187 protein-coding genes, 6 tRNA genes, 3 pseudogenes and 1 riboswitch (1 of these 197 only partly in view) are annotated in these 230,686 nt (G+C 52.5%); of the genes and pseudogenes, 94 read left to right on the top strand and 102 right to left on the bottom strand.

The features are described 5' to 3' along the window. Positions 1 to 181: 181 nt before the first annotated feature. Positions 182 to 1,348 carry a nucleotide sugar dehydrogenase gene (locus tag AB8809_RS06715; RefSeq protein ID WP_015841108.1) on the bottom strand — a complete coding sequence of 389 codons (1,167 nt, stop codon included), beginning with the start codon at positions 1,346 to 1,348 and terminating at the stop codon, positions 182 to 184. Positions 1,349 to 1,899: 551 nt separating this feature from the next. Here AB8809_RS06715 and AB8809_RS06710 point away from each other — a divergent pair. The 3 genes from AB8809_RS06710 (at position 1,900) to ybcJ (ending at position 4,674) form a co-directional block, all read left to right on the top strand. Next, the gene (locus AB8809_RS06710; RefSeq protein ID WP_181829061.1) at positions 1,900 to 3,447 is read left to right on the top strand and encodes a sensor domain-containing diguanylate cyclase; all 1,548 of its coding nucleotides are present in this window, start codon (positions 1,900 to 1,902) and stop codon (positions 3,445 to 3,447) included. Between the two features lie 118 nt (positions 3,448 to 3,565). Continuing rightward, positions 3,566 to 4,429 (top strand): bifunctional methylenetetrahydrofolate dehydrogenase/methenyltetrahydrofolate cyclohydrolase FolD, encoded by an 864-nt coding sequence (folD, locus tag AB8809_RS06705; protein WP_015841110.1) that lies wholly within the window; start codon positions 3,566 to 3,568, stop codon positions 4,427 to 4,429. Positions 4,430 to 4,461: 32 nt separating this feature from the next. Further along, positions 4,462 to 4,674: a ribosome-associated protein YbcJ gene (gene ybcJ / locus AB8809_RS06700; RefSeq protein WP_015841111.1), complete on the top strand. Its 213-nt coding sequence runs from the start codon at positions 4,462 to 4,464 to the stop codon at positions 4,672 to 4,674. Between the two features lie 79 nt (positions 4,675 to 4,753). Here ybcJ and cysS read toward each other — a convergent pair whose 3' ends face one another. Together cysS and AB8809_RS06690 are read right to left on the bottom strand one after the other, a co-directional pair. After that, positions 4,754 to 6,139, bottom strand: coding sequence for a cysteine--tRNA ligase (cysS, locus tag AB8809_RS06695; RefSeq protein ID WP_349855838.1), 1,386 nt, complete (start codon positions 6,137 to 6,139; stop codon positions 4,754 to 4,756). 311 nt (positions 6,140 to 6,450) lie between these two features. Then, positions 6,451 to 6,882, bottom strand: a complete 432-nt coding sequence (locus tag AB8809_RS06690) for a DoxX family protein (RefSeq protein ID WP_015841113.1) — start codon at positions 6,880 to 6,882, stop codon at positions 6,451 to 6,453. Between the two features lie 421 nt (positions 6,883 to 7,303). On the opposite strand from AB8809_RS06690, the gene ppiB reads away from it, so the two are divergent. From ppiB to AB8809_RS06660, 6 genes are all read left to right on the top strand, one after another. Then, entirely contained in the window at positions 7,304 to 7,798 is a 495-nt protein-coding gene (gene ppiB, locus AB8809_RS06685) for a peptidylprolyl isomerase B (RefSeq protein ID WP_015841114.1), read from the top strand. A 10-nt stretch (positions 7,799 to 7,808) separates the two neighbouring features. Then, complete coding sequence (gene lpxH, locus AB8809_RS06680) at positions 7,809 to 8,531, top strand: UDP-2,3-diacylglucosamine diphosphatase (RefSeq protein WP_181848617.1); 723 nt, start codon at positions 7,809 to 7,811, stop codon at positions 8,529 to 8,531. Between the two features lie 178 nt (positions 8,532 to 8,709). Continuing rightward, entirely contained in the window at positions 8,710 to 9,219 is a 510-nt protein-coding gene (gene purE, locus AB8809_RS06675) for a 5-(carboxyamino)imidazole ribonucleotide mutase (protein WP_180741834.1), read from the top strand. Next, the gene (gene purK, locus AB8809_RS06670; protein ID WP_349855839.1) at positions 9,216 to 10,286 is read left to right on the top strand and encodes a 5-(carboxyamino)imidazole ribonucleotide synthase; all 1,071 of its coding nucleotides are present in this window, start codon (positions 9,216 to 9,218) and stop codon (positions 10,284 to 10,286) included. Before purE ends, purK begins: the two co-directional genes overlap by 4 nt. Before the next feature lie 510 nt (positions 10,287 to 10,796). Next, positions 10,797 to 12,086 (top strand): HAAAP family serine/threonine permease, encoded by a 1,290-nt coding sequence (locus AB8809_RS06665; RefSeq protein ID WP_181829065.1) that lies wholly within the window; start codon positions 10,797 to 10,799, stop codon positions 12,084 to 12,086. 66 nt (positions 12,087 to 12,152) lie between these two features. Continuing rightward, positions 12,153 to 13,520: an L-serine ammonia-lyase gene (locus AB8809_RS06660; protein ID WP_015841119.1), complete on the top strand. Its 1,368-nt coding sequence runs from the start codon at positions 12,153 to 12,155 to the stop codon at positions 13,518 to 13,520. An 89-nt stretch (positions 13,521 to 13,609) separates the two neighbouring features. On the opposite strand, the gene AB8809_RS06655 is transcribed toward AB8809_RS06660, so the two are convergent. From AB8809_RS06655 to AB8809_RS06640, 4 genes are all read right to left on the bottom strand, one after another. Then, positions 13,610 to 14,047 (bottom strand): helix-turn-helix transcriptional regulator, encoded by a 438-nt coding sequence (locus AB8809_RS06655; protein WP_349855840.1) that lies wholly within the window; start codon positions 14,045 to 14,047, stop codon positions 13,610 to 13,612. A gap of 131 nt (positions 14,048 to 14,178) precedes the next feature. Then, positions 14,179 to 14,994, bottom strand: a complete 816-nt coding sequence (pstB, locus tag AB8809_RS06650) for a phosphate ABC transporter ATP-binding protein PstB (protein ID WP_015841121.1) — start codon at positions 14,992 to 14,994, stop codon at positions 14,179 to 14,181. Between the two features lie 15 nt (positions 14,995 to 15,009). Then, positions 15,010 to 16,656 carry a phosphate ABC transporter permease PstA gene (pstA, locus tag AB8809_RS06645; RefSeq protein WP_349855841.1) on the bottom strand — a complete coding sequence of 549 codons (1,647 nt, stop codon included), beginning with the start codon at positions 16,654 to 16,656 and terminating at the stop codon, positions 15,010 to 15,012. Next, positions 16,653 to 18,821: an ABC transporter permease subunit gene (locus AB8809_RS06640; RefSeq protein WP_349855842.1), complete on the bottom strand. Its 2,169-nt coding sequence runs from the start codon at positions 18,819 to 18,821 to the stop codon at positions 16,653 to 16,655. Before AB8809_RS06640 ends, pstA begins: the two co-directional genes overlap by 4 nt. 340 nt (positions 18,822 to 19,161) lie before the next feature. Between AB8809_RS06640 and ppk1 the strand changes: the two genes are divergently transcribed. The 4 genes from ppk1 (at position 19,162) to AB8809_RS06620 (ending at position 23,638) form a co-directional block, all read left to right on the top strand. Beyond that, positions 19,162 to 21,234 carry a polyphosphate kinase 1 gene (gene ppk1 / locus AB8809_RS06635; protein ID WP_015841124.1) on the top strand — a complete coding sequence of 691 codons (2,073 nt, stop codon included), beginning with the start codon at positions 19,162 to 19,164 and terminating at the stop codon, positions 21,232 to 21,234. Beyond that, entirely contained in the window at positions 21,234 to 22,769 is a 1,536-nt protein-coding gene (gene ppx / locus AB8809_RS06630) for an exopolyphosphatase (RefSeq protein ID WP_015841125.1), read from the top strand. The genes ppk1 and ppx overlap by 1 nt, the downstream gene beginning before the upstream one ends. A gap of 230 nt (positions 22,770 to 22,999) precedes the next feature. Then, positions 23,000 to 23,188, top strand: a complete 189-nt coding sequence (locus tag AB8809_RS06625; RefSeq protein ID WP_015841126.1) for a YjfB family protein — start codon at positions 23,000 to 23,002, stop codon at positions 23,186 to 23,188. A 234-nt stretch (positions 23,189 to 23,422) separates the two neighbouring features. Next, the gene (locus tag AB8809_RS06620) at positions 23,423 to 23,638 is read left to right on the top strand and encodes a YfgG family protein (RefSeq protein ID WP_181845400.1); all 216 of its coding nucleotides are present in this window, start codon (positions 23,423 to 23,425) and stop codon (positions 23,636 to 23,638) included. Between the two features lie 209 nt (positions 23,639 to 23,847). On the opposite strand, the gene AB8809_RS06615 is transcribed toward AB8809_RS06620, so the two are convergent. Both AB8809_RS06615 and AB8809_RS06610 read right to left on the bottom strand, forming a co-directional pair. Then, a complete protein-coding gene (locus tag AB8809_RS06615) occupies positions 23,848 to 24,273 on the bottom strand; it encodes an organic hydroperoxide resistance protein (RefSeq protein WP_180779750.1) in 426 nt (141 codons plus the stop codon). Between the two features lie 198 nt (positions 24,274 to 24,471). After that, on the bottom strand, positions 24,472 to 24,921 hold the full coding sequence (locus AB8809_RS06610) for a MarR family winged helix-turn-helix transcriptional regulator (RefSeq protein WP_180779751.1): 450 nt from the start codon (positions 24,919 to 24,921) through the stop codon (positions 24,472 to 24,474). 221 nt (positions 24,922 to 25,142) lie between these two features. Between AB8809_RS06610 and mgtE the strand changes: the two genes are divergently transcribed. Then, a complete protein-coding gene (gene mgtE / locus AB8809_RS06605; RefSeq protein WP_181829070.1) occupies positions 25,143 to 26,621 on the top strand; it encodes a magnesium transporter in 1,479 nt (492 codons plus the stop codon). Positions 26,622 to 26,700: 79 nt separating this feature from the next. Here mgtE and galK read toward each other — a convergent pair whose 3' ends face one another. Together galK and galT are read right to left on the bottom strand one after the other, a co-directional pair. Then, positions 26,701 to 27,864: a galactokinase gene (gene galK / locus AB8809_RS06600; RefSeq protein ID WP_015841131.1), complete on the bottom strand. Its 1,164-nt coding sequence runs from the start codon at positions 27,862 to 27,864 to the stop codon at positions 26,701 to 26,703. Positions 27,865 to 27,873: 9 nt separating this feature from the next. Further along, positions 27,874 to 28,914, bottom strand: coding sequence for a galactose-1-phosphate uridylyltransferase (gene galT, locus AB8809_RS06595; protein WP_349855843.1), 1,041 nt, complete (start codon positions 28,912 to 28,914; stop codon positions 27,874 to 27,876). 463 nt (positions 28,915 to 29,377) lie between these two features. On the opposite strand from galT, the gene galR reads away from it, so the two are divergent. The 3 genes from galR (at position 29,378) to AB8809_RS06580 (ending at position 32,565) form a co-directional block, all read left to right on the top strand. Further along, the gene (galR, locus tag AB8809_RS06590) at positions 29,378 to 30,388 is read left to right on the top strand and encodes an HTH-type transcriptional regulator GalR (RefSeq protein ID WP_015841133.1); all 1,011 of its coding nucleotides are present in this window, start codon (positions 29,378 to 29,380) and stop codon (positions 30,386 to 30,388) included. A 471-nt stretch (positions 30,389 to 30,859) separates the two neighbouring features. Next, positions 30,860 to 32,167 (top strand): maltoporin, encoded by a 1,308-nt coding sequence (locus tag AB8809_RS06585; RefSeq protein WP_349855844.1) that lies wholly within the window; start codon positions 30,860 to 30,862, stop codon positions 32,165 to 32,167. A gap of 167 nt (positions 32,168 to 32,334) precedes the next feature. Beyond that, positions 32,335 to 32,565 (top strand): hypothetical protein, encoded by a 231-nt coding sequence (locus AB8809_RS06580; RefSeq protein ID WP_349855845.1) that lies wholly within the window; start codon positions 32,335 to 32,337, stop codon positions 32,563 to 32,565. A 184-nt stretch (positions 32,566 to 32,749) separates the two neighbouring features. Here the strand turns inward: AB8809_RS06580 and AB8809_RS06575 are convergent, their stop codons facing one another. Beyond that, entirely contained in the window at positions 32,750 to 33,832 is a 1,083-nt protein-coding gene (locus AB8809_RS06575; protein ID WP_349855846.1) for a sn-glycerol-3-phosphate ABC transporter ATP-binding protein UgpC, read from the bottom strand. Positions 33,833 to 34,324: 492 nt separating this feature from the next. Here AB8809_RS06575 and AB8809_RS06570 point away from each other — a divergent pair, with 492 nt between their 5' ends. The 6 genes from AB8809_RS06570 to AB8809_RS06545 all read left to right on the top strand — a co-directional run bounded on the left by AB8809_RS06570 (position 34,325) and on the right by AB8809_RS06545 (position 41,920). Beyond that, on the top strand, positions 34,325 to 35,557 hold the full coding sequence (locus AB8809_RS06570) for an extracellular solute-binding protein (RefSeq protein WP_349855847.1): 1,233 nt from the start codon (positions 34,325 to 34,327) through the stop codon (positions 35,555 to 35,557). An 89-nt stretch (positions 35,558 to 35,646) separates the two neighbouring features. Then, positions 35,647 to 36,963 (top strand): carbohydrate ABC transporter permease, encoded by a 1,317-nt coding sequence (locus AB8809_RS06565; RefSeq protein ID WP_180779757.1) that lies wholly within the window; start codon positions 35,647 to 35,649, stop codon positions 36,961 to 36,963. A 12-nt stretch (positions 36,964 to 36,975) separates the two neighbouring features. After that, positions 36,976 to 37,824 carry a sugar ABC transporter permease gene (locus AB8809_RS06560; protein ID WP_182099804.1) on the top strand — a complete coding sequence of 283 codons (849 nt, stop codon included), beginning with the start codon at positions 36,976 to 36,978 and terminating at the stop codon, positions 37,822 to 37,824. A 36-nt stretch (positions 37,825 to 37,860) separates the two neighbouring features. After that, a complete protein-coding gene (locus AB8809_RS06555) occupies positions 37,861 to 39,078 on the top strand; it encodes an arabinogalactan endo-beta-1,4-galactanase (RefSeq protein WP_015841140.1) in 1,218 nt (405 codons plus the stop codon). A 285-nt stretch (positions 39,079 to 39,363) separates the two neighbouring features. After that, positions 39,364 to 41,421 carry a beta-galactosidase gene (locus AB8809_RS06550; protein ID WP_349855848.1) on the top strand — a complete coding sequence of 686 codons (2,058 nt, stop codon included), beginning with the start codon at positions 39,364 to 39,366 and terminating at the stop codon, positions 41,419 to 41,421. Between the two features lie 157 nt (positions 41,422 to 41,578). Further along, entirely contained in the window at positions 41,579 to 41,920 is a 342-nt protein-coding gene (locus AB8809_RS06545; protein WP_011094702.1) for a glucose PTS transporter subunit EIIB, read from the top strand. A 399-nt stretch (positions 41,921 to 42,319) separates the two neighbouring features. Here the strand turns inward: AB8809_RS06545 and AB8809_RS06540 are convergent, their stop codons facing one another. Next, positions 42,320 to 43,285, bottom strand: a complete 966-nt coding sequence (locus AB8809_RS06540) for an aldo/keto reductase (RefSeq protein WP_181848627.1) — start codon at positions 43,283 to 43,285, stop codon at positions 42,320 to 42,322. Between the two features lie 263 nt (positions 43,286 to 43,548). On the opposite strand from AB8809_RS06540, the gene AB8809_RS06535 reads away from it, so the two are divergent. The 12 genes from AB8809_RS06535 to yegS all read left to right on the top strand — a co-directional run bounded on the left by AB8809_RS06535 (position 43,549) and on the right by yegS (position 61,852). Then, positions 43,549 to 44,739, top strand: a complete 1,191-nt coding sequence (locus AB8809_RS06535) for a NupC/NupG family nucleoside CNT transporter (protein ID WP_284144964.1) — start codon at positions 43,549 to 43,551, stop codon at positions 44,737 to 44,739. A gap of 248 nt (positions 44,740 to 44,987) precedes the next feature. Further along, positions 44,988 to 46,229: an MdtA/MuxA family multidrug efflux RND transporter periplasmic adaptor subunit gene (locus tag AB8809_RS06530; protein ID WP_349855849.1), complete on the top strand. Its 1,242-nt coding sequence runs from the start codon at positions 44,988 to 44,990 to the stop codon at positions 46,227 to 46,229. Then, complete coding sequence (locus tag AB8809_RS06525; RefSeq protein ID WP_349855850.1) at positions 46,229 to 49,351, top strand: MdtB/MuxB family multidrug efflux RND transporter permease subunit; 3,123 nt, start codon at positions 46,229 to 46,231, stop codon at positions 49,349 to 49,351. The genes AB8809_RS06530 and AB8809_RS06525 overlap by 1 nt, the downstream gene beginning before the upstream one ends. After that, positions 49,348 to 52,428, top strand: coding sequence for a multidrug efflux RND transporter permease subunit MdtC (mdtC, locus tag AB8809_RS06520; RefSeq protein WP_180779766.1), 3,081 nt, complete (start codon positions 49,348 to 49,350; stop codon positions 52,426 to 52,428). The genes AB8809_RS06525 and mdtC overlap by 4 nt, the downstream gene beginning before the upstream one ends. Positions 52,429 to 52,961: 533 nt before the next feature. After that, positions 52,962 to 54,359, top strand: coding sequence for an MFS transporter (locus tag AB8809_RS06515; RefSeq protein ID WP_349855851.1), 1,398 nt, complete (start codon positions 52,962 to 52,964; stop codon positions 54,357 to 54,359). Positions 54,360 to 54,366: 7 nt separating this feature from the next. Continuing rightward, entirely contained in the window at positions 54,367 to 55,734 is a 1,368-nt protein-coding gene (gene baeS, locus AB8809_RS06510; protein ID WP_349855852.1) for a two-component system sensor histidine kinase BaeS, read from the top strand. A 33-nt stretch (positions 55,735 to 55,767) separates the two neighbouring features. Then, entirely contained in the window at positions 55,768 to 56,496 is a 729-nt protein-coding gene (gene baeR / locus AB8809_RS06505; protein WP_015841150.1) for a two-component system response regulator BaeR, read from the top strand. 39 nt (positions 56,497 to 56,535) lie between these two features. Further along, the gene (locus AB8809_RS06500; RefSeq protein WP_349855853.1) at positions 56,536 to 57,189 is read left to right on the top strand and encodes a Vat family streptogramin A O-acetyltransferase; all 654 of its coding nucleotides are present in this window, start codon (positions 56,536 to 56,538) and stop codon (positions 57,187 to 57,189) included. 68 nt (positions 57,190 to 57,257) lie between these two features. After that, the gene (locus AB8809_RS06495) at positions 57,258 to 57,809 is read left to right on the top strand and encodes a GNAT family N-acetyltransferase (protein ID WP_349855854.1); all 552 of its coding nucleotides are present in this window, start codon (positions 57,258 to 57,260) and stop codon (positions 57,807 to 57,809) included. Between the two features lie 171 nt (positions 57,810 to 57,980). Then, positions 57,981 to 58,940 carry a glutathione S-transferase family protein gene (locus AB8809_RS06490; RefSeq protein ID WP_349855855.1) on the top strand — a complete coding sequence of 320 codons (960 nt, stop codon included), beginning with the start codon at positions 57,981 to 57,983 and terminating at the stop codon, positions 58,938 to 58,940. Positions 58,941 to 59,134: 194 nt separating this feature from the next. Beyond that, positions 59,135 to 60,496, top strand: coding sequence for a tRNA 5-hydroxyuridine modification protein YegQ (gene yegQ / locus AB8809_RS06485; protein ID WP_015841154.1), 1,362 nt, complete (start codon positions 59,135 to 59,137; stop codon positions 60,494 to 60,496). A gap of 456 nt (positions 60,497 to 60,952) precedes the next feature. Continuing rightward, a complete protein-coding gene (gene yegS, locus AB8809_RS06480) occupies positions 60,953 to 61,852 on the top strand; it encodes a lipid kinase YegS (protein WP_181829085.1) in 900 nt (299 codons plus the stop codon). Between the two features lie 13 nt (positions 61,853 to 61,865). Here yegS and psiE read toward each other — a convergent pair whose 3' ends face one another. The 3 genes from psiE to thiM form a co-directional block, all read right to left on the bottom strand. After that, positions 61,866 to 62,273 carry a phosphate-starvation-inducible protein PsiE gene (gene psiE / locus AB8809_RS06475; RefSeq protein ID WP_015841156.1) on the bottom strand — a complete coding sequence of 136 codons (408 nt, stop codon included), beginning with the start codon at positions 62,271 to 62,273 and terminating at the stop codon, positions 61,866 to 61,868. Positions 62,274 to 62,425: 152 nt separating this feature from the next. Next, a complete protein-coding gene (gene thiD / locus AB8809_RS06470; protein ID WP_194430597.1) occupies positions 62,426 to 63,229 on the bottom strand; it encodes a bifunctional hydroxymethylpyrimidine kinase/phosphomethylpyrimidine kinase in 804 nt (267 codons plus the stop codon). After that, positions 63,226 to 64,020 carry a hydroxyethylthiazole kinase gene (thiM, locus tag AB8809_RS06465; protein WP_349855856.1) on the bottom strand — a complete coding sequence of 265 codons (795 nt, stop codon included), beginning with the start codon at positions 64,018 to 64,020 and terminating at the stop codon, positions 63,226 to 63,228. The genes thiD and thiM overlap by 4 nt, the downstream gene beginning before the upstream one ends. 36 nt (positions 64,021 to 64,056) lie before the next feature. Beyond that, a riboswitch (TPP riboswitch) is annotated at positions 64,057 to 64,153 on the bottom strand. 157 nt (positions 64,154 to 64,310) lie between these two features. Here thiM and AB8809_RS06460 point away from each other — a divergent pair. The 3 genes from AB8809_RS06460 to adhP all read left to right on the top strand — a co-directional run bounded on the left by AB8809_RS06460 (position 64,311) and on the right by adhP (position 67,668). Further along, positions 64,311 to 65,330, top strand: a complete 1,020-nt coding sequence (locus AB8809_RS06460) for an NAD(P)-dependent alcohol dehydrogenase (protein ID WP_180779533.1) — start codon at positions 64,311 to 64,313, stop codon at positions 65,328 to 65,330. 153 nt (positions 65,331 to 65,483) lie between these two features. Further along, on the top strand, positions 65,484 to 66,416 hold the full coding sequence (locus AB8809_RS06455; RefSeq protein ID WP_015841161.1) for a GGDEF domain-containing protein: 933 nt from the start codon (positions 65,484 to 65,486) through the stop codon (positions 66,414 to 66,416). Between the two features lie 241 nt (positions 66,417 to 66,657). Continuing rightward, positions 66,658 to 67,668: an alcohol dehydrogenase AdhP gene (gene adhP, locus AB8809_RS06450; protein ID WP_015841162.1), complete on the top strand. Its 1,011-nt coding sequence runs from the start codon at positions 66,658 to 66,660 to the stop codon at positions 67,666 to 67,668. A 53-nt stretch (positions 67,669 to 67,721) separates the two neighbouring features. Here the strand turns inward: adhP and AB8809_RS06445 are convergent, their stop codons facing one another. The 3 genes from AB8809_RS06445 to AB8809_RS06435 all read right to left on the bottom strand — a co-directional run bounded on the left by AB8809_RS06445 (position 67,722) and on the right by AB8809_RS06435 (position 69,982). Next, positions 67,722 to 68,540: a hypothetical protein gene (locus AB8809_RS06445; RefSeq protein ID WP_180779532.1), complete on the bottom strand. Its 819-nt coding sequence runs from the start codon at positions 68,538 to 68,540 to the stop codon at positions 67,722 to 67,724. A 215-nt stretch (positions 68,541 to 68,755) separates the two neighbouring features. Then, positions 68,756 to 69,523, bottom strand: coding sequence for a sulfite exporter TauE/SafE family protein (locus tag AB8809_RS06440; protein WP_349855857.1), 768 nt, complete (start codon positions 69,521 to 69,523; stop codon positions 68,756 to 68,758). 72 nt (positions 69,524 to 69,595) lie between these two features. Beyond that, positions 69,596 to 69,982, bottom strand: a complete 387-nt coding sequence (locus tag AB8809_RS06435) for a VOC family protein (protein ID WP_349855892.1) — start codon at positions 69,980 to 69,982, stop codon at positions 69,596 to 69,598. Positions 69,983 to 70,193: 211 nt separating this feature from the next. On the opposite strand from AB8809_RS06435, the gene AB8809_RS06430 reads away from it, so the two are divergent. Continuing rightward, entirely contained in the window at positions 70,194 to 71,096 is a 903-nt protein-coding gene (locus AB8809_RS06430; protein ID WP_015841166.1) for a LysR family transcriptional regulator, read from the top strand. 16 nt (positions 71,097 to 71,112) lie between these two features. Here AB8809_RS06430 and AB8809_RS06425 read toward each other — a convergent pair whose 3' ends face one another. Then, on the bottom strand, positions 71,113 to 71,886 hold the full coding sequence (locus tag AB8809_RS06425; RefSeq protein ID WP_181848637.1) for a DUF3750 domain-containing protein: 774 nt from the start codon (positions 71,884 to 71,886) through the stop codon (positions 71,113 to 71,115). Between the two features lie 215 nt (positions 71,887 to 72,101). On the opposite strand from AB8809_RS06425, the gene AB8809_RS06420 reads away from it, so the two are divergent. Continuing rightward, positions 72,102 to 72,527 (top strand): ester cyclase, encoded by a 426-nt coding sequence (locus tag AB8809_RS06420; protein ID WP_369987239.1) that lies wholly within the window; start codon positions 72,102 to 72,104, stop codon positions 72,525 to 72,527. A 286-nt stretch (positions 72,528 to 72,813) separates the two neighbouring features. Beyond that, positions 72,814 to 73,944, top strand: a complete 1,131-nt coding sequence (locus AB8809_RS06415; RefSeq protein WP_180779527.1) for a linear amide C-N hydrolase — start codon at positions 72,814 to 72,816, stop codon at positions 73,942 to 73,944. 109 nt (positions 73,945 to 74,053) lie between these two features. Here the strand turns inward: AB8809_RS06415 and AB8809_RS06410 are convergent, their stop codons facing one another. From AB8809_RS06410 to AB8809_RS06400, 3 genes are read right to left on the bottom strand one after another with little or no spacing between them, the layout of a single operon-like run. Beyond that, entirely contained in the window at positions 74,054 to 74,362 is a 309-nt protein-coding gene (locus tag AB8809_RS06410) for a YciI family protein (RefSeq protein ID WP_182099788.1), read from the bottom strand. A 17-nt stretch (positions 74,363 to 74,379) separates the two neighbouring features. Continuing rightward, positions 74,380 to 75,006: an FMN-dependent NADH-azoreductase gene (locus AB8809_RS06405; protein ID WP_349855858.1), complete on the bottom strand. Its 627-nt coding sequence runs from the start codon at positions 75,004 to 75,006 to the stop codon at positions 74,380 to 74,382. Between the two features lie 34 nt (positions 75,007 to 75,040). Continuing rightward, the gene (locus tag AB8809_RS06400) at positions 75,041 to 75,814 is read right to left on the bottom strand and encodes an alpha/beta hydrolase (protein ID WP_349855859.1); all 774 of its coding nucleotides are present in this window, start codon (positions 75,812 to 75,814) and stop codon (positions 75,041 to 75,043) included. A gap of 170 nt (positions 75,815 to 75,984) precedes the next feature. Here AB8809_RS06400 and AB8809_RS06395 point away from each other — a divergent pair, with 170 nt between their 5' ends. The 3 genes from AB8809_RS06395 (at position 75,985) to AB8809_RS06385 (ending at position 79,295) form a co-directional block, all read left to right on the top strand. Then, positions 75,985 to 77,010, top strand: a complete 1,026-nt coding sequence (locus AB8809_RS06395; protein ID WP_349855860.1) for a helix-turn-helix domain-containing protein — start codon at positions 75,985 to 75,987, stop codon at positions 77,008 to 77,010. Positions 77,011 to 77,209: 199 nt separating this feature from the next. After that, a complete protein-coding gene (locus tag AB8809_RS06390; RefSeq protein WP_349855861.1) occupies positions 77,210 to 78,571 on the top strand; it encodes a hypothetical protein in 1,362 nt (453 codons plus the stop codon). A gap of 175 nt (positions 78,572 to 78,746) precedes the next feature. Then, positions 78,747 to 79,295 carry a YcxB family protein gene (locus AB8809_RS06385; protein ID WP_349855862.1) on the top strand — a complete coding sequence of 183 codons (549 nt, stop codon included), beginning with the start codon at positions 78,747 to 78,749 and terminating at the stop codon, positions 79,293 to 79,295. Between the two features lie 112 nt (positions 79,296 to 79,407). On the opposite strand, the gene AB8809_RS06380 is transcribed toward AB8809_RS06385, so the two are convergent. Both AB8809_RS06380 and AB8809_RS06375 read right to left on the bottom strand, forming a co-directional pair. Continuing rightward, on the bottom strand, positions 79,408 to 79,623 hold the full coding sequence (locus AB8809_RS06380; protein WP_349855863.1) for a helix-turn-helix transcriptional regulator: 216 nt from the start codon (positions 79,621 to 79,623) through the stop codon (positions 79,408 to 79,410). A gap of 526 nt (positions 79,624 to 80,149) precedes the next feature. Further along, positions 80,150 to 80,929: an HNH endonuclease gene (locus tag AB8809_RS06375; RefSeq protein WP_349855864.1), complete on the bottom strand. Its 780-nt coding sequence runs from the start codon at positions 80,927 to 80,929 to the stop codon at positions 80,150 to 80,152. Between the two features lie 262 nt (positions 80,930 to 81,191). On the opposite strand from AB8809_RS06375, the pseudogene AB8809_RS06370 reads away from it, so the two are divergent. Together AB8809_RS06370 and AB8809_RS06365 are read left to right on the top strand one after the other, a co-directional pair. Continuing rightward, positions 81,192 to 81,383, top strand: a pseudogene (locus AB8809_RS06370) (type II toxin-antitoxin system RelE/ParE family toxin); the annotation flags it as partial. A gap of 4 nt (positions 81,384 to 81,387) precedes the next feature. Beyond that, positions 81,388 to 81,726, top strand: a complete 339-nt coding sequence (locus tag AB8809_RS06365; RefSeq protein WP_349855865.1) for an addiction module antidote protein — start codon at positions 81,388 to 81,390, stop codon at positions 81,724 to 81,726. 105 nt (positions 81,727 to 81,831) lie between these two features. Here the strand turns inward: AB8809_RS06365 and guaA are convergent, their stop codons facing one another. Together guaA and guaB are read right to left on the bottom strand one after the other, a co-directional pair. Next, on the bottom strand, positions 81,832 to 83,409 hold the full coding sequence (guaA, locus tag AB8809_RS06360) for a glutamine-hydrolyzing GMP synthase (RefSeq protein WP_015841180.1): 1,578 nt from the start codon (positions 83,407 to 83,409) through the stop codon (positions 81,832 to 81,834). Between the two features lie 107 nt (positions 83,410 to 83,516). Continuing rightward, the gene (gene guaB / locus AB8809_RS06355; protein WP_015841181.1) at positions 83,517 to 84,983 is read right to left on the bottom strand and encodes an IMP dehydrogenase; all 1,467 of its coding nucleotides are present in this window, start codon (positions 84,981 to 84,983) and stop codon (positions 83,517 to 83,519) included. Positions 84,984 to 85,154: 171 nt separating this feature from the next. Between guaB and xseA the strand changes: the two genes are divergently transcribed. From xseA to AB8809_RS06340, 3 genes are all read left to right on the top strand, one after another. After that, positions 85,155 to 86,543: an exodeoxyribonuclease VII large subunit gene (gene xseA / locus AB8809_RS06350; RefSeq protein WP_349855866.1), complete on the top strand. Its 1,389-nt coding sequence runs from the start codon at positions 85,155 to 85,157 to the stop codon at positions 86,541 to 86,543. 230 nt (positions 86,544 to 86,773) lie between these two features. After that, the gene (locus AB8809_RS06345) at positions 86,774 to 87,817 is read left to right on the top strand and encodes a M4 family metallopeptidase (protein WP_015841183.1); all 1,044 of its coding nucleotides are present in this window, start codon (positions 86,774 to 86,776) and stop codon (positions 87,815 to 87,817) included. After that, positions 87,814 to 88,158 (top strand): protealysin inhibitor emfourin, encoded by a 345-nt coding sequence (locus tag AB8809_RS06340; protein WP_015841184.1) that lies wholly within the window; start codon positions 87,814 to 87,816, stop codon positions 88,156 to 88,158. Before AB8809_RS06345 ends, AB8809_RS06340 begins: the two co-directional genes overlap by 4 nt. An 8-nt stretch (positions 88,159 to 88,166) precedes the next feature. Here AB8809_RS06340 and AB8809_RS06335 read toward each other — a convergent pair whose 3' ends face one another. The 11 genes from AB8809_RS06335 to ndk form a co-directional block, all read right to left on the bottom strand. Then, positions 88,167 to 88,391, bottom strand: a complete 225-nt coding sequence (locus AB8809_RS06335) for a zinc ribbon domain-containing protein (protein ID WP_225182124.1) — start codon at positions 88,389 to 88,391, stop codon at positions 88,167 to 88,169. A gap of 45 nt (positions 88,392 to 88,436) precedes the next feature. Beyond that, entirely contained in the window at positions 88,437 to 89,396 is a 960-nt protein-coding gene (locus tag AB8809_RS06330) for an AEC family transporter (protein ID WP_180779514.1), read from the bottom strand. Positions 89,397 to 89,488: 92 nt separating this feature from the next. Next, positions 89,489 to 90,976, bottom strand: a complete 1,488-nt coding sequence (gene der, locus AB8809_RS06325; protein WP_015841187.1) for a ribosome biogenesis GTPase Der — start codon at positions 90,974 to 90,976, stop codon at positions 89,489 to 89,491. A 162-nt stretch (positions 90,977 to 91,138) separates the two neighbouring features. After that, positions 91,139 to 92,320 carry an outer membrane protein assembly factor BamB gene (bamB, locus tag AB8809_RS06320; protein ID WP_181829103.1) on the bottom strand — a complete coding sequence of 394 codons (1,182 nt, stop codon included), beginning with the start codon at positions 92,318 to 92,320 and terminating at the stop codon, positions 91,139 to 91,141. 10 nt (positions 92,321 to 92,330) lie between these two features. Next, a complete protein-coding gene (locus tag AB8809_RS06315) occupies positions 92,331 to 92,951 on the bottom strand; it encodes a YfgM family protein (protein WP_015841189.1) in 621 nt (206 codons plus the stop codon). A 13-nt stretch (positions 92,952 to 92,964) separates the two neighbouring features. Beyond that, positions 92,965 to 94,239 (bottom strand): histidine--tRNA ligase, encoded by a 1,275-nt coding sequence (gene hisS, locus AB8809_RS06310; RefSeq protein ID WP_015841190.1) that lies wholly within the window; start codon positions 94,237 to 94,239, stop codon positions 92,965 to 92,967. Between the two features lie 137 nt (positions 94,240 to 94,376). Further along, a complete protein-coding gene (gene ispG / locus AB8809_RS06305) occupies positions 94,377 to 95,498 on the bottom strand; it encodes a flavodoxin-dependent (E)-4-hydroxy-3-methylbut-2-enyl-diphosphate synthase (protein WP_015841191.1) in 1,122 nt (373 codons plus the stop codon). 40 nt (positions 95,499 to 95,538) lie between these two features. Next, positions 95,539 to 96,543, bottom strand: coding sequence for a cytoskeleton protein RodZ (gene rodZ, locus AB8809_RS06300; protein WP_300993942.1), 1,005 nt, complete (start codon positions 96,541 to 96,543; stop codon positions 95,539 to 95,541). Further along, positions 96,533 to 97,312, bottom strand: coding sequence for a type IV pilus biogenesis/stability protein PilW (gene pilW, locus AB8809_RS06295; RefSeq protein WP_349855867.1), 780 nt, complete (start codon positions 97,310 to 97,312; stop codon positions 96,533 to 96,535). The genes rodZ and pilW overlap by 11 nt, the downstream gene beginning before the upstream one ends. A 179-nt stretch (positions 97,313 to 97,491) precedes the next feature. Then, the gene (locus AB8809_RS06290; protein WP_015841194.1) at positions 97,492 to 98,751 is read right to left on the bottom strand and encodes a bifunctional tRNA (adenosine(37)-C2)-methyltransferase TrmG/ribosomal RNA large subunit methyltransferase RlmN; all 1,260 of its coding nucleotides are present in this window, start codon (positions 98,749 to 98,751) and stop codon (positions 97,492 to 97,494) included. 275 nt (positions 98,752 to 99,026) lie between these two features. Then, positions 99,027 to 99,455, bottom strand: coding sequence for a nucleoside-diphosphate kinase (gene ndk, locus AB8809_RS06285; RefSeq protein ID WP_015841195.1), 429 nt, complete (start codon positions 99,453 to 99,455; stop codon positions 99,027 to 99,029). A 359-nt stretch (positions 99,456 to 99,814) separates the two neighbouring features. Between ndk and AB8809_RS06280 the strand changes: the two genes are divergently transcribed. The 4 genes from AB8809_RS06280 (at position 99,815) to AB8809_RS06265 (ending at position 104,572) form a co-directional block, all read left to right on the top strand. Continuing rightward, positions 99,815 to 101,395, top strand: a complete 1,581-nt coding sequence (locus tag AB8809_RS06280) for a PTS transporter subunit EIIC (protein WP_349855868.1) — start codon at positions 99,815 to 99,817, stop codon at positions 101,393 to 101,395. A 13-nt stretch (positions 101,396 to 101,408) separates the two neighbouring features. Next, positions 101,409 to 102,770, top strand: a complete 1,362-nt coding sequence (locus AB8809_RS06275; RefSeq protein WP_180779509.1) for a 6-phospho-alpha-glucosidase — start codon at positions 101,409 to 101,411, stop codon at positions 102,768 to 102,770. A gap of 103 nt (positions 102,771 to 102,873) precedes the next feature. After that, a complete protein-coding gene (gene sseA, locus AB8809_RS06270; RefSeq protein ID WP_349855869.1) occupies positions 102,874 to 103,743 on the top strand; it encodes a 3-mercaptopyruvate sulfurtransferase in 870 nt (289 codons plus the stop codon). A gap of 40 nt (positions 103,744 to 103,783) precedes the next feature. After that, positions 103,784 to 104,572 carry a MurR/RpiR family transcriptional regulator gene (locus AB8809_RS06265; protein WP_349855870.1) on the top strand — a complete coding sequence of 263 codons (789 nt, stop codon included), beginning with the start codon at positions 103,784 to 103,786 and terminating at the stop codon, positions 104,570 to 104,572. Between the two features lie 34 nt (positions 104,573 to 104,606). Here the strand turns inward: AB8809_RS06265 and sseB are convergent, their stop codons facing one another. From sseB to trmJ, 11 genes are all read right to left on the bottom strand, one after another. Then, positions 104,607 to 105,401 carry an enhanced serine sensitivity protein SseB gene (gene sseB, locus AB8809_RS06260; protein ID WP_349855871.1) on the bottom strand — a complete coding sequence of 265 codons (795 nt, stop codon included), beginning with the start codon at positions 105,399 to 105,401 and terminating at the stop codon, positions 104,607 to 104,609. A gap of 51 nt (positions 105,402 to 105,452) precedes the next feature. After that, complete coding sequence (gene pepB, locus AB8809_RS06255; RefSeq protein ID WP_181845616.1) at positions 105,453 to 106,763, bottom strand: aminopeptidase PepB; 1,311 nt, start codon at positions 106,761 to 106,763, stop codon at positions 105,453 to 105,455. 152 nt (positions 106,764 to 106,915) lie between these two features. Next, entirely contained in the window at positions 106,916 to 107,116 is a 201-nt protein-coding gene (iscX, locus tag AB8809_RS06250; protein ID WP_005970169.1) for a Fe-S cluster assembly protein IscX, read from the bottom strand. Positions 107,117 to 107,137: 21 nt separating this feature from the next. Beyond that, positions 107,138 to 107,473: an ISC system 2Fe-2S type ferredoxin gene (gene fdx, locus AB8809_RS06245; protein ID WP_005970171.1), complete on the bottom strand. Its 336-nt coding sequence runs from the start codon at positions 107,471 to 107,473 to the stop codon at positions 107,138 to 107,140. A gap of 1 nt (position 107,474) precedes the next feature. Next, on the bottom strand, positions 107,475 to 109,325 hold the full coding sequence (gene hscA, locus AB8809_RS06240) for a Fe-S protein assembly chaperone HscA (RefSeq protein WP_349855872.1): 1,851 nt from the start codon (positions 109,323 to 109,325) through the stop codon (positions 107,475 to 107,477). A gap of 75 nt (positions 109,326 to 109,400) precedes the next feature. Continuing rightward, positions 109,401 to 109,919: a co-chaperone HscB gene (hscB, locus tag AB8809_RS06235; RefSeq protein WP_181829113.1), complete on the bottom strand. Its 519-nt coding sequence runs from the start codon at positions 109,917 to 109,919 to the stop codon at positions 109,401 to 109,403. Between the two features lie 70 nt (positions 109,920 to 109,989). After that, complete coding sequence (iscA, locus tag AB8809_RS06230; RefSeq protein ID WP_180779502.1) at positions 109,990 to 110,313, bottom strand: iron-sulfur cluster assembly protein IscA; 324 nt, start codon at positions 110,311 to 110,313, stop codon at positions 109,990 to 109,992. Positions 110,314 to 110,393: 80 nt separating this feature from the next. Next, positions 110,394 to 110,780 carry a Fe-S cluster assembly scaffold IscU gene (gene iscU, locus AB8809_RS06225; protein ID WP_005970177.1) on the bottom strand — a complete coding sequence of 129 codons (387 nt, stop codon included), beginning with the start codon at positions 110,778 to 110,780 and terminating at the stop codon, positions 110,394 to 110,396. 24 nt (positions 110,781 to 110,804) lie between these two features. Beyond that, entirely contained in the window at positions 110,805 to 112,019 is a 1,215-nt protein-coding gene (locus AB8809_RS06220; RefSeq protein WP_349855873.1) for an IscS subfamily cysteine desulfurase, read from the bottom strand. 235 nt (positions 112,020 to 112,254) lie between these two features. Continuing rightward, positions 112,255 to 112,749: a Fe-S cluster assembly transcriptional regulator IscR gene (gene iscR, locus AB8809_RS06215; RefSeq protein ID WP_015841206.1), complete on the bottom strand. Its 495-nt coding sequence runs from the start codon at positions 112,747 to 112,749 to the stop codon at positions 112,255 to 112,257. Positions 112,750 to 112,883: 134 nt separating this feature from the next. Continuing rightward, on the bottom strand, positions 112,884 to 113,609 hold the full coding sequence (gene trmJ / locus AB8809_RS06210) for a tRNA (cytosine(32)/uridine(32)-2'-O)-methyltransferase TrmJ (RefSeq protein ID WP_349855874.1): 726 nt from the start codon (positions 113,607 to 113,609) through the stop codon (positions 112,884 to 112,886). Between the two features lie 142 nt (positions 113,610 to 113,751). Here trmJ and suhB point away from each other — a divergent pair, with 142 nt between their 5' ends. The 4 genes from suhB (at position 113,752) to AB8809_RS06190 (ending at position 117,712) form a co-directional block, all read left to right on the top strand. Further along, positions 113,752 to 114,555, top strand: a complete 804-nt coding sequence (gene suhB / locus AB8809_RS06205; RefSeq protein ID WP_180779501.1) for an inositol-1-monophosphatase — start codon at positions 113,752 to 113,754, stop codon at positions 114,553 to 114,555. A 152-nt stretch (positions 114,556 to 114,707) separates the two neighbouring features. After that, a complete protein-coding gene (locus AB8809_RS06200; protein WP_349855875.1) occupies positions 114,708 to 115,826 on the top strand; it encodes an ABC transporter substrate-binding protein in 1,119 nt (372 codons plus the stop codon). A 6-nt stretch (positions 115,827 to 115,832) separates the two neighbouring features. Then, complete coding sequence (locus AB8809_RS06195; RefSeq protein WP_181829115.1) at positions 115,833 to 116,915, top strand: iron ABC transporter permease; 1,083 nt, start codon at positions 115,833 to 115,835, stop codon at positions 116,913 to 116,915. After that, positions 116,912 to 117,712, top strand: coding sequence for an ABC transporter ATP-binding protein (locus AB8809_RS06190; protein ID WP_015841211.1), 801 nt, complete (start codon positions 116,912 to 116,914; stop codon positions 117,710 to 117,712). The genes AB8809_RS06195 and AB8809_RS06190 overlap by 4 nt, the downstream gene beginning before the upstream one ends. Before the next feature lie 123 nt (positions 117,713 to 117,835). On the opposite strand, the gene AB8809_RS06185 is transcribed toward AB8809_RS06190, so the two are convergent. The 7 genes from AB8809_RS06185 to glyA form a co-directional block, all read right to left on the bottom strand. Then, a complete protein-coding gene (locus tag AB8809_RS06185) occupies positions 117,836 to 118,168 on the bottom strand; it encodes a hypothetical protein (RefSeq protein ID WP_349855876.1) in 333 nt (110 codons plus the stop codon). Between the two features lie 84 nt (positions 118,169 to 118,252). Then, positions 118,253 to 119,920 carry a methyl-accepting chemotaxis protein gene (locus AB8809_RS06180; RefSeq protein ID WP_349855877.1) on the bottom strand — a complete coding sequence of 556 codons (1,668 nt, stop codon included), beginning with the start codon at positions 119,918 to 119,920 and terminating at the stop codon, positions 118,253 to 118,255. Positions 119,921 to 120,348: 428 nt separating this feature from the next. Continuing rightward, complete coding sequence (locus AB8809_RS06175; RefSeq protein ID WP_015841214.1) at positions 120,349 to 121,476, bottom strand: ABC transporter substrate-binding protein; 1,128 nt, start codon at positions 121,474 to 121,476, stop codon at positions 120,349 to 120,351. Positions 121,477 to 121,594: 118 nt separating this feature from the next. Continuing rightward, positions 121,595 to 122,668 carry a nickel/cobalt transporter gene (locus tag AB8809_RS06170; RefSeq protein ID WP_349855878.1) on the bottom strand — a complete coding sequence of 358 codons (1,074 nt, stop codon included), beginning with the start codon at positions 122,666 to 122,668 and terminating at the stop codon, positions 121,595 to 121,597. Continuing rightward, positions 122,659 to 123,318: a DUF1007 family protein gene (locus tag AB8809_RS06165; protein WP_349855879.1), complete on the bottom strand. Its 660-nt coding sequence runs from the start codon at positions 123,316 to 123,318 to the stop codon at positions 122,659 to 122,661. The genes AB8809_RS06170 and AB8809_RS06165 overlap by 10 nt, the downstream gene beginning before the upstream one ends. A gap of 44 nt (positions 123,319 to 123,362) precedes the next feature. Then, positions 123,363 to 124,523 (bottom strand): 3-phenylpropionate MFS transporter, encoded by a 1,161-nt coding sequence (locus tag AB8809_RS06160; protein ID WP_349855893.1) that lies wholly within the window; start codon positions 124,521 to 124,523, stop codon positions 123,363 to 123,365. A 442-nt stretch (positions 124,524 to 124,965) separates the two neighbouring features. Further along, a complete protein-coding gene (gene glyA, locus AB8809_RS06155) occupies positions 124,966 to 126,219 on the bottom strand; it encodes a serine hydroxymethyltransferase (protein ID WP_349855880.1) in 1,254 nt (417 codons plus the stop codon). Positions 126,220 to 126,579: 360 nt separating this feature from the next. Here glyA and hmpA point away from each other — a divergent pair, with 360 nt between their 5' ends. From hmpA to pemA, 3 genes are all read left to right on the top strand, one after another. Continuing rightward, a complete protein-coding gene (gene hmpA / locus AB8809_RS06150) occupies positions 126,580 to 127,770 on the top strand; it encodes an NO-inducible flavohemoprotein (protein ID WP_349855881.1) in 1,191 nt (396 codons plus the stop codon). 372 nt (positions 127,771 to 128,142) lie between these two features. Continuing rightward, positions 128,143 to 129,801: a pectin acetylesterase PaeY gene (gene paeY, locus AB8809_RS06145; protein WP_181829124.1), complete on the top strand. Its 1,659-nt coding sequence runs from the start codon at positions 128,143 to 128,145 to the stop codon at positions 129,799 to 129,801. Between the two features lie 92 nt (positions 129,802 to 129,893). Beyond that, positions 129,894 to 131,000 carry a pectinesterase PemA gene (gene pemA, locus AB8809_RS06140; protein WP_180779490.1) on the top strand — a complete coding sequence of 369 codons (1,107 nt, stop codon included), beginning with the start codon at positions 129,894 to 129,896 and terminating at the stop codon, positions 130,998 to 131,000. 81 nt (positions 131,001 to 131,081) lie between these two features. On the opposite strand, the gene glnB is transcribed toward pemA, so the two are convergent. From glnB to purL, 5 genes are all read right to left on the bottom strand, one after another. Further along, the gene (gene glnB / locus AB8809_RS06135; protein WP_015841221.1) at positions 131,082 to 131,420 is read right to left on the bottom strand and encodes a nitrogen regulatory protein P-II; all 339 of its coding nucleotides are present in this window, start codon (positions 131,418 to 131,420) and stop codon (positions 131,082 to 131,084) included. Between the two features lie 132 nt (positions 131,421 to 131,552). Beyond that, positions 131,553 to 132,890, bottom strand: a complete 1,338-nt coding sequence (gene glrR, locus AB8809_RS06130) for a two-component system response regulator GlrR (RefSeq protein WP_349855882.1) — start codon at positions 132,888 to 132,890, stop codon at positions 131,553 to 131,555. Beyond that, entirely contained in the window at positions 132,887 to 133,720 is an 834-nt protein-coding gene (qseG, locus tag AB8809_RS06125; RefSeq protein WP_349855883.1) for a two-component system QseEF-associated lipoprotein QseG, read from the bottom strand. The genes glrR and qseG overlap by 4 nt, the downstream gene beginning before the upstream one ends. Positions 133,721 to 133,755: 35 nt before the next feature. Continuing rightward, the gene (locus AB8809_RS06120) at positions 133,756 to 135,192 is read right to left on the bottom strand and encodes a HAMP domain-containing sensor histidine kinase (RefSeq protein ID WP_015841224.1); all 1,437 of its coding nucleotides are present in this window, start codon (positions 135,190 to 135,192) and stop codon (positions 133,756 to 133,758) included. Between the two features lie 689 nt (positions 135,193 to 135,881). Then, on the bottom strand, positions 135,882 to 139,769 hold the full coding sequence (purL, locus tag AB8809_RS06115) for a phosphoribosylformylglycinamidine synthase (protein WP_015841225.1): 3,888 nt from the start codon (positions 139,767 to 139,769) through the stop codon (positions 135,882 to 135,884). Between the two features lie 198 nt (positions 139,770 to 139,967). On the opposite strand from purL, the gene mltF reads away from it, so the two are divergent. Then, the gene (mltF, locus tag AB8809_RS06110; RefSeq protein ID WP_369987223.1) at positions 139,968 to 141,494 is read left to right on the top strand and encodes a membrane-bound lytic murein transglycosylase MltF; all 1,527 of its coding nucleotides are present in this window, start codon (positions 139,968 to 139,970) and stop codon (positions 141,492 to 141,494) included. 154 nt (positions 141,495 to 141,648) lie between these two features. Here the strand turns inward: mltF and tadA are convergent, their stop codons facing one another. The 3 genes from tadA to murQ all read right to left on the bottom strand — a co-directional run bounded on the left by tadA (position 141,649) and on the right by murQ (position 143,835). Beyond that, on the bottom strand, positions 141,649 to 142,125 hold the full coding sequence (gene tadA / locus AB8809_RS06105; RefSeq protein ID WP_043881813.1) for a tRNA adenosine(34) deaminase TadA: 477 nt from the start codon (positions 142,123 to 142,125) through the stop codon (positions 141,649 to 141,651). Between the two features lie 113 nt (positions 142,126 to 142,238). Beyond that, positions 142,239 to 142,877, bottom strand: coding sequence for a phosphatidylglycerophosphatase C (yfhb, locus tag AB8809_RS06100; protein WP_015841228.1), 639 nt, complete (start codon positions 142,875 to 142,877; stop codon positions 142,239 to 142,241). A gap of 31 nt (positions 142,878 to 142,908) precedes the next feature. After that, positions 142,909 to 143,835 carry an N-acetylmuramic acid 6-phosphate etherase gene (gene murQ, locus AB8809_RS06095; protein WP_349855884.1) on the bottom strand — a complete coding sequence of 309 codons (927 nt, stop codon included), beginning with the start codon at positions 143,833 to 143,835 and terminating at the stop codon, positions 142,909 to 142,911. A 264-nt stretch (positions 143,836 to 144,099) separates the two neighbouring features. Between murQ and lapG the strand changes: the two genes are divergently transcribed. Together lapG and lapD are read left to right on the top strand one after the other, a co-directional pair. Further along, positions 144,100 to 144,789 carry a cysteine protease LapG gene (lapG, locus tag AB8809_RS06090; protein ID WP_015841230.1) on the top strand — a complete coding sequence of 230 codons (690 nt, stop codon included), beginning with the start codon at positions 144,100 to 144,102 and terminating at the stop codon, positions 144,787 to 144,789. A 9-nt stretch (positions 144,790 to 144,798) separates the two neighbouring features. Beyond that, entirely contained in the window at positions 144,799 to 146,751 is a 1,953-nt protein-coding gene (gene lapD / locus AB8809_RS06085; protein ID WP_015841231.1) for a cyclic di-GMP receptor LapD, read from the top strand. A gap of 198 nt (positions 146,752 to 146,949) precedes the next feature. Here lapD and AB8809_RS06080 read toward each other — a convergent pair whose 3' ends face one another. Beyond that, entirely contained in the window at positions 146,950 to 147,294 is a 345-nt protein-coding gene (locus tag AB8809_RS06080; RefSeq protein ID WP_015841232.1) for a hypothetical protein, read from the bottom strand. Between the two features lie 60 nt (positions 147,295 to 147,354). Next, positions 147,355 to 160,767 carry an Ig-like domain-containing protein gene (locus AB8809_RS06075; RefSeq protein WP_369987220.1) on the bottom strand — a complete coding sequence of 4,471 codons (13,413 nt, stop codon included), beginning with the start codon at positions 160,765 to 160,767 and terminating at the stop codon, positions 147,355 to 147,357. 381 nt (positions 160,768 to 161,148) lie between these two features. On the opposite strand from AB8809_RS06075, the gene AB8809_RS06070 reads away from it, so the two are divergent. The 3 genes from AB8809_RS06070 to AB8809_RS06060 all read left to right on the top strand — a co-directional run bounded on the left by AB8809_RS06070 (position 161,149) and on the right by AB8809_RS06060 (position 166,198). Further along, entirely contained in the window at positions 161,149 to 162,501 is a 1,353-nt protein-coding gene (locus tag AB8809_RS06070; protein ID WP_015841234.1) for a TolC family outer membrane protein, read from the top strand. Between the two features lie 78 nt (positions 162,502 to 162,579). Next, positions 162,580 to 164,850, top strand: coding sequence for a type I secretion system permease/ATPase (locus tag AB8809_RS06065; protein WP_349856602.1), 2,271 nt, complete (start codon positions 162,580 to 162,582; stop codon positions 164,848 to 164,850). Beyond that, the gene (locus AB8809_RS06060; RefSeq protein WP_015841236.1) at positions 164,837 to 166,198 is read left to right on the top strand and encodes an HlyD family type I secretion periplasmic adaptor subunit; all 1,362 of its coding nucleotides are present in this window, start codon (positions 164,837 to 164,839) and stop codon (positions 166,196 to 166,198) included. The genes AB8809_RS06065 and AB8809_RS06060 overlap by 14 nt, the downstream gene beginning before the upstream one ends. Before the next feature lie 44 nt (positions 166,199 to 166,242). Here the strand turns inward: AB8809_RS06060 and AB8809_RS06055 are convergent, their stop codons facing one another. Further along, positions 166,243 to 167,757, bottom strand: coding sequence for a bifunctional diguanylate cyclase/phosphodiesterase (locus AB8809_RS06055; RefSeq protein WP_015841237.1), 1,515 nt, complete (start codon positions 167,755 to 167,757; stop codon positions 166,243 to 166,245). Positions 167,758 to 168,543: 786 nt separating this feature from the next. Further along, positions 168,544 to 169,335, bottom strand: a complete 792-nt coding sequence (gene pdeH, locus AB8809_RS06050) for a cyclic-guanylate-specific phosphodiesterase (RefSeq protein WP_349856601.1) — start codon at positions 169,333 to 169,335, stop codon at positions 168,544 to 168,546. Between the two features lie 468 nt (positions 169,336 to 169,803). Here pdeH and AB8809_RS06045 point away from each other — a divergent pair, with 468 nt between their 5' ends. Next, complete coding sequence (locus AB8809_RS06045; protein WP_015841239.1) at positions 169,804 to 170,064, top strand: YfhL family 4Fe-4S dicluster ferredoxin; 261 nt, start codon at positions 169,804 to 169,806, stop codon at positions 170,062 to 170,064. A gap of 18 nt (positions 170,065 to 170,082) precedes the next feature. Here AB8809_RS06045 and acpS read toward each other — a convergent pair whose 3' ends face one another. The 11 genes from acpS to rpoE form a co-directional block, all read right to left on the bottom strand. Further along, entirely contained in the window at positions 170,083 to 170,463 is a 381-nt protein-coding gene (acpS, locus tag AB8809_RS06040) for a holo-ACP synthase (RefSeq protein WP_349856600.1), read from the bottom strand. Continuing rightward, positions 170,463 to 171,194: a pyridoxine 5'-phosphate synthase gene (pdxJ, locus tag AB8809_RS06035; RefSeq protein WP_349856599.1), complete on the bottom strand. Its 732-nt coding sequence runs from the start codon at positions 171,192 to 171,194 to the stop codon at positions 170,463 to 170,465. The genes acpS and pdxJ overlap by 1 nt, the downstream gene beginning before the upstream one ends. Before the next feature lie 80 nt (positions 171,195 to 171,274). Beyond that, complete coding sequence (recO, locus tag AB8809_RS06030; protein WP_181845597.1) at positions 171,275 to 172,012, bottom strand: DNA repair protein RecO; 738 nt, start codon at positions 172,010 to 172,012, stop codon at positions 171,275 to 171,277. An 11-nt stretch (positions 172,013 to 172,023) separates the two neighbouring features. Continuing rightward, on the bottom strand, positions 172,024 to 172,929 hold the full coding sequence (gene era, locus AB8809_RS06025) for a GTPase Era (protein ID WP_015841243.1): 906 nt from the start codon (positions 172,927 to 172,929) through the stop codon (positions 172,024 to 172,026). Further along, positions 172,926 to 173,606 (bottom strand): ribonuclease III, encoded by a 681-nt coding sequence (gene rnc, locus AB8809_RS06020; protein ID WP_010280465.1) that lies wholly within the window; start codon positions 173,604 to 173,606, stop codon positions 172,926 to 172,928. Before rnc ends, era begins: the two co-directional genes overlap by 4 nt. 292 nt (positions 173,607 to 173,898) lie before the next feature. Further along, positions 173,899 to 174,864 carry a signal peptidase I gene (gene lepB, locus AB8809_RS06015; protein ID WP_181830578.1) on the bottom strand — a complete coding sequence of 322 codons (966 nt, stop codon included), beginning with the start codon at positions 174,862 to 174,864 and terminating at the stop codon, positions 173,899 to 173,901. Between the two features lie 16 nt (positions 174,865 to 174,880). Continuing rightward, positions 174,881 to 176,680 carry a translation elongation factor 4 gene (gene lepA / locus AB8809_RS06010; protein ID WP_015841245.1) on the bottom strand — a complete coding sequence of 600 codons (1,800 nt, stop codon included), beginning with the start codon at positions 176,678 to 176,680 and terminating at the stop codon, positions 174,881 to 174,883. A gap of 296 nt (positions 176,681 to 176,976) precedes the next feature. After that, positions 176,977 to 177,429: a SoxR-reducing system protein RseC gene (rseC, locus tag AB8809_RS06005; RefSeq protein WP_181830579.1), complete on the bottom strand. Its 453-nt coding sequence runs from the start codon at positions 177,427 to 177,429 to the stop codon at positions 176,977 to 176,979. Continuing rightward, positions 177,426 to 178,388: a sigma-E factor regulatory protein RseB gene (gene rseB / locus AB8809_RS06000; protein ID WP_180779604.1), complete on the bottom strand. Its 963-nt coding sequence runs from the start codon at positions 178,386 to 178,388 to the stop codon at positions 177,426 to 177,428. The genes rseC and rseB overlap by 4 nt, the downstream gene beginning before the upstream one ends. Next, positions 178,388 to 179,035, bottom strand: coding sequence for an anti-sigma-E factor RseA (gene rseA / locus AB8809_RS05995; RefSeq protein ID WP_180779605.1), 648 nt, complete (start codon positions 179,033 to 179,035; stop codon positions 178,388 to 178,390). Before rseA ends, rseB begins: the two co-directional genes overlap by 1 nt. A 59-nt stretch (positions 179,036 to 179,094) precedes the next feature. Next, positions 179,095 to 179,670: an RNA polymerase sigma factor RpoE gene (gene rpoE / locus AB8809_RS05990; RefSeq protein WP_005973561.1), complete on the bottom strand. Its 576-nt coding sequence runs from the start codon at positions 179,668 to 179,670 to the stop codon at positions 179,095 to 179,097. 360 nt (positions 179,671 to 180,030) lie between these two features. Here rpoE and nadB point away from each other — a divergent pair, with 360 nt between their 5' ends. Next, positions 180,031 to 181,632, top strand: coding sequence for an L-aspartate oxidase (gene nadB / locus AB8809_RS05985; RefSeq protein WP_015841249.1), 1,602 nt, complete (start codon positions 180,031 to 180,033; stop codon positions 181,630 to 181,632). A gap of 54 nt (positions 181,633 to 181,686) precedes the next feature. Here the strand turns inward: nadB and AB8809_RS05980 are convergent, their stop codons facing one another. Beyond that, positions 181,687 to 182,433, bottom strand: coding sequence for a tRNA1(Val) (adenine(37)-N6)-methyltransferase (locus AB8809_RS05980; protein ID WP_015841250.1), 747 nt, complete (start codon positions 182,431 to 182,433; stop codon positions 181,687 to 181,689). Between the two features lie 134 nt (positions 182,434 to 182,567). Here AB8809_RS05980 and srmB point away from each other — a divergent pair, with 134 nt between their 5' ends. Continuing rightward, entirely contained in the window at positions 182,568 to 183,893 is a 1,326-nt protein-coding gene (gene srmB, locus AB8809_RS05975) for an ATP-dependent RNA helicase SrmB (protein ID WP_349856598.1), read from the top strand. Positions 183,894 to 183,962: 69 nt separating this feature from the next. Here srmB and grcA read toward each other — a convergent pair whose 3' ends face one another. After that, complete coding sequence (gene grcA / locus AB8809_RS05970) at positions 183,963 to 184,346, bottom strand: autonomous glycyl radical cofactor GrcA (RefSeq protein ID WP_015841252.1); 384 nt, start codon at positions 184,344 to 184,346, stop codon at positions 183,963 to 183,965. Between the two features lie 376 nt (positions 184,347 to 184,722). On the opposite strand from grcA, the gene ung reads away from it, so the two are divergent. Continuing rightward, positions 184,723 to 185,409 carry a uracil-DNA glycosylase gene (gene ung, locus AB8809_RS05965; RefSeq protein WP_349856604.1) on the top strand — a complete coding sequence of 229 codons (687 nt, stop codon included), beginning with the start codon at positions 184,723 to 184,725 and terminating at the stop codon, positions 185,407 to 185,409. Between the two features lie 176 nt (positions 185,410 to 185,585). Here ung and AB8809_RS05960 read toward each other — a convergent pair. Then, positions 185,586 to 185,661: transfer RNA gene (locus AB8809_RS05960), tRNA-Ala, on the bottom strand. 49 nt (positions 185,662 to 185,710) lie between these two features. Next, positions 185,711 to 185,786 (bottom strand) — tRNA-Ala (locus tag AB8809_RS05955). A gap of 267 nt (positions 185,787 to 186,053) precedes the next feature. On the opposite strand from AB8809_RS05955, the gene AB8809_RS05950 reads away from it, so the two are divergent. Next, positions 186,054 to 186,923, top strand: coding sequence for an alpha/beta hydrolase-fold protein (locus AB8809_RS05950; protein WP_349856597.1), 870 nt, complete (start codon positions 186,054 to 186,056; stop codon positions 186,921 to 186,923). A gap of 93 nt (positions 186,924 to 187,016) precedes the next feature. Here the strand turns inward: AB8809_RS05950 and gltX are convergent, their stop codons facing one another. Further along, the gene (gltX, locus tag AB8809_RS05945; RefSeq protein WP_015841255.1) at positions 187,017 to 188,432 is read right to left on the bottom strand and encodes a glutamate--tRNA ligase; all 1,416 of its coding nucleotides are present in this window, start codon (positions 188,430 to 188,432) and stop codon (positions 187,017 to 187,019) included. Positions 188,433 to 188,722: 290 nt separating this feature from the next. Between gltX and AB8809_RS05940 the strand changes: the two genes are divergently transcribed. From AB8809_RS05940 to AB8809_RS05925, 4 genes are all read left to right on the top strand, one after another. Next, positions 188,723 to 188,798, top strand: a tRNA-Val gene (locus AB8809_RS05940). Positions 188,799 to 188,855: 57 nt separating this feature from the next. Continuing rightward, positions 188,856 to 188,931, top strand: a tRNA-Val gene (locus AB8809_RS05935). A gap of 67 nt (positions 188,932 to 188,998) precedes the next feature. Next, positions 188,999 to 189,074, top strand: a tRNA-Val gene (locus tag AB8809_RS05930). A gap of 7 nt (positions 189,075 to 189,081) precedes the next feature. After that, positions 189,082 to 189,157 (top strand) — tRNA-Lys (locus AB8809_RS05925). Between the two features lie 215 nt (positions 189,158 to 189,372). Here AB8809_RS05925 and AB8809_RS05920 read toward each other — a convergent pair. Continuing rightward, on the bottom strand, positions 189,373 to 190,326 hold the full coding sequence (locus AB8809_RS05920; protein ID WP_349856596.1) for an AraC family transcriptional regulator: 954 nt from the start codon (positions 190,324 to 190,326) through the stop codon (positions 189,373 to 189,375). Between the two features lie 149 nt (positions 190,327 to 190,475). On the opposite strand from AB8809_RS05920, the gene AB8809_RS05915 reads away from it, so the two are divergent. The 4 genes from AB8809_RS05915 (at position 190,476) to AB8809_RS05900 (ending at position 195,088) form a co-directional block, all read left to right on the top strand. After that, positions 190,476 to 190,859, top strand: a complete 384-nt coding sequence (locus tag AB8809_RS05915) for a hypothetical protein (protein WP_015841258.1) — start codon at positions 190,476 to 190,478, stop codon at positions 190,857 to 190,859. Then, positions 190,856 to 192,082, top strand: a complete 1,227-nt coding sequence (locus AB8809_RS05910; RefSeq protein ID WP_349856595.1) for an MFS transporter — start codon at positions 190,856 to 190,858, stop codon at positions 192,080 to 192,082. The genes AB8809_RS05915 and AB8809_RS05910 overlap by 4 nt, the downstream gene beginning before the upstream one ends. 30 nt (positions 192,083 to 192,112) lie before the next feature. Further along, a complete protein-coding gene (locus tag AB8809_RS05905; protein WP_349856594.1) occupies positions 192,113 to 194,389 on the top strand; it encodes a TonB-dependent receptor in 2,277 nt (758 codons plus the stop codon). A gap of 264 nt (positions 194,390 to 194,653) precedes the next feature. Further along, positions 194,654 to 195,088: a DoxX family protein gene (locus tag AB8809_RS05900; RefSeq protein ID WP_015841261.1), complete on the top strand. Its 435-nt coding sequence runs from the start codon at positions 194,654 to 194,656 to the stop codon at positions 195,086 to 195,088. Between the two features lie 81 nt (positions 195,089 to 195,169). Here the strand turns inward: AB8809_RS05900 and AB8809_RS05895 are convergent. The 8 genes and pseudogenes from AB8809_RS05895 to dgt form a co-directional block, all read right to left on the bottom strand. Then, a pseudogene (locus tag AB8809_RS05895) lies at positions 195,170 to 195,310 on the bottom strand (TOBE-like domain-containing protein); the annotation flags it as partial. Further along, positions 195,296 to 196,162: pseudogene (locus AB8809_RS05890) on the bottom strand (sulfate/molybdate ABC transporter ATP-binding protein); the annotation flags it as partial. The pseudogenes AB8809_RS05895 and AB8809_RS05890, both read right to left, overlap by 15 nt. Beyond that, on the bottom strand, positions 196,152 to 197,033 hold the full coding sequence (gene cysW, locus AB8809_RS05885; protein ID WP_015841263.1) for a sulfate ABC transporter permease subunit CysW: 882 nt from the start codon (positions 197,031 to 197,033) through the stop codon (positions 196,152 to 196,154). The pseudogene AB8809_RS05890 and the gene cysW, both read right to left, overlap by 11 nt. Positions 197,034 to 197,045: 12 nt before the next feature. Further along, positions 197,046 to 197,858: a sulfate ABC transporter permease subunit CysT gene (cysT, locus tag AB8809_RS05880; RefSeq protein WP_010280704.1), complete on the bottom strand. Its 813-nt coding sequence runs from the start codon at positions 197,856 to 197,858 to the stop codon at positions 197,046 to 197,048. Between the two features lie 152 nt (positions 197,859 to 198,010). After that, positions 198,011 to 199,015 carry a sulfate ABC transporter substrate-binding protein gene (locus AB8809_RS05875; RefSeq protein ID WP_369987577.1) on the bottom strand — a complete coding sequence of 335 codons (1,005 nt, stop codon included), beginning with the start codon at positions 199,013 to 199,015 and terminating at the stop codon, positions 198,011 to 198,013. Between the two features lie 391 nt (positions 199,016 to 199,406). After that, positions 199,407 to 200,564 (bottom strand): CdaR family transcriptional regulator, encoded by a 1,158-nt coding sequence (locus AB8809_RS05870; RefSeq protein ID WP_015841264.1) that lies wholly within the window; start codon positions 200,562 to 200,564, stop codon positions 199,407 to 199,409. A gap of 232 nt (positions 200,565 to 200,796) precedes the next feature. Further along, on the bottom strand, positions 200,797 to 202,254 hold the full coding sequence (gene degP / locus AB8809_RS05865) for a serine endoprotease DegP (RefSeq protein ID WP_349856593.1): 1,458 nt from the start codon (positions 202,252 to 202,254) through the stop codon (positions 200,797 to 200,799). A gap of 189 nt (positions 202,255 to 202,443) precedes the next feature. Continuing rightward, the gene (dgt, locus tag AB8809_RS05860) at positions 202,444 to 203,955 is read right to left on the bottom strand and encodes a dGTPase (protein WP_181848660.1); all 1,512 of its coding nucleotides are present in this window, start codon (positions 203,953 to 203,955) and stop codon (positions 202,444 to 202,446) included. 121 nt (positions 203,956 to 204,076) lie between these two features. Between dgt and mtnN the strand changes: the two genes are divergently transcribed. The 3 genes from mtnN (at position 204,077) to AB8809_RS05845 (ending at position 206,118) form a co-directional block, all read left to right on the top strand. Next, positions 204,077 to 204,775 (top strand): 5'-methylthioadenosine/S-adenosylhomocysteine nucleosidase, encoded by a 699-nt coding sequence (mtnN, locus tag AB8809_RS05855; protein WP_015841267.1) that lies wholly within the window; start codon positions 204,077 to 204,079, stop codon positions 204,773 to 204,775. A 2-nt stretch (positions 204,776 to 204,777) separates the two neighbouring features. After that, the gene (gene btuF, locus AB8809_RS05850) at positions 204,778 to 205,608 is read left to right on the top strand and encodes a vitamin B12 ABC transporter substrate-binding protein BtuF (RefSeq protein WP_349856592.1); all 831 of its coding nucleotides are present in this window, start codon (positions 204,778 to 204,780) and stop codon (positions 205,606 to 205,608) included. A gap of 231 nt (positions 205,609 to 205,839) precedes the next feature. Then, positions 205,840 to 206,118, top strand: a complete 279-nt coding sequence (locus tag AB8809_RS05845; protein ID WP_181830594.1) for a hypothetical protein — start codon at positions 205,840 to 205,842, stop codon at positions 206,116 to 206,118. Positions 206,119 to 206,381: 263 nt separating this feature from the next. Here the strand turns inward: AB8809_RS05845 and erpA are convergent, their stop codons facing one another. Together erpA and clcA are read right to left on the bottom strand one after the other, a co-directional pair. Then, on the bottom strand, positions 206,382 to 206,729 hold the full coding sequence (gene erpA / locus AB8809_RS05840) for an iron-sulfur cluster insertion protein ErpA (RefSeq protein WP_015841270.1): 348 nt from the start codon (positions 206,727 to 206,729) through the stop codon (positions 206,382 to 206,384). Positions 206,730 to 206,808: 79 nt separating this feature from the next. Beyond that, positions 206,809 to 208,224, bottom strand: a complete 1,416-nt coding sequence (gene clcA / locus AB8809_RS05835) for a H(+)/Cl(-) exchange transporter ClcA (RefSeq protein WP_349856591.1) — start codon at positions 208,222 to 208,224, stop codon at positions 206,809 to 206,811. Between the two features lie 173 nt (positions 208,225 to 208,397). On the opposite strand from clcA, the gene hemL reads away from it, so the two are divergent. Beyond that, on the top strand, positions 208,398 to 209,678 hold the full coding sequence (hemL, locus tag AB8809_RS05830; RefSeq protein WP_349856590.1) for a glutamate-1-semialdehyde 2,1-aminomutase: 1,281 nt from the start codon (positions 208,398 to 208,400) through the stop codon (positions 209,676 to 209,678). A gap of 150 nt (positions 209,679 to 209,828) precedes the next feature. Then, complete coding sequence (locus AB8809_RS05825) at positions 209,829 to 210,452, top strand: glutathione S-transferase family protein (RefSeq protein ID WP_205947720.1); 624 nt, start codon at positions 209,829 to 209,831, stop codon at positions 210,450 to 210,452. Between the two features lie 22 nt (positions 210,453 to 210,474). Here AB8809_RS05825 and AB8809_RS05820 read toward each other — a convergent pair whose 3' ends face one another. Continuing rightward, positions 210,475 to 211,935, bottom strand: coding sequence for a PLP-dependent aminotransferase family protein (locus AB8809_RS05820; RefSeq protein ID WP_181830597.1), 1,461 nt, complete (start codon positions 211,933 to 211,935; stop codon positions 210,475 to 210,477). A 135-nt stretch (positions 211,936 to 212,070) separates the two neighbouring features. Here AB8809_RS05820 and AB8809_RS05815 point away from each other — a divergent pair, with 135 nt between their 5' ends. Next, positions 212,071 to 212,661, top strand: a complete 591-nt coding sequence (locus tag AB8809_RS05815; RefSeq protein WP_349856589.1) for a LysE family translocator — start codon at positions 212,071 to 212,073, stop codon at positions 212,659 to 212,661. 48 nt (positions 212,662 to 212,709) lie between these two features. Here the strand turns inward: AB8809_RS05815 and fhuB are convergent, their stop codons facing one another. From fhuB to hrpB, 5 genes are all read right to left on the bottom strand, one after another. Then, a complete protein-coding gene (gene fhuB, locus AB8809_RS05810) occupies positions 212,710 to 214,662 on the bottom strand; it encodes a Fe(3+)-hydroxamate ABC transporter permease FhuB (protein ID WP_369987576.1) in 1,953 nt (650 codons plus the stop codon). 70 nt (positions 214,663 to 214,732) lie between these two features. After that, positions 214,733 to 215,659, bottom strand: coding sequence for a Fe(3+)-hydroxamate ABC transporter substrate-binding protein FhuD (gene fhuD, locus AB8809_RS05805; RefSeq protein ID WP_349856587.1), 927 nt, complete (start codon positions 215,657 to 215,659; stop codon positions 214,733 to 214,735). A gap of 16 nt (positions 215,660 to 215,675) precedes the next feature. Then, positions 215,676 to 216,473 carry a Fe3+-hydroxamate ABC transporter ATP-binding protein FhuC gene (fhuC, locus tag AB8809_RS05800; RefSeq protein WP_349856586.1) on the bottom strand — a complete coding sequence of 266 codons (798 nt, stop codon included), beginning with the start codon at positions 216,471 to 216,473 and terminating at the stop codon, positions 215,676 to 215,678. A gap of 614 nt (positions 216,474 to 217,087) precedes the next feature. After that, complete coding sequence (gene mrcB / locus AB8809_RS05795; RefSeq protein WP_349856585.1) at positions 217,088 to 219,568, bottom strand: bifunctional glycosyl transferase/transpeptidase; 2,481 nt, start codon at positions 219,566 to 219,568, stop codon at positions 217,088 to 217,090. A gap of 102 nt (positions 219,569 to 219,670) precedes the next feature. Then, positions 219,671 to 222,115 (bottom strand): ATP-dependent helicase HrpB, encoded by a 2,445-nt coding sequence (hrpB, locus tag AB8809_RS05790; protein ID WP_349856584.1) that lies wholly within the window; start codon positions 222,113 to 222,115, stop codon positions 219,671 to 219,673. A gap of 92 nt (positions 222,116 to 222,207) precedes the next feature. Here hrpB and thpR point away from each other — a divergent pair, with 92 nt between their 5' ends. The 9 genes from thpR to panD all read left to right on the top strand — a co-directional run bounded on the left by thpR (position 222,208) and on the right by panD (position 230,028). After that, the gene (thpR, locus tag AB8809_RS05785; RefSeq protein WP_349856583.1) at positions 222,208 to 222,738 is read left to right on the top strand and encodes an RNA 2',3'-cyclic phosphodiesterase; all 531 of its coding nucleotides are present in this window, start codon (positions 222,208 to 222,210) and stop codon (positions 222,736 to 222,738) included. A 36-nt stretch (positions 222,739 to 222,774) separates the two neighbouring features. Further along, positions 222,775 to 223,479, top strand: a complete 705-nt coding sequence (gene sfsA / locus AB8809_RS05780; RefSeq protein WP_181848667.1) for a DNA/RNA nuclease SfsA — start codon at positions 222,775 to 222,777, stop codon at positions 223,477 to 223,479. Between the two features lie 391 nt (positions 223,480 to 223,870). Beyond that, the gene (dksA, locus tag AB8809_RS05775; RefSeq protein ID WP_010280759.1) at positions 223,871 to 224,326 is read left to right on the top strand and encodes an RNA polymerase-binding protein DksA; all 456 of its coding nucleotides are present in this window, start codon (positions 223,871 to 223,873) and stop codon (positions 224,324 to 224,326) included. 127 nt (positions 224,327 to 224,453) lie between these two features. Next, a complete protein-coding gene (gluQRS, locus tag AB8809_RS05770; RefSeq protein ID WP_349856582.1) occupies positions 224,454 to 225,494 on the top strand; it encodes a tRNA glutamyl-Q(34) synthetase GluQRS in 1,041 nt (346 codons plus the stop codon). Between the two features lie 139 nt (positions 225,495 to 225,633). Beyond that, positions 225,634 to 227,046 (top strand): polynucleotide adenylyltransferase PcnB, encoded by a 1,413-nt coding sequence (pcnB, locus tag AB8809_RS05765; protein ID WP_155116519.1) that lies wholly within the window; start codon positions 225,634 to 225,636, stop codon positions 227,044 to 227,046. Continuing rightward, positions 227,046 to 227,543 carry a 2-amino-4-hydroxy-6-hydroxymethyldihydropteridine diphosphokinase gene (gene folK / locus AB8809_RS05760; RefSeq protein WP_015841285.1) on the top strand — a complete coding sequence of 166 codons (498 nt, stop codon included), beginning with the start codon at positions 227,046 to 227,048 and terminating at the stop codon, positions 227,541 to 227,543. Before pcnB ends, folK begins: the two co-directional genes overlap by 1 nt. Before the next feature lie 116 nt (positions 227,544 to 227,659). Further along, positions 227,660 to 228,457, top strand: a complete 798-nt coding sequence (gene panB, locus AB8809_RS05755; protein WP_349856581.1) for a 3-methyl-2-oxobutanoate hydroxymethyltransferase — start codon at positions 227,660 to 227,662, stop codon at positions 228,455 to 228,457. A 318-nt stretch (positions 228,458 to 228,775) separates the two neighbouring features. Further along, a complete protein-coding gene (panC, locus tag AB8809_RS05750) occupies positions 228,776 to 229,630 on the top strand; it encodes a pantoate--beta-alanine ligase (RefSeq protein WP_349856580.1) in 855 nt (284 codons plus the stop codon). 17 nt (positions 229,631 to 229,647) lie between these two features. Further along, positions 229,648 to 230,028, top strand: coding sequence for an aspartate 1-decarboxylase (gene panD, locus AB8809_RS05745; RefSeq protein WP_015841288.1), 381 nt, complete (start codon positions 229,648 to 229,650; stop codon positions 230,026 to 230,028). Between the two features lie 45 nt (positions 230,029 to 230,073). On the opposite strand, the gene AB8809_RS05740 is transcribed toward panD, so the two are convergent. Continuing rightward, positions 230,074 to 230,686: the 3' portion of an ABC transporter permease gene (locus tag AB8809_RS05740; RefSeq protein ID WP_015841289.1), read on the bottom strand. It continues 158 nt past the right edge of the window; only the last 613 of its 771 coding nucleotides appear in the window; the start codon falls outside the window, past its right edge; it ends in the stop codon at positions 230,074 to 230,076.

The following is a 230,686-nucleotide window of genomic DNA, read 5'->3' as shown; positions in this document are numbered from 1 at the left end:
ATCATCATTAAGCAGTCTAAATAATGAAGCCTTAAGCCAACCTTAATTTATTGCGACAATCATAAAATCACAGATAAACCGCACAACATCACAAAGCGGCAAGAAGACATAATTAATTACAATGAAAAAATGAACTTTTCGCGAATAGCGAAATGTCGATTTATTGATTTACGACAAGAAATCAATCCTCACCAAATAAGTCCCTTGTATAAACCTTTCCTATTACATCTTTTAATTCGTCGGCATAGCGGTTGGTAATAATAATGTCACACTGTTGTTTGAAACTGTCGAGTTGGTGAATGACGGGGAAATCCAGAAAATCATCATCATCAATCCCAGGTTCATAAACCACGACATTGATTCCTTTCGCTTTTATTCTTTTCATAATGCCCTGAATGGAAGAAAAGCGAAAATTATCCGACCCCGCTTTCATGATGAGGCGATGAACGCCGACAGTTTTCGGATGGCGCCGGATAATCGTATCGGCAATGAAGTCTTTCCGCGTATGGTTAGCGTCCACGATAGCCTTGATAAGGTTATTCGGAACAGTACGATAGTTAGCCAAAAGCTGCCGGGTATCCTTCGGCAAACAGTAGCCGCCGTAGCCGAAAGAAGGATTGTTGTAGTAGTTGCCAATACGCGGATCGAGGCACACACCTTCAATAATCTGCCGGGTATTCAACCCCAGCGATTCAGCATAGCTGTCCAATTCATTAAAGTAGGCGACACGCATCGCCAGGAAGGTATTCGCAAACAGTTTTATCGCCTCGGCCTCTGTCGGGTCGGTAAACAGTACGCGAATATCTTTTTTTAATGCACACTCCATCAATAGGTTAGCGAAAAAACGGGCTCTTTCCGACCGCTCACCCACGACAATCCGCGACGGGTAAAGGTTGTCGTACAACGCCTTTCCTTCGCGCAAAAACTCGGGCGAAAAAATGATGTTATCGGTATCCAACTGCTGGCTGATTTTCTCGGTGAAACCAACAGGCACCGTCGATTTAATCACCATAATGGCCTGTGGGTTAATCGCCAGTACATCGCGAATGACCGCCTCTACCGACGACGTGTTGAAATAGTTAGTGTGTGGATCGTAATCTGTCGGCGTAGCGATAATCACGAACTGCGCATCGGCATACGCTTCATGCTTATCCAGCGTAGCGGAAAAATTCAGCGTTTCGTGTTGTAAAAAACGCTCAATCTCGGCGTCATTAATCGGCGATTTGCGTTGATTCAACATCGCCACTTTTTCAGCCACAATATCTAACGCTACAACCTGATGCTGTTGTGCCAATAATAATCCATTCGATAAACCGACATATCCTGTTCCGCTAATCGCTATTTTCATGAAGGGCTCTTTATTTCATCACTGACTGAAACCATATTTCGACGCAGTATCTTTCTTATTTTTCAATCTGAATAGAGGTGTTACATTTCAATTTATTTCTTGCCCTTCTTATCGTGATGAGCAATCTACATTCACGAATGTTCCGTCACTCTCATCAACCGAAACGTAAAAAAACAATAGCCCTATCATTAGCAATTTCAGTTAAACGCCAATTAAACATAGCGTATTTAATGCCAAATAAAAATTTCCTTACACCTTGTAACTCACCTTGATCGTTAGCATAGAAACAAATTTTCATAACGTTATGTAACACAACGTCATTTATCGTAGATGATTTTAGTAAATAAGCATGATGATACCGATTTATTTTAGCGTTTTTATCAACGGTAGATGGAGACGAAATCCAGAGGGGTTACCTTATTATCAAAGCGACTTATTGTTCGATAAAATCCGGCAAAAAATCATAAGCAAATCTCATCAATAACAGCGCAAACGACAAGAACGTCTACACTTATCATCAGTCATCTCTCTGGCTAAGGATGGGAAGGACAATGAAGGTCAGCACGCGTGACAAGGCCAGCCACTATCAAATGCCGCTCCAAAAATTGATGATTATTTTTATGCTATTCATCATCACCACGGTAGTGGCGCTGAACGGATGGGCAGTATTCAACTCTCACCAACAGCTTATCGATTCCACAGAGCGAAACGCCAAAAACCTGTCGTTGTCACTGGCACGCCATGCCGAAGATACATTTTTACAAGTCGACATATTGTTACAGGATTTACAAGAACGTATTGAGCAGGATGGTCAATCGCCCGCACAGCTGAACCGTTTGGGCGATATTCTAAAAAATCGTAAAGCGACGCTGCCGCAGTTGCATGGCATCTTCATTTACGACGACAAAGGCGAGTGGCTGGTGAACTCAGGGATAGCAAAACCAGCAAATGCGAATAACGCCGACAGAGAATATTTCAAGTACCACCAGAGCAACGTCAGCCAGACCATGCACATCGGCAGCGTGATTCAGAGTCGCTCTACGGGCGATTTGATCATTCCCGTCTCTATGCGCATCAATAAGCCAGACGGCAGCTTTAACGGCGTGCTACTTGCCACCCTCTCACTGAACTATTTCAAACAGTATTATGGGTACTACTCCATGGGGAACATGGATGTGCTCGCTATCTTGCTGTCCGATGGCAGGATTCTGTACGGTCGGCCTTACGACGATTCATACATCAACCGTAATGTATCCAACGGTCCGCTCTTTTCAGAACATCTGAAACAGTCCGAGAGTGGTACAGCGACATTCGTCTCCACGCTGGATCACATCGAACGGATTTATGGCTACACCAAATTAAAGCGCTACCCCATCGTTATCGCAGCGGGCTACGACCTCAATTTAGTGCTCGCAAAATGGAGAACAGATAGTCTGGTTTACGGTGCCATTACGCTCATCCTGCTGTTCACCATTGTCCTGCTCGGCCTGATCGTGCTGAGACAAATTCGCATCAATTTGAAAAATCAGGTCGATTTAACCATCGTGCGCGATGAACTCACCTCAGTTAACCATACCCTGCAAACGCTGGCGCTGTTTGATGGCCTAACGGGCTTAGCCAACCGTCGTCAATTCGACATGTTCCTACAGCAAACGCTATTGCGAGCGGCGGAAACGCGGGAATGTATGGCGCTCATCATGATCGATGTCGACGCCTTCAAGAAATACAACGATCGCTATGGGCATGTGGCTGGCGATGAGTGCCTGCGTAAGATTGGTAATATCCTGAGCAACATGCCGAGGCGCAAAGAGGATTTGGTCGCCCGCTATGGCGGCGAGGAGTTCGCTATCATCATCACCGACACCGATAAGCACGGTGCCACCACGCTTGCTCAGCGAGCACTGGATTTAGTGCGCGAAGAAAAAATTTCGCATGAAACGACGCTGTTCCTGGACAAAATCGTCACCATTAGCGCGGGTGTCTACGTGTTCTGCGTGGATACTCCGCCGCCCACCGCGTCGTCCGTCATCGATATCGCCGATGCCGCGCTGTATCGCGCCAAAAATGGCGGCAAAAACCGTATCGAGGTGAGCGAATAGCGAGAAAAATCTCAATGTAGAAACAATTAATGTTGATGCAATGCCTGACAGCACGAGCAGCTTCTGACAGAATAGCGGCCATCTCCCCCCTATTTCACATTGATGGGTCTCATCTCAGATGGCAGCAAAGATTATTGATGGTAAAACGATTGCGCAGCAGGTCAAAGACGAAGTTGCCGCACGAGTCACACAGCGTTTGGCAGCAGGAAAACGCGCACCGGGTCTGGCTGTTGTGCTGGTCGGCGAGAATCCGGCATCACAGATTTATGTCTCCAGCAAACGCAAGGTGTGTGAAGAAGTCGGCTTTATCTCCCGCTCTTATGATTTACCCGCCACGACAACAGAATCAGAGCTGCTAACACTTATCGACCAGCTCAACGCCGACCAGGCGATTGACGGTATTCTGGTTCAGCTTCCGCTGCCAGAGGGCATTGATAACACCAAAGTGATCGAACGCATCGCGCCAAGCAAAGATGTTGATGGCTTCCATCCTTACAACGTAGGTCGTCTGTGCCAGCGCGCGCCGCTGCTACGCGCCTGTACGCCACGCGGCATCGTCACGCTGCTGGAACGTTATAATATCGACACCTTCGGCCTGAATGCCGTTGTCGTCGGCGCGTCTAATATTGTTGGCCGTCCGATGAGTCTGGAACTGCTGCTGGCTGGCTGCACCACTACCGTCACGCACCGTTTCACCAAAAACCTACGCCACCATATTGAAAATGCCGATCTGCTGGTTGTCGCCGTGGGTAAACCGGGCTTCATTCCTGGCGAATGGATTAAACCGGGTGCAATCGTGCTGGACGTAGGTATCAATCGTCTGGAAAGCGGCAAAGTCGTCGGCGATGTGGAATTTGAAACCGCACAGGAAAGAGCGTCTTACATCAGCCCTGTGCCGGGCGGCGTCGGCCCTATGACCGTTGCCACACTGATTCAAAACACGCTGCAGGCGTGTGAAGAGTACCATGACCACGCCGAATAACTGGCGAGTCAAACACGAATAAGCAGGAATTTATGGCAACTTTTAATCTTGAAAAACATCCGCACGTTGAACTGTGCGATCTCTTGAAATTGCTGGGCTGGAGTGAAAGCGGCGCGACGGCTAAGCTGGCTATCGCCGCAGGCGATGTGACCGTTGACGGCCAGATAGAAACGCGCAAGCGCTGCAAGATCGTCGCCGGGCAAACCGTTCAGTTCAACGGTGAAACGGTAAAAATCGCCGACTAACGCTTAAGACGGCAATGATGGTGAAAAAAAGCCCGCAATGTATATTTGCGGGCTTTTTATTTATTGAAAGAGAAGAAGATTACTTACGGCGCCAGATCGTTCCCTGCGGGCCATCTTCCAGCACGATCCCCATTTCATTCAGTCGATCGCGAGCCTGATCCGCCAACGCCCAGTCTTTCGCCGCGCGCGCATCTTTACGCTGCTGGATTAACGCTTCGATTTCTTTCACCTCGTCGTTATCCACTTGCGCACCGTTTTGCAGGAACTGTTCTGGATCTTGTTCCAGCAGGCCGAGCACGCCTGACAGTTTACGCAGTGCCGATGCCAGCTGATTCGCCGCCTGCGCATCTTCCGTTTTCAGGCGGTTAACTTCACGCGCCATATCAAACAGCACCGAGTACGCTTCCGGCGTGTTGAAATCATCGTCCATCGCTTCGCGGAAACGGCCTTCAAACTCGTCTCCCCCTTGCGCCGCAGCATCAGGATCCGTTCCACGCAGCGCCGTATACAGACGTTCTAACGCCGCACGCGCTTGTTTAAGGTTGTCTTCGCTGTAGTTCAACTGGCTACGATAGTGGCCTGACATCAGGAAATAACGCACGGTTTCCGGGTCGTAGTACGCCAGCACGTCGCGAACGGTGAAGAAGTTATTGAGCGACTTCGACATCTTCTCGCGGTCAACCATTACCATGCCGGAGTGCATCCAGTAATTCACATACGGGCCATCGTGTGCACAGCTGGATTGCGCGATCTCGTTTTCGTGGTGCGGGAACATCAAATCTGAACCGCCGCCGTGAATATCAAAGTGCTCGCCGAGCTGTTTGCAGTTCATGGCAGAACATTCGATATGCCAGCCGGGACGCCCTTCTCCCCACGGAGAAGACCAGTGCGGTTCACCCGGTTTGGACATTTTCCACAAAACGAAGTCCATCGGGTTACGCTTCACTTCTGTAATTTCAACGCGTGCGCCAGCCTGCAATTGATCCAGATCCTGGCGAGACAGCACACCGTAGCCCGGCGCGGTATCAACGGAGAACATCACATCGCCATTACTCGCGACATAGGCGTGGCGACGGGCAATCAGCGTTTCCACCATTTCGATGATATCGGCAATATGGTGCGTCGCACGCGGCTCGGCATCCGGGCGCAGAATATTCAAAGCATCAAAATCGGCGTGCATTTCTGCAATCATACGGGTCGTCAGTTGGTCGCTGGTTTCCCCGTTTTCGGCCGCACGTTTAATAATCTTGTCGTCAATATCGGTGACATTACGCACATACTTCAGTGAATATCCCAGATACCGCAAATACCGCGCCACCACATCAAACGCCACGAAAGTACGCCCGTGACCGATATGACACAGGTCATAAACGGTGATGCCACACACATACATTCCCACCTGACCGGCGTGGATAGGTTTAAATTCCTCTTTTTGGCGACTCAGCGTATTAAAAATCTTTAGCATCAGGGCGTTCCAGTGTTTTTATAAAAAATGGTTTTCACAAAAAACGGTTTTCAAAGAAATGGTTTTCACAAACGCACGACATTCGACACAATGTTCAAAAAGTATAGCGTTCACACGATAGGTCAATCACAGACGCGGCTAGCGTCAGTAACATCAATGCGTTCAGGGTTGATACCCAACGGCGTATTGAAACCTGAACCCTACTGTATTGCAAGGTTAATAAGAAAAGGGAAAGGTAGGAAAGGATAAAAATGAAATGGCCCGGAAAATCCGGGCCATTTCACACAATCGACGTACTGGCGAAAAAACACTCAGCGCAAGCGTGGATTCGACATCACGGAGTATTTTCCGCTGCCGAGAAAAGCAATCGCGATACCGGCAAAGAAGAACACCGCAGCGCCTTCAACTGCCCATGCGCCGGTTTTTTCCAGAGAAAGGAAGTCACCAGAATGCACCAGCAATGCAGCAACAAGCATGGTGAAAGAGAAGATCAGCGCGGCAGGCCGCGTCAAGATGCCGAGTATCATCATGATCGGAATGATCACTTCCCCGATATAAACGCCGTAACCGACAAACGCAGGGAGCCCAGCATTAGTCAGCATTCCTTCAATAAAACCAATGCCACCGTGTAGTTTGTGCCAACCGTGGAACAACATCAAAACGCTGAAAGATACGCGCAGAAACAGTTTGCCAAAATCCGGCTTGTCTAACAGACGATTAACACTATCCAGAATGCCCAGCATAGTTCACCTATCTCTTTAGAGTTATTTAGGAGGAATAAGAATTACTCTCAGATTAATCTGAGCCGCAAAAAAAGAACACGTTGATTACGCAAAACATTGATCTAGGGCAACAAAAATATCATTCAAATTAATTAACTGTAATTGAAAAATTTGATCAATTTATTTGTTTTTAAAAGTCCCTATTCCCTGATTAACACCTGATTACGCAATCTTCTTCAGCGCACACCTTATCTGATGCCTACCAAAATCAGAGTAGTAAACATTTTTATACGATTTACCCCTCCAGCCAACCGCTAACAACGGCACGATAAGCGTGAAGTACTGACTCAATCGACCAGTTATGCTATAACAGCGCTCTTGTTGTTCACCGCCTTTTGTGAACAGCACTCTTAATCACTAAGGCTATCTAGGGTTCATTATTATGATTACGCTTCATACCAACCACGGCGATATCGTTATTAATACGTTTGCAGACAAGGCGCCGGTTACCGTAGAAAACTTCCTGAACTACTGCCGCAGCGGTTTTTATGACAACACGATTTTCCACCGTGTGATTAATGGTTTCATGATCCAGGGCGGCGGCTTCGCTCCAGGTATGGATCAGAAAGAAACCAACGCGACAATCAAAAATGAAGCCAACAACGGCCTGAAAAACACGCGTGGCACGCTGGCAATGGCGCGTACCAACGATCCGCACTCTGCAACGGCTCAGTTCTTTATCAACGTTGTCGATAACGACTTCCTGAACTTCCGTTCAGAGCGTGCAGATGGCTGGGGCTACTGCGTTTTCGCTGAAGTCGCCGAAGGTATGGACGTCGTTGATAAAATCAAAGGCGTAGCTACTGGCCGCAGCGGCATGCATCAGGACGTACCGAAAGAAGACGTGGTGATTACCCACGTAACGGTCAGCGAATAATCCGACCTGCATGGCAACGCTGTTCATTGCCGATCTGCATTTAAGTCTTCATGAACCGGCGATTACCGCCGGTTTTCTGCGTTTTTTACGCCATGATGCGATTCATGCCGATGCGCTATACATTCTTGGCGATCTGTTTGATGCCTGGATTGGCGACGACGATCCCCAGCCGCTACATGCCACCATCGCCGCTGAACTTTATGCATTACATCAGCGCGGCATTCCCTGCTATTTTGTACACGGTAACCGTGATTTCCTGATCGGTAAGCGTTTCGCTAAACAAAGCGGAATGACTCTACTTCCAACGGAAACGGTGCTCGATCTCTACGGTCAGAAGATCCTTATTCTGCATGGCGATACGCTGTGTACCGACGATCATCACTACCAGCAATTCCGCCGCCGGGTTCACAATCCATTCATTCAGCGACTCTTTCTGCTATTACCGCTGTCATCACGCGTGAAAATCGCGGCGAAGATGCGTGCAACCAGTCAGCAGGAAAACCAGAAAAAATCGCAGCAGATTATGGATGTCAATCATGACGCGGTACTTGAACGCCTACGGCATTATCAGGTAAAGACAATGATTCATGGCCACACGCACCGCCCGGCCATTCATCAGGTCGATCTCGGCGAGTCTTATGGCCGTCGCGCCGTTCTCGGTGCCTGGCATGAAGAAGGGTCGATGATTAAGGTCACGCCACAAAATATCGAACTGATTTCCTTCCCATTTTAATGCGTTTCCTGCCATTGGCTTAACGGCCTCTAATCTTATTTCCCCAGCATTTCCGCATACGCAACCGTTTTCCTTGCCATAATGGCGTGGTATGCTCTACGCCCTCAACGCCAGACCCTCCCCGTCTGGCCGACGCAAAGATGTCACGAACACGTACAATCACAGGAGCGTTACAGGCATGTCATCCAACGTTGCCCCGGCTAAAATTGCCATCGTCATGGGTTCAAAGAGTGACTGGGCCACTATGCAGTTTGCTGCGGAAATCCTCACCACGCTGAACATTCCTTTTCATACCGAAGTCGTTTCCGCACACCGGACGCCGGATAAGCTGTTCAGCTTTGCAGAACAAGCGGCACAGAACGGTTTTGATGTGATCATCGCTGGCGCTGGCGGCGCAGCACACCTGCCGGGTATGCTGGCAGCAAAAACGCTGGTTCCCGTGCTTGGCGTGCCGGTTCAAAGCTCAACGCTGAGCGGTGTAGACAGCCTGTATTCTATCGTCCAAATGCCTCGTGGTATTCCGGTCGGCACGTTAGCCATTGGCAAAGCGGGCGCAGCGAATGCCGCTCTGCTGGCCGCACAAATTCTCGCCCTGCACGATCGTGGCATCGCCACCCGACTGGCCGACTGGCGTCAGGCGCAAACCGACGATGTACTCTCTCATCCCGATCCGCGGGAGGAGGCATGAAACCGGTCTGCGTATTAGGCAATGGTCAGTTGGGCAGAATGCTGCGTCAGGCTGGTGAACCATTAGGTATTGCCGTTTATCCGGTGGGACTGGATGCCGAGCCGGAATCGGTGCCGTTTCATAACAGTGTGATTACCGCCGAGATCGAGCGCTGGCCGGAAACCGCCCTCACCCGTGAATTGGCCGAACACACCGCGTTTGCGAACCGCGATATTTTCCCGCGTCTGGCCGATCGCCTGACGCAAAAACAACTGCTGGATTCGCTGAATCTGGCGACCGCGCCTTGGCAATTACTGGCAAGCGCCGATGAATGGCCGCACGTTTTTTCCTCATTAGGTGAACTGGCGATCGTTAAACGTCGCGTTGGTGGTTACGACGGTCGCGGACAGTGGCGCTTACGCGATGGGGAACAGCAGACGTTGCCTGCTGACTGCTACGGCGAATGCATCGTTGAACAAGGCATTAATTTTTCCGGTGAAGTCTCACTGGTCGGTGCCCGCAATACGCACGGCAAATGCGTGTTCTATCCGCTCACCCATAACCTGCATCAGGATGGCATTCTGCGCACCAGCGTGGCCTTCCCTCAGCCCAACCCGCAATTGCAACAACAGGCAGAGCAGATGCTATCCGCGATTATGAACGCGCTGGGTTATGTCGGTGTGATGGCGATGGAATGCTTTATTGTCGGCGATCGTCTGCTCATTAACGAGCTGGCTCCCCGCGTACACAATAGCGGCCACTGGACGCAAAATGGCGCATCGATAAGCCAGTTTGAATTGCACCTGCGCGCCATTCTGGATCTGCCGCTGCCGGTACCGGTCGTTGAAACGCCTTCGGTGATGGTCAACCTGATTGGCACCGACGTAAATATCGACTGGCTGGCGCTGCCGCTGGTACATCTGCACTGGTATGAGAAAGAGGTTCGCCCCGGCCGCAAAGTTGGACACCTCAATTTATCGTCATCGGATGCCACACAGCTGCAACACACGCTGCAATCGCTGGCTCTTCTATTACCAGAGGAATACCACAGCGGTCTAGCGTGGGCAGAAGAAAAACTGACTGCCTGACAGCGCGGTAACGGTTATCCGGCAGATGACAGCCTGTCGGATAACCGTCTATTAATAGCAACGCATTCGATACGTTCGCAGAAAGCACATCCGCTACCGCTGCGTCGAAAAAGAGAAAAATCATCATTACGCGTGACATCAGCAAAATTGCGTTTATTATTTCAGCTGCTATTTATTTTATTCACTGTGTATTTTCATCACTCAGTAATTAAATAAAGTATCAATAACGAGCCGTTAAAAATATTTAAAATAAAGTATCAGGATTGATATTTTATTTTTCTCGAAAATTTATTAAAATATTCCCCGTCAATTCATTTCTGTGATCGCCTCAATATTATTCGCTGACCACCACGATATAGAATGCCGCCACAAAACAGTATTGACCTGCTGAAATAATTAGCAATATGTCTTGTTCGTTTTTTAAACTCTGTAACGGCAAGTTGCCGGTACTGTAATTTTTGTACCCCAACACGACGGGTATTAATGTGTTCACCGAGGAGAAATCAGTATATGAGCACAATTCAAGATAGCAGCCAGGTGTTAGAACAGGCTTCAGGATGGCGTAAAAGCGATACCGTCTGGATGCTGGGCCTCTATGGCACGGCCATCGGCGCTGGCGTGTTATTCTTACCTATCAACGCCGGTATTGGTGGTTTAATTCCGTTAATTATCATGGCGCTGATTGCTTTTCCGATGACATATTATTCTCACCGTGCTTTATGCCGTTTTGTATTATCCGGCAAAAAAGGTGGCGAAGATATTACCGAAGTTGTTGAAGAACATTTCGGCGTTGGTGCGGGAAAATTAATCACTTTGCTTTATTTTTTCGCTATTTATCCGATCCTGTTAGTTTATAGCGTCGCCATCACCAATACGGTTGATAGCTTTATTACTCACCAGTTGCATTTACCTTCTCCGCCGCGTGCCGTGCTGTCATTAATATTAATCCTCGGGTTAATGTTTATTGTTCGCTTCGGTGAAGCAATGATCGTTAAGGCAATGAGTATTCTGGTTTATCCTTTCGTCGCCGTGCTGATGTTGCTGGCGCTTTATTTAATTCCGAACTGGAATACCTCTGTTTTTGAAAACATTTCTTTGAGTTCCAGCGTAACGGGCAATGGTCTATTGGCGACATTATGGCTGGCTATTCCGGTGATGGTTTTCTCCTTCAACCACTCCCCGATCATCTCCTCTTTCGCCGTTGCCAAACGGAAAGAATATGGCGATGACGCAGAGAAAAAATGTTCACGCATCCTGTCTTATAGCCACATTATGATGGTGCTGACCGTGATGTTCTTCGTCTTCAGCTGCGTACTGAGCCTCTCTCCTGCTGAACTGATGGAAGCGAAAACGCAGAATATTTCTATTCTGTCCTATCTGGCGAACCATTTTAACAACCCAGTCATGGGCTATCTGGCACCGGTTATTGCCACTATCGCAATATCTAAATCGTTCCTGGGTCACTATCTGGGTGCTGGCGAAGGTTTCAACGGCATGATCGTGAAAACCCTGCGCAGCAGAGGCAAAACCATTTCCAACACCAAATTGAACCGCATCACTGCGCTGTTCATGCTGATCACTACCTGGATTGTTGCGACGCTGAACCCAAGCATTCTGGGCATGATCGAAACATTGGGCGGCCCGATTATCGCGTGCCTGCTGTTCCTGATGCCGATGTACGCTATTCAGAAAGTCCCGGCAATGAAAAAATACAGCGGCCACATCAGTAACGTCTTCGTCACTCTGATGGGACTGATCGCTATTTCCGCCATCGTTTACAGCCTGCGCGATCTGCTGTAAGCCCCCGACACTAATTTAACGCCGGAACGTTGTCTAACGACCGGCGTTTTTTTTAAGGAAATCGCTATGGTCAGCGTATTTGATATCTTCAAAATCGGTATCGGCCCGTCCAGTTCTCATACCGTCGGCCCAATGAAAGCGGGCAAGATGTTCACCGACGATCTGGTGAACCGCGCGCTTATCTCATCGGTGACATCCATCGTCGTTGATATTTACGGCTCGCTCTCCCTGACGGGAAAAGGTCACCACACCGATATAGCCATCATTATGGGATTAGCCGGTAATCTGCCAGATAGCGTTAATATCGATAGCATTCCGGCCTTTATTCAGCAGGTGAAAGAGACTCAGCGGTTACCGATACTCAACGGTCAATATGAGGTCAGTTTCCCGCTGGAAACTTCCCTGCGTTTCCAACCGGAAAACCTGCCGCTGCATGAAAACGGCATGACCATTCGCGCCTACAGCGGACAAGAGCGGGTCTATAGCAAAACGTATTACTCCATCGGGGGCGGATTCGTCGTCGATCAGGAAAACTTCGGCAAACCCAATTTGGCAGAGGAAAGCGCGCCCTACCCGTTCTTTTCTGCCCAGAAACTGCTGCAACATTGTCACGATCACTGCCTGTCGTTATCCGCTATCGTCCTGAAAAACGAGATTGCGATGCATGGCCGGGAAGCACTTGAGCACTATTTTGCCGACGTGTGGAAAACCATGCAGGATTGTATGCATCGCGGCATGAATACGGAAGGCGTGTTGCCCGGCCCGTTACGCGTTCCCCGTCGGGCATCGGCACTGCATCGCCTGCTGTTCATCAACGATCGTTTTTCTAACGATCCGATGGATGCGATGGACTGGGTTAACATGTTCGCCATGGCCGTGTCGGAAGAAAATGCGGCAGGCGGGCGCGTGGTCACTGCACCAACTAACGGCGCGTGCGGCATTATTCCTGCCGTGCTGGCCTATTACGATCGCTACGTTCAACCTGTCACGCCGGAATCTTACCTGCGCTATTTTCTGGCAGCTGGCGCTATCGGTATGCTCTACAAAATGAATGCGTCTATTTCTGGGGCCGAAGTGGGCTGTCAGGGCGAAGTTGGCGTGGCCTGCTCAATGGCCGCGGCCGGTCTGGCAGAACTCCTCGGTGCCAACCCAGAGCAGGTATGCATCGCAGCGGAAATCGGCATGGAGCACAATCTGGGGCTGACGTGCGATCCGGTCGCGGGTCAGGTTCAAGTGCCATGCATCGAACGTAACGCCATTGCCTCCGTGAAAGCGATCAACGCCGCAAGAATGGCCATGCGCCGCGCCAGCGAACCACGCGTATCGCTCGATAAAGTAATTGAAACCATGTATGAAACAGGCAAAGACATGAACGCCAAGTACCGTGAAACCTCTCGCGGGGGATTGGCGATTAAAGTCGTGCTGTGCGAATGATCAAACTGGCCTTGTCGCGTTAAATGCCAGGTAGATTAACGCGACAATCAGGGGTGATGCGCAGGGGTTAATGCATTTGCATTAGCCCTTTATTTTTTATCGCTTTCAGGCAGTGACCAGACAATGTTGTTTTCAGCTGCCGCGATGTACCAGTCCACGGTGCTGTTAGTCGGCTTCTTGGCATTTTCATGCTTAGCGAGCGCCTTGGCGGGAAAAGCCGCGGCTTTCTTTCTGATGCGCAGCGGCGTCTGTTTTTTCTCACCGCTGATCTGTGCGTGGAAAGACTCCACTTCGGCGTCGAAGAGCACGCCCTCAATCTGATGGAGGCGATTCAACCCACGCAGAATGGAAAGCAGGCTGCTGAGCGTAATGGATTCGCCCATTTCAGCACGTTTGATCGTCGCAATTCCCAGTCCTGCTCGCTCGGCGAGATCGACCTGCGATAAGCGCTGCTGGATTCTGGCGTCTTTTATCCTCCGGCACAGCTCGGTAATAATTTCGCCTTCGTTCATAGTGCTAAATTTCATCTTACCCGCCACTTGCCAGAGTCAAAAAATTTGCGCGCATTTTATCATCAATTTTTCAAATGGCACGGACAATTGATGAACGGTATCCATAATTTTTTTAAGCCCTTTGAACACAGTGGCCTGATGAAATTTTACCCAAAGCGTCCGGTAATATAATCCTCTGTGCGGCGCTGCGTCGGCGAGGTAAACAGATCGTCCGTACGGTTGTACTCAATTAACTTACCCTGATTGATAAACGCGGTGTAATCCGACACGCGAGCCGCCTGCTGCATGTTGTGCGTCACCAATACCAGCGTGAAATGTTGCTTTAGCGTTCCCATCAGTTCTTCAACAATCAGCGTCGAAATCGGATCGAGCGCGGAGGTCGGTTCATCTAACAACAGCACTTCCGGCTCAATGGCGATCGCCCGGGCGATCACCAAACGCTGCTGCTGCCCACTGGATAGCGTCAACGCGTTGTCGCTCAGCCGATCCTTTACCTCATGCCAGAGCGCCGCCGCACGCAGCGCACGCTCAACGGCATCATCCAAAAAGCGGCGATCGCGCAGTCCCTGTAATCTCAGGCCATAAATGACGTTTTCATAGATCGATTTGGGAAACGGATTCGGGCGTTGGAAAACCATACCGACCCGGCGGCGTAACACGGCAACATCTAACTGCGGGTCGTTAATTGGCATGCCGTTCAGCCAGATATCGCCCTCGGTACGGCAGTTGTCCACCAGATCATTCATCCGATTAAAGCAGCGTAACAGCGTAGATTTGCCACAGCCCGACGGCCCAATCAGCGCTGTGACCTGATTCTTCGGAATACGAATCGAAATATCGTTCAGTGCCTGCTTATTGCCATAGTACAGATTCAGATGTTCCACGGTTAACATCGTCTGTTCATCACTCAGTTGATGAACATCAGGTAGCGGTGCCATCTCCTTTTGTGTCATAAATCCCATAACTTCATCCTACTTTCAGAGTGATAACGAACGATATTTCTCACGCAGAACATGGCGGATTCCAATCGCCGCCAGATTCAGCCCGACGACAATAAGCACCAACAGCAGCGCAGTAATGTATACCAGCGGCCTGGCGGCTTCCACGTCCGGGCTTTGGAACGCCAAATCGTAAATCTGGAATCCCAGATGCATAAATTTTCGCTCAAGATGCAGATAAGGGAAAATATCATCAACCGGTAAAACCGGCACCGACTTCACCACGCCGACCAACATCAGCGGTGCGGTTTCCCCTGCGGCACGCGCCACGGCGAGGATTAAACCGGTCATCATCGCGGGAACCGCCATCGGCAGCACAACGTGCCACAGCGTTTCGGCTTTGGTGGCACCTAGCGCCAATGAACCGTGGCGTACCGACATCGGAATGCGTGACAGCCCTTCCTCCGTCGCCACAATGACCACTGGTAGCGTCAGGAGTGCCAGTGTCAGCGATGCCCACAGCAGCCCCGGCGTACCAAATGTCGGATTTGGCAGTGCTTCAGAATAGAACAGCTGATCCAACGTGCCGCCGATGAGATACACAAAAAAACCTAGCCCAAATACACCATAGACAATGGAAGGTACCCCAGCCAGATTGACCACGGCAATTCGCACCCAACGCGTTAGGCTGTTTTTCCCAGCGTATTCATGAAGATAAACCGCGGCGATCACGCCCAACGGCATCACCACAATAGACATCAACACGACCATCAGCACCGTGCCAAAGATAGCAGGGAAAAGGTGGCCTGCGCTGTTGCTGTCCGGCGAGTAGCGCGCCAGCATATATTTTGCCTGATTGCCCCAGTGTCTGACCTTTGCCCACAGGTCCATCGCATTCGGATACCAGGCCTGTTCAATATCCCTGAGCGGAATAAGATGGATACTGCCGTTCGCATCCCGTAGCTGTACGGTATCGCGATTAATATCCAGATTGAGTGCGGTTAACTGGCGCGACAGTTCATCGAAGCGGCGTTGCAGTTCGATACGCTCAGCCTGAAGACGAGCCAGTGCCTGATTATCCAACGTTCTGGTCTGCTGACGCTTTTTCTCTTCCAGCCGCAGCACCTCAAACTGTTGGTTGATCTTCGCCATCTCCCCCATGCGGATGGCCTGCGCCTTTGCGAGCAACCCCTGCACCTGCTCGACGCGATGCTGTAAGGTCGCCGGGAGATCCGTCGCCACCAGCGGCTGCTCGCCCTCCAGCATGCCAGCCAAATAACCATAGGCGGTGCCATTGCTGGTTCGCTTCAATACCAGAATATCGGCGGGTTTATCAAAACGGACAATGTCACGCGACAGCAACGAACGAAAGCTCTGCCCATGAATTTCACGCTGGCCAATTTTGATCAAATAGCGTGTTTCAGCATCACCAGCCGCAGAGGTTAAATCAGCCTGTTCCAATTGCTGAGGTGAAAGTGTCTGTTCGGCATAAATCTCCCCCATCAGCGCGCGCTGCACACCCTGTTCCGGCTGTAGCGTCAGCAGCCAGACAGGTTGTGGCCACAAGTAACGCATCCCCTGCCCCGCCAGCAGCACGATGATTGCCAGCATCGCCAGCAGGCTAATGGAAATTGACGAGGCGGTCAGCCACACCCAGGGCCTTCCCGAACGGAACCAGCGCTTCACGCGTTTTCTCCTTCATCGCGGTAACGTTGACGTAAACGCTGCCGGATAGTTTCAGCCAGCGTATTCACGATGAACGTGAACACAAACAGCGCTAATGCCGTTAAAAACAGCACCCGATAGTGGCCGCTGTTCGTCACGGCTTCTGGCATTTCAATGGCAATATTCGCCGCCAGCGAACGCAGCCCCTGAAGCAAACCTTCATCCATAATAGGCGTGTTGCCCGTCGCCATAAGCACAATCATGGTTTCCCCCACGGCACGGCCAAAACTCAGCATCAGCGCAGCGAAAATTCCGGCACTGGCGGACGGCAGCACGACGCGCCACAGGGTTTGCCACGCCGTCGCACCCAGCGCCAGCGAGCCCTGACTCAAACGAGCCGGTACGCTGAACAAGGCATCTTCCGCCAGCGAAAAAATCAGCGGAATCAGCGCAAAACCGAGAGCGACACCGGCCACCAGCGTATTGCGTTGCACAAAATCATCGCCCAGCCACTGATACAGTGGTTGTCCCAATACCCAGATTTCCATACGTGGCGCAATCCAACAGCCGACCACAAATGTCAGCAGGATCGTGGGAATCAGGAAGAGTACGTCCCATCCTGCCGGGAAACGGAGACGACAGCGCGTCGGCAGGCATTCAATCAGCCAGCCGCAGCCGAGCACGGCCAGCATCCATAAAATCGGCATAACCAGAATCGCAGACAGATAGGTCGCAAAATGCGGCGCCAGCCAGATGGCCGCAATCAAGCCAACGACAACCGTCGGCAGCGCGCCCATGATTTCCAGCGTGGGTTTGATCCAGCGTCGTAGCGTCGGCGACATAAAGCAGGCGGTGTAAATCGCGGCGGACAGCGCCAACGGCGTAGCAAACAGCATGGCGTAAATCGCCGCTTTCATCGTGCCCAGCATTAGCGGCATCATGCTGAATTTGGCTTGATAACTGTCATCCGCAGACGTGGATTGCCAGATATAGGCAGGCTCCGGATAATTCTCATACCACAATTTTTGCCACAGCCCGCGCCAGCCGATATCGGGATACGGATTATCCACCTGATAGCGATGCCAGCCCTGCGCCGTTTCAACCAGCATGGCAGATCCGTGCGGCGAAAACGCCAGCCCCTGCGCATGAGACGGTAATGTCTGCGTCAGCAGCGCATGCGACTGCTTGCTGGCAAACAGTGACAGTTCACCCTGTGCGTTCAATGTGGCAAAGACTCGCCGCTGAGCCTCCGTTGCCAACAGCACCGATTCGCCCGCTACGTGCGGAAACTGGCGGATCTCCGTCAACGTCGCGCCCTTTTCGCCCGGCACCTCAAACCATTGACTAATCTGCCCATCAGCGGTCTGTACCAGCAATGATCGCCCGCCGGACAACAGCGCCAAATGCAACGGTTCCGCCAACTGTAATTGCCGCTCTTCTCGCAGCGTCAGCGCGTTCGTCCCCACCTGCCACAGCGTTAATGTATTGCCGCTGAGCAAATAGACCTGCTGTCCGTCTGGCGTCAGCAGCAGTTGGCTAACCGCGCCAGCCGGCAGCGTAATCTGTGCTCGTTGCCGCACGCCGTTTTCATCAATATCGGCAATAATCAACGCATTTTCCTGCCCGATGGCCGCCACAACGGCATGCGTTTCATCCACCGCCGCCACCGCCAGATAACGCAACGGCTGCGCAGGCAATCCAAGCGAATAGGCCTGTTCACCCAGCGGATAAGTCCAGATAGGAGAACGGTTTTCCGTACGCGATAACACGGGCTGCACGAAAACTAAACGGCCGTCAGGTTGGCTCAGGGCATAAGTCTGCCGCTCCCCCTGACTTTGCGCCAGTAAACTCAGCGCAGGAACCAGCCGGATGCGCGACATGGGCTGGCTTTCCGCGAACGGAATAAACTCCCCATAGCCCTGACTATCGATGCGAAATCCAATCTGCCCATTGTCGCTAAGCCCCAACGCCAGCGACGCTTCCGCAGAATGGCGCTGCACCGTTTTTTGACCATTAACCGTGGGGGAAAGGAACAGTGGCGTCACCACATACAGAAGATAGAAGAAGATTAACAACAGCATAGCCAGCACCAGCAGCCCACTGCCCGCAACAATGCGGTGAACCAAACGATCTACCCACGCTCGCCGACGATCCCGATACTGTGATGTGTTGCCTGTTTTTACCATTATTCTCGCCGTTAGAGTGAAGCCGCCAGAGTCGTGTTGCTAACGTATTGCGGGTAGCATATGTTGCCTTTACGCCCATAATATGACAATGGTAAGTCTGTCTATGAATTAGATTTTATACCCTAAATAGTTCGAGTTGTACGAAGGCGGCAACCGAGGGAGTCCCCAGGAGCTTACTCGAGTAAGTGACTGGGGTAAGTGAGGGTAGCCAACGTACTGACTACTCGAAATATGACGGGTATCGTCATCAACACGCCATAATGTTGTTGTACTCTATCTCCACAGAGGAAGGGTATGAATATTGGATGAACCTTCAGTACATGAGTTGAGCGGAGTGACAATGGGTCAGGACAAACTCTACATAGAGAAAGAATTAAGTTGGTTATCCTTTAATGAACGAGTACTTCAGGAAGCAGCAGATAAAAGTAATCCGTTAATCGAACGCATGCGCTTTCTGGGCATCTACTCCAGCAACCTTGATGAATTTTATAAAGTCCGTTTTGCCGATTTGAAAAGACGCATTCTGATTAATGAAGAACAAGGTCTGGACGGCAATTTACGACATCTTTTAGGCAAAATTCAGGCTCGTGTTCTCAAAACCGATCAAATCTTTGACAGCCTGTACAACGAACTGCTGCTGGAGATGGCGCGTAACCAGATTTTTCTGGTCAATGAACGTCAGGTTTCCCCTAATCAGCAAGAGTGGCTGAGAGATTACTTCCGGCAATATCTGCGCCCGCACATCACGCCAATACTGATCTTTGACGAAACCGATCTGGTGGAGTTCCTGAAGGATAACTATACCTACCTTGCCGTCGAGATTATTCGTGGCGATGAGATCAGCTACGCGCTGCTGGAAATTCCTTCAGATAAAATACCGCGCTTCGTCAACCTTCCAGCGGAAGCACCGCGCCGTCGTAAGACCATGATCCTCATCGATAACATTCTGCGTTACTGTCTGGATGATATCTTCAAGGGCTTCTTTGATTATGATGCGCTGAACGCGTATTCCATGAAGATGACGCGCGATGCAGAATACGATCTGGTTACGGAAATGGAATCCAGCCTGCTGGAGCTGATGTCTTCCAGCCTGAAGCAGCGCTTAACCGCCGAGCCGGTGAGATTCGTTTATCAGCGCGACATGCCGGACGCGATGGTCGCTATGCTGCTTGATAAACTGGGTATCTCTTCCTACGATTCCGTCATCCCTGGCGGGCGTTACCATAATTTCAAAGACTTTATCTCTTTCCCGAACGTCGGACGCGCCAATCTGGTCAATAAACCGTTGCCGCGCTTGAGACATACCGGATTTAATCATTTCCGCAACGGGTTTGATGCCATCCGCGAACGTGACATCCTGCTCTATTATCCGTACCACACCTTTGAACATGTGCTGGAATTGTTGAGGCAAGCCTCTTTCGACCCCAGTGTGCTATCCATCAAAATTAATATTTACCGCGTCGCCAAAGACTCGCGCATTATTAATTCGATGATTCATGCGGCGCACAACGGTAAGAAAGTGACGGTTGTGGTCGAACTACAGGCGCGCTTCGACGAAGAAGCAAACATCCATTGGGCCAAGCGCCTGACAGAAGCCGGCGTGCACGTAATTTTCTCTGTACCTGGGTTGAAAATTCACGCCAAACTGTTCCTGATTTCCCGCCGCGAAGGGGAAAACATCGTGCGTTACGCGCACATCGGTACTGGTAACTTCAACGAGAAAACCGCTCGCCTGTATACGGACTACTCGCTGCTGACCGCCGACGAACGTATTACCAACGAAGTGCGTCGCGTCTTCAACTTCATTGAAAACCCTTACCGTCCGGTCAGCTTCGAGCACTTGCTGGTGTCGCCGCAAAACTCCCGCGACAAGCTTTATCAACTGATCGATACCGAAATCGAGAACGCGCTGGCGAATCGTGATGCGGGTATTACGCTTAAGGTAAATAATCTGGTGGATAAAGGGCTGGCAGAAAAGCTGTATCAGGCTTCCTCTGCGGGCGTGAAAATTAATCTGCTGGTGCGCGGTATGTGCTCACTAATCCCTAATTTGCCGGGGATCAGTGAAAATATTCAGGTTATCAGTATTCTTGACCGCTATCTGGAACACGATCGGGTGTATGTCTTCAACAACGGCGGGGACAAGAAAGTCTACCTTTCTTCCGCAGACTGGATGACACGCAACATTGATTATCGCATTGAAGTCGCAGTGGAAATTCTCGACCCCACGTTGAAGAACCGCGTGCTGGAAACGCTGGATATCCTGTTCAGCGATACGGTGAAAGCCCGTATCGTTGATAAAGAATCGAGCAACCGCTATGTATCACGCGGCAACAAGCGTAAAGTACGCGCGCAAAATGCCATTTACGACTACATCAAGGCGTTGGAGCAACCTGGAGATAAGCCTGAATAATGCCGTTAACGAACAATGAAAAAACCGAGATGAAGCCGCAAGAATTCGCCGCCATCGACCTGGGTTCCAATAGTTTTCACATGGTGATCGCACGCGTGGTAAACGGTGCGCTTCAGGTGTTGGGGCGTTTAAAACAGCGTGTCCATCTGGCCGACGGTCTGGACAACAAAAATGTGCTCAGCGAAGAGGCCATTCAACGCGGCCTGAGCTGTCTGGCGCTGTTTGCTGAACGTCTGCAAGGCTTCCCCGCCGTGAATGTGTCGATCGTCGGAACGCACGCACTGCGTCAGGCGGTCAACGCGCAGGACTTTTTGCGCCGCGCGGCGGATATCATCCCCTATCCGATAGAAATCATTTCCGGCCACGAAGAAGCCCGTCTGATCTTTATGGGCGTGGAGCATACGCAGCCGGAAAAAGGCCGTAAGTTGGTTATAGATATCGGCGGCGGTTCTACAGAGCTGGTTATCGGTGAAGATTTCGAGCCGATGCTGGTGGAAAGCCGTCGTATGGGTTGCGTCAGCTTCGCACAGCAATTTTTCCCGAACGGTGAAATTAGCGAAGTAAACTTCAAACGCGCACGGCTGGCCGCGGCGCAGAAGCTGGAGACGCTGTCCTGGGAATACCGTATATACGGGTGGAAATTCGCCCTCGGCGCGTCTGGAACGATCAAAGCCACGCACGAAATCCTCGTGGAGATGGGAGAGAAAGACGGCCTGATTACCCCCGAACGGCTGGAAATGCTACGCACACAAATCTTGCAGTTTAAGCACTTCAAGTCGCTGAGCCTGCCGGGTCTGTCCGAAGATCGCCAGTCGGTGCTGGTGCCCGGCCTGGCTATTCTCTGTGGGATTTTCGATGCGCTGGCGATCAAAGAGTTACGCCTGTCCGATGGTGCACTGCGCGAAGGCGTGCTGTACGAAATGGAAGGCCGTTTCCGTCATCAGGATATTCGCATCCGTACCGCACAGAGTCTGGCAACCCATTACAATATCGACCGCGAGCAGGCACGACGCGTGAGGGAAACCACGCAGCAGCTTTATGCGCAATGGGCAGAGCAAAACCCTAATCTGGTGCACCCACAGCTTGAGGCCATCTTAAACTGGGCTTCCATGTTGCATGAGGTCGGATTGGGCATTAACCACAGCGGCATGCACCGCCATTCCGCCTACATTCTGCAAAATACCAACCTGCCCGGCTTCAATCAGGAACAGCAGCTCGTGCTGTCGATGATCGTGCGGCTGCACCGTAAAGCGATCAAGCTGGAAGAGTTGCCGCGGTTGAACCTGTTCAAAAAGAAACAGTATTTGCCACTGGTGCAACTTTTACGCCTTGCCACGCTGTTGAACAACCAGCGTCAGGCGACGACAACGCCGGAATCCTTACGGCTGCATACCGATGATAATTACTGGACGCTGACGTTCCCGCACGACTTCTTTACCAATAACACGCTGGTACAGCTCGATTTGGAACGAGAACAGGAATATTGGCAGGACGTCACCGGTTGGAAGCTGATGGTTGAGGAAGAAAAAGCCTGATTGATGGAAATGTTGTCAGGTAATTCGAGTGTTTCCTGAACAATAAAGTGACGAAAAACTGCTCAACCGGGCTGGCTGATGAGGCCCGGTTGACGTAAAGTTTACAGGGATGGGGCCGATACCAAAATGATGGCTGGCGAGAATTTTGCCAACATCATGCAGCCTCGGCGAAAAGGTGCGCTTCCTTTTCATGCCGGATATGGATCCAACTCAGTGTTAAGGAGAGTAAAATGGATGTATCACAAATTTCATCATTCGCGAGCGACCTCAGTACTATGCGTACCAGCAGTGAGGCCAGCGCACTTATGGTGAAAAAAGCGATCGATAATCAAGAAGCTGTCGTTTCCGGCATTTTGAAGGCATTACCACCTCTGCCAGCAAACCCGGCGATTGGGCGTAACGTCAATACCACGGCGTAACTCCCTGGTACCACACAACCCGCTTATCCGTTTTTGAGCGGGTTTTTGGCCGCGTTCTCAGCCCGCTTATGTTCCCCTTTTTCGCGTTTATTCCTTCGCCCCGCTTTCTTTGCACCGAACGTGCGGAAACCGCATTAGCCATCATCTTTTTCACGTCGGCAGATTGACCTCTCCTACTGCTTGTGCCTAAATAAACAACAGCGAATGTTCGCTTTCACAGAGGATTAACTGGTAATGTCCACGCTTACCCACAAACGACGATTATCGATACGTCCACGACGAAGTGGCTCTCGGATTGCTCGTGCCGTTTTACTCATCAGCTTCATTATTCTTTTAGGCCGCTTTGCCTACTCCACCATCACCGCGTTTGGTCATCATCAAGACAAACAGCAGCAGCGTGCTGAACAATTACTGCTTCCTACCAACGTACTCGTCAATCAGAAAGAGTAGCGCCTAACCAATCGGTTCCTTTTCCTTATATTCTGTTTTTTCTGCATCAGGCTTATTAGCTTCGTTTTCTTGTGCCTGTTATTCACGCCTGCCCCCACTGTCTATTCTGACTAGGCCGTACAAATAAAAAAACGGCAGTGCGAATCTTCGCAGCCACCGTTTTCATCAGTCAATTTTTCATTGATCGACACTGTACTTGCTAGCAGGACTTAGACAATCGTCAGAGTCACATCGATGTTGCCGCGCGTTGCATTGGAGTATGGGCAAACGATATGGGCTTTCTGCACCAGATCTTCAGCCACAGCACGATCCAGACCCGGCAGAGAAATTTTCAGTTCGACTTCAATACCAAACCCGGTAGGGATGGCACCGATACCCACGCTGCCGTTTACCGTGGTATTAGCAGGTACAGCGATTTTCTCACGCGCACCGACAAACTTCATCGCGCCCAGGAAACAGGCAGAATAGCCAGCGGCGAACAGCTGCTCTGGGTTCGTCCCTTCACCACCGGCACCACCCAGCTCACGCGGGGTCGTCAATTTAATATCAACCGCGTTATCGGAAGACACCGCGCGACCATCACGACCACCGGTGGCTTGAGCATGAGCAACGTATAATACTTTTTCAATAGACATAATGTGACTCCAGATCGTTAAGGAATGACCTAAAGCAGTGAGATACTGCTGAGGTCTTAATTTAATAGCGAAAAATTAAATCGCTCACTATATAATTACTTAAAATAAGTTACTTAAAATAAATCACTTAATAATAAAGGGTTCAAGACACGATGCTGTCTAACCGATATTGCGATACATCAGGCAAACGCTCACCTGTTATAGATTCCCGATCAAGCTTTTACGCAGCGTTTCCAAATCTTTTTTGATCGTCTGCAACTGTTCGAGCTGGCATTCGGTCGCGCAAAATACGCTTTCAGGAATCGCCCGCGCCTGTTGCTGAAGCGCCCGGCCAGCCTCGGTCAACCCGATCAACACCTGACGCTCATCTTCTGTTCCACGGTTACGCACCACTAAGCCAGCGCTTTGTAACCGCTTGAGCAGTGGCGTCAGCGTGGCGGAATCCAAATACAGCCGCTCGCCCAGCTCAGACACCGTCAAGCCATCACGCTCCCACAGCACCAGCATGACTAAATATTGGGGATAGGTCAGGTTCAAGTCAGACAGCAAACGGCGATACAGTTTATTCATCGCCAGATTGGCGGAATACAGTGCGAAGCACAGCTGTCCATCCAGTTTGTAAGCGTTGTCGTTCATCGTCTCTGCCATCAGTGTTTGTTACGTTTCTGGAACTGACTATATGCCGCCAAAAATTAAATAGCAAACGATTTAATAACCCGTTAGATAAAAATCACTATAAAAAAATATGCCAGCGCCTCATCCGCCCTGCTTTTCAGACTGCGATTCGTCAGTAATCCTATTCTTAATCTACTGATTTTGCGCTACGTTTAATAAAATACGGATAAAAAACAGATCGAGCATAAAACATTATGTCGAGTGTAAAAAAACTTACCGACCTCCGGCGCCGCATCTCCCTTCTGCTATTGGAAAACAAGGAACTGGTTGAAGACATTATCAACCGGCAGCCGCGCGTTACGGAACGCGATGGCGCACCGTTAAGCGACAGCGACGTATTAAGTAGCAAAATCGGGCTGCGTGAAAAAAGCATCCTGCTCGACCAAACCGCAGAAATCAGCGAGCTTATCATTGGGCTGCATGCCGCTGACCTTGCCGATTTGTTAGAGTCTTTACCGCAGGATGAACGTCTGGCGCTCTGGCGGCTGATCCCCATAGAAAAACGCGGTCGTGTGTTGATTGAGGCTTCTGACAGTATTTCCGACGACCTGATCGGCGATATGCAGGATAAAGAAATCCTGAGAGCCGTTCGAATACTCGATGTTGATGAGCAGGCCCAGCTCTCTCGTCTCGTTCCTCGCCACCTGCTAGGCAGAATACTGACCTCGCTTGAGCCGAAGCAGCGCGCGCAGCTCCGTGCCGCCATCAATTATGATGAAGACTGCCTCGGGCACATGATGGATTTCAAACTCATCACCGTGCGCGCCGACGTCACGCTTGCAGCCGTACAGCGCTATCTGCGCTACCGCAAAGCCATCCCCGAATCGACTGACAAACTGTTCGTTACCGATCGCAAGAACACACTGATCGGTGAGCTGTCGCTGGCCAGTATTCTGCTCCACGCGCCTCAAACACGGGTTAATGACGTCATGGACGATCAGCCGCTGAGGTTTCAGCCTGAGGATAAAGTCGAAGAAGCCGCCGGAGCTTTTGAACGTTACGATTTAATTTCCAGCGCCGTGGTCGATAGCAAAGGAAAACTCATGGGGCGCCTGACGATTGAGGATATCCTCGACGTCGTGAACCGGGAAAGCGACAGTAATCTGCGGCGCTCAGGGGGGTTAACGCCCTCCGAAGATGTTTATGCTCCCGTGTATAAATCCTTCCGCAATCGTTGGGCATGGCTGGCCGTCAATCTCTGTACGGCGCTCATTGCCTCGCGGGTCATCGGCCTGTTTGAGCACACCTTATCTCATTTGGTCGCGCTGGCAACACTCATGCCGATCGTGGCCGGAATCGGCGGAAATACCGGCAATCAGACGATCACCATGATTGTTCGCGCGCTGGCGCTGCATCAGTTAGAACACGGTAAAAAATCATACCTGCTGCTCAAAGAACTCGGCGTCGCGCTGGTCAACGGGGTGATATGGGGCACGATTATGGGCGTGGTCACCTTCCTGCTTTACGGTAGTGCCGCTATGGGTGGTGTGATGATGCTGGCGATTCTGCTGAATTTACTACTCGCGGCGCTAATGGGGGTCGCTATCCCGCTTATCATGATGAAACTCGGCCGCGATCCGGCCGTCGGCTCCAGCGTCATGATCACCGCCATCACCGATACTGGCGGTTTCTTTATCTTCCTTGGGCTGGCAACGCTGTTCCTGTTGCCTTGAACATAGGTCATGTAAAACACAGGCAATGCAAAAAGGGCTTTTATCAAAGCCCTTTTTGCTCGCGATTCCCTGCCAGAACTTAGTTCAAGCGACCCGCACCGCCGGATGCCTGGCACAGATAGATGGACGGCTGAAGCCCGGTACGCGCCGGATATTCACGTTCAATCACCTGTTTGACCTCGTCAGTCAGCGCCGAAGGGATAAGGGCGACAATACAGCCACCGAAACCGCCGCCGGTCATACGGACACCGCCCCGCTCGCCGACATAATCCTGAATTAACGCGACCAACGTATCGATCGGCGGCACGGTAATTTCAAAATCATCCCGCATAGAGACATGCGATTCCGCCATCAGCGTAAACAAACGGTGGGCATCCTGACGCGCCAGTGCATCGGCCGCTTCCAACGTGCGGCGGTTCTCGGTAATCACGTGGCGCGCGCGGCGAACCGCCACCGGATCCAGACCCGCGATTCCCGCTTCAAACTGCGACAGGGAAACATCACGCAGCGCCTTGACGTTAAAGTGACGCGCTGCCGCTTCACACTGCTGGCGTCGCGTATTGTATTCGCTGTCCACCAGCCCACGACGCACATTGGAGTTCACGATCAGAACGTCAATGCCGTCGAGCATACGCACGGCACGCCCTTCCAGAGTGCGGCAGTCGATCAACATCGCCTGACCGACACGTCCCTGAGCGGAAATAAACTGATCCATAATGCCGCAGCTACAGCCGACAAAATCGTTTTCTGCCTGCTGTCCGTTTAGCGCCACATCCAGCTGGCTGATGTCCAGATTATTCAGCTCTTTGAACGTCTGCCCGATCGCCACTTCCAGCGAGGCCGATGAGCTTAGTCCTGCACCAGAAGGCACGTTGCCGGACACGACCATGTCCATGCCGCTGAGCGGTAGGCCGCGCGCCAGCAAAAATTTCACCGTGCCACGGATATAGTTGGCCCAGGTGTATTCCGGGTGAGGCTCGATTGCTTTAGCAAGATCGAACTCATCCTGCTGGTTGTCAAAATCCACCGCCACCACCCGCACGATGCCGTCCTGACGCACCGCAGCACTGACCACCGTCTGGTAATCAATAGCACACGGCAAGACAAACCCATCGTTATAGTCGGTGTGCTCGCCAATCAGGTTAACCCGACCGGGTGCCTGAATAGCGGCATGCGGCGCATAGCCAAATAATCGGACAAAAACAGACTCGGTTAACTGACGTAGAGAATCAATACGGCTCATAAAATGACCTCAAATTTGCTCACGAAAATGGATATCACTTACGCTGCGTAAACGTTCAGCGGCCTGCTCTGCCGTCAGATCACGCTGTGCCTCAGCCAGCATTTCATAGCCGACCATAAATTTGCGTACGCTGGCAGAACGTAACAACGGGGGATAAAAATGGGCATGCAGTTGCCAGTGCGCCACGTCGTCACCTTTAAATGGCGCACCGTGCCACCCCATTGAATAGGGGAATGAACACTGGAACAGGTTGTCATAACGGCTGGTCAGCTTTTTCAGGAGCAGCGCCAGATCGTCACGCTGAACATCATTCAACTGCGGTAACCGCTGTACGACGAACTTGGGCAACACCAGCGTTTCAAACGGCCACGACGCCCAATAAGGGACCACCGCTAACCAGTGATCCGTTTCCACCACGATGCGCGAGCCGTCAGCCTGTTCGCGGCGAACGTAGTCCAGCAGCAACGGCGAACCGTGACGGGAGAAATAGGCTCGCTGCTGATCGTCCTCACGCTGTACCTCGTTCGGCAGAAAATCGTTCGCCCAAACCTGCCCGTGCGGATGGGGATTCGAGCACCCCATCATCGTTCCTTTATTCTCAAAAACCTGAACCCACGGATACCGCTTGCCCAGTTCCTCGGTCTGATCGCTCCACGTATCAATCACCGCTTTCAACGCTGGCAGCGAAAGCTGCGGCAGGCTTTTACTGTGATCGGGAGAAAAACAGATGACGCGACTAACGCCACGGGCTTGCTGAACGCGGAAAAGCTCGTCATCGCCCGACGGCGCATCCGGCGTATCCTCCATCAGTGCCGAAAAGTCATTCGTAAAAACAAAGGTGCTCTGGTAGTGCGGATTGATGTCGCCAGTAATACGTTTGTTGCCCGCACACAGGTAACAGGTCGGATCGTAAGACGGCGGCGTGGAACGATCCGGTTCATCCTGCTGGCCCTGCCAGGGGCGCTTGGCGCGATGCGGAGAAACCAGAATCCACTCGCCCTTCAGCGGGTTAAAACGACGATGCGGATGTTCAGTTGGCTCAAACTGCATAAGCTATTCCTCAATACAAAACACAAATTCGGTACACGGCGTCGCCATACGCGGCCAATTGTATGGCGCTAACAGCCCGTCAGCGGCCTGGGAGAGGCATCCAGCCAGCCAGTAAACGCCGCCAGAAAAACCTCTGAATGTAATCATTTTCACTATATGTCATGGATAAAATAGCTGTGATAATGCCGAATACCGATAGCCAGCTATCTTTTAGCCACCACATTAGTGTAATCGGTTACCCTAAATTTAAACCTCAGGATGGTATTTTGGAAGAGAGAAATGACCGATGATTGTTGATAGCGATCACATAAGTACGGTCTGGATCAAAAAGGAAAGGAGGTCGGATAGGTAACATCACCCAAAAACCTGTACATTTATAAATATAAGTAATCGATTTTTTCTTTTAACTTCTGCGTTAGGCTGCGGTTCGCCTCACAGCGCATTTGACCGTTCAGGAATGCCAATGGCCACAATAAAGGATGTTGCTCGTCTATCAGGTGTATCAGTCGCTACGGTTTCGCGCGTAATCAATAATTCGCCCAAAGCCAGTACCGCCTCAAGGGAAGCCGTACACAAGGCCATGGCGGAGTTGCAATATCATCCGAACGCCAATGCCAGAGCACTCGCGCACCAGAGTGCAGAAACCATGGGGCTGGTTGTTGCGGATGTATCCGATCCCTTTTTTGGGACGATGGTTAAATCTGTCGAACAAATTGCCCAGGCAACCGGCAACTTCCTGCTGATTGGCAACGGCTATCACAATGCCGAGCAGGAAAAGAAGGCCATTGAGCAGTTGATTCGCCACCGCTGTGCGGGGCTGATCGTGCATGCCAAAATGCTGTCGGATGAGGAACTGGCCGCTTTGATGAGCCACATTCCTGATATGGTGCTTATCAACCGCACCTTACCCGGCTATGAAAGCCGCTGTGTTGCGCTCGATGACCGCTATGGTTCCTGGCTGGCAACCCGTCATTTAATTCAGGAAGGGCACCAGAAGATCGGTTTCCTCTGTTCTAATCACCAAATTTCCGACTCCGCCGATCGCCTGCAAGGTTATATGGATGCGCTGCAAGAGCACGGCATCCCACGGGATGAGCGCCTCATTGCGCGCGCCTCGCCGGACGAAGTGGGCGGCGAGTCTGCCATGATGGAGCTCCTGAGCCGGGGCGGCAATATGACGGCGGTGGTGTGCTACAACGATTCCATGGCTGCTGGCGCCCTTTCCGTCCTAAGCGACAACAGCATCAGCGTACCGCAGGATATGTCAGTGGTCGGGTTTGATGACGTATTGATCGCCCGTTACCTTCGCCCTCGCCTGACAACCGTGCACTATCCGGTTTCCGCCATGGCCATTCAGGCGGCAGAATTAGCTATCGCGTTATCCCACGGCAAACAGCTTAGCGAAACCACGAATATGTTTAGCCCGACGCTGGTACGCCGCCATTCTGTCAGCCCCCCAGCCCGTAAGAAGTAGTCACCTCTTATCAACGCCGCTTGCCTGATGCCATATCATTCGCATCAGGCAAATAAGGCTGCTGAATCCCCCTTGTTTTCGATTTCTCTTCCTCAGGGATCCTTTCTCTCTTTTCCTGAAATGTTTCCTACTCCGCATCGCGTCACATCTTTTATGCAACGTTTCCGATTCTGCTATAAAAAAATTTTATGCTGCATTTGAGGCATACCGGCAAGATGTGTAACCAATTACACATCATTACCTAGCGAATAACATCACAATAAGACTAATAAATATGCAAAGCACAGCCTGTAACATCGTTAATTCAGTGTAAATTTTGGTGTAACTCTTTTGTATTTTGTGAGAACAATCATGTCACGCCCCGTTTTATTCCCCCATAATCCTTCGCCATGAGTGGAAGCGTTTTACCTCCGTTCACGTCATGTTATTTGGAACATCCACATTCTTACCCGAATAAGCGAAAGGTATATTATGAAAAGAAAACTGCTGACAACATCCATTGCGCTGAGTTTGGCAATGCTGGCAACCCCTTCTTATTCCGTTGATTTTTCAGGATACTTCCGTTCTGGCGTGGGTGTATCAAACCACGGGAAACAACAGACCGCCGATAAGAACTATGTGGGAAGATTGGGTAACGAAGATGACACCTACGGCGAAATCCAATTAGGACAGCAGCTGTATAACGAAAATGGGAAAACGTTTTACTTCGATAGTATGATTTCCATGTTCTCCAACGGCTCAAACGATAATGAAACCACAAAAGATGACGATGCCGAGTTTGGTTTACGCCAGTTAAATCTTCAGGCGAAAGGCTTTGTACCTGGGTTGCCGGATGCCACGGTCTGGGCGGGGAAACGTTACTACCAGCGCCATGACTTGCACATCATCGATACTAAATACTGGAATATTTCCGGTGCGGGTGCCGGGATCGAAAACATCAAAGCCGGTGAAGGCGCGTTCTCGTTTGCCTGGATCCGCGCCGATGCAGAAAACATGAAAATTAACTTAGGCTGCGACACCAACACTGACGAATGTAAAAAAAGAATAGACATCTACGACGATCTGAATATCAACTACCTGGACGCACGCTATGCGGGTTGGAAGCCGTGGGACGGCGCGTGGACAGAGTTCGGTATCTCCTACGCGATGCCGAATGAAGCGGATACCCAGAAAAATATCTTCCTCGCAGAAGGCCAAAAATTCGATCCTAAAAACTCGATGATGATCACCGGTGAACTCAGCCATTACTTCTCTGGCCTCAAATCTAACCAGAAACTGGTGCTGCAATATGCCGACAAAGGGCTGGCGCACAACATGGTCGATCAGGGCGGCGGCTGGTATGACGTCTGGAGCATTAACGACAGTGCTAAAGGCTACCGCGTCATTCAGGCCGGTGACCTGCCAATCACTGATAATATTTCTCTTAGCCATGTTCTGACCTACGGTAAAGCGGATGAAATCAGCCGCTGGCGCGACAGTACGGAATTATTGTCTGCAGTAGGTCGTGGCCAGTATGCCTGGACCAAGAACCAGAAAACCTATCTGGAAGCGGGTGCATACCAGAAAAAAGATAGCTGGACGAGCGGCACGGAAAGCAAATACAGCGGCCAAAAATACACGCTGGCGCACGCCTTCAGCGCTGATATTCCGATGCTGACACGCCCGGAACTGCGCTTCTTTGTTTCTTACCTGAACGGCGGGAACGAAAACAAAAACCGCTTCAACGACGATCGCAGCAATTCGGTAAACTTCGGTATTCAGGCAGAAGCCTGGTGGTAATACAGCACTAACCCTCAGCCCGGCGGGCTCATCATTCCCGTCGGGTATTTCCCAAAAGGCTTTCTACGGAGAGCCTTTTTCCATTTCTGATATCTATGCACTCACTGTTTTTCTTACATCGGCGTAAAAAATCGCGCTGAGGTGTACATGATCGCCGGATGAGCGGCATGGACGCCGCGAAAGTCTGCGCCGCGTCGGACAAAAACGTCAACGACGTTTTTGAACAGCACTTGTACTGGCCCGTAGGGCGAGTCCCGTTTATGGGACGAGTATTCGCGTCGCAGACGGTCCGAATAGCGAGCATGAACACCGAAGGCACCACGAAGCGGCGCGAATCTCGCCGAAAAGCCAGTGGTCAAGGCGCTGCGGCGATTGAGCGCGCCTTGTCGGGCGTGTAACGATGTTACAGAGAAATAAGATGCCTAACACGCACGAAACACTTACACCGCATCAGCATAAAGAACAACAGCGGCATATTTCACAATAGAGGATTTACAAATGGCAGAAACAGCGCCCGCTAAGGGCGCTGGTTATGTTTAGAAGGGATTTTGGCTATTGAGATTCAGCGATACCGTCGCTTAACTAGGCGCTGATGCGCAACCCATCGGCGTTAAACACCAGACAGTTATCAGGCGAGAAGAACACCTCAATATGTTCATACGGCTTTAAGGCGCTGTCACCTGCCAGCAGCAGTTTGAAGTTATCAATACCGCAGCATTGACCGAACAGATAAGTGCTGTTGCCTAAACGCTCGACGACCTCACAGCCAAATGACAGCCGAATCCCCTCACCTTCCGGTGAAACGTGTTCCGGCCGTAGTCCCAACGTTATCGTACTGCCAGCACTCAGCTCACTGGTACGAATCGGCAGCTCAAGCTGTAGCTGCTCGGCAACATTTACCGTCAGGCTATCCGGCGTCCAGTCGATGACTTGCGCAGGCAGGAAGTTCATTTTTGGCGAGCCGATAAAGCCTGCAACAAACTGGTTAACCGGATGATAATAAAGCTCCATCGGCGATCCAACCTGCTCAACCTTACCGTAATTCATGACCACGATTTTATCCGCCAGCGTCATCGCCTCAACCTGATCGTGCGTCACGTAGATCATGGTCGTTTTCAATTCCTGATGCAGTTTGGCGATGTGTAGCCGCATATCCACACGCAGCTCGGCATCCAGGTTAGACAGCGGTTCATCAAACAGGAACACTTTCGGGTTACGCACGATAGCGCGCCCGATCGCCACACGCTGACGTTGGCCGCCAGACAGCTCTTTAGGCTTGCGTTCAAGCAGATGAGACAGTTGCAGCGTCTTCGCCACCATCTCGATCTGGTGCTTAATCTGGTCTTTCGGTACGCCATTCACGCGCAGGCCATAACCCATATTCTCAGCGACGGTCATGTGCGGATACAGCGCATAAGATTGAAACACCATGGCTACACCGCGGTGAGCGGGGGCAACATCATTTACCACGGCATCATCAATCATGATTTCACCGCCCGTGACATCTTCCAGCCCGGCAATCATTCTCAGCAACGTCGACTTACCACAGCCAGACGGCCCGACAAAAACAGCGAACTCTCCATCTGCAATCGTCAGATTCACATCGTGAAGCGTAATCGTTTTGCCAAAATGCTTACTAACTTTATCCAACTGGATAGACGCCATAACGGTAACCTCTTGATAATTTTGCTTTTCAGGATATAAGCGTTGAGTCGCGATGGCCTGGAACCCGTCGACTCAAAATGGCTCGGCAGCCCTTCCAGACGCGTCCGCATCCGTCCAGGCTGACCTGCACGCTGGTCATAATCCCAATATAACAGCATGGTGTAACCGTTTGCACAAACAGGGGGTTACTTTTGTGCATGAGATCACAGCCTTTACATGTTTCGCTGGCAGACGTGGCGCACTCTGCTTAATGTAATCGCAACTGGTGTAACCGTTACCCTACATTGCGGAAAACGCGCAATAAAGCGCCAACCGCTATACAGAGACGATAACCAGAAAACGCGTACCGTCAGATGCCTCGTTTCCTGTTTTGTATTGCCGTGCAGTGTAACGTTACACCAACACCGCATAGAGGCGGCAAAAAGGGCAAAAGAGAACAGTACGCGACGATTTCTTACCATGATGGGCCCACCAGGGCTTTGAGGACTAATGATGAAAATGAAAACACTGACCACCGTCATTATGATTTCACTGGGTATCACCGGCGTACTCAGCAAATCAGCGCTGGCGGCCGACAAAGAGCTTCTGGTATGGGAAGATATCAAGAAATCTGACGGCATCGCCGATGCGATCAAAGCCTTTGAAAAACAAAATAATGTCAAAATCAAAGTGCTGGAAACACCTTACGCTCAGCAAATTGAGAAACTCCGTCTGGACGGCCCGGCAGGTATCGGCCCGGATGTGATTGTGATGCCACACGATCAGGTTGGCACCGCCGTGGTTCAAGGATTGATTAGCGAACTGAAACTGGATCAGACGTTCCTGTCGACTTTCACCAAACCCGCACTAGAAGCGCAAACCTATAACGGTAAGCTGTATGGCGTGCCAAAAGCCGTTGAAACCACCGTGCTGGTGTACAACAAAGACCTGATGCCACAGCCGCCGGAAAAATTCGACGATCTGTTTACCTTCTCCAAGCAGCAACGAGCCGAAGGTCGCTACGGTCTGCTGGCAAAATTTGACGAGATTTATTACGCCTATGGCGTCATCGCTGGGATGGGTGGCTACATTTTCGGCCAGAACAGCAACGGTTCACCGAATGTCAAAGACATCGGTCTGGATAAACAAGCCACCATCGATGCCGTGAACTACATCAAGAAATTCTACGCTGATGGCCTGTTCCCACCGGGCATCGTCGGCGAAACCGGCGCTAACGCCATCGATTCCCTGTTTACCGAGAAAAAAGCCGCGGCGGTGATTACCGGCCCGTGGGCATTCCAACCCTACAAGAACGCTGGCGTAAATTACGGCGTGGCGCCACTGCCGCTGCTGCCAAACGGCGAGCATCCACGTTCACTGCTGGGTGTGAAAGGCTACAGCATTTCCACCTACTCCAAAAACAAAGAGCTGGCACAAAAATTCATTGAGTTCATCAATCAGCCGGAATACGCCAAAGTTCGCTTCCAGTTGACCGGTGAAATCCCACCGATCGCCGCACTGGTTGACGATCCGCTGATTAAAGATGACGAAAAATCCCGTGCTGTTGCAATCCAGTCTGGTTATGCCGTCCCTATGCCGAGCGTACCGGAAATGCAGGAAGTCTGGACGCCAGCCAACAGCGCGCTGCAACTGAGCGTGACGGGCAAACAGGACACCAAAGCGGCGCTGGAATCCGCCGTGAAAGTCATAAAAATGCAGATCGAAGCCAACCACAGTAACCAGTAAACCACCGCATCACCGTGCGTCAACATGGGCTCCCCTTGTTTCTCTCCGAATAAATTTTGGGGTGTGGGGATACCCATGTTTTTAAGAAAATGGAGGTAGATGTGACCGTCAACGCCAGCGGCCTTGCGCCACAAGAGAGAGGACGTCGCCATGCCAGAACAGCGCTATTGCTGGCACTCGTCCCCGGCCTTGGGCAGATTTATAACCGCCAGATCGTCAAAGGCGCGTTTTTCTTTATCGTCATGGTCTGCTTTATCAGCGTATTCCATGATTTCCTGCGGGACGGCACGTGGGGGCTGATTACGCTGGGCACCGAGCTGCCGCGCGATCACTCTATTTTTCTGCTGGCAAAAGGCATTATCAGTCTGATCGTCGCCGCCTTCGGCATCGGCGTTTACTATTGCAGCCTGCGCGATGCCTATGTGTGCGGCACCAGACGTGATAAAGGCCTGCCGCTGAACAGCGTGAAGAAGCAATATCAGATGCTGCTGAGCGAAGGCTTCCCTTATCTGATGATCACGCCCGGCTTTATCCTGCTGGTATTTGTTGTGGTGTTCCCGATTATTTTCGGTTTCTCCATTGCCTTTACCAATTACGATCTCTACCACACGCCGCCTGCCAAGCTGGTCGACTGGGTCGGAATGAAGAACTTTATCAACATCTTCCGGCTCGACCTCTGGCGCTCAACGTTCTTTGACGTTCTGCAATGGACGGTCATTTGGACGCTGATTGCGACCACGCTCCAGTGTGCCGTGGGCATCCTGCTGGCGATTCTGGTGAACCAAAAAGGACTGCGTTTCAAACCGCTAATCCGCACCATCCTGATCCTGCCGTGGGCAGTACCGGGTTTCGTCACCATTCTGGTCTTCGCGGGGATGTTTAACGAAACGTTTGGCGTGATTAATAACGGCATTCTGGCCGCGCTCGGGATTGAGCCTAAGGCGTGGATGACCGATCCGTTCTGGACCAAGACCGCGCTGATTCTGATGCAAACGTGGTTAGGTTTCCCGTTTGTGTTCGCCATGACGACTGGCGTATTACAGGCTATTCCTGACGACTTGTACGAAGCCGCAACGATTGACGGAGCCAGCAGTTGGTACAAGCTGACCACTATTACGCTGCCGCTGGTGCTCTACTCCATTGCGCCGATCATCATCACGCAGTACACGTTCAACTTTAATAATTTCAACATCATCTATCTGTTCAACAACGGGGGACCGGCGGTAATCGGTTCCAACGCAGGCGGGACGGATATTCTGGTGTCCTGGATTTATAAGCTGACCATGTCTTCTTCCCAATATGCGATCGCGGCCAGTATCACCATTCTGCTGTCGATCTTTGTCGTGGGAATCGCGCTGTGGCAGTTCCGCGCCACCAATTCCTTTAAACAAGACAACATGGCCTAGGAAAGCGCGAAGATGAAAAAACACAGCGTTAAACGCCAGAATTTTATCAAACTCAGCCTGACCTACCTGCTGCTGACGATAGTGGCCATCATCATTATTTATCCGCTGATCTGGACGGTAGGCGCGTCGTTGAATCCCGGCAGCAGCCTGCTCAACACCTCAATCATTCCGGATAACTTCTCCTTTATTCACTATGAGGAGTTGTTTAACGGCCAGATTGACTACGCCGCCTGGTACTGGAATTCGATGAAAATCAGCTTCCTGACCATGATTCTGACGCTCATCAGCGTCAGTTTCACCGCGTATTCGTTCTCTCGCTTCCGCTTTCGCGGCCGCCAGAACGGGCTGATGCTGTTTCTGCTGTTGCAGATGATCCCGCAGTTCTCCGCGCTGATCGCCATCTTCGTGCTGGCACAGATGCTGGGGCTGGTGAACAGCCATATTGCGCTGGTGCTGGTTTACGTCGGCGGCATGATCCCGATGAACACCTATCTGATGAAAGGCTATCTCGATGCTATTCCGAAGGATCTGGATGAGTCCGCGCGTATGGACGGCGCAGGCAATTTCCGCATCTTCATCGAGATCATTATGCCGCTGTCCAAACCGATCATCGCAGTAATTGCCCTGTTCTCGTTTACCGGTCCGCTGGGCGATTTCATTCTCTCCAGCACCATTCTGCGCACGCCGGATCAGTACACGCTTCCCATCGGGCTGTACAACCTGGTCGCACAGAAAATGGGAGCCAGCTACACCACCTATGCCGCGGGAGCCGTGCTGATCGCGGTGCCGGTCGCCATTCTTTATCTTTCATTGCAAAAGTACTTTGTCTCCGGCCTGACGTCAGGCGGAACCAAAGGGTAATCATTCAACATCTGTACCTAATTCCAGGAACGTAAAATGAAAATGAAAAAACGCGTACTGATGGCCGCCATGCTGGCAACTGGCCTGTTGACCTTCTCCCTGCCGCAAACCCTGTATGCCGCAGAGAATGTGACGATCAATAAGTTGACGAACGTCCCTGCCGACTTCATTAAAGGCGCGGATATTTCCATGCTGAATGAGGTGGAAAAGCACGGCGGAAAATTTTATGACGAGAATGGCAAACAGAAAGACGCCATGCTGATTCTGAAAGAGAATGGGATTAACTATATTCGCCTGCGCATCTGGAACGATCCGAAAGATGCAGCGGGCAACGCCTACGGCGGCGGTAACAACGATCTGGCCACTACGCTGGCGCTGGCTAAACGCGCCAAAGCGAACGGTATGAAAGTGCTGCTGGATTTCCACTACAGCGATTTCTGGACCGATCCGGCTCACCAAAACAAGCCTAAAGCCTGGTCTGGCCTAGACATGGCAAAGCTCACCACGGCCGTACATGACTTCACTAAAGCCACGATTAGCGAATTCCAGAAAGCAGGCATCATGCCGGATATGGTGCAAATCGGTAACGAACTGAACGGCGGCATGTTGTGGCCGGAAGGAAAAAGCTGGGGTCAGGGTGGCGGCGAGTTCGATCGCCTCGCGGCGCTGCTGAAAGCCGGTATTCAGGGTGTTAAGGACGTACAAGGTTCGAACAACGTCAAAATCATGCTGCATCTGGCAGAAGGCACCAAAAACGACACCTTTATCTGGTGGTTCGATGAAATCGTCAAACGCAATGTTCCGTTCGATGTCATCGGTGCCTCGTTCTACACCTACTGGAACGGCCCCATCAGCGCGTTGCAGTACAACATGAACGACGTGACCAAACGCTACAATAAAGACATCATCGTGGTCGAAGCTGCCTATGCCTATACGCTGGAAAACTGCGATAACGCGGAAAACAGCTTCCAGCAAAAAGAGCTGGATGCGGGCGGCTATCCAGCCTCCGTTCAGGGTCAGGCCAACTACCTGCACGACCTGATGCAAAGCATCATCAACGTCCCCAATCAGCGCGGCAAAGGCATCTTCTATTGGGAGCCCATCTGGCTGCCAACCCCTGGCGCAACCTGGGCCACGAAAGCAGGTATGAAATACAACAATGACGAATGGAAGGAAGGCAACGCGCGAGAAAATCAGGCGCTGTTCGACTGCAAAGGCAACGTCCTGCCTTCTATCAAAGCTTTTAAGCCGTAAATCGAATTCAACACGTGACAATCCGTTTAACTGAACAAGAGCGGCGATAATGGGATAGAAGAGTAAAGCGTTTGCGCCATGGACAAAAACGTCAGGAACGTTTTTGAACGTCGCTTGCGACGGCCCTGAAAGGGTGAATCTCAGGGATGAGATTCATATCCGCGCAACTCGAGCGTACAAGGATGTATTCACCGCGTCTTTACGATCTACCCATCATCGCCGTGTAAGCACTCTCGAACACGTAAACCGAATTCAACACGTTGACAACCCGTTTAGGAGAGAACGATGTTCAAATTCCCCCCGCTAAGCAGCAAAGTCCCTGTTCTGCTACACGGTGCTGACTATAATCCTGACCAATGGCTGGACAACCCAGAGGTTCTGGAAAAAGACATTGAAATGATGAAGCAGACCCAGTGCAACGTCATGTCCGTGGGTATTTTCAGTTGGTCTGGGCTTGAGCCGGAAGAAGGCCGCTACGAATTTGGCTGGCTGGACAGCCTCCTCGACACGCTGTATGCCAACGGCATCTTCGTTTTTCTGGCAACGCCCAGCGGTGCGCGCCCGGCCTGGCTGTCGCAGAAATACCCTGACGTGCTGCGCGTGGGAAGCAATCGCGTGCGGGCGCTGCACGGCGGTCGCCACAATCACTGCCTGAGCTCGCCGAATTATCGCGAAAAAGTAAAACAGATGAACACCCAGTTGGCAAAACGCTACTCGCACCATCCTGCGGTGATCGGTTGGCATATTTCCAACGAATACAGCGGCGAGTGCCACTGCGATACCTGTCGCAGCACCTTCCAAAGCTGGCTGAAAGCCCGCTACGGTACGATTGACGCGCTGAATAAAGCATGGTGGAGCACCTTCTGGAGCCACACCTATACCGACTGGTCACAGCTAGAACCGCCCTCGCCCATCGGTGAGGTGTCGATTCACGGCCTGAATCTGGACTGGAAACGCTTTAACACCTCACAGGTCAGTGATTTCTGTGCCGCAGAAATCGCACCGCTCAAAGCCGAAAATCCGTCTCTGCCAACCACGACGAACTTCATGGAATACTTCTATGATTACGACTACTGGCAGTTGGCAAAGGTGATCGACTTCATCTCCTGGGACAGCTATCCGCTGTGGCATAACGCGGAAGATGACTGTGCGCTGGGTGCCTATACCGCGATGTATCACGACCTGATGCGTACGCTGAAAGGCGGAAAACCCTTCTACCTGATGGAGTCAACGCCAAGCCTGACCAACTGGCAGCCGATCAGCAAGTTGAAAAAGCCGGGTATGCACATCCTGTCTTCGCTTCAGGCCGTCGCGCACGGTTCCGACTCCGTGCAATATTTCCAGTGGCGTAAGAGCCGCGGTTCCGTCGAGAAATTCCACGGCGCTGTCGTCGATCATGTCGGGCATATTGATACCCGCGTCGGGCGTGAAGTGCAGGAACTGGGTGACATCCTCAACAAACTCGCTCCGGTAGCCGGTAGCCGGGTTGACGCCAAAGTCGCCATCATTTTCGACTGGGAAAGCCGCTGGGCGATGGATAACGCTCAAGGGCCGCGCAACGCTGGGCTGTTCTACGAAAAAACCGTTACCGAACATTATCGTACGTTCTGGGAACAGGGCGTGGCGGTGGACATCATCAACGCCGATGTCGATCTCAGCGGCTATCAGCTCGTGATTGCGCCGATGCTTTACATGGTACGCGATGGCTTTGCCGAACGCGTCGATGCCTTCGTCAAACAGGGCGGCCGCTTCGTCACCACCTACTGGTCTGGCGTCGTCAACGAAACCGATCTGTGCCATCTGAACGGTTTCCCTGGCCCACTTCGTCCTATCATGGGAGTTTGGGCGGAAGAAATCGACGGGCTGTACGATCATGAAAGCAACAGCATCAGCGGCCTGAGCGGTAACGAGCAAGGTCTGGTCGGCCCGTATCAGGTCACACACCTGTGCGAACTGATTCACCTTGAGGGCGCGCGAGCGCTGGCGACCTATGACAGCGATTTCTATGCCGGACGTCCGGCCGTTACGGTCAATGATTACGGCAAAGGTCAGGCCTATTACATCGCCTCACGCAACGACCTCGCCTTTCAGCGCGATTTCTTCACCACGCTGATACAGGCGCTGGCTCTACCGCGCGCGCTACCGACTGACCTGCCTTACGGGATTGTCGCTCATCGTCGCGATGACGGGGAAAACGAGTTTATCTTCGTACAGAACTACACGGCGACGCCGCAGCACATTACGCTGCCTGCCGCCTACGAAGAAATGACCACCGGCAGCACGCTGTCAGGATCCATCACGCTGTCAGGCTACGGCTGCCGGATCTTGCGCCGCACGCTGTAGTAAACACACCTGCTTACCGGTTAAGCACAACAAAGCTGGGGCGGCCATGGTGATAAGTATTCCTACGAAACCTCATCACCGTGTGTCGCCTAACAGTAATGTCAGGTGAACGGCATTATCCTATGCACGCTGATAAACAAACGACGAGGTGACTACGATGGGCAAGATTCACAATTTTCGGAAATTGTTCGCATCAATGTTGGGTAAGCAAATTACCGAGATTGAAATCGCTTCACCGCTAGATAAAGAGAATTTGCAGCAGTTGGTGAACGCCTTTGGCGGCAAAGAAAATATCGTCAGCCTGGATGCCTGCATCACCCGCCTGCGGGTTGAGGTTCACAGCCTGCGACTGGTCAACAGCGACAGCCTGCAAAAACTGGGGGCTATCGGTGTGATCATCGTCGGTCATCAAGTACAGGCTATTTTCGGTACGCAGTCAGATAACCTACGCCGCGAACTGGCCGCCTGGTTTGAGGATGATGGCGCAGAAGCACACTAAGAGTGTTACGACGCTCAACGGTTTTGCCGTTATCCGGCGTAAAAAATTATGCTGAGGTGATAGCGGGCTTAGGATGAGCCGCATGGACGCGGCGAAAGCTTGCGCCACGTCGGACAAAAACGTCAGAGACGTTTTTGAACAGCACGTGTGCTGGCCCGAAGGGCGAGCCTCATTATTTATGGGGCGAGTAAACGTGTCGCAAGCGGTCCGTTAAGCCAGATATCGACGAAGGCACCGCTTTAGCGGCATAATTCCCGCCAAAAAGCCGGGGTTCATAGGGGGCTGGCGTAGCCCCCTATGTCGGGCGCGTGCTACGACATAGCATGAAAATGACGGCATTATGGCGCACGAAACCATTGCCACATCTGCATATAAAAGTGTGCCGAAGCTAGCCGCGTCCTAATAACGACTCGCGCGATTCAACAACTCAATATCTTCTGCCTGCAGCGATAATCGCGTTGCGCTCGCAAGTTCCGCTACCTGTTCCAGCGATGTCGCGCTAGCAATCGGAGCGGTAATACTCGGGCGTGCAATCAGCCAGGCCAGCGCAACCTGCGACGGCGTCGTCTGATGTGCATTCGCCACGCTATCCAGCGCTTCTAAAATAGTGCGGCCGCGCTCGTTGAGGTATTTCTCCACCACGCCCTGTCCGCGCGCACTTTTCGACGCATCCTTCGGCTGGCGATACTTGCCTGACAAAAACCCGCTCGCCAGCGAATAATAGTTAATGACCCCGAGCCCTTGCTCGCGCACCAGCGGTTCCAGCGCGGCTTCATAGCCCTGTCGATCGTACAAGTTGTATTCCGGTTGCAGCGTTTCATAACGTGCCAGATGGTTGGCTTTACTGATTTTCAGCGCCTCAGCCAGACGTGTCGCACTGTAGTTAGACGCGCCAATCGCGCGGACTTTTCCCTCTTTAATCAGCGCATCAAACGCGGCCAGCGTGTCTTCCAGCGGCGTATCTTTGTCGTCCGTATGTGCCTGATAGAGATCGATATAGTCCGTTTGCAAACGCTGTAATGAAGCTTCGACCGCCTGACGAATATAGCGAGGAGACAGCCCTTTCTTACCATCACCCAAATCCATCCCCACTTTGGTGGCGAGAATGACCTTGTCACGCTGGCCGCTTTTCTTCAGCCAATTGCCGATAATCGTTTCAGATTCACCGCCCTGATTACCGGGTGCCCAACGCGAATACACATCAGCGGTATCAATGAAATTCAGTCGATGCGCCAGCAGCGCATCCAGGAGGCTAAACGACGTCGATTCATCAACCGTCCAGCCAAAAACATTACCGCCGAAAGAGAAAGGTGGAACCACGATCCCAGAACGTCCAAGTTCACGTGTGGTATCTGATACTGACATAATCACTCTCCTTTTGAATCATGCAGAAAACATCATAAAAATACTCGCCAACCTGCAACCTAAAGCAGGGCAACGCCACTTTCTGTGTGGGATAAGAATAATGAATGAACAGAAAGGCGCAAATAACGAGACGTAGCATTTAGTTTAGATAAAATCCCAAGGTATAATTGTTTTTTTGCGTTACTCCTCTCATTTTTAATGCACGCGTTACATAAAATGACGTGGAAAATTTGGCCTGCCTCATATTTGGAGCACACATGTCCTTGTCCCATATCGCGCAATTTATTCTGGCGCTGGTTGTTGTTACGGCGCTGGCGCTGCTTGTCTGCCGCGATCGTAAAAGCATTCGTATTCGTTTTATTATTCAGCTACTCGTCATCGAAATTCTGCTTGCTTACTTCTTCCTGTACTCAAACATTGGGTTAGGTGTCGTTAAGGGGTTCGCGGCGGTATTCGACAAATTACTCGGATTTGCAGGCCAAGGGACGGACTTCGTATTCGGTGACATGGTGAATAGTGAGAAGAACCTGATTTCCTTCTTCTTCAAAGTGCTCTGCCCTATCGTCTTCATTTCCGCGCTGATCGGTATCCTGCAACACATTAGAGTGCTGCCGATCATCATCCGCGCGATTGGTACGCTCCTGTCCAAAGTGAACGGCATGGGCAAACTGGAATCCTTTAACGCGGTCAGTTCACTGATTCTCGGCCAGTCCGAAAACTTCATTGCCTACAAAGATATTCTGGGCAAGATGTCTGAAAAACGCATGTACACCATGTCCGCGACCGCCATGTCGACCGTATCGATGTCTATCGTCGGTGCGTACATGTCGATGCTGGATGCAAAATTCGTCGTTGCTGCGCTGATTCTGAACATGTTCAGTACCTTCATCGTGCTGTCGCTGATTAACCCCTACAAAGTCGGTGAAGAGCCGGAATTGCAGTTGGGTAATCTGCATGAAAATCAGAGCTTCTTTGAAATGCTGGGCGAATACATTCTGGCGGGCTTTAAAGTCGCCGTTATCGTTGCAGCCATGCTGATCGGTTTCATTGCACTGATTGCCGCGGTCAACGCGATTTTCAGCGCCATTTTTGGTATCAGCTTCCAGGAAGTCCTCGGCTACGCGTTCTACCCGTTCGCCTGGATCATGGGTATCCCATCTAACGAAGCTCTGCAGGTGGGTAGCATCATGGCGACCAAACTGGTTTCTAACGAGTTTGTCGCTATGTTGGAACTGCAAAAAGTGGCAGGCGAACTGTCTCCACGCAGCGTGGGCATTCTGTCCGTGTTCCTGGTGTCCTTCGCCAACTTCTCATCCATCGGGATTATTGCCGGTGCGATTAAAGGCCTGAACGAGCAACAGGGCAACGTGGTTTCCCGTTTCGGTCTGAAACTGGTTTACGGTTCCACGCTGGTGAGCATCCTTTCCGCCGCTATCGCGGGTCTGGTGCTGTAATCCTTCACTGCGTTATTCCTCGCTTATCTCTATCCGGCAGCCTCGCGCTGCCGGATTTTTTTCCCTACAAACCCTGACATATCTTCCATATTTCCTTCATTTTTATCCGGCATCTCCTGTTTAAACTAGTAAAATAAGGCCATTAGTCCCATACCTGCTTGCTAGAGTGACAACGCACGCACGTGCAGCTTGAAGTATGACGGGTACACCGTGCTTCCCGCGCAACCTGGAGAGAGTAATCCATCACTATGAATGCCAAACGTATCCGAGGCCTGCTGATATTTGCCGCCGTTATCGCTATTGCCGTGCTGATCTGGCGCCACTTTACTCAGACATCGCCTGCTGCCCCCGGCACGAGTGAACAGCACGCCGCCCGTACGTCACATTCGGGAAGCAACAGCAGTGGCAATGGCGGTGGACGCCGAGCGGCCATGCGCACGCTGGCTCCCGTTCAGGCGGCAGTCACGCAATCCGCGTCCGTACCCTATTATCTGTCCGGTTTAGGCACCGTGACCTCGGCCAATACCGTCACGCTGCGCAGCCGGGTAAACGGGCAACTGATGGCATTGCACTTTCAGGAAGGACAACAGGTTAAGGCTGGCGACCTGCTGGCGGAAATCGACCCACGGCCTTTTCAGGTTGAGTTAACGCAGGCACAGGGGCAGTTGGCAAAAGATCGGGCCGTGCTGGCTAATGCCCAACAGGATTTAGCGCGCTATCAGCAACTGGTGAAAACCAACCTGATCTCCCGTCAGGAGCTGGATGCCCAGACTGCCGCCGTTCGTCAGGCGGAAGGGACGCTAAAAGCCGATGAAGGCGCCGTAGCCAGTGCACAGCTCCAGTTGGATTACAGCAAGATCACCGCGCCGATCAGCGGTCGGATCGGTTTAAAACAGGTCGATGTCGGCAATTACATCACCAGCGGCGATACCAATGGTATTGTCGTGATTACGCAAACCTACCCTATTGATGTCGTCTTTACCGTACCGGAAGCAGAAATCTCCACGATCCTGAACGCACAAAAATCCGGCCAGCCACCCATGGTGGAAGCCTGGGATCGCGCCAATCAAAAGAAACTCTCACAGGGCACCCTGCTGAGCATGGACAACCAGATTGACGCCACCACGGGCACGATCAAGCTCAAGGCGCGTTTTGACAATCTGGACGATGCCCTCTTCCCAAACCAGTTCGTCAATATCCGCATGAAGGTCGATACGCTGAAAAACGCCGTTGTCGCTCCTTCCGCCGCCGTGCAAATGGGGAATGAAGGCCGCTTCGTGTGGATTCTGAATGATAAAAATGAAGTCAGTAAGCGTCAGGTCACCACCAGTATTCAGTACGGCCAGTTGGTTGTGGTAACCGCCGGACTGGACGCCGATGTGAAGGTGGTCACTGACGGTATCGACCGTCTGACCGAAGGGGCGAAAGTGGAAGTCGTGCCCTCAGCGCTGACGGAGAAAACGCCTGCCATCGCCGGGGAGAAATCCTGATGCAGGATACCGTTCCAGCCAGCGGCGGCGGGCCGTCACGCCTGTTTATTCTGCGCCCCGTCGCAACAACGCTGCTGATGATCGCCATTCTACTGGCCGGTATCATCGGCTATCGGGCGCTGCCGGTTTCCGCACTGCCCGAGGTTGATTACCCAACGATTCAGGTCATTACCCTGTATCCCGGTGCCAGCCCCGACGTGGTGACGTCGGCGATTACCGCACCGCTGGAGCGGCAGTTCGGTCAGATGTCCGGGCTAAAACAGATGTCGACGCAGAGTGCTGGCGGTGCTTCCGTCATCACGCTTCAGTTCCAGCTTGAACTGTCGCTGGACGTCGCCGAACAGGATGTGCAGGCCGCCATCAATGCGGCCAGTAACCTGCTACCGAACGATCTGCCCTATCCCCCGACCTACAGTAAAGTAAACCCGGCCGATCCGCCAATTATGACGCTGGCCGTCACCTCCAGCGCCATGTCGATGACGCAGGTGCAGGACATGGTGGATAACCGCATCGCGCAGAAAATCTCGCAGGTAGCGGGCGTCGGTCTGGTGTCGTTAGCCGGTGGGCAACGTCCTGCCGTGCGGGTAAGGCTGAACGCGCCAGCGCTGGCGGCATACGGCCTGACCAGTGAAACGATTCGCACTGCGATTACCGCCGCCAACGTGAATTCCGCCAAGGGGAGTCTGGATGGTCCGACGCGTTCGGTCACGCTCTCCGCCAACGACCAGATGAAGACCGTTGATGATTACCGCAAACTGATTGTCGCGTGGAAGAATGGCGCACCGGTGCGGCTTCAGGATGTCGCCACTATCGAGCAGGCCGCCGAGAATATTCATCTTGGTGCCTGGGCGAATCGGCAGCAGGCGATCATTATCAACGTTCAGCGCCAGCCTGGTGCCAACGTCATCACAACCGCGGACAGCATTAACAAGATGCTACCTGCGTTAAAAGCCAGCCTGCCGAACGCTGTCGAGGTCACCACGCTGACTGACCGCACCACCAGCATTCGCGCCTCGGTGAAAGACGTCCAGTTCGAACTGCTGCTGGCGATCGCGCTGGTCGTGATGGTGATTTACCTGTTCTTGCGTAATGCCGTCGCTACGCTGATTCCCAGCATTGCCGTACCGCTATCGCTAGTTGGCACCTTTGCCGCCATGTATTTCCTCGGTTTTTCCATCAATAACCTGACGCTGATGGCGCTCACCATCGCCACCGGTTTCGTGGTGGATGACGCTATCGTGGTGATTGAAAACATTGCCCGCTATATCGAAAAAGGGGAAAAACCGCTTAACGCCGCGCTGAAGGGCGCGGGAGAAATCGGCTTCACCATTATTTCTCTGACGTTCTCACTCATCGCCGTGCTGATCCCGCTGCTGTTTATGGGCGATATCGTCGGACGGCTATTCCGCGAATTTGCCGTCACGCTGGCGGTATCTATCCTGATTTCCGCCGTCGTGTCACTCACGCTAACGCCGATGATGTGCGCCCGCATGCTGAGTCATCAGTCTCTGCGGAAACAGAACCGTTTTACCCGTGCCAGCGAACGTTTCTTCACTCGCCTGATTGATGCCTACGGCGTCTGGCTACGCAAGGTACTGAATCATCCGTGGCTGACGCTTAGCGTCGCGCTCGGTACGCTGCTGCTGACGATTCTGCTCTATATCTGGATCCCGAAAGGCTTCTTCCCGATACAGGATAACGGTATTATTCAGGGCACCGTGCAGGCGCCGCAAACCGTCTCGTTCAGCAATATGGCCGACCGCCAGCAGCGCGTCGCGTCCATCATCATGAAAGATCCTGCGGTGGAAAGCGTGTCCTCGTTCATCGGCGTTGACGGCACCAATGCCGCATTGAATAGCGGCAGGCTGCAAATCAACCTGAAACCGCTCAGTGAACGCAGCGAACGCATTCCAGAGATCATCAGTCGCCTGCAACAGCAGACCGCACAGATTCCCGGCATCCAGCTATATCTGCAACCAGTGCAGGATCTCACTATCGATACTCAGATTAGCCGCACACAGTACCAGTTTACGCTACAGGCGATGTCGCTCGATGAACTCAGCACCTGGGTGCCGAAGCTGATGACCGAACTGAAAAAACTGCCGCAGCTAGAGGATGTCAGCAGCGACTGGCAAGACGGCGCCGCCGTCGCCTACGTCAACGTGAATCGCGACAGCGCCAGCCGTCTGGGCATCACGATGTCGCAGGTCGACAGCGCGTTGTATAACGCCTTTGGTCAGCGTCTGGTTTCCACCATCTATACACAGGCTAGCCAGTACCGTGTCGTGCTCGAGCACGATACGACGAACAACACCGGTCTGGACGCGCTGAACGACGTGCGTCTCATCAGCAGCGACGGCGGCACCATTCCGCTCAGCAGTATTGCCACCATTGAAGAGCGCCAAGGGCCGCTGGCAATCAACCATATTGACCAGTTTCCATCGACGACGATCTCCTTCAACGTCGCCAACGGTTATGCACTGGGTGAAGCGGTGAATGCCATCACGCAGGCCGAACAGCAGATGAACCTGCCTGCGGATATCACTACCCGTTTTCAGGGCAGTACGCTGGCATTCCAGTCGGCGCTGAGTAGCACCGTATGGCTTATCGTGGCGGCGATTGTCGCAATGTACATTGTGCTCGGCGTGCTGTACGAAAGCTTTATTCACCCCATCACTATCTTGTCCACGCTGCCAACAGCGGGCGTCGGCGCGCTGCTGGCGCTGATGATGGCGGGGAATGAGCTGGATGTGATCGCTATTATCGGAATTATTTTGCTCATCGGGATCGTGAAGAAGAACGCCATCATGATGATCGACTTCGCGCTGGCGGCGGAGCGAGAACAGGGCATGAAACCGTATGACGCGATTTATCAGGCCTGCCTGCTGCGCTTCCGGCCGATTCTGATGACGACCATGGCGGCGTTGCTAAGTGCGCTACCGCTCATGCTGAGTACTGGCGTCGGCGCGGAACTGCGCCAGCCGCTGGGGATCTGTATGGTCGGTGGCCTGATCATGAGCCAGATTCTGACGCTGTTTACCACACCGGTGATTTACCTGCTGTTTGACCGTCTGGCGACGCGTTTCCGTCGTGCGCCGCGTCAGGAGGAAGAAACCGAGTGAAGTTCTTCGCCCTGTTCATCCACCGCCCCGTCGCCACCCTGCTGCTGACGCTGGCCATCGCGCTCTGTGGCGTACTGGGTTTCCGCCTGTTGCCAGTGTCGCCGCTGCCGCAGGTGGATTTCCCGGTGATTTCGGTCAGCGCTTCGCTGCCCGGTGCCTCGCCGGAAACGATGGCCTCCGCCGTCGCGACGCCGCTGGAACGGGCGCTCGGCAGGATCGCAGGCGTCAGCGAAATGACCTCAACTAGCTCGCTCGGCAGCACGCGCGTCATTCTGGTGTTTAACCTCGATCGCGATATCAACGGCGCAGCGCGCGATGTGCAGGCGGCCATCAACGCAGCACAGAACCTGCTGCCGTCCGGTATGTCCAGCCGACCGACCTACCGCAAAGTCAATCCGTCCGACGCGCCCGTCATGATCCTGACACTGACCTCGGACACCTACAGTCAGGGGCAGCTGTACGACTTTGCCTCGACTCAGCTGTCACAGAAAATTTCGCAGATGGAAGGCGTCGGCGATGTCTCCATCGGCGGCAGTTCCCTCCCCGCCGTGCGCGTCGCGCTGAATCCGGTAGCGCTGTTTAATCAGGGTATTTCCCTCGATGAGGTACGGCAGGCTATCGCGCAGGCCAACGTCCGCCAGCCGCTGGGGAATGTGGAAAACAGCCAGAAAAGCTGGCAAATAAAAACCAACGATGAGCTAAAAACCGCCGATGCCTACGCGCCGCTGATTATCCATTACAACAACGGCGCTGCCGTCCGCCTGAGCGATGTCGCCACGGTGGAAGATTCAGTGCAGAACTCACGTAACGCGGGGATGGCGAATGCAAAGCCCGCGATTCTGGTGATGATTCGTCGCGCGCCGGATGCCAACATTATTACCACGGTAGACAATATCCGCGCCGCCATGCCAGAGCTGCGTGCCAGCCTGCCTGCTGAAATACAGCTGGATGTCGCACAGGATCGTTCCCCCACCATCCGTGCATCGCTGGCGGAAGTGGAACAATCGCTGGTTATCGCCGTCGCGCTGGTTATTCTGGTCGTCTTCCTGTTTCTGCGTTCCGGCCGTGCCACCGCCATTCCGGCGCTGGCTGTGCCGGTATCGCTGATCGGCACCTTCGCGGCAATGTACCTGTGCGGCTTTAGCCTGAACAACCTGTCGCTGATGGCGCTGACCATTGCCACCGGTTTCGTGGTGGATGACGCTATCGTGGTGCTGGAGAATATTTCCCGCCATATCGAAGCGGGTATGAAGCCGCTCCAGGCGTCACTTCAGGGCGTGCGCGAAGTGGGGTTCACCGTCTTATCCATGAGTCTGTCGCTGGTTGCGGTGTTCATCCCGCTCCTGTTGATGGACGGTTTGCCGGGGCGACTATTCCGCGAGTTCGCCGTCACGCTGTCGGTGGCGATCATGATTTCGCTGCTGATCTCACTCACGCTTACGCCGATGCTGTGCGCACGACTGCTGCGTGCTGTCCCCAAACGCAGCCAGCCGCGCAAGCAAGGTTTTAATCGCGTCCTGCTGGCGATGCAGCAAGGCTACGGGCGATCGCTGAAATGGGTGCTCAACCATGCACGCTGGGTGTTGCTGCTCCTGCTGGGTACCATCGCGCTCAACGTCTGGCTGTATATCAGCATTCCGAAAACCTTCTTCCCTGAGCAGGATACGGGCCGGCTGATGGGGTTTATTCAGGCTGACCAGAGTATTTCTTTTCAGGCCATGACGGTGAAACTCCAGAACTTCATGACCATTGTCAGCAGCGACCCGGCGGTGGATAACGTTAACGGATTTACCGGCGGATCGCGCACCAACAGCGGTTCGATGTTTATTTCGCTTAAGCCGCTGTCCGAACGCGATGTGTCGGCACAGCAGGTCATCAGCCGTCTGCGCATCAAACTGGCAAAAGAACCCGGCGCTAACCTGTTTTTAATGCCGGTGCAGGATATTCGCATCGGCGGACGGGAAGCGAACGCCGGGTATCAGTACACGCTGCTGTCTGACGATTTGAGCGAACTGCGTACCTGGGAACCCAAGATTCGTGCAGCTTTCAGCAAACTGCCTGAACTGGCCGATGTGAACTCCGATCAGCAGGATAAAGGCGCGGAAATGGCGCTAACCTACGATCGTGATGCGATGGCGCAGCTCGGCATCAGCGTCTCTGCCGTCAATGCGCTGCTCAATAACGCCTTCGGACAGCGTCAGATTTCAACCATTTACCAGCCGTTAAACCAATATAAGGTGGTGATGGAAGTGGATGACGCCTACACGCAGGACGTCAGTTCACTGAACAAGATGTTCGTGATCAACAGCGAAGGTAAACCCATCCCGCTCTCTTATTTCGCCAGTTGGAAGCCGATCAACGCACCGCTGTCGGTGAACCATCAGGGGTTGTCTGCTGCCTCAACCATCTCTTTCAACCTGCCGGAAGGCACCGATCTGTCCAGCGCGACGGCGGCAATAGAAAGAACCATGACGTCGCTGGGCGTGCCGTCAGCGGTACGTGGTCAGTTCTCCGGTACGGCACAGGCGTTCCAGCAGTCGCAGTCTTCCCAGCTGTTGCTGATTCTGGCGGCGATTATCACCGTGTATATCGTGCTGGGCGTGCTGTATGAGAGCTACGTGCATCCGCTGACGATTCTGTCCACCCTGCCCTCGGCTGGCGTGGGAGCGCTGTTAGCACTGGAATGGTTCGGCGCGCCGTTTAGTCTGGTGGCGCTGATTGGTATCATGCTGCTGATTGGGATCGTGAAGAAGAATGCGATCATGATGGTGGATTTTGCGCTGGTGGCCCAGCGCAGCGGCAAACTGAGCGCGCAGGACGCGATTTTCCAGGCCTGCCTGCTGCGTTTCCGCCCGATTATGATGACCACCTTAGCCGCGCTGTTTGGCGCACTGCCGCTGGTACTGACCAGCGGCGACGGTGCAGAACTGCGACAGCCACTCGGCATCACGATTGTCGGCGGGCTGGTGATGAGCCAAATCCTCACGCTGTACACCACCCCGGTGGTGTATCTGTTTTTCGACAAACTGAGGAATATTCGGCGCAAAGCACCGGAGAGGGATGTGTCACTGTCATAGCTGAACATGAGCACTGGTAAAATGCTACTTTAGGGGAAGTTTCGTGCGCTTAACGTTCTCTGTTTTTCTAGTAGCGTTCCGAACGCGCCCGACCAAGGGCGGCTCAATTGCCGAAACCAGAGAATAGGAACGCTTAACTCTCAACGTACCTCCACCTTGGCGTAAATGATGCTGAGGAGGAGATGATCTCTCGGATGAGCAGCTGGATTTGTCACTATCTGGCTGAACATGAGTAACGGTAAAGATCTAATAACATGCTATTCCAGGGGAGGTTTCGTGCGCTCAAGCTTCACCATTTTTCTAGTAGCGCCCCGAACGCGCCCGACCAAGGGCGGCTCAGTTGCCGTCGCCCTTGGAACCCTGGCTTGTGGCGCTAAATTGTACCGCTACGCGGTGCCTTCGCCGAAAGCAGTCTCTTTACGGGCCGCCAGTGACGCGCTCCCGGCGCGGCACTGTCTTTCGTGGCGTCCATGCCACTCACCCGTGAGCCAGCTTACGCCTCAGTACAATTTTTTACGCCAGGGGCAACAACAATGAATTCCGCCTCCGTCCGCTGGCAGCTCTGGATTGTTGCCTTTGGCTTCTTTATGCAGACGCTGGATACCACCATCGTGAATACCGCGCTGCCGTCAATGGCCGCGAGTCTGAATGAAAGCCCGCTGCATATGCATTCGGTGATCGTTTCCTATGTGCTGACCGTGGCGGTGATGCTGCCCGCCAGCGGCTGGCTGGCGGATCGTATCGGCGTGAAGAACATCTTTTTCGCCGCGATTCTGCTGTTTACGCTCGGATCGCTGCTGTGCGCTCGTTCGGAAACGCTGAATGAGCTGCTGGCCTCGCGCGTTATTCAGGGGATCGGCGGAGCGATGATGGTGCCGGTAGGGCGACTGACGGTGATGAAAATCGTCCCGCGCGATCAGTATATGGCGGCGATGACCTTCGTGACGCTTCCCGGCCAAATCGGTCCGTTAATGGGGCCCGCACTTGGCGGCTTTCTGGTGGAATACGCCAGTTGGCACTGGATCTTCCTCATCAATCTGCCCGTTGGCATTATCGGCGCGCTGGCCACCTGGTTCCTGATGCCCAATTACACCATGCGGACGCAACGCTTTGACATCCGCGGCTTCCTCTGGCTTGCTGTCGGTATGGCCACGCTGACGCTGGCGCTGGACGGTAACCGCAGCCTCGGCATTCCACCGATTGCCATTTTTGCATTAATCACCGTTGGGCTGATCGCACTGCTGAGCTATTGGCTGCACGCGCGTCGTAACGAACGAGCCCTGTTTAATCTGCGTTTGTTCGACACCCATACCTTCTCTATCGGCCTGACAGGCGGGCTATTGGCGCGCATCGGCAGCGGTATGTTACCGTTTATGACGCCGCTGTTTTTACAGCTGGGAATGGGCTTTTCGCCGTTCCATGCCGGGCTGATGATGGTGCCAATGGTGCTAGGCAACATGGGAATGAAGCGAATCGTCGTGCAGATCGTCAATCGCTTAGGCTACCGCCGCGTGCTGATTGTCTCGACGCTGCTGCTGGCGCTGGTCACCGCGCTGTTTGCGCTGGTCGCACTTATGCAATGGATCTGGATGATCCCGATCGTGCTGTTCTTCCTCGGCATGGTGAACGCCATTCGTTTCTCCACCATGAACACGCTAACGCTGAAGGATCTACCGGATACACTCGCCAGCGGCGGCAATAGCCTGATGTCGATGACCATGCAGTTGTCCACCAGCCTCGGCGTCAGCATCGCAGGTATTCTGCTGGGCATGTTTTCTCAACCGCATATGGCGGCAGGAAGTGGAGAAACCCACATGGTGTTTATTTACACCTACCTCAGCATGATCGTCATCATCGCCCTGCCCGCATTGATTTTTAACCGTGTCCCGGCAGACACCATCAAGCAGTCAACGCTGCCGCGTAAATCGTGAGGTCGTTATGAAATTCGGAATCACCGCCAAGCTGTTCCTCGCGATTTTCGCCACCTGTATGCTGGTGCTGATTACCATGCACTGGGGCGTGCGCGTCAGCTTCGAGCGCGGCTTTATCGATTACATTAAGCGTGGCAACGAACAGCGGGTCACGCAGCTACGCGACGCACTCGCAGAGCAATATCAGTTGCACGGCGACTGGTCATTCCTACGCAACAATGAACGTCTGGTGTTCAAAATGCTGCACTCGATGGATCAAAACAGCGACACTGACAACAGCATGCAGGGATGGCGGGTGCGTCTTTGGGTTCTGGATGCAAACAAACGCAAGCTGTTCGGTTCCCCCGCACCGATACCGAAAGAAGGTACCTCGCAGCCCATTCAGGTACAAAACCAGACGGTCGGCTGGATTGTGGCTTCACCCGTTGAGCGCCTGACCCGCAACGCCGACATCAGCTTTGATCAACAACAGCAGCGCACCAGTTGGCTGATTGTCGCGCTCTCGACGCTGCTTGCTGTCATCGCTACCTGGCTGACCGCCCGTGGTCTGCTCGCGCCCGTCAAACGGCTGGTCAGCGGCATGCACAGCTTGGCGTCAGGTGATTTCAGCACCCGAGTGACGGCCAGTTCGCACGATGAACTCGGCAGGCTGGCGCAGGATTTCAACCAGCTTGCCAGCACGCTGGAAAAAAACGAGCAGTCTCGCCGCGCGTTTATGGCCGACGTCTCTCACGAATTGCGCACGCCGCTGGCAGTGCTGCGTGGCGAACTGGAAGCTTTGCAGGACGGCGTACGTAAGCCCGATGCGCATTCTCTACATTCGCTCCAGTCTGAGGTGACAACGCTCACCAAACTGGTGGACGATCTGCATCAGCTAACTCTGTCCGATCGCGGTGCACTGGCCTACCGCAAAACGTCTGTGGACATCGTGCAAATTCTGCAGATTGCTATCGCCGCGTTTCATAAACGTTTCCAGAAAAAGCAGATTACGCTCACCACCGAATTACCGACTCAGGCTGATGTGTTTGGCGACCCGGATCGCTTAAGCCAGCTATTTAACAACCTGCTGGAAAATAGCCTGCGCTACACCGATGAACAAGGGCAGTTGGCTATTACGCTGGTTCAGCAACATAAACGCTGGGCTATTATCTGGCAGGACAGCACCCCCGGCGTGACCGACGAGCAGCTCATGCTGATTTTTGAACGTTTTTACCGGGCTGAAAGTTCGCGCAACCGCGCCAGCGGCGGCTCCGGGCTGGGGCTGGCTATCTGCAATAATATCGTTGAGGCGCATAGCGGACGGCTGTATGCTGAACATTCGCCATTAGGGGGCGTGATGATTACCATTGAGCTACCCTTGCATAATCCTGACTGATTGCTATTCCTGAAACCGAAAATAAGCAGAGCTATGACAACCGCACCCGATTTCGCTATGGCGTCACCCATTCTGATCGTCGAAGATGAACCCAAATTGGGGCAACTGTTGGTGGATTATCTTCAGGCAGCGGACTATGCCACGCACTGGCTGCCCAACGGCAACGATGTCGTCGACTGGGTGCGGCAGCATTCCCCTTCACTCATTTTACTGGATTTAATGCTACCGGGCTGTGACGGCCTGACGCTTTGCCGCACGATCCGTCAGTTTTCCAACGTGCCTATTATCATGGTCACCGCCCGCAGCGAAGAGATCGATCGCCTGCTGGGGCTGGAAATTGGCGCTGATGACTACATTTGTAAACCCTTTAGCCCGCGCGAAGTGGTCGTGCGCGTCAGAACGCTGCTGCGCCGCTGTGGCTGGCAGAACGACGGCGTGAAAGCCATCGAGAAAACCGAAACGGCGCTAGTGATTGATAAAGGCGGCTTTCAGGCCAGCTATCTGGGGCAGAACCTCGATCTTACACCAGCAGAGTTTCGTCTGCTCAAGACGCTTTCCACCGAACCGGGCAAAGTGTTTTCCCGCGAGGCGCTGCTGGATAAGCTCTACGATGACTATCGCGTTGTGACCGACCGCACCATCGATAGCCACATCAAAAACCTGCGTCGTAAGCTGGAACAGCTGGACGAAGAGACCTCATTCATTCGCACGGTATACGGCATCGGCTATCGCTGGGAAGCCGCGCCCTGTAATGAGGTATAACACCAATCGCCCTATGATGTTATTGGAGCTTATGATGTTATGGAGACCCTATTGAACGGACCCGATCCTGATAACCGCTATCCTATGGCCGGTTTCCCCCAAGTGTGCTTCATTAAGAATATTGTCACCAACCCGAATATTGATATTGGCGACTACACCTATTACGACGATCCCGATGGCGCGGAAAACTTCGAGCAAAACGTGCTCTACCACTATCCGTTTATCGGCGATAAATTAGTCATCGGTAAGTTCTGCGCCATCGCACGCGGTGCAAAATTTATCATGAACGGCGCCAATCATCGGCTTTCTGGGCTGTCGACTTACCCGTTTCAGATTTTCGGCAACGGCTGGGAAAAAGTGACGCCCAAGCCAGAGGATCTGCCTTATAAAGGCGACACGCATATCGGCAACGATGTCTGGATTGGCTATGACGCGCTGATCATGCCCGGTATCCGCATCGGGAATGGCGCTATCATTGCGTCGCGCGCCGTGGTCACCGCCGATGTGCCAGCTTATACGATCGTCGGCGGCAATCCGGCAAAAATCCTCAAAGCTCGTTTTGCGCCAGACGTCATCAATGCACTGGAAACGCTAAGCTGGTGGGACTGGCCGATAGAAAAAATTACACGTCATCTGGATATCATCGCTGCGGGTGATATTGCGGCGCTGCAAGCCTGCCATCAGTCAGCGTAACCGTCTTCCATTTCATACAGACCTATTCCACACGACCCGTTACCACACGAAGAGAGGCTTTCACGATAATGACTGCGCTATTTTCCGAAACCACCAAAATCGAAACACCTCGCCTGCTGCTGCGTCCGCTCTACCGCGATGATGCACCTGCGCTGTTTGTCTTTATGTCCGATCCGGTCGTGATGCGTTTTTGGAACCATCCGCCCTGGCGGCAGATCGAACAGGCACATGACGCGATTGACGAATACTGGAGCGCGCTATGCGCCGGGCACTATATGAAGCTGGGTCTGGAGGTGAAGGAGAGCTGCGAGCTAATCGGCACCTGCGTGCTGTTCAACCTTGAGGTTGACTCTAAGCGCGCCGAGATCGGCTACTGTCTGGCGGCGAGTGCGCAAGGGAAAGGCTATATGGCGGAAGCGCTCTCTGCCCTGCGGGATTTTGCCTTTGAAACGGTGGGGCTAAGCCGACTGGAAGCCGAAATCGATCCCCGCAATGTGGCGTCAGCCCGATCGCTGGAACGGCTGGGTTTCACACAGGAAGGGCTGTTAAAGCAGCGTTGGATCGTAGACGGCGAGGTGTCCGACTCCGCGCTATACGGCCTGCTGGCGGCCAAGCGTTAGCCACCCCACTCCCATGCTGGTCAAAAATACTGTCCGACTTAATGAAAATTTTGTCATTTTCTCTTTTCCTAAGGCTGCTACCATTTTAAGCCTACAATAATAACGGGTATCACCTCGCACACAGTGCGGGAGATGGGTCACCTGCAACAGAACGGATAAGGGAAAAAGCATATGTCAGGTTTAGTGAACGGCAAATGGGTTAACGGCGATGTCGCGGCGGAAGAGATCAAAAACGGTGCGTTCCACCGTGAAGAAACCAAATTTCGGCAAACCGAGCTGGTGCCAGAAGCGGGTCGTTACCAGCTTTTTGTCTCCTATCTCTGCCCGTGGGCGTCGCGCACGCTGATTTTCCGCAAGCTGAAAGGGCTGGAGAACATCATCTCGCTTTCCGTTGCCAACCCACGCATCGCCGATAACGGCTGGGAGTTTGCCACCCCACAGGATGCTGGCGAGCACGTGGGCGAGATTCACTACCTGCACCAGTTGTACACCGCCAGCGTGCCCGACTATACCGGAAAGGTGTCGGTGCCTGTGTTGTGGGATCGTGTGGAAGGCCGCATCGTGAACAACGAATCGGCGGATATCATCCGCATGCTGAACAGCGAATTTAACGACCTGACTGGCAACCACCTCGATTTCTACCCGTCAGATCTGCGCGCTGAGATCGACAGCTGGAACGAAACCGTGTACCACAACGTCAACAACGGCGTGTATAAAACCGGATTCGCCAAAACACAGGAACACTATAACGACGCCGTCACCACGCTATTCACTACGCTGGACGAGCTGGACGATCATCTGGGCAATCATCGCTATATGCTCGGCGACACGCTGACCGAGGCCGACTGGCGTCTGTTCGTGACGCTGGTGCGTTTTGACGTGGCCTACCACGGCGCGTTCAAATGTAACCTGAAGCGCATTGCCGACTACCCAAATCTGTCGAACTACCTGCGCGAACTGTATCAGTGGCCGGGCGTCGCGGAGACGGTCAATATCGACCACATCAAAGCGGGCTATTACGGTATTGCCTGGCTGAACCCGACGCAGATTGTACCGGTTGGTCCATTGGTCGATTTGTCTCAGTCCCATAACCGTGAAACGGTTGGAAAATCCCGTATCGCCACGCGTTAATACCACGAGATCTGGCCTGTTCCATTAATGGCAGGCCATTCTTTATTTAGGTCAAAAAATTGATTTACGTCAAACAATAGGCCTACGTTTCGTGTGTCGTCTACTGCAATTTCCCCCTATTAGCGCTAGAATCCTCCGCCTTTACTGCTCCCGCCGTGGAGCAGCCTGACTTGTGATCAGAATCGAGAGATACCATGTTTAAACCGGAACTGCTTTCTCCGGCCGGTACGCTAAAAAATATGCGCTACGCCTTTGCCTATGGCGCGGACGCGATTTATGCCGGTCAACCCCGCTACAGCCTGCGCGTGCGCAATAACGAATTCAACCATCAGACGCTGGCGCAAGCCATTAACGAAGCGCATGAACTGGGCAAGAAATTCTACGTCGTCGTTAACATCGCGCCGCACAATGCCAAACTGAAAACCTTCCTGCGTGACCTGCAACCCGTCATCGAAATGGGGCCGGATGCGCTGATCATGTCCGATCCGGGTTTGATTATGCTGGTACGGGAAAACTTCCCACAGATGGATATTCACCTTTCCGTTCAGGCTAACGCGGTCAACTGGGCGACGGTGAAATTTTGGCAGCAGATGGGGCTGACGCGCGTCATTCTGTCCCGCGAGCTGTCGCTGGAAGAGATTGCAGAAATCCGCCAGAACGTCCCGGACATGGAACTGGAAATTTTCGTTCACGGCGCACTGTGCATGGCCTACTCTGGCCGCTGCCTGCTGTCCGGTTACATCAACAAACGCGATCCGAACCAGGGCACCTGCACTAACGCCTGCCGCTGGGAATATAAGGTTCAGGAAGGCAAAGAGGACGAGGTCGGGAATATCGTCCATCAGCACGAGCCTATCGCGGTGAAAAACGTTGAGCCCGCGCTGGGCATCGGCGAGCCGACCGACAAAGTCTTTATGCTGGAAGAAAACATGCGTCCCGGCGAGTACATGAGCGCCTTTGAAGACGAGCATGGCACCTACATCATGAACTCCCGCGATCTGCGTGCGATCCAGCACGTTGAACGCCTGACGCAAATGCAGGTGCATTCGCTGAAAATCGAAGGCCGCACCAAGTCATTCTATTACTGTGCCCGTACCGCACAGGTTTATCGCCGCGCCATCGACGATGCTGTCGCGGGTAAACCGTTCGACCCGACGCTGCTGGAAACGCTGGAAGGCTTAGCGCACCGTGGCTACACCGAAGGCTTCCTGCGTCGCCACGTGCATGAGGATTACCAGAACTACGACTACGGCTATTCCGTTTCCGATCGTCAGCAGTTTGTCGGTGAATTCACCGGCGTACGCCGCGATGGGCTGGCAGAAGTCGAGGTGAAGAACAAATTTTCCTGCGGCGACAGCGTGGAGATGATGACGCCAAACGGCAATATTCAATTCACCATCGAATCGATGCAGAATGCCAAAGGTCAGCCAGCCGATGTAGCACCGGGTAACGGCCATATTGTCTATCTGCCCGTGCCGGACGATGTGTCGCTGGATTATGCGCTACTGCTGCGCAATTTGCCGGGCACCACCACGCGAAATCCTAACGCCGAATAAGCCAGTAAGCTTTCCCATCCAGCGTTGCCCTTCACAGGGCGACGCTTTCTTACGGTATGCCCCCCCACCGCCGTCCTTTCTCCGTCACAAATAAGTGCACTCACAGCCTGAAGGTATCGTTACAAAGCTCAGGGTTTTTTAACGAATATTAGAAACAGATCACATCAATTCGCCGTTCTTGTGGTTAGTATTGCGTCGCTGAGAAAACATAGAACGAAAAATAAGCGTAGTGATACTACTAGGAACCACCTCCTTGGCCAGCTCAATCTCCCTTGAGCTGGCTTTTCTTTTTCTCCCGCACACGTATTTTCCCACCGTACACATTCACCGATTCTTCTGATGTCTCCCTACCGATTTAATGACTATGATTAACTGCAACACGTTTGTATTCACTGTGCTATTTCTGAATTAACGGCCTCTGAATGAACGACAACATCGCAGCCTGAGAAATAAGACATGGAAAAAAATCCAATCACACTGCTGATTCTGAATGGGAAGAGCGCGGGCAATGAAGAACTCCGTGAAGCCATTGGTGAGTTACGCAAGGACGGCTATACCCTGCATGTCCGCGTGACGTGGGAATATGGCGATGCGAAGCGCTATGTAGAAGAAGCAATCCAGCTCAGCGCGGATAACGTGATCGCCGCTGGCGGCGACGGCACCGTTAATGAAGTCGCCGCAGCCTTAGCGGTGCAACCGGAAGCGGTGCGCCCGTGTCTGGGAATTATACCGCTGGGGACGGCCAACGATTTCGCCACCAGCTGTCAGATACCGATGGAGATGCACAACGCCTTAACGTTGGCGATCAAAGGCCGTGCCACTGACATTGATATCGCCAAAGTGAACGACGAGCACTATTTCATCAACATGGCGACGGGTGGCTTCGCCACGCGTATTACCACCGAGACACCAGCCAAAATGAAGGCGGCGTTGGGGAGTGCTTCTTACGTGCTGCACGCGCTCTTTCGCATGGACATGCTGCAAGCCGAGCGCTGTGAGATTCACGGGCCAGATTTTCACTGGGCGGGTGATACGCTGGTCATCGCGGTGGGGAACGGTCGTCAGGCTGGCGGCGGGCAGGAACTTTGCCCAGAAGCGCTGATTAACGATGGGCTGCTGGAACTGAGCGTACTGTCGGCAAAAGAGCTGCTGCCCAATATGCTTCAGGCCTGGTTTACCGGCAGCGAAAACCAGAACATGATTTCCGCTACCTTGCCCTGGCTGGAGATTACCGCACCGGACGATATGACATTTAATCTGGACGGCGAGCCGCTCACCGCCAAACGCTTCCGTATCGAAGTGCTTCCTGCGGCGATTCGTTGCCGGCTGCCGCCCCAGTGCCCGCTACTGGAATAGCGGCATATTTCGGCTATTCCCGTTTCAGGCGATTACTGTTTGCCAGATACAGCGTGACGACCAGCAGCAGGATCGCCGCGGAATACATCAGCGTATCCGACGGGCTTTTGTGATCGACAATAATCAGGCGAATGATGGCCGTAATGCCGATGTAGATAAAATAGCGCAGCGGGAAGTGATAGCCGGACTGGAAATACTTCACGATCAGCGCAATAAACTCAAAATACAGGAAATAGATCACAATCCCTTCTATCAGCTGATAGGAGGAATCTTTCTCGTTGGAGATCAACAGCACCTTCGCCAGATGGAACGTTTCCTTGACTAAAAAAATCACCAGAATAGTCGCCAGCACCAGCAGGCCGATATTGAGTATCGTCTGAAGTGCTTTGGCAGCCATCGCACTGCGAGCAGAACCTGCCATATGTTATCCCCACACCCTATTTCATATTAACGCCAAGATTTCACAGCAAAGTAACCGGATGCCCCCGCCCTGTCACGCCGAAATGCGCTTAATTTAGTTTGAAATTACTGGCAAATATGTCACGCAAAGTACAAGTCAATTTACTTATGGTTTTACCACCAGCGGTGGAAGTGATGAACGGGGCCGATGCCATGTCCGACCTCCAGCGTGTCGGCCTGCTGTAACGCCTGCTGTAAATAATCCTTCGCGGCCTTGACCGTCTCTCCCCAACTATCGTGGCGCGGTCGCAGCGCCGCCAGTGCGGCAGATAACGTGCAGCCGGTGCCGTGCGTATGACGGGTATTCACACGCGGGGAACTAAAGCGCTGCGGTTCAGCCTGTCGACTGAACAGCCAGTCCGGGCTTTCCGCTTCACTCAGATGGCCGCCTTTCATCAGCACGGCCTGACAGCCCATCGCCAGCAGCGCTTCCCCTTGCTCGCGCATTTCCCGCTCGTTGGCGGCAGGTGATGTCTTCAACAGCGCCGCGGCCTCGGGCAAGTTGGGTGTAATCAGGGAAACCAGCGGCAGCAGCTCACGGCGGATTGACTCCACCGCCTCGGGTGCGAGTAGCGGATCGCCGCTTTTCGCCAGCATTACGGTGTCCAGCACAATGAAAGGCACCGCGTAGTGACGCAGGCGTTCGGCAACGGTTTCGACAATATCGGTCTGTGCCAGCATCCCAATCTTGGCGCTGTCGATACGGACATCGCTCAACACGGAATCCAGCTGCGCTGCGACAAAATCCGGCTCAATTCGGTAGACAGACTGCACGCCGCGCGTATTTTGCGCCACCAGCGCGGTAATAACCGACGTGCCGTAAGCGCCCAGTGCAGAAAAGGCTTTTAAATCCGCCTGAATCCCCGCGCCACCGCTCGGATCGGTGCCCGCAATCGTCAACGCATTGATACGTTTCATGCCAGATCCTCCGCGCGCAGGGTATAAAGCCGATCGAGAAAGTTGGGGATAAAGCTACCCGTACCTTGCGACACCGAAGCGGCCTGCTGCCCAGCTAGCGCCATGACATAGCACGCTGCCGCCACGTGGGATATGCGGTCCCCCTCCAGAGAACAGAATCCCGCAACGACCGCCGACAGCGCGCAACCCGTACCAACCACGCGTGTCATCATGCTATCGCCACCGGCTATCGCGATATCTCGCTCGCCGTCCGTGACATAATCCACCGCACCGGTCACCGCAACAATCGTCCCCACTTGTCGCGCCAGCTCGCGTGCAGCAGGGAGCGCCGCCAGCGAATCATCGGCGCTATCCACGCCCCGCCCCTGTGCGGCTAGACCAGCCAACGCCATGATTTCAGAGGCATTGCCGCGAATCGCCGCGGGTTTCCACGCCAGCAGTTCTCGACAAAACTCACTCCGAAAAGTTAAACCACCGACCGCAACCGGATCGAGCACCCACGGCGTCCCCGCTTGATGCGCGCTGTTGACTGCCGCCCGCATCGCCTCGGCACGCGAGCGCTCCAGCGTTCCGACGTTAATCAGCAGCGCATCCGCTACCGCGCTGAACTGTGCAGCTTCTTCGGGATCGACCACCATCGCAGGCGACGCATTCAGCGCCAGCAGCACATTAGCAGTAAAAGATTGCACCACATCGTTGGTCAAACAGTGCACCAGCGGCGAAGCAGAACGGAATTGAGTGAGTGAGGTTGCTGCCTGAGCGGCAGAAAAGTCGGCGGGTCGCGTGTTCATAAGTCTCCCAACCGGCGTGGAAGAAGGCGGCAACCGGTGGGCATACCGTGACTTCCCTACGCTGGCATTATCCAGATCAGGTGGTACGGGTATTTCTCAGCCTTCACAAAGAAGGGCACCCCGAGTCATGTACTACGCTTTGCAGCATAAGTAAGTGCCTAGCGTAAATCAAGCGCTGCCCGCCCTTCCCCACCTGACACAAAATGAAAAACCACAGGCACGTTGTGACATAGAGAAAAACGCTATAACCCTTTAGACTGGTTAATCAAACCCATACTGAGGAGATTGTGATGACGATGATAAAAAGTTATGCCGCACCGGAAGCAGGCGCTGAGCTGGAGTTGTATGAGTTTGATGCAGGTGAACTGCAGGCGGAAGATGTCGAAGTCGTGGTTGATTACTGCGGCGTATGCCATTCAGACCTTTCGATGATCGATAACGAATGGGGCATGTCGAGCTATCCGCTGGTTGCCGGGCATGAAGTGATTGGTCGCGTGCACGCGCTGGGTGATGCGGCGAAGAACAAGGGATTGAAGGTCGGTCAGCGCGTCGGTATTGGCTGGACGGCACGCAGCTGTGGGCACTGCGATGCCTGTATCAGCGGTAGCCAAACCAACTGTCAGCAAGGCAGCGTGCCGACGATTCTGAATAAAGGCGGTTTTGCCAATAAGATCCGTGCGAACTGGCAGTGGGCGATCCCGCTTCCTGATTCCATTGATATCGAATCTGCGGGTCCGTTGCTGTGCGGCGGCATCACCGTTTTCAAACCGCTGCTAATGCACCATATCACCGCAACCAGCCGCGTCGGCGTGATCGGTATCGGCGGCCTGGGACACATCGCGATTAAACTTCTGCACGCGATGGGCTGTGAAGTCACGGCGTTCAGCTCAAATCCGGCTAAAGAGCAGGAAGTGCGGGCGATGGGTGCCGATAAGGTCGTCAACAGCCGCGATCCGCAGGCATTGACCGCACTGGCAGGCCAGTTCGATCTCATCATCAACACCGTGAGTGTCGATCTGGAATGGCAGCCTTACTTCAACGCGCTCGCCTATAACGGGAAATTCCATACCGTCGGCGCAGTAATGAAGCCCTTTAGCGTCCCGGCCTTCACGCTTATCGCGGGCGACCGCAGCGTTTCCGGTTCGTCTACCGGTTCACCGCATGAGCTGCGTTCTCTGATGAAACTCGCCGCGCGCGCCAACGTGAAGCCACAGACGGAGCTGTTCCCGATGTCAAAAATCAACGATGCTATCCAGCACGTACGCGACGGCAAAGCCCGCTACCGCGTTGTACTGAAAGCGGATTTTTAATCGGTAAAGACGCCTGAGCAATCGGGCGTCTGCTTTTTGCCTATCAACGCAGCCAACGTCATTCTCTGGGATATGCCGCCCGGCACCACGCGACTCAATGTATTCAATGGGTTTCATGATAGGATTGAAAGGTGATGCAAGAGGAGATCAGCAATGCCTTTTAAAGAGTATGACCACGACTTTATTGATAGAAATAAGAAAGCCTCCTCGTCTGTAAGGCTCGCCCTGTTGTTGTCTGCGTTGGTCATTATATTCAACCTCGTATTCTTCAAACACCGCGACTTTCAGGAGCAACTGCATAATAATCCGGGTTCTTATACTGACTCGATTGCACTGGTTTTTCTTTTTTTTATCTTGTCCTGCACCAGTAAAATCTCACTTAACCATACCTCAGCCTTATCCATTCGCCTCGGGCTACACGTCTGGATATGCTCAGCCACATTTGACTTGATGGATGAGTTTATCTATCAGCCCAAGCTGGTTGGGTATTATGTTGAGGATATGCTGAGAATTATTGGTATGTTTGGCGTCGGGTTTGGTGTCTATACCCTGATACAGCAAATCAATAATAAGTATGTCGAAGCCAGAATACAGTCATTCAGCGATGAACTCACACAGCTTCCTAATCGTCGGTTTTTTATTAACGAATTAAAAAAACTCGAAGCGAAAACACCCTATTTATTTATTATCGACATCGACAATTTCAAAGTCATTAATGATAAATATGGACATACGAAAGGCGACGAAGTATTAAGCAAATTTGGTCACATACTTTCCCGTTTCGATAACAGTGAGGTGGTCGCAACCCGAATCGGTGGCGAAGAGTTCGCGATTATTCTGTATGCCGGAACGCAGGATCGGGCAGAGAAACTGGCAAGAGAAGTACTCAAAAATGCGAACAAAATCATTATCAAGAATATGCACCATCTTTCAGTCAGCATTGGAGCCGGTAAAAAACAGCCGCAGGAACCTACCGAACACTTTATGAAACGCGTGGATATCGCACTTTACCAAGCCAAAAACACCGGTAAAGGCAAAGTGGAATGGGCTTTGGAGCCGAAAGAGAAACCTCAGGACCCCGCATAACCGCTCTCAATAACACGGCTGCACGGACGCGCCGCGCTCCCTGAATCATCAGAAATATTACTGAAAATCACATTTTCTTCTCTGCTAACGACTCGCTCACTCATCTATCATTTTGTAACAAAATTAAATCATTCCCGCTTACCCCACTCGCCAGCCACCGTGTACTCTTTCATAGGTAGAACCTAATACATTACCTCTACAACACATTACCCCCACAACACATTCAGTAAAAGGAAGACGAATGAAAGCAGCCATTGTAACGAAGGATCATTCCGTTGAGATTCAGGACAAAACACTGCGCCCTCTCCAACACGGGGAAGCCCTGCTAAAAATGGAATGCTGTGGCGTATGCCACACCGACCTGCACGTCAAAGACGGGGATTTTGGTGATGTTACCGGCATCACACTCGGCCATGAGGGCATCGGTATCGTCAAAGAGGTGGGTCCAGGTGTGACATCACTGAAACCCGGCGATCGTGCCAGCGTAGCCTGGTTCTATCAGGGCTGTGGTCACTGTGAATATTGTAATAGCGGTAACGAAACCCTGTGCCGCTCGGTGAAAAACGCGGGCTACTCCGTCGATGGCGGAATGGCGGAAGAGTGCATCGTCGTTGCCGATTACGCGGTAAAAGTGCCGGATGGTCTGGATTCTGCCGCGGCCAGCAGCATTACCTGCGCGGGCGTGACCACCTATAAAGCGGTGAAAGTCTCACAAATCAAGCCGGGACAGTGGATCGCCATTTATGGTCTGGGCGGATTGGGCAATCTGGCGCTGCAATACGCCAAGAACGTCTTTAATGCGAAGGTGATTGCGATTGATGTTAACGATGCACAACTGGCCTTTGCTAAAGAGATGGGCGCGGATCTGGTCATCAACCCAGCCAAAGACGATGCCGCCAAGATCATTCAGGAAAACGTGGGCGGCGCGCACGCTGCAGTAGTCACTGCCGTTGCGCGTGCCGCATTTAACTCCGCGGTCGATGCCGTTCGCGCAGGCGGGCGTATTGTCGCCGTCGGCCTGCCACCGGAATCAATGGATCTGAATATTCCACGTCTGGTGCTGGATGGCATTCAGGTATTGGGATCGCTAGTCGGCACGCGTGAAGACCTGAAAGAAGCCTTCCAGTTTGCTGCCGAAGGGAAAGTGAAACCAAAAGTGACGCTTCGCCCGCTGAAAGACATCAACGCCATTTTCGCTGAAATGAAAGGCGGGAAAATTACCGGCCGTATGGTAATCGACCTGTCAATCTAAGAGGCACTTTGTATATAAACGGGATAGCACTTCGCTATCCCGTTTTTTATATTTTAGCTAAGCGTCTGCGTATTACCGGGGCACACGAGTTGTTTACTTTTAATATGGTAAACCTCGACATCAGGACGCGTGAAAAAGGCGATTTCCCACGGGTTCTTGGTGACGAATTCATGGCGCACTTTTTCATAGAGCGGATTGTCACGCGCGATAATAAACGCTTCCCCTTCAATAATGGTGTAGTTCCATTCAATTGCCCGCTCGAAGGTATAATGGCTGCGCTCATCCATCGCAAAAAAGCAGTGTGGATTACGTTTGAGCAGCTGAGATTTAAAGGTTTCGGGGAACGTAATCAGGAAGATATCGTTATCCACGGACGACAGGAACGCCAGCACCGTGGTATGCGGCTGTTCGGCAGCCATAGTAATGAGTACGCCGACCTTATTAGTGAAATCCTGCTTTTCCGTCGGTGGAAAATCGACCATCGGCGTTAGCGGTACTGGCGTTGACGGACGGTTGTCTTGTGGAAACTGGTAACCCGGCTCGCGGATATCCAACACAGGCGTGAAACCGTGCAGAAGCTGACACTCTCTCGGCTCCAGCACCACCCAATCTCCGTCGCTGACGACGACGCGGCCTTTGTAAGAGGCGCGATAAACCTGAATATTGGCATCAAATTCATCAACCCCGGAGCGGTTATCAAGATGGATCGTTGCCAGATCGCCAACGGCAAACTCATGCCCGTGTGGGAAAAAAACGCGCAGGCTGTTATCCGCATTGGGATAGACGCCGCAAATATGGATGACCACGCCATCCTGCTTATAACCCGCCAGTACACCGAGAGTTTGCTTTCCTAGATAGCTCACGAGACTCATACATCACGCCTTATTCAGATTGGGCTTAAGAGGGGACGCCGACCCTGTTTCGCTCGGGCCGTTCCAGCAGCGGTAGGAAGCGGAGAAATCATTCACGCTAACCGCATCACTTCCTACCTATCAACGGAGAAAGCGCTGAAAACTTTAGGCTTAATGCCACGCTATTTAAAGGAATAAATAGGAATTAGCAGCGATAGATAAGGCGTCCCCCTCCGTTATTTAAGCACCAGCATGGTGATGCCCACGCCGACCAGCACCAGACAAAAGGCACCTCGCAAATAAACGACGGGCAGTTTATGGGCAACCGCGACGCCCCAGGACACGCTGACAATGCCTCCCAATGCCAATGGCAAGCCGATACTCCAGTCAACGTTCCCCGCCTGCGAGTAGGAAAGCAGCGCCGCCAGCGCGCCCGGCACCACCAGAATCAGCGCCATACCCTGCGCCTGCGTTTGCGCAAAGGCAAACAGCGTGACCAGCGCGGGTACCACCACCAAACCGCCGCCAACGGTAAAAATGCCCGACATAAACCCGCTCACTACACCAAGCAGCGGCAGATATTTGGTCGACAGTACTTTCTCCGGCGTTTGGCTGCGTTTTTTGTTATACCACTGCCACATGTAGTACGCGGCCAGCACCAGCAGGAAAGTGGCAAACGCACGCTGTAGGTTGTGCACATCAATCGATGAGGCAAGATGAGCGGCAAAGTAGGCAGACCCCGTCGCGAATGCACACATCGTCAATGCCATGCGCGTATCAATACGGTTACGCTGGCGATAGCGCAGAAAACCAATCAGGACGTTAGGCGTAATCATCACCAGCGCCGTTCCTTGCGCCAAATGCTGATCCATCCCGAAAAGTACGCCCAGAATCGGAATCGCGATAATCCCTCCGCCAATCCCCAACATTCCCCCACAAAATCCCAGCCCGACGCCCAAAAGCAAACACAACACAATATCGCTGAACATCATTAAGCTAAACATAAAAGTGCATGACCTATAAATAACAAGACAATCTGGAGAACCGCGTTTCAGGCTGGTAGACAGACGATGGCTTTAGGATAAATATTCCGCGATTTCAATGAGGTTAAGATCGGGATCGCGCAGATAAATAGAACGGATTGGCTGTGTGGCGCCGGTACGCATCACCGGTCCTTCAGTAATTGGCCAGCGGTAACGCGCCAGATGCGCGATAACCTTCTCTAGCGGCACCGACGCAATCAAGCACAGATCGAGCGCCCCCGGCACAGGCAGATGCGCCTTTGGTTCATGCTCGGCTCCGCGCAGGTGCACATTGATTTTCTGGTGGCCAAAATGAAAAGCGACGCGCCCGTTTGCAAACGTTTCCTCCCGCATTTGCAGCACCTCGACATAAAAATGCCGGGTCGCCGCGAGATCAACGCAGGTCAATACGAGGTGATCGATATGATCAATAAATGACATTTCCAAGCTCCCTCTTACATCAGACATTTCACATCCTAGGAGTAACAGGGGCTTTTGATAATCACTGAATCGTCAATGACCCTTTCCTGTCAGGAAAACCTCCCGCTGTGATAGAGTTAGCGTGCCATAAGAAAGGTGACAACACGCTGCTCTGCATCAATACACCGGTCACTGAGGTGTTTTTCACACCACCGAGGAAGCTCGAACAATTATGATTAATCCTGCGCATTTTGACCTCCAGTCGCTCCGCATCTTTTTACAGGTTGCCCAGACCGGCAGCCTGACCAAAGCCGCAGAAAAATTCCACATCACGCTTTCTGCCCTGAGTAAACGTATCGCCGAGCTGGAGCGTACCGTGGACTGTGCGCTGTTCATCCGCATGCCGCGCGGCCTGACGTTAACGCCAGCCGGTAAAGAACTGGTGAATCTCGCAGGCAATGTGTTGAGCAACGTGGAGCGCATGGCGAGCGAAATGAATGACTATGCCGTTGGCGTGCGCGGCCACGTACACATGTGGGCAAATACCTCGGCGATTATTCAGTTTCTTCCGCAGGATCTGGCGTCCTTCCTTCTGGCCCGGCCGCTTATTCGTATTAACCTGGAGGAAAAGCTCAGTAAAACCGTGGTGACGGCGTTGGCGATGGGAGATGCCGATATCGGTATCTTCGCTGACAATGTCGGATCGCAAGGGGTCGAGAAGATCCCTTACCGTAAGGACAAGCTTGTCGTACTCGTTCCGCCCCAGCACCCACTTTCCGCCCTGTCAGACGTGAGTTTTAACGACACATTGGGCTACGATTACGTCGGCCTGAATAGCGGTAGTTCTTTGCTGAAACAGCTGAAAGACGCTTCGGATGAACTGGGAAGAGTGCTGCGCCTGCGCGTACAGGTCAGCAGCTTTGACGGGATTTGCCGCATGATAGAAGCGGGACTGGGTATCAGCGTCCTGCCAGAGGGCGCAATTCGCCCAGAAGTGCTCGGTACCGGATTGCGCGCCATCAATCTCACCGACGAGTGGGCTTCACGCCAGCTCTGGCTGGGCGTGAAATCCGGTGCGATTCTGCAACCCGAAGTCGCTAATCTGCTGACCCACCTGCGGCAGTGCGGCGCGTAAGGAGAAGGCTTTACCCTCAGCCTTCTTCGCTACCCGTTTTTTCATAGCCGAGACGGCCAACAAAGGGCAAACGCAGCGCGGGCGGGTTCATATCCACCCCCATGTTCAGCCCCAGAATGTTGGCCTCAATCCCCTCTTCAATGCCCATCGTGATACCCAGCACGCCCAGCAGCGAGATCTGCACGCCGCTTCCCGATGGCGACATCCCCACAGGGCGCGTGATCGGGCGATAATCCTTACCAATGGCATTAGCCGGCATATCCAGCTTGAGCGCCGGTACTTCGCGGCCAATGTGTGCGAGAAACGTATTGCTATTTGGTCCCGGCCAGGCGTGGTAGGTATTTGGCCACGGATAGCTTTTAATCGCGGCCTCAATCTGCGGGATCATGGCTTCCGCTTTGTCGCCACGGTGCTCCACCAGCAGCTTCGGCATCGCCCCGTACCAATACGCATCCGCCACCGACCGGTTAAGACGGACAACGTTATCACTCCCCCAACTCACCACCTCATAGCGGCGATACTGGGTTTCCCCCGCTTTCTTGAAAATGATCCACGGATGTACCGCCACCAGCCCGCGCCAGCCGTACGTCGGCGCGGCATAAACCTGCACGATCGCAGTCTGGCGAAATTGCACCGGGTTCGGCGCTAACCCAGAAGAATCCCGTTTGGCAGACCACCAGGTTTGCCCGCTAAACGTTTCGCCGTTGCGCGTCGACTGCGCCCAACTTTGCCAAAAAGACAGCAACAGCACACAAATAAACCCAATCCCCAAGAATTTGAGGTACGTCATAGGCCAGATAGCTCACTGAAAAGAGATGGAACGGAATCGATACGCCTGCGGGAGAGAGTATCCGCAGTGAAAATCGGTCAAAAATCATTCCGCCAGTTTACTGCCAGTTGGCGGTAAGATTAAAGCGATGGGTAAAATGTTGACCTATTTTTACGTTGTGTGGGGCTACAGGCGAGATTCTTCCTTTATTCAAACCGCATGCCGCGGAATATTCGATGTTAAACACACTGAGGAACAACGAAATGAACGATAACGCGTCTCTGGCAGCCGCTTTCTATCAGGCCTTCAACACTAATGACCATGCCACTTTCGACCGCCTGTTAGCGACCAATTGGGTCAATCACCCTGCTGACCCCGGTCAGCCGAATACACCAGCCGGATTCAAACGCGCCGTGGCACATACACATGCGGCTTTTGAAGGTTTCCATATCGATATCGAAGCCGTGGTTGCCGAGAACGATCTGGTGGTCTGCCGGATTGCCATGAGCGGCCGACACGTTGGTGATTTCGACCGCTGGAAAGCCTCCGGTCAGCAGGTACGTTTCTCTGGTATGGATATGCACCGTATTGAGGGAGGCCGCATCAGCGAAACCTGGCATTTTGAAAACTTCGATGGATTAAAAACAGAAGAAACTGCCTGACTGGGTGCGTCTGACATCCCCGGTTGCCCGAATGAAATCAGGTGACCTCGGGGATCTACATGATTTTTATCGAACGCTGAAAATTTCATCTCAGCAAGCAATATCATGGCGTGTAAAATAACTTACTATGAAAATAATATATTCAAAAAACATATTCATTAAATAATCAATCAACATTCCTGCATCTATTTTACGATTTTTAACGTCATTAAATAATCGCTGACTATAATCAATTGGCAAGTTCTATTAACGACACACCTCTGGAAATAGAGAATGGAGTAATTAAATGAAAAAAAATAATAAGCATATTAAGTCTACGGTATGTGCACTATCATTAGTCGCATTAACGCTAGGCTCAGCGGTTTCGCTTGCCTGTACGCGGCTCGTTTATAAAGATATCAATAATCCTGATTACCCAATTACCGCCCGTTCAATGGACTGGGCCGAGGATACCGAGACCAACCTCTGGATTTTCCCACGAGAATTAAAGCGTTCTGGTGCCGCAGGCCCGCATTCTCTGGAGTGGACATCAAAATACGGCAGTGTCATTGCCTCTGCTTTCGACAGTAACCCAAATATGGCCTCCACAACCGATGGCGTGAATGAAAAAGGGTTGGCGGCTAACGTACTCTGGCTGGCGGAATCTGAATATCCTAAAACCGCACCGACGGCAAAAAAACCGGGCTTGAGCATCGCTGCGTGGGCACAATATGTACTGGATAATTTTGCTACCGTCGATGAAGCGGTGAAGGCGCTGCAAGAGGAAAAATTTACACTGGTCACAAAAGACTTACCGCATCAGGATAGAAAGGCAACGCTTCACCTCTCCTTATCCGATTCATCCGGTGACAGTGCAATTATTGAATATATCGATGGCAAGCAGGTCATTCACCATAATAAGGACTATCAGGTGATGACCAATTCTCCGACGTTCGATCAGCAGTTGACGCTGAATGCTTATTGGGATCAGATAGGTGGCAATGTGATGCTGCCGGGAACGAACCGCGCCGCCGATCGCTTTGTCCGCGCCTCATTCTATGTGAAACATGTTGCCCCCAATAAACTCATTCCAGGAGTAGCAGAGAAAAGTAAAATAGAAAAAGATAAAGCGGACTTAGCCACCGCATTCAGTATTATACGTAATGCATCTGTTCCCTATGGTTATTCCTTGCCAGATATGCCGAATATTTCCTCAACGCGCTGGCGCACGGTTATAGATCATAAATCGCTACAGTACTTTTTTGAATCCGCCGTATCGCCTAATATCTTTTGGGTCGATTTGAAAAAAATCGACTTTGCTCCGCGTGGAGATAACGCCAGCAAATTAGATTTAGGGCCAAACCAGAGCACTATTTATTCTGGTCAGGCTTCAGCACACTTTAAGCCAGCTACGCCATTTAAATTTGCCGGGCTGTAAACAACAATATTCTTTACGATATTATTTTTATTCCACAATGATGTTAAAGCGCCATATTCGTATGGCGCTTTAATACAGCAATTAATAAATAAGGACATAGATAGGCTATTTACAGCACCTTCGCATTCCCTGCCCATTCTGCATAGAAATGGCTCGAACAAATTCCTGGTTCGATTGCTTTTATCTCTGTTTTGACTAATCCCAGATTGATGAAAGGATCGTCCGCCAGAATGTCTTCCATATCAGCGCTATCTAACCCGTAGGCTAAAATAAACCCACCAGTGCCATCATCCAGCGGGCCTGCAAAAATAACATTTCCCTTTTTTATATGATCAGCCAGCCATTTTTTGTGTGCGTCAATACTCTTTTCAAGTTCATCTTTCGGACTGGTGTAATACAGCGTAATAGCATAGAGCATGATTGCTACCTCAATAATTATTGAACGGCTATGGATGTAATAACAGAATGGATAGAGTCTTTCGCATTGTGAATTTCACGATTCTTGATTTCATCCCCTTTTGAAGCGCCTTCCGCACGGACAAAATGAATATCAGTAATACCAAGAAACCGGAAAAAGCCCTGAAGATACCGCTCCTGAAAATCCATATCTAAAAAAGGCGGAGCGGTATAAAAACCACCGCGAGAAGAAACCACAATAACCGTTCGTCCCCCAGACAAACCCACCGGACCTTTTTCCGTATATTTAAACGTTTTGCCAGCCTGCGCGAGCCGGTCTAACCATGATTTCAGCTGGCTCGAGACGGAAAAGTTATACATCGGCGCACCAATAACAATCACGTCATTCGCCAGAAACTCCGCGACCAGCGTTTCAGATAATTGGTGTTCACGCAGCGTGGCGTCATCTACCGAAGAGGATGCGATTTGGCGAAACCCTGCGGCAATCGGCCCAGTCAGGTGGCGTATTTCATCTTTAACCACATCCCGGTAAGAGACGACGGCATTCGGATGCTGTTTGACTAATTGCGCCACAACATCAGCAGAAATCTGTCGGGAAACGGAACCGTTCTCAAGAATACTGGAGTCTATATGTAAAATGTTCACAATAACTTCTCCTACATTGCGTTTCAAAGCTCACTTATTTAACGGCTTTAGCCGCGCTATCAATAAAATCCGCGACGACTTCCGGGTGCGATATCAGAGACATATGGCTGGATGCAATAGAGCGTGTCTTTGCCCCGATATGGCTCGCGATGTCTTTCTGAATAGATGGATTTAATGCCTTGTCCTTCTCCGTCAGCAAATACCAGGTCGGTTTAGCTTTCCACGCTGCCTGCTGAACACGATCGCCAAACGCCTTTGCCGCCATCGGCTGCTGCACCGCAGCCAACGCCTGCGCTTTCTTCAGTGGCACATCGCCCGCCATCACCTCACGATACTGTTCGGGGTTATCCAACCAAATCAGGCCATTAGCGTCCTGTGCCATGCCCTCCATCGGCGCTTTCAGGCGCTGCAATAAATCAGAGACGGATTCTCCACTATCTGGCACCAGCGCCGACAAATAGACGATGCCGCGAACCCTGGGATCATTACCGGCCTGCGTCACGACGGCTCCGCCCCACGAATGCCCTACCAGCAGCACATCACCCTGCTGCCTTTGCAGCACGTGTTCCGTCGCCTCAACGTCATCCGCTAAAGAGGTCAGCGGGTTTTGCACCGCCGTCACGTGGTAACCCATTTCCTGTAGCCGGGCCGTGACGGCAGACCAACTGGAGCCATCAGCAAAGGCACCGTGGACTAAAACGATATTGTTAATTTTTGCCGCCTCCGCAACATTGTGAATGCTGGCAGACAGCACCAGACCTAACGCGATGGCCAGATGGCCGAACCATTTAATACGATAATGCGTCATACGCTTTCCTCTGAAAGAGTGATACGACTGACTGCCCCTCCAACGCGTTTCATCAGGCTCGGGGCAGCAAATGGTTGAATTTTAATCGTGGTTGATGCTTGCGGTAAGATGGCTAACTTGACATAGTTCATGCAAAATTCGCCAAATTCTATTTAACAGGAAAGGTCACTATGCACATCGCCATTCTGGCGCTGCCGGGCAGTATGCAGTCGGCCATTTCCGGGCTTTCTGATATCTTCTGGATGGTCAATCAGGCGCTGATTACCCAGCCAGAGAGTGCTTCCTCCGCCTCACCGCTCTCTTTTGAAACATCCATCGTCAGTGCAGACGGCAAGCCTGTACGTGATGCTCAGGGCAGGCTGATTCACGTCGACAGCTCATTTGATGCGGTGGGTAAATCGGATGTCGTGCTAGCGACCGGGATGATGCTCGGGCCCGATAAATTACCGATGGCAACGTCATCCGTTAGTGAATCGGCTATTTGGCTCAGGGAGCAATATCGACAGGGCTCGCTGATAGGTGGTGCCTGTGCGGGGGGCTTTATTCTGGCCGAAGCCGGGCTGCTGGATGGTCGCTTTTGCACCACAACATGGTGGCTCTACCACACCTTCAAGCAGAAATACCCGAAGGCAAAACCGGTGTGGGGCAAAGCGCTGGAAGAACAAGATGGCATCATTACCACCGGTGGGCCATTGTCCTGGGTGGAACTTGCTCTGCATATTATCCGCCGCAGCGGCGGACCTAAGGTCGCAAAATTGGCAGCAGATATCGCGGTAGCGGACAGCCAGCCGATCTCCCAACGTATTTATGCCCCACAGGGATTCATTAACACCGTACACCCTCTGCTGCTGCGCGCCGAACAGCTCATCCGCTACGAAAATCCGGCAATCACCGCAGAAGAACTAGCCAGCGCCCTGAATTTCAGCGACCGGACGCTGCACCGCAAGCTCAAAGAACTCACGGCGGAAAGCCCGAAAAACTTTATTACCCGCGTCAGGATCGAAATGGCCTGCCTGCTGCTTGAAAACCCGATGACCAATATCAAGCAGGTCGCCTCCGAATGCGGTTACAGTGAAGACACCGCCTTCAGACGCGCCTTTTCTCAGCAGATGGAGATGACACCGACCCAGTTCAGAAAATGGGCGCTGTTGAGGAATAATACATCGCGCGCGTTGGATAATGAGAATGGGGGTTAAGGCGAGGGTGATAAAAGACACGGCTTAGAGTAAACCACCGCCTTGATACACCTTTGCTGCACAGTGCTATTCACTCAGGGAATGAATTAAGGAAATAAAATTGATGATAAGGAAAACCGTTATTGCCACGCTGATCGTCCTGTCGGCGGCATCCATCAGTCAGGCAAATGACAAGGTAGACACGCTCTACGAACGCCTCATGCAGCAGGATGCTACTGCATTAGCCGCGTTGACGACATTAGCGAAAGACCACGACCCGCAGGCATTGAGTACGCTGGGGTTCATCTATGAATACGGCATCACCGTCCCGCAAAATACCACGCAAGCGCGCCAGTATTATCAGCAGGCCTGTGAAGTAGATGGTAATTTTGGCTGCTACAACGTCTGGTATTTTTATCAATATGGCAAAGGTGTCGCGCAGGATAAAGCACGCGCCAAACAGTTCGCAGACAAAATGCATCGCGCCGATCTCAAAATACCGCCTGATGTAATAGAGAACGTCATCGATTACCTGTATAGCGCAAAAGCCAATATCGATAGCGATATATCACAGCGTTCCAGATTAATTTATGCCGCCAAAAGGTACCTCACCAGTGGCGATGAAGATACACAACGTTTATTTACCCGTATCGGCTTTAGCAAGCGGGATGTGCTACGGCTGGCAACATTTTGGGCAAAAGATGGCGATCCAGAAATGAATTTCCTGGTCGGTTATTTCTATAATTTTGGCTATGCCGGTATCAAAAATGAGAATATTGAAGCCCTTAAATGGTTCCGTATCGCTGCCGAAGGTGGTCACCCAGAAGCACAAAATATTCTTGGGTCGGTATACGAAAAAGGACGCTGGGGTATTTATGCGGATGGAGCAGAAGCTGAAAAATGGTATGAACTGGCAGCAAAACAAGGCAATGACAACGCACTGATGAATCTGGGTAAAATGTATTACGACGGCATACTCATCAAGGGCGACTACCGTAAGGCCTATGTATTATTTGAGCAGGCCTATAAAAATGACGTGACCAGTGCCAGCAGATATTTGTCCCAGATGTATTACAGCGGACAGTACGTTGATGTGGATTGTCATCAAGCAAAAAAATACGAAGGAAGTGCAGATAGCCATTATTTTCGCCAATGTGAAAAAGATAAGCGCGAGAGAAAAGCAACGCGCGACGTCTTACCACTCTTAACGTTAAAACATGAATCGAGTCCATTCGGTGGAGATAATAATCCCTATAAATGTGAGCTTAATTTCTCTATCAATACGAATAAATTAGGCGAAGTCGCCAATTTTCGCGCCACGCTACAACTCAAAAACAGTGAAGGCGCGTCAGCCGAACAGACTCTCGCTTTCCCACCTTTTGGGTTGAGTAGTCTTGATACCGGAATGATTGGAGAAAAATTTATTTTTTCCCAGGAATCGGCTCTGCTCCCACAGTACAAACCCGATTTTTGCCAATTCAGCGATCTGAAATTTCAGGTCACCTCCGCGACCGCCACGATTAACGGCGAAGAAGTGGATGTACTTAAAGCAGGAATATTGAAGCAACAGGAAAAGCGTTAACATTCGCGTGTGACTGCTTGATTCCCCATGCTGATAGCTCAGAACTCTGGGCTATTTAGCCTTTATCAGTGCATTCACCAACGTGGCTACAGCGTGTACGAATGCTCAGGAAAAAACCTCTGTATAGTATCCACGATGTGAATATAATGTGTTATGGACAACAGAGGTCGAAAAAATGGAAAAAGACAATAAAGAATTTATTATTCATCAGACATTAACACAAAGCGACTACGAAAGGGGTATTAGGTCGATATCCAACTGGAACGAAAAGAGACAGAGTTATAAGCAAAAGATAATTAATTCCCTGCCAATGCTTTCATTTGTTTTGTTGCTTTTATCGCTCTTTATATTACTGGCGATCATTTTCTTATCCAGCGAACGTGAAGCCCACCCTATTATAAAGTTATTTTCTTATCTTACGGCTTCACTAGCCGTACTTTCCACTTTACTTTCATTACCCACCAGAAAAATAAAAAGCCCCCCTCCAGGGATATTTCCAGTAGAGGTAAAAATAATAATAAACAATGATGGCATCTACGGGGAAACGGAAAGTTCACACAGCCATTACAAATGGCATGCTATTTCTCACCTCCATAAAATCGATGACTATTTATTTTTAATCATTGATAATATGATTGCCATCCCTATTTCGCTTAGTAATTTTTCTGATAAACAAGAAGCTGATTCACTTATTCTTTTTATTGAAGAAAGAATGGGAGCATAAAAGCGATGCCATAGCGATGCTCTTTGCATGACTCTGCCAGATGGCAGAGTCATATAAATAAAGTACCAGTAAGCTATGGCGCTTTCTTGTTTATGTCCCCTACTCCCTGTCTTTATTTCACACCTGAATAACGCGACGGCCAAATCTCTTCCGACCTTTTCCCCATCGCTTCGGCAATCAGCCGTTCGCCTCTCGGCCAATGTCTGGTGAGCGCATTCGCCAGCGTGGATGACGCCAGTCCCGCCGCTCTGGAAACTGCCGCCAGCGTTGTCCCTTTCTTCCGTAATCCCGCGATGATATCCGCCGGATGCCAGTCAGTGTGATTCATTCCATTTCCCTCCACCTATCAAAAACCATTTGGATTTCCGTGTGGATAGGATCGCGTTTTGTGATGAGCAAGACCACGGACGATGAGTCACATATTTAAGGCATTAGACGAGCGTTATGATTCTGGCTATCTGCTTATGTGAATAGCTACAAAAGTTTCGTGCGTGCTAACCACCGTATTTCTCTGTGATTTCATCACACGCCCGACAAGGCGCGCTCAATCGCCGCAGCGCCTTGACCACTGGCTTTTCGGCGCTAATTGCGTCGCTACGCGATACCTTCGGCATTCGTGACCGTTATTCGGACCGCCAGTGACGCGTTCCCGACGCGGCACTGGCTTTCGCCGCATCCATGCGGCTCATCCGACGGCCACGATCGCCTCAGCGCAATTTTTTACGCCGAGAGGGAAAGACAATACTATTCAATAAACTAAATTATTCTCAATGGCATAATTCCAATTAAATTTATTACTAAATATAAAAAACTGACACACCAAAAATTAAATAAAAATCATATAAAAATAAATTTTATAATCCATCACCTTTACAATAAAGTGGACTTACATTCTCATGCTCTTCTAACCACCTATAATACCCTTCAATTTCTGGCCCACCATAATTAATAGCTAATTCCAAACCAAAAATAGCCAGTATAAAGTACCACTCACCTGAATTCGTTTGAATAATATCACTTTCATGAACACGCTGTACAAAATTTCCGTTTTCATCAACCCATTGTGCACCCTGCTCATAAATACGCCTAACACTCACAGGCCATTCTTTTATTGTACCCTTTCTAGCATGTTCTCTAATAACATCCAATTGGATTTCTGTTGCTATATATTCTAAACCATCAGGATAATCAATTAATCGTAAAGCCATACATTCTAGTGCAACCTTAGCCATAAATCTCGACAGTACAAGAGGTGATGGCGGCTCAGCGGATAACAAAAACACTCCTTTACCTTCGCATGCTAAATGACGTAAAGCATCCTCTGATAAAGACACTGAAGTTATTGAATCTTTTTTCGGATCACGAGAAAATTTTGCATGAAAACCAGGGGTTAACACTCCATCCAAAGATGGAATTTTTCCTTTCTTACTTAAGATTTCCTCATGAAACCTAAGAGATTTAATCGCAGGAGACTCTAAAAATTGTTTTTCTACTTTCCTAGAGAAATAATTATTACAAGAGTCACAAACAACACCAGGGGGTAAAACAAGGGTATGATTCCCTAGTGATTCTGGAATTATATGCTCGACACTACATGAATCATTCGAAGGATTACGGCAAAATATGCAAATCATTAATTTCACCTAAACATTAATAGTTAAAATTATAATAAACGCATAAAAAAAAACGAATCAATATATTTTTATTATTACTCAAATTGATATCACATTTTAGGGTAAACAATGGGATGAAACTCCTGCAAGGATACCTCCCTAAAGGTGGATCCATGTATCTTGGTAACTAAGCGACATAGGAAATTGATGTTAAACGGTAACTATCGCTCTGAAAACCTCTAGGCTACTTTGTAAATGGTCATTTATGTAAACTAGACCCAAAAATTTCGGCGACCATAAGTTTGAAAGAGACGGTGTCTGGGAGCTCAGAGTTGATTATGGTCCAGATTATCGAGTGTATTACGCGATAGAAGGCGATAAGATGATTTTGCTCGTCACCGGTGGCGATAAATCAAGCCAAAGCAAAGATTTAGATAAAACGGTGCAATACTGGCGGGATTATCAAAAGAGGTAACATCATGGCAATCATCACCCAATCCACTAAATTCGAAAAAGCCATTAGCCACGATGATACAATGGTTGCGGAGCTACGAGAAAATCCTGAGTACGCTGAAATATATCTCCAGACAGCATTAGAAGATATTTATGAGGAAGGTGGCATCGCTGCATTCCTGACAGCGTTACGCCGTGTCGTTGAAGCGCGTGGCGGAGTAGGAGAAATAGCCAAAAAGTCGGGACTGTCTCGCCAACAGCTATACAGAACGCTGTCTGAAAATGGTAATCCAACGCTGACTACACTCACCGAAATCACCAGAGCCGCAGGCGTTCGGCTTATTCCCAATACTCACAATAATTAAAAATATCAGTCGCTCAACCACGTAGAAAGATTTAGTCAGACGTAAAAAAACCCGCAGTTACGCGGGTTTTTTTCTGTTGAGTACAACGCTATTTCAGACGCAGGTTTATTCCCACTCAATCGTCGCCGGTGGCTTGCCCGATACGTCATAAACAACGCGGGAGATGCCGTCGACTTCGTTGATGATGCGGTTGGATACGCGGCCCAAGAAATCGTATGGCAGGTGTGCCCAGTGCGCGGTCATAAAGTCGATGGTTTCTACCGCACGCAGTGAGACAACCCAATCGTATTTACGGCCATCGCCCATCACGCCCACGGAACGAACCGGCAGGAAGACGGTGAATGCCTGACTGACTTTGTTGTACAGGTCGGCTTTGTGCAACTCTTCAATAAAGATCGCATCCGCACGACGCAGCAGGTCACAGTATTCTTTCTTCACTTCACCCAGCACGCGTACGCCCAGACCTGGACCTGGGAACGGATGGCGGTACAGCATGTTGTACGGCAGACCCAGTTCCAGACCGATCTTACGCACTTCGTCTTTGAACAGCTCTTTCAGCGGCTCAACCAGACCCAGCTTCATCTCTTTCGGCAGGCCACCCACGTTGTGGTGGGACTTGATGACGTGCGCTTTGCCCGTCGCAGAAGCCGCAGATTCGATGACGTCCGGGTAGATAGTACCTTGTGCCAGCCATTTCACGTCAGTTTGCTTGCTGGCTTCTTCATCGAAGACTTCAACAAACACACGGCCGATGATTTTACGCTTGGCTTCTGGATCGTTTTCGCCAGCCAGCTCGCCCAGGAAGCGATCTTCCGCTGCCACGTGAACAATGTTCAGGCCGAAATGATCGCCGAACATTTCCAGAACCTGATCGGCTTCGTTCAAACGCAGCAGGCCGTTATCGACAAACACACAGGTCAGGCGGTCACCAATCGCACGGTGCAGCAGCATCGCGGTCACAGAAGAATCCACGCCGCCGGACAGGCCCAGAATCACCTGGTCGTTGCCCACTTGCTCACGAATACGGGTCACCGCATCGTCGATAATCTTGGCTGGCGTCCACAGTGCTTCACACTGGCAAATGTCACGGACAAAACGCTCCAGCATGCGCTGGCCCTGACGGGTGTGCGTCACTTCCGGGTGGAACTGCACGCCGTAAAAACGTTTTTCTTCGTTTGCCATGATGGCAAACGGACAGGTATCGGTACTCGCAACGGTCTCAAACCCTTCTGGGATTGCCGTCACTTTGTCGCCGTGGCTCATCCAGACATCCAGCAGCGGTGCGCCCGTCGCGCTCAACGCATCCTGAATATCACGCACCAGCGCGCTATCCGTCTTCACTTCTACCTGCGCATAACCAAACTCACGCTCGTTGGAACCTTCAACGTGGCCACCTAACTGCATCGCCATCGTCTGCATGCCGTAGCACACGCCTAATACCGGTACGCCAGCGTTGAAAACGTATTCTGGCGCGCGCGGGCTGCCAAATTCGGTGGTGCTTTCCGGGCCGCCGGACAGGATGATCCCGTTCGGATTAAACCCGCGAATCTGCGCTTCCGTGACATCCCATGCCCACAGTTCACAGTAAACGCCCAGTTCACGCACGCGACGTGCAACCAGTTGCGTGTACTGCGAGCCGAAATCCAGAATAAGAATGCGGTGTTGATGAATGTTTTGCGTCATGAGGAGCATGTTCCAAAAAGCTAAAAAATAAGTAAACCCGGCGAATAGCCCTAAAAAGACAGGCAATAGTACCGGGTTTATCGGGTTAAATCAGCCCGCAAATTACCTTATGAACCCATACGGTAGTTTGGTGACTCTTTAGTAATGGTAACGTCGTGAACGTGGCTTTCCTGAATGCCCGCGCCGCTGATGCGTACAAACTCAGCCTGCGTGCGCAGCGCGTCGATAGTCGCGCAACCCGTCAGCCCCATACAGGAGCGCAAGCCGCCCATCTGCTGGTGAACGATCTCTTTCAGGCGGCCTTTGTAGGCTACGCGGCCTTCGATACCTTCCGGCACCAGTTTGTCGGCGGCGTTATCAGTCTGGAAGTAACGGTCTGATGAACCTTTGGACATCGCGCCCAGTGAGCCCATACCGCGATAAGATTTGAATGAACGCCCCTGATACAGTTCGATTTCACCCGGAGATTCTTCCGTACCCGCCAGCATGGAACCGACCATGACACAGGCCGCGCCTGCTGCGATGGCTTTAGCGATGTCGCCGGAGAAGCGGATACCGCCGTCGGCGATGACCGGAATGCCGGTACCTTCCAGCGCTTCAACCGCATCGGAGATCGCCGTAATCTGCGGTACACCCACGCCCGTCACGATACGGGTAGTACAGATGGAGCCAGGGCCGATACCCACTTTGACCGCGCTAACGCCCGCTTCAACCAGCGCTTTCGCGCCTGCACCCGTAGCGACGTTACCGCCGATGATTTCGAGGTTCGGGTATTTAGCACGTGTTTCACGAATACGCTGCAATACGCCTTCGGAATGGCCGTGTGAGGAATCGATCAGCAGAACGTCAACGCCTGCGGCAACGAGCGCATCAACACGCTCTTCGTTACCCGCACCGGCACCAACCGCCGCGCCTACGCGCAGACGACCGTGTTCGTCTTTACAGGCGTTTGGTTTACGTTCTGCTTTCTGGAAATCTTTTACCGTAATCATGCCGATCAGGTGGAATTTGTCGTCAACGACCAGTGCTTTCTCGACGCGTTTTTCGTGCATCTTTTGCAGCACGACGTCACGCGCTTCGCCTTCTTTAACGGTGACCAGACGCTCTTTCGGCGTCATGAAGGCGCTAACCGGTTTTTCCAAATCGGTCACAAAACGCACGTCACGACCGGTGATGATACCGACCAATTCGTTGTCTTTTGCCACGACAGGGTAACCCGCGAAGCCGTTGCGCTCGGTCAGCTCTTTCATTTCACGCAGCGTGGTTTCTGGGGTGACCGTCTGTGGATCGACCACAACACCACTTTCATGTTTTTTCACGCGGCTGACTTCTTCCGCCTGACGCTCAATTGACATATTTTTGTGAATAAAGCCCAGACCGCCTTCCTGCGCCAGCGCAATAGCGAGGCCGGATTCGGTAACGGTATCCATCGCTGCGGACAGCATAGGAATATTCAGGCGAATGTTTTTCGTCAACTGCGTGGACAGATCGGCAGTATTAGGCAGAACAGTAGAATGAGCGGGAACCAGGAGGACGTCGTCAAACGTCAGTGCTTCTTTAGCGATACGTAGCATGGGCAATATCTCACCAAGGTGGATGTAAGAATAGATAAAATATTGCCGTGGCATTATACAGAGCGTAATCGGTTGCCTCCAGCATTATTTTACTAAAATGCTTGATTACCTGTTTCAGGTAGGTAGTATCGATCAATTAAGTGACTGTTTTAAAATTTGATCTGGCTCACAATGTCTCAATTTCCCTCCTCTGCAATTTTTACCGTTAGCCGACTGAATCAGACGGTTAGACAACTGTTGGAAATGGAAATGGGCCAGATTTGGCTCTCCGGTGAAATCTCCAACCTCTCTCAGCCCTCATCCGGCCATTGGTATTTCACGCTGAAAGATGAACGTGCGCAGGTGCGCTGCGCGATGTTCCGTACCAGTAACCGCAGGGTGACATTCCGTCCACAAAACGGCCAGCAGGTGCTGATTCGGGCCACCATTACGCTGTATGAACCCCGCGGCGACTATCAGCTGTTGGCGGAAAGTATGCAGCCTGCCGGTGACGGTCTGTTGCAGCAACAGTTTGAACAGCTCAAACAGAAACTCGCCGCCGAAGGGCTGTTTGATCAGCAGTTTAAGCAGGTGCTCCCCTCTCCCGCCAAACAGGTCGGCGTGATTACGTCAGCCAGCGGTGCCGCCCTGCACGATATCTTGCAGGTATTGCAGCGCCGTGACCCGTCGCTGCCGGTGATCGTGTATCCCACGTCGGTGCAAGGCGCAGACGCACCGCTACAGATTGTTCGCGCTATTGAGCTGGCTAACCAGAGAGAAGAGTGTGACGTGTTAATCGTCGGGCGCGGCGGCGGTTCGCTGGAAGATCTGTGGAGCTTTAATGATGAACGGGTGGCTCGAGCCATCTTTGCCAGCCATATTCCTATCGTCAGCGCCGTCGGCCATGAAACCGATGTCACCATCGCCGATTTCGTCGGTGACCTGCGAGCCCCCACGCCGTCCGCCGCTGCCGAGTTAGTGAGTCGTAACCAACTTGAACTGTTGCGCCAGATTCAGTCCCAGCGCCAGCGGCTGGAAATGGCGATGGATTATTACCTTGCCCAGCGCAACCGGGAATTTACTCGTCTGCACCACCGCTTGCAGCAACAACATCCACAACTGCGGCTGGCGCGTCAGCAGGCACAGCTGGTCAAACTGCGCCAACGGCTGGATGACGCCATGCAGCAGCAGCTTCGGCAAACCTTACGCCGAAGTGAACGCTTACAACAGCGCCTAATGCAACAGCAGCCGCAGACTCGCATCCATCGTGCGCAACAGCGCTTACAGCAGTTGAGCTATCAGATGCAGAGTGCAGTGGAACGCCAGTTAAATCAGAACAAGCAGAAGCTAGGTATCGCCTGTTCACGGCTGGAAGGCGTTAGCCCGCTGGCGACGCTGGCGCGCGGCTATAACGTCACCACCGCCCCCGACGGTAATGTACTGAAAAACGTCACGCAAATTACCCCCGGTGAAACGCTGAAAACCCGTTTGCAGGACGGTTGGGTAGAAAGTCAGGTCACGACGCTGGTGCCGAACCCAAGTTCTGTGAAAAAGCGGCGAAAACCCTCATCTCAGTCATAAAAATCGCGCGATCGGCATAAAACTCACAGGATGGGGATTTATCCTAAAACAACGGCGATCCCCCATTCTTGCCCCTATCATCTGAACTATACTCATTTTTAGCTCACTAAAATTTATGCCCGTCATACTTCAATCTGCATGTTAGCGGTGAAGCAAGATGGGATAAAAATACAGTGAGCTTTATCGATCGTCTGTGTTACCCCTGATGAGCGTTTTCAAGGAGATGAGGTATGAAGTCCAGACCGATTTGTAGCGTGATTCCCCCTTATATTTTGCATCGCATTATTGCAAACGGCACAGACGAGCAGCGCCACTGCGCGCAACAGACGCTGATGCACGTTCAGTCATTAATGGTCAGCCACAATCCACGCCCGGAACCCCATGAGAAATTACCCGCCGGGCAGGCTAATCGCAACATCCACGATGCCGAACAGCAGCAACAGTTGCCCGGCAAGCAGGTACGTGCGGAAGGCCAGCCCAGCAACGGTGATATCGCCGTCGATGAAGCCTACAACTATCTGGGTGTCACCTATGATTTCTTCTGGAAGATTTTCCAACGTAACTCACTGGACGCCGAGGGGCTGCCGCTGACGGGCACAGTGCATTACGGTCAGGATTACCAGAACGCCTTCTGGAACGGGCAGCAGATGGTATTCGGAGATGGCGACGGCAAAATCTTTAATCGCTTCACGATTGCGCTGGATGTGGTTGCGCATGAACTCGCTCACGGCATTACCGAACACGAAGCAGGACTGATTTATTTTCGTCAGTCCGGCGCGCTGAACGAATCACTTTCCGATGTATTTGGTTCTATGGTCAAGCAGTACCATTTGGGGCAAACCGCTGAGCAGGCGGACTGGTTTATCGGTGCCGATCTGCTGGCAGACGGTATTCACGGGATGGGGCTGCGGTCGATGTCTCACCCAGGCACCGCATATGATGATGAACTGCTAGGGATCGATCCCCAGCCCTCTCATATGAGTGAATATGTGAACACGCGCGAAGACAACGGCGGCGTACACTTGAATTCCGGCATTCCCAACCGAGCATTCTACCTGACAGCCATCGCGCTGGGCGGGCATTCCTGGGAAAAAGCTGGCCGCATCTGGTACGACACGCTGTGCGATAAGTCACTGCCGCAAAATGCGGATTTCGAAATTTTCGCGCGCCATACGATCCAACATGCCGCTAAGCGTTTTAACAACACCGTTGCGGATATCGTCATGCAGTCGTGGGAAACCGTGGGCGTGGAGGTTCGTCAGGAGTTCTTATGAAGACACTGCCAGAGCTCAACGAAGACGCCATCATTGAGCTGGCGCGTGAAGGAGGATTCGCCTTCATCCCCAAACTGGCGGGGTTGCGACGCTTCGCGCTCGCCAGCGTGACGTCATCCGAGCGGGAACGCATTTGTAACGCGATCCGTAACGCCTTTCCTCAGGCTCGCGACCCCGGTGAACCAGACGGCCCGGGGCGCGGCGACCAGTTCTATTACCGCATCCACATCAGCTATCGTCACCCGCAGCAGAATCAGTATGCCGATGTTATCCTGCTGATCCCTGAAGACCGTGCGCCGCCGGAACTGACCGAGCTGTGGCGTAACGGCGCACAGGAGTAGCAATAGGCTTAATCGGCAGGTGTATAGCTGAACACGACCCGCCGTTTGGAAATCATCCCGTGCTGCTGGCAGAAGTAATCCACCGCGCCACAGGCTTTCAGTTCCTGAAGTAAGTGGTTACATTCAGGGCACGCCGCCTTACGCAGATAATGCTGCTGGCAGTCCTTACACAGGAACGAACCATCAGACTGCCACAGCATCACGTGGTGACAATCAGGACAAAGCGCATCCATCTTTTCTCCTCCATTTTGCTACCAATAACGCGTGATGGTCAGAGGTTAAATCACACCGAGGGAACGTAGCACGTACAGCCCAATAGCAATCATGAAAAACGCGCCAACCGTCGTCAAGCCAATAATATTCGCTGCCAGCGTGGCGTTTCCCCCCATCGCACGAGTCATTGCATAGCTACCTGCTGCGGTTGGCGTTGAGGAAAACAGAAAAATAATCCCCAGCTCGACACCGCGAAATCCGACAAGCCATCCGCCCAGCGTGAGCAGCCCCGGCACAACGAATATCTTAGCCACAGAAGACAGCACGGCCACATTGGACGAACGAAACATACTGCGCCATTCCAGACTGGCTCCGGCACACAATAACGCCAGCGGCAACGCCATTGAGGAAATAAAGCCACCGGTCTGCTTGATGACGCTCGGCATTGGCAGTTGGCTTTGCCCGTAGGCCGCACCAAGAAGCAGACCAATAATCAGCGGATTGGTCACAATGCCCCGTAGCAGTTGGCTTACCGGAATCTTCTGTTCAGGCGATTGTCGCTGCAAGCTGCGCGTCAGCGTAATAACAGACAGTGCGTTAAACATAATCACCGTCACCATCAAATACAGTGAGCCAACAGCAATGCCTTCATCACCGTAAGCACTCATCGCAAACGCCAGCCCCATTACGCCAGTATTTGAACGGAACCCGCCTTGCACAAAGATGCCGCGTTCCTTTGGATCCTTGACGAGCTTCACCGCCGCGATTTCCAGCAGCAAAAATGTCGCCAATGTCCCTATCGTGCCATACACCACCAGCGGCCACTGGCTTGCAAAAGACTGGTGATTACCTGCAACACTAAAAAACAGCAAGCAGGGAAGAGAAAGATTGAATACAACCCGCATTGCGGTATCACAAAACGCATCATTCAGCAGATTGATCTTACGCAACCCTATACCAATCAATAACATAATCACATTAGGCATCGTGACGTTGAATGCAAAACTCCAGGTTTCCCAGGACATGACTCTCCTTGATTATTATTGGTTTTGTTAACGGCGATTCGTTTCGTCTCTGACAAAACGGGGCGAATATCGCTATTCGCCCCGTTAATAAATTACTTACCTTTTTTAATGTGTGACATCAAACGCTTACGCTTGCGTAGCTGGTTTGGTGTCAGCGTGTTGCGCTTGTCTGCGAAAGGGTTTTCCCCTTCTTTAAACTGGATACGAATCGGCGTGCCCATTACGTCCAGCGAACGGCGATAGTAGTTCATCAGATAGCGCTTGTAAGAATCCGGCAGGTCTTTCACCTGATTCCCGTGAATCACTACAATCGGCGGGTTATAACCACCGGCATGCGCATATTTCAGCTTCACGCGACGGCCGCGCACCAGAGGCGGCTGGTGATCGTCTGATGCCATCTGCATGATACGGGTCAACATAGCCGTACTCACGCGACGAGTGGCGCACGCATAGGCTTCGGTTACGGACTCAAACAGGTTACCCACGCCGCTGCCATGTAACGCAGAAATGAAGTGAATACGGGCAAAGTCGATAAAGCCGAGACGCAGATCCAACGTCTCTTTCACCTGCTCACGCACTTCCTGCGACAGGCCATCCCATTTGTTCACCACGATCACCAGTGAGCGCCCACTATTGAGGATAAAGCCCAGCAGCGAGAGATCTTGATCGGAAATACCTTCACGCGCGTCGATAACCAGCAGCACCACGTTGGCATCTTCAATCGCTTGCAACGTTTTGATAACGGAGAATTTTTCTACCGTTTCCGTCACTTTGCCGCGCTTACGTACCCCAGCGGTATCAATCAGAACGTATTCGCGTTCGTCGCGCACCATTGGGATGTAGATACTGTCACGCGTCGTGCCCGGCATGTCGAACACCACCACGCGCTCTTCGCCCAGAATACGGTTAGTGAGCGTGGACTTACCCACATTCGGACGCCCGACAATCGCCAGTTTGATTGGCAAATCTTCAGGATTGAAATCGTCTTCTGCTTCTTCTTCGCTAGCCTGCTCGTCCGCTTCTAACGCTGCCCAGTAAGCTGCGTTCTCTTCTTCTTCGCTTAACTCAACAGGCTCTTCTATTTCATCTTGTACAAACGGCAGCAAAACTGTTTCCAGCAACGACGTGACGCCGCGACCGTGAGACGCGGCAATCGGGTACACTTCCCCCATTCCGAGCGAGTAGAAATCTGCCGTGACCATATCCGGGTCAAGACCATCAGTTTTGTTCGCAACCAGCACCGTCGTTTTTTCACGGCTGCGCAAATGCTTGGCAATGCCTTCATCCGCAGGCATCAATCCCGCACGGGCATCGACCATGAACAGCACGATATCCGCTTCTTCAATCGCCACCAGCGATTGACCGGCCATACGCGTTTCCACACCGTCTTCTGTACCGTCGATCCCACCGGTATCGACGATAATAAATTCATGCCCTTCCACTTCTGCACGACCATACTTGCGGTCACGAGTCAGCCCAGGGAAATCCGCCACCAATGCATCACGAGTGCGCGTTAAGCGGTTAAATAGCGTGGATTTCCCCACATTCGGGCGCCCGACCAGCGCGACGACAGGTATCATTGTTACAACCTCATTACTTATATTTCAATACGTTACAGCGAAATACTCGCTGACGATAAAAAGACGAAACGGCCCCTGATAGTGTCAGGAGCCGTTGTGGTAACACATTCAAAAGTGGGAACGCGCCTAAAAACGTCGCGATCCAAATTAAACAGGGGTTACCTAGCGGGTGAACGCGTAGACATCACCGTTTTTCGCCTGAATTAGCAGCTTGTCGCTGGCAACTACAGGCTTGCCGAGGAAGCCAGAGCTATCCACTTTTTGCTGCGCCACGAAACGACCATCCGCGGTATTCAGCCAGTGCAGATAACCTTCGGCATCGCCCACTACCAGATAGCCGTTATACAGCGCCGGTGCCGTTAAGTTACGGTGCAGCAGATCGCTTTGACGCCACAGGCTCACTCCACCGTTAGTGTTCAATGCAACAACGCGATCGTCCTGATCGACCAGGTAGATGCGGTCGCCGTCGATGATGAAATCATGCACTGAGCCCAGTTCACGTTTCCACAGAATCTGACCGGAACGCAGATCCAGCGCGGTCATGTTGCCATTGTAACCCAACGCGTAAACCACTTCGCCCGCGACAACCGGTGTCGTATCGACATCGTTCAGACGATCGATTTCGGTCGCGCCACTCGGCTGTGAAATACGCTGCTGCCAGATAAGCTGACCCTGATTGATCATCACGGCGTTTACACGACCGTTGTCACCACCCACAATCGCCGCACCAAATGCGGTCGTCGGGGCAGATTCACCACGCAGTGACAGCGTTGGCATATCCAAGTTGACGCTCCATTTGATAGCGCCATCCGCTTCATTCAATGCCTGCAACATGCCGTTGCCGGTGTGAATCAGCACCACACCGTCGCTGACGACAGGGCGAGACAGCGCTTCGCCTGCCACTTTCGTCTGCCATACTGGCGTACCATCTTCTGCATTCAGCGCATAGACCTGCGCCTTTTCACTACCAACATAGACGTGGTTGCCAGAAACCGTTACGCCACCAGACAGCAGCGCCGGATTATTGCGGGAGAAGAAATTGGTCTTCTCAGACAGATCGGCGCGCCAAATCTCTTTGCCGTCACTCAGATCCATCGCTTTCACGGTACCACGACGATCGGCGGCAAAAACGCGGTTATCCTGCCATGCGGGATGAAGATTGGAGTAAAACTCGCCAATACCACTCCCAACCGAGCTGTTCCACACCTTGGTTGGCGTGAACTGGTTTTCCACCTGCGGCAGTGGAGACATAGTGACGACATCTTCTTCGCTGTTAAACAGCGAGCATCCGCTCAGCAGGGCAACAGAAACCAGTCCTACCAACAGTGTTTTACGCAATTGCATGGAATTCCTCTTAGCTGGACAGGTTATTCAGTTTCATGCGCAGTAACGCTTGCTGTGCCTGCGATGGATTGGAAGACAACCCTTTGTTGTAGGCATCACGCGCAGCCTGATTATCCCCTTTGCTCGCCAGAATATCGCCACGAACTTCCGCAGCCTGTGACGCCCAGCCTTCCAGCTTGATGGCATCCAGCGTTTTCAGCGCGTCATCCGCTTTGTTTTCTTGTAGCTGAACCCGCGCCAGACGCAGGTTCACCACCGCCAGCAGGTCGGCATCTTTCGTCTGCGACAGCGCCTGTACCAATTGCTGTTCTGCTTTTGCAAAATCTTTCAGATCAACGTAATGACGAGCCAATTCCAGAGAAGCCAGCGCGCCATAGGCGTTTTTATTCTCAGCCGTAAATTTCTCTGTTGCCGCAATCGCGTCGGTTTTGCCTTCAGCCAGTTGCTCCGTCACCTGCTGATAGGATGCGGACGCCGCCATCACGCTATCATTTTGGTGGTTTTGCCAGAAACGCCAGCCAACCAGTGCGCCAACACCCAGCACAACACCGACCACTAACGCCTTTCCGTTCTCCGCGAGGAAACGACGTAGTGCATCAACCTGTTCATTCTCTGTGGTATAGACTTCCACGGTGTCTCTCTCCTCAATCCAGTAACGTTGCCAGCCGCGATGCGACGTCGGCCTGTGCCAATGTATCCTGCTCGCCATTGCTCAGGTTTTTAACCACAACCTGACCAGCCGCCACTTCATTTTCGCCTAATACCAATGCGACGCGAGCGCCCCATTTATCCGCGCGAGCGAACTGTTTCTTAAAGTTGCCACCGCCGTAGTTGGTCATCAGTTTCAACTGCGGTAGCGCATCACGTAATTTCTCCGCCAGCTGCATTGCAGCAACCTGCGTTCCCGCACCGGAAGAAATCAGATAAACATCCACACCTGGCTGAGCTTTGAAATCTGGGTTCACAGATTGAACCAGCAGAACCAGACGCTCCAGCCCCATCGCAAAACCGACCGCTGGCGTTGCATGCCCGCCTAGTTGTTCCACCATACCATCATAACGCCCACCGGCACAGACCGTGCCCTGCGCGCCCAGACTGGTGGTGACCCATTCAAATACCGTGCGGTTATAGTAATCCAAACCACGAACCAGACGCGGATTAACGGTATATGGGATACCAGACTGCGTTAAAAGTTCACCCAACGCTTCAAAGTGCTCACGCGATTCGTCATCCAGATAGTCCGTCAGCACTGGCGCGTCGTTCAGCAGAACCTGAATCTGCGGATTTTTCGTATCCAGAACGCGCAACGGGTTGGTGTACATCCGGCGCAGGCAGTCTTCATCCAACTGATCTTTATGCTGTTCGAGGAACGCGACCAGCGCTTCACGATAGCGCGCGCGCGCGTCTAATGAACCGATCGAGTTCAATTCCAGCTTCACATGATCGGCAATGCCCAGCACCCGCCACCAGCGAGCCGTCATCAGGATCAATTCGGCGTCGATATCCGGCCCTTGCAGACCAAACACTTCACAACCCAACTGATGGAACTGGCGATAACGCCCTTTCTGCGGACGCTCGTAGCGGAACATCGGACCGACATACCACAGGCGCTGTTCCTGATTATAGAGAATACCGTGCTCAATACCGGCGCGGACGCAGCCTGCCGTCCCTTCCGGACGCAGAGTCAGACTGTCGCCATTGCGATCGTCAAAGGTATACATCTCTTTTTCGACGACATCGGTCACTTCACCGATAGCGCGCTTAAACAGCGGCGTTTGCTCGACAATCGGCAAACGAATTTCATTATAGCCGTAGCCGCTGAGCACCTGTTTCAGGCTGTTTTCAATACGCTGCCACAATGCCGTTTCGGCTGGCAGGTAATCGTTCATGCCACGGATGGCTTGAATATTTTTTGCCACGTCAGTTCTCTATGCGTTTTTCAAAAAATAAACCCGATTATAGAAGGATTGCCGTCGCATCTTCAATGCGGGGCGTCCCCATCGGGTTCAGGAATCGTGAATTATGCGGGTGGCGGCATACCGCCACACCGTCAAGGTTATTTATCCACCAGATTGACGGTAATACGCTGATTTTCGTCCATCATGGAGGCTTTCGCGCGGATCTTGGCTTCTAACTGATCGATCATCTGTTCGTTATCGAAGCGCTCTCTCTGCCGCACGCCGTCTTCATAGAAGCCACTCTTGTTATGTCCACCAGTGACGCCAATGGTCGACACCAGCGCTTCACCGGGACCATTCACCACGCAACCGATAATCGACACATCCATCGGCGTGATAATGTCTTCCAACCGTTGTTCCAGCGCGTTCACCGTCCCGATCACGTCAAATTCCTGACGGGAACAGGTTGGACAAGCAATAAAGTTGATTCCGCGTGAACGAATGCGCAGTGACTTCAGGATATCGAAGCCGACTTTCACTTCCTCAACCGGATCGGCCGCCAGTGAAATACGCAGCGTGTCGCCAATGCCTTCGGACAGTAGCAGACCGAGGCCAATAGCCGATTTCACCGCGCCGCTACGTGCGCCACCAGCTTCGGTAATACCAAGGTGCAGCGGCTGATCGATACGCGCTGCCAGCAGGCGATAGGATTGCACTGCCAGAAAAACATCCGAGGCTTTAACGCTGACTTTAAACTGATCGAAATTCAGGCGGTCGAGGATATCGACATGGCGCATCGCCGATTCCAACAGCGCTTCCGGCGTTGGTTCGCCGTATTTTTCCTGCAAATCTTTTTCCAACGAACCGCCGTTCACGCCAATACGGATCGGGATATTGTTGTAACGCGCACAATCGACAACCGAGCGAATACGCTCTTCATTACCAATATTACCGGGGTTGATGCGCAGACAGTCGACGCCGTATTCCGCGACTTTCAGCGCGATGCGGTAGTCAAAGTGAATGTCGGCGACGAGCGGGACATTCACCTGCTGTTTTATAAGCTTAAAGGCTTCCGCCGCGTCCATCGTTGGCACGGAGACGCGAACAATATCGACGCCAACACGTTCCAGCGATCTGATTTGATTGACGGTAGCTTCAACGTCGGTGGTTCGGGTGTTGGTCATGGATTGCACCGCAATCGGCGCACCATCACCTACAGGCACCTTGCCGACGTAAATCCGTTTTGATTTTCGACGGGTTATGGGTGCAGCGTTATGCATTACTTCATCTCCAACATTGCAGTCTTACCTGAACAACACGTTATTCTGCGGTCAGCGTCAGGCGTGCGACCTGATTACTGCGCACAAAGCGGCTTAAATCAACCGGCTTGCCTTGAAATTGAATCTGTACCGCAGCAGGTGCGCCAATTTTAAGTTTATAGGGCGACTGACCATCCAGATTCAGCGTGCCGCCGTTACGTTGCATGCCGCTGAACAGTTTCTTGCCACTGGCATCCGTCACTTCCAGCCAGCAATCGGCCGTGAAAGTCATAACCAATGCATGGGCTGCAGGGACCGGATTGCTCTCCGCTACCGTACCCGCAGCGGGGGCGACTGCCCCAGCGCCTAACAGCCCATTACCCGCAGTCTGATGCTGTGCAGTATTTGCCTGTGAAGGCGATTGGCTGGAAGGTGCCGTTGACGGCGTCGTTGAGGAAACAGAAGAAGGCGTTGAAGGTGTCGCCGTGACAGTCGCAGACAGGTCGACTGGCGTAGAAGCGGGTGCCGCAGCAGAATTCGGTGTCGCCGTTTCCTGCGGTGCGCTGTTGTCCATCAGCGGAACGGGCTGCCCTTCCGTTTGTGCCTGCATCGAACTAGCGTGATCGACCATGCTGTTGATTTCCGCCTGCTGAGCCTGATGGTTTTGCCACCACCATGCGCCCGTCAGCCCCAGAACAACCAGCACGACCAGCCAGGTGATTGTCATCAACCAGCCATCACGCTTTTTGCGGCTTTTTTTCAGCGAAAAACTCTGCATTGGCGAGACAGAGATCGTTTTAGGTATCGCCTGTTTATCCACAGCGGGAAGCAGTTCATCTTCGGGTAAATGAACCAGCTTGGCATAAGAACGGACATAGCCGCGCAAAAAGGTCGGCGCTAAATCGGCAGGCGTTGTACCGTCTTCAATATCACGAACGGTGGAGATTTTAAGGCACAAACGCTCGGCAATAGTTTGCTGGGTAAATCCAAGGCGTTCACGCGCCTCACGCAGACGTTCACCGGGTAGTTTTGCTTCTGTTGTATCTTGGGTGGCTTCAGTATTCATTAGCTAAGAAATGCTGGTACTGTTTAGATTGTGGAAAACTTCGCGCCAGCACGTTGCCATAACGTTCTTTATCGCCATCATGGCCCGCCAACGCGGCGAAACGAATCTGTAACCATAAGCTTTCGGCACTGGCCGGAAGACTATGCTGATAAACATCAAGCAGCAGCCGCGCTTGCTCATTTTTCCCGGCATCAAACTGTTTGTTTGCTTCCGCCAGCAAGGCACTGCCTTTCGTCGGGTCATATCTCAGCGCCCGGCTTAATAAATTGCGCGCATTTTCACTCTGCCCGGCATTGAAAAAGCAGTATCCCGCATTTTCCAACGCATCAGCAACCTGACTGTAATCAGGAAGTTGTGCAGCCGCACTAAACTGTCGCTGCGCCGCTACATACTGCCCTAAACTACACAGAAACGCACCGTAATTATTCATGACGCTGCCATTTTCCGGCGCCATGTTCAACACATGCTGATAGCGTTGTTCGGCAAGACGGTTTTCACCTATCCGCTGCTCGTAGAGCGCCATCCCCAATTGTGTTCGATAATCCAGCGGAGCAATCGCCACCGCCTTTTCAAGATTCTGCCGAGCTGAATCCAGATTATTATGCGCCAGATACGCCAGCCCCAACTGCAAACGGGTTTGAGCGATCGCTGGATTTGTCGCACCCTGAGGCGAATACACACACCCCGTCAGCAACAGCACCACAAGCAGACCACTCAGCCAGTACGCTCCCTGTAATAACGCTATTCTCCGTGATAGAGACACCACCATCCCTGTTTCCTCGCCTTGTCGTCCTTGCCAGACCAGAGAGGTTACCTGAATATGAACAGAGCGGCAGTCAGACCTGACAACAACGCGGCGCGCCTCGCACTTTAATCACGTTTGCTCTGCAAAGCATCTCAGCGGCAGAGTTAGGTTAACGCTTCCACGTTAACCCGCGCCATTCGATCTTAGACCGCTTTCACTGCGATAGGTTCACCCGCCATTTTCTTCTTCAGCGTGCGTTTGGTTCTGTCCACGACTTCACCAGCCAGCTGGCCGCAGGCAGCATCAATGTCATCCCCACGGGTTTTACGTACGATCGTCGTGAAGCCATACTCCATCAGTACCTTGGAGAAACGGTCAACGCGGCTGTTTGAGCTACGGCCATACGGCGCGCCTGGGAACGGGTTCCATGGAATCAGGTTAATCTTGCACGGCGTATCTTTCAGGCATTCAGCCAGTTGATGCGCATGCTCAGTACCATCATTGATATGATCCAACATCACATACTCAACGGTAACACGTCCCTGATTCGCATTGGATTTTTCCAGATAGCGACGTACTGCACTCAGGAACATCTCGATATTGTACTTTTTGTTGATCGGCATGATTTCATTGCGGATGTCGTCGGTCGGCGCATGCAGGGAAATCGCCAGCGCGACATCAATCATATCGCCCAGTTTATCCAACGCAGGCACGACGCCAGACGTGGACAGCGTCACACGACGTTTGGACAGACCGAAACCAAAATCATCCAGCATGATTTCCATCGCTGGCACCACGTTAGTCAGGTTCAGCAGCGGTTCGCCCATACCCATCATCACCACGTTGGTGATGGGGCGCTGACCGGTGACTTTAAAAGCGCCGATGATTTTCGCCGCACGCCACACCTGGCCGATAATTTCCGATACGCGCAGGTTACGGTTAAAGCCCTGCTGCGCCGTTGAACAGAATTTGCACTCCAGCGCACAACCTACCTGAGACGATACGCACAGCGTGGCGCGATCTTCTTCTGGAATATAAACGGTTTCGACCCGCTGGCCGCCCACCAGAATCGCCCACTTAATCGTGCCGTCGGAAGAACGCTGTTCATCAACCACTTCGGGTGCGCGAATTTCAGCGATTTCCTGCAATTTAGAACGGAAGACTTTGTTGATATCCGTCATCTGATTGAAGTCATCACAGCAGTAGTGATAAATCCACTTCATGACCTGATCGGCGCGGAATGGTTTCTCTCCCATCGATATGAAGAGGTCACGCATTTGCTGACGGTTAAGATCCAGCAGGTTAATTTTTTCCGCACTGGTTTTGACGGATTGAGAAGCATCAGCGGACGCCGGAGAGAATTCGGACACGGTTTGCTCGGATACGGTAGTAGTTGTAGACGCGATAGTTGTAGATGCGGCTGTTTCAGGCACGATGATTTCAGACACGATTTGCTTAGACATTGGTAAATCCTGGCCTCGTTGTTACACGTTATGGCGCTAAAAAAGAGGGTTGAGTTCGATGGTCATGACCAAAGAAACGCCCCAGACAAGTATAGGCTCATCCAGGGCGCAGCATTGTACAAAGTTTAAAACAGGTAAGCTACCATCACCGCTTTTTTTCTGTGTCATTGCGTTGGCATCGCACACTCACGCGACGAAACAAAGCAATATCACAGGCGCTCACCTGTTATCACGCACAAAAACGCATCGTGCGTGCTATTACCGAGTAGGCGGAATTAGGCGCGCGGACAGATTTCGTCATCGCTGAAGAAATAAGCGATTTCACGCTGAGCGGATTCAATGGAATCAGAACCGTGTACCGCGTTCGCTGTGAAGCTATCCGCGTAATCAGCACGCAGCGTGCCCGCCAGTGCATTTGCCGGGTTTGTAGCACCCATAATGTCACGGTTACGTTGAACGGCGTTTTCACCTTCCAGCACCTGCACCATGATTGGGCCAGACATCATGAATTCGACCAGACCATCAAAGAACGGCTTGCCTTTATGTTCAGCGTAGAAACCTTCCGCCTGCTCACGGCTCAGACGCAGCATTTTAGCCGCAACAAGGGTAAAACCCGCGCTTTCAAAGCGTGCGTAAATTGAACCAATTGCATTCTTGGCAACCGCATTAGGTTTTACGATGGAGAAGGTACGTTCTATCGTCATATTGACCTCATTAACTAAACTGTCAGATTGCAGCCGGATTATAAGAATTGTATACCCGGCCAGTGAAAGTGGCGCAAATTATAGGTGCAGAGACCTTTGTTGCCTACCAAGGAAATAACATTTTATTAAAAAAATATTACCTCTCATTTTCCCTTCATTAACGTTCAGGCATCGCACGTTTTCGTCCCCCACTGCCACTGCGCTGAATGTAACAAATCATCGGCGATCACAGTTCTGAAGGTTACTTGTAACGTTATAGGTTATTTGTTTTTAAAACAACAAGATAACTGGAATCTCTTTATCATTCGCTGCTAGCCTTGCCGCTGTACCCACCATAATGGCCAGTAAGAGGGCTGATAATGAAAAGAGCGGTCAATGCATTGCAAAATTTCGGCAAGTCCCTGTATGGGCCGGTGCTGATACTCCCGATTGTCGGGCTATTCATCGCATTTGGGAACGTGTTTGGTAACGGCAATTTAGCGGGCTATGTCCCTTTGCTTAATCACCCTTTGATTCAGGATTTTGGTCAACTGGTGTCCAAATCTGCCGTGGCGATTCTGGCTAATTTGGCGCTGGTGTTCGCCGTTGGGATCCCGATTGGACTGGCGAAACGCGATAAGGGCTACGCTGCGCTGATCGGTCTGGTGATGTTTATCATCTTTATTAATGCCATGAATATCACGCTGCAATTACAGGGCAAGCTCATGCCAGCCGCAGAGATGCGCGCCGCCGGGCAAGGTATGGTGCTGGGCGTTCAGGTGCTGGAAATGGGCGTTTTCGCCGGCATTCTGATCGGCGGATTCGCAGGCTACCTATATAACCGCTATTCCAGTAAACAGTTTAACGGCGTCATGGCGATCTATTCCGGCCACTGCTTCGTCGCCATTCTGGTTATTCCGCTGGCGATTGCGCTGGGCTTTGCGATGAGCGCGCTGTGGCCGTTTGCTCAGCACGGCATTACCTGGCTGGCCTTCGCGATTAAGGGGGCAGGACCTGTTGGCATCGCCATTTATGGCTTTCTGGAACGCGTGCTGATCCCCACCGGGCTACATCATCTGGTCTATACCCCCTTCCTATACACCGAACTGGGCGGAACCGCAGAGGTATGCGGCAAACTGTACCAAGGCGCACGCAACATCTATTTTGCTGAAATGGCCTGTCAGGACGTCAAGCAGTTGAGTTCAACCGTGGTCTGGGACGCGCGTGGTATCAGTAAAATGTTTGGTCTGACTGCCGCGGCGCTGGCGATGTATGTCACGGCTAAGCCAGAGAAACGTCTGGCCGCCAAAGCCATCCTGATTCCGGCCGCTTTTACCTCTTTCTTACTGGGCGTCACCGAGCCGCTAGAGTTCTCCTTCCTGTTCGTCGCGCCCATGCTGTTTGCCGTCCACGCCGTATTGACCGGCATAGGCATGATGCTGTTCTCCATCATGGGCGTGCATGCGATTGGCGCCAACGGCGTCATCGACTTCCTGCTTTATAACCTTCCGCTGGGCATTGAAAAATCCAACTGGCCAATGTACATCGCGGTCGGACTGACGATGTCGGTGATTTACTTCTTCGTCTTCCGCTTCCTGATTCTGTATTTCGACATGCCAACACCGGGGCGTGAAACCGACGAAGAAGAAACACGGCTTTATTCTAAAACCGAATATCAGGCCAAAACCGAAGGTCAGGTAAAAACACCGGACGCGGTGAAAGGTGATGCTCCACCTGTCGGCGCCACCATCATCGCCGGGCTGGGCGGTAAACCGAATATCGAGGTGGTGGATAACTGCTACACCCGCCTGCGGGTCACGCTGATCGACCCGAATCTGGTAGATGAACAACAGCTTAAGAGCACCGGTGCGAAAGCCGTTATCCGGCAGGGTAACAACGTACAGGTGGTTTACGGACTTCACGTCAAAACGATACGCGAAGCAGTTGAAAACGCGCTTTAACAGGAGACTGATCATGACGAAACCCCCATTCATTCTGACGATTGCCGGCGGCGGCAGCACCTATACCCCAGGCATCGTAAAGAGTCTGATGGTACGTCTCGCGGATTTCCCGCTGGCAGAGATTCGTTTGTATGACATCGACGGCCAGCGGCAGGACATCATCGCGCCAGTGGTGGAAAAAGTGATTCGCGACCACAGTGACAGCATCATATTTACCGTCACAACCGACGCAGAAACGGCATTTAACGGCGCGCATTTTGTCTTTGCCCAGATGCGCGTCGGGCAGTACAAAATGCGCGAGCAGGACGAAAAAATCCCGCTACGTCACGGCGTCGTCGGGCAGGAAACCTGCGGCCCCGGCGGATTGGCCTACGGTCTGCGCACCATTCTGCCGATGGCTGAGCTGATCGATCTGGTTGAACGCTATGCACATAAAGAAGCGTGGATCGTCAATTATTCCAATCCCGCCGCCATTGTTGCCGAAGGCGTGCGCCGCCTGCGTCCTAACGCCCGCGTGCTGAATATCTGCGACATGCCAGTTGCCGCGATGCGTAACATTGCGGCCGTGCTGGGCGTCGATCGTCACGACATCACGGTGGACTATTTCGGGCTGAACCACTTCGGCTGGTTTACCCGCGTGCTGGTCGATGGCGTCGATCGTATGCCGGAACTGCGCGAGCACATCGCCCGCTACGGCCTGTTGACCGCCGATGCCGCTGATACGGATCCGCAGCACGCCGATCCATCGTGGGTGAAAACCTGGCGCAACATCAAACCGGTCATGGATCATTTCCCGGAGTTCGTGCCGAATCCGTATTTGCAGTACTACCTGATGCCGAATCAGATCGTGGAACATCAGGATCCTGACTACACGCGCGCCAATGAAGTGATGGACGGGCGTGAGAAGAAGCTGTTTGCGGCGGCCGCCAGCTACAAGGAAACCGGTATTCTGCCCGATGCGTTCCACGTTGGCGTGCACGGGGCGTTTATTGTTGATGTCGCCTGTTCGCTGGCGTTCGATCTGCGCCAGCGTCATCTGGTGATTGTCGAGAATAAAGGTGCCATCGCCAATCTGCCGTATGACGCGATGGTGGAGGTGCCTGCTTATATCACCGCACAAGGGCCGGAACCAGTGCGGATGGGGAATGTTCCGCAGTTCCATCGTGCCTTGCTGGAACAACAGTTGGCATCCGAGCAGTTGCTTGTAGAAGCGACGCTGGAAGGCAGCTACGAGAAGGCCTTGCAGGCATTTACCCTGAACCGTACTGTGCCGACAATGCAGCATGCCAAAGCCATTCTGGATGAGATGATTGAGGCCAATCAGGATTACTGGCCGCAATTAAAACAAGCATATAGAGACGGTATCGCCCAATAATCTGCGACTTGTCGGATGGAGGAAAATCGCTGACAATGCATCTATCATTGCACATCAATGGTAGATTCGGGGTCGAATTCGTCGGCCCCAACGTGGAGGATCTATGTCAGCATCGTCTTCTGATTTGCCCGTTTCTCATGAGCGGTTTGTTTCCGCAGACTGGCTTGCCAGCCACTTGAATGACAGCAGTATCACGCTCATTGACGCCCGCATGCTGCCGCCGGGCAACACCACCCGTGATGTTCATGCCGAATACCGTGCCGGTCATCTGCCTGGCGCGGTTTTTTTTGATATTGAAGCCTTATCCGATCACAGCACCGATCTGCCGCATATGATGCCAACTCGCGAAGACTTCGCGCGGGCGATGGGCGAACTGGGGATCGATAATCAGCAACATCTGGTGATTTACGATGAAGGCAATCTCTTCTCCGCACCGCGCGCGTGGTGGATGTTGCAAACCTTCGGCGCGACATCCGTTTCCATTCTGAGCGGTGGGCTGGCGGGCTGGACAGCACAGAACCTACCGTTGGAACAGGACGATGTGACACCCAAGCCAACCGCGTTCCACGCCGCGCTGGATGAAAGCGCGATTCGCTCACGCGACGATGTGCTCTCCATCAGCCGGGATAAATCAGAACAGATTGTCGATGCCCGCCCCGCTCCGCGCTTTCATGCCGAAGTGGACGAACCGCGTCCCGGCCTGCATCGCGGTCATATTCCCGGTAGCCTGAACGTGCCGTGGACTGATTTAGTGCACAACGGTGCGCTGAAATCCAACGCTGAACTGGCAACCATTCTGCATAAGCACGGCGTGGATTTCACTCGTCCCATCGTCGCCAGCTGTGGTTCCGGCGTAACGGCATCTGTCGTAGTGCTGGCACTGACGCAGTTAAATGTCCCGAATGTGACGCTGTACGACGGTTCATGGAGCGATTGGGGTAGCCGCGATGACGTTCCGATTGCGCGTGATTAGCTCTGCTCGGTATTTTATTGCCGTCAATCAGGGGTAGTGGGTGGATAATCGGCTGGCGTCTTTAATGCAGCACGGTCAGGTGCTGACCCGCGCGGAATACCGCGTGCTGGCTTTTATCGCCGAACATTCGTCGCTGATCGGCAAAATCACGGTGCGTGAGCTGGCACAGAAGACCTATGTTTCCACCGCAACCATCATGCGGCTGTGCCAGAAAATCGGCTTTAGCGGCTACAGTGAATTCATTTATCACTGTAAAACGCTGCTCACGGATAATCCGCGGCTTTCCCCCTCACCCGTCGTCACGCCCGATGACGCTTCACTTCCCGATGCTTTCCAGCATTTTGTCGACAACTACCAGCGCACGTTTGCCTACATTAGCCATCAGGATAGAGCGACTTTCAGCGCTATCCTGCGACAGGAAAGCCACTTTTTCCTCTACGGTGCGGGGTTTTCTCACCTGTTTGCCGAATATTTGGCGAAGAAGCTACAGGTGCTGGGGAAAAATGCGTTCTCTTCCGGGCTAGGAGACAGCCGGGGCATTTTTCTTAATAACGCGCCGAAATATCAGGTATTTATCGCTATTTCCCGCAGTGGGGAAACCGAGCAGGTGTTGGATAAGGCGCGTATCGCCAAAAACATTGGCATGAAGGTGATCGCGTTTACCCGAGCGTCATTGAATTCATTAGGCGAGTTGGCCGATTTGCACTTCCGGCTCTACGATGATGCGGTTCACTATGCGGCGGAAGCCGGCGAGATTAGCTCATTTGAATCGAATCTGGTGATGTTGATCGATTTACTGCTGTTGCAGGCAACAGCGGAAAAATCGTAATCCGCTGTCGCCTGTATCAAACTTATACCCGGTATCAGGCGTTGCCGGTGGCCTTAAACTCCCTCAGGAAGCTGCCCCACTTGCGCTCGTAGAACGGCGTAGTGTGTTTAATCATGTAGTGGCTGATCCCCGGTTCGCCTTCCTTTACCAGACACAGATCGACAGGGCGCTCGTCCGGTAAGGTATCACTGGCGACGCTGCCCGCTTCACGAATGATGGTTTCCTCATGCTGATCGGCATCAATGCCGATCAGCAGATGCGGCTGCTCTTCACCCGGTTCCTGAATCTGCGCCAGAAACGCCCGTTTTACATGACGATGCTTGGTAAACAGCTGCGTCAGGGAATCAATCATCTGTGCTGGCATCTCGGCAGGCTGACTCAGCATCACCTGCATATCTTCTTCAACAACGCGCTGCTGAACAAAACCGCTACCTTCGCCAGACAGAATATGTTCAATTTCCTGCGGCAAAAACTCTTTGCCGTACGGCAGTTTAGGATTGAGGAACAGCGTGACGCCCTGTGTCATTTCAAACAGCGAACGCGTCGGCAGTGCCAGAAAAGAGGCCTCTTCCGTAATCACGCTCTGTAATGCTTCCAGAGAAGAGAAGAAAGGAATCGCGGATGAGCCGTCGTCTTTTTCCCAGTGTTGGATGTTCACATTACTGCCCGCATGCAACACTACTTCGCCGGATTCATCCCCGTCATCAGTAGTACCCAGCACAAACACCGTGGCTTCCATCAGTTCACTGAAAAATTCAGGACGATGTGCGGGTTCCGTTGCGGCCAGAATCAACACTTCTTCCAGTTTATTACGTGGCGAAAACTCCATACTTTCCTCAACATGATTACGTTAAAAACCGACGCTTAAGACCTGAACAGACTACTTGGCGTTGCTCAGCAAGAGATTCGCCAGCGTGCGAACACCGAGCCCCGTCGCGCCTGTCGCCCACTGCTCTACCGCACTTTTGCGGTATGTTGCGGAACAGTCGATGTGCAGCCAGCCTTGCTGGTAATTCTTCACAAAGTGCGACAGGAAAGCCGCCGCCGTGCTGGCACCGGCGGTGTTTGCACCACTGGCAATATTGTTCAGATCCGCAAAGCTGGACGGCAGATGGCTACGGTGGAATTCTTCCAGTGGCAGACGCCAGAACGGCTCGTTTTCTTCTTTCGCACTTTCCTGCAATGCCGCAACCAACTCATCATCAAAACTGAACAGTGCGTGATAATCGTTACCCAGCGCCATTTTCGCTGCGCCCGTCAGCGTTGCGCAGTCGATAATCCACTGAGGATTCTGCTCGGAGGCATCGATCAGGCCATCCGCCAGCACCAGACGCCCTTCCGCATCCGTGTTCATGACTTCAACCGTCTTGCCGTTGCGGTAGCGAATGATATCACCCAGTCGGAACGCATTGCCGCTCACCATGTTATCTGCACAGCACAGATACAACTTCACACGCTGTTGCAAACCGCGTGACGCCGCCAGCGCCAGTGCGCCAGTCAGAGTAGCTGCACCGCCCATATCCGATTTCATGGAGTCCATAGAGCTGCTAGGCTTCAGGCTGTAGCCACCGGTATCAAACGTAATACCTTTGCCCACCAGACAGGCGAACACCGGCGCATCCGCGTTACCCGTTGGGTTATAGTCCAGTGCCAGTAGTACCGGCTGACGTTCAGAACCGCGACCGACCGTGTGCAGACCGGCGTAATTCTGCTCACGCAGATCTTCACCTTTGGTGATACGGTAGCTGATGGCATCACAGGCAACATCACACAATAAATCGACTGCGCGGGTTGCCAATTGTTCTGGCCCCAAATCTTCAGCAGGCAGGTTGATAGTGTCACGCACCCAGTCAACAATCTTCAGACGATCGTTCAGTTCTTTCTTATCGGCGTCGTTCAGATCCGCCCATTCAACCGTTCTTTGCCCTTTCGGCCCGCGATACCCTTGCCAAAATGCCCAGCTGTTTGCCAGATCCCAGCCTTCACCGGCTAATTTAACGTGTTTAATCCCCTGCCCGTCGATTTTACGGGCGGCACGCTGGATCGTTGCCAGCGCGGCTTTGCCATTCAGTGACGTCGTTCCAACATGAATGGTAAAACCCTGCTCATTCACACTCAGCGTCGCTTTTTCTCCCCAGCGCGCATCAGCAGGTTGCGTGGAGAGTGAAATCAGCATGGTATTGTTCGTCATAGTGCTTCTCCGATAATGGATATTCCTGCCACTTTTCATGTTTGCAGGTACTTTTCATATTTGCAGATACATAAACCGTGCATCATGACATGAAAATGTTACGAATTTTGGCACGAAATAAAATGGGCCACCCAAGGCAGCCCGTCATAATGTTAGTCAGCTTCATCTAACCAGACCAACAGGATCGCTTCCAGAATTTTTTCATTGGAAGCGTCTGGTCGATCGTCAAATTCATCCAGTTCGCAGATCCACTGGTGCATATCCGTGAAACGCACCGTTTTCGGATCGAGATCGGGAAACTGGTCGTAAAGCGCTTCACCGATAGCCCGGCTGTCTGTCCATTTTAACCCCATAACGGTTTCTCCCTATTCGAATCAATGTTCGCGCGCGTGGTTGATCGTATAGCGCGGGATCTCGACGACCAGATCGTCCCCGGCAATACGCGCCTGACAGCCCAGACGACTTTCCGGTTCCAGTCCCCAGGCCTTATCCAGCATGTCGTCTTCTTCTTCCGTGCTTTCTGCCAGCGAGTCAAACCCTTCACGTACGATACAGTGGCAGGTGGTGCAGGCGCAGGATTTCTCGCAGGCATGCTCAACGTCAATACCGTTACGCAGAGCGACTTCCAAAATGCTTTCACCGCGTTCCGCTTCCAAAACCGCCCCTTCAGGACACAGATCCTGATGCGGTAAAAAAACTATCTTAGGCATGTTACACCTCATCCACAGAATGGCCTGCCAGCGCGCGACGGATAGAGGCATCCATACGGCGAGCGGCGAATTCCTGGGTTTGTTGATCGACTGTTTTAATCGCGGCCTCAATCGCCACGGGATCGCTTCCCTGCATCATCGTGTACAGGTGTTCGGATGCCGCGACAATGACGCCTTTTTCGTCATTGCTCAATAACTCGGCGTCAGCCACCAACGCGCTTTGCAAACTTTCCAGCACGCGTGCCGCCTCTACTTTTTGCTCTGCCAGACGACGCGCGCCGACATCTTCCTTCGCATTCAGCATCGAGTCGGTGATCATGGTGGCAATTTCCGTATCGCTCAAGCCGTATGACGGCTTCACCTGAATGGATGCTTCAACGCCCGTCGATTTCTCCATCGCCGTCACGCTCAGCAGACCATCCGCGTCAACCTGAAAGGTCACACGAATGTGAGCTCCACCGGCAGGCAACGGCGGTAAGCCGCGCAGCGAGAAGCGAGCCAGCGAACGGCAATCCGCCACCATTTCGCGCTCGCCCTGCAAGACGTGGATCATCATGCCGCTCTGGCCGTCTTTGAAGGTGGTGAATTCCTGTGCGCGGGCAACCGGGATCGTGGTATTGCGCGGAATGATTTTTTCCACCAATCCGCCCATCGTCTCCAGCCCCAAGGACAAGGGGATGACATCAAGCAGTAGCATGTCGCTGTCTGGCTTGTTGCCCACCAGAATATCCGCCTGGATCGCCGCACCCATCGCCACGACCTTATCTGGATCGATCGACGTCAGCGGCGTGCGGCCAAAAAACGTTCCCACCTGTTCGCGCACCAGCGGAACACGCGTCGATCCGCCCACCATCACCACTTCCAGCACCTCTTCCGGCGTCAGTCCTGCGTCTTTCAGCGTACGACGGCAGGACAACAGCGTGCGTTTCACCAGTGGAGCGATCAGCGAATCAAACTGCTCACGGGTAATATCACCCTGCCAGCCAGCAACACTCACGCTCGCTGACTCGGCGCTGCTGAGCGCAATTTTGGCTTTCACCGCCGCAGCGCGAAGTGCATGATCCAACTGGCGATCGTCACGATCGTGAATCCCCGCCTGTTCACGCAACCACTCCGCCAGCAGATGATCGAAATCATCACCACCCAGTGCAGAATCACCGCCTGTCGCCAGCACTTCAAAAACGCCGCGGCTCAGACGCAGAATGGAAATATCAAAGGTGCCACCACCCAGATCGTAAATGGCGATCACGCCCTCTTTACCGGAATCCAACCCGTAGGCAATCGCGGCGGCGGTCGGTTCATTGAGCAGACGCAAGACGTGCAGCCCGGCAAGACGTGCCGCGTCTTTGGTGCCCTGACGCTGTGCGTCATCGAAATACGCAGGAACGGTAATCACCACGCCATCAGGCACACCGCCTAACGCCGCTTCCGCGCGCGCAGCCAGTGCGGACAGAATATCTGCCGAGACTTGTACAGGATTGAGGTTACCAGCAGGTGTCTGAATCAGCGGCAGGCCGTTATCGCTGGCATGAAAACGATACTGTAAATGCGGGTAGCGCTGTTGAATATCATCCAGAGAGCGCCCCATCAGGCGTTTGACTGAACTGACGGTATTTTCCGGATCGCGAGCAGCATTGTCGCGCGCCTGCCAGCCAACGCTGTGGCCATCGCGACGGTAGTGGACAACCGATGGCAACAGGTCACGTCCGTCGCTATCCGCCAGCGTTTGGGCTTCACCGCTGCGCACCGTAGCAACAAGAGAATGGGTGGTGCCTAAATCAATACCGACAGCCAAACGGCGCTGGTGCGGTGCGGCACTCAGACCAGGCTCACTAATTTGTAATAAGGCCATATTGAGCTTCCATCAATTGGCTGGCGAAAAAGCCGGTATAGCAACAACTATCGGGTTTCCCGCCGAATTAACCAGTTATCTGTCCAGCAATTGTTCTTCGAGTTCTTCAACCTGTTGCTGGAGCTTGTCTAAAAAGCGTAGCTTGCGCACGGTATCTGCGGCGTCTGTCCACGTCTCATTATCGAGTTCATCACGTATGTGCGAACGGCGTTTGACGATCATGGCCTGCAACCGTCCGGCAAACGCGCTCAACGCCACATCCGCATCAGATCGCTGTGAGATCGCGTCCAACTCTTCGCGCAGTTCCAGCTGTTCCATCAGGAATGCTGTGTCCTTCATCGTATGCTGTTCGTTGTTCACATCAAAGCCGTGCAGCGACAACATGTACTCCGCGCGTTTCAACGGATGCTTGAGCGCCTGATAGGCATTGTTGATCGTCGCCGCCTGCTGCACTGCCAGCATACGCTCGCGCTCTGGGCTGGCAGCATAACGATCGGGATGGAACTGCCGCTGCAACGCCTGAAAACGGGATGCAAGTAGGCCGCCATCCACATCATAGCGAATCGGCAGCCCGAATAACGTAAAGTAATCCATAGTGGTACTCTGGGAGTTCTGGGTAGCAGCGCCGACCATTCACTGATAGCACGCGACTACCCGAGAGGGGTCAGACGTTGAAACTTTCGCCGCAACCGCATTCGCCGGAACTGTTCGGATTATTGAACTTAAAACCTTCGTTCAGCCCTTCTTTGACGAAATCCAACTCGGTTCCATCAAGATAGACCAGGCTTTTGCCGTCCACGATGACTTTGACGCCTTTGTCTTCAAAGACCGTATCACCGTCGTTCAAATCATCAACAAATTCCAGCACATACGCCATACCGGAACAACCGGATGTCCGTACGCCAAGACGCAGGCCAAGGCCCTTGCCCCGGTTGGCGATGAAAGCGCTCACGCGTTGTGCCGCACTTTCGCTCAGAGAAATCGACATACTGTTACCTCGATCGTTCGCCATCTCGGCAGGAACAGGCACCGAGAGACACGGTGCCCCGCCGAGTTCAGCCGCAGAGATTACTGCGCGTCGCGTTTACTTTTGTAATCCGCAATCGCTGCCTTGATAGCGTCTTCCGCCAGAATGGAGCAGTGAATCTTCACTGGCGGTAGCTCAAGTTCTTCGGCAATCTGCGTGTTCTTAATCGCTTCAGCTTCATTCAGCGATTTGCCTTTTACCCACTCTGTGACCAGCGAGCTGGAAGCAATGGCAGAACCACAACCGTACGTCTTGAAGCGGGCATCTTCGATGATACCCTCATTGTTGACTTTTATCTGCAACTTCATCACATCGCCGCACGCTGGCGCGCCGACCATGCCGCTGCCGATAGAAGGATCGGCGTTGTCAAATGAACCCACGTTGCGTGGGTTTTCATAGTGATCAATTACTTTTTCGCTGTAAGCCATGATAGTCGTCCCCGATCTGGTGAATTAATGATGCGCCCACTCGATGCTGCTGATATCAACGCCCTGCTTGAACATTTCCCACAGCGGAGAAAGATCGCGCAGACGACCGATGGATTTACGCACCAGCTCGATGCTGTAGTCGATCTCTTCTTCGGTGGTAAAACGCCCCAGCGAGAAACGGATCGAGCTATGCGCCAACTCATCATTCATGCCCAGCGCACGTAACACGTAGGAGGGCTCCAGACTGGCCGACGTACAGGCAGAACCGGACGATACCGCCAGATCCTTGAGCGCCATAATCAGTGATTCACCTTCAACGTAGTTAAAGCTGACGTTCAGGATGTTAGGCGCGCCCTGCTCAATGTCACCATTCAGGTAGACTTCTTCAATATCATTAATACCGTTCCACAGACGATCGCGCAGCGTGCGCAGGCGCTCCATTTCTGCGGTCATCTCTTCTTTCGCGATGCGGTAGGCTTCACCCATGCCGACAATCTGGTGCACAGGCAAGGTGCCAGAACGCATACCACGTTCATGGCCGCCGCCGTGCATCTGTGCTTCAAGACGAATACGGGGTTTACGACGAACATACAGTGCTCCGATCCCTTTCGGCCCATAAATTTTATGGCCGGAGAAAGACATCAGATCCACTTTTAACTGGTTGAGATCGATAGGCAGCTTGCCTACGCTCTGCGTGGCGTCGACGTGGAACACGATACCGCGACTGCGGCACATCTCGCCGATCGTTTCGATATCCTGCACAACACCGATTTCATTGTTAACATGCATGATGGAAACCAGAATGGTGTCCTCACGCATTGCGGCTTCGAGTTCAGCCAGATCGATAATACCGTTACGCTGCGGAGCCAGATAGGTGACCTCGAAACCTTCGCGCTCAAGCTGACGACAGGTATCCAGCACAGCTTTGTGCTCGGTCTTGCTGGTGATGATGTGTTTGCCCTTCTTCTGATAGAAGTTGGCAACGCCTTTAATCGCGAGGTTATCGGCTTCGGTCGCGCCTGACGTGAAGACAATCTCACGTGGGTCAGCGCCAACCAGCTCAGCGATTTGGTTACGGGCGATATCTACCGCCTCTTCCGCCTGCCAGCCAAAACGGTGGGAACGGGAAGCCGGGTTACCGAACGTACCGTCCAAAGTCAAAAACTGCATCATTTTCTCAGCGACGCGCGGGTCAACCGGCGTGGTGGCTGAGTAGTCGAGATAGATAGGTAACTTCATTGCTCATAAACTCCGTACATCACTTCAAAACGTACAATGCGTTTTGTTTTATTGACAGGCTGTTTATACCCGCAACCTCTCGGGCCAATGCAAAAATCTGACGATGTTATCGTTGGCACAACATCGTGATAGTCGGAATTAAACCAGCCCCACATTGGGCAATGTGGACAGGATTATGCAGCTATCAGAAAGGCAAAACGTGACGAGTAAAGGTACTCGTCACGTTGAAGGTGTATCAGGCGCGCAGGTTAACGTTGATCGTTTCCTGAATACGTCCATTGGCGGTGCGGCGAATGTCCGCATCCTGACGATCCGCAACATCCAGCACTTCCTTATTATTCACCAGCTCGTCCAGCGTGATGTTATTCAGGAAGTCGGTAATACGGTCACTCAGATCGCGCCACAGCGTGTGCGTCAGGCAGCGATCGCCACCCTGACAGCCTTCACGACCCTGGCAGCGTGTTGCATCCACGGATTCATCGACGGCAGAAATAACCATACCAACGGCGATTTCATTCGCGCTTTTACCCAGCAGGTAACCGCCGCCCGGGCCACGAACGCTGGCAACCAGTCCATTCTTACGCAGGCGTGAAAACAGCTGCTCCAGATAAGACAGTGAAATACCTTGGCGTTCAGAAATATCCGCCAATGGAACTGGCCCTTCCTGGGAATGCAGAGCCACATCGAGCATGGCGGTAACGGCGTAACGGCCTTTGGATGTCAGTCTCATGATAGTGGTACCTGTAGGTAAAACATGTATTATGAAAACATGTATTATGAAAACATGTATTGGCAGAACATACCGCGAGTCTGACATTCCTGAGTGTTTTAGTCAACTATTTAACCGAGCAAAACACTCAAGTATTATTCGTCGTGTGTTTTTTGTACCGAACTCAGTATTCCGCGCAGGATGTTAAGTTCCTGAGCTTCAGGCCTGGCGCGGGTAAACAGGCGACGCAGCTTGTTCATGACCTGCCCCTGATGCGCTGGTCGGATAAACCCGGTTTGCAGTAATGTCTGTTCAAGATGCTGATAAAACCGCTCCAGATCGTCGACCAGCGGGTACGGCGATTCTTCATGTTGCGTCTGTCCGGCCTGTAACCGATCCAAATGCGCGATACGCACTTCATAAGCGATGATCTGCACTGCCATCGCCAGATTGAGCGAACTGTATTCCGGGTTTGCAGGAATCGCCACGTGGTAATGGCATTTCTGAAGTTCATCATTCGTCAATCCCACGCGTTCACGCCCGAACACCAGCGCCACCGGTGCGTGCTCCGCTTCCTGCGCGCTGCGAACGCCGCACTCACGCGGTTCCAACATCGGCCAGGGTAAGGTTCGGGAACGTGCGCTGGTGCCAACGACCAGACCACACCCTTCGAGCGCCTGATCGAACGAATCAACAATGGTGGCATTACCGATAACATCGCTGGCGCCTGCCGCCAGCGCAATGGCCTGTGAATCAGGCTTAACCAACGGGTTGACCAGATAGAGTTTGCTTAACCCCATGGTTTTCATCGCTCTGGCCACTGACCCCATATTGCCAGTGTGCGACGTTTCGACCAGAACAATGCGAATATTGTCTAACATATGAACTCTGTTGTGCGATAGATAGAAGGAAATGGTGCGAAAAGGAACTCGCTGTACCTTAACACAAACTTAGCTATTTTACTTTTCTACTGCTATACTCTGCGCCGCTTTCCGTTCTTTAACATTCCAGTGGACCGATACCATGCATCCGATGCTCAACATCGCTATACGCGCTGCGCGTAAAGCCGGTAATTTGATTGCCAAAAACTATGAAACGCCAGACGCCGTCGAAGCTAGCCAGAAAGGCAGCAATGATTTTGTAACCAACGTCGATCGGGATGCAGAACGTCTGATCATTGAAGTCATCCGCAAATCTTACCCACAGCACACCATTATTGGTGAAGAGTGTGGCGAGCTGGCAGGTGAAGATCCGGCAGTACAATGGGTTATCGATCCTCTGGATGGCACCACCAACTTCATCAAACGTTTACCTCACTTCGCTGTTTCTATCGCGGTCCGCATTAAAGGCCGTACCGAAGTTGCCGTCGTTTACGATCCTATGCGTAATGAACTGTTTACCGCGACCCGTGGTCAAGGCGCACAGTTGAACGGCTACCGTCTGCGCAGCAGTACTGCCCGCGATCTGGAAGGCACCGTACTGGCAACAGGTTTCCCCTTCAAATTAAAGCAACATAGCAAAACCTATATCAATGCCATCGGCGCGCTGTTCACCCACTGCGCGGATTTCCGTCGTACAGGTTCTGCCGCACTGGATCTGGCGTATGTTGCCGCAGGTCGCGTTGACGGTTTCTTTGAAATCGGTCTGAAGCCGTGGGATTTTGCTGGCGGCGAGCTGCTGGTTCGTGAAGCAGGCGGGATCGTAACGGACTTCGTTGGCGGCCATAACTATATTGCGTCTGGCAATCTGGTTGCAGGTAATCCGCGTGTAGTGAAAGCCATACTGGGCACTATCCGTGAAGAACTGAGCGACGCGCTGAAGCGCTAATCTCGACCGACTCCGGCTCCCACATAAAAACGAAAAGAGCCGGAGTTGTTATTTTTCTTTACATATGAATCCTGTATACGCATTGTTTATCCTTATACGATAATAATTATCAAACTCATTGCTCTGATAAATTGTGAATTAGGATCGCCACCATGTTAAGAAAATCAGTAAGATCGCTCTTTCTGACCGCCCTTTGCACCACCCCACTTTTCAGCTACGCCACCCAATATCCCCTTACCGTCACCGATCTTGACGGGAAAAGTGTCACCATTAAACAAGAACCGCAGCGCATCATTTTGCAGGATGGCCGCGATATTATGGCGATGGCACTGCTCGACCGTGATAATCCCTTCCAGCGTCTGGTTGCCTGGAACAATCTGGCAAAAAAACAGGACACAGCAACCTGGGACATGCTGAAAGGAAAATGGCCTGAGTCCGTCGGCATTCTGGATATGGGATTTAGTGACAAAGGCAACATCGACCTGGAAAGCGTGCTGTCAAAACAGCCGGACTTGATGATTGCCCAGTTGCGTGCCAAGCCAGCGTTGAAGGAAAGCGGTGTGATCGACAAGCTCAGCGCGCTGAATATTCCCGTCCTGTTTGTCGATTACGAAGTGAATCCGGCGAAAGATACCGCCCCCAGCATCGATCTATTGGGGAAAGTGCTGAACCGCGAAGCCAATGCCAAAGCGTATACCGATTTCTATCGCCAACACTTTGATGCCATTCAGCAGAAAACCGCCACGATCACCCCGAAACCAAGCGTCTTTGTTGAACCGATTGCCGGAAACTCAGATTCCTGCTGCTTCACGCACAGTAAAAGCGGCTGGGGCGGATTAGTTGAAGCAGTCGGCGCGAAAAACATTGGTTCAGATTTACTGCCAGGCGCAACGGGTTTTGTCTCGCTGGAAAAAATCATCAGCATGAAACCTGATGCCTACATCATGACGGGCTCTAAGCGTGGCAACAGTCAGGTACTGCCGTTAGGCTATGGCGCCAGCGTAGAAGACGTTCGCAATCAGGCTAATGTGCTACTAAGCCGCACGGGTATTAGCCAGATTCCGGCAGTTCAGGCGAAACACGTCTATGGCGTTTACCACCATTTCTACAACCATCCCTACAACATTGTCGGTATGGAATATCTGGCAAAAGATATTTATCCTCAGGCGTTTACCAGCCTGAACCCTGATGACACGTATCACCATATCATTCAAAATTTTACCTCGCTGCCTGACAGTGACTTTATCTTTGCCTGGAAACAAGGTGAGTAATTTTTCATGAGTACGACCACTGAACCGGGTATCCGCAATACTGCCGCGGATGCCAACACCGTTATGGACAACTATCGCGGCATCATTCGACGCCGCGTGGGTGTGATGGCGATACTGCTGTTGATCATCATCGGCTCGTTGTTGCTGGATTTCACGATGGGGCCTTCAGGCCTGACGCTTGATGTGCTGTGGCAAACGCTGACCGATCCGGCCAGCGCCGATGCCGGTACACGCGTGATCGTTTGGGATATTCGTCTGCCTTACGCGCTAATGGCGATTATTGTCGGGCTGGCGCTCGGCTTGGCTGGCGCAGAAATGCAAACCATCCTGAATAACCCGTTGGCCAGTCCGTTTACGCTCGGCGTTTCTTCCGCCGCCGCATTCGGCGCCGCGCTGGCTATCGTCCTCGGCATCGGTATCCCCGGCATTCCGGCTCAGTGGTTTATCTCTGCAAACGCTTTTATCTTTGCTCTGCTGGCAGCCTTGCTGCTTGATGGGATTACGCGCTGGACGCAGGTCGCCACGTCTGGCGTCGTGCTATTCGGTATCGCGCTGGTGTTCACTTTCAATGCGCTGGTTTCCATGCTCCAGTTCATCGCCAACGAAGACACGCTGCAAGGCCTGGTGTTCTGGACGATGGGCAGCCTGGCGCGCGCGTCGTGGGAAAAACTGGGCATCCTGCTGCTGGTTCTGGCCATCATCATGCCCATTTCGCTGATGAGCTCATGGAAACTGACGGCGCTGCGGTTGGGTGAAGATCGCGCCGTGAGTTTTGGCATTAACGTTCGCCGCCTGCGTCTGGCGACGCTACTGCGCATCAGTATTTTATCTGCCATTTCAGTCGCATTTGTTGGCCCCATCGGCTTTATCGGTCTGGTTGCCCCGCATATCGCACGTATGGTTTTCGGTGAAGATCACCGCTTCTATCTGCCTGCCAGTGCCTTAACCGGCGCGCTCGTGCTGTCGATGGCGTCCGTTGCCTCGAAAAACCTCATCCCCGGCGTCATTATCCCGGTCGGTATCGTCACATCACTGGTTGGCGTGCCTTTCTTCCTGAGTATTATCCTGCGCCACAGAGGAAACGTATGAACCAGCAAACCGCTTCTGGATTACGCCTTTCCCACTTTCGCGCCGGTTATCCTAAACGTCAGGTGATTCGCGATCTGTCCGTACCTCTGCTGCCGCGCGGGAAAATTACCGTGCTGCTCGGCCCCAACGGCAGCGGTAAATCCACGCTGCTGCGAGCCATGGCGGGCCTGAATGCCTCCGAGGGCGAACTGTGGTTGGATGATACCAATCTGATGACGTTGCCATTCGCTCAGCGGGCGGAAAAAGTCGTTTATCTGCCGCAATCCCTTCCCGCAGGCGTTCACCTGCACGTGCTGGAATCGATCATCGTCGCACAGCGTGCGTCCGGCGGCATGCACAGTGCTGAAAAGCAGGATGAAGTCATGAATCTGCTGCGTCAGCTTGGCATTGAACATCTGGCGTTGAGCTATCTCGACCAGCTCTCAGGCGGGCAGAAACAGCTGGTCGGATTAGCGCAATCGCTGATCCGCCAACCTTCGCTTCTCCTACTGGACGAACCGCTTAGCGCGCTGGATTTGAACTATCAGTTCCACGTCATGGATTTGGTGCGCAAGGAAACGCGTAAGCGCAACATCATTACCGTCGTGGTGGTGCATGACATCAATATCGCGCTGCGTCACGGCGACCATGTACTGATGCTACAAAACGGTAACCTGATTGCTGACGGCGCGCCGGCCGAGGTGATTAGCCCGGAAAGTTTATCAGCGGTCTATGGCGTACGCGGCCGTATCGAGCGCTGTTCACAGGGCGTTCCGCAGGTGATTATCGACGGATTGGTAAGCGAACCGACCATCTAAGTCCGTCGTTGAATGAACAGACGGTGAGTTCCCTCACCGTCTTCCTTCCTTAGCTTATCTGGAACTACGACGCTTGATTTACCGCGTCAAAGCGATCTCGTAGCGCTTACTCTGACGATGTCGTTATTCAACACAGGACAGGCGTTCAGAGCCAAGCATATCGCGCATGTTCGTCAGCATGTTTTCAAACAAACGCAGCGCCAGACCAACACTGTTTACGTTGTAGTATAACGGTGCGTCATTCTGCTTCAGATAATGTTCGAACTCTGGTTTATCGAGCAGCTTATAAATTGCCGTAAATCGCAAAATAAGGTGACGGCAATTATTGAGGTAGAGATCGAGCGTGCGGTAATCACTTTTCATTAGCTGAGTAAGCAACGCGGTCATATGTTCGAACTCCGTCAGTAACGACGCATAATCCCCCAAATTTTCCGCACTGTGCTCAGTCGATTCCATATCGTCATCCCCCTGGATTTTTCACCACTGGTCAAGATCTTATAGCCGCATACCGTCTCACTGTACAGCATGCGGCTTGAGGGATCAGAAACTCTGCCAGTCCGTTTCATCCTGAGTGACGACGCCTTTTTTCCTCACGGGAGAAAGACGCGGCGTTGATATTCCCGGTAGCACAGGTGCAGAAGCGGAAGCAAGCGCCAGAGAGGGTACCTGCCCTACAATGAACTGCCCCACCAACTGACTCAGCGTACTCGCCTGCTCTTGTAGCGACTGCGACGCCGCAGAAGCCTCCTCCACCAATGAGGCGTTTTGCTGAGTCACATCGTCCATCTGGTTAACGGCCTGATGCACCTGACTGATACCTCGGCTTTGTTCCTCGGTCGCCGCCGCGATTTCATTCACCAAATCCGTCACCTGCTGGATCGCGTCTTTCATCGCCGACATGTTTTTCCCTACGTCGCTGGCCTGATCAACACCTGCCGATACCAGCGAGTTTGAAGCATCAATCAAATCCTTGATTTCACGCGCCGCCGTGGATGACCGCTGTGCCAGCGTGCGAACTTCTCCCGCCACCACCGCAAAACCGCGTCCCTGCTCGCCGGCGCGCGCTGCTTCTACCGCCGCATTCAGGGCAAGAATATTGGTCTGAAATGCAATCCCTTCGATAAGCGCAATAATGTCGGTGATCTTGCCCGAGCTGGTACGAATATGTTCCATCGTATTCAGCATCGTGTTAACGGAATCCGCGCTATTGATGGAAATTCGGCTGGCATTCCCCGCCAGCAGGCTGGCCTGTTGCGTGTTCTCCGCATTCTGGCGCACTGTCTCACTGATTTCCGTCATACTGGCGGCGGTTTGTTCCAGCGAAGCAGCCTGTTCCTCGGTACGGGATGACAAATCTTCATTACCCGCGGCAATCTGCGTCGCCGCGCTACTCACCGACTGCGATGACGCACTCACCGATGCCAACGCCGAAGATACCCGGTGCATCAGGCTATTAAAGGCACGGGCAGTATTTCCTACTTCATCTTTGCGCCGATCGTCAGCTTGAATCGTCAGGTCGAGATGCGTGCTGACGTTCTCCATCGTTTGACTCATATTGTTCAAGCTTTTTCTAATACCCAGAATGGTTCTCACCGCAAAAAAGCCGATCAATAACACGATCAGTAACGTACCGGACAACAGACCAAACCACGTTTGCTCATAGACCCGTTTATTCACCACACGTAAGTCATCACCCAATTTGACATTCAGATCGAACTGTTTACGGTAATTGGCGAGCAGGTTACGAACCGCTTCTCCAGGCCCACCCGTTCCCTGCAGCAGGCCAAGCGCGATCTCGTTTTGATTTGCCTTTGACGCGTTAAGAAAAACAGGTAGCGACGCCTGTAATTTTTTTGTCAGGTCAATCGCCGTGTTGATCAGTAGTCGATCTTCCTCACTGGAGACATCATTGATCAGGTAGTACTCATTGAGGTTCTTCATTTCCTCGATGGTTCTATTAATGTCCTGTTCGATCGCGGGCAGCTTACGATCGTCATCCGTGGTCTGATGACGATACAAAAAAAGCACCAGCGAATTACTTTTATCCACCAGACTATTTAAATCTTTGATGCTCGGAATCGCATTGTCCTGAACATATTCAAAACGAGACTGGAACCCTGATAACAATGATAAAGTGACTATAACTAATGAGATAAGTGCTAGCGACATTAGCGAAAACGTCAGCAGCAAGCGTTGCGTGATATTCATAACCGCTCCATTTTTGAATTTTTATACCGCACTTTTTTTCCTGATTCCGGTATGTCGAATGAACAACGTCGTCCTGCCTACATGGCGTGTTGAACAAAAATCAGACATTCCTTTACCACGCTCAATTATCGTCACAGAAGCGAACAGCTTGATAGCATTGATCGCCAAAACCATTTAATAATCTCAAACCAATAATCACCAACTATCAAAACAAGATAATCGATCGTCAAAAACATCTGACGATCCTGTAATCAGGTAAGTGGGAAGGGAAACGTTTGCTTTGCTCTCTCGCAGAACAAAGAATGCGGTGAAATCTCCTCTTCAGCGCCACTGTCGATAGATAGCTGAACGAGAGAGAAAGGCATAAAAAAAGCACTGAACGATGAGGTTCAGTGCTTTTTTATTATCGGGATTATGGCCTGACGGTGTTATTTCTTCGCTGGCAGCGTGACCCAGTAGCCCGGTTGATACGGCAGCGGCAGGAACTTCTCATGGAAGGTACGGAACGTCGCATCAGGATCGATATCCTTAAACAGTTCTGGATGCATCCATTTTGCTAATACCTGAATCGCCACAAACTGATATGGGCTGTCATAGAACTGATGCCAAATTGCATGCGCATTACCATTGGTTGCTACCGGCAACGTTTTGAAGGCTGAACGCTCCATCAGTTTTTGCAAACGTTGCAGCGCTTCTTTCTGATCTGCCCCTGGTCCAACGCCAACCCAGCCATTCGCCGTGTTGTAGTTTTTCCAGTTCGCCCCGGTCACCACCACCACATCCGGGCGGGAACTGATAATCTGCTCTGGGTTCAACGAACCAAACGTGCCGGGGATGATGTTCTTGGCAATGTTGTCACCGCCAGCGGCTTCAACCATACGACCAAAGTTCTCATCACCGAATGACATGCAGCACTCTTCGTCATAGCCGCCTGCACGGTCGATCATCACTTTTGGACGCGGGCCCTGATAGTTCTTCAACCGATCGGTAACCAGCTCAATCTGCTCACGACGGAATTTAATAATCTCTTCCGCACGCTGTGGTTTTCCGACCAGTTGCCCCATGATGTGAATGCTTTTCTCCGCGTTCTCAAACGGCTTCTCGCGGAAATCGATAAACACCACCGGAATACCCAGCGAATTGAGTTTCTCAATCAATTTACCTTCATCCGTCGCCGCTTTTGATTCCAGATTCATCAACACCAAATCCGGTTTCAGCGTCAGCGCCTGCTCGACGTTGAAAGTACCATCCTTCGCTCCGCCGAAGGTCGGCAGCTTTTTAATTTCCGGGTATTTCTTTTCATAAGCCATATAGCCGTCGTAATCGGCTTTTGGCAGATCGTCACGCCAACCAACCACACGTTGGAACGGTGCTTCAGTATCAAAGGCAGCCAGCAGATAAATCTGTCGACCTTCCCCTAAAATAATCCGCTTCACTTCGGATTTAATTTCTACTTTCCTGCCACTAACGTCTTCAATAACAATCGGGTTAGCGCTAGCGATAGCGCTCGCACTCAGCCCCAACAGAACAACGACTGAGAACAGCCATTTCTTCATTATTATTCCCTTCTGAGATTATGGTTATAAATGATAATAGTTATCATTATTGAAATGATATCCTGCCGTGATTATCGGAAGCAATGGGTTTTTAGCGCGACGTTAATAAAAGGTAAAATTAGCCGGAGAATGGCCGAATACCGCCCATCATCGCGGGCTGTGCGCTGAGGTAAAGCAGGATGCCGGAGCCAACCAAAATCAGCCCGCCAGCAAAAGCCAGAAGAGAAAACGTCGCTCGCTGCCATACGGGCGATGCACGATTTGCCCCTAAACGCTCAACGATGCGACGGCAGTAAAAAACCAACACAGCCAGCGCCGAGATCGTGATCGCCGTTCCGGCAGCCATCACCAACGCAGAGGCCACGCCCCACAGATAGACGCCGATCACTTTAGAGAAGAGCAGCACCAGAATAGCGCCTGAACAGGGGCGCATTCCCATCGCCAGCACAATCATCAAGCGCGTACGCCAGCTGCTATCACGCTCAAGCTCCTCATTGCTGGGAAGATGGCGGTGCCCACAGCCGCAGTTGTCATCGTGCTGATGCAAAGAATGGGAAAGCACAGGCGCCGGGCGAAGCCTCATACGTCTATCCGTTGGTACGTTAAGCTGGGTGACACGCAAAATAGTCGCAGGTTTAGGCTGCTGTACGAGGGCGGTGTACAGCTGTTTCAATGCGCGGAAACAGAGCAAGAGCCCCAACCCCGCGACCAGCACGAAGCTTCCTTTTTCCATCCAGAAACTGCTGTTGTGCAACGTTCGGCTGGATAACTGTAAGATCCCTAAAACCACGGTCACCAGCGCTACCGCCATCAGTCCCTGAACCAGCGACGCGGCAAACGTCAACTTCAGGCTGCTTTTCAGCTTCGACGGGTGTGTCGCCAGATAGGTCATGATGACCACTTTACCGTGCCCTGGCCCAACGGCGTGGAGCACGCCATAGACCAGACTGAATATCATCAGACTCAGCCCCGCTTGATGCGGCTGCTGTTCCACCATTTGCAACAGGTGCGCCATTTGCTGATGCAGCGATTTCTGCCAGATCGCGCTTTGCAACAGGATTTGCGGCCAGTACCCCACGATGTAATGCAGCGCCGAGGCCAGCAGCGCCAAAAAGAGCCACAGCGGCCACAGATCGCGCAGTCGATTCAACAGCGGGCGCCGGCGCGGTAGCGAGCCGAGATTCACTGACATTGCAATGTCACCCGCTGTGCGAACTGTTTCCCCAGCTCCATATCTTCATCCGGCGCATCATTCTTATCCAGCGATAGCGCATAGGATTGCAGTTCAGCGTTAGGTTCTGGTGTGACGAGCGTCGTTTTACAGCGCGAGGCTAGCTCAGGCGCGAGCTTCACAGCCTTATCATTTTGATAGGACATATCGACAAAATAGGTAGGATCGTAAGTCGAGATCAGTAAAGGCTTTCCGGCCAGCGGCTGTGGATGTGCCAACGGCAGTACAAATTCCAGGACCGCCTGATTGCCTTTGCGGGAAAGGTGATACTCGGTTGGCAGCAGCGTATATTTCACGGGCTGATTATCACGATAAATATCGGTGAAATAGTGCTGCCCCCACACGTTAGCCATGACTTCCGCCGCCAGCTTTTTCCAGATTTCAGAATCGGTTTTCGCCTTTCCTGCGTCATACAGCAAATCGGCCGATGTGATAGGATCCATCGTCCACTGCATACGTAAACCGGTGATGTGGTCGTTCTGGCTCTCAACTGTCGTCTGCATATCAATAAAACTGTGTGGGTGAGCGAAAACGGGTTGGACGAATGCCAAGCCTGTCATCAGCAACGTTATCTGTCCGTACCCGCGTTTCAAAGCGTTATAATGTAACATTATTTTTACCACACTACGTTATCTTGACAGTAGATACCACGTTATTAGACCTTTTCGACCGCAGCACGGTGGCTGACAGAAGGCCGGATAAACAGTGCCGGCACCGCCAGCAGCGCCATCACCCAGAACGTGCCGCCCTGTAAATGCTCAAACAGGAAGCCGGATACCATCGTCATCACCGCGATACTGCCCCCCATCGCCAGCGCGGAATACAACGCCTGTAGCCGCAGAATGTCACCACCAGAACGTGCCGCGATAAAACGCATCGCGGCCAGGTGGCACACAGTGAACGTGCCACAGTGCAATATCTGTATCACAATCAGCCACGGCAGAGCCACCGTCGAGCCCATTAACCCCCAGCGCACCACGCCACACACGGCTGAGAGCAGCAGAAGCTGTCTGGCGCTCCAGCGCCGAAACAGACGCTGGCTGAAGGTAAAGATGACAATTTCCGCGACCACACCTAATGACCAGAGATAGCCGATAATTGAGGCGGAATAGCCTGAGTCTTGCCAATAAATAACGCTGAAACCATAGTAAGCCGCGTGCGCGCCCTGTAGCAGGGATACACAAAGCAGGAAACGCCATACCGCAGGCTCAGTCAGCAAGGTTTTCCACGGCGTCACGCTAACCGACTGTGCCGTCGACGCTGCGGCTTGCGGCATCACGCTGGGGCGAAGCAGCATGCCTAACAGCATGACAGCCAGCCCCGCACTGAGAATCGCCAGAATCGCGGGATGTCCCCAGATAGCGACCAGTTCCCCCGTCGCCGCAGAGGCGATAACGAACGCTATCGACCCCCAAACCCGCACCTTGCCATAATCCATCACGATCTGCCGCTGCCAGGTTGCTGCTAATGCATCGGTCAGCGGCACCAGCGGCGCGAAAAACAGGTTAAACCCAATCATCACTATCATCAGCCACAGCCAGGCATTACCCAGCCAAAAACCAACGACCAGCTCCAGTGACAGTAACGCCAGTCCACGTAATACCGTAATCAGTTTGGACGGATCTTTCACACTGGGCGTGATGACCAAACTACCGACGAAGCGCGCCACCAGACCCGCCCCCAGCAGCATCCCGATCGACTCGGCGGACAGCCCCTCGCCTTTCAGCCACCCGCCCCAAAACGGCAGGAAAACGCCATAACAAAAAAAGTAAGTGAAATAGCTCAGCGCCAGCCAGCGCGTCGATTGCAAAACCATGATGTCTCCCTTTCGATGACGAACACGCCCGTTCACCATCCGACGAATCGTCGCAAACGCGATGTTTAGCATTTTCCACTGAAAATGCATCCACGCACTTTGCTGGCGATTCTTTTTTTCTGGTTACTCTTTTTTGCCGGTTACTGTGTCAGAGAGCATGCGGCGGCGCAACGCGTTATTCGCGATGAAACGTGAATGACGGTATCGACCCGATCGGCAGCCATAAAAAATTTCCGGGAGAAATGTTTAACGTTGCGTCAGCAACGGCCCGCAGGGGGGCGGCCAAGGATGGCGCGCTATAAAAAAACGTGGGGAACGTTTTTCAACGTCGCTTGCGACGGCCCGTAGGGTGGCGGCCAGGGATGGTACGCCATAAAAAACGCCAGCACACAGGCTGGCGTTTAGGAAGTGTTCCGACAGTGATGTCAGAGAAAATGCCGAATTATGCGTAAACCGGGAAGCGGGCGCAGATATCCAGAACTTTCTGTTTCACACGTTCAATGGTCGCTTCGTCGTTGATGTTATCCAACACATCACAGATCCAGCCAGCCAGTTCACGCACTTCCGCTTCTTTAAAGCCGCGACGGGTTGCCGCTGGCGTACCGATACGGATACCAGAAGTCACGAACGGGCTCTTCGGATCGTTAGGCACGCTGTTTTTGTTTACGGTGATATTCGCACGACCCAGCGCAGCATCAGCTTCTTTACCGGTCAGGTTTTTGCTAACCAGATCCAGCAGGAACAGGTGGTTGCTGGTTCCACCAGAAACGACGTTGAAACCACGTGACAGGAAGACTTCAACCATCGCTTTGGCGTTTTTCGCGACCTGCTGCTGATAAACCTTAAATTCAGGCTCCATGGCTTCTTTCAGCGCAACCGCTTTACCCGCGATAACGTGCATCAACGGCCCCCCCTGGCCACCAGGGAAAACAGCAGAGTTCAGCTTTTTGTACAGCTCTTCGTCGCCGCCTTTCGCCAGAATCAGGCCACCGCGTGGGCCAGCCAGTGTTTTGTGCGTCGTCGTGGTCACGATGTGAGCATGAGGAACCGGGTTAGGGTAAACATCAGCGGCAATCAGGCCTGCAACGTGCGCCATATCGACAAACAGGTAAGCGCCGATGCTGTCAGCGATTTCACGCATCTTCGCCCAGTCAACCACGCCAGAGTAAGCAGAGAAACCGCCGACGATCATTTTTGGCTTGTGCGTACGCGCCAGTTCAGCCATTTCGTCGTAGTCAATTTTGCCGCTTTCATCGATACCGTAAGGAATAACGTTATACAGTTTGCCCGACAGGTTAACCGGAGAACCGTGCGTCAGGTGACCACCGTGCGCCAGGTTCATCCCCAGAATGGTGTCGCCCGGCTGCAGCAGCGCGGTGTAAACAGCAAAGTTAGCCTGAGAGCCAGAGTGCGGCTGTACGTTGGCATAATCGGCACCGAACAGCGCCTTCGCACGGTCGATAGCCAGTTGCTCAACGATGTCCACATACTCACAGCCACCGTAGTAACGTTTGCCCGGATAACCTTCAGCATACTTGTTCGTCAGCTGAGACCCTTGAGCCTGCATAACGCGTGGGCTGGTGTAGTTTTCTGACGCAATCAGTTCAATGTGCTCTTCCTGACGCACCACTTCTTGCTCCATTGCTTGCCACAGGTCGACATCATAATCGGCAATGTTCATTTCACGCTTTAACATCCGGATCTCCTGACTCAGCTAACATAAATATACTGGGAATTGATGGCCCATTTGGGAATTGGGCAACCCTCTTGGGGAATGGCGTATAGTGTAAACCGTTTTTCCCTAATGAAGATAGGTCTTGACAGAGGTTTTTACGCAAACGATTAGCTACAGGCAGCACAAGGCTTCAGCAAATATGAGCTGTACGGTGTTAAACGGATTTTTCTTCATTCTCAACCTGCTATTTCTTCATGTTATTCCCTTTAGCCCTCCCTAAAAACCCCTACCACCAAAAAGGTAATTTACAGCGGCGGACAAACCCAATAAGATGCATATAAAATACAACTTATAAGTCATACCAATAAATAGGGAGTCACCATGCTGGATAACCAAACTATCGCCATTGTTAAATCGACCATTCCTCTGCTGGCGGAAACCGGCCCGAAACTGACCGCACATTTTTACGATCGCATGTTTACGCACAATCCTGAGCTCAAAGATATTTTTAATATGAGCAACCAGCGCAATGGCGATCAGCGGGAAGCGTTGTTCAATGCTATTTGTGCTTATGCGACGAATATCGAAAACCTGGCCGCGCTGCTGCCTGCAGTTGAGCGTATCGCCCAGAAGCACGCCAGCTTTAACATTCAGGCCGATCAGTATCAGATCGTGGGTAATCATTTATTGGCAACGCTGGATGAAATGTTTAGCCCAGGACAGGAGGTGCTGGACGCCTGGGGTAAAGCCTATGGCGTGCTGGCGAATGTCTTCATCCAGCGCGAAGGCGATATCTACCGCAGCACTGAAGCGAAAAACGGCGGCTGGAGCGGCGTGCGACCTTTCCGCATTGTGAACAAGCAGCCGCAAAGTTCCGTCATTACCAGCTTCACGCTGGAACCCACCGACGGCCAACCTATTGCTGATTTTCAAGCAGGTCAATATCTGGCGGTTTACGTCAAACATGACAGTTTTGCCAATCAGGAGATTCGCCAATACTCTCTGACCCATGCGCCAAATGGGAAATCCTACCGAATTGCGGTTAAACGTGAAGCGCAAGGCACCGTTTCCGGCTATCTGCATGATACCGCGCGCGAAGGCGACATCATTCATCTGGCGGCTCCGCACGGCGATTTCTTCCTTGATATCCCCGCTTCTACACCCGTAGCCCTGATTTCCGGCGGCGTCGGGCAAACCCCTATGCTGGGTATGCTGCATACGCTAAAACAACAGGATCATCAGGCGAAGGTGTTATGGCTACACGCAGCAGAGAACGGCACTGCGCATGCGTTTGCGGATGAAATCAAACAAACGGGAGAATCGTTGCCGCAGTTCCAGCATCACATCTGGTATCGCGAACCACAGCAGGCCGATCGCCCTGGCGAAGATTACCATCACAGTGGATTGATGCAGTTGGCCTCGCTAAAAGATGAATTGGCCACGCCAGATATGCGCTATTACCTGTGTGGCCCCGTGGTGTTCATGCAGTTTGTTGCACAGCAATTGCTGGCAATCGGGATCCCGGCTGAGCAGCTACATTACGAATGTTTTGGTCCGCATAAAGTTGTCTAACCCTCATTGATAACGGATCAAACCCAAAGGTCGCTTTTGCGGCCTTTTTTCATTTTTCAGACAGTCCCCCTTCCCAAAAATACTTTACCGATCACAATTTTATGTGCTGACACACGAGCGCTCCGCTAAAAAAGAGGTGGGTCACAAAAAAACACGCCTTATTAAAATAACATTTCATTTTTAATGAATAGTTATTTCACCAAAAAGGACCTGCGTTTAGGCATCGCCCTTGAATCGGCTTGGGTGCACAATAAAGCCCCCGACGTTTTCTCTAAAGGCCGTGACAAGAACGATAAAAAACAGCGACCTTCCTTTGACAACGCTTGGGTTCATTAACTGTTTTCGATTAATCAACAAGGGATATGTCTAACCATGGCAAAACGTTTTTCAGAAAGTGTGGCTTTAGCTCTGATACTTTCCGCCCCTTTCACGCTGGTAAATGCTAAAACCCCCGCCGCTGCACACCAGACCGCCGCGCCAGAGAGCGCGAAATGGCTATCGGGTTCAACGCTGGGTGAAAAAACCGGTTTATCGGGTAATGTCACCGCACGGGATATCCACCTACCTGCCACCATCATTATCAGAGACCAGCAGGGCCAGAAGCGGCAAACACAGACCGATGATCAAGGAAAATATCATCTTGATATCTCGGGTCTGACACCGCCGTTACGTCTTTTAGCCATCGAGTCCGGCGGCAATAATTGCCTGCTGAATAATATCTCCCGTGCAATCTGCCTGTCCGCCGTCGCCCCTTCAATGCATGACGGTAAAGAAAATATCGCCAATATCAACCCGCTGACTGACCGCATCACCTCCGATATCGCGGTAGCCGCAGGCTACATTGGTCCACAGCAGCTCACGGACGATACGGCATCGCCAAAAATGGACGCCGCAGAATGGAAAAAAGCCTACGCCGATTTTCATGCCGGTTTTAATGACGCGCTAAAACAGGTTGGCATCAGTGCCCCCACACGTTTCGATCCCCTGACCTACTCTGCCGCTCAACAGGAAGCCGTCACCAAAATCGTCAGCGTCATTAACCATAACCGCAATTATCACAACGACACGGGCTACTCCGGCCATACCGTTTTGACTGACAGCGCATTCCATCCGATTGTCGGCCTGAATAATAAAGGCGATTATGAACCGTTAGATTATCGTTCTGCTCGCCAGAGTCTGGACGCAATCCAGAAAGCACAAACCCGCATTTTCATCGTCGGCGACTCAACTGCGGCAACCTATGAAAAAATGCGCTTCCCACGTATGGGATGGGGGCAGGTTTTTGAACAGCAGTTCAGTAAAAACAGCGGCGTCAAAGTGGTGAATGGCACACGTGCCGGACGTAGTTCACGCGACTATTTTTACGAAGGCTGGTTCCGCCAGATGCAGCCACTGATGAAGGAAGGCGATTTCCTGTTTATTCAAATGGGACATAACGATCAAAACTGCAACAGTGCAAAAGCGGTACGTGGCCCTGCTGACGTCGCTAACCTCTGTACTTACCCGAACGATGCGGCAGGGAAAAAACAGGCGCCACAGGGAAAAGCCGATATGTCATTCCAGACATCATTGGAGCGTTACATCACCTTTGCCCGCCAGCATAAACTCACACCGGTTCTGCTTACCCCAACCACCCGAGTAAAAACGGCTGAAGGCAAAAACGGCACGCCAGCGGTACACAGCCACTTCACCAAACAAAACGCGGAAAACGGTTATGCCTTTGTCGGCGATTACAGCCAGACCATCAAAGATACGGCAGCAGATAATAAGGTCGTGTTGCTGGACATTGAACCAGCCACTATCGCTCTAGCGAACCAGGGTAACAGCGATCATTGGAAACAGTATTGGCTGGTGATCGATCCCAAAAAATATCCTTACTATCGCGATCAGGCAGGTAGCCTGAGCAAACCAGATACCACCCATTTTCAGAAAAAAGGCGCTATCGCCGTAGCAGAGATTGTCGCTGACGCCATCCGACAAGAACCTGCGTTAGCGTCGCTGGCAGAAAAAACGGTCAGCAAACACAAGTAGTTATCAGTCAGGAAAAACGATAAGACAGAACCGCGCGGTGCCACATTGCCGCGCGTTACAACCCCTCCCTTACCGATTACAGGACTCTGGACATGATAAAAGCCTCAAACCTCTGCAAAACGCTGACCTTAGCTATGCTAATTTCCTCACCGTGGTCGTTAGCGCAGGCAGCCGACTACAATGCTCTCGTTTCCACCAATGCAGGGGACGCCAACGCCTACAAAACCATTACAGAAGCCATCGCCAGCGCACCGGCAGACAGCTCGCCGTTTGTTATCTATGTGAAAAATGGCGTCTACCACGAGCGGCTGACCATTACACGCCCTAACATTCATCTACAGGGCGAAAGCCGTGACGGCACCGTGATCACCGCGACAACCGCAGCCGGCACGCTCAAACCCGATGGCAGTAAATGGGGAACCTATGGCAGCAACACGGTGAAGGTCGATGCTCCCGATTTCAGCGCCCGTTCTCTGACCATCAGCAATGATTTCGATTACCCGGCCAATCAGGCCAAAGCCAATGACGACCCCACCAAGCTAAAAGACTCGCAGGCCGTTGCGCTGCTGGTTGCTGAAAATAGCGATCGCGCATGGTTCCATGATGTCAGCCTGACGGGCTATCAGGACACATTATATGTGAAAGGTGGGCGCAGCTTCTTCTCGCAATGCCGTATCAGTGGCACCGTTGATTTCATCTTTGGCAACGGTACCGCACTCTTTGACGATTGCGACATCGTTGCGCGCAACCGTACCGACGTGAAAGATCAGCCTCTCGGCTATCTCACCGCCCCCAGCACCGACATTAAGCAAAAATATGGCCTGGTCATTACCAATAGCCGGGTGATTAAAGAGAAAGACGTCCCGGCGAAAAGCTATGGTTTGGGTCGTCCTTGGCATCCAACGACCACCTTTGAAGATGGCCGTTATGCCGACCCTAACGCTATCGGCCAGACCGTCTTCCTGAACACCAGCATGGACGACCACATCTATGGCTGGGACAAAATGTCCGGCAAAGATAAACAAGGCGAGAAAATCTGGTTCCATCCGCAGGACTCACGCTTTTTCGAGTATAAATCCAGCGGAAAAGGCGCAGAGAAAAACGATCAGCGCCGCCAGTTAAGCGACGCGGAAGCAGCAGAATATACAGCAGACAAAGTGCTGGCAGGCTGGGTGCCTACCGCGCCGAAAGGGAAGTAGAAGTAGAGTAGAAGTAAATGTGAAGAAGCCAGCCCTCATCAGGCTGGCTTCGAAAAAGGAACAACGCAAGGTGAGACGCGATTAAATCGCTTCCTCGTCCTCTTCACCGGTACGAATACGGACTACACGCGCGACATCAAAGACAAAGATTTTACCGTCGCCGATTTTCCCCGTCTGCGCGGTCTGCGTGATAGTTTCTACACAGGTATCGACGATATCATCCGCCACGACAATTTCGATTTTTACTTTTGGCAGAAAGTCGACCATGTATTCTGCGCCGCGATACAGCTCGGTGTGGCCTTTCTGACGACCAAAGCCTTTAACTTCCGTTACCGTCATCCCTGTGATGCCCACTTCAGCTAACGCTTCACGCACATCGTCCAGTTTGAACGGCTTAATAATCGCATCAATTTTCTTCATGGAGGAACCTTTGTGTTATCTATGTTGCGGCCAAAGCCGAGCATCAGCAAATAAGCAGCATGTCAGAACTCAGGCAGACAATCTATACCCACCCCGCATCACGCTGCAGGCGTGCTGCCAATTCTATCAACGCTAGTCTTTAAAATCGTTGGCATCCAATTCATGGCGGCCCAACAGTTTATAGAATTCCGTTCGGTTACGCCCGGCCATTCGCGCAGCCTGCGTCACGTTACCTTTTGCGATCTGTAATAACTTTCGCAGATAGTTAAGTTCAAACTGGTGGCGCGCTTCAACAAAGGTTGGCAGCGCCGTGTTTTCACCTTCCAGCGCCTGTTCAACCAGCGCGTCGCTGATGACTGGCGCGCTGGTCAGCGCCACACACTGTTCAATGACATTCACCAGTTGACGCACGTTACCCGGCCAGCTTGCCGTCATCAAGCGCTTCATCGCATCGGTTGAAAAGGTGCGCACAAAAGGCTTGTGGCGGTTAGCAGATTCACGCAGCAGATGATTTGCCAGCAGAGGAATATCTTCGGCACGCTCATGTAGCGCAGGCAGCTTCATATTCACCACGTTGAGCCGATAATACAGATCCTCGCGGAATTCGTTTCTCGCCATCGCCTTTGGCAAGTCACGGTGCGTGGCGGAAATAATCCGCACGTCGATATCCAGATCGCGGTTGCTCCCCAGCGGGCGGACTTTTCGCTCTTGCAGAACGCGTAACAGTTTAACTTGCAGAGACAGCGGCATATCGCCGATTTCATCTAAAAACAGCGTACCGCCTTCCGCCGCCTGAAAAAGCCCCTCACGGCTGCTCACCGCACCAGTAAAAGCGCCTTTCGCATGACCGAACAACTCAGATTCCAGCAGCGGTTCCGGCAGCGCGCCGCAGTTAATGGCAATAAACGCTTTCTTCGCACGCGGGCTTGCCGCATGAATGGCCTGAGCCAGCACCTCTTTCCCGGTTCCGCTCTGACCATTAATCAACACGCTAACATCCGACTGTGCAACCATCCTGGCCTGTTCCAGCAGGCGTAACATAATCGGGCTGCGCGTCACGATAGTTTCACGCCAGCTTTCATCACCTGCTGGCGCGGATAGCGCCAGTGCTTCATCTATCGCTTTGTAAAGCGCATCACGGTCAACAGGCTTCGTCAGGAAACTAAATACTCCCTGCTGCGTGGCGGCAACGGCATCGGGAATAGAACCGTGAGCGGTTAAAATGATTACCGGCATCCCCGGCTGATAGCGCTGAATTTCGGAAAATAGCGCCATGCCATCCATCTCGTCCATACGAAGATCGCTGATCACCAAATCGAACGTTTCACGCGTTAACAACCGCAGCGCTTCCTGGCCGCTCTCCGCTGTCATCACGCTAAATCCTTCGCTGGTCAGGCGCATACCCAATAGCTTCAGCAGACTGGGGTCATCATCCACGAGCAATAAACTCGCCGTTTTTCGGGCTGTCATTGTCTTGTTGACTCCTTCTTCGTCGTCGGTTTGTCCGTATGCGATTCCATCGGCGGCGTATAGGTATCATCCGCATCCACTGGCTCACTTCTGGATTTCGTTGTCGAATTGCGCGAACCGTCTCTAACACCTGTACCGCTACGACGATCGGTATCGTTATCCGGCATTTCTCCCGACAGTTGCTTACGCGACGACAGTTGACGTTCAATATCCGTCAAGTTTTCCAGTTTCTGCGTGGTCGTTTCTAACTGGTATTGCAGATGATTTTGCTGGACACGCAGGGCGTCCAGCTGTTTGTCGCTGGATTCCTGTAAACGCTTATAGCGCAGGCGTTCATCCGACAGCGCCAGAAACAGCGTTTGTCTGTCACGCCAGGTTTGCATCAGCGGACGCAGCGCCGCAGGGAAAGCCAAACGGTATAGATTGATCTGTTCCAGCACCTGACGCCGCTCAACCTGAGTAATACCGGCATTATCCAACAGAATGCCCTGCTTAAACGCGCTATCCCAGCTATCCCCCGCAACCAGCCCGGCTTCCTCACGAGCCTGGAATTGTGTCAAACGTCCGGCACAGTCCATCGCACGCAACCAGTAAAGCGCATTATTCATGGATTCACGATCGTCTATCTGCCACAGGTGTTCACATTGTGCGATACGGAAATCCGCAACCTGCTCTTTCGGTGGGGCAGTTTCTGCTTCCAGCAAGGCCGAGCCATGGTTCACATGGCTATTACACGCCGCTAAAACGAGTGGCGACGACATAAGCGTCGCCTTCAAAAGGCGGGAAAATACGCTATTCGTAAACCATCCCTTCATAAACCATGCATTCATTATTTATTCATTCTCAGACTTTATTCGTTATCGGACTATTCGTTATCGGACAATAAGGGCAGCTCGATACGGAAACACACATCAGCATAGTCCACGGTAATCAGGCTAAGCTCACCACGCATACGACGAATGCAATCACGCGCAATGCTCAGCCCCAACCCGCTTCCTTTAACCGCACCACGACGCTGGTGACTTCCCTGATAAAAGGGCTCAAAAATCATACCCCGCTCTGCGTCGGGAATGGGCGTACCACTGTTGGCGACATCAATCTGAACGCGATTGCCAATCTGACGGCTATAAATCCAAATGTTACCGGATTCCTTACCGTAGTGCACCGCATTGGAATAGAGATTATCAATCACTCGCATCAACAGCGTCGTCTCCGCCCAGCAGTGCCCAATGTCCAATGCCACATCGGTATGAATCATTTTGGCACGAGCGGGGAGACTGTGGGACGACACGACGATATCGACGATTTCTTCGATTTCAACACGTTCCAGCTCGGTCGGTGTATCCGCCAGTTTGCGGTTATAGTCCAGCAGTTGATCGATCAGCTGTAGCAGGTGGCGGCTGCTGCTATCGAGAATAGCGACGACCTCCTTCTGGTCGGCAGTCAGTGGGCCAACCACCTCGTCGGCAAGCAGCTCAGTGCCTTCCCGCAGGCTCGCCAATGGCGTCTTGAGTTCATGGGAGATATGGCGTAAGAATTCATGCCGCTGCGATTCCAGCCAGGACAGACGCTCACTCAGCCAGATAATGCGCTGCGCCAGCGTCCGAATCTCACGCGGGCCTTTGAACGTGCTGGTGTTCCCCAGCGAACGGCCTTCACCAAGGCGGTTGATCATCCGCTCTACGCCATTAACCGGGCCGATAATCATCCGCGTAAAGAGGACCACCAGCATCACGCTGACCAGAAATAAGAGCAACGCCTGCCAGCCGAAGAACTGGCCGCGCTCGGAAATAGCCTGCTGAAGCTGTTGCCCGCGAGAGAAAACAACGTCGCGCGTCACCTGCACCATCTGTCCGTTCGCGCGAGAAAAACCCTCCAGCAGGCTCGATGCGGTTTGTTCCGGGCCGCTGTTATGGCAGCGTATCTCACCGAGCTGAGTAAGCAGTTGCCGCAGTGTTTGGTAATAGCGGGGATCGGGCAACACCTGCGCGTGAGAGTCCAGCATTTGCGAATACTGTTTACGCTGGTTCTGGTAGAGCGTTGCCAGCGTCTGATCGTCCAATACGCAGTATTGCCGGTAGCTACGCTCCATCGCCAGCGCCACGCTGGTCATCGCCTCACTGCGGCGGGCATCCGCCAGCGTTGTCCGGTTGATATCGGCAGCCTGTTCGCTCAGCATGTTCAGACTTTGGTAAGCCTGATAGGCCAGTACCAGCAGCGGTAGCAGCACCAACAAGAACGCCATAATTACTAATTGCCGCAGGGAACGCGGGAATAAACGCCATCGTTTCAAAGAAATCATCTCGTTACCTATCGAATCCGCATTGATGCTAACCGAGTCTTATAAAAGTTCAACGTTTTCCCTTACGACATGCGCAACGCTTCGCAATACAGCATGAATGCCGTAACAAGCAATCAAAGGGGGATTGAATTCTCTGGAGGAGGGGTGACGGGGAGTAAAACGTCACGCGGCCAGAAGAATCGCTCCCTCTGGCCGCGTGACTGAATAGGCGGTGCCTCACTCAACGTGTCGCCCGATGCTTGATAACGTTCGTTTTCACGCCCTGTTATCGGTCTGGTGGACGATAGGCACCCTTTCTTTTGGCATCATTCCAGATGTTATGAGCGAAAATATTTGCCAGTCAGCAACGCAATCATAACCAGTTGAATGAGCAACACGAGTTATATTGCACTTATCATGCCAACTATCAATAAATAAAATTAACACACTGATTATAAATAATTTTTACTCTAACCTTTACCGAGAAATTCATTATCCGCAATGCCAATAACAGTAACACGCGCAAAAAAGCCGATTTATGTCGCTAAAAACAGACAGCTTTATAACGCTGTCACGCCGCTCATATAAATCAACACGTTAAATGTCACCAATTAGAGACAACAAAAAACCAGTCCGTCGCAAAAAAACGACAATCGGAAAGAACGGACGTAAAAAAGGGGCCGAAGCCCCTTTATCTGACTAATATTCGCTTAGCCCAGCTGTCTGCGCGCATTGCGGAACATACGCATCCACGGGCCATCCTCGCCCCACTCTTCCGGGTGCCAGGAGTTACTGACAGTACGGAACACACGCTCAGGGTGCGGCATCATGACCGTTGCCCGACCGCTAGTGCTGGTTACCGCCGTAATACCGTTTGGCGAGCCATTCGGGTTAGCCGGATAGTTCTCAGTGACCTGACCGTAGTGGTTGATGTAACGCAGCGCCACCAGACCGTGTTCTTCAATCGCCGCCAGATGGGCATCGTCGCGGACTTCAACCTGACCTTCTCCGTGTGAAACGGCAATCGGCATGCGCGATCCAGCCATGTCATTCATGAACAACGACGGGCTTTTCTGCACTTCGACCAGGCTGAAGCGAGCTTCAAAGCGATCGGATTTATTGCGGACAAAACGCGGCCAGAGATCGGCACCTGGAATCAGTTCACGCAGGTTAGACATCATCTGGCAACCGTTACATACGCCCAGCGCCAACGTCTGCGGACGCAGGAAAAATTCCGCGAACTCATCACGCACGCGAGAGTTGAACAGAATGGACTTCGCCCAACCTTCGCCAGCTCCCAGCACGTCACCATAAGAGAAGCCACCGCAGGCAACCAAAGCCTGGAAATCCTGCAAGTTACGGCGATTCGCCAGCAGGTCACTCATATGGATGTCAATGGCATCAAAGCCAGCGCGGTGGAATGCCGCCGCCATTTCTACGTGAGAGTTAACCCCCTGCTCACGCAGGACAGCCACTTTAGGCCGGACATTCTTCGCAATATAAGGTGCTGCGATATCTTCCTGTGGATTGAAGGTCAGCGCCGCGTTAAGGCCGGGATCGTTATCATCCTGTCTGGCGATATGTTCCTGATCGGCACACTGCGGGTTATCGCGCAGGCGCTGCATCTGCCAGCTGGTTTCTGCCCACCAGCGACGCAGCGTTGAACGGCTTTCCTGATAAATCGCTTCTGCACCCTTATTGATGGTGAAACGCGTTCCTTCTTCAGCCTGACCGAGATAATGCACGCAATCTGCCAGACCATGCAGTGCCAGAACAGCATTCACTTCAGCACGGCGGGCAGCCGGAATCTGAATGACAGCACCAAGCTCTTCGTTAAACAGCGTCGCCAGCGTATCCTCGCCCTGAGAAGCGATATCGACAGTAATGCCACAGTGGCCAGCAAACGCCATCTCAGCCAGCGTAACCAGCAGGCCGCCGTCTGAACGGTCGTGGTAAGCCAGAAGCGCCTTATCCGCAACCAGCTGCTGCATAGCATTAAAGAAGCCCGCCAGTTGCTCTGGACTATGCACATCTGCCGTCTTACGACCCAACTGACGATAAACCTGCGCCAGCGCCGTCGCGCCCAGCGCTTTATTGCCTGCGCCCAAATCGATCAGCAGCAGTGCATTATCCTGTCCGGTACGTAGCTGTGGCGTGACCGTGTTACGCACGTCTTCCACACGAGCAAACGCAGAGATTACCAGCGACATCGGCGAGGTGACCGCGCGATCTTCCCCCTCTTCATGCCAGCGGGTTTTCATCGACATGGAATCTTTACCCACCGGGATCGTCAGACCCAGCGCCGGGCACAGCTCCTCACCCACGGCTTTCACCGCTTCATACAGCCCGGCATCTTCACCCGGATGCCCCGCTGCCGCCATCCAGTTCGCAGACAGCTTCACGCGAGTCAGCGGGCCAATGTGTGTAGCAGCAATGTTCGTCAGCGCTTCACCGACGGCCAAACGCGCAGAGGCCGCGAAGTTACGCAGCGCAACTGGCGCACGTTCGCCAATAGACATCGCCTCGCCGTAATAGCTGTCAAGGCTGGCGGTAGTCACCGCACAGTCAGCCACCGGAACCTGCCACGGGCCAACCATCTGATCGCGCGCGACCATGCCAGTAACAGAGCGGTCGCCAATGGTGATCAGGAAGGTTTTTTCTGCCACCACAGGCAAATGCAGCACGCGCTCGACAGCTTCGGCCAGATAGATTTCATCACGCTGTAGCGGTGTGCCTTCAACTTGCTTGCGTTCAACATCACGCAGCATTTTCGGCGTTTTACCCAGCAGCACATCCAGCGGCAAATCGATAGGCTTGTTGTTAAAGTGACGATCGTTCATCGTCAGATGCAGTTCTTCCGTCGCCTCGCCAATCACCGCATAAGGTGCGCGTTCACGGCGGCAAATCTCATCAAACTGTGCCAACTGCTCTGGCGCAACGGCCAGAACGTAGCGCTCCTGCGATTCATTACACCAGACTTCCAGCGGGCTCATGCCCGGCTCGTCATTCAGAATATCGCGCAGTTCAAAGCGCCCACCGCGTCCACCGTCGCTCACCAGCTCCGGCATCGCATTGGACAAGCCACCCGCACCGACATCGTGAATGAACAGGATCGGGTTGGCTTCACCTAATTGCCAGCAGCGATCGATCACTTCCTGACAGCGGCGCTCCATTTCCGGGTTATCGCGCTGTACCGAAGCAAAATCCAGATCCGCATCAGACTGGCCTGATGCCATAGAGGAAGCGGCACCACCGCCCAGACCGATATTCATGGACGGCCCGCCCAGCACAATCAGCTTGGCGCCGACGCTGATTTCACCTTTCTTAACGTGATCGGCGCGGATGTTGCCGATACCGCCCGCCAGCATGATCGGTTTGTGGTAGCCGCGCAGTTCGGTACCATTGTGGCTATCGACACGTTCTTCATAAGTACGGAAATAACCCGTCAGTGCAGGACGGCCAAATTCGTTGTTGAATGCCGCGCCGCCCAGTGGGCCTTCGGTCATGATATCCAGCGCGCTGACAATACGCTCTGGCTTGCCGAACTCTTCTTCTTCCCACGGCTGAATAAAGCCAGGAATACGCAGATTCGATACAGAAAAGCCCACCAGACCCGCTTTCGGCTTGGAGCCACGACCTGTTGCGCCTTCATCACGAATTTCACCACCAGACCCTGTTGCTGCGCCCGGCCACGGAGAAATCGCGGTTGGGTGGTTATGCGTTTCAACCTTCATCAGGATATGTGCATCTTCCTGATGGTAAGCATATTGCCCTTTGGTATCAGTGTAGAAACGGCCGACGGCGGAGCCTTCCATGACAGCGGCGTTATCTTTATAGGCTGAGAGAACGTGATCGGGCGTGTGTTCAAAAGTGTTTTTGATCATTTTGAACAGTGACTTCGGCTGAGCAACGCCGTCGATCACCCAATCAGCGTTAAAAATCTTGTGGCGGCAGTGTTCAGAGTTCGCCTGTGCGAACATATACAATTCGATATCGTTAGGATTGCGGCCCAGTTTGGTGAAGGCTTCCAGCAGATAATCAATTTCATCTTCCGCCAATGCCAGTCCCAGACGGACGTTCGCGTCTTCCAACGCCTGGCGCCCTTGCAGCAGAATTTCAACGCGTTTGAAAGGTGCAGGCTGATGATGAGAGAACAGCGCTTCGGCCTGTTTCAGGTCGCTAAATACGCTTTCCATCATCCGGTCATGCAGCAATGCCCCCAGTTGCTGCCACTGTTCATCGCTCAGCGTAGGCGCATGAATATAGAAAGCCAGACCACGTTCCAGACGCAGTACCTTGCTTAATCCACAGTTATGAGCGATATCCGTTGCTTTAGAAGACCACGGGGAAATCGTGCCGGGACGCGGCGTGACCAGTAACAGATGGCCTTGCGGCTCGTGCTCCGCGAGAGAAGGACCATACTTCAGCAAACGTGTCAGTTTGGCCTGTTCATCGTTGTTCAGCGGGGCGCTGACATCGGCGAAATGTACGTATTCAGCATAGATATCGCTGACCGGCAAAACGTGCTCTTTGCAGCGGACCAGCAATTTATTAATACGAAAAGCCGATAAAGCAGGTGAACCACGCAGTATTTCCATAATCTAAAGTTCTCTCGTCTTCGATGCACTGGCTGCGATACAGCCATTGGGCACAACAGGGGGGAAACGCGCACATTATAGAGAATCCTTCCCCCGGACGAAACCGTTTGCGTGGCGATAATTTCACTTCGCATGAGGAGAATGATTAATCGGTGACCAAATCAATAAAAGTTGCACACTGGCGGTTTGTTAAGCAAAATGCCCCCACTCTGGGAAATGACGTATAAAAAAACTGCCGTTACAGACAGACTGGCCATACGGCCGCCGAGAGATAACTATTTGAAGCCTTTAAAATTAAATTATTTTTTCATCGGGATTATCACGTTACTGCTGGCGTTAGCGCTATGGCCTAGTATTCCCTGGCGCAGTAGCCAGGATGCTCAGCTCAGGCAGATCCTCTCACGCGGTGAGTTGCGTATCAGTACGGTTAATTCACCGCTGACTTATGCAATGAGCAACGGATCCCCGACAGGTCTGGATTATGAACTGGCAAAACGTTTCGCCGACTACCTCGGCGTCAAGCTGGTGGTTTCGTCACGTAAAAACCTTGACGAACTGTTTGACGATCTGGACGGTGACGATGCCGATCTGCTGGCCGCAGGGCTGATTTACAACCATGAGCGTCTGGAACGCTTCCGTGCTGGCCCAACCTACTATTCCATTTCACAACAGATGGTCTACCGCCTCGGCTCGCCTCGTCCAAAAACCCTGGATAAGCTGCAAGGCCGACTCGTCGTTACATCCGGTTCCGCGCACGCTGCGACCCTGCGCGATCTCAAGGCAGAGAAATACCCGCAGCTCAGCTGGGAATCGGCCTCCGACCAGAGCACGCAAGAATTACTCAAGCAGGTTGCTGACGGCAAGCTGGACTACACGCTGGGGGATTCCGTCACCATTGGCTTGATGCAGCGAATTCATCCGCAGCTCGCCGTCGCCTTCGATCTCAGTGACGAAGAGCCCGTCACCTGGTATATGCGCCGTTCGCACGATGACAGCCTGTCTGCCGCGCTGCTGGACTTCTTCAGCCAGATTGTCGAAGACGGCACGCTCGCGCGTCTGGAGGAGAAATATCTCGGCCACGTTGGTGAGTTTGACTATGTCGATACCACCACATTCCTGAGTGCGATTGATGAAACGTTGCCGGATTTACGCCCTCTATTTGAAAAATACGCCACCGAGATCGACTGGAAGCTGCTGGCCGCCATCTCCTATCAGGAATCACACTGGAACCCACAGGCGACATCACCGACCGGCGTGCGTGGGCTGATGATGCTCACACGCAACACCGCAGAAAGCCTGAACGTGACCGATCGCGTCGATCCGGAACAAAGTATTCGCGGCGGCGCGCAGTACATGTCGCATATGATGCAGAAAATGCCGGACACCATCCCGGAAGATGAAAAAATCTGGTTTGCGCTGGCGTCCTACAACATGGGGTACGCCCATCTGCTTGACGCGCGTAAATTGACTGAAAAACAGAAGGGTAACCCCGATAGTTGGGTTGATGTGAAGATGCGTCTGCCGATGTTGAGCCAAAAGCGCTACTACACGCAAACCACCTACGGCTATGCACGCGGACATGAAGCCTATAACTACGTGGAAAACATTCGACGTTATATGGTGAGTCTGGAAGGCTACCTGATAGAGAAAGAAACTAAAGCGCAACAACAGACTCAGATAGCACAAGGCTACCCGGTCGTTCCTCTCAACAAGGTGCCGGAATAAGTCGACATAAAGGAAGAAAAACGCCGCAATGCCTGCGTTAGTGCTAGTCACTTCATCCCCATGTTAGAAGAAACACGGGGATGAGGTTCCCGCAGGGGTGCCTCGCCGGTGGTCGCGCCGTATGTATCTCGGTTCTTAAACGCGCGGCATTATGCTATTCCTGCGCGGCGTTTTTCTCTGCCGCCCGACGGGCTTTATGCTGCTCACGGCGCAGACGAAAGAATGCGCTGAGCGTTGCAGAACATTCCTCAGCCAGAATGCCGGATTCAATCACGATCTGATGGTTCATGCCCGGGTGACGCAGAATGTCCACCAGCGACCCCGCTGCCCCGGTTTTCTCATCTGATGCACCGTAAACCAAACGGCCAATACGGCTGTGTATCATCGCGCCTGCGCACATGATGCAGGGCTCCAACGTGACATACAGCGTGGTATCTAGCAGGCGATAATTCTGCAACACCTGCCCTCCCTGCCGCAGCGCCATAATCTCAGCGTGCGCGGTAGGATCGTGATGTCCGATGGGTCGGTTCCACCCTTCGCCAATGGCTTCATTATCCAACACCAACACCGCACCAACTGGCACTTCGCCTTCATCCTGTGCACGCTGAGCCAGCGTCAATGCATAGCGCATCCAGTATTCATCATTACTCACGCGACTCACATTTCCTCATTCAACAATTCACATTTTGGCGGCGCATTATATCTATATGGAGAGATGAAAAATCAGATGAAAGGATGAAAAAATCATTCCAGCTGTTGCAGGCTACCGTCGGGGGTCACCCGCCAGCGGTGTTCGCAGAAATAGAGCAACGGGTTGTCTTGTTTACTGTCGCTGTAGCCACTGTAGAGTTTGAGCGGCGCGCCCAGACGCTGCTCCATCTGAACGACTTTTTCATGCCCCAGACAGCGCAACGTCAATACCCAGCCACCGTAGCGGCGTGTAATCTGGCTCCCCATCAGGCGAACACCGGGCAGAAAAGGGGAATCGTGATAGACCTGTTCGACCAGCCGCTGCGGCGATCCGGTCACCAGCCACACCTGCGCATCACTATCTTCAAGATAGGTTTTCAGCCGCTGCTGAACCTGCGGAAACGGGATAACATCATGACGAAACGCGCCGACGAACTGCTTTTCCAGTTGAACCAGTTCCTCTTCATCGCGCCCAAACGTAATCGCCCACAGCAGCCAGCTCATCGGCCACCGCGCAGCACGGCCGCGAATCAATAAACCCAGTCCGATAACGGGCAATAGCGGGATAACCAGAACCAGATTTAGCGGCAGCCGACGAAGTAAAAAACGCAAAAAGCTGCCAAACATGTCCTGCTGATGCAACGTGCCATCCAGATCAAAAAAAACAATGCGTTGCTCTCGCTTATCACTCAAAACGTTTCTCCCGACTTACACCAAGATAATGTTATCCGCCAATCAGCGCCTCACGCAGATAACCGTTGTGTTGTTTCAGGCGCTCACGCGCCGCTGCCACATCAATATTCGCCAGAAGCATCAGAATGGCAGGCTTCACTTCATTATCCGCCAGCACCAGCGCCTGCCGCGCCTTTTCCCGCTCGGCCCCCGTCGCTTCAACGACAATACGGCAAGCCCTGTCCAACAGTTTCACGTTGGTTGCCTTCACATCAACCATCAAATTCTGGTACACCTTCCCCAGCTTAACCATTACGCCGGTAGAAATCATATTCAGGACTAATTTTTGTGCCGTTCCAGACTTCAGCCGCGTCGAACCCGTTAACGCTTCCGGGCCAACGACGGGAGAAATCGCCACCTGCGCCTCCTGTGCGATAGGCGAATGCGGATTGCAGGAAATCGCCGCCGTCCGGCAGCCTACATCACGCGCATAGCGCAGTGCGCCAATCACATAAGGCGTTCGTCCTGATGCCGCAAGACCGATCACCATATCCACAGCGGTTAAATCCAGCGCTTTTAAATCCGCTTCACCGAGTGCGGGATCGTCTTCCGCACCTTCCACCGCCTTCAGCAGTGCGCCCGGCCCACCGGCAATCAGGCCGATCACCAACCCGTGCGGTACGCCAAATGTTGGCGGACATTCTGAAGCATCCAGTACGCCTAAACGACCGCTGGTGCCCGCGCCAAGATAGATCAGCCGCCCACCCGCCTGTAGCGACGCCGTCGCCAGATCGACCGCTTCGGCAATCGCAGGTAAAACCTGCGCAATGGCTTCAGGCACTTTCCGATCTTCCTGATTAAACGCGTGCATCATCTCCAGTGTAGGGAGCTGATCCAACGCCATCGTTGCCGGATTTCTCGTTTCGGAAACCAGTTTACCTAAATTAAGGTTATCGCCATTCGTCACATCTGAATGCATTCCACTACCTCATGCTTCTACATGTTTATGACAAACCACCATTTTCACCACTATACCCGTCATACTTCAAGTTGCATGTGCGTTGGCTGCATTCAGTCACCCGAATCACTTACCTCAGTAAGCTCATCGGGATTCCTTCTCTTGCCGCCTGCCTGAAACTCGAATTATTTAGGGTATATATGCTTTTGGGGTCTGTGAAAGTACGCTATTCTGCATCGAATTCACTCGCCACATGCACCTCGCAAGGTAAACAGAGAAACCTCAGTGCGACTCCCCGGATTCAGACTCTCCAGTTACAAGCTCTTCTTTATTAGCTGTCTGCTGTTTCTGCTGGCGGGTTCTCTGCGCGCGGACTGGGATTTTATTACCATAAATCAGCGTACCGAGCAGCTTTATGGCCCGGCAACGCCCGATGCTCGCCGCCGAATAGACGAGTGGCAGACGCTGTTGGCCAATTCCCGCAATAAAGAGGAAAAGGTTCTACTCAGTAGCGTGAACCAATTTTTTAATGACCGCATGCTGTTCCGTGATGATATTGTCGTTTGGAATCAGGAAGATTATTGGGCAACCCCGATTGAGGCGCTACGTAAAGGTGCCGGGGACTGCGAAGATTACGCGCTCGCCAAGTATTTTACGCTGCGCCATTTAGGCGTCCCGGCGGATAAATTACGTATTACCTATGTTAAAGCCCTGCGTCTGAATAAGGCGCATATGGTGGTCACCTATTATCCAACGCCCACCTCGATTCCGCTGGTGCTGGATAATCTGACCGACAAGATCCAACCCGCGACAGAGCGCACTGATTTAGTTCCGGTGTACGCCTTTAATGGCGGTGGCCTCTGGCTACCCGGAGCCAGCGGCAGCAACAAACGCGTCGGTGACAGTAAACGACTTTCACGCTGGCAGGATGTATTAACCAAAATGCGTGCCGAAGGGTTTTCAATTGAGGAGTAAGGGTAGGCTATGTCTCTATACAAACAACTACTGATAGCCATCTGCCTGTTTGTGCTAATCATTTTCAGCGGGAGCTTTTTCGTCAGTCTGGAAAATTCGCGTGAACAGTACAACAACCAGCTTCACTCTCACGCTCAGGATGCCGCCACCGCGCTTGGGCTTTCCCTGACGCCGAATATCGATGACCCGGCCATGGTCGAACTGATGGTCAGCTCGATTTTCGACAGCGGCTATTTTTCCAGTATTCGCGTGCGGGATTTAAAAACCGGCAATGTCACGCTGGAGCGTACCGCATCACCGGATATCCCTGACGTACCGGGCTGGTTTGTCCGGTTAGTGAACCTGCAACCCGGCGCGGGCGAAGCCATCGTGATGCGCGGCTGGGAACAGGCAGCAAAAGTCGAAGTTATCAGCCACCCGATGTTCGCGGTGACCCGACTGTGGCGCAGCAGTACCGCAACTTTCCTGTGGCTGCTCGGCTGCGGCACGCTGGGCGTGTTTATTGGCGCGCTGTTCCTGCGCCGCCAGTTACGCCCCCTCGATTATATTGTCGATCAGTCGCTGGCGATTACCCGTCGAGAGTTCCTTAGCCAGCCGGATTTACCTAATACGCCGGAATTTCGTCGCGTAGCACAGGCGATGAATCTGATGGTCAGCAAGCTCAAAACGCTGTTTGAAGAAGAAGCCGAACGGAGCGAGCGCTTACGTCAGGATGCCTATCAGGATCCACAAACCGGATTAAATAACCGGCGTGCGTTTGACATGCAGTTCAACGATAAGCTGGCTGATGAAGAAACCGCACCCGGCTTCCTTATTATGCTTCGCGTTCAAGATTTGGCGGGGATGAATCAGCGACTGGGCGGCCAGCGTACCGATGCGCTGTTAGCCTCTGTTGGGCATATTCTGCGTAAAACACAAAAGCAGCATACGAATACAGAAAGTCTTCTGGCACGTATTCGCGGGGGAGAATTTGCGCTGTTCTGCCCAGGACTGGTCGATAAAGAAGCCTATGCGCTGATTGGCGAACTGACGCGCAATATCGAAACGTTACACCTGACGGGCGAAACCGACGTCTCCCCTGTCGCCCAATTCGGTATGGTGCCTTTCCGTCCCGGCGACACTGCACAATCCCTGTTTATTCAGGGCGATCAGGCGCTCACGCAAGCCGAAAGCAATACCGATACCACCGCTCCTCGCGAGATCCCATCCGTCAGTGCCGAACAGATCGAAACCGATCGCCATAGATGGTTTAACCTGCTCGACCCGATCCTTGAACAGGAACGCTTACAGCTTTTCCTGCAACCCGTCGTCGCGTGTGACGATCCCAGTCAGGTACTGCATCACAAGGTACTGGCTCGCATTCAGGATGAGCAAGGAAACAGTATCGCCGCGGGCCGTTTCCTGCCGTGGATCCAACGCTTTGGCTGGGATACGCGTCTGGACCAGACGATGCTGCGCGAAGTGTTGGATTATTTGCGCCAGCACGACGGCAACCTCGCGCTGAGCCTGTCTGGCGCCACCGTCCTGAATCGTCACCTGCTCGCCGATCTGCTTGCCCCGCTAAAACATCAGCCGGATGTTGCCAGTCGACTGATTCTGGAACTGGATGAGAATCAATTGCCAGACAGCGCCCAACTGGAAGCCTTAATCAAATTATTGAATGAGCATGGCTGTGCGCTGGGGCTCCAGCATTTTGGTGGACGCTTTAATATGATCGGCAACCTGTCCCAATGGGGGCTGGCTTACCTGAAAGTTGATGGCAGCTACATCCGTAATATCGATCAGGAAAGCGATAAGCAAATGTTTATCGAAGCACTGTATCGTGCCACCAATAGTATTGCCCTGCCGCTTATCGCTGAACGCGTTGAAACCGCAGGTGAGCTGAAAGTGCTACAGGATATGGGATTACAGGGAGCCATGGGACGGCTACTGGGTGAACCCGCGCCAGCCGCCAGATCCTAACGCGACATCGTTTGGGTAAGCAGCGTTATAACGCCCCAGCGTCTCTCGACTATCTTGAGAAGCTGGGGTGTGTTGACTGACAAGGTACGTGTTGAAAAGCAGGAAACAGCGGGATGGGACGTTAAGGCATTCTTTCTTCAAACATTTTTTCTTAAAACACGCTTTCTTTAAACATTATTTCGTCAAAACACCCTTTCCTTAAAACATCGTCTCTTCATCGTCACCAATCAGCTTGTTCAACCCGCCATTCAGCGCTTCACGCGCCTGCGCACGGTTGATCAGCTTCAGCTGCGCGGCCTGAGGGAAATCGGTAATGCTCACCACCCCTTTCTGGATCAAAACCTGAATTAAATCCTCCAGCACGCGCACCATTTCCAGATCGCTTTGCCGCAGTTGCTGCAAGCTGGACATCGCCGCCTGATGGCTACGGAGCCAAGCCTGTGCCTCGCGCGAATCATCAGGCAACTCGCCATTCATTTCAGGAAAAGGACTCTTTTCTACCTTCATCAGGTGGCCATCACTGTCACGCTGGATATAAAACATTCTCGGAGACCTTTTAAGTTTTTGATAAAGAAAGGAGCCGGGCAGACTCCCCCCTTTTCGTCAGCTAGACTGTTCTGGTTTGCTGATCAGACTTTCAAGCGACGGCAATGCACCATTATAGTGTTCCAACGTAATCGACACTGCAACCGTTCCGCCTTTATCCGCCGTAAAGTTCCCTGCGGTGCTAACCTCAATCGTCGGTGAACCGTGATTATCAGTGATACGGATATAGCGGCTGATATCGGTTCCCTCTTCCAGTTCGCCAACCAAATCGCTTAAATCAATCCGGTCGCCCTCTTTGGCATTAAAGTCTTTGATCACATCGTTGCCGATATCGCCAGCCTGCCACTTAAAGATATCCGCGCCCGCACCGCCGATGAGCGTATCGCCTCCGGGGCCACCGATCAGGATATCATCCCCCGCGCCGCCGTAAAGCAGGTCATTACCTTCTCCGCCAATCAGCGTGTCATTTCCACCCTGACCGAAAAGAATATCATTCCCTGCCCCACCGTTGAGTATGTCATTGCCATCTTTCGCCGACGACAAATCAAACTCCGCGCTGTGCGTGGCAATATAACTATGCATCTCTTTGGCAGTCGGCACGCCGGTTTGCATACCTAACTGCTTGCCGATGTAGTTCTGCAAGGCAGTGATACCGTTGCCGTCGATATTAGGAAACGACACCACATCGCCGAACAGAATGTCATTCCCCAACCCACCGCTCAGTTGGTCATTACCGGCATGTATTGATTCGCTGCTGCCCAGGATCGCTTTATTAAGGTTAGCAGGATCAATGTGATCCTGAACCACACCGTCAGTGTCATAGCGCTTCAGCGTATCGCCATTTAGATCAGCACCAATACCGATCGCTTCAATGGTCGACTGCTTCTTCAACAAATTGAAAGCCTCAGCCGCATTGGTATTGCTGACATCGCGGTTGCCTGAATTATCAACCCAATACCAGTTGCCGCGATAGTCTTGCGCCCAGTAACTGCTGTTGTTACCGACGCCGCCCAGAGAGGAGATTTCATACGTTCCATCCCCCTGTGCGTGTACCTGACCAATCACCTTACCCGTGACTTGATTGCTCTTATCACTCCATGCATATTGGTAGACATTGCCTTTGCTATCAATGACTTCGCGTACAGCACCGCGTACATCCATAGAGTAGGACTGCCCTGGCTTGTAGGCGATGTTATCGATATTCAGCGACTGCCACCAGTCACTCACGCGCACTTCATTGGATTCATTGGTCTGATAGTAAGTCGGCTCACCATCTGTGATGAAATACGTCAGGTTATTCCCCACATTATTTTTCACCACATCGCTTTGGAACCAGTTAGCCGTCGTCTTGAACACATCTTCATAGTTGGTTCCGCCGCCTTTCTCCGATCCCCCAACCATTGAATTCAATACGGCAGTCAGCTTATTAAGCGCGCTGGCGTCGTTCAGGTTCACGGAGATAGTTTTCCCCACCTGGGTATCAAAATCAGCCAGAAAAACGTTTACCGTACCGGAATTCACGCCGCTGGCACTGTTGATCAAGCTTTTAAACACGTTGCTCAACGACGTACGCGTATTCTCGATATCCGTTGACGACATACTGCCGGATGAATCGACCATAAAGGCAATGTTGTAATTCTGGCCTTCAATGATCTGCAAACCGGAGACATCCGCGACCATCACATCATGGCTATGCGTGCCAGACATCTTGTCGTCACCGATCGTACCGATGCTCATCCCGTACTGTTCAACGCCTCCGGCAGAATACCCGGTCGCCGTGTCGTGGTTGGCGATTTCTGTCGATGTTGCCTGTGCAACCACGTTGAACTTACCGGCATCAACAGGTACCTCGAGCGTAATCTTTCCAGCCAGCGTCTGAGCATTATTGGCGTTCTTGATGAGGTACGATCCATCGTCGCCAACGGTGTATTTCACATTGTTAATGTGGTCAGTCAGCACCGTCCCTTTCGGGATCCCCGTGAGCGTAATCCCTGACAGGGTTTCACTCCCGTCGCGATCGGTCAGAGCTGCCGAGACATCAATCGTATGTGTCTGCGTCCCTGCCTGTCCGGGCACCGTTTCCACTTTCGCGCTGTTAGTACCCGGCGTGTATGTCGTGCCGTCGCTGTAGATCACGCCTTCAATATTGTTGCTGACCTGCGTGGTAAACGAACCAGACTTGCCGCTGCCATCGGTATAGTTGACTTTCAGTCCGTCCAGCGTGTTAACCGACGTATCCTGATTGTTGTTCGTGGTATAGGTTGCGTTATAGGTGTAACCCGTCTCTTTCATGACGAACACATAGTCAGAATGCGCGCTGCTACCGTTATTCGTCCGGTTACCGTTAAACGAATCCAGATCGCGATGATCCTTACGATCGGCTGGCCAGTCACTCTGTCGATAGAAATATCCGCTATTGGAATGTACAACGAAGATATCGCTGTAGCTGCCGTCTCCGCTGGTATTGCCCTGACTGTAGTACGCGACCTTGCCATTACCGACCACCGTCGGTACCGGATCCCCTTCGGTCAGCCAAACGCGGACACCGTTGCCGACGGCGACAATTTTCCCATTCTGTACGTCAAAGCCACCGTTGGCGCTACCGCCATTGACCTTAATAATCTCCGAAGAGGTCGGCGTTGTCGCGCCACTGGTGATGCTCAGGCTCACTACCGGCGCATCAGCTACAGGTGTTATGCCAATGTGCAGCGCGGCTTTATCACCAGTGTTACCTGCGACATCAACAGGACGATAACCAATATCACCCAGCGACGCGCCAGAGATATTGCCCACAGGCGTAAAGCGCAGATCGGTGTTACCTGCGGTAAAGGTTTGCCCAACCGTGACCGCTTTCCAACTCCCGCTGTCGTTAAAATAGAGCGTACCCGCACTGACTGGCGGTAAAGACGAAATCACGATGCTTGTGGTATCGCTCGATACGCCCAGATCGCTCCAGCCAATATGGAGCGGCGTGTCTTCGGTGCCAGATACCGCATTGTCGTGTGCAACTGGCGGCGTAATATCCATGATCGCCTGACTGCTATCATGCGCCTGATTACCTGCCGCATCAGTCGCCGTCGCTCCAGCGGTAATCTTGCCTTCTGCTAGCGTGCTCAGATCGACATTTGTCTGCCATTTACCATTCGTCACAGGCACGTCATGCAGCGTAACCGACTTACCATTCACATCGGTAAAGACCAGATCGACTTTTTTCTCGTTACTGGTCCCGCTGACTAGCGTGTTTTTCGACTCGCTCTGGCTGACATATCCATCGTTGCCAGCAAAATTTGTAATATCAATTTCTGGTGCAGTCGTATCCACACCGTATGCATGATGGGTATTCGCGGTGGTGACGTTGCCCGCCGTATCGCGTGTGGTCACGCTGGCACTCACATCGCCATTCGCGGCCAACACAGAACCCGGAACATTGACGCTCCAGGTTTTGCCATCGGCATTCACGGTGGTCTGGTAGGTCTCGGCGCCGACTTTAACGGTAACCGCATCACCCGCTTTGACGTCGTGATCGACTTTACCGGTGACGGCTATCGTCTGGCCGGACTCGGCCGCGTTAATCACGTTATCGCTGGTGACGTTATCGATAGTAATGGACGCCGTTGGTGCCACGGTATCGACACCGTAGGCATGACTGGTATTCGCCGTGGTGACATTACCTGCGGTATCACGCGTGGTGACCGTGGCGCTCACATCACTGTTGACGGCTAATACAGAACCCGGAACATTCACGCTCCAGGTTTTGCCATCGGCATTGACGGTGGTCTGGTAGGTCTCGGTACCCACTTTAACGGTAACCGCATCACCCACTTTGACGTCGTTATCCACCTTGCCGGTGACGGCTATCGTCTGGCCGGATTCCGCCGCGTTAATCACGTTATCGCTGGTGACATTGTCGATAGAAATGGAAGCCGTTGGTGCCACGGTATCGACACCGTAGGCATGACTGGTATTCGCCGTGGTGACATTACCTGCGGTATCACGCGTGGTGACCGTGGCGCTCACATCACTGTTGACGGCTAATACAGAACCCGGAACATTCACGCTCCAGGTTTTGCCATCGGCATTGACGGTGGTCTGGTAGGTCTCGGTACCCACTTTAACGGTAACCGCATCACCCACTTTGACGTCGTTATCCACCTTGCCGGTGACGGCTATCGCCTGGCCGGACTCGGCCGCATTAATTACGTTATCCGACGTCACGTTATCGATAGAAATCGACGCCGTCGGTGCAACCGTATCGACACCGTAGGCATGAGTGGTATTCGCCGTGGTGACATTGCCTGCGGTGTCACGCGTGGTGACCGTCGCGCTCACATCACCATTCGCCGCCAGCACAGATCCCGGAACATTGACGCTCCAGGTTTTTCCATCCGCATTGACAGTGGTCTGGTAAGTCTCAGTGCCGACTTTAACGGTAACGGCATCACCGGCTTTGACGTCGTGATCCACTTTACCGGTGACCGCAATCGTCTGGCCGGACTCGGCGGAATTAATCACGTTATCGCTGGTGACGTTATCGATAGTAATCGAGGCGGTTGGTGCAACGGTATCGACACCGTAGGCGTGAGTCGTGTTGGCGGTGGTGACGTTACCTGCCGTATCGCGTGTGGTCACGCTGGCACTCACATCGCTATTGGCGGCTAATACGGAACCGGGAACGTTGACGCTCCAGGTTTTGCCGTCGGCATTGACGGTGGTCTGGTAGGTCTCAGTACCAACCTTAACGGTAACGGCATCGCCGGCCTTGACGTCGTGATCCACTTTACCGGTGACCGCAATGGTCTGGCCGGACTCGGCCGCGTTAATCACGTTATCGGACGTAACGTTATCGATAGAAATGGCCGCGGTTGGTGCAACCGTATCAACACCGTAAGTGTGATTGGTGTTTGCCGTCGTGACGTTACCTGCGGTATCACGCGTGGTGACCGTGGCACTCACATCACTATTGGCCGCCAGTACAGAGCCTGGAACATTCACGCTCCAGGTTTTGCCATCCGCATTCACGGTCGTCTGGTAGGTCTCGGTACCCACTTTAACGGTAACCGCATCACCGGCTTTGACGTCATTATCGACTTTACCGGTCACGGCTATCGTCTGCCCGGATTCAGTCGCGTTAATCACGTTATCGGACGTGACGTTGTCGATTGTAATGGAAGCGGTTGGCGCGACCGTATCGACACCATAAGCATGACTGGTATTCGCCGTGGTGACATTGCCTGCGGTGTCACGCGTGGTGACCGTCGCGCTCACATCACTATTCGCCGCCAGCACCGAACCGGGAACGTTCACGCTCCAGGTTTTGCCATCCGCATTCACAGTCGTCTGGTAGGTCTCGGTACCCACTTTGACGGTAACCGCATCACCGACTTTGACGTCGTTATCCACCTTACCGGTGACGGCTATCGTCTGGCCGGACTCGCTGGCGTTAATCACGTTATCGGACGTGACGTTGTCGATAGTAATGGACGCGGTTGGTGCCACCGTATCGACACCATAGGTATGAGTCGTATCTGCGGTGGTGACGTTGCCTGCCGGATCGCGTGTGGTCACGCTGGCAGAGATATCGCCATTGGCGGCCAGCACCGATCCCGGAACGTTGACGCTCCAGGTTTTGCCATCCGCATTGACGGTGGTCTGGTAGGTCTCGGTGCCGACTTTAACGGTAACCGCGTCGCCCGCTTTGACGTCATTATCCACCTTGCCGGTGACCAAAATGGTCTGGCCGGACTCGGCCGCGTTAATCACGTTATCGGACGTGACGTTGTCGATAGAGATGGAAGCGGTTGGCGCAACGGTATCCACGCCGTAAGCATGGCTGGTATTGGCGGTGGTGACGTTGCCTGCTGGATCGCGTGTCGTCACACTGGCGTTCACATCACTATTCGCCGCCAGCACTGAACCGGGAACATTCACACTCCAGGTTTTGCCATCGGCATTGACGGTGGTCTGGTAGGTCTCGGTACCCACTTTGACGGTAACCGCGTCACCGGCTTTGACGTCGTTATCGACCTTACCGGTGACGGCTATCGTCTGGCCGGATTCAGCGGCATTAATCACGTTATCGGACGTGACGTTGTCGATAGAGATGGAAGCCGTCGGCGCAACGGTATCCACGCCATAAGCGTGAGTCGTATTCGCGGTGGTGACGTTGCCTGCCGGATCGCGAGTGGTCACGCTGGCGCTGACATCGCCATTCGCAGCTAATACAGATCCCGGAACGTTGACGCTCCAGGTTTTGCCATCGGCATTGACGGTGGTCTGGTAGGTCTCGGTCCCGACTTTAACCGTAACCGCGTCACCGGCTTTGACGTCGTTATCCACTTTACCGGTCACGGCTATCGTCTGGCCGGACTCGGCCGCGTTAATCACGTTATCGCTGGTGACGTTATCGATAGTAATGGACGCGGTTGGTGCAACGGTATCGACACCGTAAGCATGGCTGGTATTCGCGGTGGTGACGTTACCTGCTGCATCACGGGTTGTCACGCTGGCGTTCACATCACTATTCGCCGCCAACACTGAACCGGGAACATTGACGCTCCAGGTTTTGCCATCGGTATTGACGGTCGTCTGGTAGGTCTCAGTACCGATTTTCACCGTAACCGCATCACCCGCTTTGACGTCGTTATCGACTTTACCGGTGACCGCAATGGTCTGGCCGGACTCGGCCGCGTTAATCACGTTATCTGACGTCACATCGTCAATAGCGATCGAGGCGGTTGGTGCAACCGTATCCACGCCGTAAGTGTGATTGGTGTCTGCGGTGGTAACGTTGCCTGCCGCATCGCGTGTGGTCACGCTGGCGCTCACATCGCCATTGGCGGCTAATACAGAACCCGGAACGTTGACGCTCCAGGTTTTTCCATCCGCATTGACAGTGGTCTGGTAGGTCTCGGTGCCGACTTTAACAGTGACCGCATCACCCGCTTTGACGTCGTTATCGACCTTACCGGTGACCACAATGGTCTGGCCGGATTCACTGGCATTGATGACGTTATCGCTGGTGACATCATCGATAGTAATCGACGCGGTCGGTGCCACCGTATCAACACCGTAAGTGTGATTGGTGTTTGCCGTCGTGACGTTACCTGCGGTATCACGCGTGGTGACCGTGGCACTCACATCACTATTGGCGGCTAATACGGAACCGGGAACATTGACGCTCCAGGTTTTGCCATCCGCATTCACGGTGGTCTGGTAGGTCTCGGTACCCACTTTAACGGTAACCGCATCACCGGCTTTGACGTCATTATCGACTTTACCGGTCACGGCTATCGTCTGCCCGGACTCGGCCGCATTAATCACGTTATCGGACGTGACGTTATCGATAGTAATCGACGCGGCTGGCGCAACGGTATCCACGCCATAAGTATGATTGGTGTCTGCGGTAGTGACGTTACCTGCGGTGTCACGCGTGGTGACGGTAGCGCTCACATCACTGTTGGCGGCCAGCACGGAACCGGGAACGTTGACGCTCCAGGTTTTACCGTCGGCATTGACGGTGGTCTGGTAGGTCTCGGTACCCACTTTAACGGTAATCGCATCGCCCGCTTTGACGTCGTTATCGACTTTGCCGGTAACCGCAATGGTCTGGCCGGACTCAGCGGCGTTAATCACGTTATCCGACGTCACATCGTCAATGGTAATAGACGCGGTCGGTGCAACGGTATCGACACCGTAAGCATGACTGGTATTCGCGGTGGTGACATTGCCTGCGGTGTCACGGGTTGTAACTGTCGCGCTCACATCACTGTTGGCGGCCAATACAGAACCAGGAACATTCACGCTCCAGGTTTTGCCATCGGCATTGACGGTGGTCTGGTAGGTCTCGGTGCCGACTTTTACCGTCACCGCATCACCCGCTTTGACGTCGTTATCGACTTTACCGGTGACCACAATGGTCTGGCCGGATTCACTGGCATTGATGACGTTATCGCTGGTGACATCATCGATAGTAATCGACGCGGTCGGTGCCACCGTATCAACACCGTAAGTGTGATTGGTGTTTGCCGTCGTGACGTTACCTGCGGTATCACGCGTGGTGACCGTGGCGTTCACATCACTATTCGCCGCCAGCACTGAACCGGGAACATTGACGCTCCAGGTTTTGCCATCGGCATTGACGGTGGTCTGGTAGGTCTCGGTACCCACTTTAACGGTAACCGCATCACCCGCTTTGACGTCGTTATCCACTTTACCGGTGACCGCTATCGTCTGGCCGGATTCACTGGCATTGATGACGTTATCGCTGGTGACATCATCAATAGAAATCGAGGCGGTTGGCGCAACCGTATCCACGCCATAAGCATGAGTCGTGTTTGCCGTCGTGACGTTGCCTGCGGTGTCACGTGTGGTCACGCTGGCGCTCACATCGCTATTCGCCGCCAGTACAGAGCCCGGAACATTGACACTCCAGGTTTTGCCATCGGCATTCACCGTCGTCTGGTAGGTCTCGGTGCCGACTTTAACGGTAACGGCATCACCCGCTTTGACGTCGTTATCAACCTTACCCGTCACGGCTATCGTCTGGCCGGACTCGGCCGCGTTAATCACGTTATCGCTGGTGACATTGTCGATAGAAATCGAGGCGGTTGGTGCAACGGTATCGACACCGTAAGTGTGATTGGTGTCTGCGATGGTGACGTTACCTGCGGTGTCACGCGTTGTGACCGTGGCGCTCACATCACTATTCGCGGCCAGCACGGAACCGGGAACATTGACGCTCCAGGTTTTGCCATCCGCATTGACGGTAGTCTGGTAGGTTTCGGTACCCACTTTAACGGTAACCGCGTCGCCCGCTTTAACGTCGTGATCCACTTTACCGGTCACGGCTATCGTCTGACCGGACTCGGCCGCATTAATTACATTATCCGACGTGACATTATCGATAGTAATGGACGCGGTTGGCGCCACGGTATCGACACCGTAAGCATGGCTGGTATTCGCGGTGGTGACGTTGCCCGCCGTATCGCGTGTGGTCACGCTGGCACTCACATCGCTATTGGCGGCCAGCACCGAACCCGGAACGTTGACGCTCCAGGTTTTGCCATCCGCATTCACCGTAGTCTGGTAGGTTTCGGTACCGACTTTAACGGTAACCGCATCGCCCGCTTTGACGTCGTTATCGACTTTCCCGGTCACCACAATGGTCTGGCCGGATTCGGCCGCGTTAATCACGTTATCGGACGTGACATCGTCGATAGTAATGGAAGCAGTTGGTGCGACCGTATCCACGCCATAAGCATGAGTCGTATTGGCAGTAGTGACGTTACCCGCCGTGTCATGCGTGGTGACCGTCGCGCTCACATCGCTATTGGCGGCCAATACGGAACCGGGAACGTTGACGCTCCAGGTTTTACCGTCGGCATTGACGGTGGTCTGGTAGGTTTCGGTACCCACTTTGACGGTAACCGCATCACCCGCTTTGACGTCGTTATCGACTTTACCGGTCACGGCTATCGTCTGGCCGGACTCGGCCGCATTGATCACGTTATCGGACGTGACATCGTCAATAGTAATGGACGCGGTTGGCGCAACCGTATCCACACCGTAAGCATGAGTCGTGTTGGCGGTGGTCACATTACCTGCGGTGTCACGCGTGGTGACCGTCGCGCTCACATCGCTATTGGCGGCCAATACAGAGCCTGGAACATTCACGCTCCAGGTTTTACCATCCGCATTGACTGTGGTCTGGTAGGTTTCGGTGCCGACTTTAACGGTGACTGCATCGCCCGCTTTGACGTCGTTATCGACCTTACCGGTGACGGCTATCGTCTGGCCGGATTCACTGGCATTGATGACGTTATCGCTGGTGACGTTATCGATAGTAATGGAAGCCGTCGGCGCAACGGTATCCACGCTGTAAGCATGAGTCGTATTGGCGGTGGTGACATTGCCTGCGGTATCACGCGTGGTGACAGTGGCGCTCACATCGCTATTGGCGGCCAGCACGGAACCCGGTACGTTCACGCTCCAGGTTTTGCCGTCGGCATTGACAGTCGTCTGGTAGGTCTCGGTGCCGACTTTAACGGTAACCGCATCACCGGCTTTGACGTCATTATCGACTTTACCGGTGACCGCTATCGTCTGCCCGGACTCAGTCGCGTTAATCACGTTATCGGACGTGACATCATCGATAGTAATGGACGCGGTCGGTGCGACCGTATCCACGCCGTAAGCATGAGTCGTGTCTGCAGTGGTGACATTGCCTGCGGTATCACGCGTGGTGACCGTGGCGGAGATATCGCCATTGGCGGCCAGCACCGAACCCGGAACATTCACGCTCCAGGTTTTACCATCGGCATTCACCGTGGTCTGGTAGGTCTCGGTACCCACTTTAACGGTAACGGCATCGCCGGCTTTGACGTCGTTATCGACCTTACCGGTGACCGCAATGGTCTGCCCGGACTCGGCCGCGTTAATCACGTTATCGCTGGTGACGTTATCGATAGTAATCGACGCGGTTGGTGCAACGGTATCGACACCGTAAGCATGAGTCGTATTGGCGGTGGTGACATTACCTGCGGTATCACGCGTGGTGACCGTCGCGGAGATATCGCCATTGGCGGCCAGCACCGAACCCGGAACATTGACGCTCCAGGTTTTACCATCGGCATTGACGGTGGTCTGGTAAGTCTCGGTCCCGACTTTCACCGTAACGGCATCACCGGCTTTGACATCGTTATCCACTTTACCGGTCACGGCTATCGTCTGGCCGGACTCAGCCGCGTTAATCACGTTATCGCTGGTGACATTGTCGACAGAGATGGAAGCAGTCGGCGCAACCGTATCCACACCGTAAGTGTGATTAGTGTTTACCGTCGTGACGTTACCCGCCGCATCGCGTGTGGTGACGGTGGCAGAGATATCACCATTCGTGGACAGCACCGATCCCGGAACATTCACGCTCCAGGTTTTGCCATCGGCATTGACGGTGGTCTGGTAGGTCTCGGTACCCACTTTAACCGTAACCGTATCACCCGCTTTAACGTCGTGATCCACCTTGCCGGTGACCGCTATCGTCTGGCCGGATTCACTGGCATTGATGACGTTATCGGACGTGACATCATCGATAGTAATGGACGCGGTCGGTGCGACCGTATCCACGCCGTAAGCATGAGTCGTGTCTGCAGTGGTGACATTGCCTGCGGTATCACGCGTGGTGACCGTGGCGGAGATATCGCCATTGGCGGCCAGCACCGAACCCGGAACATTCACGCTCCAGGTTTTACCATCGGCATTCACCGTGGTCTGGTAGGTCTCGGTGCCGACTTTAACGGTAACCGCATCACCGGCTTTGACGTCATTATCGACTTTACCGGTGACCGCTATCGTCTGCCCGGACTCAGTCGCGTTAATCACGTTATCGGACGTGACATCATCGATAGTAATGGACGCGGTCGGTGCGACCGTATCCACGCCGTAAGCATGAGTCGTGTCTGCAGTGGTGACATTGCCTGCGGTATCACGCGTGGTGACCGTGGCGGAGATATCGCCATTGGCGGCCAGCACCGAACCCGGAACATTCACGCTCCAGGTTTTACCATCGGCATTCACCGTGGTCTGGTAGGTCTCGGTGCCGACTTTAACGGTAACCGCATCACCGGCTTTGACGTCATTATCGACTTTACCGGTGACGGCTATCGTCTGCCCGGACTCGGCCGCGTTAATCACGTTATCGCTGGTGACGTTATCGATAGTAATCGAGGCCGTCGGCGCAACGGTATCCACGCCATAAGCGTGAATCGTATTGGCGGTGGTGACGTTACCTGCCGGATCGCGTGTGGTCACGCTGGCAGAGATATCGCCATTGGCGGCCAGTACTGAACCGGGAACATTGACGCTCCAGGTTTTGCCATCGGCATTGACGGTGGTCTGGTACGTTTCGGTACCCACTTTCACCGTAACCGCATCACCCGCTTTGACGTCGTTATCGACCTTACCGGTCACGGCTATCGTCTGGCCGGACTCAGCCGCGTTAATCACGTTATCGCTGGTGACATTGTCGATAGAGATGGAAGCCGTCGGCGCAACCGTATCCACACCGTAAGCATGACTGGTATTGTCGGTGGTGACGTTACCTGCCGCATCGCGTGTGGTGACGGTGGCAGAGATATCGCCATTCGCGGCCAGCACCGATCCCGGAACGTTGACGCTCCAGGTTTTACCATCGGCATTGACGGTGGTCTGGTAGGTCTCGGTACCCACTTTAACGGTAACCGCATCACCGACTTTGACGTCGTTATCCACTTTACCGGTCACGGCTATCGTCTGGCCGGACTCAGCCGCGTTAATAACGTTATCGCTGGTGACATTGTCGATAGAGATGGACGCCGTCGGCGCAACCGTATCAACACCGTAAGTGTGATTAGTGTTTACCGTCGTGACGTTACCCGCCGCATCGCGTGTGGTGACGGTGGCAGAGATATCGCCATTCGCGGCCAGCACCGATCCCGGAACGTTGACGCTCCAGGTTTTACCATCGGCATTGACGGTGGTCTGGTAAGTCTCGGTCCCGACTTTCACCGTAACTGCATCACCCGCTTTGACTTCATCTCCCACCTTGCCGGTGACCACAATCGTCTGGCCGGATTCACTGGCATTAATGACGTTATCAGATGTCACATCATCAATTGAAATTGAGGCAACAGGAGGCAGGGTATCGACCGTTATTCCTTCACTTCCCCCTGTCCCAGGAATACCCGCGGCATCGGTGTAGCTGCCGTCTGGAATGCTGACCCGAACTTCGCCCTCAAAATTGGCAGCGGGAGTTAATGTCGCTGTCCAGCGCGTGGGATCGTTAGGATCCTGCACCAGATTCGTTACTGAGCCATTTGTTACATTGATATCAGTGAGGTCAAAACCAACAGGCGGTTTGGTAAAAACGAAACTTATTGTGCCATCACTGTTTATGACAATGGTGACGGAAGGCGGTGTGGTATCGGTGGTATCCGTTGCCGCAGTCAGCAACGTGGATGAATTTACGCCATCCAGAACGGATGAGGCTCGGTCAGTAAACGAGATGCCCGCGGTATCATACCCAATCGGGGTAGTCACGACCTCGGCCGTCAAGTTCAGAACGACCGTGGGGTTGAAATGCCCGCCGCCGCCGTCACCCGCCTCTCCGGTGTCGTCATTACCTGCGGCAGTGGCCTCCAGCACCTGTGTCGGGTCAGCCCCTTGAGCGATAGCGTCTTGTATCGCGGCAATATCACTGGCAACATCCGCGCTTCCCTGAGAAGACGCATTACTGACATCGCTCCAGCGGCTATCACGCCCCAGATCCAATGTTTTGCCATCCGGTAATGTGATTGAAACCGCGCCGTTAGCACCGGTCACAACCTCTTCACCGCTGTAAACCCGATCGCCGGCAACCAGCAATCTCTGGCTTCCATCAAGCGCGACGATAAAAACCTGTCCAATAACGAATTTAATAACGCCAATCACACCGTTCAAAATACTTTCTCCTTGATATCTATAATTATTTTTATAATGTAGCGATATTGCGGCTATAGATTTTTGCTATCATCCTGATAGGGTTGATTTGCTGTGTGTCGTCCTGACATTTTATTAAAAAAAGCGTTACGATAGTGTTGTCGTGATGCGTCAAACGCTTGACTCAATGCTCGATATAATAAAAAATTCAGAATATTCTTTCCAGAACTTTACTCATTTAGAGTAACTTCTATTTTTTTCGCTCTGGGCGCGTCAGGAAAATAAATTAACATATTGATATAAAAGGAATAAAAGCAAGTCAATTCGTTAAGCGTTTATATAACACTCAAACACTTTAATAGGAATAATCACAAATAAAGTTTTTGTGAAGGAAAACTGCTGATGATTCGTAGATACCATTTTGCTTTATTGCCTTTTATTACCGTTTTTTCCACAGCGACGTATGCAGAGACGATCCAGGAAGCCATTAAAAGCACGCTCTATACCCACCCCGAAGTGAGCGCATCTATTAATAGTCGTTTTTCTGCCGAACATGATTTGCGCGCAGCAAAAGGGGGATATCTTCCCTCCATCACGCTGAGTGCTGGTGTTGGCCGCGAAGAAACCGATAGTCCCTCAACACGCGCCAGCATCAATAAACGCGTTGAACTCAGCCGTCAGGAATCGAGTATCAATTTAAGCCAGACGGTGTTCGATGGTTTCGCCACCTCAAGCGAGGTTGGCAGACAACGCGCCACAGTCAACTCACGCGCCTATAAAGTATTAAATACCAGTGAGTCGACGGCATTAGATACCGTTCAGGTCTATCTCAATGTTCTGCAACGTCAGGAATTTGTCCGTCTGGCGGAAGCCAATCTGGCAAGCCACGAGCGCATTTACGATCAAATCAGGCTACGTAGCGAACAGGGCGTTGGCCGCTTGGCGGATTTGGATCAGGCCGAAGCTCGTCTTGCACAGGCGCGTAATAACGTGCTGACAGAACAAACCAATCTGGACGATGCCAAAATCAACTACATGAGCGTTGTGGGTAAAGTGCCGGATAATTTGGTGATGCCCGATGCTTCTGTAATAAAACTCCCCGCGTCGTTGGAGGAAGCCCAGCGCATCATGTTGGCTAACAGCCCCGCGCTGAAATCCGCAGAGTCAGATATTGAAGCCACGCAGCAGCAATATGAAGCCTCGAAATCAACGTTTTATCCACGCCTCAACGTTGAGCTCTCTCGTACAATGGATAACAACGTTGACGGGACGCGCGGTCAAAACAATGAATGGCAAGCGATGCTGCGGATGCGCTACAACCTGTATGAAGGCGGTAGCAGCAAAGCCAACATGGAATCAAAAGCCTATCAGGTAAAAGAAGCGCAGGATGTGCGAAATAATGCCCTGCGCCTGCTGGGTGAAGAGCTAAAGCTAGCCTGGTCAGCGTTAAATAACTCGCGCCAGCAGTTGCCGATCGCCGCCGAATATGCAGACCGCAGTATGAAAGTGCGTACCGCCTATCAGAAACAATTTAGCCTGGGAGAAAGGACGCTGTTGGACCTGCTGGACAGTGAAAACGAGCTGTTCACCGCACAACGCCGTCTGGTCGAAGTTCGCTTCACCTCCCTTTATACCGAATACCGGATCGCATCACGTATGGGAGAGTTATTAAATCGTTTGGCTATCCCAGCCCCTGATGCCGGTACCAGCTTGACAAACGTAACCACCCACGCAGAGTTGCCGAGCCTTAATTAATATATTTCATTGGTCAGACGGCGATAAATTATGGTTTATATGCGAGGAATTACGTTGCGTAAGGGAACGTTCCGTTAAATGAAGTTGCATTCAGTACAAGAGACTCAGGGTTCTGATAAATCAGTTACCCATGAGTCTATCGTCCATGAACCGACTGTTGCTCATGAATCAGCGGTTGTTCATGAGCCAGCTGTCGCTCATGAAACGGTCACTAATGAAAATAGTGACCCTCGCAGCCGTCATGATGACCCGTTATTGGATGGTTTACTGATCCTCTGTGCCTTGCAGGGGAAATCGGTCAGCCGTACCACACTCACCGCCGGACTCCCCTTAGCCAACCAGCGACTCTCTGTAAAACTGCTTCCGAGAGCCGCTGCACGCGCGGGGCTGCAAGGGCGCGTTCTCAAACGTTCTCTGAATAAAATTTCCGATATGTCTCTCCCCGCGATGTTGCTGTTACGGGAAGGGAGAGCGGCGATTCTGCTAGGCTGGAACGCTGACGGCAGCGCACGCCTGATGCCCAGTGAAACAGAAGGCGGGGAAATTTCCGTTGAGCACAATACGCTGCAACAGAACTATCTGGGTCTGGTGATGTTCGCCCAGCCTCGCCATCAGTTCGATCTGCAAAATCCATCGCTGATCCCCCGCACCAAATCCTGGTTCAAGGACACACTTAAGCTTTCACGTTCACTCTATCTCGATGCCGTGCTCGCGACGCTGCTGGTGAACATTATCGCGCTTGCTACACCGCTGTTTGTGATGAATGTCTATGATCGGGTGGTGCCAAATCAGGCAACGTCAACCTTGTGGGTACTGGCTATTGGTGTTACCGGTGCTTTTGTTTTCGATTTGATACTCAAAACACTGCGCGGCGTTTGCCTCGATATGGCGGGCAAAAAAACCGATCTGATTATTTCCGCCACGCTATTTGAGCGTATCACCGGTATGTCGATGAATGCCCGGCCACCGCGGGTCGGTAGTTTCGCGCAGAATATTCATGAATTTCAATCGCTCAGAGACTTCCTTTCCTCACTAACGCTGACGACGCTGATCGATTTTCCTTTTACATTGCTGCTGCTGTTGGTGATCGGCATCATCGGCGGCCCGCTGGTCTGGGTTTCCATCCTGGCCTACCCTATCGCCTTGCTGGCGAGTTGGGCGATGCAAAAGCCGCTGTCCGCCACCATTGAAAAAACGATGCACCTTGCCAGCGAACGACAGGCAACGCTGATCGAAACCTTGAGCTGTCTGGATGCCATCAAGGTCAATAATGCGGAAAGCGAACGTCAGCACCAATGGGAACAGACCATTGGCAGCTTGAGCAAGCTGGAAATGCGAGCCAAAGTGCTGTCCTCACTGGCGGTAAACCTGACGCAGTGGTTCCAGCAATTTGCTGGCGTTGCCATGATTGTCGTCGGCGTCTATATGCTGATTAACGGTAAGCTCAGTATGGGTGGGTTGATAGCCTGTTACATGCTGAACGGCAGAGCGCTCATGCCGTTGGGTCAACTGTCTGGCCTGGTCAGTCGTTACCAACAGGCGCGTTTGACGATGCAGACCACCGAACAGATGATGCAGCTGCCGCAAGAGCGTAGCGATAACGAACGCCCGCTGAAGCGCGAAAGCATCCGGGGCGGTATCGAATTTCGCGATGTGACGTTCAATTACCCGGAACAAAAAACCAGTTCGCTGCAAAGTATCAGTCTGACCATCGCTCCCGGTGAGAAAGTGGGCGTTATTGGCCGCAGCGGTTCGGGAAAAAGCTCGCTGCAAAAACTGATTGTGAATCTCTATCAGCCTAATACCGGCAATATTCTGATCGACGGCGTTGACGCTCGCCAATTGGATGTCAGCGATTTACGCCACAATATCGGCTATGTTCCTCAAGATATTCAGCTATTTAGCGGTTCACTGCGTAATAACCTGATTAGCGGCGCACGCTATGTCGAAGACGAAGCGATGCTGCGAGCTGCAGAAATTTCAGGGGTGAACGAGTTTGCTCGTCTGCATCCGGATGGCTATAACCTTCAGGTTGGCGAACGCGGCCAGCAGCTCTCCGGCGGACAACGTCAAGCTGTCGCGATAGCAAGAGCGTTGTTGCTCGATCCCCCCATTCTGGTGCTGGATGAACCCACCAGCTCGATGGATAACACCAGTGAAGATCGGTTAAAGCAGGCTCTGGCTCCCGTCATTGCAGAGAAAACGCTTTTGCTGGTTACGCATCGGGTTTCCATGCTGGCGCTTGTCGATCGTTTAGTCATTGTCGATAAAGGTAAAATTATCGCGGATGGGCCAAAAGCGATCGTGATGGATGCGTTGAAGAAGGGGCAAATCAATGCGTCTCGGTAAATATATCAAACGAATCAAACGATATTTTGTCGGCGGAGATGAAGAAGGCCTGCAAACGATGCCGGAAGTAAGCCGGGCAATGGCCGAGGATTCACCGCGTTCTATTCGCTTCACGCTATGGGCTATCGGCGCTTTTTTCCTGTTTTTCATACTGTGGGCTGGGCTGGCGGATATCGATGAAGTCACCCGGGGTGACGGTAAAGCTATCCCGTCTTCCCGATTGCAAAAAATCCAAAACCTGGAAGGCGGCATTGTCACAGAGGTATTCATTCATGAAGGCCAGGTCGTTAATGCGGGCGATCCTTTGCTGCGCCTTGATGATACGCGCTTCGCTTCCAATGTCGGTGAAACCGAAGCCGACCGGCTTGCACTGCTATCACGTATCGAGCGCCTGAACGCCGAAATCAACGATCGGGAACTCGTACTTTCGGAAGAAATTACGACGCAAGCGCCTAAAATCGCGGCCGGAGAAAAAGAACTTTATAACAGCCGCCGCCAGCAACTCCACAATGAAGTATCTGGTCTGGAAGAGCAGTTGATCCAACGTCGCCAGGAACTGAGGGATTTCTCCGCAAAGGAAATTCAGTTCCGCAATAGTCTGGGTCTGCTCCAACAAGAAATTAAAATGTCAGAACCGCTGATCGCAGAAGGCGCCATTTCTAAGGTAGAAGTTTTACGCCTGCGCCGCGCAGAAGTCGAAACCCGTGGTCAGCTTGATTCCATCAAGCTCTCGATTCCCCGGGCAGAGTCTGCGATTAAAGAGAGCGAGAATAAAATAGAGGAAACGCGCAGCCGTTATAAAAGCGAGGCGTTATCTCAACTCAGCGAAGCACAAACCAACCTGAACAAAATTGAAGCCACGGGCAAAGCACTCGAAGACCGGGTAAACCGTACGCTGGTTGTCTCCCCCGTCCGTGGTATCGTGCAGCAGGTTTTGGTGAATACTATCGGCGGAGTGATTCAACCGGGTAGCGACCTGGTGGAAATTGTTCCACTGGACGACAAACTGTTAGTTGAAGCCAGAATTCGTCCACAGGATATTGCGTTCTTGCACCCAGGTCAGGATGCCGTAATAAAATTGACGGCCTACGACTACACCATCTATGGCGGTCTAAAAGGCCAGTTGGAACAAATCAGCCCGGACACCGTAACCGATAAAGAAGGGAACAGCTTTTATATTATTCGTTTACGGACTGATAAGAATTATTTAGGCTCAGCCGATAAACCACTTCTTATCATTCCAGGCATGGTGGCCTCAGTTGATATAATCACGGGCAAGAAAACGATCCTCAGCTATTTGTTAAAGCCGATTATTCGGGCAAAAGCAGAAGCGTTACGGGAAAGATAATAAAAAAGGCGCTCAACAGAGCGCCTTTTTTTATATTCCATTTATCAATGATCGTTCATATTGTGATAAATCTGAGTTTGGCTGCGCCCCATGGCTTTAGCCTGATACATGGCTGAATCAGCATTAATTGCTAATGTCAGAGAATCAGTTCCGTGTTCTGGATACAGCGCAATACCGATACTGCATGATATATCCAGCGTTTTTCCATCGATCTCAAATGGCTTGTTCAATGCGTTATGGATTTTATCTGCAACATAAAGCGTATTGTCAATTTCCTTAATACCCTGAAGCAGAATAATAAATTCATCACCGCTGCGACGATATACCGTATCCGAATCGCGAACCGCACCGCGCATACGCGCTGCCGCTTCTTTCAAGAGCAAATCACCAACAGCATGCCCGAACGAATCATTTATCTGTTTAAATTTATCGAGATCCAAGAACATCAGTGCGATTTTTCTACCCGTTTGTTTGGATAACAAAATCGCCTGTTCCATTTGCTCGGCAAACGTCAGGCCATTAGCCAACGACGTTAATGAGTCATAGTGCGCCAATTGACGATAGTGTTCTTCGCTGCGCCGCAGCATGTCAATAGCATGATACCGCTCGATGGCGATCGCGATCAGCTGTGCCGATTTCTCAATAGAGAAAATTTCGTCCTCGGTCGGTACATACACTTTGCGATGGTAAACGCTTAAAACACCTAATATTTCTTTGTTCTGGCCGATGATAGGTTCAGACCAACAGGAACGCAGCCCGGCATATAGTGCGAGCCCTTTATATAACGACCAATGCGGATGGACCGAAATATCGTCAGCAATGACGCGCTTTCCGGTATAGGCCGCAGTACCAAAAGAGGCCACACCATCGGCAATTTTTACGTTGTGAATGGCATTTTTATAAAAACCTGGCAGGCTAGGCGCCGATCCAAGCGTCAGACATTTCTTGTCTTTATCAACCAGTAAAACAGAACAAACGATACGACCAGGATTTTTTTCCTCAACGCTAAAAATGATCGCATCAAGAATATCTTTCAGCGGCGCGCCGCTTGATAACAGCTCCAGCGCACGATTGTATGAATTATCATGATGTTCCTGTGATTTTCTTTCCGTGATATCTAACTTAATGCCAACATACTGGGTTGTGTTACTCGCTTTATTATATATTTTAACGATATTGGCTTTTTCCCAATACAGCTGTCCATCTTTACGCCGGTTAACGAACTCACCACTCCAAACATTACCTTTATTTATGGTAGACCACAGATCTTCATAGACGCTGGCGTTAGTCATACCTGAATTTAATATATTCGTTTTTTTGCCGATAACCTCATCCGGCATATAGCCTGACATGGTAATAAACTGACGATTGACGTAAATAATTTCACAATTTTCATCTGCGATCATAATTGAAGCAGGACTATATTCCATCGCAAAGAAAGTCATGTTGAGAAAATCTTGTTTTTTCTGCTCAGTTTTAAACTTTTGTTTAATTTTTCTATTTTTCACAGAAGAAAACAATAACAACAGCAATAGCAGGGTTATTATAATTTCATACACAATAACACTCTCCTCAGGCCCGAGTGGTCCTGATCGTACAAATCACAACGCTGATGACGAAAAATCCCGGTAACAAACCCCTACCCCGTCGATTTTCGGGACTGGCGCATTTCCGGAGAGCAGAAAGGATGAAAGAAAAAATGCTCCATGAAGCAGGAGTATTTAGAAACATGGCAACGTCAGCATAAAGCCCTCGCATATGACTGTGCGCAGATAAAAACAACAAATTCAAAAGAGTATCTTAATTTAATAGTAGTAATTGTTCGGGTTATAAGTTTTTCTAATGGAATAAAAAAATATTCCTAGGGGTACATAGCGATATATTCTGAACATCAATTTTTTGTAAGCAAATCAATTATACCAATAAGTATCATTGTTTTAATCAACAAAATCTATCACAAAATGATTTTTGATCGTTAACAGTAAACATTATATTTTTTTACCATTAAAAATCAAATAATTAAAAGAAAAAAATAAAATCATTAACGCAAGCGTTTGATTATATATGTCATAATTTGATGCAAAATCAGCAGTATCTCTTCTCACTACGCTATCAAAATTAAACACTGCCATAACAAATAAAACAAGAATTAAATAACAAAAATAAAACAAAACACAGAATTAGCGATTGTGAATCTGAAAAGAATGCTGAGTGGCTAAGGAGGCGATGTTGTGTGCAACAATGAAATATTAGGAAATATAATGAATGAATATGGTGAAGCAAAATGGAGGGATATACAGCAATGCGTTAATACAAAAGTGATAGCCTAAACAACAGGTTACCACCTATAGTTCGAGCTTCAGCGCCTCAAAATTCTCAAATGGTTGAGGACGCGAGAGGTAGTACCCTTGGGCGGCGTAAGCATGCGATGCCTGAACAATTGCCCACTCCTCCTTGGTTTCGATTCCCTCAATAACGACATAATTGCAAAAACGCGATAGCAAAGCGATCAGTGCAGGAAACACCGTCTTCCCTTCCCCACTCTGTTGGAGAAGAATAAAAAGTTCACGCGCCACTTTAATGCAATCATACTGAGCCAGCATCAGTGATGAAAAATTCGCCATACCACAACCGAAATCATCCAGCCACAGTGTTTGCGCCTCAGGGAGCTTGGTTAATATTTCTTTTGGCAGCCCTCCCTGATTTTCGACCATTTCAAAACGAATCCAGGGCATCGCCGCGATCAGACGTTTGGCTTCCAGATTATTTTGCAACGCCAGTAGCGTCATACCATCAATATTGATGGAGGCAAAAAGATCGTCGCGAGTAAATCGAAAACTCCACTGAGATAAAAGTTGCAGTTGTTCTACAATAATTAACAGACGGGTTTCAACATCAATATTCGCGAAGTATTTTTCAGGGGAGATAAATTTTTGCGGCAGGGTAGGAGAAAAAACGGAAGTCAGTAACTCAATAGCCATTAATTTACCTGATGTTCGGTAAATGGGCTGAAAAGTATACCGCCGTTGACATTGATGCCAGTAATCAGCGTTTAATGACTCCTCGCTTCCCTGTTGGAAAAACCCTGTCCCAACCTGATTAAGATGACCTTCCTGCTGCACTATGAGTTCCGCCATTAAACTGACACTATTAGTTATAAAATTATATCATACGGACATGCACCGTCATCGACTCTCCAGATGCAAACTTCATCGGCAATACCGATTAAATCAATGTCCATGATATTACAAAAATAAGTGGTTCAATATCACAACTAATTTATTTAAATTGTAAATCAATAAATTAAAACCCAAGAAACACAGTCGCACTGGCTGATTCATACAGTCTAAAGCATGCGTATGAAACCAATTTAACGAACAGATGGTAATTTTACCCTGTAACCTCACTATTTATGCAGCCAATAAGCGACATGCTAAGGGCACCCGAAAACACGCAGAACCCTCAGCAAACCGCCCAGAAAAAGGGCGCACCAAAGGCAATAGGAATCAATTCGCCAGTATATTTCCCATCAATGACGGTTACGCGTGTTTAAACGAGCCCCAACGGGTATAATCTGCGCCCTGTTTGTAAGGTAGAAGAACATCATGGCGTTACTCATCACCCATAAATGCATCAACTGTGACATGTGTGAGCCCGAGTGTCCTAATCAGGCCATCTCCATGGGCATGGACATTTATGAAATTGATACCACTCGCTGTACGGAGTGCGTTGGCCACTATGACACACCGACGTGTCAGAAGGTCTGCCCGATCGACAACACGATCGTTAAAGATCCAAATCATATGGAAGGTAATGAGCAGCTGTGGGAAAAATATGTACTCATGCACCATGCCGACAGGATTTAAGCATCGGTTTACAGACGATCAGCTTTCAACAATCACCGTCGCACAGGCATAGCGTCTTTCGTCAGCCAGCGTGACATGGACGTGTCTGACGCCCATCTGTTCAGCCAGCTCTGCCGCTTTAGCAAAAAACCGCAGACAGGGTTTACCCTGTTCGTCATTAAAAACCTCAAACTGGTTGAACGCGAGCCCGTTGCGAATGCCGGTACCGAAAGCTTTCGCTGCCGCCTCTTTCACGGCAAAGCGCTTGGCGAGGAAACGGACAGGCTGCTGATGCTGCTGATAATGCGCCCATTCAGCATCAGTCAGAACGCGGCGAGCTAATCGCTCGCCTGAACGTTCAATCACCGCTTCAATTCGAGCAATTTCGACAATATCCGTTCCGAGCCCGAGAATCGCCATCAGCGACATGCTTCCCGCATCAGATTCTTCATTTCAGCAACGGCATCCTTCAACCCGCTCATCACCGCACGTCCGATAATCGCATGCCCGATATTTAATTCGTGCATTTCCGGCAGCGCAGCAATCGGCTGCACGTTATGGTACGTCAAACCGTGGCCGGCATTGACTTTCAGCCCTTTCGCCGCAGCATAAGTTGCCGCATCACGAATACGCTCGAATTCATGCTGACGCGCTTCATCATCTGGCGCATCGGCATACGCCCCGGTATGAATTTCGATATAAGGCGCACCGCTGGCAACGGCGGCATCAATTTGTCGTTTATCCGCATCAATAAATAGCGAAACCAATATGTTCGCCTGGCTGAGTCTGGCAACCGCGTTGTTGATTTTTTCCTGCTGCCCCGCGACATCCAGCCCGCCTTCAGTTGTCACTTCCTGGCGTTTTTCCGGTACCAGACAGCAAAAATGCGGCTTCACCTCACAGGCAATATTTAGCATTTCTTCGGTGACAGCCATTTCAAGGTTCATGCGAGTTTGGAGCGTTTCCCTCAGGATCCGCACATCACGATCCGTAATATGGCGGCGATCTTCACGTAAGTGCACCGTGATGCCGTCCGCTCCCGCTTGCTCAGCGACAAACGCCGCCTGAACAGGATCGGGATACGCCGTCCCACGCGCATTACGCAGCGTTGCAATGTGATCGATGTTAACGCCAAGCAGCAGTTCAGCCATGATAAATCCTCGGTAAAGTCATGCACGTTACGTGGCAGTTTACACCGATGTCACAGCAGCAGGGTACAGAGGAGACGGGATTATTTATCAGAAGACGTGGGTTTGGACAAATTAGCAGCAGGAACAAACTGGCGGAACAGTTCGCGACTTTTCAACGGTTTCCCCCCCAGATACGGCTTTAATGCGATGCGAGTGAAACGCTTTGCCGCCTTCAGTGTACCGCTATCAGGAAATTCACGCGATGCCAGCGAACGTAACTCATGACCGGTAAAGCTTTTATTATCGACCACCAGGCTGGCAATAAATCCCCTTTCCTCTCGATATTGATAGGTCATGGTATCGGCCACAGGTTCACCGCTACCGGCACAATGCAGGAAATCAACGCCATATCCCAGATAACCCAGCAACGCTAATTCAAAGCGCCTTAATGCAGGTTCAGGAGACGCATCCTGAGCAGCAAGATGTTGTAAACAATGGAGATAATCGAAAAAGAGAGCGGAATAATTGGTTTCATGTTCCAGCACGCGAGACAGCAGCTCGTTAACGTATAAACCGCTATAAAGCATCGACCCCGTTAACGGCAGCGCAAGCGAAACGGGCTCGGCGCTGCGTAATGTTTTCACTTCTCCCCGACCGCTCCAGCGCACCAGCAGCGGAGTGAAAGGCTGCAAACACCCTTTCAGGCTAGAGCGACGGGCTCGCGCACCCTTGGCAAGCACGCGCACGCGACCATCGCTTTCGCTAAACAGATCCAGCAATAAGCTGGTTTCACTATAAGGTCGCCCATGTAAGACAAATGCGCGCTGCCAGCCTTCCATCGGCGTGAACCTTACAGATCTTCGCTATAACCCAGGCTGCGCAGGGCACGTTCGTCATCTGCCCAGCCGGATTTCACTTTAACCCACAGTTCAAGGTGAACTTTGGCCTCAAACATCTCTTCCATATCCTGACGAGACTCGATACCAATGGTTTTAATTTTGGCACCTTTGTTACCAATGACCATCTTCTTCTGGCCTTCACGCTCAACCAAAATCAGGCCGTTGATGTCATAACCGCCGCGCTCGTTAGTCACGAAACGCTCGATTTCGACCGTGACGGAATAAGGCAATTCTTCACCCAGAAAGCGCATCAGTTTTTCACGGATAATTTCCGATGCCATAAAGCGCTGTGAACGATCGGTAATGTAATCTTCCGGGAAATGGTGCGTTGCCTGCGGTAAGTGCTTACGCACAATGCTGGCAATCGTATCGACATTCGTGCCCTTCTCGGCAGAGATCGGAACAACGTCAAGGAAGTCCATCTGCTGGCTGAGGAACTGGATATGCGGCAGCAGCTTGGTTTTATCCGTGACGTTATCGACTTTATTGATCGCTAACAGCACGGGGAGTTTTTGATCGCGCAGCTTGTTCAATACCATTTCATCATCGTCGTTCCAGTGTGTACCTTCAACAACGAAAATGATCAGTTCAACATCACCAATTGAACTGCTGGCAGCACGGTTCATCAGGCGGTTAATCGCCCGTTTTTCTTCAATGTGCAATCCCGGCGTATCCACATAAATAGCCTGATAAGGCCCTTCAGTGTGAATGCCCATGATGCGGTGCCGCGTCGTCTGAGGCTTACGTGACGTAATGGAGATCTTCTGCCCCAGTAATTGATTCAATAACGTCGATTTACCGACGTTTGGTCGACCAACAATCGCGATAAAACCGCAGTGTGTCTGTACTTCGCTCATTCAAGCTCCAGTTTTTTCAACGCTTGTTCAGCCGCAGCCTGTTCGGCTTTACGACGGCTCGATCCTGTACCAATGACCGACTCACTAAAGCCGCTCACCTGACAGTGGATAGTAAACTCCTGATCGTGTGCTTCCCCACGAACCTGCACCACCAGATAGGTTGGTAAAGGTAGGTGACGCCCTTGCAGAAACTCCTGCAACCGCGTTTTCGGATCTTTTTGCTTATCGCCGGGACTGATTTCATCCAGCCGCGTTTGATACCAGTTCAGGATCAAACGTTCGATAGTCTGAATGTCGCTATCGAGGAAAATGCCGCCGATCAGCGCTTCAACCGTATCAGCCAGAATCGATTCGCGACGGAAGCCGCCGCTCTTTAATTCGCCAGGGCCGAGGCGCAGGCACTCTCCCAGTTCGAATTCACGTGCGATTTCTGCCAGCGTATTTCCCCGCACCAGCGTCGCCCGCATCCGACTCATATCCCCTTCATCAACCTTGGGAAAACGATGATACAGCGCATTGGCGATCACAAAACTCAGGATGGAGTCACCCAGGAATTCGAGTCTTTCATTGTGTTTGCTGCTGGCGCTACGATGCGTCAACGCCTGTAACAAAAGCTCGTACTGCTGAAAAGTATAGCCCAGCTTTCTTTGTAAACGATTTATCAGGATGGGATTCATGTGTTACCAATAGATCAACGATGCGTCAAAAACAGCAGCATACGGAACAGCCCTGCTTACCAATTCGGTCAAAACTGTTTCGTTTGCATTGGCTCCCGCAAGGGAGCCTGCCTTTCTGCCCGTCATACCTCGTGTTGCCTGTGCGTTAGCCTTGTGCAAACGAACACGTTTTGTTCTGCAACTCGCATTATTTAGGGCATGTTCTTTCAAAAAGAGCGTTTCAAAAAATATTCTACAACGGACAGCATCAGAATGCTGCCTGTATCTTATTTTTGGTTAATGCTTACTTCGCTTAATGAATACCACCGATGCGACTCAAACGTACACCCGTAGGCCATTCACCTTCCTGCTTCTCAAAGCTCATCCAGATAGCGGTGGCTTTACCGACCAGATTTCTCTCTGGAACAAAGCCCCAATAGCGGCTATCCAGACTGTTGTCACGGTTATCACCCATCATGAAGTAGTGCCCTGCTGGGACAACCCATGTTGCGAGCTGCTGCTGCGACTGCTGGTAATAACCACCGAGCTGATCCTGCTGACCCGGCACCAAGAGAATATTATGCGTTACATTGCCCAATGACTCTTTGCGCGCGCCCATGCGGACTCCCTCCACGCTGTTGTCATTGACAGGCACCTGATAGAAACCGCCACGCGATTCCATACCCGGCTGATTGAAGGTCTGAACAAAATCGCTAGGTTGCACATTGCTGTATGTAACTGCCAGTGCAGTATCACACGCCTGCTGCCCCTGACAGGATGGACGGATCGTTACCTGCTTGGTCATCGGGTTATAGCTGACACGATCGCCCGGCACGCCCACTACGCGCTTGATGAAGTCCACTTTAGGATCGGACGGGTATTTAAACACCACCACGTCGCCACGTTTCGGGTGCCCCGTTTCGATCAGCGTTTTCTGCGTGAAGGGTTCTTTAATGCCATAGGCAAATTTTTCCACCAGAATAAAATCACCGATCAACAGCGTCGGCATCATCGAACCTGATGGAATTTGAAACGGCTCATAAATGAAGGAGCGCACAACCAATACCAAAGCCACAACCGGGAATACGGATGCGATAGTTTCAATCCAGCCAGGTTGTGGAATGGCTTTCGATGAAACCGCGCCATCAGCCAGATCGGCACCGCTCATGGCAGCAAACTTTTTCCGGCGAGCAGGTGCCCAGACAAAGCGCTCTAAACACCAGACAATCCCCGTGACCAGCGTCACCAATGCCAGAATTACGGCAAACATATTGGCCATGCCAACTCCTCAGAATTTATTTACTGTCTTTGCCGACGTGCAAAATTGCCAGAAACGCTTCTTGCGGCAGCTCGACGTTACCGACCTGCTTCATACGTTTCTTACCGTCTTTCTGTTTCTGCAACAGTTTCTTCTTACGGCTGACGTCGCCACCATAACACTTGGCCAGTACGTTTTTACGCAATTGCTTAACCGTAGAGCGCGCAATAATGTGGTTACCAATCGCAGCCTGAATCGCAATATCAAACTGCTGACGCGGAATCAGATCTTTCATTTTTTCGACCAGCTCACGGCCACGATATTGTGAATTATCACGGTGCGTGATCAGCGCCAATGCATCCACACGTTCGTTATTGATCAATACATCAACACGCACCATGTCTGATGTCTGGAAACGTTTGAAGCTGTAATCCAACGATGCATAACCACGAGACGTTGATTTCAGACGGTCAAAGAAATCGAGCACCACCTCGGCCATCGGAATCTCATAGGTCAGCGCAACCTGATTACCGTGGTACACCATGTTGGTCTGGACGCCACGCTTCTCGATACAGAGCGTAATCACGTTGCCCAGATACTCCTGAGGCAGCAGCATGTGGCACTCAGCAATCGGCTCACGCAATTCCTGAATATTATTCAGCGGCGGAAGTTTAGAAGGGCTATCGACATAAACGGTTTCTTTAGCCGTCGTCTCAACTTCATACACCACCGTCGGTGCCGTAGTGATCAGATCCAGATCGTATTCACGCTCCAGACGTTCCTGAATGATCTCCATGTGTAGCAGACCCAGGAAGCCGCAGCGGAAACCGAAGCCCAGCGCGGTAGAACTTTCTGGCTCATAGAACAAAGAGGCATCATTGAGGCTCAGTTTGCCCAGTGCATCACGGAATGACTCATAGTCATCGGAGCTAATCGGGAACAGACCGGCATAGACCTGCGGTTTGACTTTCTTAAAGCCCGGCAGCGCTTTTTCAGCCGGTTGACGAGCCAGCGTCAGGGTATCCCCGACCGGCGCACCCAAAATATCTTTGATAGCACAAACCAACCAGCCTACTTCACCGCAGTTCAGTACATCGCGGTCAATCTGCTTCGGTGTAAAAATACCGAGACGGTCAGCGTTATAAACCTGACCCGTACTCATCACCTTAATTTTGTCGCCTTTGCGCATTGTGCCGTTTTTGATACGTACCAGCGATACAACGCCAAGGTAGTTATCGAACCAGGAGTCGATAATCAGCGCCTGCAGCGGCTCATCAGGGCTGCCTTCTGGCGGTGGAATATCACGCACCAGACGATCCAGAACATCCGGCACGCCAATCCCCGTTTTAGCGGAACAGCGCACGGCGTCGGTGGCATCAATGCCGACAATATCTTCAATTTCCTGAGCAACACGATCTGGGTCAGCGGCAGGCAGGTCGATTTTGTTCAGAACCGGCACCACTTCCAGATTCATATCCAACGCGGTATAGCAGTTAGCCAGCGTTTGCGCTTCAACACCCTGTCCGGCATCAACAACGAGCAGTGCACCTTCACAGGCAGCAAGCGAGCGGGAAACTTCATAAGAGAAGTCAACGTGCCCCGGCGTATCGATGAAGTTTAACTGGTAGGTTTGGCCGTCCTGCGCTTTATAATCCAGCGTTACGCTTTGCGCTTTAATCGTTATTCCACGTTCACGTTCCAGATCCATAGAATCCAGAACCTGCGCAGCCATTTCACGCTCGGTCAAACCGCCGCAAATCTGGATAATACGGTCAGATAACGTTGATTTACCGTGGTCGATATGGGCAATAATGGAGAAATTTCGTATATGCTTCATTATAAAAATTTTTCTACCTTGATATTCCTGAAATTCTTGCCGATGGGCATGCGCATAGGTGAAAACAGCAGCGATGTTATTCCACCTGAATCGCAGCATTCTACATGCGAGAGGCGTGAAAACCTAGTCATGTCCGGTGCATTCCCTTTGATTATGACGGTTTTATTTGGAATAGCAGAACAACGAGAGGAAAGCAGGAAGTAAAGTGTCATTACGTGGTAAACATCGTGTCGAAAAATCACAAACGTGTGAACAATGTTTCCGCACCGCGCGCCGTTTACGCTCAGTTAAGCAGGTCAATTTTGTAACAGCGTGCCAGGCAATGCAATTTGCAGGATAACGGGCTCATAACGTTTATTCTTACCCAACTGTTTCGCCCAGCGCTTCACGCCGATAAACGCCAGCCCACCGCCCAACAACGCGCCAATGACGGCAGCCAGATCGGTACCGAATAACGTCTGACAGATCGCCGCACCGATCAGCAAACCGACCAGCGGAACGAAATAAACCAGAGCGGCAGAAAACAGCAGACGCCCCTCAGAAATCCCCAATTCAACTTTTTGTCCGACTTCTAAAGGCCGCTCGTAAGGCACATACAGCGTATTTTCGGCAGAAAGCCCAAGCTGGCTTAATAAGCCGGTCCCACACGACGAGCGGGATTTACAACTACCGCACCCCGAGCTCGGCTCACACCGCAGCTCCGCAATGCCATTCTGCCATGAAACGACTGTCGCCCATTCTTTGATCACGGTTGCCCCTTCAAAATAATGCTGTCAGCCACCCGTTTAGCCGTAGAAGGTGGAATATCACCGACGACGGTAATCTCGCGATTGCCTTTCATGACAGTATGAATGGAGCGTCGCCCCGTAAGCAGCGACTGTTCTTCACTCACATCAGAAGACGGGCTGATGTTAATGGAGAAACTGAATAAACCATCGCTATAGAGACGAGTTTCGATCGGAATGGACGAGCCTGGCAATACTTTTTTGCTGTGTGAAAGAGCTTTCATCCCAGCAGGCAGCCATTCAGGCTCCCAGGTAAAATCACTTTTATCCGCAGCAGGCGTAGGTAACACGGGAGGAAGTTTGATCCCTTCCAGCGGACGCATCACGCTAACGACATCATCATCAACAATCAGCGATGTCGTTAAGAATTGTTCCAACCGCTTGTCACCGTTGCGATCTTGTAAATCGATACGCAATGGAAGTTTCGATTCCGCATCAATCCACACCATATAGCTGTAACGTGTGCCATCGCGTGAAATGACCCGAATTCCGGATGCCAGACGATCGGCAATACGCACCCGTCCGTCAGCGGGAATAAAGTCATAATAAGGCGATAGTTTCTGAAAATCGGCAAAGACCAGAGAAGGGAGAGAGTCAACGATATGATCGCTGGTGAGCGTAAACGGCTCAAAACCAGGATCGAAGTAGCTAACCTCATTACCACGCAGCACGATCTCGCGTCGCGGCCCGTCCATAAATAGCAGTTGCGCTAAGGAACGGTTATTGACCACGGCATGACGATAGCGTACGGACTCAAATCCTTGCAGAGTAATGTTGATAAAGGAAATTTCGTAATTCAGAGAACGAACTGCGCTGTTCATCTGTTGCAGCAACGCGCCCGGCTCCACATTCTGGGCCGGGGCGAAAGTAGAATAAAACAGGCTGCCAATCAGAAAACAGGCGGCGGACCAAGCACGCTTCATTACCGGGGCTGCGTTCCTAATGATTGAGTGCCGGGAACCTGAATGGCCGCTTGCTGATCGTCCTGTGGCAGGGCATGTTCAGCATGCAGTCGGCGCTGTAATTCATAGTCCTGTAAAATGGCGTTAAGGCGGTTGCGCTGCATATCAGATTTCTGCTGACCGCTGTGAGGAGCAACATTTTCTGACGGCACGCCCAGACTGACAGGAGAGGCAGTACCCATCGCAGGTAAAGTACTAAACACACCGGATTCGACAACGTGTTCAGAGGCATTACCCTGCTGGTAATTTTGTACACCAACGATCACCGCTAAAGATACGCAGGCGGCGACGCCGACTTGTGTCAGCTGACTGCCCCACGGACGGATTTTGTGCCAGAACGGCATCTTCGTCCACTCAACAGGTTGTGGCTGAGATTCAGGCTGCGCTTGTGGAACCAGACGAACGGGTTCTTTTTCGATTGCGGCGGCAACACGAGAAGCGATGTCCAGGTGAATCACATTTTCACTGACATCCCCACGCATCGCATCGCGGATTAGATGATAACTTTGCCAACTTTGCTGCAACGCATCATCACGAGACAATGCGTTTAGCAGTTCGGAATCAACTGCTTCGCCATCCATTAAAGCGGAAAGTTTCTCTTTCTGCATACCGACACCCTTACCTTGTCAAATCCATCATTAGTCACGCGGATAGCTGAAAAAACTCGCTAGCGCTGAATAAGCGGTTGTACTTTATTATCAATAGCTTCCCGCGCCCGGAAAATACGAGAACGAACAGTGCCGACGGGACAATCCATAATCACGGCAATCTCTTCGTAGCTTAAACCGTCCAATTCGCGCAGCGTAATCGCTAAACGTAAATCTTCCGGCAAAGACTCGATAGTGCGAAAAACTATGCTTCGTAATTCCTCTGACAACATTAAATTCTCAGGGTTCGATATTTCTTTCAGCGCGCCCGCATTTTCATAGTTTTCCGCGTCATTCGCATCAATGTCGCTGGAAGGCGGACGGCGTCCCTGAGCTACCAGATAATTTTTGGCCGTATTCACTGCAATACGATACAGCCATGTATAGAACGCACTATCGCCGCGAAATGACTCTAGCGCGCGATAGGCTTTAATAAACGATTCCTGTACCACGTCCGGCACGTCACCCTGAGGAACATACCGCGATACCAGGCTCGCTACCTTATGCTGATAACGAACGACCAACAAGTTAAACGATTTTTGATCGCCTTTTTGGACTCGCTCGACCAGAACCTGATCTGCCAGTTGCTCGCTCATCCGAGGTAATCTCTACTCAAACCGTTCTCCACGCGTAAAATAGTACTGCCAGCTATATAAGTCATATTTAGAGCAAGCTCCTAATTAGAACCAAGACATCCAATAAAGTTCCGGGTCATCATTTTTCTTTTGCTTAGCGCCGTTACTCGTCTTTGCGATGCGTATCATGACGCATTCTCTTCATCTGAGGATCTACGCTCTTCCGTGGATGATACGATAAATCTAGGGTATTCGCACGATTCACCATGCTCCACCATTCGCTTATTTATAGCGTAGAGAGGGAGCTAAAAACCAATACAGCAATCAACCATTGGGTGCTAACATCGGGTTTCCTCTTCTTTTTGCATCCACGACACGACCATGCAAACGACCACTGAATACGTCTGTGATGTTTTAATCATTGGCAGCGGTGCTGCCGGGCTTTCACTGGCGCTGCGTCTGGCTTCTCAGGCCAACGTGACGGTATTAAGCAAAGGCCCACTCAACGAAGGCGCGACGTTTTATGCTCAGGGCGGCATCGCAGCCGTTTTCGATGAAACTGACACGATTGATTCCCATATCGATGATACGCTGATCGCTGGCGATGGCCTGTGTGAACGGGAAGCCGTTGAGTTTATCGCCAGCAATGCCAAACACTGCGTGCAATGGCTTATCGAACAAGGCGTACTATTCGATACCGAAACCAGCACCAGCGGTGAAGAACGCTACCACCTCACGCGCGAAGGCGGACACAGCCATCGTCGAATTCTGCACGCGGCGGATGCGACCGGAAAAGAAGTAGAGAACACGCTGGTGCAGAAAGCGTTATCCCATCCGAATATTCGGATTATGGAACGCTGCAACGCCGTCGATTTGATTACCTCGAATAAACTGGGTCTGCCCGGAACACGCCGTATTGTCGGTGCTTATATATGGAACCGTGAACAGGAACGCGTCGAATCCTGCCGGGCAAAAACGGTGGTTCTGGCGACGGGTGGAGCGTCCAAAGTTTATCAATACACCACCAATCCCGATATTTCCTCTGGCGATGGCATCGCCATGGCCTGGCGCGCAGGCTGCCGCGTGGCGAATCTAGAATTCAATCAGTTCCATCCAACCTGTCTGTTCCATCCGCAGGCGCGAAACTTCCTGCTGACGGAAGCACTGCGCGGTGAAGGGGCGTACCTTAAACGCCCTGACGGCACGCGCTTTATGCCCGATTTTGACGCCAGAGGCGAGCTCGCCCCCCGCGATGTGGTCGCCCGCGCAATTGACCATGAGATGAAACGGCTTGGCGCAGACTGCATGTATCTGGATATCAGCCACAAGCCCGAAGCGTTCATCAAACAACACTTCCCTACCATTGATGAAAAGCTGCAATCTCTCGGCATCGATCTAACGCGTGAAGCAATACCGATCGTACCCGCAGCGCACTATACCTGCGGCGGCGTGATGGTCGACCAGCACGGGCGTACCGACCTTGACGGCCTGTATGCGATTGGCGAAGTCAGCTACACCGGGTTGCACGGTGCAAACCGCATGGCATCCAACTCATTACTGGAATGTCTGGTTTACGGCTGGTCAGCCGCCGAGGATATCTTGCAGCGCTTACCGCAAATCAAAGCGGTGAAAAAATTACCGGATTGGGATGAAAGCCAAGTCGACAACTCCGACGAACAGGTGGTGATCCAGCATAACTGGCATGAACTGCGTCTGTTTATGTGGGATTACGTTGGGATCGTGCGGACGACGAAGCGGTTGGAGCGAGCACAGCGCCGCATTCATCTGCTTCAGCAGGAAATCAATGAGTACTATGCCCACTTCCGTATTTCCAACAATTTGCTGGAACTACGTAATCTGGTGCAGGTCGCCGAACTCATTGTCCGCTGCGCGCTGGAAAGAAAAGAAAGCCGCGGGCTGCACTATACTCTGGACTATCCAGAACAGTTCGAAGCGCCGACGCCAACTATTCTGGTGCCATAGTTCATAAAATAATTCGCTCAGAAAAGGCAGACGCGGCGATGAGGCGTCTGCCATCTACATAAAAAGATAGAAATCTTTTGTCAGCTGTTGGAAAGCCGTCGAATAGCGCCTTTCTTCATCACGAATTGCCAGCGAAGCATTCACACATTCTTTTTTCTGACGAGACAGCGCCAGCAAAACGCGGTGTGCGGGTTTATCTTCCTGTTCTGATACGCGAAGCTGCTGGTGAACGTACCAGTTATGCTGCTGTGCCAACGGAATAAAGTTCTCCGCAACCTGAATGGGCAGCACCACGCAAAAAAGCCCATCGGGCATCAGCAGTTGATGCGCACAGCGCAACAGCGTCTCATGAGTTAACAAGGTGGTATAACGCGCCTGCTCACGCTCAGCCGAGCCACACGCGATCCCTGGAGGGAAATAAGGCGGATTACTGATAATCAACGAATAGTCGGCGCTTCGCGTATCAGCAAAATCGATAATATCTTCAGCGTAAACCGCGATTCTGTCAGCCCATGGCGAGGCGGAAATATTTTCCTTCGCCTGCTGACTCGCAGCACTATCGAGCTCGACGGCATCGATCCGAACATGCGTGTCAGAACGTTGCGCCAACATCAGCGCAAGAAGGCCGGAACCACTGCCGATGTCCAGAATCCGCGTCACTGAGGACAGCGGCGCCCAAGCGCCCAGCAAAATACCATCGGTTCCCACCTTCATGGCACAGCGATCGTGCGCCACAAAGAATTGCTTGAAGGTAAATCCATCCCGACGCAATGTCAGTTTATTATCAGCCTGATGACTCATGAAAATAAGATTCCAAACGCAAACCGCAGTAGCATAGGTGAAACGCCAGCACAGGAAAAGTGCCGTTGTCTGCTTAAACAGGTGAAGAACCCGGCCAATACGTCTATAATCGGCGCCCCAAACAGAGGTAGACCATGACTGTAACCAATTTTTCCGAGCTCGATCTTGATGAAAGCCTGTTAGACGCCCTGCGTGACATGGGCTACGAACGCCCGACCGCGATTCAGGCTGAGGCGATCCCTCCAGCAATGGAAGGCCGCGATGTACTGGGTTCCGCGCCGACAGGGACAGGTAAAACTGCGGCTTATCTGCTGCCGGTTTTGCAGCATCTCATCGATTTCCCTCGTAAAAAATCCGGTCCGCCTCGAATTCTGATCCTCACGCCAACCCGTGAGCTCGCCATGCAGGTGGCCGATCAGGCACGTGCGTTTGCGGCACATACGCACCTCGATATCGCCACGATCACCGGCGGCGTGGCCTACATGAACCACGCTGAAGTGTTCAGTGAAAACCAGGATGTCGTCGTCGCGACGACCGGCCGTTTGCTGCAATATATCAAAGAAGAAAACTTCGATTGCCGCGCGGTAGAAACGCTGATTCTGGATGAAGCGGACAGAATGCTGGATATGGGCTTCGCTCAGGATATTGAACACATCGCCGGGGAAACTCGCTGGCGTAAGCAAACGCTGCTGTTTTCTGCGACGCTGGAAGGGGACGCGATCAAAGATTTCGCAGAGCGTTTGCTCAACGATCCTGTTGAAATCGAATCCGATCCATCACGTCGGGAACGTAAAAAAATTCTGCAGTGGTATTACCGCGCCGACGACGTCAAACACAAAACCGCCTTGCTCTGCCATCAGTTAAAGCAGCCGGACGTCACGCGTTCTATCATCTTTGTGCGCAAGCGTGAGCGCGTGCATGAGCTGGTTGCCTGGCTGCGTGAAGCGGGCATTAACTCATGCTATCTCGAAGGTGAAATGGTGCAGGCCAAGCGCAATGAGGCGATCAAACGCCTGAGCGACGGGCGCGTCAACGTGCTGGTAGCAACAGATATCGCAGCGCGCGGTATTGATATTAACGATGTCAGCCACGTATTTAACTTCGATTTGCCGCGCACATCGGACACTTACCTTCATCGCATCGGCCGCACTGGCCGCGCGGGTCGTAAAGGCTGTGCCATCTCTTTCGTCGAAGCGCACGACCACCTGCTGCTGGGCAAAATCAGCCGCTATCTGAATGAACCGCTAAAACCGCGCGTCATTGATGAACTCCGCCCAACGACCAAAGCCCCAAGCGCCAAGACCACCGGGAAACCGTCGAAAAAAGTGCTGGCGATGCGGAAAGAGAAAAAAGAGAAGGAAAAAGAAAAAGTTAAGGTGAAAGTTCGTCATCGCGATAGCAAAAATATCGGTAAGCGTCGTCAACCCACGCAGAAAACCGACGAACCGTCTGGCGAATAACAATTATATAAAACAAAGACATAAAAAAGGGAGCTTCGGCTCCCTTTCTGTTAATGCTTGGACAGCAGCTTACAGACTTTCTGTAAAAGTACGGGCGATAACATCGCGTTGCTGCTCTGGCGTCAGTGAGTTGAAACGCACAGCGTAACCAGATACGCGGATGGTCAACTGTGGATATTTCTCTGGATGCTTAACGGCATCTTCCAGCGTCTCACGGCGCAGCACGTTCACGTTCAGGTGCTGACCGCCTTCCACGCGCACTTCAGGTTTGATTTCCAGCGGAATTTCACGATACTCGATCTGACCCAGATCGCTCACTGGAACGATTTGATCTTCGCTATAAACTGATTTCGCACATACGCAACGTGCCTGTGATTTTTCTTCGTCCAGCAACCAGAAAGAATTGATCAGCGCGCTGTCGTTAGCCTTGGTGATTTGAATACCAGTAACCATAATTGCCTCCGTAAAACGGCGTGTTATTGTCTTAGTTAAAAACTAACTGAGTTAAAATCGCTATCGGCAGAAAAATGCCAAATTTCGTAACGATCGTATAAAACCGTTTGTCTCTGCCTCTTATATACCAGCCTGATAGCCAGACATCCTTGACTTAAATCAATTTTAAAACCCTGCAACTCCACTACGCGAAGGCAATTTATTGTTTTATATCAATTTTACCAGAGCACTGAATTGCAAATATTTTTGTAAATTTTCAATTTTTTTTTCAAAAAAGCCTCTTTCATCCCGACAATAGCGGTTACGGTTTTACCTCAGCACGATAGATCGGTAAGCTACCTACAACACCATTAAACCTGTAAAAGAAGAGTGCATGATGGCGACCTCTCTCACCTGGCATGACGTGCTGGCACAAGAAAAGAAGCAGCCTTATTTTATCAATACCCTTGAATTCGTAGGGAAAGAGCGTGCAGCGGGTAAGACTATCTATCCCCCGCAGAAAGATGTTTTTAACGCATTCCGCTTTACCGAACTGCATCAGGTCAAAGTTGTCATTTTAGGGCAAGACCCCTACCACGGCCCGAATCAAGCTCACGGCCTGTCATTTTCTGTCCGCCCTGGTGTACCCGCACCTCCTTCTCTGGCCAATATTTATAAAGAATTGGCGAGCGATATCCCTGGATTTGAAATTCCACGACACGGTTTTCTGCAAAGCTGGGCAGAACAAGGGGTTTTACTGCTCAATACGGTATTAACCGTTGAAGCTGGACAGGCGCATTCACATGCTAATCTGGGCTGGGAAACGTTTACCGACCGCGTCATTGCGGCATTGAACGAACAACGGGAAGGTCTGGTCTTTCTTCTGTGGGGTTCGCATGCACAGAAAAAAGGCAACATCATTGACCAACGGCGCCACCATATTCTGAAATCGCCGCACCCTTCCCCGCTATCTGCACACCGCGGTTTTCTGGGCTGCAAACATTTTTCGCAGGCTAACCAGCTTCTCGAACAGCAAGGTCTGTCGCCAATAGACTGGACGCCAAGGCTCCCGGAAGAAGCTTAAGCGATAACGGTTTGGTTGCCCTTCAAGCACGAGGGCGGCCAACTACCCTTTATAAAGGACGATTACAAAACATTGCTCACAAGTCATCGCTGATAAACGTATTGAGCAAATTAACAACGTGGATTAAATACGCAATGAATTGAAAGAAAAGGATAGTAGGGAAAGATAAGAGAATTTGGTGGAGCTAAGCGGGATCGAACCGCTGACCTCTTGCATGCCATGCAAGCGCTCTCCCAGCTGAGCTATAGCCCCACAACGTGTGGAATGTTCGTGATAATCAAAACCAAACAGAGGGAGTGTTTGGTGGAGCTAAGCGGGATCGAACCGCTGACCTCTTGCATGCCATGCAAGCGCTCTCCCAGCTGAGCTATAGCCCCGTATCTTACAGCATCACCATTAAGGCAAGTACTGTGCGAACGCGTCGCATAATATGAAACCCGATTAACAGTGTCAACGGCTAAATCCGGTAATCCGATTAACCGCTGAAAAAGCCGCCAAAGGTGAGAAAAAACAGACGACAATTTCGATGTTGTCTCATCACCAGCACAATAAAAAGCTGCTAACGATAACGCGATTTATTATCATCACTCTACGTTACGCTTCTCGGCCTCCTATATAAGCCCCATCACATGCGCTATTTTCCTATGATTGTATTTTCTCTGATGGTATCTGCGTCTGGTATTTTGCCTGTTCGGGCACAGCCAACCATTCCTGATATTACCGAACAAGCAAAAACTCAATTTGAGATCAGGCAAGTCGAGATGAAAAGCGATGCGCAACATGCTTATCGACTTTTCATCGCACTTCCACGCCAGCCCGCACCTGAAGGTGGCTATCCAGTGCTGTATATGCTGGATGGCAATGCCCAGTTTCCTGTTGCCGTAAACAGCTACAACGCGAAAAACGGAGCGGCACCGCTGATCGTCGCGATCGGTTATCCGATCGATAAACCTTACGATGTTCCCGCCCGCACGCGTGACTACACGCCGCTAACAACGATTACCGACCCAGATTTTGCCGCAGGCGGTGAAGCTGAGGCGTTTTACCAATTCCTGCAATCCAAGGTAAAGCCCTGGGTTGAAGCGAACTACGCCATCAATAAGCAAAAACAAACGCTTGCCGGGCACTCTTTCGGTGGTCTGTTTACGCTCTATACGCTTTTTAATCACACCGAATCTTTCCAGCGCTATGTTGCCGCCAGTCCGTCTATCTGGTGGGGAAATGGCGTTGTGATTCCAGCCAGAACGCCGCTGCTTTCCACATCACCGCTGTCAATTACTGTCACAGCAGGGGCAAATGAGGATGAACCTGTCAAAATGCAGGCAGGTAAACCCGTCGATGAAAAACGGGCGGAACGACTCAGCCAAAGAAAAATGGTGGAAAGGGCAAAAACGCTGGCCGCACAGCTCAATGAACAAGGCACAAAAACTGACTTTATTCTTTTCCCCAATAAAGGTCACGGCGACGTGATCCCGGATGCCATCGGCAAAGCGGTCGCTATCGCCGGTCAATAGTTATCAGGCAACACCGTTCTCAGATAAAACAATAAAAAACCCCGGCTTTCAGGCCGGGGTTTATTTTGTGCAATGCTATTTACACGATAGCGATTACTGCTGTGCTTCACGCTCGGTAATGAACGCCAGCGCTTTATCAATACGCGCCAGCGAACGCTGTTGGCCAATCGCATGCACAGTCACGTCAACGCCCGGAGACTGGCCTGCCCCCGTGACCGCAACGCGCAGCGGCATACCGACTTTACCCATGCCCTGACCCAGTTCATCTGCCGTGCCCTGAATGGCGTGATGGATATTCTCCGCTGTCCAATCGGCAATCGCTGCCAGCTTCTCACGCACCAGTTCAAGCGGCTGACGTGCAACCGGACGCAGGTGTTTCTTCGCCGCATCGGCATCAAACTCAGCAAAGTCTTCATAGAAATAACGGCACGAGTCCGCCATTTCTTTCAGCGTCTTGCAACGTTCACCCAACAGACCAACCAGTTCACTCAACTGCGGTCCGGTGCGGGTATCAATTCCAGCCTGCTCAATATGCCATGACAAATGCGTTGCCACGTATTCTGCGGGTAAATGGTTAATATAGTGATGGTTCAACCATTGCAGCTTCTCAGTATTGAACGCGCTCGCGGACTTGCTGACGGCATCCAGCGAGAACAAAGACTTCATCTCATCAATAGAGAAGATTTCCTGATCGCCAGATGACCAGCCTAAACGCACGAGATAGTTCAGCAACGCTTCCGGCAGATAGCCATCATCGCGGTATTGCATCACACCGACAGCGCCGTGACGTTTGGACAATTTCTTACCGTCATCGCCCAGAATCATCGACACATGCGCATATTCCGGCACCGGTGCGCCCAGCGCTTTCAGAATGTTGATCTGGCGCGGCGTGTTGTTGATATGGTCTTCACCACGAATAACGTGCGTGATTTCCATATCCCAGTCATCGATAACGACGCAGAAATTGTAGGTTGGTGAACCGTCGGTGCGGCGGATAATCAGATCGTCGAGTTCCTGATTGCTGAATTCGATCGGCCCGCGAATGCGGTCATTAAAGATAACCGAGCCTTCCTGCGGGTTAAGGAAACGCACAACGTGCGGCTCATCATGAGCATGATGCTCGTGAGAACCTCGGCAATGGCCGTCATAACGGGGCTTTTCGCCGTTTTCCATCTGCTGTTCACGCAGCGCTTCCAGACGCTCTTTAGAGCAGTAGCATTTATATGCCGTACCGTTTTCCAGCATCTGATCGATAACGGCGTTATAACGGTCAAAACGTTTAGTCTGGTAGTACGGGCCTTCATCCCAGTTCAGGCTCAGCCAGTTCATGCCATCCATAATGGCATCAATTGCGTCCTGAGTTGAACGCTCCAGATCGGTATCTTCAATACGCAGCACGAACTCGCCGTCCTGATGACGGGCAAACAACCAGGAGTACAGCGCGGTACGAGCGCCGCCGACGTGAAGATAGCCAGTAGGACTCGGGGCGAAACGGGTTTTGATTTTCATTTGGGATTACAGCCTTATTACGCAACGGCTGTCGGCACAGACCGACATAAGCTCAAGAACAAAAGTGGGCAACATTCTATCACTCTGCTTCGATTCCTCAACGCCGTAACATGCCGCCCGTGCTTTTATTCTGGCGGAAATAACAAGATAACAGGCCAAATTGCGCAAGGATGCAGCATCAACGGCGATAAATACGACGCCTTGACTAATTTTGCAACGAACAATCATTTTAGTTTTAAAAAGCGTTGACTCACATTCAAGGATCCCTATAATGCGACTCCACACAGCGGGGGTGATTAGCTCAGCTGGGAGAGCACCTCCCTTACAAGGAGGGGGTCGGCGGTTCGATCCCGTCATCACCCACCACTCTTTTGATTTTTAAATAAGAGTAGCTCGCTGTGTAGAGTAAGAAGATTTGAGATTGGGTGATTAGCTCAGCTGGGAGAGCACCTCCCTTACAAGGAGGGGGTCGGCGGTTCGATCCCGTCATCACCCACCAATCTCATACCAGCTGGTCTTCTTATTAGAAGTTGAAGTAAATAAAGAAGTAAATGTAGTACAGAAGTGGGTGATTAGCTCAGCTGGGAGAGCACCTCCCTTACAAGGAGGGGGTCGGCGGTTCGATCCCGTCATCACCCACCACTTCTGCGGGTCGTTAGCTCAGTCGGTAGAGCAGTTGACTTTTAATCAATTGGTCGCAGGTTCGAATCCTGCACGACCCACCACTTCCGCAAAGTGATTCCTCTCTGAAGTAAATCCACCTAATGTTTTTTATTGCATCTGCTTTGCAAGCAAGACGATATCGTCCGCGTTAACGCGAGAATGCAAGGCCAAAGGCCAAGTCATCCTGTCGCACACTCCACCTGCCTCTCTTCATTACCAAAATCAAAAGAAGAAAAAATTGAGATATGGCTGCCCAACCTGATGATGGTGCCCTGCCCTATCTGACCTGTGAAGGCGGAAACCCATACTGCTTTTTAAACGCCGCGCTGAAACTACTGACATGTTCATAGCCCGCCAGCGCGGCGGCGTCATCCACCGACACCACATGTCGGTGGAGTGCCTGATAGGCTCGTTCCAGCCGCTGCTTACGTAGGTAGGCAGCAATAGTGATACCGTTACGGGTGCGAAAACCATTCTGCAAATCGACCGGATTAGTACCTAACGTTTTAGCCATCTGGCCGATACTCAGGCGATCGGCTTCGCCACTATTCAGCCACTCTTTCAAACGCACCAGACAGCATTCAAGATGGGCGCCAAAACGTTTTTGCTGAGGAGTGGCATCAATACTTCGTAGAATGTCCGTCGCCAGATCCAGCGCAAAACTCTCGCCTTGCAAACGTTGGATAAGCGAGACTGGAGAACGATCGTCAAAAGCCAGTTGGCAGGCACGCTGCAGGACATCCGGCGCGGGTTGCCAGGAAAGGCTTTGCCAGTGCGCGCGCCTGAATTGCAACAAACGGCTACTGCACAGACTACTCTCGCTGGCGAACCGTTCAAACCAGGCCGGACTGAAACTCAGACAGATCTTGGTTTCTCGTCGGCCAGCCTGCCAATGACGCTGAAACTGATCGCTATCCGTCAGATTAACCAGCATTGCGCGCTGGCGGGCAGAATGGGCATCGAAACGCAAACGCTGACCAGCCAGACTCACATCCGCTTGTCCCTGAAGTAGAAACGCGGCAGTAATACCCGGTGACAGCAAATTCTGACTAAAGGCGTCGATCAGGTCTTCACTCTGGCTCAGATACAACACCAGACCATTTCCCAAGGACTGAATTCGCTGCCAGCCAGCCAACACAGGCTGGTCGCTCGGTAACTCATGACCGAAGTGCAGTTTCCCTCCCTGTTCACTGGCAGACTGACTTAACTGACCACAGGTAAATACACGCATGAAACGTACCTGAATAAATTTCGTCGCGCCTAAATTTTTCTTTTTTTAGCCTAAGCGGACGTTTTGAATTAGAAGTATTCTCATTTGTAACATGACGGCAATCGACTGTCTAAGGTCTGTGACATTTTTCATTTCAAGGGTAACAACGTATGGTTTTACGTGTCACGCACACCGCACTGGTCGAGGCGGTGTTTCAGGAAAGCGTCAGCGCTGAGGAAATACGTGAATGGCTAGCGCACATCGAGCATCTCCTTGAATCGAAACAACCCTTTTTCTTCATCGCCAGCACGCTCGCGCACACTGAATTCGCCCCCGATTACCGAGCCATTCAGGCATTCTGGTATCGACAACACAAACCCGCGTTTCAGCACTACTGCCGTGGTCTGGTACGCATTGCCCGTGACACCGCCGAACAGGCACGTCTGGATGTCCCCGCACTACACCGCTCCTGGGGCGTGCCGTACTTCGTCACACTGGATAAGTCCGAGGGTTATCACTGGATTGCCGAGCACATGATGGACATGGGTGAATGATGACACGAGTACATGAATTCACACCGGTCAGTCGATTGGGGCTGACGGCGATCGTGACCCTCTATTTAGCGCATGCCCTACTGCTTTATTTCTACAATGTCGCTATGCCGAGCATTCTGCGTAGTCAGGGGGTGGATTTGCGCTGGATAGGCATGCTTTCGCTGCTTTATCTGCCCTGGGCCTGTAAATTTCTCTGGGCACCGTTAATTGATCGTTATTATCTGCCTGCCCTGGGGCGTCGTCGCACCTGGTTATGGTTGACGCAAATTGCACTGGCAACCGGTGTACTGGTTCTGGCATTCACCGGACTGGATTACGGATTGCTCTCATTCGTACTGATTGGACTCTGGATCTCGACCTGGGCTGCCACGCAGGATATCGCCATCGACGGCTATACGGTGGAATCACTGGCAGCGTCAGATCATCGTCTTGGCAGCATGGCGCAAAGTATCGGCGTGGCGCTGGGCAGCATGATCGGCGGCGCTGGCATCCTGTTACTGTATCAGCTGTATGGCTGGCGCAGCGCATTGCTGTCTCTGGCGGTTTTGACGGCGCTGACTATGATCGCTGTCACCTGGGTTAATGAGCGCCCCCAGACCTCCCCAACGTCTGAGCGCCCGAGCTTCGCCAATACGTTCAGGCGTCGTGAGATACGTTGGGCTTTGCTGCTTATTCTGCTCTATCGACTGGTTGAAGCCCCCGCAATGGCCATGCTTACTCCGCTGCTGGTCGATCAGCGATGGACACTGGTGGAAATCGGCCTTCTGATGTCGGTGGCTGGGGCGGGGATCGGATTACTGAGCGCCATCACCACAGCGTGGGCACTCAAACGCTATTCGTCCGACGTACTGCTGGTTCGTGCTGGCTGGCTGCGCAGTGGCGTCTATCTGCTGCTTGCCGCGCTGCTCTACAGTGGTTCAACCATGACTTCAGGATTTTGGCTCGGCACATTGGTCATCGTCATGTTGGCGATTCGCTACATGGCAATGACCAGCCTTTATGCACTGTTCATGCGCCTGTGCTCACGCCGACAGGCAGGCACCGACTTCACTGTGCTGGTGTGCTTTGAACTCCTGGTGTTTTTCCTTGGCGGTTCGCTTTCCGGCTTTCTCGCCGCAGGGCTGGGCTATGGCGCTTATTATCTGCTGCTCGGCATTCTATCGCTACTGAGCGTCTTGCTGTGTCGGCCGCTCATCAGAAAACATCTGACCAAAACTATTTAACCCTTATCATTCAGTTATTCAGGAGACATTATGCGATATCTTGCGCCCCCCGCGCGGGTCACTTTCTTGAGTCTGGCAATCAGTGCTCAGGTGTATGCCCAGACCGATGTGACCTCAGTGCAGCAAACTCGCAGCCAGACGCAGGACACCGATATCATGACGGTAACGGCTGCCCGTTCGGTGAAGAACATCGCCGATATCGCTGGAACGGTTTACAGCATTGAACGCGAAGATATCGCCAAACAATCCTCAGCGAGTAGATCTACCGCCGATATCCTCGGGCAGTTGGTACCCGGCCTGGCTCCCTCCTCCGGCACCACCAGTAACTACGGTATGACCATGCGCGGGCGTACGGTGCAGGTCATGATCGACGGCGTACCATTGACGGGTTCTCGTGACGGCTCGCGGCAGCTCAACAGCATCTCTCCGACGATGATCGAACGTGTCGAAGTCGTATCAGGCGCCACAAGCCTCTACGGCGCGGGCGCGACGGGGGGCATTATCAATATCATCACCCGTAATGCCGATGATGAACCTTATACTTTCAGCAGCCAATTTGGCTTGAAAAGCGCAGATAAGCCGTCTAAATCAGGTATGGCCTACAGCGGTACGCAAACCGCCTCTTTCCATAACGATGACATTAGCGGCTTTGCCGGGCTGAACTATACCGCACAAGGGGACATGCGCAATGCCCACGGGAATCGGATTGGGCCGGAAATCGCCCAAACCGATCGCCAGGACACAACCAGTCTCGATTTCAATAGCCGGCTGACCTGGCATCTGGATGACAATCAGCAGTTGAGTGGTGCGTTCAGGTATTACAATGATGAGCAAGACAGCGACTACGGCCCCGATTATGGCCCTGGACTGGCCGCGCTGTTCACTCCGGCAACGTTTCAGCCTAGCCTCAAGGGCATCAAAGGGTTACAGCTTGACGACCAGCCCCGTACCCGGCATTACGGCGTCAATACCCAATACCAGAATCGGGACATACTGGGCGGCCAGCAGTTGACGGCTGAAGCCTATTATCGCAAAGAACAATCACGCTGGTTCCCTTCCGTCTCCGCAGTAACGCATTCAGCGCTGCCGGGCGGCAGCACCTATGTGGCAATGCAATCCAACACGGATATTGATGTCTGGGGCGTGCGTACCGCATTGCAAAAAAACATGAGTCTGGCAGGACGCGACCTACAGCTAACCTATGGTCTTGACTACGAACAGGAAAAAGACAGCCAGAGCGGGCAATCCTACGGCCTCAACACCTTCATTGCCAGTAACGGCTTGCGTTATCAAGCCGAAAACCGTTACGCCATGGGGCCAGATGTTAAGGTGGACAAAACCGGTCTATTCCTGCAATCGGACTACGCGCTGACTAAACGCCTAAACCTACAGGCAGGCCTGCGCCACGAGACCATCCGCAACAAAGTTTCCACCTCAACGCCGTACAGCGAAGCCATCACTGCGGATAGGGTATCTGGCTATCAGGCCAGGCAGCTTGAAGGCGGCCAGGTGAAGCATGGCGAAACGTTGTATAACCTGGGGTTGGTGTACCAATTGACCGATACCCATCAACTGTTCACCAACTTCTCTCAAGGCTTCAGCCTGCCCGACACACAGCGCATGTTGCGCGACGTACCGGCGACATTCACCATTAACGGCGACAGTATCGACTCCATCAAAGTCAATAACTATGAACTCGGCTGGCGTATGAGAGACAATCGCGGCCTGAGTGCTGGCGTTACCGCGTTCTACAACACGTCCGACAAGGTAGTGCAGTTCAACCGTGACTATAGCGTGTCAGTCGCCGATACCGACGAGCGAATCTGGGGTATGGAAGGCAACCTGCAATACCCGCTGTCCGAAAGCTGGAACGTCGGCGGTACTCTTGCCTACACCCGAGGCGAATATAAAGACGCCGCTGGCGAATGGCGCGAACTGAATGCATTCCGTGTATCGCCGCTGAAAGCGACGTTATACAGCGACTGGACATTCGCTGATGGTTACGGATTACGTCTGCAATCCCTGACGGTTGGCGGAACTGACCGCGCTTATAATGACGCCAAATCCGCTGCCGTCAGCTCAAGCATCCGCTCCACGCCAGCAGCAAAAATTCAGGGCTATACCGTGTTCGACCTCATCGCTCATGCCCCATTGCTGGGCGGCCAGGTCGGCTTCGGTATCTACAATCTGGCCAATCGTGACTATAAAACCGTCTACAGCCAACAGGCCGAAGCCACCTATGGCAAAATATCCAGCCTGCCAGCACAGGGACGCACGTTCGCTCTGACATATTCGATTGACTATTGAAGCGCAAGGTAGCCGATACGGCAGCGTGATGTTCTGCGCTGCCATTACGCGCCTCCTCAAACAGCAGCGATAGACGGGAGTTGAACGCCCATCTATCGTTAGCTCTCTACAATCGCGGTGCGATGCTTATCCCGATTGACACGCTTCACCTAATTTTTTGACAGAAAATATCAAATTTATTTGTTTTCTATTCAGGCGTTAAATCGACGACACTGCCGCCTTATATCCAATAGCACTTTTCGCTAACTCACGAGGTTGTCTAGTATGATTTCTCAGTTGAATCAGTGGTTCACGCGTTTAACCGATCATCCCGATGCAGGTAAACTTTTACTGCGTTTAACCGTGGGTATTCTGCTGCTGTTTCACGGCGTAGCAAAAATTGAGCACGGTGTGGGTTGGATTGTACAGATGCTGCAAGGCGCAGGCCTGCCAGGTTTTATCGCTTACGGCGTCTACGTGGGCGAAGTCGTTGCACCGATTCTGATTATTCTGGGCGTATTTACCCGTATTTCAGGCCTGATTGCCGCGCTGACGCTGGTTGTGGCAACGCTGATGGTTGGCATGGGTAAATTCTTCACCCTGACCGACGTTGGTGCCTGGGCGCTGGAACTGGAAGCACTCTATTTCTTTGCTGGCATTATCATCATGCTGGTTGGCAGCGGCCGTTATTCTGTTGCCTCTAACCCCGCTTATCGCTAATCCTTGCCATACGGCAGGTATTTCCGACAAAAGCAAAAAACCCGCGAATCTCGCGGGTTTTTTATTGCAGCTATCTTCCGATCAGATTTCCCAATCGTGGCTATAGCGCTTAGGCTTGAACTGAATCACATCGCCTTTCTGGAGCCCTTGTAAGCTCACATCGTCTTTTGCGACTTCCGCTTCAATCAGTTCAGACTGTTCGCCCAGCTTCAGCGACAGGCGCGTTAAGGCGCCGAGTGGACGAATATCGCGTACCGTCACCGCCTGATAGCCGTCCTGCGCCTGAACGGATAGCGACACTTCATGAGGACGGAACAGAATCGTCTCTTCCGTTTGCGCCACTTTCAGTCGGTTACTGTCGCCGAGGAAATGGTAAACAAACTCACTGGCCGGGTTGTTATACACCTCTGCCGGCGTACCGATTTGCTCAATCACGCCTTTATTCATCAGCACGATACGGTCAGCCACTTCCATCGCTTCTTCCTGATCGTGCGTCACAAATACCGATGTCAGATCGATATCTTCATGCAACTGAGACAGCCAGCGGCGTAGTTCTTTACGCACCTTGGCATCCAGCGCACCAAAGGGTTCATCCAGCAGCAGGATACTCGGTTCGACGATCAGCGCACGTGCCAATGCAATACGCTGGCGCTGGCCGCCGGAAAGCTGTTCAGGATAACGATCCCCCAGCCAGTCCAGTTGCACCAGATTCAGCAGCTCATGTACTTTCTTTTCGATATCACGCTTCGAAGGCCGAATATTTTTCGGCTTCATTCGCAGTCCAAATGCAACGTTATCGAACACCGTCATGTGACGGAATAGCGCGTAGTGCTGGAAGACAAATCCCACGTTGCGTTTGCGCACATCGTGGACGGACACATCCTGACCGTGGAAAATAATACTGCCGCTATCCGGCTGTTCCAGTCCGGCGATAATACGCAGCAGCGTTGTCTTACCGCAGCCCGATGGTCCCAACAGCGCCACCAGCTCGCCGCTGTGGATCGACAAATTAATCTCGTTCAGCGCCCGAAACTGGCCAAATTGTTTATTAATATTGCGAATCTCAATGCTCATTTTTGGCCAACTCCTGTTGTTTCTGTATTTGCTTCGTCAATCGACCTTCACTCCACTGGCGCAGTAACAGCACCACCAGCGACATGATCAGCAGCAGAATCGCCACGCTGAAGGCCGCAACGATGTTGTACTCGTTATAAAGAATTTCGATATGCAGCGGCAGCGTGTTCGTCAGGCCGCGAATATGGCCGGATATGACGGAAACGGCACCAAACTCGCCCATCGCGCGCGCGGTACACAGCACCACGCCGTAAATCAGCGCCCACTTCACATTCGGCAGCGTGATATGCCAGAACATTTGCCAGCCGTTCGCTCCCAGCAGACGTGCAGCTTCTTCTTCCTGCGACCCCTGCTCTTCCATCAGCGGAATCAGCTCACGGGCAACATAAGGCAGTGTGACGAAAATCGTCGCCAGCACGATGCCCGGTACGGCGTAAACAATTTGCAGATCGTGCTCGAGCAGGAAGGGATAGATCTTGCTTTGTGCACCAAACAACAGCACATACACCAACCCCGCCACAACGGGGGATACGGAAAACGGTAAATCGATCAACGCCAGCAGAAAGCTCTTACCACGAAACTCGAATTTCGTTACACACCACGCCGTCGCCAATCCGAACACCACGTTTAACGGCACGGAAATGACGGTCGCAAGCAGCGTCAGCTTGAGCGCAGAGATCGCATCAGGTTCGGTAATCGCGTCCCAAAATGCGCCGACGCCTTTATCCAGTCCCTGTGTCACCACCATCATCAGCGGCAGAACCAGAATTAGAAAAAAGACGATCCACGCGAGTGAAACCAGAATGTAATAGGCTGCGGGCTGCTTTTTTCTTTTAGCCGCGCTGGCCTGAGCGGAAATAACCTGTTCCATGACGACCAGCCCTTACAGTTTCGGTTGAATGCGGCGCTGCAACACGTTAATCAGCAGCAGCATAATGAAAGAAACCAGCAGCATGAACACGCCGATCCCGGTTGCTCCCTTATAGTCATACTGATCGAGCTTGGAGACGATCAGCAGCGGCAGGATTTCGGTTTTAAACGGAATGTTCCCCGCGATAAACACCACGGAGCCGTACTCTCCCACGCCGCGGGCAAAGGCCAGTGCAAAGCCTGTCAGCCACGCCGGTAACAGCGCAGGAAGCAAAACATGGCGGAAAACCTGAAGCGGACGCGCGCCCAGACAGGCGGCAGCCTCTTCGACTTCTTTCGGAATATCGGCCAGTACCGGTTGCAGCGTTCTGACCACGAAAGGCAGCGTGACAAAAATAAGCGCCAGCGTGATGCCAATCCCGGTGTAGGCGATTTTGAACGGAAACAGCGAGCCAATCAGGCCATTCGGTGCATACAGCGCCGTCAGAGCAATCCCCGCGACCGCAGTGGGCAGCGCGAAAGGCATGTCGATCATGGCATCGATCACTTTACGGCCGGGAAAGGTATAACGCACAAGAACCCAGGCCAGCAGCGTCCCGAGAATACCGTTAATAAAAGCCGCAGCCAGCGCCGTACCAAACGAAAGCCGCAGGGAGAAAAGCACCTGACGGCTGGTTATCAGATCCCAAAACTGGCCGAACGTTAGTTGGCTGGCATATAAAAACATCCCCGCCAACGGAATGAGGACAATTAATCCTAAATAGCTCAGGCTAAACCCTAACGTTAGCCCGAAACCGGGAATCACTGAGGAAGAACGCTGTGACATACCGTGCCTTTAATTTTCATACTCACTACCCAGCCAACAACTGCTTGCCGACACGCGCTACCTGACAGAAGGTTTCGGGCAGCTGTCGCCAGCCTTTTAACCTGAAAAAAGCCGCTAGGTGATAGCGGCCTTAATCCGTCAGACGTTAAAACTTACTTATTGATCTCTTTAAAGATTGCGTCGAACACGCCGCCATCATTAAAGAATTTATCCTGTGCCGCTTTCCAGCCACCGAAGTCCTTATCGATCGTCACCAGATTCACCGGTGCAAACTGATCCTTAAACTCTTCGGCAATCTTGGCGTTACGTGGGCGGTAGAAATTTTTACCGATGATGCGCTGCGCTTCATCGCTGTAAAGGTATTGCAGATAAGCTTCAGCCTGTTTCTGCGTTCCCTTGCGCTCAACGACTTTGTCCACAACGGCAACCGGCGGTTCAGCCAGAATTGACAAAGATGGTGTGACGATCTCAAGCTGATCGCCGCCCTGCTCTTGCAGAGACAGGTACGCTTCGTTTTCCCATGCCAGCAGCACATCGCCTAACTGACGCTGTACAAAGCTAATGGTTGCCCCACGCGCACCGGTATCGAGAACGGGCGCATGACGATACAGTTCAGTCACAAATTTCAGTGCGGTTTCATCATTACCGCCCGGTTGCGCTTTGGCATACGCCCATGCAGCCAGGAAGTTCCAACGTGCGCCGCCAGAAGTTTTCGGGTTTGGTGTGATGACTTCAACGCCCGGCTTCACCAGATCGTTCCAGTCTTTGATTTGCTTTGGATTACCTTTACGCACCAGAAAAACGATGGTGGAGGTATAAGGCGTGCTGTTGTCAGGCAAACGCGCCTGCCACTTAGGATCGATCAGCTGTTGATTCAGGTTTAATGCATCAATATCACCGGCCAGCGCCAGCGTCACCACATCGGCCTGCAAGCCGTCAATCACCGAACGCGCCTGCTTTCCAGAACCGCCGTGCGAATTTTTGATAGTGATATCTTCACCGGTGGTCGCTTTCCAATGCTTAATAAACGCCGCATTGTATTGCTGATACAGTTCACGCGTCGGATCGTAAGACACGTTTAATAATTCGGTAGCCGCCGAGGCCACACCGGAAAACAACAGTGCTGCCGTAGCAACAGATAACCCCAGACGACGTATTGACATTCTTATCACTCCCTAATGCTCGAAAGTATCAGATAAAATCATGACGGATGTGACTGATTCATAACTTAAATAATTCGATTTGCAGGGCAAAACACGATCGTTTTGCACAGCACGCATGCAGCTTGAAATAGGATGGGTATATCAGGCTGACAACATGGAAGTGACAATAGTGGATATAGGGAGGGGGCAAAAATATTGTTTCGCGATAATTTATGCTATCGCGTTATATTGTTAATGGTTATGTAATAGTTTTCAATCTAAGCAATTTTATTGCAGCAGACCTCTTTTTTTGCGAGTAAAACTGAGATAACCCTGATGCCCTGCGGCATCAGGTGAGTACGGCGGAGAACAAACAGGGTTAAGTAAAAACCGTCAATTTTCAGCCCTACTCTTCTTCATCCAACTGCAAAGCCACGTACAGCAACAGACGGTCGTCGAAATTTCCCAGATCTAAACCCGTCAATTCAGAGATGCGATTGAGACGATACTCCAGCGTATTGCGGTGAATAAATAGCGCTTTCGCCGTCGCGCCGGGCTGAACGTTATTACGGAACCAGGCACCCAGCGTCCGGCGCAGCAGACCATTGCCGTCCATCGCTTTAAGCTTCGAGAGCGGCCGCACCAGTTCATTTGCCTGCCAACCGCCACGCAGGCTGTCCAGCAGTACGGGTAACATCAGATCCTGATAGTAATAACAGCGCTGAGCAGGCATACGCTGTTTGCCCACGCTCATGGTTGTGCGCGCCGTGCGATAGGAACGCGCGATACTGCCGGGGCCGGCAAAATAGTTCCCCAGCGCCAGCCGCACCCGCAACCGACTGCTTTCCGCCATGCGCGACATTAGCGTATCCACCCGCCGCCGATGATCTTCTGCATCCCAACGCCCGTGGCTGTTCAACGCCGGTTTTAGCACCACCATTTCTGTCAGGGAAACGATCGCGATCAGGTTGTCACGTTCCGGCGTGGTCAGCAGCGTCTGCAACTGCTGTAGCTCCGCCATGGCGGAATCCACCCCAAGCTGCCCGCTGTCCACTTCGATCACCGCCGCGACGCGTGGCTTATTCAGATCGATGCCTAAGCGCTGCGCCCACTCCATGAGGGCGGGAGAAAGATCGTCAGTACGGATCAAGTTCAGCACCAACTCTTCACGCAGACGGCTATCCTGCGCCAGCATATGCAACAACCTCGCCTGTTCCAGCATCATTTCCGCCGTCATACAGACCAGTTCGCCGTACTGTCGCAGCTGGCTGGGATTGCCCGTTAAACCGATAACGCCAACGATTTCACCGTCGATGCGCAAGGGTAAATTGATCCCCGGACGCACGCCGTGCAGGTGGCGCGCCACGGCATCATCAATATCAACGACTCGCCCCTGCGAAAGTGCCAGCAGCGCCCCTTCGTGCAGTTCCCCCAATCGTTCCTGATCGCCACTGCCGATAATCTTACCGCGAGCATCCATCACGTTGATATTGCTATCAATGATCTGCATGGTCCGCGCGACAATATCCTGTGCCATCTTGGCATTGAGATGATACGACGCCATTTTTACCTCTGAGAGGAACATTGACAATTGCACCAGCATACCGCCACACCGTGCGCCACACATTGTGCAAATTAACAAAGAAACGGGAATTAGATTAAATCTGTGGAAGAACTCACAAAAGCGCTTTCATGGAGAAGCAAGAAGTCGTCGGGCACCGGAGTGCCCGACCAGATAATCAACGTAACAAGCTGTCTTAAAAGGCAATTATCAACTTACACGTTGAACAGAGCGGTTATTGAGCCAGCAGATAAATCGTGCTGTCGCCACGGCGTACATTCAAGGCTAATACAGCCGGCTTGCTATCCAGAATTTTGCGCAACTCGCCAATATTCTGTACGGCCTGTTGGTTGACACCGAGAATAATGTCGTCCTTCTTCAGGCCAATTTTAGCCGCAGCGGACCCCGGTTTAACGTTATCCACCTTGACGCCTTTTGCGCCGTCCACCTGCGTATTGCTCAGCTCGGCGCCTTCAATGCCAGAGTAGAGATTGCCGGAAGCCACCTGAGCCTGATTGCTCTGTTGCAGCGTCACCTCTACCGTCAGCGGTTTACCCTCACGCAGCAGCCCCAACGCCACTTTGCTGCCCACCGGCAGCGAGCCAACCTGCGCACGCAACGCGGAGAAGCTGCTGACCGCTTTGCCATTCAGCGTGACGATCACATCCCCCGCCTTGATGCCTGCTTCGTCTGCCGCCGACTTCGGCCGCACCTGGCTCACAAACGCGCCACGCTGGGCATCAACCTTCATTGCCTGCGCCAGTTCGGAGTTCAATTCCGTCCCGGTGATACCCAGCTCGCCGCGCTTCACTTCACCAAATTCGACAATCTGTGCCACGACGCTTTTCACCATATTGCTGGGGATAGCAAAACCAATCCCGATATTGCCGCCATCTGGCGCAAGAATCGCGGTATTCAGACCAACCAGTTCCCCATTCAGATTCACCAGCGCGCCACCGGAATTCCCCCGGTTAATCGCCGCATCGGTCTGAATAAAGTTCTCGTAGTTTTCAATATTCAACCCGCTACGCCCCAGCGCGGACACGATGCCCGATGTCGCCGTTTCGCCCAGACCATACGGGTTACCAATCGCTACCGTGTAATCACCAACCCGCAGTTGATCGGAATCGGCGACCTTAATCGCGGTCAGATTTTTAAAGTCTTTCAACTGCACCAGCGCGATATCAGAACGCGGGTCTTTGCCTAACACTTTGCCGTCATACTTGCGGCCATCGCTGAGGCGAACCTGAATCTTATCGGCGTTCTCCACCACATGGCTGTTGGTCACCACGTAGCCTTTTTCCGCATTAATCACAACGCCCGCGCCCAGTGCCTGGAAGTTTTCCTGTTTTGGTTGCTGCTGGCCGTCGCCATCGTCGTCACCGTCTCCCTGACACATCGGCGACGACTGGAACGGCGAACCGTCCTGACAGAAAGGCGAGTTCTCACCAAAAAACGGCTGAAGCTGCGGCGGAATGCCTTCTTTGCCGGCATTGTTTTCTTTCGTGGTATGCCCTTCCACGTAGATGCTTACGACGGAAGGCATGACCTTTTCCAGCATAGGAGCCAGGCTGGGTAATTGACCCGATGACGCGGCAGACGCCGCTGACTCAGCCGCATTCGCCGTGGTAGTACCCATCGCCATCGCCAGACTTAACGCCAGCGCACTCAAAACCAGTGATTTTCTTTTCATAGGAATATGTCTCATAGTAATCAACACGCAAGTCTTACGGCCTGTGTACCCAACACCGGGTACACTCAGTGGTCGTGCTGTATGAGATAAATATGGACCAACAATGTTCCCGAGGGGAAGATCGTGAAGCGTAAGGAAATATTGAACGGCTTTACAAAACTCGCGATTTCCATTGCCGTCTGTTCATCGCTAATCTGCCGCCATCAGCTTGCGGTATTCATCGTAGGCATACAAATCCGTCATACCGCTGATGTAATCCTGAATCAGACGCGCGCGATAGTAATATTCACGGACGATTCGCTCGTTTTCGGGTAATGCCTCCAGCGCGGCAACCGCTTCGCAGTAGGCCAGACAGTGTTTGCTGGATAGCTTGTGATAAAGCCGAGTTTCAATCGGATAGCGTCTGTGCGTGTCGTCGCGGACAAGCTGACTGAAATCCTGATAGGGCATTTCGAGCAGCGGACTATAAATATCTAGCAGGCCACGAATCACGCGATCCCCTTGTAGCTCAAGCTGTTCAACCTCATGATGATTAAAAACGTGCTTTAAGGCGACGCGTTTGAAAATACCTAATAAGCGGTTCTGCGGGCTGTCGTCTTCAAGCAACGCCTGATTGAACGAGCCGGCATAGACTTCAGGAAGGTTATCGATAAAGCGCAGCGCAGCATGCGGCACCATTTGCCCCACGGTATAAACGCGAAGATTCATGAAAAACTGATCATCCTGACTGCGCCATTGCAAACGCTTACGTTCTTTGTAAGCACGTTCGATAGTTTTAGCGAAGATGTCTTTCTCTTCTCCCTCACCCCAATTCTCGCGCAAGCGATCGTAAAGTTCTTCGATCGTGAGCATATCTTTCTCGACGGCATCTTCCAGATCCGCAATACAGTAAGAAACGTCATCGGCCGCTTCCATAATGTAGCTCAGAGGATGGCGATGAAATTCCCCCATATCCAGCTCTTCACGCAGTTTGGCGACAAACGCTTCTTCTGCCAGATAGTAGCCCGGCTTCTTCATTAAATAGTCATAGTCTGGCGGAAGCTTACCGTGCCAATACGCGGGGCGGGTATATTTCAAAATACAGGCGACCTGCCCGTAGGTCAGGTTAAGTTTCAGCAGCGTGTGAACCAGTCTGATCGCCTGTGCGTTGCCTTCAAAATGGCTCAGATCCTGCCGGATTTTCCCACGCAATTCATCCAAGCCGTCTTGCTGCATCCGCAGCACAGGGGATTTACAATCATCGACATGCTCAGGGAATTCACTGTCCAGATAGTGGCTATCCAGCCATTTTCTGAACCATTGGTTAATTGCCGATTCGCCAAAATGCCCAAAAGGCGGATTACCGATGTCATGCATCAGGCACGCCATTTCGACCATGCTTTCAAACGGCGTTTGTCTATCGTCAAGACCCAACTCTGCGAGTCGCCCATCGCCTTGCAGGCGGTGCAAAATCTCTTTGGCGATATAGCGCCCCACCTGCTGAACTTCCATCGAATGGGTCAGACGGGAACGAACAGCCGCGTTACGTTCCAGCGGGAAGACCTGAGTTTTTTGCTGTAAACGGCGGATGGCGGCGGAGTTAATAATACGCCCCCGATCGCTCTCAAACTGGCGCACGATCGTATAAGCATCCTCAGCCGTTTTAGGTCGGCTGAAATGTCGCTGAAAGCTCATTTTTTTGGCGAAATCGATATCAGACATACGGTTCTCCCTATCATCCCGCTACAGCAAAATAATGCACACTCCATCTCATCCCGCTAGCCATGATAGACTAACCCCAGCTACACGCCTTCCATTTATAACAGAATTTGCGGGGAACCTTATGAAAGTCGGTATTATCGGCGCGATGGAACAAGAAGTAACGCTGCTGCGCGATCGGATTGAAAACCGTCAAACCTTCCAGCGTGCAGGTTGCGAAATTTACACTGGACAAATCAACGGTGTAGATGTCGCTCTGCTGAAATCCGGTATCGGCAAAGTTTCCGCCGCGCTGGGCACCACGCTGTTGCTGGAGCACAGCAAGCCAGACGTCGTAATTAACACCGGCTCCGCAGGCGGGCTGGCACCTAGCTTGAACGTGGGTGATATCGTGGTTTCCGATGAAGTACGCTACCACGACGCCGACGTCACAGCCTTTGGCTATGAACCCGGCCAGATGGCGGGCTGCCCTGCCGCTTTCGCTGCCGATGAAAAACTCATCGCGCTGGCACAGGAAGCGATTGCTGATTTACAGCTAAACGCCGTACGCGGTCTGGTGGTCAGCGGTGATGCCTTCATTAACGGCGCAGAACCATTAGCACGCATCCGCACGACCTTCCCGAAAGCAATCGCGGTGGAAATGGAAGCGACGGCGATCGCCCATGTCTGCCATCAGTTCGCCGTCCCGTTTGTGGTTGTGCGTGCCATTTCTGATGTAGCCGATAAAGCATCACACCTGAGTTTCGATGAATTCCTAAGCGTTGCCGCGCAGCAATCAACGCGGATGGTGGAAGCGATTCTGGCCAAGCTGGCCGCACGTTAATCGTGACTCTCAGGTTCCTCTCCTGGCTGACCGGGCTACTGCTCTGCACCGCCGCTTATGCCCTTCCACAGCGTGTCATTAGCCTCGCACCACACGCAACGGAAATGGCCTATGCAGCAGGCATGGGCGAACAGCTGATTGCGGTCAGCGCCTGGTCAGATTACCCACCAGAAGCGAAAAAGCTGGAACAGGTGGCTTCCTGGCAAGGAATCAACCTGGAGCGGATCCTCGCGCTTAAGCCCGATCTGATTCTGGCCTGGCGCGAGGGCAATCCACAACGGCCTCTGGAACAGCTCGCCAACTTCTCGATTCCCATCGTTTATCTGGATGCAAAAACGTTAGACGATATCCCCGCGTCATTGCGACAGTTGGCGACCTACAGCCGCCATCCAGAGCAAGCCGAACGGGCTGCGACAGATTTTCAGCAGGAAATAGGCAGGCTACGGCACACGGGTGAGGGGCAGAACGCAGCATCACTTCGGGTATTCATTCAATTCGGCACTCAGCCGCTGTTTACTTCGTCGCAAGCCACGCTGCAAAGCCAGATCGTTTCGCTGTGCGGCGCAGAAAATATCTTTAGCGATAGCCCAGTGCCCTGGCCGCAGGTTAGCCGTGAACAGGTGTTAAGGCGACAACCACAGGCCATTATTATCGGCGGTTCGCCAGATAAAATTGCCAGCGTGCAGACGTTTTGGCAGCCGCAATTAGCAGTGCCAGTGATTACCGTGAATGAAGACTGGTTTAGCCGTAGCGGCCCACGTTTGCTATTGGCAGCTCAACAAATTTGTTCTCAATTAACAGCATTAAGCCCCGGCTCTTCGTCAGCAAAGTGATTGTTAATTAACATGGTGAAATCACTTCGATAACAATAGCTTCATTAATATACAAGTTGTAACACTCACAGGCTTTTATTTCGCCAACATTTGCCGATAATCTGAGCGTAACGGTGGAATTATAGGCATCATTGATGGCATTAATTACCACCCGGCGATAAAGACAAAGCAATACAAAATGAGAAAATTTTGAACCGGCAGCGGTTCCTTTAACACCAGGTAGCTTTAACTATGAAAAATGCGTTGCTTTACGCGGGCTTACTGATGGTAGCCTGTACCACGGCATATGCAGGGAATCAGGGTGGGCAAATTAACGCTCAACTGACGATACTACCGGCGTGCGGCGTAACGCCTCAATCCGGCCAATATCAAATGACATGTAACGTAGCCTCTGCCCCACAACCTAAGATTACTGAGTCACGTATTCAGATCGATCAGGCAAAACTTTCTGCTTCTGCGGCAAAAACTACGCAGAGTCCGGAAACGCGTCTGATTACGGTTGAATGGTAATCACAGTAAAAAATACGCGGCGTATTCTTTTAATTAGCGCCTCTTGTGACAAATTGCTGGTTTACTATGCCCTAAATAATTCGAGTTGCATGAAGGCGGCAACCGAGCGAATCCCCAGGAGCTTACACAGGTAAGTGACTGGGGTGAGTAAGGGCAGCCAACGCACAAGCAGTTTGAAGTATGACGGGCATATAAAAAAACCGTGTCTTGGGAACAAGACACGGTTTTTGTTTTCTTAGTCGGCCCATCACCGCAATGCGGGATCAGACGCTGAAAGAGGAACCACAGCCACAGGTGGATTTCGCATTCGGATTCGTCACGACAAAGCGAGAACCTTCCAGCCCTTCGGTATAATCCACCGCACCGCCAACCAGATATTGCAGGCTCATCGGGTCAACCACCAGCGACACCCCTTGCTTCTCAATGGTCATATCGCCGTCGTTGATTTGATCATCAAAGGTAAAACCGTACTGGAAGCCGCTACAGCCGCCACCCGTGATATACACGCGCAGTTTCAGCTCTGGGTTTTCTTCATCAGCAATCAGGTTTTTCACCTTGCTTGCCGCTGCATCAGTAAATTGCAGAGGCAGTGCTGCTATATCGTCGCTCATATTTTTACTCCCAACTCAGGGCTTATCAGGTGATAGACCCATATTCATACGCTTATTATCCGGCAGTCTGCGAAAACGTTCAAGATTTGACAGAAATTGTTGAATTAATCTGCTGCTCCTGCTCAGCCACCGCCTGTCGCTGCAGCGTCCTCGCCAGAATAGAAGAATATAGCGGCTTCCCTCCCAGAAACTGCGCCAACAGTGTCGCGCCCAGACAGGTCACGATCATGGGTAAGATCAGCTGGTAGTTGTCAGTCATTTCCAACACCAGAACGATGCCGGTGAGCGGAGCACGAACCGATGCCGCGAACAGTGCCCCCATACCCGCCACAGCAAACGTACTGGCGCCAATCGCATAATCAGGAAACAACTGACTGGCCGCCATACCAAACGCAGCTCCAAGCAGTGTTCCCAACGCCAACATCGGTGCAAAAATCCCCCCTGGCGCGCCCGATCCGAAACAAAGCAGCGTCATGAAGACGCGGATTATAAAGATCACAAAGAGCATACTAATGCTGTAATGCTCCGCCGCCGCAAGGGGAATAAGCGTAAACCCGCCTCCGGTTGCTTCATGAAAAACAATAGACAGCACGCCACAGAGGCCGCCCGCCAGTGCGCCGACCAGCAGGAAGCGAGACATCCGTTTACCGTGGAAGGCCAAAAATAGCGCCTGAGTACGTAACACCAGGGCATTAAACACCACGCCGACAACGCCAAAAATAATCCCAAGCACCAAATATAACCACAGCGTCTTGAGCGGTGCGGAAGGCAATTGCCCTATATCGATCACAGCCTGTTCGCCGTTGAAGAGACGAAATACGATGCTCGACATAATGACGCCGATGAAGACCGCTTTAATTGAGATGAGGCTATAGCGGAACTGAGGCCGCATTTCCTCAATAATAAAAAGTATTCCGGCCAGCGGCGCATTAAAGGCAGCGGATAGCCCGGCCGCCGCACCGGTAGCAAGCAATGAGTGCCGCCCGTCCTGCTGTCTTTTGGGCAACATGTCCGCAACCATGCCGCCAATATTTCCCCCCAACTGCACCGTTGGGCCTTCACGACCTAGCACCATTCCCGATCCGAGCGTGCCAATACCGCCAAAAAACTTAACGGGCAATACGCGCCACCAGCGTACCGGTCTGAGTTCTTCTAACGCGCCTTCAATTTCGGGAATCCCCGATCCACCCGCTTCTGGAGCGAATCGCCGAACCAGAAAATATCCCCATACCGCAAGTACAGCCGACACCGCCGCAGCAACAAGCCAGCTCACCCCGCTTTCAGGAAAATGCGTCAAGAGTGCCATTCGCTGTTGTATAACCCAGTTCACCGTACGTTCAAATGCCACGCCGACCAACCCGGTTAACGTTCCTACTATCGCCGCCAGCAGAAGAATCAACGCGGGGGTTTTATCGCGCCGCATAAATTGTGCGATGGCAGCACGGCGCTCCGCCGCAGAAGAAACGGGTGTAGAAAGTCTGATCACAACGGTCATAACCAAAAAAGAGAAATAAGAGTCACTATGTTACCCCTTAAGGATAAAACTGCCTATTTGACCAGAACAGAAGACAAAGAGACCCGCATCTGCTGATACAGCGATTTCATAACGGCGGTCAGTTTATTAGAATACCCCTACATTTTACGATTAAGACCAGTCAGGACCGCGTAATGAACAAATCTGAAAGCCTGTATGCTGCGGCACAGCAACTTATTCCCGGCGGTGTAAACTCACCCGTTCGTGCTTTTAACGGCGTCGGCGGTACCCCGCTGTTCATCGAACGGGCTGATGGCGCTTATCTCTACGACGCCGACGAACAAGCGTACATTGATTACGTGGGATCGTGGGGTCCAATGGTGCTGGGGCACAATCACCCGGCAATTCGTGATGTGGTGATCGCCGCCGCAGAACGCGGCCTGAGTTTTGGCGCGCCGACCGAAATGGAAGTGCAGATGGCACGTCTGGTGACCTCGCTGGTGCCCAGCATGGACATGGTGCGGATGGTCAACTCCGGCACCGAAGCCACCATGAGCGCAATTCGTCTGGCACGTGGCTACACCGGTCGCGACAAAATCATTAAATTTGAAGGCTGCTACCACGGCCACGCCGATTGCCTGTTGGTGAAAGCCGGTTCCGGCGCGCTGACGCTGGGTCAACCGAACTCTCCCGGCGTTCCTGCTGATTTCGCCCGCCATACGCTAACCTGCGTCTATAACGATCTGTCATCTGTACGCGCGGCGTTTGAACAATACCCTGACGAAATCGCTGCAATCATTGTCGAACCCGTTGCAGGCAACATGAACTGCGTTCCACCGCTGCCGGATTTCCTTCCTGGCCTGCGCGCCCTGTGCGACGAGTTTGGTGCCCTGTTCATCATCGATGAAGTGATGACCGGCTTCCGCGTCGCACTGGCGGGTGCACAGTCGCACTACGGCGTGGTGCCGGATCTGACCTGTCTGGGGAAAATCATCGGCGGCGGCATGCCAGTTGGCGCATTCGGCGGCAAGCGTGAAGTCATGCAGGCACTGGCACCGACCGGTCCGGTTTATCAGGCGGGAACACTGTCCGGCAACCCGATTGCTATGGCGGCAGGCTTTGCCTGTTTGACGGAAGTCGCAAAACCCGGTGTCCATGAAAAACTCACCGCGTTGACCAATCAGCTGGCAGAAGGCCTGCTAGCTGCCGCGAAAGCCGAAAACATTCCGCTAGTCGTGAATCAGGCGGGCGGTATGTTTGGTCTGTTCTTCACGGATGCCGAGAGCGTCACCTGCTATCAGGATGTGATGAAGTGCGACGTCGAGCGCTTTAAGCTGTTCTTCCACATGATGCTGGAAGAAGGGGTTTATCTCGCGCCGTCCGCTTTTGAAGCGGGCTTTATGTCGCTAGCGCATACGCCACAGGACATCGACCGCACCATCGAAGCCGCACAGCTCTGCTTCTCACGCCTGTAACGTTTACCTCGACGGCGTCACTCGCTGACGCCGTCGCGACTCAATTTATCCCTTCCTCCCTTTTTTTCGTCAGGATTCTCGTTTGAGAATGACAAGCCGTTTCAAATTGGTTATGAGTAAGTGTCTGTTCCTGAAAATAGCGGAGAGGTCATGTTAAAAATTCTAGGGCGCACATCGTCGATCAACGTTCGGAAAGTGCTATGGCTGTGCGATGAGTTGGCGATTCCCTTTCACCGAGAAGACTGGGGTGAGGGCTATCAGTCACCCCAATCACCAGCGTTTTTGGCGCTCAATCCTAATGCCATGATACCGGTTATTCAGGATGACGATTTTGTCATGTGGGAATCGAACGCGATTATACGTTACCTCGCCAACGCAAAGGACGGCGCCTGGCTCTACCCGCAGGATCCACGCAGCCGTGCGACGGTCGATCAATGGATCGACTGGCAGGCTAACGAGCTCAATCCTTCATGGCGTTACGCTTTTATGTCGCTGGTGCGTCAGTCTCCCGCCCATCAGGATCCCCAGCTCTTGACGGCATCCTGCAATCTTTGGTCGCGCACCATGGGCATTTTGAATCAACAACTGGAGCGAACCGGCCACTACGTTGCAGGACAAGCGTTTACGCTGGCCGACATTCCCATTGGGCTATCGGTAAACCGCTGGTATGAAACGCCGCTGGAACACACGGACTATCCCGCCGTTCGCGCCTACTATGAGCGCTTAAGCGAGCGCGCAGGCTATCTGACCTGGGGACGCAACGGCACGCCATAACGCGATGTTCATAGGGATAAGACTACGTTGCGCTACCCGGCCCGATACCGCTCATCTCACACGCCAGCGCCCCCGCGCGCTTAAGTGCATACGTATAGCGTTCATCAAACGGGTAGCAGCACGATAGCCGAAGCCCGTGCTTACAGCGGCCGCTCAGCGTGTAAAGCTCGCCGGGCGTGACGCAAATCTGCTCTTGCAGCAGGCGATGGAACAATTCAACACCATCCACCCCGCCCGGCAACTCCAGCCAGAAGACAAAACCGCCCTGCGGCTGCGTCGCCCGCGTCCCCTGCGGGAAATGTCGGGCGATCAGCCCACGTGCTTCATCCATCTGTGCGGCATAGCGACGGCGCAGCGTACGCAGATGGTGATCGTAACCTCCGGACTCCAGAAACTGCGCCAGTGTTTCCGATAGCAGCGCCGATTCCGCCATTGACGATACCGCTTTCAGCCGCGCCACTTTGGCACGGAAACGGCCCGACGCCATCCAGCCAATGCGAAAATCCGGTGCCAGCGTTTTCGTGAAGCTGGAGCAGTAAATCACCCAGCCTTCGCGGTCGAAGGCTTTCACCGTCGGCGACAGCGGCCAGGTAAACTGAAGTTCGCTGTATAACCCATCCTCAATAAGCGGCACCTGATAGTCATTCACCAGCTTTGCCAGCCGCTTTTTATCCTCCAGCGTCATACTGCACCCTAGTGGATTCTGTGCGTTCGGCATCGCGATAATCGCCTGTAGCCTCCCTTCTGACAGCAGCAGTTCCAGCGCATCCAGCGCGAGGCCGCGTTGTGGATCGGTGGGAATCTCCACCGTTTTCAATCCCAGACTGGCCAGCAGAGGAAAGAGATAAAAATAGGTTGGCGTTTCCAGCCCGACACAATCGCCCGGCTGCGTCACCGTGCGCAGTGCCAGCTGTAGCGCCTCCATACAGCCGTGGGTGATCGTGATGTCTTCACGAGTCAAGGTCATGCCCAAATCCATCGCACGCCGCGCCACTTCGCGCCGCAGTCGCTCACTGCCCGGAGGTAGCGCATAACGGCCAATCAGGTCGGGCTGTCGCCGCAATAGGGAAGCGGTAATACGGCTAATCTTTTCGGTCGGATAGAAATCGGCATGCTGTGGGCACGCCAGAGATATGTTGGTGTAATCCGGGTGTGTCTGGGCAGCAAACACGGTATCAATCAGATCCAGTTTCTCACTGCCCGGCACAATCACCTGCGCACGATGCGGCTTACTTTCCGTCAGCGACGGCAGACGACCTCGAACAAAATAGCCCGACTGTGGCCGTGCTTCGATCAACCCGCGATCTTCGAGAATACGCCAGGCATTCAACACCGTGTTGACACTCACCTGATGCGATCCGGCGACGCGACGAATAGAAGGCAAGCGGCTTCCCGGCGCTAACGTCCCTTGATGAATCGCCGTGGCGAAGGTTTCCGCGAGCTGTTGATAGAGCGTACTTTCTTGTGAGTCGATGATGGACACAGTTCCCCCGCCAGCCGATGAGTACAGTTAACGATTAATGCAATTTGTACCCATTACAATAATCGTTTTGTGTATCTGTAACCATTTATTTTTTCTGCCTACTATAGTGCTCTTCCCCATCACCAGGATAACACCATGCTCGACCCTTCTTTTTTCAGCTACGTCACCGTCATGTCCATCACGCCGGGCCCCAATAATCTGCTGCTGGCAACCTCAGGCGTCAATTTTGGCCTGCGTCGTACGTTACCGATGATGGTGGGAATTACCGTTGGCTGTGGGATACAAACGGCACTGATGGGTGTGGCTCTGGAACTTCTGCTGAGCTGGATGAGCGTTATTCGCCTCCCTCTGACCGTGCTGGGGTGCGTCTATCTGCTGTGGCTATCGTGGAAAATCGTGCGCTCATCGGCACCGGAATTACAAGGGCGAGTACAGCCGATGACTGCACTGCAAGGAACGCTATTTCAAGCGGTGAACCCGAAGACCTGGCTAATGGCCAGCAACATCGCACTGCTTTATACCGCCAGCAGTGGCCTTTTCACCACAGTCATCGCCTTTATGGCACTCAATCTGCCCTGTGTTTTAGTCTGGGCAGCGCTCGGCGATCGTATCGGCAAACATCTTCAGGAACCGTGGAAACTGAAAGCCTTCAACGGCATTATGGCGTTCTCTCTGCTACTCACCACATGCTGGATGCTGGCTGAAGCCATCAATCTCTCCCGCTAATCACACGGCTGAGGCGGTTTTTTCTTCCCGCCTCAGCCCGCGTTATCGTTATTTCACCTGCTTGCGGAGCAGATAAACAAAGTAAGGCGCACCGATAAACGTCGCGAGCAGCCCCGCCGGAACCTGTGCCGGAAAGAGGATCATTCGGCCGCACCAGTCCGCAATAACCATCAGCGCGCCACCAATCAACGCCGAGCTGGCGATTTGCGGCAACACGCGGTTAAAGCCCAGCATCCGCGCCATATGCGGAGCCATTAACCCGACAAAGCTCATCGGCCCGACCATCAGCGTTGCCATCGCGGTCAGCACCGATGCCAAGAGCAAAACCAGCAGACGAACTGGCGTGACAGCCACGCCAAGTGCTCTGGCCGTTGTGGTGCCAAGCGGCAGAATACGCAGCCAGCGCTGGCACAGCGGGACAATCAATAGCAGCAGAAGGGCAATCACCGCCGTGCGTATCGCGTCTGCCGGTTCGACCGCGTAGGTTGAGCCCGACAGCCAGGTCAGCACGGTTCCCATGCGGGGATCGCCACTGGCCAACAGCAGCGCGATCACGGTGGTGAACGCCATGCTCAGCGCGATCCCAGCCAACAGCATACGCTGCGTGGAGAAACCACCACGTCCGGCAATAATCACCATGATCAGCAGCGTCAACGCCGCCCCTGCACTACCAGCCGGAAGCAGCCACACGAACGCATTACCGGGAACGAAGAACAGCAAAATAATGACGCCAAACGACGCACCGGAACTAATCCCCAGCACTTCCGGACTCCCCATCGGGTTACCCGTCAGCTTCTGTATTAACGTTCCCGCGACCGCCAGCATCACGCCAGCCGTGAGCGCCGCCAGCACCCGCGGCCAGCGCCATGAGAGCAGTTGCCCTAACACATCGCCGCCGCCCCACTGCCAACCTTGTGCGTCTTTCCCTAGCATCAGCGCTGCGCCCACGACGATTCCCAGCAGCATGATGCCAAGTACCAGCCAGGTTCCCCACAAGCGACGTTCAACTGCCGGCGTGCTGTTACTGTCGATCATCGCGGGCTGGCCGCTATTGCGCAGACGCGGCAGCAGCCACAGCAGCAGCGGCGCACCAATCAGCGCTGTCGCTGCGCCCGTTGGAACGTCAAGCCACACGCGGCTCAGCCAGATCACGCCCTGATCGGCAACACCGAGCAGCAACGCACCGAGCAACGGCGCTAATAAGAGACGGTGAAGTAAACGCCGTGCGCCCAACATTTTCGCCAACAGCGGCGCAAATAGGCCGATAAAACCAATAATGCCCGCCGCATTCACCAACTGCGCACACAGGAAAATCCCCAACCCAAGCGCGCTCAGACGTGCCAGCGACAGCCCAAGCCCCAGATTACGCGCGACGCCGTCATCCAGCCCCAACAGCGTTAGCGGGCGAATCAGAAGCAGCGCCAGACAGAAACACACCAGAAGACGTGGAAGCACGAACTGCACATTGCTCCAGTCTTGCTGGTTTAGTACGCCGCTGCTCCACAGGAATAAGCCCTGAAGTTGCTCATGATGGAAGAGCACCAGCAGTTGATTGACCGCGCTACAGTAGAAACTCAGCACCAGCCCCGCCAGTATCAGCGTCACTGGTGATAAACGCTTACCCCAGGCGACGCCAAAAACCAACGCGCCAACCACAAGCGCCCCTATCATGGCTGCGGCCTGCTGGATCACGGCACCGCCAGGCAGCGCCCACAGCGTGACGACCGTGATCCCGAGCTGTGCGCCCGTAGCAATCCCCAGCGTTGACGGCTCGGCCAGCGGATTACGCAAGACCTGCTGGAATAGCACGCCGCACAGCCCCAACCCCGCCCCAATCAGCAGCGCCAGCACCATGCGTGGCAACAGGCTGTAATGAAACAGAAGCTGTTGCATATTGTCCTGAACGGGCTGAGTCAGCCCTACAACCCATTGTGATACTGGTAATTGCTGCTGCAAATTGTAGCTGCCCATTCCCAGCATCACGATCAGCAGAAAACCCATCACGACCACTGGCAGCACCAGAGGATGACCAACGCGCTGGTGCGCGTGTGAGGAACCGACAGACAGAGGGCTAGGCATGATTTCTCGCCTCCATGGCCTGATTCAATACGCGGCAGAAGCGCATCGCCGAAAGCGTCCCTCCATACAGCCAGACGGCAGGCACGCGTTGCACACGCCGTTGACGCACAAACGGCATCGCCTGCCAGAGCGGGTTCTTATCAAGCTGCGCGATAATGGTGCTATCGCCATGCTCGAAGCAGAGCACGTTGGCATCGCCGATCTCCGCCAGACTTTCAATACCCACAATCGTACTGCCCCAGAAGCTGGTTTCACCACGCCAGGCATTTTCTATCCCGATATGATCCATCACTTCCTGAAAAAGACTGTTCTTGCCAATCACCAACACATGGCGACTATCGACCAGTGTGATCAGCAACAGCGGCCTCTGGGTATAAGGTTGAAGCGTGATTTTTTCCTGCTGGAGAAACTGCGCCAGCTCTGTCAGGTGCCGTTCCCCTGCCGCCTTCATATTTAGCGCATCGGCCAGTTTCATGACCGAGGACTGTGCCGCCGTTAGCGGTTTACCCTGTTCGCTGCTAAAGCCAAAACCCAGCATCGGAGAGATGCGGGACATTTTCGCGACCGAAGGGCCGTAGCCTTCAGAGTAAAGAATCATGGACGGGCGAATCTGCGTCAGCAACTCCAGATTCGGCTCGGTACGCAGCCCCACATCAATCACCGAGTCAGGCAGCGCAGGCTCTTTCACCCACAGGTTATAGTTATGCTTATCCGCGATCGCAAAGGGGGTAATGCCTAACGCCAGAAGCAGCTCAACGGGCAACCATTCCAGCGCTACAATACGGTGTAGATCGGGAAATGTGGCTGTGGCTCCTCTGCTCGCCGCCGAATACACCAGCGGCGACAATAGCAGCGCCGTCAGCAAACGACGGCGTAGCGGATCGGGAGAGGATGGAGAAGAAAAACGTTCAGGCATCATGAGCAGAAAAACCGAGTTAACAAACGAAGCTGACCGGTGCGCCACCAGCCGGATGAGGCAGAATGCCCATGGGAATACCGTAGATGTTTTCCAGCACATCCCCTTGCATCAGCGCGACAGGCTCACCTTGCGCAATCATGTTGCCGCCCCGCAGCGCCACCAAGTGATCGCAGTAGCGGGCAGCCATATTGATATCATGCAGCACCGTAATGACGGTGATACCACGCTCGCGGCTCATACGCTGGATCAGTGCCAGCACCTCAACCTGATGGGCAATATCCAGTGCGGAGGTCGGTTCATCCAGTAACAGACAGCGGCTATCCTGCGCCACCGTCATCGCCAGCCAGGCTCGCTGCCGTTCACCGCCGGACAGGCTGTCCACCAGACGATTCGCGAATGGCTTTAGTCCTACCAGCGTGATGGCTTCTTCAACCTTTTCCCGATCGGCACTACCGAAACGGCCTAATGCGCCATGCCACGGGTAACGCCCTACAGCAACCAGTTCACGCACAGTCATCCCTTCGGCGGCAGGAAGCTGCTGCGGTAAATAAGCCACCTGACGGGCGAACAATTTGCTATCCCAGCTTCCAATTGCCTGTTCTCCCAGCAATGCCGTTCCGCTGCTGGCGGGCTGGTGACGGCCCAGTATTTTCAGCAAGGTCGATTTACCTGAGCCGTTATGCCCAATCAGACCGCATACTTTCCCGACAGGGAATGTGATGGAGAGCGGATGTAGTAGCGTGCGCCCGGCGACGGAAAAGCTGACGTCGTCCAGTCTGAAGGTGGTATCAGGCAGTACAGTTTGATTTTGCATAGCGTTTTTGGTTTTTAGTGTCACTGAAGGACAGGAGTAAGCCGCGATCGCAACGCCCGTCACTCTCAAATTCCCCGCGTAACAACCGGGCTAAAAGAGAACGATAATGATTACGATAAAGGCAGCATGATAGGCGCAACAGAATACCAATCGCAAGACTTTTACCTGTCAGCAACAGAATGGCATGGCAGGAAAAGCGGTCTCAGGCAGGATGCGGAGCTCGTCTCAAAATAGCAGAGAAAAAAATCCAATTAGATTCAGCCTATTAGGAACATTTTATGCCACTATTGAGGCGGTTTCGTGCGCGATAATACCGTTATTTTCATGCTACCTTGTAGCACGCGCCCGACATAGGGGGCTACGCCAGCCCCCTATGAACCCCGGCTTTTAGCGCGAATTATGCCGCTGACGCGGTTCCTTCGTCGGTATCAGGCTTAACGGACCGCTTGCGACACGTTCCATACGTGGCGCAAGCTTTCGCCGCGTCCATGCGGCTCATCCTAAGCCTGCTATCTCCTCAGCATAATTTTTTACGCTAGATAACGACAAAACACGTGATACCCCTGTATTTATCTATAAGAAACAATAGATTAACCGGAGGCAGTGAGAAGCGTTTATTGACCAAACATTTGTTTGATCCAGTCGGCGACGCCTTCTCCATCTTGCTGTCCTTGCTGTGCGGAAGGCTGCGGCTGGCTGGCCTGACACAGCGCCTGCGGGTTATCCGTCCAGACTGGCAAGACACGTCCGGCACTGCTGCCGTTACAGATAAAGTTACCGCTGGCATCCACCGTCATGGTCGTAATGCCTTCCGGCGGCGTCAACATGAGCGGCAGAGGCGTCTGGTTTTCCAGATAGCGACGATAAATCGTCAGCGCACCGTTCGCCCCCGTCAGCTTGGCCGGGCCGTTGTTATCGCGCCCTACCCAGCTAATCGCCACTTCTTTACCGTCGATTCCGGCAAACCAGCTGTCACGCAGGTCATTGGTGGTCCCCGTTTTCGCCGCCAGATGATAATTCGGGAATTTCACCGCCAGCGAACGTGACGTCCCGCGTTCGACAACCTGCTGCATACCATACAGCGTCAAATAGGCCGCCTGTGCAGGAACCGCCCGTTCAGCCTGCGGGAAGCTCTGGTACAGCACCGTGCCATCTTCCGCAATCACTGACCGCAACGAGGAAAGCGGTGCACGGTTGCCGCCGCTGGCGATCGTCTGGTATTCCTGCGCTACTTCCATCGGCGTCAGACTGATCGCCCCCAGCAGCATCGCCGGTACAGGTTGAATCACGTTTTCCGGGATCCCCAGACGCTTCAGCGTTGCCGTGATCTGATCCAGCCCCACAGCCATCCCCAGATTAACGGTCGGGACGTTCAGCGAGTTCGCCAGCGCATCGACCAGCATGACACGGCCGCGGAACTCACGATCGTAGTTCTTCGGCTGCCATAGCTGACCGTTAGATTGCTTGATCGACAGCGGCTCATCCGCCAGCAGGGTGTTCAGACGATAAGTGTCCGGCTGGCTCAGCGCGGTCAGATAGGTCGGCGGCTTCGCCAACGAACCAACGGGACGACGCGCCTGTAACGCACGGTTAAACCCGGCATACTGCGTTTGAGAGCCGCCAACCATCGCGCGAATTTCACCGCTAAAACGATCGACAATTACCATCGCCGCTTCCAGATCGCTCACGTTACGGCCTGCGCGCAGTGCCGGAACGCCGACCTCTACCGCTTTTTCCGCCGCATCCTGCGAGACCGGATCGAGCGTGGTAAAGATCTTCACGCCGGAGAGATCGTTAACTTTGTCGCCAAGCCGCTGTTGCAGTTCCTGACGCACTAGCTGCATAAACGCAGGCTGAGGGCTGATGACGCCGCCTTTCGGCTGTACGCCCAGCGGACGCGCGCTCAGCATGTTGTACAGATCGGCATCAATCACCTGCTGATTCTGCAACAGACGCAGCACCAGATTGCGTCGCTCTAAGGTAATCTCCGGATTACGCCACGGATTGTACAGCGACGCCCCTTTCACCATGCCCACCAGCAGCGCCTGCTGATCGAGGCTCAGTTCATTCACCGGGCGACCAAAATAGTACAGGCTGGCAAGCGGGAAGCCGCGGATCTGATCGTTACCGCTTTGACCGAGGTACACCTCGTTAAGGTACAGCTCAAGGATACGATCCTTGCTGTAGCGATAATCCATGATCAGCGCCATATAGGCTTCGTTAGCTTTACGCCACAGCGAACGCTCATTAGTCAGGAACAAGTTCTTAACCAACTGCTGCGTCAGCGTACTGCCGCCCTGTACCGCGCGTCCTGCCGTGATGTTGGCTAAAAACGCACGGCCAATCGAGTACAGGCTAATACCATCATGTTCATAAAAATGGCGGTCTTCGGTCGCGACCAGCGTATCAACCAGCAGATCGGGGAAGCCGGAACGCGGCACGAATAAACGCTGTTCACCATTCGGCGACTGCATCATGGTGATCAGTTTTGGATCGAGACGGAAAAAGCCGAAGTTGCGCTGATTATCCAGATTCTGGATCTGCGACAGACGATCGTTGGCAAACGTCAGGCGCGCCTGAATCTGCCCTTCTTTCCCATCAGGGAAATCAAACGGACGGCGCAGCATGTCGATGCTGTTGCCGCGCACGCTGAATTCACCCGGACGGGTAATGCGGCTCACCTGACGGTATTGCATACCTTCCAGCAGGCTGATCATCTCTTTCTGGCTATAGGCCATACCCGGCTCAAGGTTGACCATACGGCCATAGACGGCGGCGGGCAACTGCCAGACTTTGCCTTCAATACGGCTGCGGATCTGGCTGTCGAGATACACGCCATAGATTGCCATCGCGACGGCAAAGATCAGGAACAGCTTGATAGCCAGCCCCAGCCAGCGCCGTCTTCTCTGCGATTTCCGCGTCATGGTATCATCGCCGTCGTCGTCATTATCGTCGTCATAGTCGTCCTGATAATCGTCATAGTCATCATCATCATAGTCGTCATCCCTGCGACGTCGTATGGCCTGTTTGCGTTCAGGCTTACGTTTTGGCGCTTTCCCTTTACGTCCGATAGGTTCGCGGTCATCCCGAGACATTACAATAACTTCTCCATCAGGTTGTTCACGGCTATCTGCTCTGCGCTCAAGCCGCCTACTCTGTTTCCAGCCCCTTTTTTGGGAAAGCGGAAACGTCTGAAATTAGTGATTCTGATATTTCTTGGTACGCCTCGTTGGAGCCGTATTCGCCGGATCGTCCGGCCAGACATGCTTGGGGTAACGCCCCTTCATCTCTTTTTGCACCTCGCGGTACGTGCCTTGCCAAAATGCGGCTAAATCACGCGTAATCTGTAGTGGACGCTGTGCTGGCGATAAAAGCTCCAACACCAGCGCCACACGACCTTCCGCCAGCAGCGGGCTCTGCTGCTCGCCGAACATTTCCTGCATCCGTACCGACAGCACCGGGGGTTTATCGTCATAATAGGCGATAGGCAAGCGACTGCCGCCGGGTGCCGTGTAGTGCGTGGGCAATGCGCTATCCAGCCGTTGGCGCAGCGGCCAGTCCAACAGCCGCAGCAGCGCATCGCTCAAGCTAATCTGGTGCAGCGCTCGTAAATCACGCACGCCGGACAGCGACGGCTGTAGCCAGATTTCCAGCGTTGCCAGCAGCGTTTCATCATCCACTCGCGGCCAGTCAACTTCAGGCAACCACTGATGAGCACACTGTAGCCGGGCGCGTAGCTGCAACGCCGTGGCGTCCCAGTTTAATGCATCAATCCCCTGTTCCCGAATCCAGGATAACAGCGCCTGCTGCAGTGCTTCATCGGAAGGCTTGTTCAGCGGGCGTGTTCTCAGGGTCAGGCAACCTATCTGGTCACGCTGGCTGGCGCGCAGAGTACCCTTTTCTTCGTCCCAGTGCACCACGTTATGTTCATTTATTAGTCCGGGTAGCCGCCGTTCCAGCCGCTCAATATCCAGCGGCAACGCCAGCAGGATCCGTGCCTCTGCGTTCTGATTATTTTGTAAGAGCGCCGGAGCCAGCAACCACTCCGTGCCTGATAACGCCTCATCAGCCGACATCATCGCGCCGCTTCCGTTAGCAAGCTGGTAGCGCCCATCCTGACTGCGCCGCCGGGCAATGCGGTCTGGGAAAGCCTGCGCCAGCAGCCAGTCAGCTTCTCCGCTGTCAATTTGTCCCGAAACCGTCGATAAACGGCGCGTCAGCTGCTTTGCCCGCCGCAACCAGTGCGGTAATGGGCGATGTAACCAGTCAGCCAGATTAATCGACCCGCTACGTGGCGGCTCTTCGAGTATCGCCGCCAGACACCCCGCGGTGGCCAACGTTTCTGAACTTTGCTGTGACGCGGCATACAACATCGTCGCCAGACGCGCATCACTGCCGAGTGCGGCGATCTTCCGACCTTCAGCGGTCAACCGATCTTGCTCATCGGTAATACCAAGCTGACGTAGCAGCTTGCGGGCGGCATACAGCGCGGGAGCGGGTGGTGTATCCAGCCAGGTTAACTGCGCGACATCGGTACAGCCCCACTGTAATAAGTCCAGCCAGACGCTACTTAAATCGCTATTCAGTATCTCAGCTTCGCTTTGCGCCGCTGCGCGTTCTGCCTGTTCACGAGAGCACAGATGCCAGCAAATACCGGGGCTTAACCGTCCGGCACGTCCGGCGCGTTGCACCATAGAGGCCTGACTGATTCGCTGTGTCACCAGTCGGGTAACGCCGCTTTTCACATCAAAGCTGGCGACACGTTCAAGACCGCTATCCACCACCAGCCGGATCCCTTCAATCGTCAGACTGGTTTCTGCAATATTGGTGGCTAACACCACCTTACGACGCCCCGGTTCAGCGGGCAGAATCGCCTTTTGCTGTTCCGCCAGCGTCAATGCGCCGTATAACGGACAGAGATCCGTCTCGCTCGACACGCTATTTTCCAGCAGCGCCTGCACTCGGCGAATCTCCGCGACGCCGGGCAAAAACAGCAGAAGCGAACCGTCTTCTTCACTGAGCAAGCGTCGCACCTGTCGCGCAACGCCGTCTTCCAAACGCTCCTGATTATTTAACGGCGCATAGCACCGTTCAACCGGATAGCTGCGACCTTCGGAAACCACGCAGGCGGCTTCCGGCAGCAGCGCCGCCAGCCGCGTATTGTCGAGCGTTGCTGACATAATCAGCAGTTTTAAATCGTCGCGTAGCCCTTGCTGCACATCGAGCAGCAGCGCCAATGCCAAATCGGCCTGCACGCTGCGCTCATGAAATTCATCAAGGATGATCAGCGCTACACCTTGCAGCTCCGCATCCTGTTGCAGCAAACGGGTCAGCATCCCTTCGGTGACAACTTCCAGCTTCGTTGCGTCACTCACGCGGCTTTCTGACCGCATGCGATACCCTATCGTCTGTCCCGGTTCCTCACCGAGCTGCTGCGCCAGTCGCCAGGCCACGCTTTTCGCCGCCAGACGACGCGGCTCCAGCATGATGATGCGACCATTTAACTTTCCCTGTTGCAGCAATTGCAACGGCAGCCAGGTCGATTTTCCCGCCCCTGTTGGGGCATTGAGCAGCACCTGAGGCGCGGTATGTAGCGCCGTTATGACATCGTCCAGCACGGCGCTGACGGGCGGTAAAATCACAGACATCTCCGTATAAGGTTAACTTTCAGCGGCGAGCATTGTAGCATCAGGATAAATGTAGCATCTGATGGAATCAGAACAGAGAGATCGCCATGTCAGCCCCTCGCCGCCTGTTTTTTGCCCTATCACTACCGGAAACCACACAGCAAGAGATTATCCGCTGGCGTGCCGAGCACTTCCCTCTGGAAGCGGGTCGTCCGGTCGCGGCGGCCAATCTTCATCTGACGCTGGCTTTTTTGGGTGACGTGAGTGAACAAAAAGCACAGGTCTTACAGACACTGGCAGGCCGCATCCGTCAGCCCGCCTTTTCCCTTACGCTGAATGACGCCGGACACTGGCCCCGTCCCGGCGTAGTCTGGTTGGGCTGCCGCCGCGCGCCGCGTGGCCTGCTACAGCTCGCGGAACTGTTGCGTTCTCAAGCTGCACGCAACGGCTGTTATCAAACGGCATTACCTTTTCATCCACACATTACGCTATTGCGCGGCGCGGCTCGTCCTGTTGCGATTCCCCCCGCAACCTTCAGTTGGCAGGTCGATATGACGCAATTCTCGCTTTACGAGTCACTCTTCGACAATGGTAAAACCCGCTATCAGCAGTTGGAAAGCTGGTCATTTATCAAATAAGTGAGCAGGCGAATAAACGCATAAAACAGGATACGCATGAACTATACCCCACGTTTACAACCCGCCCGATTGATTAAACGTTACAAACGCTTTTTGGCCGATGTCGTGACCCCGGAAGGCGAGACGCTCACGCTGCACTGTGCCAATACTGGCGCGATGACGGGCTGTGCGACGCCCGGCGATACCGTCTGGTACTCCACATCCGATAACCCTAAACGTAAGTATCCGCACAGCTGGGAGCTGACAGAAACGCAACAAAATCACTGGATTTGTGTCAATACTCTGCGTGCCAACACATTATTATACGAAGCCTTATTGGAGAATCGCGTAGAAGAACTGTCGGGCTATTCAGACGTAAAAACGGAAGTGAGATACGGTACGGAAAATAGCCGAGTCGACCTGCTTTTACAGGCGCCGGACAAGATTGACTGCTATATTGAGGTGAAATCAGTCACATTATTGCAACATGAATGTGGTTACTTTCCCGATGCAGTTACACTCAGAGGGCAAAAGCATCTGCGTGAGCTGCAACAGATGGTTTCCAATGGAAAACGTGCGGTGCTTTTTTTCGCCGTGCTCCATTCAGGAATCCAGCAGGTTTCTCCCGCACGGCATATTGATTCACGCTATGCGGAATTATTTACAGAAGCACAACGGGCAGGGGTTGAAATTTTATGTTACGGCTCCACATTATGCCCTGACGGTATTACATTGACGCACAAGTTACCGTTGTTGGGATGACACACAAGCATTGCATAACACGCCGAACGTACCACCAAAGGCGTAACACATTGTTTATTATTTAATGGTTACCCTAAATAATTCGAGTTTCAGGAAGGCGGCAAGGGAAGGAGTCCCGATGAGCTCACATAGGTAAGTGATTCGGGTAACTGAACGAAGCCAACGCACATGCAACTTGAAGTATGACAGGTATAAGCAGGTTGTTCCTCACACTTTATCAGGCCGGTGTCAGGAAGCATTGCCAACCCCATCTCCATCTGCTATTTATAGCGGCCTGTTTTTTCCCCCTTTGGGGCCGATATACCCAGATAGCTGAAGTTCTGGTCGACAACGCCGCAACTTCACTGCATAAAAGGGTATTATGCGTGTCGTGTTATGTAGGAGAAGCAACATGCAAGAAGGGCAAAACCGTAAGACATCTTCTCTGAGCATTCTCGCAATTGCCGGAGTAGAGCCGTACCAGGAGAAGCCGGGCGAAGAGTATATGAACGACGCTCAGCTGGCTCATTTCAAGCGTATTCTTGAAGCATGGCGCAACCAACTCATGGATGAAGTGGATCGAACTGTATCGCACATGCGCGATGAAGCCGCTAATTTCCCCGATCCCGTGGATCGTGCTGCGCAGGAAGAAGAGTTCAGTCTCGAACTGCGTAACCGTGACCGTGAGCGCAAACTGATCAAGAAAATCGCCAAAACACTGGTGAAAATCGAAGAAGAGGATTTCGGATTCTGCGAATCCTGTGGCGTCGAGATTGGCATCCGCCGTCTGGAAGCACGTCCGACCGCCGATCTGTGTATCGACTGCAAGACATTGGCAGAGATACGCGAAAAGCAAATGGCAGGATAATCTTCCTGCTCAGAATCGGCTCCTGCCCCGCAGGAGCCGGCTCCAGACATGTTACCGCTGATGAATGATGTTCATCACTCTATCTTCTTGTCTGGATAAAACGCTGACGAGATAGCACCAACCTCTTATGTCTGGAACCGCTGGTTGTACCGAAAAAAACCGTTTTGCTGAAATTAATGGTTTTACTGAAGCTAGTAGTTTTACTGAAATTAATCGTCTTGCTGAAACCAGCCCTTCTCCTGAATCGCCCCTCTTTACTGAAACCGACCACTATATCGGACGTTTTGCGCCTTCTCCCTCTGGCGATCTGCATTTTGGCTCACTCATCGCCGCACTGGGTAGTTATCTGCAAGCGCGTTCCCAACAAGGGCGTTGGCTGGTACGCATTGAAGACATCGATCCGCCACGGGAAATTCCCGGTGCCGCCTCCCGCATACTTGCCCAGTTAGAACACTACGGCCTGTACTGGGACGGCGATGTGATTTACCAGTCACAACGCCATGCGCGTTACCGTGAGATTCTTCAGCAGTTACAACAGCAGGGAATGAGCTATTACTGCACCTGTACGCGTAGCCGTATTCAGCAGCTAGGTGGGCACTATGACGGCTATTGCCGGACGCGTAATCTTCCCGCCGACAACGCCGCACTACGCCTGCGCCAGACGACGCCAGTATTCCATTTTCACGATAGGTTACGTGGTGAGTTGTATGCCGACACGGTACTCGCGCAGGAAGATTTTATTATTCACCGCCGCGACGGGCTGTTTGCCTATAATCTGGCCGTCGTGATCGACGATAACGATCAGGGTATTACGGAGATCGTACGCGGTGCCGATCTTATCGAGCCAACAGTCCGGCAGATTTCGCTCTATCAGCAGTTAGGCTATGCGATCCCGACCTATGTTCATCTGCCGCTGGTTCTGAATACAGACGGAAATAAGCTTTCCAAACAAAATCATGCACCGGCGTTACCGAATAGCGATCCGCGTCCCGTGCTGCTTGCCGCACTGCAATTTTTGCATCAACCGCTGCCGGAACACACTCAGGACATGACGCTTTCTGCACTGCTGGCATGGTCTGTCGCGCACTGGTCCCTTGATGTCATCCCGCTACAGGCGGCAATAAACGCGTCCGCGATCACATCAGCATTCTCAAAGGGGCATTGGTGAGCTATGATTAGCCGCTATTTTTAGTGACGCGCCATTCTTAGCCGTCACCCTTGCAGGCCGTCACCGGGGCGATGTCAAAAATGTCTCCCGGACGTTTTTTGCTGTGCCGTTGATTTATCCATCACTATCGAGGTGTATTATCTTTTCCCGAGTTGCTAATTTTTGCCGTAAAGTACTGAATCGTGAGAACGACATGGTCGAATTAGAGGAACCACATCAGCATCTGACGGTGATTCCGCGTGACCAACACACTATTTCACGCAGCGACATCAGCGATAACGCGCTGAAAGTACTTTATCGCCTGAACAAAGCGGGCTACGAGGCTTATCTGGTTGGCGGCGGCGTACGCGACCTGCTGCTGGGTAAAAAGCCGAAGGATTTTGATATCACCACTAACGCCACACCCGATCAGGTGCGCAAGTTGTTCCGCAACTGCCGCTTGGTTGGACGTCGTTTCCGTCTCGCCCATATTATGTTCGGGCCAGAGGTGATTGAAGTTGCCACGTTCCGTGGTCACCACGATCAGCATCAGGAACAGCAGGAAACCAAGAATTCTTCTCAGCAGGCCCAAAGCGGCATGCTGCTACGCGACAATATTTTCGGCTCGGTTGAAGAAGACGCCCAGCGTCGCGATTTCTCGATCAATAGCCTCTATTACAGCATCGCTGATTTCAGCGTCCGTGACTATACCGGTGGCCTGAACGATCTGCGTCAGGGCGTCATCCGTATGATTGGCGATCCTGAAACACGCTACCGTGAAGACCCGGTGCGTATGCTGCGCGCAGTCCGTTTTGCCGCCAAGTTGAACATGACGGTCAGCCCGGAAACCGCCGAACCCATTCCTCGTCTAGCCTCGCTGCTGCACGATATCCCTGCCGCGCGTATGTTTGAAGAGTCGCTGAAGCTGCTTCAGTCAGGGCATGGCTATCCAACCTATAAAATGCTGTGTGAATACCAGCTGTTTCAGCCGCTTTTCCCGCTGTTGAGTCGCTATTTCACACCAAACGGCGATTCTACGCTGGAGCGTATGGTTGCACAGGTGTTGAAAAATACCGATCAGCGCCTGCAAAACAATATGCGGGTCAATCCGGCATTTTTGTTCTCTGCCATGCTGTGGTACCCGCTGATTGAACATGCACAAAAGCTGGCTCAGGAAAGTGGTCTGGCCTACTTTGATGCCTTCTCACTGGCAACGAACGATGTACTGGATGAACAATGCCGTTCTCTGGCGATTCCTAAACGTATTACTTCGTTAGTCCGTGATATCTGGCAACTGCAAACGCGTCTGTCTCGTCGTCAGGGTAAACGCGCTTATAAGCTGATGGAACATCCTAAATTCCGTGCCGCGTATGACCTGCTTTGCCTGCGTGCCGAAATTGAAAACCATCAGGAGCTGCTGCGTCTGGCTCAGTGGTGGGGTGAATTCCAGGTTGCTGCGCCGCCACGCCAGCAAAACATGCTGAAATCGTTGGATGATGGCCCGACGCCACACCGACGCTCCCGCCCTCGCCGGCCGCGTAAACCGACTACGACACGCAGGGATCAAGCCTGATGGCACGAGTGTATCTGGCGCTGGGCAGCAACCTTGCCCAGCCTTTGCAACAGGTACGCGCTGCACTGGCTGCGCTGGATGCGATTCCACAAACCCGCGTCGTTCACTGCTCCTCGTTTTACCGTAGTCGTCCGCTCGGCCCGCAGGATCAGCCGGATTACCTGAATGCCGTCGTTGAGCTGGAAACTGAATTAGCCCCCGAGTCGCTTCTCGATCGCACACAGGCAATCGAGCTGGAACAAGGCCGCGAACGTAAGGAACACCGCTGGGGGCCGCGCACGTTGGATTTGGACATTCTGCTGTTCAGCGATACCGTTATCCAGACTGAACGCCTGACCGTGCCGCATTACGACATGAAGAATCGCGAATTCATGCTCTACCCGCTCGCGGAAATCGCCCCTGAACTGACATTCCCCGACGGTGAAACACTCGCCCAACGGCTAACCCATGTCGATCGCAACGGTCTGACATTGTGGGACAACAGCAATCCCGCCTAAGCCATAATAAAGCCTACCTACAAGCAGATTGAAGCGCGACGGGTATATCGCTACTCGTCAGCTTACATTAGAATGTCCCCCTCAATTCTTCGCCCTATTGACATAGGAAGACCGTCATGAAACCGACGACTATCTCCCATTTGCGCCAATGGAAACAAGAGCAGCGAAAATTCGCTACGATTACGGCTTACGACGCCAGCTTCTCTCGCCTGTTTTTTGAACAAGGCATCCGCGTGATGCTGGTGGGTGACTCACTGGGTATGACCGTGCAGGGTCACGATTCCACCTTACCTGTAACCACCAGCGATATCGTTTACCACACCCAATGTGTTCGCCGTGGCGCACCGCTGGCGCTGGTTCTCTCCGACATGCCTTTTATGACCTATGCCACACCGGAACAAACCTTCAGCCAGGCCGCAGAGCTAATGCGCGCAGGCGCGAATATGGTGAAACTGGAAGGCGGAAGCTGGCTTGCACCGACGGTAAAAATGCTGACCGAACGCGCCGTGCCAGTTTGCGGTCATTTGGGTCTGACGCCGCAGTCCGTTAACATCTTCGGCGGCTATAAAATTCAGGGGCGGAGCGAAAGCGATGCTAATCAACTGCTAGCTGATGCGCTCTCGCTTGAAGAAGCAGGAGCGCAGCTGCTCGTGCTGGAATGCGTACCGGTCGCGTTGGCTAAACGCGTCACCGACGCGCTATCGATTCCAGTGATCGGCATTGGCGCAGGCAACGTTACCGACGGGCAGATTCTGGTTATGCATGATGCTTTCGGCATTACCGGTGACAAAACGCCTAAGTTTGCCAAGAACTTTCTGGCGCAAAGCGGCGGTGATATCCGCGCGGCGGTACGCCTGTATGCACAAGAAGTCGAACAGGGTATCTATCCGGCCGAAGAACATTCATTTCATTAAAAAACGAGCATTCCGTTAATCGGACTTATACCCTAAATAATTCGAGTGCAGGACAAAACGTTAACGTTTTGAACAACGCAAAGCGTTGGCCCCTTTAGGGCGAGGCTCATTTATGGGCCTCGTAACGCGGCAAGAGAAAGAATCCCGATGAGCTTACTTGAGTAAGTGATTCGGGTGAGTGACAAATCTGCCTGTGGCAGATTTGAACGCTGCTTGCAGCGGCCCCTACGGGGCGAGGTCCACGCAAGTGGGCCGAGTATCGTAGCCAACGCACATGCAGCTTGAAGTATGACGGGTATATTTTTTAGGAGTACGAGTGTGTTAATAATCGAAACCCCTCTGCTGCTGCGCCGCGAAGTCCGTCGCTGGCGTCAGGAAGGGAAACGCATTGCTTTGGTTCCCACCATGGGTAACTTGCATGACGGGCACATGACGCTGGTCGATGAAGCCAGGGCACGCGCCGATATCGTTATTGTCAGCGTTTTTGTCAATCCCATGCAGTTTGAGCGGCCAGATGATTTAGCCCGCTACCCCCGGACGTTGCAGGAAGACTGCGAGAAATTGAATCGCCGCGGTGCCGATCTGGTTTTCGCACCGAGCCCGGATGTGATATACCCAAATGGACTGGAGTCGCAAACGTTTGTCGATGTGCCTGGACTGTCTTCTATGTTGGAAGGCGCCAGCCGTCCCGGCCATTTTCGCGGCGTAGCCACCATCGTCAGCAAGCTGTTCAATCTGGTACAGCCGGATGTAGCCTGCTTCGGTGAAAAAGATTACCAGCAGTTAGCGCTGATTCGGCAGCTCGTCCGCGATATGGGTTATGACATTGATATCATCGGTGTCCCTATCGTGCGTACCAAAGACGGTTTGGCATTGAGCTCGCGTAATGGCTACCTCAGTGCTGAAGAGCGCCAACTGGCACCCATACTTTATCAGCTGATGATGGCGCTTTCAGCGCAGTTGGACAACGGCGATCGTCAGATAGAGACCATGCTGGAACAAACCGCAGAGCAGTTGCGCGAAGCGGGCTTTACGCCTGATGAACTATTCATCCGCGATGCTGATACGCTACAACCGCTGAACACTGCCAGCACACGAGCAGTGATTTTGATGGCTGCCTGGTTAGGCAAGGCCAGATTGATTGATAACCACCAGGTCGATTTGACTGTATGAACCGAGGTAACAAAGCGATGATACGTACCATGCTGCAAGGCAAGCTGCACCGGGTCAAAGTGACTCAGGCTGACTTGCATTATGAAGGCTCTTGCGCCATCGATCAGGATTTTATGGATGCCGCTGGCATTCTGGAATACGAAGCGATTGATATCTACAACGTTGATAACGGTCAGCGTTTCTCTACCTACGCGATTGCGGGAGAAAGAGGTTCACGCATTATCTCCGTAAACGGCGCCGCCGCTCGCCTTGCCTGCGTGGGCGACAAACTGATTATCTGTTCCTATGTGCAGATGTCCGACGAGCAAGCCAGAAGCCACAACCCCAAGGTTGCCTATTTCTCTGGCGATAACGAGCTGCAACGTCAGGCCAAAGCGATTCCGGTTCAGGTTGCCTGATAGCTAAGCAAAAGGCGGTGTTACCACCGCCTTCTCATTCACATACTACGTCCGCAGCCCGCGTCCGCGTTCAATCAGCCACCAGACCAGCAGATAAAACACCACGATAAAGGCAATCAGTACCGACATCGTAAACAGCAATGGCACGTCCTGAATTCCGAGGAAACCGTAACGGAAGCCGCTAATCATGTACACCACCGGGTTCAGTTTAGACACAGCCTGCCAGAACGGCGGCAGCAACGTCAGTGAGTAAAACACCCCGCCCAGATAGGTCAGCGGCGTTAACACAAACGTCGGAATCAGGCTGATATCATCAAAGGTTTTCGCAAATACCGCGTTCAATAATCCCGCCAGCGAGAACAGCATTGCCGTCAATAACAGCGTCAGAACAATGACCCACCAGGCATGAACGTGCAGCGGGACGAAGAACAGCGATACCGCCGTTACCAAAACTCCCACGCACAGGCCACGAGCGATACCCCCGCCAACATAGCCCGCGATAATCACGTGAGTCGGCACCGGTGCAACCAGCAGTTCCTCAATATTGCGCTGAAACTTGGCGCTGAAGAAGGAAGAGGCCACGTTGGCATACGCGTTGGTGATCACCGCCATCATGATCAAACCCGGCACGATAAACTGCATGTAGGTAAAACCATGC

The organism is Pectobacterium aroidearum (assembly GCF_041228105.1).
In the GTDB taxonomy this organism is placed as follows: domain Bacteria; phylum Pseudomonadota; class Gammaproteobacteria; order Enterobacterales; family Enterobacteriaceae; genus Pectobacterium; species Pectobacterium aroidearum.
This window is presented reverse-complemented; position numbering and strand designations above follow the sequence as displayed.

Coding starts and splice junctions, on each gene's coding strand:
- AB8809_RS06715 (WP_015841108.1), bottom strand. CDS start 1,348: ATGAAAATAGCGATTAGCGGAACAGGATATGTCGGTTTATCGAATGGA.
- AB8809_RS06710 (WP_181829061.1), top strand. CDS start 1,900: ATGAAGGTCAGCACGCGTGACAAGGCCAGCCACTATCAAATGCCGCTC.
- folD (WP_015841110.1), top strand. CDS start 3,566: ATGGCAGCAAAGATTATTGATGGTAAAACGATTGCGCAGCAGGTCAAA.
- ybcJ (WP_015841111.1), top strand. CDS start 4,462: ATGGCAACTTTTAATCTTGAAAAACATCCGCACGTTGAACTGTGCGAT.
- cysS (WP_349855838.1), bottom strand. CDS start 6,139: ATGCTAAAGATTTTTAATACGCTGAGTCGCCAAAAAGAGGAATTTAAA.
- AB8809_RS06690 (WP_015841113.1), bottom strand. CDS start 6,882: ATGCTGGGCATTCTGGATAGTGTTAATCGTCTGTTAGACAAGCCGGAT.
- ppiB (WP_015841114.1), top strand. CDS start 7,304: ATGATTACGCTTCATACCAACCACGGCGATATCGTTATTAATACGTTT.
- lpxH (WP_181848617.1), top strand. CDS start 7,809: ATGGCAACGCTGTTCATTGCCGATCTGCATTTAAGTCTTCATGAACCG.
- purE (WP_180741834.1), top strand. CDS start 8,710: ATGTCATCCAACGTTGCCCCGGCTAAAATTGCCATCGTCATGGGTTCA.
- purK (WP_349855839.1), top strand. CDS start 9,216: ATGAAACCGGTCTGCGTATTAGGCAATGGTCAGTTGGGCAGAATGCTG.
- AB8809_RS06665 (WP_181829065.1), top strand. CDS start 10,797: ATGAGCACAATTCAAGATAGCAGCCAGGTGTTAGAACAGGCTTCAGGA.
- AB8809_RS06660 (WP_015841119.1), top strand. CDS start 12,153: ATGGTCAGCGTATTTGATATCTTCAAAATCGGTATCGGCCCGTCCAGT.
- AB8809_RS06655 (WP_349855840.1), bottom strand. CDS start 14,047: ATGAAATTTAGCACTATGAACGAAGGCGAAATTATTACCGAGCTGTGC.
- pstB (WP_015841121.1), bottom strand. CDS start 14,994: ATGGGATTTATGACACAAAAGGAGATGGCACCGCTACCTGATGTTCAT.
- AB8809_RS06640 (WP_349855842.1), bottom strand. CDS start 18,821: ATGGTAAAAACAGGCAACACATCACAGTATCGGGATCGTCGGCGAGCG.
- ppk1 (WP_015841124.1), top strand. CDS start 19,162: ATGGGTCAGGACAAACTCTACATAGAGAAAGAATTAAGTTGGTTATCC.
- ppx (WP_015841125.1), top strand. CDS start 21,234: ATGCCGTTAACGAACAATGAAAAAACCGAGATGAAGCCGCAAGAATTC.
- AB8809_RS06625 (WP_015841126.1), top strand. CDS start 23,000: ATGGATGTATCACAAATTTCATCATTCGCGAGCGACCTCAGTACTATG.
- AB8809_RS06620 (WP_181845400.1), top strand. CDS start 23,423: ATGTCCACGCTTACCCACAAACGACGATTATCGATACGTCCACGACGA.
- AB8809_RS06615 (WP_180779750.1), bottom strand. CDS start 24,273: ATGTCTATTGAAAAAGTATTATACGTTGCTCATGCTCAAGCCACCGGT.
- AB8809_RS06610 (WP_180779751.1), bottom strand. CDS start 24,921: ATGGCAGAGACGATGAACGACAACGCTTACAAACTGGATGGACAGCTG.
- mgtE (WP_181829070.1), top strand. CDS start 25,143: ATGTCGAGTGTAAAAAAACTTACCGACCTCCGGCGCCGCATCTCCCTT.
- galK (WP_015841131.1), bottom strand. CDS start 27,864: ATGAGCCGTATTGATTCTCTACGTCAGTTAACCGAGTCTGTTTTTGTC.
- galT (WP_349855843.1), bottom strand. CDS start 28,914: ATGCAGTTTGAGCCAACTGAACATCCGCATCGTCGTTTTAACCCGCTG.
- galR (WP_015841133.1), top strand. CDS start 29,378: ATGGCCACAATAAAGGATGTTGCTCGTCTATCAGGTGTATCAGTCGCT.
- AB8809_RS06585 (WP_349855844.1), top strand. CDS start 30,860: ATGAAAAGAAAACTGCTGACAACATCCATTGCGCTGAGTTTGGCAATG.
- AB8809_RS06580 (WP_349855845.1), top strand. CDS start 32,335: ATGGACGCCGCGAAAGTCTGCGCCGCGTCGGACAAAAACGTCAACGAC.
- AB8809_RS06575 (WP_349855846.1), bottom strand. CDS start 33,832: ATGGCGTCTATCCAGTTGGATAAAGTTAGTAAGCATTTTGGCAAAACG.
- AB8809_RS06570 (WP_349855847.1), top strand. CDS start 34,325: ATGAAAATGAAAACACTGACCACCGTCATTATGATTTCACTGGGTATC.
- AB8809_RS06565 (WP_180779757.1), top strand. CDS start 35,647: ATGGAGGTAGATGTGACCGTCAACGCCAGCGGCCTTGCGCCACAAGAG.
- AB8809_RS06560 (WP_182099804.1), top strand. CDS start 36,976: ATGAAAAAACACAGCGTTAAACGCCAGAATTTTATCAAACTCAGCCTG.
- AB8809_RS06555 (WP_015841140.1), top strand. CDS start 37,861: ATGAAAATGAAAAAACGCGTACTGATGGCCGCCATGCTGGCAACTGGC.
- AB8809_RS06550 (WP_349855848.1), top strand. CDS start 39,364: ATGTTCAAATTCCCCCCGCTAAGCAGCAAAGTCCCTGTTCTGCTACAC.
- AB8809_RS06545 (WP_011094702.1), top strand. CDS start 41,579: ATGGGCAAGATTCACAATTTTCGGAAATTGTTCGCATCAATGTTGGGT.
- AB8809_RS06540 (WP_181848627.1), bottom strand. CDS start 43,285: ATGTCAGTATCAGATACCACACGTGAACTTGGACGTTCTGGGATCGTG.
- AB8809_RS06530 (WP_349855849.1), top strand. CDS start 44,988: ATGAATGCCAAACGTATCCGAGGCCTGCTGATATTTGCCGCCGTTATC.
- AB8809_RS06525 (WP_349855850.1), top strand. CDS start 46,229: ATGCAGGATACCGTTCCAGCCAGCGGCGGCGGGCCGTCACGCCTGTTT.
- AB8809_RS06515 (WP_349855851.1), top strand. CDS start 52,962: ATGAATTCCGCCTCCGTCCGCTGGCAGCTCTGGATTGTTGCCTTTGGC.
- baeS (WP_349855852.1), top strand. CDS start 54,367: ATGAAATTCGGAATCACCGCCAAGCTGTTCCTCGCGATTTTCGCCACC.
- baeR (WP_015841150.1), top strand. CDS start 55,768: ATGACAACCGCACCCGATTTCGCTATGGCGTCACCCATTCTGATCGTC.
- AB8809_RS06500 (WP_349855853.1), top strand. CDS start 56,536: ATGGAGACCCTATTGAACGGACCCGATCCTGATAACCGCTATCCTATG.
- AB8809_RS06495 (WP_349855854.1), top strand. CDS start 57,258: ATGACTGCGCTATTTTCCGAAACCACCAAAATCGAAACACCTCGCCTG.
- AB8809_RS06490 (WP_349855855.1), top strand. CDS start 57,981: ATGTCAGGTTTAGTGAACGGCAAATGGGTTAACGGCGATGTCGCGGCG.
- yegQ (WP_015841154.1), top strand. CDS start 59,135: ATGTTTAAACCGGAACTGCTTTCTCCGGCCGGTACGCTAAAAAATATG.
- yegS (WP_181829085.1), top strand. CDS start 60,953: ATGGAAAAAAATCCAATCACACTGCTGATTCTGAATGGGAAGAGCGCG.
- psiE (WP_015841156.1), bottom strand. CDS start 62,273: ATGGCAGGTTCTGCTCGCAGTGCGATGGCTGCCAAAGCACTTCAGACG.
- thiD (WP_194430597.1), bottom strand. CDS start 63,229: ATGAAACGTATCAATGCGTTGACGATTGCGGGCACCGATCCGAGCGGT.
- thiM (WP_349855856.1), bottom strand. CDS start 64,020: ATGAACACGCGACCCGCCGACTTTTCTGCCGCTCAGGCAGCAACCTCA.
- AB8809_RS06460 (WP_180779533.1), top strand. CDS start 64,311: ATGACGATGATAAAAAGTTATGCCGCACCGGAAGCAGGCGCTGAGCTG.
- AB8809_RS06455 (WP_015841161.1), top strand. CDS start 65,484: ATGCCTTTTAAAGAGTATGACCACGACTTTATTGATAGAAATAAGAAA.
- adhP (WP_015841162.1), top strand. CDS start 66,658: ATGAAAGCAGCCATTGTAACGAAGGATCATTCCGTTGAGATTCAGGAC.
- AB8809_RS06445 (WP_180779532.1), bottom strand. CDS start 68,540: ATGAGTCTCGTGAGCTATCTAGGAAAGCAAACTCTCGGTGTACTGGCG.
- AB8809_RS06440 (WP_349855857.1), bottom strand. CDS start 69,523: ATGTTTAGCTTAATGATGTTCAGCGATATTGTGTTGTGTTTGCTTTTG.
- AB8809_RS06435 (WP_349855892.1), bottom strand. CDS start 69,982: ATGTCATTTATTGATCATATCGATCACCTCGTATTGACCTGCGTTGAT.
- AB8809_RS06430 (WP_015841166.1), top strand. CDS start 70,194: ATGATTAATCCTGCGCATTTTGACCTCCAGTCGCTCCGCATCTTTTTA.
- AB8809_RS06425 (WP_181848637.1), bottom strand. CDS start 71,886: ATGACGTACCTCAAATTCTTGGGGATTGGGTTTATTTGTGTGCTGTTG.
- AB8809_RS06420 (WP_369987239.1), top strand. CDS start 72,102: ATGTTAAACACACTGAGGAACAACGAAATGAACGATAACGCGTCTCTG.
- AB8809_RS06415 (WP_180779527.1), top strand. CDS start 72,814: ATGAAAAAAAATAATAAGCATATTAAGTCTACGGTATGTGCACTATCA.
- AB8809_RS06410 (WP_182099788.1), bottom strand. CDS start 74,362: ATGCTCTATGCTATTACGCTGTATTACACCAGTCCGAAAGATGAACTT.
- AB8809_RS06400 (WP_349855859.1), bottom strand. CDS start 75,814: ATGACGCATTATCGTATTAAATGGTTCGGCCATCTGGCCATCGCGTTA.
- AB8809_RS06395 (WP_349855860.1), top strand. CDS start 75,985: ATGCACATCGCCATTCTGGCGCTGCCGGGCAGTATGCAGTCGGCCATT.
- AB8809_RS06390 (WP_349855861.1), top strand. CDS start 77,210: ATGCAGCAGGATGCTACTGCATTAGCCGCGTTGACGACATTAGCGAAA.
- AB8809_RS06385 (WP_349855862.1), top strand. CDS start 78,747: ATGGAAAAAGACAATAAAGAATTTATTATTCATCAGACATTAACACAA.
- AB8809_RS06380 (WP_349855863.1), bottom strand. CDS start 79,623: ATGAATCACACTGACTGGCATCCGGCGGATATCATCGCGGGATTACGG.
- AB8809_RS06375 (WP_349855864.1), bottom strand. CDS start 80,929: ATGATTTGCATATTTTGCCGTAATCCTTCGAATGATTCATGTAGTGTC.
- AB8809_RS06365 (WP_349855865.1), top strand. CDS start 81,388: ATGGCAATCATCACCCAATCCACTAAATTCGAAAAAGCCATTAGCCAC.
- guaA (WP_015841180.1), bottom strand. CDS start 83,409: ATGACGCAAAACATTCATCAACACCGCATTCTTATTCTGGATTTCGGC.
- guaB (WP_015841181.1), bottom strand. CDS start 84,983: ATGCTACGTATCGCTAAAGAAGCACTGACGTTTGACGACGTCCTCCTG.
- xseA (WP_349855866.1), top strand. CDS start 85,155: ATGTCTCAATTTCCCTCCTCTGCAATTTTTACCGTTAGCCGACTGAAT.
- AB8809_RS06345 (WP_015841183.1), top strand. CDS start 86,774: ATGAAGTCCAGACCGATTTGTAGCGTGATTCCCCCTTATATTTTGCAT.
- AB8809_RS06340 (WP_015841184.1), top strand. CDS start 87,814: ATGAAGACACTGCCAGAGCTCAACGAAGACGCCATCATTGAGCTGGCG.
- AB8809_RS06335 (WP_225182124.1), bottom strand. CDS start 88,391: ATGGATGCGCTTTGTCCTGATTGTCACCACGTGATGCTGTGGCAGTCT.
- AB8809_RS06330 (WP_180779514.1), bottom strand. CDS start 89,396: ATGTCCTGGGAAACCTGGAGTTTTGCATTCAACGTCACGATGCCTAAT.
- der (WP_015841187.1), bottom strand. CDS start 90,976: ATGATACCTGTCGTCGCGCTGGTCGGGCGCCCGAATGTGGGGAAATCC.
- bamB (WP_181829103.1), bottom strand. CDS start 92,320: ATGCAATTGCGTAAAACACTGTTGGTAGGACTGGTTTCTGTTGCCCTG.
- ispG (WP_015841191.1), bottom strand. CDS start 95,498: ATGCATAACGCTGCACCCATAACCCGTCGAAAATCAAAACGGATTTAC.
- rodZ (WP_300993942.1), bottom strand. CDS start 96,543: ATGAATACTGAAGCCACCCAAGATACAACAGAAGCAAAACTACCCGGT.
- pilW (WP_349855867.1), bottom strand. CDS start 97,312: ATGGTGGTGTCTCTATCACGGAGAATAGCGTTATTACAGGGAGCGTAC.
- AB8809_RS06290 (WP_015841194.1), bottom strand. CDS start 98,751: ATGTCTAAGCAAATCGTGTCTGAAATCATCGTGCCTGAAACAGCCGCA.
- ndk (WP_015841195.1), bottom strand. CDS start 99,455: ATGACGATAGAACGTACCTTCTCCATCGTAAAACCTAATGCGGTTGCC.
- AB8809_RS06280 (WP_349855868.1), top strand. CDS start 99,815: ATGAAAAGAGCGGTCAATGCATTGCAAAATTTCGGCAAGTCCCTGTAT.
- AB8809_RS06275 (WP_180779509.1), top strand. CDS start 101,409: ATGACGAAACCCCCATTCATTCTGACGATTGCCGGCGGCGGCAGCACC.
- sseA (WP_349855869.1), top strand. CDS start 102,874: ATGTCAGCATCGTCTTCTGATTTGCCCGTTTCTCATGAGCGGTTTGTT.
- sseB (WP_349855871.1), bottom strand. CDS start 105,401: ATGGAGTTTTCGCCACGTAATAAACTGGAAGAAGTGTTGATTCTGGCC.
- pepB (WP_181845616.1), bottom strand. CDS start 106,763: ATGACGAACAATACCATGCTGATTTCACTCTCCACGCAACCTGCTGAT.
- iscX (WP_005970169.1), bottom strand. CDS start 107,116: ATGGGGTTAAAATGGACAGACAGCCGGGCTATCGGTGAAGCGCTTTAC.
- fdx (WP_005970171.1), bottom strand. CDS start 107,473: ATGCCTAAGATAGTTTTTTTACCGCATCAGGATCTGTGTCCTGAAGGG.
- hscA (WP_349855872.1), bottom strand. CDS start 109,325: ATGGCCTTATTACAAATTAGTGAGCCTGGTCTGAGTGCCGCACCGCAC.
- hscB (WP_181829113.1), bottom strand. CDS start 109,919: ATGGATTACTTTACGTTATTCGGGCTGCCGATTCGCTATGATGTGGAT.
- iscA (WP_180779502.1), bottom strand. CDS start 110,313: ATGTCGATTTCTCTGAGCGAAAGTGCGGCACAACGCGTGAGCGCTTTC.
- iscU (WP_005970177.1), bottom strand. CDS start 110,780: ATGGCTTACAGCGAAAAAGTAATTGATCACTATGAAAACCCACGCAAC.
- AB8809_RS06220 (WP_349855873.1), bottom strand. CDS start 112,019: ATGAAGTTACCTATCTATCTCGACTACTCAGCCACCACGCCGGTTGAC.
- iscR (WP_015841206.1), bottom strand. CDS start 112,749: ATGAGACTGACATCCAAAGGCCGTTACGCCGTTACCGCCATGCTCGAT.
- trmJ (WP_349855874.1), bottom strand. CDS start 113,609: ATGTTAGACAATATTCGCATTGTTCTGGTCGAAACGTCGCACACTGGC.
- suhB (WP_180779501.1), top strand. CDS start 113,752: ATGCATCCGATGCTCAACATCGCTATACGCGCTGCGCGTAAAGCCGGT.
- AB8809_RS06200 (WP_349855875.1), top strand. CDS start 114,708: ATGTTAAGAAAATCAGTAAGATCGCTCTTTCTGACCGCCCTTTGCACC.
- AB8809_RS06195 (WP_181829115.1), top strand. CDS start 115,833: ATGAGTACGACCACTGAACCGGGTATCCGCAATACTGCCGCGGATGCC.
- AB8809_RS06190 (WP_015841211.1), top strand. CDS start 116,912: ATGAACCAGCAAACCGCTTCTGGATTACGCCTTTCCCACTTTCGCGCC.
- AB8809_RS06185 (WP_349855876.1), bottom strand. CDS start 118,168: ATGGAATCGACTGAGCACAGTGCGGAAAATTTGGGGGATTATGCGTCG.
- AB8809_RS06180 (WP_349855877.1), bottom strand. CDS start 119,920: ATGAATATCACGCAACGCTTGCTGCTGACGTTTTCGCTAATGTCGCTA.
- AB8809_RS06175 (WP_015841214.1), bottom strand. CDS start 121,476: ATGAAGAAATGGCTGTTCTCAGTCGTTGTTCTGTTGGGGCTGAGTGCG.
- AB8809_RS06170 (WP_349855878.1), bottom strand. CDS start 122,668: ATGTCAGTGAATCTCGGCTCGCTACCGCGCCGGCGCCCGCTGTTGAAT.
- AB8809_RS06165 (WP_349855879.1), bottom strand. CDS start 123,318: ATGTTACATTATAACGCTTTGAAACGCGGGTACGGACAGATAACGTTG.
- AB8809_RS06160 (WP_349855893.1), bottom strand. CDS start 124,523: ATGGTTTTGCAATCGACGCGCTGGCTGGCGCTGAGCTATTTCACTTAC.
- glyA (WP_349855880.1), bottom strand. CDS start 126,219: ATGTTAAAGCGTGAAATGAACATTGCCGATTATGATGTCGACCTGTGG.
- hmpA (WP_349855881.1), top strand. CDS start 126,580: ATGCTGGATAACCAAACTATCGCCATTGTTAAATCGACCATTCCTCTG.
- paeY (WP_181829124.1), top strand. CDS start 128,143: ATGGCAAAACGTTTTTCAGAAAGTGTGGCTTTAGCTCTGATACTTTCC.
- pemA (WP_180779490.1), top strand. CDS start 129,894: ATGATAAAAGCCTCAAACCTCTGCAAAACGCTGACCTTAGCTATGCTA.
- glnB (WP_015841221.1), bottom strand. CDS start 131,420: ATGAAGAAAATTGATGCGATTATTAAGCCGTTCAAACTGGACGATGTG.
- glrR (WP_349855882.1), bottom strand. CDS start 132,890: ATGACAGCCCGAAAAACGGCGAGTTTATTGCTCGTGGATGATGACCCC.
- qseG (WP_349855883.1), bottom strand. CDS start 133,720: ATGAATGCATGGTTTATGAAGGGATGGTTTACGAATAGCGTATTTTCC.
- AB8809_RS06120 (WP_015841224.1), bottom strand. CDS start 135,192: ATGATTTCTTTGAAACGATGGCGTTTATTCCCGCGTTCCCTGCGGCAA.
- purL (WP_015841225.1), bottom strand. CDS start 139,769: ATGGAAATACTGCGTGGTTCACCTGCTTTATCGGCTTTTCGTATTAAT.
- mltF (WP_369987223.1), top strand. CDS start 139,968: ATGCCCCCACTCTGGGAAATGACGTATAAAAAAACTGCCGTTACAGAC.
- tadA (WP_043881813.1), bottom strand. CDS start 142,125: ATGCGCTATGCATTGACGCTGGCTCAGCGTGCACAGGATGAAGGCGAA.
- murQ (WP_349855884.1), bottom strand. CDS start 143,835: ATGCATTCAGATGTGACGAATGGCGATAACCTTAATTTAGGTAAACTG.
- lapD (WP_015841231.1), top strand. CDS start 144,799: ATGTCTCTATACAAACAACTACTGATAGCCATCTGCCTGTTTGTGCTA.
- AB8809_RS06080 (WP_015841232.1), bottom strand. CDS start 147,294: ATGTTTTATATCCAGCGTGACAGTGATGGCCACCTGATGAAGGTAGAA.
- AB8809_RS06070 (WP_015841234.1), top strand. CDS start 161,149: ATGATTCGTAGATACCATTTTGCTTTATTGCCTTTTATTACCGTTTTT.
- AB8809_RS06065 (WP_349856602.1), top strand. CDS start 162,580: ATGAAGTTGCATTCAGTACAAGAGACTCAGGGTTCTGATAAATCAGTT.
- AB8809_RS06060 (WP_015841236.1), top strand. CDS start 164,837: ATGCGTCTCGGTAAATATATCAAACGAATCAAACGATATTTTGTCGGC.
- pdeH (WP_349856601.1), bottom strand. CDS start 169,335: ATGGCGGAACTCATAGTGCAGCAGGAAGGTCATCTTAATCAGGTTGGG.
- AB8809_RS06045 (WP_015841239.1), top strand. CDS start 169,804: ATGGCGTTACTCATCACCCATAAATGCATCAACTGTGACATGTGTGAG.
- acpS (WP_349856600.1), bottom strand. CDS start 170,463: ATGGCGATTCTCGGGCTCGGAACGGATATTGTCGAAATTGCTCGAATT.
- pdxJ (WP_349856599.1), bottom strand. CDS start 171,194: ATGGCTGAACTGCTGCTTGGCGTTAACATCGATCACATTGCAACGCTG.
- recO (WP_181845597.1), bottom strand. CDS start 172,012: ATGGAAGGCTGGCAGCGCGCATTTGTCTTACATGGGCGACCTTATAGT.
- era (WP_015841243.1), bottom strand. CDS start 172,929: ATGAGCGAAGTACAGACACACTGCGGTTTTATCGCGATTGTTGGTCGA.
- rnc (WP_010280465.1), bottom strand. CDS start 173,606: ATGAATCCCATCCTGATAAATCGTTTACAAAGAAAGCTGGGCTATACT.
- lepB (WP_181830578.1), bottom strand. CDS start 174,864: ATGGCCAATATGTTTGCCGTAATTCTGGCATTGGTGACGCTGGTCACG.
- lepA (WP_015841245.1), bottom strand. CDS start 176,680: ATGAAGCATATACGAAATTTCTCCATTATTGCCCATATCGACCACGGT.
- rseB (WP_180779604.1), bottom strand. CDS start 178,388: ATGAAGCGTGCTTGGTCCGCCGCCTGTTTTCTGATTGGCAGCCTGTTT.
- rseA (WP_180779605.1), bottom strand. CDS start 179,035: ATGCAGAAAGAGAAACTTTCCGCTTTAATGGATGGCGAAGCAGTTGAT.
- rpoE (WP_005973561.1), bottom strand. CDS start 179,670: ATGAGCGAGCAACTGGCAGATCAGGTTCTGGTCGAGCGAGTCCAAAAA.
- nadB (WP_015841249.1), top strand. CDS start 180,031: ATGCAAACGACCACTGAATACGTCTGTGATGTTTTAATCATTGGCAGC.
- AB8809_RS05980 (WP_015841250.1), bottom strand. CDS start 182,433: ATGAGTCATCAGGCTGATAATAAACTGACATTGCGTCGGGATGGATTT.
- srmB (WP_349856598.1), top strand. CDS start 182,568: ATGACTGTAACCAATTTTTCCGAGCTCGATCTTGATGAAAGCCTGTTA.
- grcA (WP_015841252.1), bottom strand. CDS start 184,346: ATGGTTACTGGTATTCAAATCACCAAGGCTAACGACAGCGCGCTGATC.
- ung (WP_349856604.1), top strand. CDS start 184,723: ATGGCGACCTCTCTCACCTGGCATGACGTGCTGGCACAAGAAAAGAAG.
- AB8809_RS05950 (WP_349856597.1), top strand. CDS start 186,054: ATGATTGTATTTTCTCTGATGGTATCTGCGTCTGGTATTTTGCCTGTT.
- gltX (WP_015841255.1), bottom strand. CDS start 188,432: ATGAAAATCAAAACCCGTTTCGCCCCGAGTCCTACTGGCTATCTTCAC.
- AB8809_RS05920 (WP_349856596.1), bottom strand. CDS start 190,326: ATGCGTGTATTTACCTGTGGTCAGTTAAGTCAGTCTGCCAGTGAACAG.
- AB8809_RS05915 (WP_015841258.1), top strand. CDS start 190,476: ATGGTTTTACGTGTCACGCACACCGCACTGGTCGAGGCGGTGTTTCAG.
- AB8809_RS05910 (WP_349856595.1), top strand. CDS start 190,856: ATGATGACACGAGTACATGAATTCACACCGGTCAGTCGATTGGGGCTG.
- AB8809_RS05905 (WP_349856594.1), top strand. CDS start 192,113: ATGCGATATCTTGCGCCCCCCGCGCGGGTCACTTTCTTGAGTCTGGCA.
- AB8809_RS05900 (WP_015841261.1), top strand. CDS start 194,654: ATGATTTCTCAGTTGAATCAGTGGTTCACGCGTTTAACCGATCATCCC.
- cysW (WP_015841263.1), bottom strand. CDS start 197,033: ATGGAACAGGTTATTTCCGCTCAGGCCAGCGCGGCTAAAAGAAAAAAG.
- cysT (WP_010280704.1), bottom strand. CDS start 197,858: ATGTCACAGCGTTCTTCCTCAGTGATTCCCGGTTTCGGGCTAACGTTA.
- AB8809_RS05870 (WP_015841264.1), bottom strand. CDS start 200,564: ATGGCGTCGTATCATCTCAATGCCAAGATGGCACAGGATATTGTCGCG.
- degP (WP_349856593.1), bottom strand. CDS start 202,254: ATGAAAAGAAAATCACTGGTTTTGAGTGCGCTGGCGTTAAGTCTGGCG.
- dgt (WP_181848660.1), bottom strand. CDS start 203,955: ATGTCTGATATCGATTTCGCCAAAAAAATGAGCTTTCAGCGACATTTC.
- mtnN (WP_015841267.1), top strand. CDS start 204,077: ATGAAAGTCGGTATTATCGGCGCGATGGAACAAGAAGTAACGCTGCTG.
- AB8809_RS05845 (WP_181830594.1), top strand. CDS start 205,840: ATGAAAAATGCGTTGCTTTACGCGGGCTTACTGATGGTAGCCTGTACC.
- erpA (WP_015841270.1), bottom strand. CDS start 206,729: ATGAGCGACGATATAGCAGCACTGCCTCTGCAATTTACTGATGCAGCG.
- clcA (WP_349856591.1), bottom strand. CDS start 208,224: ATGACCGTTGTGATCAGACTTTCTACACCCGTTTCTTCTGCGGCGGAG.
- hemL (WP_349856590.1), top strand. CDS start 208,398: ATGAACAAATCTGAAAGCCTGTATGCTGCGGCACAGCAACTTATTCCC.
- AB8809_RS05825 (WP_205947720.1), top strand. CDS start 209,829: ATGTTAAAAATTCTAGGGCGCACATCGTCGATCAACGTTCGGAAAGTG.
- AB8809_RS05815 (WP_349856589.1), top strand. CDS start 212,071: ATGCTCGACCCTTCTTTTTTCAGCTACGTCACCGTCATGTCCATCACG.
- fhuB (WP_369987576.1), bottom strand. CDS start 214,662: ATGGGTTTTCTGCTGATCGTGATGCTGGGAATGGGCAGCTACAATTTG.
- fhuD (WP_349856587.1), bottom strand. CDS start 215,659: ATGATGCCTGAACGTTTTTCTTCTCCATCCTCTCCCGATCCGCTACGC.
- fhuC (WP_349856586.1), bottom strand. CDS start 216,473: ATGCAAAATCAAACTGTACTGCCTGATACCACCTTCAGACTGGACGAC.
- mrcB (WP_349856585.1), bottom strand. CDS start 219,568: ATGTCTCGGGATGACCGCGAACCTATCGGACGTAAAGGGAAAGCGCCA.
- thpR (WP_349856583.1), top strand. CDS start 222,208: ATGTCAGCCCCTCGCCGCCTGTTTTTTGCCCTATCACTACCGGAAACC.
- sfsA (WP_181848667.1), top strand. CDS start 222,775: ATGAACTATACCCCACGTTTACAACCCGCCCGATTGATTAAACGTTAC.
- dksA (WP_010280759.1), top strand. CDS start 223,871: ATGCAAGAAGGGCAAAACCGTAAGACATCTTCTCTGAGCATTCTCGCA.
- gluQRS (WP_349856582.1), top strand. CDS start 224,454: ATGTCTGGAACCGCTGGTTGTACCGAAAAAAACCGTTTTGCTGAAATT.
- folK (WP_015841285.1), top strand. CDS start 227,046: ATGGCACGAGTGTATCTGGCGCTGGGCAGCAACCTTGCCCAGCCTTTG.
- panB (WP_349856581.1), top strand. CDS start 227,660: ATGAAACCGACGACTATCTCCCATTTGCGCCAATGGAAACAAGAGCAG.
- panD (WP_015841288.1), top strand. CDS start 229,648: ATGATACGTACCATGCTGCAAGGCAAGCTGCACCGGGTCAAAGTGACT.